At 60.7% G+C, this 228,769-nt stretch carries 206 protein-coding genes and 8 pseudogenes (2 of these 214 cut by a window edge); 126 read left to right on the top strand and 88 right to left on the bottom strand.

The features are described from left to right. Positions 1-2,092, top strand: partial view of a SulP family inorganic anion transporter gene (locus B0G80_RS05700; RefSeq protein WP_116117317.1) — the 3' portion only. Its footprint begins 173 nt before the window's first position; the window shows 2,092 of its 2,265 coding nt (coding positions 174-2,265); its start codon lies beyond the left edge, outside the window; the stop codon is at positions 2,090-2,092. Positions 2,093-2,259: 167 nt separating this feature from the next. Here B0G80_RS05700 and B0G80_RS46635 read toward each other — a convergent pair. Continuing rightward, positions 2,260-2,608 (bottom strand): annotated as a pseudogene (locus B0G80_RS46635) (integrase); the annotation flags it as partial. A gap of 269 nt (positions 2,609-2,877) precedes the next feature. After that, entirely contained in the window at positions 2,878-4,287 is a 1,410-nt protein-coding gene (locus B0G80_RS05690; RefSeq protein ID WP_243856730.1) for an adenylate/guanylate cyclase domain-containing protein, read from the bottom strand. Between the two features lie 707 nt (positions 4,288-4,994). Between B0G80_RS05690 and B0G80_RS05685 the strand changes: the two genes are divergently transcribed. The 4 genes from B0G80_RS05685 to B0G80_RS05670 all read left to right on the top strand — a co-directional run bounded on the left by B0G80_RS05685 (position 4,995) and on the right by B0G80_RS05670 (position 8,435). Beyond that, entirely contained in the window at positions 4,995-5,894 is a 900-nt protein-coding gene (locus B0G80_RS05685; RefSeq protein ID WP_116117315.1) for a LysR family transcriptional regulator, read from the top strand. 254 nt (positions 5,895-6,148) lie between these two features. Further along, positions 6,149-6,937: an SDR family NAD(P)-dependent oxidoreductase gene (locus B0G80_RS05680; RefSeq protein ID WP_116117314.1), complete on the top strand. Its 789-nt coding sequence runs from the start codon at positions 6,149-6,151 to the stop codon at positions 6,935-6,937. 673 nt (positions 6,938-7,610) lie between these two features. Next, positions 7,611-7,871: a hypothetical protein gene (locus B0G80_RS05675; RefSeq protein WP_243856729.1), complete on the top strand. Its 261-nt coding sequence runs from the start codon at positions 7,611-7,613 to the stop codon at positions 7,869-7,871. Positions 7,872-7,880: 9 nt separating this feature from the next. Then, the gene (locus tag B0G80_RS05670) at positions 7,881-8,435 is read left to right on the top strand and encodes a nuclear transport factor 2 family protein (RefSeq protein ID WP_116117313.1); all 555 of its coding nucleotides are present in this window, start codon (positions 7,881-7,883) and stop codon (positions 8,433-8,435) included. 83 nt (positions 8,436-8,518) lie between these two features. Here B0G80_RS05670 and folE read toward each other — a convergent pair whose 3' ends face one another. Continuing rightward, positions 8,519-9,151: a GTP cyclohydrolase I FolE gene (gene folE, locus B0G80_RS05665; protein ID WP_116117312.1), complete on the bottom strand. Its 633-nt coding sequence runs from the start codon at positions 9,149-9,151 to the stop codon at positions 8,519-8,521. A 262-nt stretch (positions 9,152-9,413) separates the two neighbouring features. Here folE and B0G80_RS05660 point away from each other — a divergent pair, with 262 nt between their 5' ends. Beyond that, positions 9,414-10,415, top strand: coding sequence for a nitronate monooxygenase family protein (locus tag B0G80_RS05660; protein WP_116117311.1), 1,002 nt, complete (start codon positions 9,414-9,416; stop codon positions 10,413-10,415). A gap of 44 nt (positions 10,416-10,459) precedes the next feature. Next, positions 10,460-10,852, top strand: a complete 393-nt coding sequence (locus tag B0G80_RS05655; RefSeq protein ID WP_219907304.1) for a carboxymuconolactone decarboxylase family protein — start codon at positions 10,460-10,462, stop codon at positions 10,850-10,852. 110 nt (positions 10,853-10,962) lie between these two features. Here B0G80_RS05655 and B0G80_RS05650 read toward each other — a convergent pair. Together B0G80_RS05650 and bktB are read right to left on the bottom strand one after the other, a co-directional pair. After that, positions 10,963-11,523: pseudogene (locus tag B0G80_RS05650) on the bottom strand (MBL fold metallo-hydrolase); the annotation flags it as partial. 126 nt (positions 11,524-11,649) lie between these two features. Next, positions 11,650-12,831: a beta-ketothiolase BktB gene (gene bktB, locus B0G80_RS05645; protein ID WP_116117309.1), complete on the bottom strand. Its 1,182-nt coding sequence runs from the start codon at positions 12,829-12,831 to the stop codon at positions 11,650-11,652. A 355-nt stretch (positions 12,832-13,186) separates the two neighbouring features. Between bktB and B0G80_RS05640 the strand changes: the two genes are divergently transcribed. The 4 genes from B0G80_RS05640 to B0G80_RS05625 all read left to right on the top strand — a co-directional run bounded on the left by B0G80_RS05640 (position 13,187) and on the right by B0G80_RS05625 (position 18,325). Beyond that, complete coding sequence (locus B0G80_RS05640; RefSeq protein ID WP_116117308.1) at positions 13,187-15,103, top strand: AMP-binding protein; 1,917 nt, start codon at positions 13,187-13,189, stop codon at positions 15,101-15,103. Positions 15,104-15,126: 23 nt separating this feature from the next. Then, positions 15,127-16,338, top strand: coding sequence for an acyl-CoA dehydrogenase family protein (locus B0G80_RS05635; protein ID WP_116117307.1), 1,212 nt, complete (start codon positions 15,127-15,129; stop codon positions 16,336-16,338). Between the two features lie 77 nt (positions 16,339-16,415). Beyond that, a complete protein-coding gene (locus tag B0G80_RS05630; RefSeq protein WP_116117306.1) occupies positions 16,416-17,576 on the top strand; it encodes an acyl-CoA dehydrogenase family protein in 1,161 nt (386 codons plus the stop codon). A 17-nt stretch (positions 17,577-17,593) separates the two neighbouring features. Next, positions 17,594-18,325: an enoyl-CoA hydratase gene (locus B0G80_RS05625; protein ID WP_116117305.1), complete on the top strand. Its 732-nt coding sequence runs from the start codon at positions 17,594-17,596 to the stop codon at positions 18,323-18,325. A gap of 89 nt (positions 18,326-18,414) precedes the next feature. Here the strand turns inward: B0G80_RS05625 and B0G80_RS05620 are convergent, their stop codons facing one another. The 5 genes from B0G80_RS05620 to B0G80_RS05600 are packed head-to-tail and all read right to left on the bottom strand — an operon-like array spanning position 18,415 to position 22,989. After that, positions 18,415-19,191 (bottom strand): enoyl-CoA hydratase-related protein, encoded by a 777-nt coding sequence (locus B0G80_RS05620; RefSeq protein WP_106285321.1) that lies wholly within the window; start codon positions 19,189-19,191, stop codon positions 18,415-18,417. A 42-nt stretch (positions 19,192-19,233) separates the two neighbouring features. After that, positions 19,234-19,998: a glucose 1-dehydrogenase gene (locus tag B0G80_RS05615; RefSeq protein ID WP_116117304.1), complete on the bottom strand. Its 765-nt coding sequence runs from the start codon at positions 19,996-19,998 to the stop codon at positions 19,234-19,236. 43 nt (positions 19,999-20,041) lie between these two features. After that, entirely contained in the window at positions 20,042-21,295 is a 1,254-nt protein-coding gene (locus B0G80_RS05610) for a CaiB/BaiF CoA-transferase family protein (RefSeq protein ID WP_116117303.1), read from the bottom strand. Positions 21,296-21,297: 2 nt separating this feature from the next. Beyond that, positions 21,298-21,774, bottom strand: coding sequence for a MaoC/PaaZ C-terminal domain-containing protein (locus B0G80_RS05605; RefSeq protein WP_106285318.1), 477 nt, complete (start codon positions 21,772-21,774; stop codon positions 21,298-21,300). 24 nt (positions 21,775-21,798) lie between these two features. Further along, positions 21,799-22,989: an acyl-CoA dehydrogenase family protein gene (locus B0G80_RS05600; protein ID WP_116117302.1), complete on the bottom strand. Its 1,191-nt coding sequence runs from the start codon at positions 22,987-22,989 to the stop codon at positions 21,799-21,801. Between the two features lie 391 nt (positions 22,990-23,380). Between B0G80_RS05600 and B0G80_RS05595 the strand changes: the two genes are divergently transcribed. The 15 genes from B0G80_RS05595 (at position 23,381) to B0G80_RS05525 (ending at position 38,649) form a co-directional block, all read left to right on the top strand. Then, entirely contained in the window at positions 23,381-23,746 is a 366-nt protein-coding gene (locus B0G80_RS05595; protein ID WP_106285316.1) for a Zn-ribbon domain-containing OB-fold protein, read from the top strand. 58 nt (positions 23,747-23,804) lie between these two features. Further along, positions 23,805-24,956 carry a thiolase gene (locus B0G80_RS05590; protein ID WP_116117301.1) on the top strand — a complete coding sequence of 384 codons (1,152 nt, stop codon included), beginning with the start codon at positions 23,805-23,807 and terminating at the stop codon, positions 24,954-24,956. Positions 24,957-25,034: 78 nt separating this feature from the next. Further along, positions 25,035-25,835, top strand: a complete 801-nt coding sequence (locus tag B0G80_RS05585; RefSeq protein ID WP_106285314.1) for an enoyl-CoA hydratase/isomerase family protein — start codon at positions 25,035-25,037, stop codon at positions 25,833-25,835. Between the two features lie 11 nt (positions 25,836-25,846). Further along, positions 25,847-26,653 (top strand): enoyl-CoA hydratase/isomerase family protein, encoded by an 807-nt coding sequence (locus B0G80_RS05580; RefSeq protein WP_116117300.1) that lies wholly within the window; start codon positions 25,847-25,849, stop codon positions 26,651-26,653. Between the two features lie 17 nt (positions 26,654-26,670). Next, positions 26,671-27,495 (top strand): enoyl-CoA hydratase/isomerase family protein, encoded by an 825-nt coding sequence (locus B0G80_RS05575; RefSeq protein ID WP_243856727.1) that lies wholly within the window; start codon positions 26,671-26,673, stop codon positions 27,493-27,495. 68 nt (positions 27,496-27,563) lie between these two features. Continuing rightward, positions 27,564-28,418 (top strand): SDR family oxidoreductase, encoded by an 855-nt coding sequence (locus B0G80_RS05570; RefSeq protein ID WP_116117299.1) that lies wholly within the window; start codon positions 27,564-27,566, stop codon positions 28,416-28,418. Between the two features lie 2 nt (positions 28,419-28,420). Continuing rightward, a complete protein-coding gene (locus B0G80_RS05565; protein WP_116117298.1) occupies positions 28,421-29,563 on the top strand; it encodes a CaiB/BaiF CoA-transferase family protein in 1,143 nt (380 codons plus the stop codon). Positions 29,564-29,633: 70 nt separating this feature from the next. Further along, entirely contained in the window at positions 29,634-30,833 is a 1,200-nt protein-coding gene (locus B0G80_RS05560) for an acyl-CoA dehydrogenase family protein (protein WP_116117297.1), read from the top strand. A 31-nt stretch (positions 30,834-30,864) separates the two neighbouring features. Beyond that, positions 30,865-32,019, top strand: a complete 1,155-nt coding sequence (locus B0G80_RS05555) for an acyl-CoA dehydrogenase family protein (protein WP_116117296.1) — start codon at positions 30,865-30,867, stop codon at positions 32,017-32,019. Between the two features lie 35 nt (positions 32,020-32,054). Next, on the top strand, positions 32,055-33,221 hold the full coding sequence (locus tag B0G80_RS05550; RefSeq protein WP_116117295.1) for an acyl-CoA dehydrogenase family protein: 1,167 nt from the start codon (positions 32,055-32,057) through the stop codon (positions 33,219-33,221). A 27-nt stretch (positions 33,222-33,248) separates the two neighbouring features. Further along, positions 33,249-34,055: an enoyl-CoA hydratase gene (locus B0G80_RS05545; RefSeq protein WP_106285307.1), complete on the top strand. Its 807-nt coding sequence runs from the start codon at positions 33,249-33,251 to the stop codon at positions 34,053-34,055. Between the two features lie 19 nt (positions 34,056-34,074). After that, a complete protein-coding gene (locus B0G80_RS05540) occupies positions 34,075-34,944 on the top strand; it encodes a MaoC/PaaZ C-terminal domain-containing protein (protein WP_116117294.1) in 870 nt (289 codons plus the stop codon). 50 nt (positions 34,945-34,994) lie between these two features. Next, positions 34,995-36,203 (top strand): acyl-CoA dehydrogenase family protein, encoded by a 1,209-nt coding sequence (locus tag B0G80_RS05535; RefSeq protein WP_116117293.1) that lies wholly within the window; start codon positions 34,995-34,997, stop codon positions 36,201-36,203. 9 nt (positions 36,204-36,212) lie between these two features. Then, positions 36,213-37,346 carry an acyl-CoA dehydrogenase family protein gene (locus B0G80_RS05530; RefSeq protein ID WP_116117292.1) on the top strand — a complete coding sequence of 378 codons (1,134 nt, stop codon included), beginning with the start codon at positions 36,213-36,215 and terminating at the stop codon, positions 37,344-37,346. 76 nt (positions 37,347-37,422) lie between these two features. After that, positions 37,423-38,649: a cytochrome P450 gene (locus B0G80_RS05525; protein ID WP_116117291.1), complete on the top strand. Its 1,227-nt coding sequence runs from the start codon at positions 37,423-37,425 to the stop codon at positions 38,647-38,649. Between the two features lie 317 nt (positions 38,650-38,966). Here the strand turns inward: B0G80_RS05525 and B0G80_RS05520 are convergent, their stop codons facing one another. The 7 genes from B0G80_RS05520 to B0G80_RS05490 form a co-directional block, all read right to left on the bottom strand. Then, positions 38,967-41,498, bottom strand: a complete 2,532-nt coding sequence (locus B0G80_RS05520) for an RND family transporter (protein ID WP_116117290.1) — start codon at positions 41,496-41,498, stop codon at positions 38,967-38,969. A 33-nt stretch (positions 41,499-41,531) separates the two neighbouring features. Next, on the bottom strand, positions 41,532-42,641 hold the full coding sequence (locus B0G80_RS05515) for a YCF48-related protein (protein WP_116117289.1): 1,110 nt from the start codon (positions 42,639-42,641) through the stop codon (positions 41,532-41,534). A gap of 119 nt (positions 42,642-42,760) precedes the next feature. Then, positions 42,761-44,134, bottom strand: a complete 1,374-nt coding sequence (locus B0G80_RS05510) for a DUF1329 domain-containing protein (protein WP_181919909.1) — start codon at positions 44,132-44,134, stop codon at positions 42,761-42,763. 5 nt (positions 44,135-44,139) lie between these two features. Then, positions 44,140-45,849: a DUF1302 domain-containing protein gene (locus B0G80_RS05505; protein ID WP_116117287.1), complete on the bottom strand. Its 1,710-nt coding sequence runs from the start codon at positions 45,847-45,849 to the stop codon at positions 44,140-44,142. A gap of 272 nt (positions 45,850-46,121) precedes the next feature. After that, positions 46,122-46,925 (bottom strand): SDR family NAD(P)-dependent oxidoreductase, encoded by an 804-nt coding sequence (locus B0G80_RS05500; protein WP_116117286.1) that lies wholly within the window; start codon positions 46,923-46,925, stop codon positions 46,122-46,124. A gap of 75 nt (positions 46,926-47,000) precedes the next feature. Next, the gene (locus B0G80_RS05495; RefSeq protein ID WP_116117285.1) at positions 47,001-47,795 is read right to left on the bottom strand and encodes a glucose 1-dehydrogenase; all 795 of its coding nucleotides are present in this window, start codon (positions 47,793-47,795) and stop codon (positions 47,001-47,003) included. Between the two features lie 203 nt (positions 47,796-47,998). Then, a complete protein-coding gene (locus tag B0G80_RS05490) occupies positions 47,999-49,009 on the bottom strand; it encodes an NAD(P)-dependent alcohol dehydrogenase (protein WP_116117284.1) in 1,011 nt (336 codons plus the stop codon). Between the two features lie 125 nt (positions 49,010-49,134). Here B0G80_RS05490 and B0G80_RS05485 point away from each other — a divergent pair, with 125 nt between their 5' ends. The 15 genes from B0G80_RS05485 to B0G80_RS05415 all read left to right on the top strand — a co-directional run bounded on the left by B0G80_RS05485 (position 49,135) and on the right by B0G80_RS05415 (position 64,404). Next, positions 49,135-49,884, top strand: a complete 750-nt coding sequence (locus B0G80_RS05485; RefSeq protein WP_116117283.1) for an electron transfer flavoprotein subunit beta/FixA family protein — start codon at positions 49,135-49,137, stop codon at positions 49,882-49,884. Between the two features lie 2 nt (positions 49,885-49,886). After that, positions 49,887-50,816: an electron transfer flavoprotein subunit alpha/FixB family protein gene (locus B0G80_RS05480; RefSeq protein ID WP_116117282.1), complete on the top strand. Its 930-nt coding sequence runs from the start codon at positions 49,887-49,889 to the stop codon at positions 50,814-50,816. 160 nt (positions 50,817-50,976) lie between these two features. After that, complete coding sequence (locus B0G80_RS05475; protein WP_116119533.1) at positions 50,977-52,335, top strand: SRPBCC family protein; 1,359 nt, start codon at positions 50,977-50,979, stop codon at positions 52,333-52,335. A gap of 2 nt (positions 52,336-52,337) precedes the next feature. Beyond that, the gene (locus B0G80_RS05470; protein ID WP_116117281.1) at positions 52,338-54,044 is read left to right on the top strand and encodes an FAD-binding protein; all 1,707 of its coding nucleotides are present in this window, start codon (positions 52,338-52,340) and stop codon (positions 54,042-54,044) included. Between the two features lie 17 nt (positions 54,045-54,061). Further along, positions 54,062-55,048, top strand: coding sequence for a thiamine pyrophosphate-dependent dehydrogenase E1 component subunit alpha (locus B0G80_RS05465; RefSeq protein WP_116117280.1), 987 nt, complete (start codon positions 54,062-54,064; stop codon positions 55,046-55,048). Next, positions 55,045-56,076 carry an alpha-ketoacid dehydrogenase subunit beta gene (locus B0G80_RS05460; protein ID WP_116117279.1) on the top strand — a complete coding sequence of 344 codons (1,032 nt, stop codon included), beginning with the start codon at positions 55,045-55,047 and terminating at the stop codon, positions 56,074-56,076. The genes B0G80_RS05465 and B0G80_RS05460 overlap by 4 nt, the downstream gene beginning before the upstream one ends. Before the next feature lie 11 nt (positions 56,077-56,087). After that, positions 56,088-56,318, top strand: a complete 231-nt coding sequence (locus B0G80_RS05455; RefSeq protein ID WP_106285290.1) for a biotin/lipoyl-containing protein — start codon at positions 56,088-56,090, stop codon at positions 56,316-56,318. Between the two features lie 51 nt (positions 56,319-56,369). Next, positions 56,370-57,185: a 2-oxo acid dehydrogenase subunit E2 gene (locus B0G80_RS05450; protein ID WP_116117278.1), complete on the top strand. Its 816-nt coding sequence runs from the start codon at positions 56,370-56,372 to the stop codon at positions 57,183-57,185. Positions 57,186-57,220: 35 nt separating this feature from the next. After that, positions 57,221-58,753 carry a class I adenylate-forming enzyme family protein gene (locus B0G80_RS05445; protein WP_116117277.1) on the top strand — a complete coding sequence of 511 codons (1,533 nt, stop codon included), beginning with the start codon at positions 57,221-57,223 and terminating at the stop codon, positions 58,751-58,753. A gap of 41 nt (positions 58,754-58,794) precedes the next feature. After that, positions 58,795-59,688: a crotonase/enoyl-CoA hydratase family protein gene (locus B0G80_RS05440; protein ID WP_106285287.1), complete on the top strand. Its 894-nt coding sequence runs from the start codon at positions 58,795-58,797 to the stop codon at positions 59,686-59,688. A gap of 65 nt (positions 59,689-59,753) precedes the next feature. Continuing rightward, positions 59,754-60,533, top strand: coding sequence for an enoyl-CoA hydratase/isomerase family protein (locus tag B0G80_RS05435; protein WP_116117276.1), 780 nt, complete (start codon positions 59,754-59,756; stop codon positions 60,531-60,533). A 92-nt stretch (positions 60,534-60,625) separates the two neighbouring features. Then, complete coding sequence (locus B0G80_RS05430) at positions 60,626-61,831, top strand: acyl-CoA dehydrogenase family protein (protein WP_106285285.1); 1,206 nt, start codon at positions 60,626-60,628, stop codon at positions 61,829-61,831. Positions 61,832-61,833: 2 nt separating this feature from the next. Beyond that, positions 61,834-62,958 carry an acyl-CoA dehydrogenase family protein gene (locus tag B0G80_RS05425; protein ID WP_116117275.1) on the top strand — a complete coding sequence of 375 codons (1,125 nt, stop codon included), beginning with the start codon at positions 61,834-61,836 and terminating at the stop codon, positions 62,956-62,958. 34 nt (positions 62,959-62,992) lie between these two features. Further along, on the top strand, positions 62,993-63,829 hold the full coding sequence (locus B0G80_RS05420; protein ID WP_116117274.1) for an SDR family oxidoreductase: 837 nt from the start codon (positions 62,993-62,995) through the stop codon (positions 63,827-63,829). Then, positions 63,829-64,404 (top strand): nuclear transport factor 2 family protein, encoded by a 576-nt coding sequence (locus B0G80_RS05415; RefSeq protein WP_116117273.1) that lies wholly within the window; start codon positions 63,829-63,831, stop codon positions 64,402-64,404. The genes B0G80_RS05420 and B0G80_RS05415 overlap by 1 nt, the downstream gene beginning before the upstream one ends. Before the next feature lie 58 nt (positions 64,405-64,462). Here the strand turns inward: B0G80_RS05415 and B0G80_RS05410 are convergent, their stop codons facing one another. The 3 genes from B0G80_RS05410 to B0G80_RS05400 all read right to left on the bottom strand — a co-directional run bounded on the left by B0G80_RS05410 (position 64,463) and on the right by B0G80_RS05400 (position 66,934). After that, on the bottom strand, positions 64,463-64,780 hold the full coding sequence (locus B0G80_RS05410; protein WP_106285281.1) for a 2Fe-2S iron-sulfur cluster-binding protein: 318 nt from the start codon (positions 64,778-64,780) through the stop codon (positions 64,463-64,465). A 26-nt stretch (positions 64,781-64,806) separates the two neighbouring features. Then, positions 64,807-66,066: an NAD(P)/FAD-dependent oxidoreductase gene (locus tag B0G80_RS05405; protein ID WP_116119532.1), complete on the bottom strand. Its 1,260-nt coding sequence runs from the start codon at positions 66,064-66,066 to the stop codon at positions 64,807-64,809. A 118-nt stretch (positions 66,067-66,184) separates the two neighbouring features. Beyond that, the gene (locus B0G80_RS05400) at positions 66,185-66,934 is read right to left on the bottom strand and encodes a TetR/AcrR family transcriptional regulator (protein ID WP_116117272.1); all 750 of its coding nucleotides are present in this window, start codon (positions 66,932-66,934) and stop codon (positions 66,185-66,187) included. Positions 66,935-67,128: 194 nt separating this feature from the next. On the opposite strand from B0G80_RS05400, the gene B0G80_RS05395 reads away from it, so the two are divergent. The 7 genes and pseudogenes from B0G80_RS05395 to B0G80_RS05370 all read left to right on the top strand — a co-directional run bounded on the left by B0G80_RS05395 (position 67,129) and on the right by B0G80_RS05370 (position 73,823). Beyond that, positions 67,129-68,373 carry a cytochrome P450 gene (locus tag B0G80_RS05395; RefSeq protein ID WP_116117271.1) on the top strand — a complete coding sequence of 415 codons (1,245 nt, stop codon included), beginning with the start codon at positions 67,129-67,131 and terminating at the stop codon, positions 68,371-68,373. Positions 68,374-68,506: 133 nt separating this feature from the next. Further along, a pseudogene (locus B0G80_RS46630) lies at positions 68,507-69,326 on the top strand (GMC family oxidoreductase); the annotation flags it as partial. 33 nt (positions 69,327-69,359) lie between these two features. Continuing rightward, a complete protein-coding gene (locus B0G80_RS46625) occupies positions 69,360-70,106 on the top strand; it encodes a GMC family oxidoreductase (RefSeq protein WP_258878948.1) in 747 nt (248 codons plus the stop codon). Beyond that, positions 70,103-70,864 carry an enoyl-CoA hydratase/isomerase family protein gene (locus B0G80_RS05385; RefSeq protein WP_116117270.1) on the top strand — a complete coding sequence of 254 codons (762 nt, stop codon included), beginning with the start codon at positions 70,103-70,105 and terminating at the stop codon, positions 70,862-70,864. Before B0G80_RS46625 ends, B0G80_RS05385 begins: the two co-directional genes overlap by 4 nt. A gap of 45 nt (positions 70,865-70,909) precedes the next feature. Further along, the gene (locus tag B0G80_RS05380) at positions 70,910-72,073 is read left to right on the top strand and encodes a serine hydrolase (RefSeq protein ID WP_220377440.1); all 1,164 of its coding nucleotides are present in this window, start codon (positions 70,910-70,912) and stop codon (positions 72,071-72,073) included. Between the two features lie 9 nt (positions 72,074-72,082). After that, a pseudogene (locus B0G80_RS05375) lies at positions 72,083-72,941 on the top strand (MaoC family dehydratase N-terminal domain-containing protein). Between the two features lie 66 nt (positions 72,942-73,007). Beyond that, positions 73,008-73,823 (top strand): CoA ester lyase, encoded by an 816-nt coding sequence (locus tag B0G80_RS05370; protein WP_116117269.1) that lies wholly within the window; start codon positions 73,008-73,010, stop codon positions 73,821-73,823. Positions 73,824-73,919: 96 nt separating this feature from the next. Here the strand turns inward: B0G80_RS05370 and B0G80_RS05365 are convergent, their stop codons facing one another. After that, entirely contained in the window at positions 73,920-74,144 is a 225-nt protein-coding gene (locus B0G80_RS05365) for a hypothetical protein (RefSeq protein ID WP_116117268.1), read from the bottom strand. 105 nt (positions 74,145-74,249) lie between these two features. Next, a complete protein-coding gene (locus B0G80_RS05360) occupies positions 74,250-75,155 on the bottom strand; it encodes an SDR family NAD(P)-dependent oxidoreductase (RefSeq protein ID WP_116119530.1) in 906 nt (301 codons plus the stop codon). A 122-nt stretch (positions 75,156-75,277) separates the two neighbouring features. Here B0G80_RS05360 and B0G80_RS05355 point away from each other — a divergent pair, with 122 nt between their 5' ends. The 3 genes from B0G80_RS05355 to B0G80_RS05345 are packed head-to-tail and all read left to right on the top strand — an operon-like array spanning position 75,278 to position 77,566. Beyond that, a complete protein-coding gene (locus B0G80_RS05355; RefSeq protein WP_116117267.1) occupies positions 75,278-76,480 on the top strand; it encodes a cytochrome P450 in 1,203 nt (400 codons plus the stop codon). 31 nt (positions 76,481-76,511) lie between these two features. Beyond that, positions 76,512-76,676, top strand: coding sequence for a rubredoxin (locus B0G80_RS05350; RefSeq protein ID WP_106285272.1), 165 nt, complete (start codon positions 76,512-76,514; stop codon positions 76,674-76,676). A 35-nt stretch (positions 76,677-76,711) separates the two neighbouring features. Continuing rightward, positions 76,712-77,566, top strand: a complete 855-nt coding sequence (locus B0G80_RS05345; protein ID WP_116119529.1) for an enoyl-CoA hydratase/isomerase family protein — start codon at positions 76,712-76,714, stop codon at positions 77,564-77,566. A gap of 26 nt (positions 77,567-77,592) precedes the next feature. Here the strand turns inward: B0G80_RS05345 and B0G80_RS05340 are convergent, their stop codons facing one another. The 5 genes from B0G80_RS05340 to B0G80_RS05320 all read right to left on the bottom strand — a co-directional run bounded on the left by B0G80_RS05340 (position 77,593) and on the right by B0G80_RS05320 (position 83,163). Next, complete coding sequence (locus B0G80_RS05340; RefSeq protein WP_116117266.1) at positions 77,593-78,789, bottom strand: acetyl-CoA C-acetyltransferase; 1,197 nt, start codon at positions 78,787-78,789, stop codon at positions 77,593-77,595. A gap of 77 nt (positions 78,790-78,866) precedes the next feature. Further along, entirely contained in the window at positions 78,867-80,126 is a 1,260-nt protein-coding gene (locus B0G80_RS05335; protein ID WP_116117265.1) for an acetyl-CoA hydrolase/transferase family protein, read from the bottom strand. 4 nt (positions 80,127-80,130) lie between these two features. Then, positions 80,131-81,300, bottom strand: a complete 1,170-nt coding sequence (locus tag B0G80_RS05330; protein ID WP_116117264.1) for a CaiB/BaiF CoA-transferase family protein — start codon at positions 81,298-81,300, stop codon at positions 80,131-80,133. Continuing rightward, on the bottom strand, positions 81,297-82,283 hold the full coding sequence (locus tag B0G80_RS05325) for a nitronate monooxygenase family protein (protein WP_116117263.1): 987 nt from the start codon (positions 82,281-82,283) through the stop codon (positions 81,297-81,299). The genes B0G80_RS05330 and B0G80_RS05325 overlap by 4 nt, the downstream gene beginning before the upstream one ends. A 103-nt stretch (positions 82,284-82,386) precedes the next feature. Next, complete coding sequence (locus B0G80_RS05320; RefSeq protein ID WP_116117262.1) at positions 82,387-83,163, bottom strand: enoyl-CoA hydratase; 777 nt, start codon at positions 83,161-83,163, stop codon at positions 82,387-82,389. A 238-nt stretch (positions 83,164-83,401) separates the two neighbouring features. Between B0G80_RS05320 and B0G80_RS05315 the strand changes: the two genes are divergently transcribed. Both B0G80_RS05315 and B0G80_RS05310 read left to right on the top strand, forming a co-directional pair. Beyond that, positions 83,402-84,196, top strand: a complete 795-nt coding sequence (locus B0G80_RS05315) for a crotonase/enoyl-CoA hydratase family protein (RefSeq protein WP_116117261.1) — start codon at positions 83,402-83,404, stop codon at positions 84,194-84,196. 117 nt (positions 84,197-84,313) lie between these two features. Next, positions 84,314-85,555 carry a CaiB/BaiF CoA-transferase family protein gene (locus B0G80_RS05310; protein ID WP_116119528.1) on the top strand — a complete coding sequence of 414 codons (1,242 nt, stop codon included), beginning with the start codon at positions 84,314-84,316 and terminating at the stop codon, positions 85,553-85,555. A gap of 253 nt (positions 85,556-85,808) precedes the next feature. On the opposite strand, the gene B0G80_RS05305 is transcribed toward B0G80_RS05310, so the two are convergent. After that, a complete protein-coding gene (locus tag B0G80_RS05305; protein ID WP_116117260.1) occupies positions 85,809-86,567 on the bottom strand; it encodes an SDR family NAD(P)-dependent oxidoreductase in 759 nt (252 codons plus the stop codon). 245 nt (positions 86,568-86,812) lie between these two features. Here B0G80_RS05305 and B0G80_RS05300 point away from each other — a divergent pair, with 245 nt between their 5' ends. Then, positions 86,813-87,610, top strand: a complete 798-nt coding sequence (locus tag B0G80_RS05300; RefSeq protein WP_106285263.1) for an IclR family transcriptional regulator — start codon at positions 86,813-86,815, stop codon at positions 87,608-87,610. A 61-nt stretch (positions 87,611-87,671) separates the two neighbouring features. Here the strand turns inward: B0G80_RS05300 and B0G80_RS05295 are convergent, their stop codons facing one another. After that, positions 87,672-89,150: an MFS transporter gene (locus tag B0G80_RS05295; RefSeq protein WP_258878813.1), complete on the bottom strand. Its 1,479-nt coding sequence runs from the start codon at positions 89,148-89,150 to the stop codon at positions 87,672-87,674. A gap of 240 nt (positions 89,151-89,390) precedes the next feature. Between B0G80_RS05295 and B0G80_RS05290 the strand changes: the two genes are divergently transcribed. From B0G80_RS05290 to B0G80_RS05280, 3 genes are all read left to right on the top strand, one after another. After that, a complete protein-coding gene (locus tag B0G80_RS05290; protein ID WP_116117259.1) occupies positions 89,391-90,587 on the top strand; it encodes an amidohydrolase family protein in 1,197 nt (398 codons plus the stop codon). 139 nt (positions 90,588-90,726) lie between these two features. After that, on the top strand, positions 90,727-91,521 hold the full coding sequence (locus B0G80_RS05285; protein ID WP_116117258.1) for an enoyl-CoA hydratase/isomerase family protein: 795 nt from the start codon (positions 90,727-90,729) through the stop codon (positions 91,519-91,521). A gap of 51 nt (positions 91,522-91,572) precedes the next feature. Next, on the top strand, positions 91,573-92,259 hold the full coding sequence (locus tag B0G80_RS05280; protein ID WP_116117257.1) for an SDR family NAD(P)-dependent oxidoreductase: 687 nt from the start codon (positions 91,573-91,575) through the stop codon (positions 92,257-92,259). A 189-nt stretch (positions 92,260-92,448) separates the two neighbouring features. Here the strand turns inward: B0G80_RS05280 and B0G80_RS05275 are convergent, their stop codons facing one another. After that, positions 92,449-93,600: an NADH:flavin oxidoreductase gene (locus B0G80_RS05275; RefSeq protein WP_116117256.1), complete on the bottom strand. Its 1,152-nt coding sequence runs from the start codon at positions 93,598-93,600 to the stop codon at positions 92,449-92,451. A 123-nt stretch (positions 93,601-93,723) separates the two neighbouring features. Between B0G80_RS05275 and B0G80_RS05270 the strand changes: the two genes are divergently transcribed. Next, complete coding sequence (locus B0G80_RS05270; protein ID WP_116117255.1) at positions 93,724-94,185, top strand: PaaI family thioesterase; 462 nt, start codon at positions 93,724-93,726, stop codon at positions 94,183-94,185. 15 nt (positions 94,186-94,200) lie between these two features. Here the strand turns inward: B0G80_RS05270 and B0G80_RS05265 are convergent, their stop codons facing one another. The 7 genes from B0G80_RS05265 to B0G80_RS05235 form a co-directional block, all read right to left on the bottom strand. Then, positions 94,201-94,785 carry a TetR/AcrR family transcriptional regulator gene (locus tag B0G80_RS05265; RefSeq protein ID WP_258878947.1) on the bottom strand — a complete coding sequence of 195 codons (585 nt, stop codon included), beginning with the start codon at positions 94,783-94,785 and terminating at the stop codon, positions 94,201-94,203. A 201-nt stretch (positions 94,786-94,986) separates the two neighbouring features. Next, positions 94,987-96,549 carry an MDR family MFS transporter gene (locus B0G80_RS05260; RefSeq protein ID WP_408967693.1) on the bottom strand — a complete coding sequence of 521 codons (1,563 nt, stop codon included), beginning with the start codon at positions 96,547-96,549 and terminating at the stop codon, positions 94,987-94,989. 50 nt (positions 96,550-96,599) lie between these two features. Continuing rightward, positions 96,600-97,964: a hypothetical protein gene (locus B0G80_RS05255; RefSeq protein WP_116117253.1), complete on the bottom strand. Its 1,365-nt coding sequence runs from the start codon at positions 97,962-97,964 to the stop codon at positions 96,600-96,602. A 22-nt stretch (positions 97,965-97,986) separates the two neighbouring features. Continuing rightward, positions 97,987-98,841, bottom strand: a complete 855-nt coding sequence (locus B0G80_RS05250; protein WP_116117252.1) for an oxidoreductase — start codon at positions 98,839-98,841, stop codon at positions 97,987-97,989. A 34-nt stretch (positions 98,842-98,875) separates the two neighbouring features. Continuing rightward, a complete protein-coding gene (locus B0G80_RS05245; RefSeq protein ID WP_258878811.1) occupies positions 98,876-100,264 on the bottom strand; it encodes a hypothetical protein in 1,389 nt (462 codons plus the stop codon). Next, a complete protein-coding gene (locus tag B0G80_RS05240) occupies positions 100,261-101,532 on the bottom strand; it encodes an acyl-CoA reductase (protein ID WP_258878946.1) in 1,272 nt (423 codons plus the stop codon). Before B0G80_RS05240 ends, B0G80_RS05245 begins: the two co-directional genes overlap by 4 nt. Positions 101,533-101,797: 265 nt before the next feature. Further along, positions 101,798-102,388 (bottom strand): MarR family winged helix-turn-helix transcriptional regulator, encoded by a 591-nt coding sequence (locus tag B0G80_RS05235; RefSeq protein ID WP_258878810.1) that lies wholly within the window; start codon positions 102,386-102,388, stop codon positions 101,798-101,800. A gap of 204 nt (positions 102,389-102,592) precedes the next feature. Here B0G80_RS05235 and B0G80_RS05230 point away from each other — a divergent pair, with 204 nt between their 5' ends. From B0G80_RS05230 to panC, 6 genes are all read left to right on the top strand, one after another. Beyond that, complete coding sequence (locus B0G80_RS05230) at positions 102,593-103,681, top strand: phosphotransferase family protein (RefSeq protein WP_258878809.1); 1,089 nt, start codon at positions 102,593-102,595, stop codon at positions 103,679-103,681. A gap of 68 nt (positions 103,682-103,749) precedes the next feature. Then, positions 103,750-104,799: an ecdysteroid 22-kinase family protein gene (locus B0G80_RS05225; protein ID WP_258878808.1), complete on the top strand. Its 1,050-nt coding sequence runs from the start codon at positions 103,750-103,752 to the stop codon at positions 104,797-104,799. A gap of 158 nt (positions 104,800-104,957) precedes the next feature. Continuing rightward, on the top strand, positions 104,958-105,926 hold the full coding sequence (locus B0G80_RS05220) for a phytanoyl-CoA dioxygenase family protein (RefSeq protein WP_116117248.1): 969 nt from the start codon (positions 104,958-104,960) through the stop codon (positions 105,924-105,926). A gap of 31 nt (positions 105,927-105,957) precedes the next feature. Next, on the top strand, positions 105,958-106,776 hold the full coding sequence (locus B0G80_RS05215) for an SDR family NAD(P)-dependent oxidoreductase (protein WP_116117247.1): 819 nt from the start codon (positions 105,958-105,960) through the stop codon (positions 106,774-106,776). Between the two features lie 727 nt (positions 106,777-107,503). Next, positions 107,504-109,174 carry an electron transfer flavoprotein-ubiquinone oxidoreductase gene (locus B0G80_RS05210; protein ID WP_116117246.1) on the top strand — a complete coding sequence of 557 codons (1,671 nt, stop codon included), beginning with the start codon at positions 107,504-107,506 and terminating at the stop codon, positions 109,172-109,174. Positions 109,175-109,212: 38 nt separating this feature from the next. After that, positions 109,213-110,049, top strand: coding sequence for a pantoate--beta-alanine ligase (gene panC / locus B0G80_RS05205; RefSeq protein ID WP_116117245.1), 837 nt, complete (start codon positions 109,213-109,215; stop codon positions 110,047-110,049). 445 nt (positions 110,050-110,494) lie between these two features. Here the strand turns inward: panC and B0G80_RS05200 are convergent, their stop codons facing one another. The 3 genes from B0G80_RS05200 to B0G80_RS05190 form a co-directional block, all read right to left on the bottom strand. Next, complete coding sequence (locus tag B0G80_RS05200; protein ID WP_116117244.1) at positions 110,495-112,078, bottom strand: AMP-binding protein; 1,584 nt, start codon at positions 112,076-112,078, stop codon at positions 110,495-110,497. Beyond that, positions 112,075-112,932: an alpha/beta fold hydrolase gene (locus tag B0G80_RS05195; protein ID WP_116117243.1), complete on the bottom strand. Its 858-nt coding sequence runs from the start codon at positions 112,930-112,932 to the stop codon at positions 112,075-112,077. Before B0G80_RS05195 ends, B0G80_RS05200 begins: the two co-directional genes overlap by 4 nt. An 89-nt stretch (positions 112,933-113,021) precedes the next feature. After that, positions 113,022-113,957, bottom strand: coding sequence for an NmrA family NAD(P)-binding protein (locus B0G80_RS05190; RefSeq protein WP_116117242.1), 936 nt, complete (start codon positions 113,955-113,957; stop codon positions 113,022-113,024). A 224-nt stretch (positions 113,958-114,181) separates the two neighbouring features. Between B0G80_RS05190 and B0G80_RS05185 the strand changes: the two genes are divergently transcribed. Both B0G80_RS05185 and B0G80_RS05180 read left to right on the top strand, forming a co-directional pair. Continuing rightward, a complete protein-coding gene (locus B0G80_RS05185) occupies positions 114,182-114,526 on the top strand; it encodes a hypothetical protein (RefSeq protein ID WP_147309831.1) in 345 nt (114 codons plus the stop codon). Between the two features lie 293 nt (positions 114,527-114,819). Then, positions 114,820-116,025, top strand: coding sequence for an amidohydrolase family protein (locus tag B0G80_RS05180; RefSeq protein WP_116119523.1), 1,206 nt, complete (start codon positions 114,820-114,822; stop codon positions 116,023-116,025). A gap of 255 nt (positions 116,026-116,280) precedes the next feature. On the opposite strand, the gene B0G80_RS05170 is transcribed toward B0G80_RS05180, so the two are convergent. The 7 genes from B0G80_RS05170 to B0G80_RS05140 all read right to left on the bottom strand — a co-directional run bounded on the left by B0G80_RS05170 (position 116,281) and on the right by B0G80_RS05140 (position 123,743). Continuing rightward, positions 116,281-117,306 (bottom strand): NADP-dependent oxidoreductase, encoded by a 1,026-nt coding sequence (locus tag B0G80_RS05170; RefSeq protein WP_116117240.1) that lies wholly within the window; start codon positions 117,304-117,306, stop codon positions 116,281-116,283. Positions 117,307-117,716: 410 nt separating this feature from the next. Beyond that, the gene (locus B0G80_RS05165) at positions 117,717-118,382 is read right to left on the bottom strand and encodes a DUF302 domain-containing protein (protein WP_258878807.1); all 666 of its coding nucleotides are present in this window, start codon (positions 118,380-118,382) and stop codon (positions 117,717-117,719) included. Then, positions 118,354-119,940 (bottom strand): cation acetate symporter, encoded by a 1,587-nt coding sequence (locus B0G80_RS05160; RefSeq protein ID WP_116117238.1) that lies wholly within the window; start codon positions 119,938-119,940, stop codon positions 118,354-118,356. Before B0G80_RS05160 ends, B0G80_RS05165 begins: the two co-directional genes overlap by 29 nt. Next, on the bottom strand, positions 119,933-120,307 hold the full coding sequence (locus tag B0G80_RS05155; RefSeq protein WP_116117237.1) for a DUF485 domain-containing protein: 375 nt from the start codon (positions 120,305-120,307) through the stop codon (positions 119,933-119,935). Before B0G80_RS05155 ends, B0G80_RS05160 begins: the two co-directional genes overlap by 8 nt. 54 nt (positions 120,308-120,361) lie before the next feature. Further along, positions 120,362-121,684 carry a fumarylacetoacetase gene (gene fahA, locus B0G80_RS05150; protein WP_116117236.1) on the bottom strand — a complete coding sequence of 441 codons (1,323 nt, stop codon included), beginning with the start codon at positions 121,682-121,684 and terminating at the stop codon, positions 120,362-120,364. Positions 121,685-121,740: 56 nt separating this feature from the next. Then, the gene (locus B0G80_RS05145) at positions 121,741-122,970 is read right to left on the bottom strand and encodes a CaiB/BaiF CoA-transferase family protein (RefSeq protein ID WP_116117235.1); all 1,230 of its coding nucleotides are present in this window, start codon (positions 122,968-122,970) and stop codon (positions 121,741-121,743) included. Positions 122,971-122,972: 2 nt separating this feature from the next. Further along, entirely contained in the window at positions 122,973-123,743 is a 771-nt protein-coding gene (locus B0G80_RS05140; RefSeq protein WP_116117234.1) for an enoyl-CoA hydratase/isomerase family protein, read from the bottom strand. A gap of 387 nt (positions 123,744-124,130) precedes the next feature. On the opposite strand from B0G80_RS05140, the gene B0G80_RS05135 reads away from it, so the two are divergent. Beyond that, positions 124,131-125,183, top strand: a complete 1,053-nt coding sequence (locus tag B0G80_RS05135) for an AraC family transcriptional regulator (RefSeq protein ID WP_106285592.1) — start codon at positions 124,131-124,133, stop codon at positions 125,181-125,183. 165 nt (positions 125,184-125,348) lie between these two features. Beyond that, complete coding sequence (locus tag B0G80_RS05130; RefSeq protein ID WP_116117233.1) at positions 125,349-125,780, top strand: hypothetical protein; 432 nt, start codon at positions 125,349-125,351, stop codon at positions 125,778-125,780. Between the two features lie 74 nt (positions 125,781-125,854). Here B0G80_RS05130 and B0G80_RS05125 read toward each other — a convergent pair whose 3' ends face one another. From B0G80_RS05125 to B0G80_RS05100, 6 genes are all read right to left on the bottom strand, one after another. Next, positions 125,855-126,673, bottom strand: a complete 819-nt coding sequence (locus B0G80_RS05125; RefSeq protein WP_116117232.1) for an ABC transporter permease — start codon at positions 126,671-126,673, stop codon at positions 125,855-125,857. 26 nt (positions 126,674-126,699) lie between these two features. Next, positions 126,700-127,953: an ABC transporter permease gene (locus B0G80_RS05120; protein WP_116117231.1), complete on the bottom strand. Its 1,254-nt coding sequence runs from the start codon at positions 127,951-127,953 to the stop codon at positions 126,700-126,702. Positions 127,954-127,990: 37 nt separating this feature from the next. Beyond that, positions 127,991-129,046 carry an ABC transporter substrate-binding protein gene (locus tag B0G80_RS05115; RefSeq protein ID WP_116117230.1) on the bottom strand — a complete coding sequence of 352 codons (1,056 nt, stop codon included), beginning with the start codon at positions 129,044-129,046 and terminating at the stop codon, positions 127,991-127,993. Position 129,047: 1 nt separating this feature from the next. Then, complete coding sequence (locus tag B0G80_RS05110) at positions 129,048-130,229, bottom strand: ABC transporter ATP-binding protein (protein ID WP_116119522.1); 1,182 nt, start codon at positions 130,227-130,229, stop codon at positions 129,048-129,050. Between the two features lie 32 nt (positions 130,230-130,261). Next, positions 130,262-131,425, bottom strand: a complete 1,164-nt coding sequence (locus B0G80_RS05105) for an aromatic ring-hydroxylating dioxygenase subunit alpha (RefSeq protein ID WP_116117229.1) — start codon at positions 131,423-131,425, stop codon at positions 130,262-130,264. 182 nt (positions 131,426-131,607) lie between these two features. Next, positions 131,608-132,534 (bottom strand): LysR family transcriptional regulator, encoded by a 927-nt coding sequence (locus tag B0G80_RS05100; RefSeq protein ID WP_106285537.1) that lies wholly within the window; start codon positions 132,532-132,534, stop codon positions 131,608-131,610. A 264-nt stretch (positions 132,535-132,798) separates the two neighbouring features. Between B0G80_RS05100 and B0G80_RS05095 the strand changes: the two genes are divergently transcribed. From B0G80_RS05095 to B0G80_RS05065, 6 genes are all read left to right on the top strand, one after another. Then, positions 132,799-134,148, top strand: coding sequence for an NAD(P)/FAD-dependent oxidoreductase (locus B0G80_RS05095; protein WP_116117228.1), 1,350 nt, complete (start codon positions 132,799-132,801; stop codon positions 134,146-134,148). Between the two features lie 54 nt (positions 134,149-134,202). After that, on the top strand, positions 134,203-134,640 hold the full coding sequence (locus B0G80_RS05090; protein WP_106285539.1) for a RidA family protein: 438 nt from the start codon (positions 134,203-134,205) through the stop codon (positions 134,638-134,640). 10 nt (positions 134,641-134,650) lie between these two features. Further along, entirely contained in the window at positions 134,651-135,328 is a 678-nt protein-coding gene (locus B0G80_RS05085) for a DUF1028 domain-containing protein (protein WP_116117227.1), read from the top strand. Further along, positions 135,321-136,484, top strand: coding sequence for an acetylornithine deacetylase (gene argE, locus B0G80_RS05080; protein WP_116117226.1), 1,164 nt, complete (start codon positions 135,321-135,323; stop codon positions 136,482-136,484). The genes B0G80_RS05085 and argE overlap by 8 nt, the downstream gene beginning before the upstream one ends. A gap of 25 nt (positions 136,485-136,509) precedes the next feature. Further along, on the top strand, positions 136,510-137,937 hold the full coding sequence (locus tag B0G80_RS05075) for a cytosine permease (protein WP_116117225.1): 1,428 nt from the start codon (positions 136,510-136,512) through the stop codon (positions 137,935-137,937). Between the two features lie 610 nt (positions 137,938-138,547). Next, positions 138,548-138,820 (top strand): hypothetical protein, encoded by a 273-nt coding sequence (locus B0G80_RS05065; RefSeq protein WP_106285543.1) that lies wholly within the window; start codon positions 138,548-138,550, stop codon positions 138,818-138,820. An 86-nt stretch (positions 138,821-138,906) separates the two neighbouring features. Here the strand turns inward: B0G80_RS05065 and B0G80_RS05060 are convergent, their stop codons facing one another. Both B0G80_RS05060 and B0G80_RS05055 read right to left on the bottom strand, forming a co-directional pair. Beyond that, positions 138,907-139,317 (bottom strand): hypothetical protein, encoded by a 411-nt coding sequence (locus B0G80_RS05060; RefSeq protein WP_258878806.1) that lies wholly within the window; start codon positions 139,315-139,317, stop codon positions 138,907-138,909. Between the two features lie 87 nt (positions 139,318-139,404). After that, positions 139,405-139,596 (bottom strand): hypothetical protein, encoded by a 192-nt coding sequence (locus tag B0G80_RS05055; RefSeq protein ID WP_106285545.1) that lies wholly within the window; start codon positions 139,594-139,596, stop codon positions 139,405-139,407. A gap of 585 nt (positions 139,597-140,181) precedes the next feature. On the opposite strand from B0G80_RS05055, the gene B0G80_RS05050 reads away from it, so the two are divergent. The 5 genes from B0G80_RS05050 (at position 140,182) to B0G80_RS05035 (ending at position 143,346) form a co-directional block, all read left to right on the top strand. After that, positions 140,182-140,379 carry a hypothetical protein gene (locus B0G80_RS05050; RefSeq protein WP_106285546.1) on the top strand — a complete coding sequence of 66 codons (198 nt, stop codon included), beginning with the start codon at positions 140,182-140,184 and terminating at the stop codon, positions 140,377-140,379. Positions 140,380-140,614: 235 nt separating this feature from the next. Further along, a complete protein-coding gene (gene phaP, locus B0G80_RS05045; RefSeq protein ID WP_116117223.1) occupies positions 140,615-141,181 on the top strand; it encodes a TIGR01841 family phasin in 567 nt (188 codons plus the stop codon). Positions 141,182-141,338: 157 nt separating this feature from the next. After that, positions 141,339-142,082 carry an acetoacetyl-CoA reductase gene (phbB, locus tag B0G80_RS05040; RefSeq protein WP_116117222.1) on the top strand — a complete coding sequence of 248 codons (744 nt, stop codon included), beginning with the start codon at positions 141,339-141,341 and terminating at the stop codon, positions 142,080-142,082. 27 nt (positions 142,083-142,109) lie between these two features. After that, on the top strand, positions 142,110-142,268 hold the full coding sequence (locus B0G80_RS45690; protein WP_166799213.1) for a hypothetical protein: 159 nt from the start codon (positions 142,110-142,112) through the stop codon (positions 142,266-142,268). Between the two features lie 412 nt (positions 142,269-142,680). Next, on the top strand, positions 142,681-143,346 hold the full coding sequence (locus tag B0G80_RS05035; RefSeq protein WP_116119521.1) for a protein-L-isoaspartate(D-aspartate) O-methyltransferase: 666 nt from the start codon (positions 142,681-142,683) through the stop codon (positions 143,344-143,346). A gap of 54 nt (positions 143,347-143,400) precedes the next feature. Here the strand turns inward: B0G80_RS05035 and B0G80_RS05030 are convergent, their stop codons facing one another. Next, on the bottom strand, positions 143,401-143,745 hold the full coding sequence (locus B0G80_RS05030; protein ID WP_116117221.1) for a hypothetical protein: 345 nt from the start codon (positions 143,743-143,745) through the stop codon (positions 143,401-143,403). Between the two features lie 555 nt (positions 143,746-144,300). Here B0G80_RS05030 and B0G80_RS05025 point away from each other — a divergent pair. Further along, entirely contained in the window at positions 144,301-144,564 is a 264-nt protein-coding gene (locus tag B0G80_RS05025; protein WP_116117220.1) for a DUF2934 domain-containing protein, read from the top strand. 191 nt (positions 144,565-144,755) lie between these two features. Here B0G80_RS05025 and B0G80_RS05020 read toward each other — a convergent pair whose 3' ends face one another. From B0G80_RS05020 to B0G80_RS05005, 4 genes are all read right to left on the bottom strand, one after another. Beyond that, entirely contained in the window at positions 144,756-145,673 is a 918-nt protein-coding gene (locus B0G80_RS05020; protein WP_116117219.1) for a YihY/virulence factor BrkB family protein, read from the bottom strand. A gap of 91 nt (positions 145,674-145,764) precedes the next feature. Then, positions 145,765-146,637 carry an endonuclease/exonuclease/phosphatase family protein gene (locus B0G80_RS05015; protein WP_116117218.1) on the bottom strand — a complete coding sequence of 291 codons (873 nt, stop codon included), beginning with the start codon at positions 146,635-146,637 and terminating at the stop codon, positions 145,765-145,767. 50 nt (positions 146,638-146,687) lie between these two features. After that, entirely contained in the window at positions 146,688-147,287 is a 600-nt protein-coding gene (locus B0G80_RS05010; protein WP_116117217.1) for a ParB-like protein, read from the bottom strand. A gap of 275 nt (positions 147,288-147,562) precedes the next feature. Then, positions 147,563-148,468, bottom strand: a complete 906-nt coding sequence (locus B0G80_RS05005) for a DUF72 domain-containing protein (RefSeq protein WP_116117216.1) — start codon at positions 148,466-148,468, stop codon at positions 147,563-147,565. A 153-nt stretch (positions 148,469-148,621) separates the two neighbouring features. Between B0G80_RS05005 and B0G80_RS05000 the strand changes: the two genes are divergently transcribed. Continuing rightward, positions 148,622-149,128, top strand: a complete 507-nt coding sequence (locus B0G80_RS05000; RefSeq protein ID WP_116117215.1) for a hypothetical protein — start codon at positions 148,622-148,624, stop codon at positions 149,126-149,128. A 13-nt stretch (positions 149,129-149,141) separates the two neighbouring features. Here the strand turns inward: B0G80_RS05000 and B0G80_RS04995 are convergent, their stop codons facing one another. Further along, positions 149,142-149,885: an SDR family oxidoreductase gene (locus B0G80_RS04995; RefSeq protein ID WP_116117214.1), complete on the bottom strand. Its 744-nt coding sequence runs from the start codon at positions 149,883-149,885 to the stop codon at positions 149,142-149,144. A 98-nt stretch (positions 149,886-149,983) separates the two neighbouring features. Between B0G80_RS04995 and B0G80_RS04990 the strand changes: the two genes are divergently transcribed. The 6 genes from B0G80_RS04990 to B0G80_RS04965 all read left to right on the top strand — a co-directional run bounded on the left by B0G80_RS04990 (position 149,984) and on the right by B0G80_RS04965 (position 154,669). After that, on the top strand, positions 149,984-150,886 hold the full coding sequence (locus tag B0G80_RS04990; RefSeq protein WP_116117213.1) for an AraC family transcriptional regulator: 903 nt from the start codon (positions 149,984-149,986) through the stop codon (positions 150,884-150,886). A 196-nt stretch (positions 150,887-151,082) separates the two neighbouring features. Continuing rightward, the gene (locus B0G80_RS04985; protein WP_116117212.1) at positions 151,083-151,520 is read left to right on the top strand and encodes a hypothetical protein; all 438 of its coding nucleotides are present in this window, start codon (positions 151,083-151,085) and stop codon (positions 151,518-151,520) included. An 11-nt stretch (positions 151,521-151,531) separates the two neighbouring features. Beyond that, positions 151,532-152,413 (top strand): RNA polymerase sigma-70 factor, encoded by an 882-nt coding sequence (locus B0G80_RS04980; RefSeq protein WP_116117211.1) that lies wholly within the window; start codon positions 151,532-151,534, stop codon positions 152,411-152,413. Between the two features lie 185 nt (positions 152,414-152,598). Beyond that, positions 152,599-153,078 carry a carboxymuconolactone decarboxylase family protein gene (locus B0G80_RS04975; protein ID WP_116117210.1) on the top strand — a complete coding sequence of 160 codons (480 nt, stop codon included), beginning with the start codon at positions 152,599-152,601 and terminating at the stop codon, positions 153,076-153,078. A gap of 71 nt (positions 153,079-153,149) precedes the next feature. After that, positions 153,150-153,557, top strand: a complete 408-nt coding sequence (locus tag B0G80_RS04970; RefSeq protein WP_116117209.1) for a cupin domain-containing protein — start codon at positions 153,150-153,152, stop codon at positions 153,555-153,557. 101 nt (positions 153,558-153,658) lie between these two features. Then, positions 153,659-154,669 carry a LysR family transcriptional regulator gene (locus B0G80_RS04965; RefSeq protein ID WP_116119520.1) on the top strand — a complete coding sequence of 337 codons (1,011 nt, stop codon included), beginning with the start codon at positions 153,659-153,661 and terminating at the stop codon, positions 154,667-154,669. 202 nt (positions 154,670-154,871) lie between these two features. On the opposite strand, the gene B0G80_RS04960 is transcribed toward B0G80_RS04965, so the two are convergent. Then, complete coding sequence (locus B0G80_RS04960) at positions 154,872-156,347, bottom strand: UdgX family uracil-DNA binding protein (protein ID WP_116117208.1); 1,476 nt, start codon at positions 156,345-156,347, stop codon at positions 154,872-154,874. A 9-nt stretch (positions 156,348-156,356) separates the two neighbouring features. Further along, complete coding sequence (locus B0G80_RS04955) at positions 156,357-157,565, bottom strand: putative DNA modification/repair radical SAM protein (protein WP_116117207.1); 1,209 nt, start codon at positions 157,563-157,565, stop codon at positions 156,357-156,359. A gap of 262 nt (positions 157,566-157,827) precedes the next feature. On the opposite strand from B0G80_RS04955, the gene B0G80_RS04950 reads away from it, so the two are divergent. Then, positions 157,828-158,433, top strand: coding sequence for a 2'-5' RNA ligase family protein (locus tag B0G80_RS04950; RefSeq protein WP_116117206.1), 606 nt, complete (start codon positions 157,828-157,830; stop codon positions 158,431-158,433). A 44-nt stretch (positions 158,434-158,477) separates the two neighbouring features. Here the strand turns inward: B0G80_RS04950 and B0G80_RS04945 are convergent, their stop codons facing one another. Beyond that, positions 158,478-158,711, bottom strand: a complete 234-nt coding sequence (locus B0G80_RS04945) for a hypothetical protein (protein WP_116117205.1) — start codon at positions 158,709-158,711, stop codon at positions 158,478-158,480. Positions 158,712-158,970: 259 nt separating this feature from the next. Here B0G80_RS04945 and B0G80_RS04940 point away from each other — a divergent pair, with 259 nt between their 5' ends. The 10 genes from B0G80_RS04940 to B0G80_RS04895 all read left to right on the top strand — a co-directional run bounded on the left by B0G80_RS04940 (position 158,971) and on the right by B0G80_RS04895 (position 168,135). Next, positions 158,971-159,372 carry a DnaJ family domain-containing protein gene (locus tag B0G80_RS04940; protein WP_116117204.1) on the top strand — a complete coding sequence of 134 codons (402 nt, stop codon included), beginning with the start codon at positions 158,971-158,973 and terminating at the stop codon, positions 159,370-159,372. Next, a complete protein-coding gene (gene tadA / locus B0G80_RS04935) occupies positions 159,369-160,112 on the top strand; it encodes a tRNA adenosine(34) deaminase TadA (RefSeq protein WP_408967692.1) in 744 nt (247 codons plus the stop codon). The genes B0G80_RS04940 and tadA overlap by 4 nt, the downstream gene beginning before the upstream one ends. A gap of 28 nt (positions 160,113-160,140) precedes the next feature. Then, entirely contained in the window at positions 160,141-161,067 is a 927-nt protein-coding gene (ldcA, locus tag B0G80_RS04930) for a muramoyltetrapeptide carboxypeptidase (protein ID WP_116117203.1), read from the top strand. A gap of 315 nt (positions 161,068-161,382) precedes the next feature. Beyond that, entirely contained in the window at positions 161,383-162,123 is a 741-nt protein-coding gene (locus tag B0G80_RS04925; protein ID WP_106285568.1) for a GntR family transcriptional regulator, read from the top strand. A gap of 335 nt (positions 162,124-162,458) precedes the next feature. After that, a complete protein-coding gene (locus B0G80_RS04920) occupies positions 162,459-163,940 on the top strand; it encodes an NCS1 family nucleobase:cation symporter-1 (RefSeq protein ID WP_116117202.1) in 1,482 nt (493 codons plus the stop codon). Between the two features lie 26 nt (positions 163,941-163,966). Beyond that, a complete protein-coding gene (locus B0G80_RS04915) occupies positions 163,967-164,833 on the top strand; it encodes an aspartate/glutamate racemase family protein (protein ID WP_116117201.1) in 867 nt (288 codons plus the stop codon). A gap of 238 nt (positions 164,834-165,071) precedes the next feature. Then, complete coding sequence (gene puuE / locus B0G80_RS04910; protein ID WP_116117200.1) at positions 165,072-166,022, top strand: allantoinase PuuE; 951 nt, start codon at positions 165,072-165,074, stop codon at positions 166,020-166,022. Next, positions 166,019-166,540, top strand: a complete 522-nt coding sequence (gene uraD / locus B0G80_RS04905) for a 2-oxo-4-hydroxy-4-carboxy-5-ureidoimidazoline decarboxylase (protein WP_106285572.1) — start codon at positions 166,019-166,021, stop codon at positions 166,538-166,540. The genes puuE and uraD overlap by 4 nt, the downstream gene beginning before the upstream one ends. A gap of 72 nt (positions 166,541-166,612) precedes the next feature. Next, complete coding sequence (gene alc, locus B0G80_RS04900) at positions 166,613-167,626, top strand: allantoicase (RefSeq protein WP_012433323.1); 1,014 nt, start codon at positions 166,613-166,615, stop codon at positions 167,624-167,626. Beyond that, positions 167,623-168,135 carry an ureidoglycolate lyase gene (locus B0G80_RS04895; RefSeq protein WP_106285573.1) on the top strand — a complete coding sequence of 171 codons (513 nt, stop codon included), beginning with the start codon at positions 167,623-167,625 and terminating at the stop codon, positions 168,133-168,135. Before alc ends, B0G80_RS04895 begins: the two co-directional genes overlap by 4 nt. 123 nt (positions 168,136-168,258) lie before the next feature. On the opposite strand, the gene B0G80_RS04890 is transcribed toward B0G80_RS04895, so the two are convergent. From B0G80_RS04890 to uraH, 4 genes are all read right to left on the bottom strand, one after another. After that, complete coding sequence (locus tag B0G80_RS04890) at positions 168,259-169,608, bottom strand: type II toxin-antitoxin system HipA family toxin (RefSeq protein ID WP_116117199.1); 1,350 nt, start codon at positions 169,606-169,608, stop codon at positions 168,259-168,261. Continuing rightward, positions 169,605-169,871: a helix-turn-helix transcriptional regulator gene (locus B0G80_RS04885; RefSeq protein ID WP_116117198.1), complete on the bottom strand. Its 267-nt coding sequence runs from the start codon at positions 169,869-169,871 to the stop codon at positions 169,605-169,607. Before B0G80_RS04885 ends, B0G80_RS04890 begins: the two co-directional genes overlap by 4 nt. A 268-nt stretch (positions 169,872-170,139) precedes the next feature. Beyond that, on the bottom strand, positions 170,140-171,333 hold the full coding sequence (locus B0G80_RS04880) for a urate hydroxylase PuuD (RefSeq protein WP_116117197.1): 1,194 nt from the start codon (positions 171,331-171,333) through the stop codon (positions 170,140-170,142). A gap of 348 nt (positions 171,334-171,681) precedes the next feature. Beyond that, positions 171,682-172,035 carry a hydroxyisourate hydrolase gene (uraH, locus tag B0G80_RS04875; RefSeq protein ID WP_012433320.1) on the bottom strand — a complete coding sequence of 118 codons (354 nt, stop codon included), beginning with the start codon at positions 172,033-172,035 and terminating at the stop codon, positions 171,682-171,684. Positions 172,036-172,572: 537 nt separating this feature from the next. On the opposite strand from uraH, the gene B0G80_RS04870 reads away from it, so the two are divergent. Next, positions 172,573-173,961, top strand: coding sequence for an 8-oxoguanine deaminase (locus tag B0G80_RS04870; protein ID WP_116117196.1), 1,389 nt, complete (start codon positions 172,573-172,575; stop codon positions 173,959-173,961). 53 nt (positions 173,962-174,014) lie between these two features. Here B0G80_RS04870 and B0G80_RS04865 read toward each other — a convergent pair whose 3' ends face one another. Then, positions 174,015-174,947: a LysR substrate-binding domain-containing protein gene (locus tag B0G80_RS04865; protein WP_074764203.1), complete on the bottom strand. Its 933-nt coding sequence runs from the start codon at positions 174,945-174,947 to the stop codon at positions 174,015-174,017. Positions 174,948-175,198: 251 nt separating this feature from the next. Here B0G80_RS04865 and B0G80_RS04860 point away from each other — a divergent pair, with 251 nt between their 5' ends. From B0G80_RS04860 to B0G80_RS04845, 4 genes are all read left to right on the top strand, one after another. Beyond that, positions 175,199-176,800, top strand: coding sequence for an ABC transporter ATP-binding protein (locus B0G80_RS04860; RefSeq protein ID WP_116117195.1), 1,602 nt, complete (start codon positions 175,199-175,201; stop codon positions 176,798-176,800). Positions 176,801-176,872: 72 nt separating this feature from the next. Beyond that, positions 176,873-177,979 carry an ABC transporter permease gene (locus B0G80_RS04855; protein ID WP_012433316.1) on the top strand — a complete coding sequence of 369 codons (1,107 nt, stop codon included), beginning with the start codon at positions 176,873-176,875 and terminating at the stop codon, positions 177,977-177,979. Between the two features lie 44 nt (positions 177,980-178,023). Next, the gene (locus B0G80_RS04850; RefSeq protein WP_116117194.1) at positions 178,024-178,953 is read left to right on the top strand and encodes an ABC transporter permease; all 930 of its coding nucleotides are present in this window, start codon (positions 178,024-178,026) and stop codon (positions 178,951-178,953) included. Between the two features lie 53 nt (positions 178,954-179,006). Then, positions 179,007-180,113: a BMP family ABC transporter substrate-binding protein gene (locus tag B0G80_RS04845; protein ID WP_106285580.1), complete on the top strand. Its 1,107-nt coding sequence runs from the start codon at positions 179,007-179,009 to the stop codon at positions 180,111-180,113. A gap of 124 nt (positions 180,114-180,237) precedes the next feature. Here the strand turns inward: B0G80_RS04845 and B0G80_RS04840 are convergent, their stop codons facing one another. After that, complete coding sequence (locus B0G80_RS04840; RefSeq protein WP_091793652.1) at positions 180,238-180,444, bottom strand: dodecin; 207 nt, start codon at positions 180,442-180,444, stop codon at positions 180,238-180,240. Between the two features lie 172 nt (positions 180,445-180,616). On the opposite strand from B0G80_RS04840, the gene B0G80_RS04835 reads away from it, so the two are divergent. The 5 genes and pseudogenes from B0G80_RS04835 to B0G80_RS04815 all read left to right on the top strand — a co-directional run bounded on the left by B0G80_RS04835 (position 180,617) and on the right by B0G80_RS04815 (position 185,700). After that, positions 180,617-181,684, top strand: coding sequence for an NAD(P)-dependent oxidoreductase (locus B0G80_RS04835; RefSeq protein ID WP_116117193.1), 1,068 nt, complete (start codon positions 180,617-180,619; stop codon positions 181,682-181,684). 82 nt (positions 181,685-181,766) lie between these two features. Continuing rightward, positions 181,767-183,359, top strand: a complete 1,593-nt coding sequence (locus B0G80_RS04830) for an ABC-F family ATPase (protein ID WP_116117192.1) — start codon at positions 181,767-181,769, stop codon at positions 183,357-183,359. Positions 183,360-183,518: 159 nt separating this feature from the next. Beyond that, positions 183,519-183,629, top strand: a pseudogene (locus B0G80_RS04825) (aldehyde dehydrogenase family protein); the annotation flags it as partial. A 128-nt stretch (positions 183,630-183,757) separates the two neighbouring features. After that, positions 183,758-184,948 carry a nitronate monooxygenase family protein gene (locus B0G80_RS04820; RefSeq protein ID WP_116117191.1) on the top strand — a complete coding sequence of 397 codons (1,191 nt, stop codon included), beginning with the start codon at positions 183,758-183,760 and terminating at the stop codon, positions 184,946-184,948. Between the two features lie 71 nt (positions 184,949-185,019). After that, positions 185,020-185,700, top strand: coding sequence for an OmpW family protein (locus tag B0G80_RS04815; RefSeq protein ID WP_116119518.1), 681 nt, complete (start codon positions 185,020-185,022; stop codon positions 185,698-185,700). A 144-nt stretch (positions 185,701-185,844) separates the two neighbouring features. On the opposite strand, the gene B0G80_RS04810 is transcribed toward B0G80_RS04815, so the two are convergent. The 3 genes from B0G80_RS04810 to B0G80_RS04800 all read right to left on the bottom strand — a co-directional run bounded on the left by B0G80_RS04810 (position 185,845) and on the right by B0G80_RS04800 (position 189,125). After that, positions 185,845-186,048, bottom strand: a complete 204-nt coding sequence (locus tag B0G80_RS04810; protein WP_116117190.1) for a DUF1289 domain-containing protein — start codon at positions 186,046-186,048, stop codon at positions 185,845-185,847. Positions 186,049-186,204: 156 nt separating this feature from the next. Beyond that, positions 186,205-187,542: a phospholipase A gene (locus B0G80_RS04805; RefSeq protein ID WP_116117189.1), complete on the bottom strand. Its 1,338-nt coding sequence runs from the start codon at positions 187,540-187,542 to the stop codon at positions 186,205-186,207. Between the two features lie 278 nt (positions 187,543-187,820). Next, positions 187,821-189,125 (bottom strand): Nramp family divalent metal transporter, encoded by a 1,305-nt coding sequence (locus B0G80_RS04800; protein WP_116117188.1) that lies wholly within the window; start codon positions 189,123-189,125, stop codon positions 187,821-187,823. Positions 189,126-189,635: 510 nt separating this feature from the next. On the opposite strand from B0G80_RS04800, the gene B0G80_RS04795 reads away from it, so the two are divergent. From B0G80_RS04795 to B0G80_RS04780, 4 genes are all read left to right on the top strand, one after another. After that, entirely contained in the window at positions 189,636-190,736 is a 1,101-nt protein-coding gene (locus tag B0G80_RS04795) for a polyamine ABC transporter substrate-binding protein (protein WP_106285588.1), read from the top strand. A gap of 92 nt (positions 190,737-190,828) precedes the next feature. After that, a complete protein-coding gene (locus B0G80_RS04790; RefSeq protein WP_181916758.1) occupies positions 190,829-191,995 on the top strand; it encodes an ABC transporter ATP-binding protein in 1,167 nt (388 codons plus the stop codon). Beyond that, positions 191,992-192,921, top strand: coding sequence for an ABC transporter permease subunit (locus B0G80_RS04785; protein ID WP_116117187.1), 930 nt, complete (start codon positions 191,992-191,994; stop codon positions 192,919-192,921). The genes B0G80_RS04790 and B0G80_RS04785 overlap by 4 nt, the downstream gene beginning before the upstream one ends. Beyond that, positions 192,921-193,739 (top strand): ABC transporter permease subunit, encoded by an 819-nt coding sequence (locus tag B0G80_RS04780; protein WP_116117186.1) that lies wholly within the window; start codon positions 192,921-192,923, stop codon positions 193,737-193,739. Before B0G80_RS04785 ends, B0G80_RS04780 begins: the two co-directional genes overlap by 1 nt. A gap of 490 nt (positions 193,740-194,229) precedes the next feature. Here B0G80_RS04780 and B0G80_RS04775 read toward each other — a convergent pair whose 3' ends face one another. From B0G80_RS04775 to B0G80_RS04765, 3 genes are all read right to left on the bottom strand, one after another. Then, a complete protein-coding gene (locus B0G80_RS04775) occupies positions 194,230-195,636 on the bottom strand; it encodes a methyl-accepting chemotaxis protein (protein WP_116117185.1) in 1,407 nt (468 codons plus the stop codon). A gap of 438 nt (positions 195,637-196,074) precedes the next feature. After that, complete coding sequence (locus B0G80_RS04770; protein WP_116117184.1) at positions 196,075-197,064, bottom strand: alpha/beta fold hydrolase; 990 nt, start codon at positions 197,062-197,064, stop codon at positions 196,075-196,077. Between the two features lie 112 nt (positions 197,065-197,176). Continuing rightward, a complete protein-coding gene (locus B0G80_RS04765) occupies positions 197,177-198,667 on the bottom strand; it encodes an NAD(P)/FAD-dependent oxidoreductase (RefSeq protein ID WP_116119516.1) in 1,491 nt (496 codons plus the stop codon). 145 nt (positions 198,668-198,812) lie between these two features. On the opposite strand from B0G80_RS04765, the gene B0G80_RS04760 reads away from it, so the two are divergent. Further along, positions 198,813-199,502, top strand: coding sequence for a TetR family transcriptional regulator (locus B0G80_RS04760; protein ID WP_181919907.1), 690 nt, complete (start codon positions 198,813-198,815; stop codon positions 199,500-199,502). A gap of 104 nt (positions 199,503-199,606) precedes the next feature. On the opposite strand, the gene B0G80_RS04755 is transcribed toward B0G80_RS04760, so the two are convergent. The 3 genes from B0G80_RS04755 to B0G80_RS04745 all read right to left on the bottom strand — a co-directional run bounded on the left by B0G80_RS04755 (position 199,607) and on the right by B0G80_RS04745 (position 202,774). Continuing rightward, entirely contained in the window at positions 199,607-200,815 is a 1,209-nt protein-coding gene (locus tag B0G80_RS04755; RefSeq protein WP_116117183.1) for a M48 family metallopeptidase, read from the bottom strand. A gap of 88 nt (positions 200,816-200,903) precedes the next feature. Continuing rightward, positions 200,904-201,584: a PspA/IM30 family protein gene (locus B0G80_RS04750; protein ID WP_011488613.1), complete on the bottom strand. Its 681-nt coding sequence runs from the start codon at positions 201,582-201,584 to the stop codon at positions 200,904-200,906. 569 nt (positions 201,585-202,153) lie between these two features. Beyond that, positions 202,154-202,774, bottom strand: a complete 621-nt coding sequence (locus B0G80_RS04745) for a hypothetical protein (RefSeq protein ID WP_116117182.1) — start codon at positions 202,772-202,774, stop codon at positions 202,154-202,156. A 491-nt stretch (positions 202,775-203,265) separates the two neighbouring features. Between B0G80_RS04745 and B0G80_RS04740 the strand changes: the two genes are divergently transcribed. The 10 genes and pseudogenes from B0G80_RS04740 to B0G80_RS46620 form a co-directional block, all read left to right on the top strand. Further along, positions 203,266-205,767, top strand: coding sequence for a penicillin-binding protein 1A (locus B0G80_RS04740; protein WP_116117181.1), 2,502 nt, complete (start codon positions 203,266-203,268; stop codon positions 205,765-205,767). Between the two features lie 405 nt (positions 205,768-206,172). Beyond that, positions 206,173-207,051 (top strand): lipid A biosynthesis lauroyl acyltransferase, encoded by an 879-nt coding sequence (locus tag B0G80_RS04735; RefSeq protein ID WP_116117180.1) that lies wholly within the window; start codon positions 206,173-206,175, stop codon positions 207,049-207,051. Between the two features lie 689 nt (positions 207,052-207,740). Continuing rightward, positions 207,741-208,325: pseudogene (gene tssG, locus B0G80_RS04730) on the top strand (type VI secretion system baseplate subunit TssG); the annotation flags it as partial. A gap of 112 nt (positions 208,326-208,437) precedes the next feature. Continuing rightward, positions 208,438-211,077, top strand: a complete 2,640-nt coding sequence (locus B0G80_RS04725) for a type VI secretion system Vgr family protein (RefSeq protein WP_116117178.1) — start codon at positions 208,438-208,440, stop codon at positions 211,075-211,077. Positions 211,078-211,158: 81 nt separating this feature from the next. Beyond that, a complete protein-coding gene (locus tag B0G80_RS04720) occupies positions 211,159-212,544 on the top strand; it encodes a hypothetical protein (RefSeq protein ID WP_147309830.1) in 1,386 nt (461 codons plus the stop codon). Between the two features lie 32 nt (positions 212,545-212,576). Continuing rightward, positions 212,577-213,470, top strand: a complete 894-nt coding sequence (locus tag B0G80_RS45170; protein WP_147308669.1) for a hypothetical protein — start codon at positions 212,577-212,579, stop codon at positions 213,468-213,470. A 12-nt stretch (positions 213,471-213,482) separates the two neighbouring features. Beyond that, positions 213,483-213,733, top strand: a pseudogene (locus B0G80_RS04710) (PAAR domain-containing protein). 60 nt (positions 213,734-213,793) lie between these two features. Then, entirely contained in the window at positions 213,794-214,291 is a 498-nt protein-coding gene (locus B0G80_RS04705; RefSeq protein ID WP_258878805.1) for an N-acetylmuramidase family protein, read from the top strand. Further along, positions 214,275-214,979 carry a hypothetical protein gene (locus tag B0G80_RS45165; RefSeq protein ID WP_147309829.1) on the top strand — a complete coding sequence of 235 codons (705 nt, stop codon included), beginning with the start codon at positions 214,275-214,277 and terminating at the stop codon, positions 214,977-214,979. The genes B0G80_RS04705 and B0G80_RS45165 overlap by 17 nt, the downstream gene beginning before the upstream one ends. Next, a pseudogene (locus B0G80_RS46620) lies at positions 214,972-215,220 on the top strand (PAAR domain-containing protein); the annotation flags it as partial. The gene B0G80_RS45165 and the pseudogene B0G80_RS46620, both read left to right, overlap by 8 nt. 253 nt (positions 215,221-215,473) lie before the next feature. Here the strand turns inward: B0G80_RS46620 and B0G80_RS04695 are convergent. Further along, positions 215,474-216,466 (bottom strand): IS110 family transposase, encoded by a 993-nt coding sequence (locus tag B0G80_RS04695; RefSeq protein WP_116117173.1) that lies wholly within the window; start codon positions 216,464-216,466, stop codon positions 215,474-215,476. A 63-nt stretch (positions 216,467-216,529) separates the two neighbouring features. On the opposite strand from B0G80_RS04695, the gene B0G80_RS04690 reads away from it, so the two are divergent. Then, positions 216,530-217,665 (top strand): IS3 family transposase gene (locus B0G80_RS04690; protein WP_408967691.1). Its coding sequence is split into 2 segments (ribosomal slippage): positions 216,530-216,794 and positions 216,794-217,665, totalling 1,137 coding nucleotides; the frame shifts between segments, so codons are not numbered across the junction. Positions 217,666-218,511: 846 nt separating this feature from the next. Here B0G80_RS04690 and B0G80_RS04685 read toward each other — a convergent pair. From B0G80_RS04685 to B0G80_RS04675, 3 genes are read right to left on the bottom strand one after another with little or no spacing between them, the layout of a single operon-like run. Further along, positions 218,512-220,047, bottom strand: coding sequence for an efflux transporter outer membrane subunit (locus tag B0G80_RS04685; protein ID WP_116117171.1), 1,536 nt, complete (start codon positions 220,045-220,047; stop codon positions 218,512-218,514). 2 nt (positions 220,048-220,049) lie between these two features. Beyond that, the gene (locus tag B0G80_RS04680) at positions 220,050-223,187 is read right to left on the bottom strand and encodes an efflux RND transporter permease subunit (RefSeq protein ID WP_116117170.1); all 3,138 of its coding nucleotides are present in this window, start codon (positions 223,185-223,187) and stop codon (positions 220,050-220,052) included. Further along, a complete protein-coding gene (locus B0G80_RS04675) occupies positions 223,184-224,335 on the bottom strand; it encodes an efflux RND transporter periplasmic adaptor subunit (RefSeq protein WP_116117169.1) in 1,152 nt (383 codons plus the stop codon). The genes B0G80_RS04680 and B0G80_RS04675 overlap by 4 nt, the downstream gene beginning before the upstream one ends. 218 nt (positions 224,336-224,553) lie before the next feature. On the opposite strand from B0G80_RS04675, the gene B0G80_RS04670 reads away from it, so the two are divergent. After that, the gene (locus B0G80_RS04670; protein WP_116117168.1) at positions 224,554-225,171 is read left to right on the top strand and encodes a TetR/AcrR family transcriptional regulator; all 618 of its coding nucleotides are present in this window, start codon (positions 224,554-224,556) and stop codon (positions 225,169-225,171) included. 18 nt (positions 225,172-225,189) lie between these two features. On the opposite strand, the gene B0G80_RS04665 is transcribed toward B0G80_RS04670, so the two are convergent. Further along, positions 225,190-225,402 (bottom strand): hypothetical protein, encoded by a 213-nt coding sequence (locus tag B0G80_RS04665; RefSeq protein WP_106284388.1) that lies wholly within the window; start codon positions 225,400-225,402, stop codon positions 225,190-225,192. A 290-nt stretch (positions 225,403-225,692) separates the two neighbouring features. Here B0G80_RS04665 and B0G80_RS04660 point away from each other — a divergent pair, with 290 nt between their 5' ends. After that, the gene (locus B0G80_RS04660; RefSeq protein WP_116117167.1) at positions 225,693-226,751 is read left to right on the top strand and encodes a LysR family transcriptional regulator; all 1,059 of its coding nucleotides are present in this window, start codon (positions 225,693-225,695) and stop codon (positions 226,749-226,751) included. 149 nt (positions 226,752-226,900) lie between these two features. Here B0G80_RS04660 and B0G80_RS04655 read toward each other — a convergent pair whose 3' ends face one another. From B0G80_RS04655 to B0G80_RS04640, 4 genes are all read right to left on the bottom strand, one after another. Beyond that, a complete protein-coding gene (locus B0G80_RS04655; protein WP_106284267.1) occupies positions 226,901-227,290 on the bottom strand; it encodes a cupin domain-containing protein in 390 nt (129 codons plus the stop codon). A 106-nt stretch (positions 227,291-227,396) separates the two neighbouring features. Then, complete coding sequence (locus B0G80_RS04650; RefSeq protein ID WP_116117166.1) at positions 227,397-228,281, bottom strand: AraC family transcriptional regulator; 885 nt, start codon at positions 228,279-228,281, stop codon at positions 227,397-227,399. Then, positions 228,278-228,508 carry a DUF2795 domain-containing protein gene (locus B0G80_RS04645; RefSeq protein WP_106284269.1) on the bottom strand — a complete coding sequence of 77 codons (231 nt, stop codon included), beginning with the start codon at positions 228,506-228,508 and terminating at the stop codon, positions 228,278-228,280. The genes B0G80_RS04650 and B0G80_RS04645 overlap by 4 nt, the downstream gene beginning before the upstream one ends. A gap of 191 nt (positions 228,509-228,699) precedes the next feature. Next, positions 228,700-228,769: the 3' end of a hypothetical protein gene (locus B0G80_RS04640; RefSeq protein ID WP_116117165.1), read on the bottom strand. Its footprint extends 185 nt past the window's final position; only the last 70 of its 255 coding nucleotides appear in the window; its start codon lies beyond the right edge, outside the window — the gene reads right to left on this strand; its stop codon occupies positions 228,700-228,702.

Genomic DNA, 228,769 nt, shown 5'->3' with positions numbered 1-228,769 from the left:
GGTCTTCAGCGCGGACCTCGCGCGCTATGCCCAATTCGGCGTGCCTACAGCGCTCGTCAGTTGTATCGTCACTGCGCTCGTGATCGCGCTGACCAGTTCGATGCGTCTGAATATTGCCGGGCCGGACAGCAACGCGACGGCGTTTCTCGCGGGTGTAGCGGCGGGCGTCGCCAGCAGCGCACGCGCCGACGGCGGCTCGTCACCAACCATTCTGCTGACCGTACTGATATCGATCGCGCTGTGTTCGGTGCTGACGGGCATTGTGCTGCTCTCAATCGGTTCGTCGAAGCGCAGCCGTTCATTGCAGTTCCTGCCGTATCCCGTGGTCGGAGGATTTCTCGCCGGCACGGGTTATCTGCTGCTCGCGGGCGCGTTTCGCGTGCTGACGGGCGCGTCGCCTCAATGGCATAGCCTCGGGCTGCTAGCGCATCTGCACTGGCTCGCATGGACACCCGCGCTCTTCATCGGCGTGCTCACAACCGCGCTTACGCGCGGCTGGCAGCACATTGCCGCACTGCCGATCGTACTCCTGTGCGGAATCGCGCTGTTCTATCTGCTGCTGCATCTCGCCGGACTATCGATCGACGATGCGCGCAATATGGGCCTGCTACTGCCGCATGTGAAACTGCAATTATTCCCCGATCTCCATATCCCTGCGCCGCTCGCGCGCGGCGTGATCGACTGGGCCGCGATCGGCGCACATCTGCCTGAGACGCTCGTCGTGACATCTGCATCGGCGATCACGATCCTGATGAACTCGACGGCCATCGGCGCGGTAACGGGCGAAGACATCGACCTGAACCGCGAAATGCGCGCGGCGGGACTCGCAAACATCGCGAGCGGATTGCTGGGCGGCATGGTCGGCTATCAGTCGTACAACCGCTCTATGCTCAACGCGCGCGCCGGCGCGACGAGCCGGATGGCGGGCGTGTTCGCAGCGATCGCATGCCTCGTTGCGCTCGCTGCGTCACCCGATCTGGTCGCGCTGTTTCCCGTGCCCGTGCTGGTCGGGCTGCAACTCTTCATGGGATTGCGCCTGATGCTGCAATGGCTGGTTGGCGCGTATGCGCGGCTGAACTGGTATGAGTACGCGCTCGTGCCGGGCATACTCGCCGTAGTCGCGTTTTATGGCGTCGTCGCGGGTGTGATTACGGGCGTGATCGCCGCGTGCGTGATGTTCGCGCTGCTGTATGGACGCGTCAGTTGCGTGCGAATGGAATTCGATGCTACTACGCGTACCTCGACAGTCGAGCGCAGTATCGAAAACGCCGCGCGTCTGCGCGAAGTCGGCACGCAGCTATTCGGCGTGTGCCTGCAGGGCTTCCTGTTCTTCGGCACCGCCAACTCGATCCTGCAACGCGTGCGCGAACGCCTCGAAGTACTCGACGCATTGCCCGTGCGCTATGTCGTACTCGATTTCGCGTCGACCAATGGCATGGACGCATCGGTATCGATTGCATTCGTGAAGCTGCGGCAACTCTGCGCAACGTCGGGTGCGGATCTCGTGCTGACCGCGTTGCCCGTACGCTCGCGCAATCTGCTCGTGAAGACAGGCACGCTGCATTTACGGATACGCGAGTTCCCAACGCTCGATGCCGGTCTCGAGTGGATCGAAGATCAACTGCTCGCATCCGACGCAGACACGGATCGCTCCGGCGAGCACGATTTTTATGCGACGCTCGCGCCGCACTTCACGCCGTGCGCGCTGGAGAAGTTGTGTGCATGTCTCGAAGCATGCGATCTCGATGCCGGGCAGCCGCTGTTCTCGTGTGGCGAGCCGGGCGATGCGATTTATATCGTCGAGCGCGGACGCGTCGCCGTTTCGTTGCCGCTGCTCGATGGCCGGCCGGTGCGGCTGCGCTCGTTCGGTCCGGGCACGATCGTCGGCGAAATGGCCGTGTACACCCAGACGGCGCGAAGCGCCGACGTGATCGCCGAAGCGCCGACACGCGTTCACCGTCTGTCGGTGCCCGCGCTTCTCACGCTCGAACGCGATGACCCGGTCACCGCGCAGCAGTTTCACCGCTTTCTGATCAAGACGATCGCGTCGCGACTCGCAGTCGCCGATGAAGCACTGCGCGCTGCCTGGTGATCGACGCATGAAACGAGGCCTGCCGCCGCGCGCGCGGCCTCGCCACCCACGCCCGCATACTGCGACATCGCCCGATGCGGGATGATCGATGCCCATCGGATCGTGCTTTTTCATCTTGCTGCCCTAAGGCATGCACCGGCTCGAAAGGGTGATGGTCGGCAGGTTTTTTTCAGTCCTCGCGCAAAATCCACCCTGCGATACTCCACCGAGTCTGCTCCGTAATTTCGAACTGCACCCGCCGTTGAGTTTTCTGCTGCATGGACGTCGCACGCGAGACCACGTGGCTTCCTATGCAGATGTCCTGCACTCGCAGCCGCGTCAGGTCGCACGTGCGAAGCCAGCTATCAACCGCCAGGCTGAACAGTGCCGACTCACGAACATTGGGCGACATCTGAAGTCCCGTCCGAATCGCCCAGATTTCGCGGAGATCCAATGGCGGCTTCTGGCCGGTCAACCTGCCCTTGTTCTACGGCCCCACGGTACCCGGCGGCCGCTGGAAGAAATAAGCGTTTCAATATCGAAGGGGAGATTGTTGTGCGCTTTGAAGCCGACCCTCTTCGGCCCACTGCCGCCGCCTGAATCAGTTCCACCTCGGCGAAGCTTTCACATTACAGCAGCCCATCCGCGCAGCCACACGGCCGATGGCTATGCGCCAAGCCGGCAGATTGTGCTCTACACGTATTCAATCCCTTGGGACCATTTCGCGACTTCACGCACAGTTGCTCGACTCAGTGACGTTCTTCCCGTCTTCCAACTCAGTGGCGAGACCAATGCGGTGATCGTCATCAGCCGGAGGCGATGCGATATGCGCTTGCCCGGCCTTGGACGCCGCGAAGTGGAGTTTCGAATTCGACGACAGTGCGGCCAGCAAGGAGGTCACGGACGCCAGGTGAGCTATAGAGCGCTTCCGAGATGCAAATCTCTCCGGCCTCAGCGAGAGACTGCACGCGCGCGGCGACGTTGACGGTCTGGCCGAAATAATCGAGATTGTCGTTCAGCGTCACTGCTAACGACGGCCCGCAATGCGCCCCGATCTTCAGAATGATCGCCGGTTCTCCACGCTCGCGATTGAAGCGTCCGATTTCATCGACAATCCTTAACGACGCGGAAACAGCGTCCGTTGGTCGACAGAAGACGACCATCACAGCATCACCAATCGTCTTTACGATCGCGCCGGAATACCGTTGTGCGACCATCTCGAGCAATGCGAAATGCTGTCTGACTAGCCCGTACGCATTCAGATCGCCGAGGCGTTCGTACATGGCTGTCGAACCCTTGAGATCGGTGAAAACAAATGTCACTTGCCGAATCCCGAGCCCCTCCTTCTCGTCGACGCGTTCCGAGCGGAACAGGCGCCGGAAGGTTTGTCGCGCCACTAGCGTCCCCCCGGAGAGATACGGTTCGAACTCGAGCGGCGGCTTGATGACTTGGGCGACGACCTCAGGAGGCCAATTGATCAGGAGCAGGGACCCGCGCTTGCTTCCCGTATTCCTCACCTCAACGACTACAGGGCCGGGCGGCACAACGGAGAGCGCCGGGGCAAACCGTTGCCCGTCATATCCCACCTGCAACAACGTCGGCGACGTGACCGGTTCGCCGGCAATCGTAACCACGAAAGCGGCCTGTGTTTCGACATTCACGCCCGACAAGGCACCGGGGCCAAGGTCCGCCTGCAGAGTCGTCGTCGAGCCGGGCGGCAGAAATGTCAGGCCGCGCACCAGACCCCGTAAAAAGTCGAGAAACCGAACTTGCTGGCCGGCGAAACGACCGTCACCGTTAAATCGTAGCTTCCAATGGAAATCATCCACGGAAAGCGACTCGGGGTCGTGGAAGGTCAGCCTCCGGAGTTCGGGAGATATAGAAAATGTGACTTCGATGAAATCGTCCAGGTCGGTTTCGCCCGTAACGTCGCATAGTCCACAGACATAGTGGGTCTTGAGCGTGCGCAACGACCCGAAGCTATTGAGGACCATTCCTGACTGCGGACAAAGAACGTTCCAGTTCATCCCGAACAGTCCGTATCGCGCCGCATGAAGAAAGAGGTCGATGCATTCAGCCTCGCCTATGCCGCGATCACGCGCAAACGCCAGCGGGTTGACCCGGTAAACGGACAGATCGTCGCCGCTCCTGATCAGAGTCTCGAGCTTGGAAATGACACGCGGACTCCATGACCTCGCCTGCTCGATCTCGATCATTTTGCGCTCGAGAAACTGATCGTCAATGTGCATCGTCGTGGCCGAGTCAGCGGCAAACAGTCAGACACGATCTCCGTGTCCGTCGCCTGATTTCCGGAGTACTTCCAGAGCGTTACTTCTCCTGCATCCCTTCACCTTGCCTACTTCCTGCGCGAATCGGTATAGCGCGAACAGCGACGAATTCAGTTCATGATCGGCCACCTCTTCCTGGCATCTCTACCTGAAGTCGATCCCTTGGACGGCTTTTTCGAGTATACCGCCAACTGACGCATCGCAATCTACGTGTTTGCACTCGGCTTTTGAATTGACAATATTCGTCAGGCCATTTGCGGAACCCCGGCAGCGTGCCCTGTTACGCCGGCTACCATCCAAGGGTATCGAGGGACAAAAACAAGGCGCCATCGCTCTATGTCAGTCAGGCGTCCGTTCTTCACAAGAACGGCCGGTTCCCGGCGATCGCTCTCTGCAGAATGCCGCAGCTCTGATGGTTGACGATGCGTCATCTACACGGGTCGGCGGCTTATCGATCTCGCTGAGTGAGTCGGTGTTCAAGGTTCACTGCACGCGAGGGAGCCCGTCATCTCTGTGGATATGACGACATGTCATTCCGATCAAGCGTCTCAGCGAGCGGAATACGGAGGGTTAGCTGTGATCTTTCAAAAAGGATATTCTGTCGAGATCGAGTCATATCAAAGCGATATCACGTCATGGAATTGCGTCACCTCAGGCACTTTATCGCGGTCGCCGAAACTCAACATTTCGGCCGTGCCGCGGCGCGACTCGGCATGGCGCAACCGCCGCTGAGTCAATCCATCATGCGCCTCGAAGAGTCGCTCGGAACCAGGCTATTGGAACGTACTCCGCGTGGCGTCTCGTTGACGACTGCGGGCGCGGCGCTACTCGCGGAAGCGAAGCCTTTGATCGCACAAGCGGAAATGGCGGAGCGCCGCGTGCGCCAGGCTGCGGATGAGTTAGCCAGCCTTAGCATTGCGTTTGTGCCGATGTGCGCGATGCGCATCATGCCGCTCGCCATACAGACGCTGCGCCGGCAGTGGCCCGGCGTCGATGTCCGTTTGATCGAGCGCGGCAGTGCGCTCACGGCGGCCAGCGTGAAGAATGGCAGCATCGATCTTGGCGTGGTCGTCAACAGTGCAGCTGACGTGTCAGGTCTGGAAAGCTCCACAATCGAACGCATGAGGTTGGTTGCTGCCGTTCCAGCAAGTTGGCCATTGGCGCAGCAAGCCAGCATCCGGGTCGCCGACCTCGCGGCGTATCCGCTGATCATGTTTCCGCAACAAATGTCCCAGCCGGTGTTCGCGGCGTTTGAAGCCGCTCGGCGGGAAGCAGGTTTGTCTCCCAAAGTCACTCAGCAGGCACGGCATCCTTACACGATGCTCAATCTCGTAGCAAATGAGCTTGGCATTGGATTAATGCTGGACTCCGCGCGGCACCTTCCGGTGGACGGCGTTGTTTTCGTCGACATAGACGATATTCCGACATCGTTCGATACTGAAGTTTCCCTCATCTGGACCGATCGGCCCCATAAGGCCTACCACCGGGCCATGCTCGATATCATTCGCGAACTCGCGGCCCCCACGCCCGACTGAGTCGCTCCAACGACAGTCCACTTGCAACTGTTGCTCGCAAGTCGGAGAAGGCTGGCGAACGCTGTTGAGTCATCGCGCGGACTGTTTTACTCGTCTTTTGTCACGCTGCGCTACGCAGCGTGCTCTCCTGTCATTTTTCCCTCCATCTGGCTTCCTGCCACTCATCACCGCCTTGACACTACTTGCCCAAGAGTTTATGTTTCCGAATGACGTTCATAAAATAACTGTTCGTATCGCGAGCAACCGGAGGAGCAATGAGTACATCGAAGTTAGCGAGCCTGTTCGATCTCGATGGGCGGGTCGCAGTCGTTACCGGCGCAGGGTCGGGCATCGGACGCGAGACAGCACTGCTGCTGGCGTCAGCGGGCGCGGTAGTCGTCGCAGCCGATCTTAACGAGGAGGGCGCTCTGCAAACAGTCGCGCAGATTGACGATGCGTCGGGCAGGGCAATCGCGGTCAAAGTCGATATTGGCGACGAAGCTTCGATCACCGGGATGTTCGATACGACGCATGCCAAGTTCGGCCGGCTCGACATCCTCGTCAATAATGCCGGGATCTATCCGAAAACGAGTTTCGTCGATACGTCGGCGGAGAAGTGGGACCGCGTGCTGCGAGTCAATCTGCGCGGAACCTTCCTATGCATGCGCGAAGCCATCAAACGGATGCAAGCCGGCAACGCGGGCGGATCGATCATTAATATTTCTTCAGTAGCGTCGCTACAGCCCGTGATCTTTGATAACGGTGACTATGGCGCGTCAAAAGCCGGCGTGAACAATCTGACAAAAGTTGCCGCGCTCGAATTCGCTGCGGACCGGATCCGGGTCAATGCAGTGCTCCCCGGCGGCGTTGCGACCGAGGGCGCAGCGGCATCGACGAAAGTCCATCAAGCACACGGACCGATCACCCAGCCGGGACGTATGCCTTTGGGTCGGATCGGGAGCGCTGCGGACATCGCGAGCGCGGTCTTGTTCTTTGCCTCTCCGGCCGCCGACTATGTGACGGGCCAATTGCTCGCTGTCGATGGAGGATTTCAGGTTTCCTGAAGAGTACATAAATTACCGATCATGAACACCGCCGTAGGCCCGGCGGTGCTTACCCGTGTTGTAAGCAGCATGCGAAGCCTATGCATGGTGTCCTTTTGTCCCTGGTGCCGATAACTTGGTGCCGGGGATTTTTTATGCGGGAGCGCCGCGTTGACAGCGCGCTTCTCGAGCGGCCGCGACCCCGAGTCCGCCTGCGTCGTGCATTTGCGAGCTGCACTTACCAGAATTTTCAGGCTATGTTGCAGCGGCAGAAAAAATCGCTGGTAGTGAAAACACCGATCCGAATAATTGAACGGATAGTTGCATAACCGAACGTCCTCGCCTACGATGTTTATCAAGAGGTGTGCACGAGCACCCACCAGGCCTCGGCCGATCGGAGACAAGCTATGTACCTCATCTACAGCGATTTGAACGGTGATCTCGCGGACTATTCACTTCGTTCCGGAGTTCCGTGCGCGGACGTACCTCCTCCGCGTGAGAAAGCGAGCGAGCCGGCTTCTGTCAAAGCTACCGCAGCGCCTTCGCAATGGACCACGCGGATTCGCAGGATCGGTTCATTGTGGCCCGCACACGGTCTGCTGAATCGCGCCGCACTACGTGCAGTCGACATATCCGAGGGAGAGCGTTCATGAGTCGAAGCACGCGCAAACTTTCCGGCGACGAACGCCGGATCATGCTCCCGATCCTGCTGCTGTCGATCATTGCGGTAGCGGCGTATTTTCTGGTACGGGATTGGCGGATGGAGGAACTCGGCCTCTCGGCGATTTTCGACATTGTGATGATTTTCGTCGTGCTCGGTGCTGCCGCGTTCTTCGGCGTCGTAAGTTGCATTGCTCGACGCGGTGGGGCAGGCGAGGATGGGCAGAGCGAGGGGTATTGTTTCCTCGGTGCACTGGTCGGCGCGATCGTGTTTTTTGTGGCCATTCTCAATTGAGCGGGGAAAATGAGACCAGAACTTGAACAACGTCTTGAGGAATTGCTCGATAGACAGGCGATTCTTGACTGCATACATCGCTATTGCCGGGGCGTCGACCGGATGGATCGTGAGTTGACCCTATCGGCCTATCATCCCGACGCAATTGACGACCATGGTACTTTCGTTGGCAATCCGGAACAATTCGTGAGCTGGGCATTCGACTACCATAGCGAGCACCAACTATCGCATCATCACATGGTGTTCAATCATAGCGTCGATTTGCAGGGCGATGTCGCGCACACTGAAACGTATTGGCTTTTTTTCGGCGAGAATCGGTCCAAGCCTGACACGTTGGCAGTTGGTCGCTATATCGACCGCTTTGAGAAGAGGGACGGAAAGTGGGCAATCGCTGCGCGGGTATGCATTTCGGAGGCGGTTAACGAGTCGACTCCTGCCAACTTGCCCGATGCGTGGCGCGAGGTGTTGATGAGCAACGGCAACAGAACGCGCGACAGAAGCGACATATCGTTTGACCGGCCTTTGAAGGCGCGTGATCCGGATCGCTTGCGAGAATACAGTTAGGAACAGTAAGGTGGAAATGTACGATGCGGGTTGCTGACCACCTCTCCAATGACAAAGTCGACCCGGTCCGGTCGACTTTGTCGTCAGGTATTAGGTAGCTGTCCGATCGTGCCGTTGCCGATGATCGACAGGAACTCCCGACGGGTGGATGGATCGTTCCTGAATGAGCCGAGCATCCTGCTCGTGACCAACGACGTTCCAGGTTTGTGTACGCCGCGCGTGCTCATGCACTGATGTGCCGCTTCCAGAATGACGCCCACGCCTTTCGGCTGCAGTACCGTGTTCAATGCGTCGGCGATCTGCACAGTCATCTTCTCCTGAATCTGCAGTCGCTTCGCATACGTGTCGACGAGTCGCGCGAGCTTCGAAATGCCCACCACGCGATGATCTGGAAGATAGGCGACATGAGCACGGCCAATGATGGGCACCATGTGGTGCTCACAATAGCTTTCAAAGCGGATGTCTTTTAAAACAACCATTTCGTCGTAGCCATCGACCTCCGAGAAGGTTGTAGCAAGAATCTGCATGGGGTCGGACAAATAACCCGAAAAGAACTCCCTATAGGCGCGCGCAACTCTGGCGGGCGTCTCTGCGAGTCCTTCACGAAGCGGATCATCTCCCGCCCATCTGATTAGCGTTCGAACTGCCTCTTCTGCCTCTGCTTTCGTGGGATGTTCTGTAATGGACAGATTGCCGTTGCTGTCGCGCTGATTCACGTAGCCTCCTTAAAGCCGTGCGCTGCGTTCCGTGTTCTGGTGTGACCTATGCGTCGCATAGACAAAGGTCTAAATCTGATTTAGGTCAGGCTGCCGGGTGGCAGCGTGGTGACCGGTGCGAATGTTGGTGAGACGTCAAAAAAGTGTATATAATTGTACATCGTTCGTAAATAGGAACGTCGCTGCATGGCCAATGCGACAATTTCCTGTAATCGATTTTGGCTACGGCGCGAGCAATGCTTCGCTCCACGGAGGTCGAAGAATGAAGACACGCATCACCGAGCTACTGGGTATCCGCTATCCCATCGTGCAGGGAGGCATGATGTGGGTGGGTCGTGCGGAACTGGCCTCAGCGGTGTCGAATGCCGGCGCGCTTGGCACCATTACCGCATTGACGCAGCCAACGCCCGAAGCGTTGAGCGTTGAAATCGATCGCGTGAGGTCAATGACGAACGAACCGTTTGCCGTGAACCTGACCATTCTGCCAACGATCAAGCCGGTTCCTTATCAGGAATACGTGCAGGTCATCATTGAGAGCGGCGTCAAGATTGTCGAAACTGCGGGGCGCAATCCCGAGCCCTATCTGCCTGCTTTCAAGGCAGCGGGTATCAAGGTGATTCACAAGTGCACGTCGGTACGTCATGCATTGAAGGCGGAGGCGATTGGCTGCGACGCGGTCAGTGTCGATGGATTCGAATGTGCCGGGCACCCGGGCGAAGACGATGTGCCCAATCTCATCTTGCTACCGGCTGCCGCCGCGCAATTGCGTATCCCAATGCTGGCATCAGGTGGCATTGCCGACGCGCGCGGCATGGTAGCGGCGCTCGCTCTCGGCGCTGATGGCGTCAATATGGGCACACGCTTCATGGCAACTCGTGAAGCACCCATCCATGAGAACGTCAAGCGCCAATTGCTCGAACATGACGAGCGAAATACGGCGCTGATTTTTCGTACCCTCAAGAATACGTCGCGGATTTTCCGTAATGCGGTGGCGGAGCAAGTACTCGAGTTGGAGCGGCAGGAGGGAACGACATTTGCGGACCTGAAGCCGCTCGTGAGCGGCGAACGTGGAAAGCGCATTTATGAAACCGGTGACACAGACGACGGTACGTTTCCCGCGGGCCTCGCGATCGGCCTGATTCACGATATTCCCACCTGCGATGAGCTTGTGAGCCGCATGGTCGCGGAGGCGCGCGAACTGATTCACCGAAGGCTGGCAACCATGATGGACAAGGCAAGCAACGAAACAGCCTGCGTGCTTTGAACGGCAATTGAGTACAACCGTCGATGACGAACAAGGAGCATACCGTGTCGGAAAGTCGTGAGAAGGGGCGTCAGGTCGTTCGCGAAATGTTGGGTGACGAGTTTCTAGGCGCAATGGACGCAGCGGCGGCATCCGGCGGATTTGGTGCAGATGCGGCTTCGCTCGCCCTCGAGAACGCGTTTGGCGACGCGTGGGCACGTCCAGGCCTCGATCGTCGTTCGAGAAGTCTCGTTACGCTCGGCATGCTGATCGCACAGCGTACGCCGTGGGAATTCAGTAATCATGTCCGCATCGGGCTAGCGAATGGTCTGACCGAGAAGGAGCTGGAAGAGGTCGTCCTGCATGCTATTCCGTATGTGGGCTTTCCGGCCGTCAGCATCGCACTGAAAGCCTGCAAGGAAGTATTAGGCGAGAAGGTTGCCACCGTTCAGGAATAGTCTGTGTCGGCATTGGTGAAGCGAGGGCGGTTGACTCCGCCCCTCCTTTTGATCGGGATCGTTGTCAGCCGGAATCGGTAGTCAACCGCGGCGAAGGCGACGTCGCCTCCTCAGCAAAAGATGCCGGGCAGGCCAGGATGTTCGCGAGCTTCAAGGCGCACGAGATGAGCGAGCAGAGAACTCGTCGCGACTGGCCACAACTTGCGCGGCACATCGTCGTACGCCCGTTCTACCCACTCGTCGAGAGTGCCCCGCGGCAAGTTTCGCACTACCGCGGCAATTTTCGCTTCGCGTTCAAGCCGGTGTGTTTTGATGCGTGCGATTTGTGCGCGCGCGGAGCCGAGCACGTGCCCGTGTGCCGGCAAGATGAATTCGACTCCGTACTGGTTGCACAGCATGTAGAGCTGATCGAGGGATTCGAGATATGCGGTCATATTCCCGTCAGGGGGATCGATGATCGTGGTGCTGCCGTTCAGAATATGGTCTCCGCTGAATAGCAACCCATCCTCCGTCAACAATAAGCACACGTGATTGGAGGCATGCCCCGGCGTATAGACGACGATCAGCCGATGCGTCGTGTCGTCCGCTGTCATTGCAAGAATTTCTCTGTCTCGCAATATCCGGTCGGGCGCGAAGTAGCTGGCCGATCCGGCGAGAGGACCGGACGGCAGTCGCGCACCAGCAACATGGTGGCGGCCGGCCGTGTTAGCACCGGCTCCCGTTGTTCATACAACAGCTGTTCGGGACGGGTCACACCACTTTCCCTCATGTGATCAGTATGAGCTAGCCTGCTGGGATCAGATGCGCTCGAAGATGGCTGCGATCCCTTGACCGCCACCAATGCACATCGTTACAAGCGCATATCGGCCGCCTATCCGTTGCAGCTCATGAAGCGCTTTGACCGTGATGATTGCGCCGGTTGCGCCAATCGGATGACCGAGCGATATGCCGGAGCCATTCGGGTTGACACGCGCAGGATCGAACTGCAGTTCTTTGGTCACGGCGCAGGCCTGTGCAGCGAACGCTTCGTTAGCCTCAATGACATCGAGGTCTGCAACGGTCAGGCCGGCCTTCGCCAGCGCCTTCCGGGTCGCGGGAACGGGCCCGATACCCATGTATTGTGGCTCAACGCCGGCATGAGCGTAGGCAACCAGTCGCGCGAGTGGCCGAATACCTCTAGTTTCGGCCTCACTGCGCTCCATTAGAAGTACGGCCGCCGCGCCGTCGTTCAGGCCCGAGGCGTTGCCTGCTGTCACCGTGCCGTCCTTCTGAAATGCCGGGCGCAACTTGGCCAATTCATCGACTGTGGTGGTGGGACGGACATGTTCGTCCAGTTCGAACATCGTCGCGCCATTTTTGCTGTGCACCGCGACAGGAACAATTTGCTCCTTGAAATACCCTTCCTCGACCGCGCGTCCAGCCCGGCGATGCGATTCCACCGCCAGTGCATCCTGGTCCTCACGCGATATGCCATATTTCGCCGCAACATTTTCGGCTGTCACGCCCATGTGGCACGCGCCGAAGGGATCGGTCAGCGCACCCACCATCATATCGATCAGCCGGATGTCGCCCATTCGCGCGCCCCAGCGTGCGCCTGTGGCCAAATAGGCTGCGCGCGTCATATTCTCAGCGCCGCCGCCGATCGCGATGTCCGTGTCGCCAAGCCAGATCGCCTGCGCTGCCGAAATAATGGCCTGCAGGCCTGAGCCGCACAGGCGGTTCAGCGTCAGCGCTGGCGCATCTGTACCGATACCGCCTTCGATCGCCGCGACGCGGGCGAGATACATATCTTTGGGGTCAGTGTGGATGACATGGCCGAACACGACCTGTCCGACTGCGTCGCCTTTCAACTGCACTCGCGACAGGACTTCCCGGACAACCGTCGCGCCGAGTTGCGTTGGCGGGACGGAGGCAAGCGCGCCTCCGAAATCTCCAATCGCAGTGCGAACGCTGCCGGCAACTACGACTTCTCTTTGCATGACGCTCTCCCACCAAGCTGATGCTGCGTGACCAGCGTTTAAAATGACGAACGATGTTCATAAAGTAGCTCAAATTTGATCGAATGTCCATGGACGGTTTTGCTATCGTTTGCGTGAGGACGTTCGCCGGCGATGCACGCCCACTCGCGCGGCGGCGGACGCTTCCCGCGCCGCGCTGGTACCCGTTCACATCGGGTGATGCTGGATAGACGCATACGAAATTTCGCGATATTCTTGTTCTTGTTTCTGATCGATGTTCATTTATTGGTTCGCGTGTCTAGCGCGGGGATGGTCGGTAAAGGCGCGCAAAGCGGCAGCTATATGAACGGAAAAAGCTAACGACAGGATGACAGAGATGAACGCAGGTCCGCTTTCGCACGACCCTTTGATGGATGTGCCGTTTCGGCCGCTGCGCCTCGGCGGTATGAAGGCCACTGTTGAACAGCGCCCTGACGGTAGCGTGGTCTATGAGCTCGACGAACCGCTCGGTCCATACCCAGCGCGGCTTACTGAGCGTCTTGTGAAGTGGGCCGCGGTCGCCCCAGATCGGCCGTTGCTCGCACGGCGAACGACCGATGGCGCCAGTTGGGAGCATCTGACATATCGGCAAGCGCTCGACGGCGCTCGTGCGCTAGGCGAGGCTATGCTTGCCCGAGGCCTGTCGCCCGCGAGGCCGCTGATGATCCTCTCGGACCGCAGCTTCGAACATGCGCTTCTGGCGCTTGCGGCGCTGCACGTCGGCGTCCCCTATGTCCCGGTTACCCCTGCGTATTCGTTGCTGTCCGAGGACTTTGCGAAGCTGAAACATCTGGCGTCGGTGTGTACGCCAGGGCTCGTGTTCGCGGATGACGGCGTGCTTTACGGTCGCGTGTTGCGCGACGTGTTCGGCGATGTCGAATGTGTGGTGAGCGCGACGTTGCCAGAGGGGCGTATGGCCTCATGGTTGTTCGACTGGCTTGACACGCCGGTCAGCGCCGCGGTCGATGAGGCATTCGATAACGTCGGCCCCGATACGATCGGCAAGATCATGTTCACGTCCGGTACGACCGGGGCACCGAAGGGCGTGATTTACTCGCAGCGGATGCTGTGCAGTAACCGGCAACAGGTCGCGCAGACTTTCGCCTTTCTTCAGGACGCACCGCCGGTGCTGGTGGACTGGCTCCCGTGGCATCACACCTTTGGCGGCACACACAACTTCGGCATGGTGCTCTATGGCGGAGGGACGTATTACCTGGATCCGGGTAAGCCCACGCCCGAGCAAATCGGTCCGACACTAGACGCGTTGCGCGAAATCGCGCCGGTCATCTACCTGAATACGCCTCAAGGACTGGCGGCGCTGATTCCACATCTCCGCTCGGACGAAGCGCTACGCAAGAATTTCTTCAGTAAGCTGGCACTGATTTACTACGGCGGCGCCAGTCTGCCTGAATACATCTGGGCAGCACTGGACGAGCTCTCGGTCAAGACGATCGGACAGCGCGTGCTGATCATGTCAGGGCTCGGCGGCACCGAAGCCGGGCCGACGCCGATGTCGGCGGCGTGGGATCCGCGACGGCAAGCCATTGCCGGGCTGCCAGTACCCGGCGTGAAGGTCAAGGTCGTGCCGGTTGGAGAGAAGCTGGAGATCCGTTATGCGGGCGACTGCGTGACGCCCGGCTATTGGAAGGACCCGGAGCGCACGCGCGCGTCGTTCGACGAAGAGGGCTATTTCTGCTCTGGCGACGCCGGTGCATTCATCGATCCGGAGCATCGTGAACTCGGGTTGCGCTTCGATGGACGCCTGGCTGAGAACTTCAAATTGTCCTCGGGCACATGGGTAAATGTGGCGGAACTGCGACTCGCGGCATTGAACGCATTTTCACCTTATGCACGCGACGTCGTAATCGCCGGCCATGATCAGGGCTTTCTTACTGCGCTGGTTTTTCCTGATCTGCAAGCGTGTCGCGCTTTGTGCGACGACCTGGTTGAGCCCATGCCGCACGCTGACCAGATCGTGGCCAGCGCTGGCGTACGCGAGCACTTCCAGCGCGGACTCGATCTGCTGGCTACGCGCCCCGGCGGTAGTTCGAGCCGAATCGAGCGGATCGTACTGGAAAGCGCGCAACCGACGCTTGACAACGGGGAGTTGAGCGCGAAAGGCGCCATCAGCCAGGCCAACGTTCTCGCGCGAAGAAGCGCTGTGGTCGCGGAACTGTACGAAGCGGTTCCCACGCGTCGCACGCTGCTTGCCCGAAGGGGCTCTCTTGCGAATGCCTCCAGCCCGCTCCGCTGAATTGAAACACAGGAAATTACCCGATGGATTTTCATGTCGATTCCGCGGACAAAGCCTTCCGCAAAGAGGTACGGGATTTTCTTAAGGCGCATCTGCCTGCTGATCTCGCCTGGCGCGGTCAGCAAGGATTTCTCGCAGGCGACGACGATGCGCTGCGCTGGACCCGTATCCTGCACGAAGCGCGCGGCTGGTCCGTGCCGCATTGGCCGGCCGATCTCGGCGGAACGGGGTGGACTGCGGCGCAACGGTACATCTTTGAAGAAGAGTGCTACCTGGCGGGTGCACCCACGCAAAATCAGGCAGGGGTGTCGCTCGTGGGGCCGGTGATTTGTGAATTCGGCAACGACGAGCAGAAGCGCCGCTTTCTGCCGCCTATCCAGCGCGGCGAAGTGTTCTGGGCACAGGGCTTCTCCGAGCCCGGAGCGGGCTCCGATCTCGCCTCGCTGCGTACGACGGCGGTCCGCGACGGCGACCATTACATCGTGAACGGCCAGAAAATCTGGACCAGCTTCGGCGGTTATGGACAGTGGAACTTCGTGCTTGTCCGGACCGATGCGGAAGCCAAGCCACAAAAGGGCATTTCCTTCCTTCTGCTCGATATGAAGTCGCCGGGCGTGACGGTGCGGCCGATTGCGACGCTTGACGGTTGCAACCATCTCGCCGAAGTGTTTTACGACAATGTTCGCGTGCCGGTTGAAAATCTGATCGGCGAGGAAAATAAGGGTTGGGGCTACACGAAATTTCTTTTGTTCAACGAGCGAGCGTTCCTTGGTGCGGAAGCCCCGGCGCTAAAACGCTACCTGCGCAAGATTCGTCACTACGCGATGAAGGAACGTGCCGGTGATACGCCCCTGATCGAAGATGCGACGTTTGCCGCAAGGCTTGCCCAATACGAACTCGAAGTGCTCGCCATCGACATGGCAGTGCAGAAAATCCTCCATCAAGGTTTGGACGAGCGCAGTGGTGGTATGGCCATTGGCTCGATGCTCAAGGTCCGAGGTTCCGAATTACATCAGAGGCTCACTGAAATGCTGCTCGAAGTGATTGGCGACTACGGCGCTGTATTTTATGGCGATCCGAACGAAGACCACGCGCTCCGGGGCCAGACCTTCGTGGGACCGGATTACGCGCCAGGTCTCGCCGCCGAAGTGTTCTACCGACGCGCATGCACGATCTACGGCGGCACGGCAGAAATTCAACGGAACATTATCGCCAAGGCGCTGTTCGGACTGTAACGGGCGATATCACCGACGGCGCGAGTCAGGCCGATTGATAGGGCATCACTTCTCCCGCGGGCACGAAAGGACGCAGCATGAACTTTGATCTAAGCGACGAACAGCAGATGTTGCAGGACAGCGCGCAGCGCTTCGTGCAGAAAAATTATACGTTCGAGCACCGCCGTACGCTGGTTGCTCGTGGAGACGGCTTTTCGCGCGAGATGTGGCGCACGTTTGGCGAAATGGGATGGCTCGGCGTCGCGGTGCCCGATGCTTTCGGCGGCCTGGGTTTTACTCCGGTTGAAAGCGCGCTGATCGCCGAGCAACTGGGACGGGCACTCGTGCTCGAGCCCTATGTCATGTGCGGCGTGTTTCCAGCCGCGCTGGTTACCTATTGCGCGAGCGGCGCACAACGAGACGATTTGCTCGCGGAAATTATCTCGGGTGAGGCGGTGGTTGCCGTCGCGCACAGCGAGCGCGACGCACGAGGCGACGTGTCACATGTGACGGCAACTGCCAGCCAGATGGGAGACGGCAACTGGAGGCTCGACGGTCGCAAGACGCTGGTTGTGGGCGCGCCTGTAGCTGATCGCGTCATTGTCGTTGCGCGCGTGGCTGGCGGTGTACGTGACGATGCGGGGCTCGCGCTCTTTGTAATCGATCCACGCGCACGCGGCGTGATGCTCGAGCCATACAGGTTGCTCGACGGCACGCCCGCGGCGGACCTGGTGCTCGAGGGCCTGACGGTCGATGCGAGCGCGGTGATCGGCACGCCCGGTGAGGCGTTGCAAGGTCTGCAGGCTGCAGTCGACGAAGCCATCGTTGCGAGTTGCGCGGAGTTGTTGGGCGATATCGACGACACAGTCGAACTCACTTCCGAGTACCTGAAGACGCGCAAGCAGTTCGGCGTGCCCATCGGCAGCTTTCAGGCGCTGCAGCACCGCATCGCCGATATGGCAATTGAGGCGATGCAGGCCAGAGCCACGTTGCACCGGGCACTGCGAGCGCTCACCGCAGGCGATGCGACGCGCAGCGTTCAGGTGTCGGGTTGCAAGGCTCAAACCATCCGAAGCAGTAAATTCGTTTCGCAGCAGGGCATCCAGTTGCATGGGGGCTACGGCATCACGGACGAGTATAAGGTTGGTCATCACTACCGGCGCACGTTAATCTCCGATGTGCTGTTTGGCAATATGGAGTACCACCTGAAATGTTACGCGCGGCAGATTCAGGCGGACGCACGCGCTCTGGCTGCATGACTCGAGGACGGAAGAACATGGCGAAATCACAGGTACTGCTAACTGATTCCGACAACGGTGTTTTGACACTGACGCTGAACCGGCCCGATGTCCGCAACGCCTTGAACCTAGCATTGACGAGAGCGCTTGTCGATGCATTGACGCACTTCGAGGGCGATGACAACCTCCGTGTTTTGATCGTCACTGGTGCCGATCCGGCGTTCTGCGCAGGGCTAGACCTTGGTGAATTTTCTGCTCCGGACGCGCCACGCGGCGAAGTCGCCGCGATGATCGACATGTGGCCACGACTGAGCAAGCCAGTCATTGCCGCGTGCAATGGGGCTGCGGTGACTGGCGGCCTCGAACTTGCAATGGGGTGCGATTTCATCATCGGTTCGGAGCGCGCTCGGTTTGCCGACACCCATACAAAGATCGGCGCGCTTGCGGGCGGTGGAATGACTGCGCGCCTGCCTCACATTGTGGGCTCACGCTGGGCCAAGCAGATCAGTTTCACTAGTGAGCCAATCGACGCAGTTACAGCCCTGCGGATCGGTCTTGTCAACGAGGTGACTTCGCACGCGACGTTGCTCGAACGGGCGCGCGCGCTTGCCGCAACGATAGCGAGCCGTTCGCCGGAATTGATCGGTACCGTCAAGCGAGTTATCGACGCCGGAGCGCTCGCTTCGCTGAGCGAAGCGCTGGAGATAGAGAAGGCTGCGCTGGCTGAACGCAAGGCAAAGACGCCCATGGCGTGGCAGACGGAGCGATAGTTTAAAAGAACAGGAGACTTGTCTGTACGCGCCGCGCAGAAAAAGGGAGAGAGGGAGGCGTCGTTGACGCCTCCTTTGTATAAGGCGAGTTACTTAACGTATTTCCGGAATTCCGGTTTCCGTTTTTCACGAAACGCATTACCGCCTTCCTTCGACTCATCCGTTTCGTAGTAGAGCGCGAGCGCCTGCATCGCGAATGCTCCGATGCCCCGGATGTTTTCGCTATCCACGTTGAACGAACGTTTGGCGAGCGCGATCGCGGTCGGGCTCATCTGCAGGATTTCGTCACACCACTTCTTCGTCTCGGCGTCCAACTGGTCGGCCGGGACCGCAGCGTTGATCAAGCCCCACTCGAGCGCTTCTTTGGCCGTGTATTTACGACACAGATACCAGATCTCCCGTGCACGTTTTTCACCGATGATGCGAGCAAGATATGCTGTTCCGAAACCCGGGTCGACCGAGCCGACTCTCGGGCCGACCTGGCCAAAAATCGCTGTCTCCGAGGCGATGGCAAGGTCACAGAGGGTGACGAGCACGTTGCCGCCACCGATCGCGTAGCCGTTCACCCGAGCGATAACCGGTTTCGGAATGTCACGGATAACGCTCTGCAGTTCTTCGATCGGCAGCCCCACCGTGCCGCGGCCACCGTAGCCGTCGCCGGACTGATCGCCGCCTGTGCAGAACGCCTTCTCGCCAGCGCCCGTCAGCACGACGACGCCGATGTCCTTATTCCAGCCGGCCTTGCTAAACGCCTTGATCAGTTCTTCACAGGTGTTCGCGTTGAATGCGTTGTAGACCTTCGGGCGATTGATCGTGATCGTCGCGACTCCGCCGGCTTCGCTATAAAGAATGTCCTGAAATTCCATGGTTATATTCCAGTTGCGGATTGAATGAGCGGGAGGCGGGCGTTAGCCTGCCATCGTGAGGCCACCGGAGATGCTGATAACCTGGCCAGTGATGAATGCGGCGTCGTCGCTTGCAAGGAACGCCACCGTGCCGGCAATGTCGTCGGGTTCGCCCATGCGCCCGAACGGCACTGCCTTGACCAGCGCCGCCTTGATACGGTCGCCTTTTTCGCCCTGCGCGAGATTGTCGAGCAAGGCTGTAGCGGTGGGGCCGGGGCAGACGACATTGATGGGAATCTGCTGCCGCGCCATTTCACGCGCCATGGTCTTCGAGAACGCGATGATGCCGCCTTTGCAGAACGAGTACACCGCCTCCATCGACGAACCGACGCGTCCGGCGTCCGACGAAATGTTCACCACCTTTCCACGGCCGCGCTCAGCCATCCGCTTCAGTACCGCGTGATGCATGTTCAACGGACCATACAGGTTGATGGCGACTACTTTGTCCCAGAACGATTTCTCGGTCTGAAGGAAAAAGGCCCCCATGTCCCAGCCCGCGTTGTTGACGAGCATCTCGATTGGACCGAGTTCTTCCTCTACTTGCGCGACAGCCTTGTTCACGCCCTCGTGATCGGTGATGTCGACGCGATAGGCTCGAGCCTTGCCGCCCGCGGATTCGATTTCTGCCACCACCCGGGCAGCATTTTCTGCATTCAGGTCGAATAGCGCGACGGTGGAGCCTTCTTCGCCGAAACGCTTGCTGATGGCCGTGCCGATACCGCCCGCAGCACCCGTAACAACAACGACTTTGTTCTTGAGACCTTTCATTTTTGAATTCCTCGCATGATGTAGTAGGGTGCGGGGACGCCCGTCAAGCTTTGGTGACTGTTTCAGGGGGGCGCATTGTCTGGGACGACGCGTGGCCGCTCAACTGGGTTGCCTCATGTTCTGTGTATCCAGCCTCAATGAGCACTTCGATGCTGTGTTCGCCGAGATTAGGCGGCAGGTACCGAACATTGCCTGGCGACTCGGAGAAGTGCACCGGAATGGATGTCATGACCATCTCTCCTTCGGTCGGATGCTCATAGTGCTGGAAGAAGCCGGTTTCCTTGATGTAGTGGTCCTGCATTAGTTCGTTCAACTCGCGGACAGGACCGTGCGGAACATCGGCAGCTGCGAAAATGGCGTTCCACTCGGCCGTTGTTCGGGTCTTGATCGCTTCGCTCACGATGCCGTACAGCTCGTTGATGTTGCGCATGCGATCGGCAATGTGGCAGAAGCGCGGGTCGTCGAGCAGATGGGCCGCTTCGATCGCGCACAACACCCGCCGCCATTGTTCGTTGTTGACCGCAAGCAAACAGATGTGGCCGTCCTTTGTCGCGTAGGGGCGGCGGTGGGGCGAAAACATCCGTGTATAACCAAGCCCCGTTCCGTCCGATGAGCCAAGCGCGCCCTCCCACAAATGTTCGAAGAGGTTGAACTGAAGCATGGTTTCGAACATCGGCACCTGCACGCACTGGCCGAGCCCGGTGCGCTCCCGGTGATAGAGCGCCATGCTGACAGACGAGGCAAGCACGTATCCACAGAACTTGTCGACGATGACCGTCGGAAAGTAGCGGGGCGAGCCGTCGGCATCACGATTCATCGCGGCAATCCCGGTCTCGCCCTGGATCACGTCGTCGAAGGCAGGCCGATCCTTGTAGGGGCCGTCCGGGCGATAGCCGGGGCCAGATGCATAAATGATGCGGGGATTGCGGGCCTTGATGCTCTCGTAGTCGATGCCCAGACGCCGTGCCGCGCTGGGGCGCATGCTATGAATGAAGACATCCGCGGTTTCCACCAGTCGCAGAACGGCTTCGCGGCATTCGGCCAGTTTCAGGTTCAGCGACACGCTCCGCTTGTTGCGGTTCATGATCGTATAGAACACCGCCATGTCGGGGTTGCGACCGGGGCCGTTCTTCCGGTTCTGGTCACCTTCGGGCGGCTCGATCTTGATAACGTCCGCGCCCATATCGCCGAGAAGTTGCGTGGCGACGGGCCCCAGCACATTGATGGTCAGGTCGATCACGCGCACGCCGGTCAGTGGGCCGGTTGGCTGCTGCAGAGGTTGCTGTGGGGTGTGCATGGTCACGCCTTGTATTTTTTTCCTTTCACCAGCCGCAACGGCGTGTACACCATGACTTCCGAGCCGTCCTGCTTGATCACCCGGTTGCGCGTGCGCACCAGTCCGAGGCCGGGGCGACCGTTGCTGGGACGGCATTCGATGACTTCACATTCGACATGGATGGTGTCCCCGACAAAGGTCGGACCTTTGATGTCGAGTTCCATGTTCAAAAAGGCGAAGCCGACCCCTTGCATCGTTGCCTGGGTCAGCAGGCCTTCCATGAAGGTAAATACGAGGGCGCCTGGTGCGACCCGTCCCTTGATTGCGGACGTCTCTTTCAGAAACTCCGTGTTAGTAAACAGCACCTCGAGCATGCCGGTAACCGAGACGAAATTGACGACATCCGCCTCCGTGACAGTACGTCCAACTGTCTTGAACTTGCGGCCGACCGGCAGGTCTTCCCAATGAACTCCCAGGCCAACTGTTTCGATCTCTTCCATATTTGTTCTCCCTCTCTCATGGTGTCACGCGTCTGTAGGTCGGGCAGGGCGCTCGGTCTTCTTGACACGTCCGAAGACGCTGTCGGCGACGATGTTCCGCTGGATCTGATTGGTTCCTTCGATGATCTGAACGACCTTGGCATCGCGGAAATAGCGGTTGATCGGATACTCGTTCGAGATACCGGCGGCGCCGAATAGCTGCACTGCGTCGGTGGCCACCTTCATCGCGACGTCCGAGGCGAACATCTTTGCCATCGCCGCCATTGGAGCGAGTTCGCGTCCGGTCGCGCCGGAGTCGACCAGTGAGGCGGTCCGGTAGACGAGCTGACGCGCGGCCTCCGTCTGCGTGATCATGTCGGCCACCATCCAGCGCACACCTTGAAAATGACTGATCGTCTGCCCAAAGGCGACGCGGTCCTGAATGAAGCGAATGGTGTGGTCGATCGCACCCTGCGCGATGCCGACAGCGCGTGCCGCCACGATCGGGCGGCTGGTATTGAGCGCTTCCATCGCGACTTTGAATCCCTGTCCCCCCTCGGGGCCAAGCCGGTTATCGGCGTTGATCAGTGCGTCGTCGAAAAATAGCGGGCACGACGCCACGCCGCGGGCGCCCATCTTGTCTTCTTCTCGGCCAATGGTGAGCCCCGGCGTTTCACGGTCAACGACGAAGAGGTTTATGCCGAGATGGTTGCCTTCTTCATCAAGCGTTTTAGCGGCGACCAGCATGAAATCAGCAATGTGTGAATTCGTGCACCAGATCTTCGAGCCATTCAACACGTAACCGTCTCCGTGGCGGCGTGCGGTGGTGCGGATTCCGGACACGTCTGAGCCGCTTTGCGATTCCGTAATGGAAAGCGCGCCGCGCAAGTCGCCTGACGCAAGCCCTGGCAACAGCCGGGCCTTCTGCTGTTCAGTGCCGCCCGCGAGAATCGCGCCGAACGGCGTCCATTGCACGACCAACAGGTATCCCGTGTTGTAGCAAACGCGCCCCAGTTCCTCGACCGCGATGCAGGCGGACATCACGCTGCCGGCGCCGCCATATGTCTCTGGAAAAGGAAGAGTGAAAAGACCCAGTTCTTTAAGCAGCGCGTACATATCGTGCGGATATTCGGCTGTCCGATCGATCTCGTCCGCTCGAGGCGCCACTCTTTCCCTTGCGACACGCCTTACCAGGTCGCGGATCTGGATTTGGTCGTCTGTCAGTTGATAGGTCACGTTGAAAGTCTCTTGCTAAAGATCCCGGGCCTGATAGGTAAATGGCGTTCGGACCTACGTAAAGATGGGACGTACGGCCGAGCGACCCTGGAAAGTTGCTGATCTTCATAAAAATGAACACTGTTCGATAAAGTAAACGATGGCTTTGGGCTCGTCAAGCATGATGTCGGACGAACGGGGGTTTGCCCGTAGTGCGCTCCGCGCGCTGTTCGGATGTAGTGAGAGCCTTATCGGGCGGCGCATGAGTACTATTCGCCGCGGTTGACATGCCATCTTCCGCGTGTTTAGAATATGGAACGACGTTCGGCTATTTGATTCATATAGGTAAAACTAGCGCGACAGCCGGTTAGGTGCCGAGACCCGTAGGGGAATGCATTGGGAGGAGCGGGAAATGGAGTCTGTTTGTCCTGAAGTCGACTATCAGAAGTTTCTGGCCGAAGGCCGGTTGATGATCCAGCGCAGCCGCAGCAGCGGCCGGCACGTGTTTTATCCGCGGGTGGCCGAGCCGGTAACGGGCGCGCGCGATCTGGAGTGGGTCGAAGCGTGTGGCCGAGGTACGGTTTATTCCACCACCGTGGTGAGGCAGAAAGCGCCCACGCCGAGCTACAACGTGGCGTTGATCGACCTTGACGAAGGAGTGAGGATGATCAGCTGTGTCGAAGGCATAGAGCCGGACGCGGTGCGCATCGGCATGCCCGTGCAGGCAAGGATCGTATTCAGGAACGACGCGCCCTTGCTCGTGTTCGAGCCCGCCTGACGCCAGCTAACCGGCAGCATACGCGGAAGGCATCTGCTGCACCGATAAGAGACATCGCATGGAATTCAACTTACGTGGGCGTACCGCGCTGGTGGCAGGCGCGACATACGGAATTGGCGAAGCGCCGGGAATGTCGTCGCTGGATCTCGCCGCGCGTGCGTCGGTCGACGCGCTGGCACAGGTCGGGTTGTCTCCGGCCGATGTCGACGGCCTGTTCGTCTGCACGCCGGACGACATGTTGTCCGGCCTGACATTCGCAGAGTACCTCGGTATTCACCCGAAGTTCACCGACAACAACCGCAGCGGCGGCTCGGCATTCGAGATCTATGCGCACACAGCGGCGATGGCGCTGGTCACGGGCCAGATCGACGTCGCGCTGATCGCCTATGGCAGCAACCAGCGCAGTGCATCGGGCAAACTCGTGCAGTCGTCGCGGCCTTCTCCGTGGGAAAGCCCTTATAAGCCGATGAATCCCGTGTCGTCGTATGCGTTCGCCGCTGCAAGGCATATGCACCAGTACGGAACGACACGCCGGGATCTTGCCGAAGTCGCGGTGGCGGCCCGCAAGTGGGCCCAGCTCAATCCGGATGCGTACGTGCGTGCGCCGCTAACGGTCGACGACGCGCTGGGTGCGCGTCTGGTATCCGATCCGCTGTCCGTGCGCGACTGTTGTCTCGTGACTGATGGCGCGGCGGCCGTCGTGATGGTGCGCGCGGATCGCGCTCGCGATCTGACGGACAAGCCGGTCTATCTGCTCGGTGCAGCATCGGCCACGTCGCATCGGGAGATTGCGAACATGCCCGACCTTACCGTGACCGCCGCAAAGGAATCAGGGCGGCGCGCCTACGAGATGGCCGGCGTAAGCGCGAGCGACATCGACGTTGCGATGCTGTACGACGCGTTTACGATCAACACGATCCTGTTCCTGGAAGATCTTGGGTTTTGCCCGAAGGGCGAGGGCGGCCGTTTTGTGTCCGACGGCGGGATTGCGCCGGGAGGTCGTCTTGCCGTCAACACTAATGGTGGCGGATTGTCCTGCGTGCATCCGGGCATGTACGGCTTGTTCCTGATGGAGGAAGCGATGCGGCAACTCACAGGACGTGCCGGTGAACGGCAGGTTCCTGGTGCGCGGCTGGCCATCGCGCATGGCAATGGCGGCGTATTGTCGAGTCAGGCAACCGTCATTCTCGGCACCGAAGAGACGTTGTGACGTGTGCCGCCGGTCGGTGCCACGCGGCATGGAAGTCGCGCACCGATCTGGCGGACCGGGTCAACAGGAGACAGACAGATGAGCGAAGAGACTATCGCCGACGCGACGCAGATCGTGCAGGTCCAACATGAAGGCGCGACCGCAATCGTCACGCTGAATTACCCCGAGCGGCGCAACGCGTTTTCACTGAAGATGCGCGAAACCTTGTATGCGCGTCTGCACCACCTGATGCATCACGACGAAGCTTGCCGGGCAATCGTACTGACGGGCGCCGGCAACACGTTCTGCGCAGGTGGCGACATCTCCGAGATGAAACCGCGCAAGGTGCTCGAGTATCGCGAGCGCAATCAGTTGCCGCTGGAAGTATTCAAGCTGATGGTGTCCGGGCCCAAGGCCATCGTCGCGGCCGTCGAAGGTTTCGCGTTTGGCGCGGGTCTTTCGCTTGCTGCCGCGTGCGACATGGTGGTCACTTCGTCGACGGCACGCTACGCCAGTGCGTTCGTCAAGGTGGGATTGATGCCGGATACAGGCCTTTATTGGTCGCTCGCGCAGCGCGTGGGCGGCGGCCGCGCACGTGAACTGATGCTGAGCGCGCGCGAATTCAATGGTGTCGAAGCGTTGCAGATCGGCTTTGCCAATCAGGTCGTCGAACCTGGCCGCGCGTTGGCCGCGGCGCTGGAAATCGCCAGCCAATATGCGGCGTTGCCGGCGGTCGCTACGGCGCATCTAAAAGCGGCGCTGGCCACAGGCATCCGTACGCTCGACGAAGCGATCGAAACGGAAGTCAACCTGCAGCCCATCCTGCGCCGTAGCCGCGAACACCAGGAGGCGGTCAGCGCCTTCATGGAAAAGCGCAAGCCGGTATTTGTGGCCGACTAGGGAAGCACATCATGAGCGAAAAGCACACGGACGAGAACACCGCGCCTGCATTGATCGAGGTCACTCGGGAAGGCACCGTGGCCGTTGTCACACTGAACAATCCCGGCCGCCGCAACGCGATGGGTAGGCAGATGCGCCAGTTACTGCGCGACACGATGCACCGCCTGATCTCGGCCGACCCCGAATCCCGTGCGATCGTGCTGACTGGTGCGGGCGAGCACTTCTGCGCCGGCGCCGATATTTCCGAAATGACGAAGCGGACCATCCTGCAAAGCCGCGAGAATCTGGCTGAGTCATGTGTGGTGGTGCGCGACATGCTGGCGGGAGCGAAGCCGGTGGTGGCCGCCGTCGAAGGGGTAGCGTTCGGCGCGGGCTTGTCGCTGGCAGTGGCCACTGATTACGTGGTGGCGGCATCGAATGCGCGCTTCTGTGCGGCATTCATGCGTGTTGGGCTGATTCCCGACACCGGCATTCTGTGGACGCTCCCTGAAAAGATCGGCATGGCGCGCGCTAGAGAAATGCTGACGCTCGCGATGGAAATCGATGGCATCAAAGCAGGCGAATTCGGCTTGGCAAACCAGGTGGTCGAGCCGGGCGCTGCGCTCGCTGCTGCTATCGAATTGGCCCGCAACTTGGGTGAACAACCGCCGCTCGGCGTTGCGTTGCTCAAGGCCGCGTTGACCGAGGGTGCCAGCACCATGGAGTTGGCACTGCGCGCTGAAATCGATTATCAGCCGGTACTGCGTCTGTCCAAAGATCATCAGGCCGCATGTCAGGCGTTTTTCGACAAGACCACGCCGGTTTTTACTGGTCAATGAACGTTGGGGAATCTCCGATGAGTGTCGAGCGAAATGAAGCGCCGCATGGCGCGGACGACAGGAACGATATCGTGCAGGTGCGCCACGAAGGGGATGTGGCTGTCGTCACGATGAACTACCCCCAACGCCGCAATGCCTTCTCGATGAAGATGCGTGTTGCGCTGACGGACACCTTCCAGCGCCTTTTTCACGAGGACGCGGCTACCCGCGCGATCGTGCTCACCGGCGCGGGCGGCCACTTCTGCGCGGGCGGCGACCTGTCTGAAATGCAGGCAGTCACGCCGCCATTGCTTGAACTGCGTGAACGCATCGCCGTGGGCGTGCGGCTTTTCCGCTTGATCTACACCGGCACCAAGCCGGTCGTTGCTGCGGTCGAGGGAACCTGTTTTGGCGCCGGGCTGTCATTGGCGGCCGCTTGCGATTTCGCGGTGAGCTCCAGTGCAGCGAAATATTGTTGTGCCTTCACCAAGGTCGGTTTGCTGCCTGACACCGGCCTTCTATGGACGCTGCCGCAAAAGGTCGGTGGCGGCAAGGCGCGCGAACTCATGTTGAAAGCGGATGTGATCGACGCCGCTACCGCGCAGCGCATCGGCCTTGTCAGTCAGACTACGGCGGCGGGCGAATCGCTCGATGCCGCTCTGGAGCAGGCGGCCCGTTTCGCCAGCTACCCGCCGGTGACGCTGGCGCTGCTGAAGGCGAGCCTCGTCAACGCAGGCAATTCGATAGAAGACGCATGGCGCCTGGAAGTCGATCTGAATCCGCTAACGCGCCAAACCAGCGACCATGCGGAAGCGGTTGCCGCGTTCATGGAGAAGCGCAAGCCGGTCTTTACCGGCTCCTGAGCAAGTTCGCGCCCAACTCAATTTCGCCGTTTTTTTTCAGCCACTGGATTTAAGAACGCACACAGACCATGTTCACGACCGATCTGCTGAAGGATAAAAGGATTCTGATCACCGGCGGCGGCACCGGTCTCGGGAAGAGTATTGGCCGGCGTTATCTGGAACTCGGCGCGGAACTGGTCATTTGCGGCCGTCGCAAGGAAGTGCTCGACGCGACCGCCGACGAATTTCGCGCAGCTATCAACAATGCCCGTGTGACGACGATCACTGCCGACGTGCGCAACGCTGATTCGGTCGAATCGATGATGGACACAATCTGGCGCGATGGTCCGCTTGACGTGCTGCTTAACAATGCCGCGGCCAACTTTATCGCGCGTACCGAAACACTGTCGGCGCGCGCGGTCGATGCGGTGTTGGACATCGTGCTGCACGGCAGCTTCTATTGCACGATCGCCGCGGGCAAGCGGTGGATCGATGCAGGCCACACAGGCAACGTGATCAGCACCGTGTCGACGCCCACCATGACCGGCTCCGCCTTCACCGCACCGTCGGCGGCGGCGAAGGCCGGCGTGCTTGCGATGACCCGTAGTCTCGCCGTCGAGTGGGGACCGAAAGGCATTCGGCTGAACGCCGTGGCACCAGGTCTGTTTCCGACAGAAGGCGCGTGGGAACAACTTTACCCGCCGGGGTCACAGGTTGAATCGCAGGATCGCAGTGTTCCGTTGCGGCGTTTTGGCGACCATCAGGAACTGGCTGATCTGTACTCGTATCTCGCTTCCGAGGGGTCCGGTTACATCACCGGTGACATGATCGTGATCGACGGTGGCCGCTGGATGCAGGGCGTGGGCGGTCCCACATTTCGCGCGATGCAGGATTGGAGCGACGAACAGTGGGACGCTATGCGTGCCCACGCGCGCAAGGGATGAGCATGGGACCGCTCGCTGGCGTCAAGATCATCGAACTGGCCGGTATCGGCCCCGGTCCGATGTGCGCAATGTTGCTCGCCGACCTTGGTGCAACGGTGCTCCGAATCGACCGGCGGCGACCTGTCAAACTCGGTATCGAGCGACCGTTGCGTTACAACCTGCTACTGCGCAATCGCAGGACGATCGCACTGGATCTCAAGGAGCCGGCCGCGATCGAACTTGTGCTAACCCTCGTGGAGGGCGCCGACGCGTTGATAGAAGGTTTTCGTCCGGGTGTGACCGAACGTCTTGGACTCGGCCCGCAAGCGTGTCTGGCGCGCAATCCGAAGCTCGCCTATGGGCGGATCACCGGGTGGGGGCAGGACGGTCCACTCGCACAATATGCCGGTCACGATCTGAACTACATTGCGATCACCGGCGTGCTGAATGCGATCGGCCGATTAAACCAGCCGCCGTCGATCCCGCTGAACCTCATCGGCGATTACGCGGGCGGTTCGCTGTACCTGGCAATGGGGCTGCTCTCGGCAATCCTTCATGCTCGCGGTGGCGGCGCGGGGCAGGTGGTTGATGCGGCGATTGTCGACGGGACGGCGAATCTGGCGACGACCTTTTTCGGCATGCAGGCGGCAGGCATCTGGCGCGACGAGCGCGGCACCAATATCACCGATTCGGGTTCGCATTTCTATGACGCCTACGAGTGCGCAGACGGCAACTGGATTACGGTTGGCCCAATCGAGGACAAATTCTATCTGGAGCTCCTTCGACTGCTTGATATATCGCCGGACACGCTTGGCGCCCAGCTCGACCAGCGCAACTGGCCGGCCGCACGAGCCTTGTTCGCGCTCAGGTTCAAGACGCGCAGCCGTGCGCAGTGGACCACGCTGCTGGAACACTCGGACGCGTGCTTCGCTCCTGTCCTGTCGTGGTGTGAAGCGCCGGACCATCCGCATCTGAAAGCGCGCGGGACTTTTGTGGAAATCGATGGGATCGTGCAGCCAGCGCCCGCCCCGCGTTTTTCGTCGACGGTGCCGGCAATGCCGACGCCACCCGAAGCGCCAGATCCGGCGACTATCGAGGCAGCGCTGTCGGTCTGGCTGGATATGCAAAGTATCGACGAACTGAAACAGGCAGGGACGCTGGCCTGAGAGACCACTGAGCGGGACAAAAACAATGGACGGCCGTCAGCGCCGCGGTAACGAATCGAGACGAGACACCATGGACCTGCGATATACCGACGAAGAACTGGCGTTCCGCGATGAAGTGCGAGCCTTTTTCAAGGAAGCGTTGCCTGAAGACATCCGCGTCAAGGCGGCGCTGGGACAGCGCTGCTCGGCGGATGATCTGCGCCGCTGGCAGCGCATTCTGTACGAACGCGGCTGGGCGACGCCGGCGTGGGATAAGGCGTGGGGTGGAACTGGCTGGAGCGCGGTGCAGCAATACATCTTCAAGGAAGAACTGCACATGGCGCCCGCGCCGGAAACGCTTTCGTTCAATGTCAACATGATCGGCCCGGTGCTGATCGCGTTCGGCAGTGACGACCAGAAACGCGACTTCCTGCCACGTATTGCAAGTCTCGAGTACTGGTTCTGCCAAGGCTTTTCGGAGCCCGGTGCCGGGTCCGACCTGGCGGCGCTAAGGACCCAGGCGGTCCGGGAAGGCGACCACTACGTGATCAACGGGCAGAAGCTGTGGACCTCGACGGCCCATCACGCGGACTGGATGTTCTGCCTCGTGCGTACCGACGCGAGTGGGAAGAAGCAGGAGGGCATTACTTATCTGCTGATCGATATGAAAACACCTGGCTTGACGGTGCGGCCGATCATCACTATCGACGGTCATCATGAAACCAATGAGGTGTTTTTCGATAACGTACGTGTGCCTGTCGCAAACCGGATTGGCGAAGAAAACAAGGGGTGGGATTACGCCAAGTATTTGCTCGGCAACGAGCGCAGCGGCATTGCGCGTGTCGGCGTGTCGAAGATGCGTATCCGCCACGCCAAAGATCTCGCGAAGCGCGTTCCGTGCGGCGACGGTGTGCTTTGGGACAACCCTCAATTCCGCGAGCGTGTCGCGTCTATCGAAGTCGAGTTGAAGGCGCTGGAAATCACGCAGATGCGAGTGATTGCGGAAAGCACCGCACGCGGTAGTCACGCGCCGGACCCGAAGACGTCGATTCTGAAGATCAAGGGGTCGGAGCTTCAGCAACTCGCGGCCGAACTGCTTCTGGAAGTGGCCGGGCCTGACGCGCTGCCGCTTGATCTGGATTTCCTGCGCGGCGTAGGTGAGCCGATCCGGGACCCCGGCTGGGCACTGACTATCGCGCCGAATCACTACTTCGCGCGCCACGTTTCGATTGTGGGCGGATCGAACGAAATCCAGAAAAACATCCTCGCCAAGTCCGTTCTCGGACTTTGAGCAGCAATCGAAATGCGGAGAAGCAAGGGCCATGGACTTTGATTTTACCGACGAGCAACGCATGCTCAAGGACAGTGTCGACCGGCTTGTCAAGGACGAGTACAGCTTCGAGCAGCGTGCGCGCTACCTGGCTGAGCCGGATGGGTTCAGCCGCAAACAGTGGGCCCGCTACGCCAATATGGGCTTACTTGGCCTGAGCTTCGCCGATGACTTCGGCGGCAGCGGCTGCGGCCCGGTCGAAACGATGATCGTGATGGAGGCGTTCGGGCGGGGACTCGTCGTCGAACCCTATCTGGCGACCGTGGTGCTCAGCGGTGGCTGCATCCGTCTTGGTGGCAGTATCGCTCAGCGCGAGGCGATTCTGCCGCTGATTGCCGATGGTTCGCTACTGATGGCCTTCGCACACGCAGAGCCGCAGTCACGGTACGACCTCGCCGACGTTGCCGCCACCGCGCGACGCGATGGCAATGGTTGGGTGCTGGATGGAGCAAAGCGCGTTGTGATACACGGCGGCGGTGCGGACAGGCTGATCGTGTCGGCGCGCGTTTCAGGCGGCCGCCGCGACCGCGACGGCATTGCGCTATTTCTTGTCGATGCGCATGCGCCTGGTCTAACGCGCCGAGAGTATCTGACACAGGATCGGCTGCGCGCTGCGGATGTCGAGTTGTCGGGCGTGCGCGTGAGCGACGCGGATGTGATTGGCGAAGCGGGGAAGGCTCTTCCGCTGATCGAATCGGTTGTCGCGCAGGCCATTGCAGCGCTGTGCGCCGAAGCCGTCGGCTCGATGGCGGCCGCGCACGAAGAAACTGTCGAATACCTCAAGGTGCGCAAGCAATTTGGCGTCGCCATCGGGTCGTTCCAGGCGTTGCAACATCGCGCGGTTGACATGCTGGTGATGGTTGAGCAGGCCCGCAGCATGGCGCTGTTTGCCACCATGATGAGCGAGGAGCCGGACGTGGAAGAACGCGCGCGCAGCATGGCAGCGGCCAAGGTACAGATCGGCCGCGCTGGGCGGTTTGTAGGCCAGCAGGGCGTGCAGCTTCACGGCGGCATTGGTATGACCGAGGAATGCAAGGTCGGCCACTATCTCCGTCGCCTGAGTGTGATCGACATTCTGTTCGGCGCCGCTGAACACCACTTGACCCAGCTTGCCAGTACGGGCGGATTGATCGATGCGGCGGCGTGAGCCCGCGGCTTCTTCATGTGAACGGAACCATTCAGATGAGCAGATTTTCTACCTCGGATTCGTATCAGGAACTGCGCGATGCGTTGCGCGATCTGTCGAAGGAATATCCTGACGAATATTGGCGCCGCATCGACCACGAGCGTGTTTATCCGGAAGCGTTTGTCGACGCGTTGACCCGCGCTGGCTGGATGGCAGCGCTGATTCCCCAGGAATACGGCGGCTCGGGTCTCGGACTGAGCGAAGCTTCCGTCATTATGGAAGAGATCAATCGCAATGGCGGCAACTCCGGGTTTTGCCACGGCCAGATGTACAACATGAACACGCTGTTACGCAACGGCTCAGAGGCTCAAAAGAGGAACTATCTGCCGAAGATCGCCTGCGGCGAACTGCGTCTTCAGTCAATGGCCGTGACGGAGCCGACCACCGGCACGGACACCACCAAACTGAAAACCATGGCGGTGAAGAAAGATGGCCGCTACGTCGTGAATGGTCAGAAAGTGTGGATCTCCCGTGTGCAGCATTCGGACCTGATGATTCTGCTGGCCCGTACCACACCGCTCGCCGACGTCAAGAAAAAATCCGATGGGCTTTCCTGCTTTCTGGTCGATTTGCATCAGGCGATCGGCAACGGTTTGACAGTGCGTCCGATTCCCAACATGGTCAACCATGAAACCAACGAACTGTTTTTTGACAACCTTGAGATTCCCGAAGAGAACCTGATCGGCGAGGAAGGCAAAGGCTTCAAGTACATCCTCGATGGACTGAACGCCGAGCGTGCATTGATTGCCGCCGAATGTATCGGCGACGGCTACTGGTTCGTCGATCGCGCGCGGAGGTACGCCACCGAACGACAGGTGTTTGACCGCCCCATCGGTATGAACCAGGGCGTGCAGTTTCCTATCGCTGAATCGTATATCGACGTGAGAGCGGCGGATCTGATGCGGTACAGGGCGTGTGAACTGTTCGACGCTCACCAGCCATGTGGTGCCGAAGCGAACATGGCTAAACACTTGGCCGCCACGGCCTCGTGGAAGGCCGCTAATGCCTGTTTGCAGACGCACGGCGGTTTTGGCTTTGCATGCGAATACGATGTGGAGCGGAAATTCCGCGAGACCCGTCTTTATCAGGTGGCACCAATCTCGACCAATCTGATTCTGTCTTACGTGGCCGAGCATGTGCTGGACATGCCACGCTCTTTCTAGACAACGCGGCCACCGACGGAGACATCCATGGGCTACGAGACCATCCTGTACGACGTGAAGGACCGGATCGCCACGATCACGCTGAACCGTCCCGAACACATGAACAGCTGGAACGACAAGGTGGCCACAGAAGTTTATGAGGCCATGCAGGCTGCAGGAGCCGACCGCGGCGTGCGCGTCATCGTGTTCACCGGAGCGGGCAAGGCGTTCTGCGCCGGCGGCGATATTCATAGCTTTGGCGGCGATCCAGCCGCGCTGATGACCAAGCTGCCGCGTCCTTTCGACATGCGCAAGCGCGCCGACTGGCAAACGCGCTGCTCGTACTATCCGGCGATACCGAAGCCGGTCATCGCCATGCTCAACGGCGCGACGGTGGGCATCGGCCTGATTCACGCGTTGTTCTGCGACATCCGCTTCGCTGCCGAGGACGCGACGATTACCACTGCTTTCGCGCGGCGCGGACTCACCGCCGAATACGGCATGGCCTGGATACTCTCGCACCATGTCGGGCATGCAAGAGCGCTCGATCTGCTCCTGTCGGCGCGCAAGATCAAGGGGCTCGAAGCGGAACGAATGGGGCTTGTCAACCGCGCGTTTCCGTCGGGCACGTTGGCCGAAGAGACCTATGCGTATGCGCGCGACCTCGCTGAGAACTGCTCGCCGCGCTCGATGCGCGTGATGAAGGCGCAGCTTTGGGAAGTCCCGTTTCAGACGCCGCATGAGGCCATCATGTCTGCCGGTCTCGACATGCCGATTGCGAATCAGTGCGACGACTACAAGGAAGGCATCGCGAGCTTCCTCGAAAAGCGCAAGCCGAATTTCACCGACGATTGAAATCTTACGGGGCATAGTCATGCTGAAGTACGAAGTCATCAGGAACTGGCCAATTGAAGATGTGACCCAGAGTTACTCTGAGCGCGATGTGATGCTTTACGCGCTCGGTCTCGGCATCGGCGGTGATCCGCTCGACGCGGCGCAATTGCGGTATGTGTACGAGAAGGAGCTGCAGGCGATGCCGACGTGCGCCGCAGCATTCGCCTGGCCGAAATCATGGATGCGTGATCCGCGTGCCGGCGTTGACTATCTGAAGCTGGTGCATGGTGAGCAGGACGTCCGTTTCCTCCGTCCGATGCCGACGGCCGCGACCATCGTCAGCAAGACCCGCGTGAGCCTTGTGTCAGACAAGGGAGCGGGTAAGGGAGCCATCGTCGAACTCAGGCGTGATCTGATCGAGCAGGGCAGTGGCGAACGGCTCGCCGAGGTACGGCAAGTGTCTTTTCTGCGCGGCGACGGTGGCTTTAGCGCGGAAACCGGCATCACCGACCCGCCTCCGGAGGCGCTGCCATCGGTTCCCGAGCGCGCCCCAGACAGTGAATTCGAGTTTGCGACTTCGCCTCAGACTGCGCTGATCTACCGACTTTCGGGCGATTCGAATCCGCTGCACGCCGACCCGGAGGTAGCCACGAAAGCCGGCTTCAAGCAGCCGATTCTGCACGGACTGGCGACGTACGGGATTGCAGGCTATGCCGCGATCCGAACCTGCGCTGGCAACGACGCGTCCCGCCTGAAGCGCCTTGCGCTTCGCCTTACGTCGCCGGTTTATCCCGGCGAAACCATCCGCTTTCAATTGTGGCGCGAGAGTGACGCACGTTTCCATTTGCGGGCTCGAGTGGATGCACGCGACGTGGTGGTGCTGAATAACGGCATCGTGGAGATTGGCTGAACACCGCCCTGGATTGTTGTCCTGGCAAGTGTGGTCAAAGGAGTGTGTTTATGGATTTGCGAGAAAGTCTGGAAGACAAGACCTTTCGCGCATCGGTTCGGGAATTTGTGGCGGCCCGGTTGCCGTCGGATATCCGCGAGCGAGTGCTCAATTTCCGTCATGTGCCGCGCGAAGATTACGTTCGCTGGCAGCGCGTCCTCGCAGCGAACGGCTGGGGCGCGGCTGCGTGGCCGGTCGAATACGGCGGCGCGGGGTGGAACGCTACACAACGCAATATCTTCGACGAAGAGTGCTTTACCGCCGGTGCGCCTCGGCAGATGCCGTTCGGCCTGTCAATGGTCGGACCGGTACTGCAGAAGTTCGGGACGGCGGCGCAGCGAGCTTACTTTCTTCCTCGCATCGTGACGATGGAGGACTGGTGGTGTCAAGGCTATTCCGAGCCTGGCGCCGGCTCAGATCTGGCTTCACTCAAAACGCGCACTGACTGTGCTCCGCGCGATGGCGAACCGTTCTATATCGTCAACGGACAGAAGACATGGACTTCGTTTGCCCAGTGGGCCAACTGGATTTTCTGTCTGGTGCGCACGCACAGCGGCGACCGTCCGCAGGAGGGCATTTCCTTCCTGCTGATCGATATGAAAACGCCCGGCATCACCGTCCGGCCGATCAAGACACTCGATGGCGGACATGACGTCAACGAAGTTTTCTTTGAGAACGTTGAGGTGCCGATCCGAAATCTGGTCGGCGAGGAAAATCATGGCTGGTCGATCGCAAAATATCTGCTCGGCCATGAACGCACCAATATTGCCGGGCTTGGCAACTGCAAACGCTTTATGCGCCGATTGAAGGAGATTGCACGGACGGAACGGAAACACGGCAAGCCACTGATCGACGATGTCCGCTTTCGCGACAGGATCGCGAAGGTCGAGATCGACCTGATCGCGCACGAGTGGTCGCTGCTGCGTGTGGCCTCCGCTGAATCGGCGGGACGGACGATTGGGCCCGAAGCGTCCGTGCTGAAAATTCGTGGCTCGGAAATCCAGCAGGAATTGACCGAACTCATTATGGAATGCGCCGGTCCTTATGCGGTGCCATTCGTCGCCGACGCACTGGACGGGGAGTGGAGCGGCGAAACTGCGAACGGTGAACTGTTGAACGCGCTCGCCGCGCACTACCTCGACTGGCGCAAGATCTCGATCTATGGCGGTTCGACCGAGGTGCAGAAAAACATTATCGCCAAATTGGCGCTCGGCATCTGAGGAGACGTCATGGACTTTACGCTCGTCGAAGAGCAACAGATGCTGGCCAACGTGGTCGGCCGTTTCATCGACAACGAATATGCTTTCGAAGCGCGGCGGCGACTGGCGACGACAACCCAGGGCTGGTCGTCCACGCACTGGTCCACGCTCGCTGACATGGGGCTGCTGGCGTTGCACGTGCCAGAGGAACACGGTGGTCTTGGTGCTTCGCCGGTGGAAACCATGATCGTCATGGAGGCATTTGGCCGGGGGCTTGTGCTCGAGCCATTTCTTTCGTCGGCGGTGCTGGGCGCAAGACTGATCGGCGTTGCAGGCCACGAGGCGCGCAAGGCGTCGTGGCTCACCGGTCTCGCCGGCGGCAACCTGAAGACCGCGCTCGCGACGCTTGAGCCGGGCGCGCGCTTTGACCTGTGGAATGTGACCACGACCGCGAAAGCGTCTGATGCAGGCTATGTGCTCAATGGTCGGAAGGGTGTGGTCCTGCATGGTGACAGCGCAGACCTGCTGTTTGTCTCCGCACGAACGTCGGGCGAGCCGACGGACACGGCGGGTATCACGCTCTTCGCTGTAGACGCAAAAACACCTGGCGTCACGGTGAAAGGATTTCCGGCGCTCGATGGCCAGCGCGTCGCGGAGATTACGCTAGATGAGGTGCACGTCAATGCGGACGCTGTGCTCGGTACGGTAGACGAAGGGTTCGCGCTGTTGGAGTGGGTAGTCGATCACGGCATCTTTGCACTTTGCGCGGAGGCGGTGGGGACGATGGAAAAGCTGGCCAATCTGACCTACGACTATTTGCGCACACGCAAGCAGTTCGGTGCGCCGATAGGCAAGTTTCAGGCTTTGCAACATCGCGCCGCCGATATCCTCACCGCTGTCGAACAGGCCCGTTCAATGGTTTACTTCGCCGCCGCAAAACTTGCGGACGACGATAGGCGCGAAAGCCATCGCGCGGTCTGTGCTGCCAAGGCGATGATCGGGCGTAGCGGCCGCTTCGTCGGACAACAGGCTGTGCAATTGCATGGTGGTATGGGAATGACCGACGAACTGTCAGTGGGATGGTACGTGAAACGCCTGACCTGCATCGATATGACCTGGGGTAACACCGAACATCACGTTGAGTTGTACGGGGCCTACCTGTAGGCATCAATCATCCAATAGCCAGTGCGATAACCGCTATGTCGGTGCGCTTGGCCACGTCGCGAAAAGGAGACACCGAATGTCAGCAACCGGTCACGCAGCGCCGCCCGAGTCGGCGCCGATTCCCGCACACGTGCCGCCGGAGTTGGTTGTGGATATGGATATCTACAATCCGCCCGGCGCCGAGGACGACTACCATCTCGCGCTGAAGAGGCTGCACGACGACGGCGTTCCCGACATCTTCTGGACACCGAGAAACGGCGGTCACTGGATTGCGACGCGCGGAGACGACATCTACCAGATATTCAAAGACTACGAGAATTTTTCGTCGAAGCAGCTGACGGTGCCACTGGTCGAACATGCGCCGCTGCCGCCGATCTTCTTTGATCCGCCGCTGCATACGGCATATCGTGCGCTGATTGCCCCGGCTTTTATGCCCCAGGCGATCGGCACACTCGAAGAGAAGGCCCGCGAGATGACGATCGAGTTGATTGAGGGCTTTTACGAAAAGGGCGAGGTGGAGTTTGTGTCGGGCTTCGCACAGCACTTGCCGATCGGTATTTTCATGAATATGGTCGCGTTGCCCGCGGAAGATCGCGACTTCCTTCTTGGCCTCGCCGACAAGATGGTTCGGCCTGACTCCGCGGAGCAAAAGCTGGCCGCGCTCGGTGCGATTTTCGAATATCTCGGCGTCAAAATTGCGGAGCGGCGTGCCAACCCGGGCGACGACCTTATCAGCCGGATCGTTCAATCCAGGATCGACGGGCGTGCGTTGACGGATCAGGAACTGAAGGGGCTGTGCGGACTCGTGCTGATCGGCGGGTTAGACACGGTCGCATCGGCGATGGGTTTTATCGCGAATTTTCTGGCGAAAAGCCCGTCGCATCGCAAGGAGTTGATCGAGCAGCCGGAGCTCACGCAAAAGGCGGTCGACGAGCTACTGCGGCGCTTTCCGGTGGTCAATCAGGGACGCCGCATCACGCATGACTTTGAATACAAGGGCGTGCAGATGAAGGAAGGTGACATGATCATCATCCCGACCACGCTGCACGGGCTGGACGATCGTAAGTTCAATGATCCGCTTACGGTGGACTTTTCTCGCCCGACGCCTATTCACTCCACTTTCGGCAATGGCGCGCATCGCTGTCCAGGGTCGTTTCTCGCGCGCGTGGAACTCAAGGTGTTCCTGCAGGAATGGCTCAAGCGAATCCCTGACTTCCGGGTCAAACCCGGCGAAAAGGCGGGCGTGCATGGCGGCGTCAACGGCACGCTCTATCATTTGCCGCTGGAGTGGGATGTGCGTTAAGAAGAAAACGGGGCACTTCGGTGCCCTGTGTGCGGCTGGATAAGAGTCAGTGCCCGTCTCTCTGCTCAATCGCAACCTTGATGCTCTTGACGCAACGTACTGATTTGCCGTATGCCGTAGCGTTGTTCATAGGTCTCTCACCACCGTTGATGTCAGGGTCCGCCGCGAACTGCTGGACGCTCTCATGAGCTTGAGAATGCCAAATCTGTTCGCCGCCTTCGGCGGTTTTCCGAAGACGAGTGCAAATAGGCGTTACCTTGACGCCGGCCGCCTGCGCCAGGCGCGTTTGCTTCTCGCGCCTGGCCGCTTGCCGCTGGTCAGCCGCGCGTGGTCTGTTTAGTAGTAGCGCCGCCCGTCGCGGCGAGATTCTCGGTGCGCACGGCGGGCACGACCAGCTTGGACACGTCGGCCTTAACTGGCATCCCCGCCGCTTTGCTCGCCGAATCGGAGATGCCACGGAGCAGGAAATGCGACAGTGCGGGGATCAGGATCAGCGCGCCGATCATGTTCCATAAGAACATAAACGTCAGCAAAATGCCCATGTCGGCTTGGAACTTGATTGGTGAAAACGCCCATGTAACAACACCCGCCGCCAGTGTTACCCCAACCAGTGCAACTACCTTGCCGGTGAATTGCACGGCCCGGCGGTACGCTTCTGCCAACGGCAGTCCTGCTCGCTGGTAAGACAACTGGACGCTCAACAGATAGAGTGCGTAATCGACACCGATGCCGACGCCCAGCGCGATCACCGGCAATGTCGAGACTTTCACGCCAATGCCGAGCATTACCATCAACGCTTCGCAGAGAATCGAAGTAACCGCGAGAGGCACGACAGCGACAATCACCGCGCGCCAGCTGCGGAAGGTGATAAAGCACAACAGAATGACCGCACCGTACACCATGAGCAGCATCAGCCGGTTGGCCTTCGCGACGACTACGTTCGTCACCGCATCGATGCCGGCCGAGCCTGCTACCATCAGAAACTGATGATCCTTGTCATTGTGCGTTTTCGCAAAGTCTTCGGCAGCCGCCATGACGCGCGACAAAGTCGCCGCCTTGTGATCAGTCAGGTACACAATGATCGGCGCGGTCGTGCACGTCGCATTCAACAAGTCCGGATGGTCCAGCACAATCTGCGAAGCGGTCTTGTTCTGGATCGACGGCACGCGGTCGATCGTGTACCACTTCGGGTAGCCTTCGTAGAAGCCTGAGGTGACCCAGCGGGAAAGCGCGCCGATTGAGGTCGTTGTCTGGACGCCGGGCACCGTACGCAGCATGGTCTCGAGTCGATCGGCCTCGACAGCAAGCGGATAGTTGTTGCCGTCACAACTCGTCTGCGAGGACTTGCCGATCACCACGAACAGGTCACTCGAAAGCCCGTAATGCGCATTGATATAAGCGTTGTCGATGTTATAGCGGGAGTCCGGCCGGAGTTCCGGTGCGCCCGCATCGAGGTCGCCGATCTGCAACTTCTGACTGACGCTCCAGCCGCCCACGGCGAGAAGCGCTGCGCAGGCAATTGCAGCAGTAGCCCATCGGCGTTCAGTGAAACGGTCAAGCACGTTCCACACTGAACCCACCGCATTATGTCCGGCGTTTTCTTCTCGCTCGGTCCTGACGCTACGTCGGGCGGCCGACGGGCTGACGCCGATGTACGACAGCAGAACCGGCAGCAGCAGTAAGTTAGTGAACACCAGCACGCCAACGCCGACGCTGGCGGTGAACGCGAGATCCTTGATGACGGGGATGTCGATCACCATCAGCACGGCAAACCCGACTACGTCCGCGAGCAGGGCGGTAAGGCCGGCGAGGAACAACCGCCGGAACGTGTAGCGTGCGGCGACATACTTGTGCGTGCCGCGGCCGACGTCCTGCGTGATACCGTTCATTTTCTGGGCGCCGTGCGACACACCGATCGCGAAGACCAGAAACGGCACCAGAATCGAGTACGGATCAAGCACGAATCCCAGCGTCTTGATGATGCCGAGCTGCCAGATCACGGCAATCAGCGAGCAACTCACGACCAGCAAGGTGCTGCGAATGCAGCGCGTATAGAGAAAGATCACGACGAGGGCGATCAGCGCCGCCATGCCGAAGTACATCGTGATGAGGTTGAGCCCCGAGATCAGATCACCGATCAGCTTGGCAAATCCAACGACGTGTACGCGTACTTCGCCATGCGACTCGCGTTCCAAAACGTCTTCGATCTGGCGAGTAAGCCTGGCGTAATCGAGAGGCTTGCCAGTATCAGGATAAGTGTCGAGCAGGGGTATCTGGATCATGCTCGACTTCAGATCGTTCGCGACAAGGCTGCCAACGATGTTGGCACGCGCGACATTGGTGCGGAGCCGGTCGATCTGCGCCGGTGAGCCGTCGTAGCTTTCGGGCATGACAGGGCCGCCCGCAAAACCGTTTTCAGTCACCGTGTTCCACCGTACGATCGGCATCCACAACGACTTGACGCCGGGACGGTCCACGCCTGGGATCAGGAACAACGCATCGTTGATCCGTTTGAGCGCGTTCAGATACGTAGGATCGTACACGTTGCCATTTTTTGCTTCGACGACGACCCGGATCGAGTTCCCGAGACCCTTGAGATCCGCCTTGTTGGTCAGATAGTTGTGGATATACGGGTGCGACAGCGGGATCATCTTCTCGAAGCTGGCGTTGACTTCGAGACGCGACGCCTGAACACCCAGAATCGCCGTCACCAGTGCGCAGATCAACATAAGCCATGGACGGCGGTTGAATATGAGTCGTTCCAGCATGTTTCCGGATCGCCGATCGAACGTGGTGGGATCAGTCACCACCGGCATTTTGTCGAATTGGGCGTTGCTACCTGCCGCCATGTCTGGCTCCTGGAATGCGATGGATAAACACCGTCACTTTGCGCTGCCCGCGACGGGAAGCTCGATACGGGAAAGTCCTGCCGCGCCGGTGACGATGGCCTCGCTGCCACGCGTCATCAGGCCGAAGACCGCGCCGGGCACGGGCGTGGCGACGCGGCTGAAGGTCTTGCCGTGATCGCTACTAACCAGCAGTTCGCCTGCCTGTGTGCCGAGCAGCAGCCGGCCATCGGCAAGTTGCCCGCTCGCCAGCACGCTCGCGCCTGTCGGTAAGGAAATCTTCTGCCACGTCTGGCCGTTGTCGACCGTGCGGAACGCGTTACCCAGCAGACCGTAGGCAATCAGCGTCGAGCCGCTCGAGGTCATACCAAAGAAGCTGCTTTTCGACGGCGTCTTGAGTCCGACAAAGCGCTGCGCGCCCTCGTCGAGTTTGAGGAGAAGGCCTTGCTCGCCGGCAATGTACAGTGTCGACCCGATGCGCCGAATGGTGTGAAGGTTCAGCGCATTCGGGTTGTCAACGCGGTCGAACCATGGCTCCCAGGTTTTACCGCCGTCCTTCGTATGAAAAATAATATTGAAGGAGCCGACCACCCAGCCGGAACGGTCGTTGTCGAACCATACGTCGAGGAATGGTCGGCCTCCCATGTCAGCCAGAAAGCGTGCGGCTTCGTCCTGTGCTGTCTTTAGATCCGGTGAAGTGCCCGCCTGGTGAGAGTAGAAGCTCTGCATCAGCTTTGCCGCCTGAATGCCGTCGAGCTGTTTGTGCCACGTGGCTCCGCCGTCCGCGCTGTGCAGCACCTGGCCATCGTGTCCCACTGCCCAACCTTGCTGCGGCGTTGCAAACATGACTGAGACCAAATCCGAACTCACTGGGCTTGGCGCCTGCCGCCAGTGTGCGGCGTCGTCGTCAGACAGAAGAATCACGCCGCGCGGTCCGACGGCAACAAGCCGCTTGCCTGCGAGCGCGACCGACATCATGGGTTCGTGGGTAGCGTTTGGCGCTGCTGCGGCAGGGGTGTCGATCGGGTCGTGAAAGGCTGCGTTCGCATCGCCGGTTACGATACACGCCGCGGCCACTAGCGCGAGCGTGACCGCCGGGACAACCGGGACAACCGGGACAAACGCGCGAGCTGTTCTAGGGCTCATTTAATCTCCTTGCACCGTCACGGCAAAACAAGGTGCCACGACGGTCTGTCTCATCTTATTTGTTCTGGTGGCGCGCGGTGATGGCTGGCCAATCGTCGCGCGCCGTCCATTGTGCTGCCTTAACGGACACCAGTCGACTGCATACGATCCGGCGTGAAGAAATCCCTGGGGAAGCTCACGTTGAAGAAGATGCCGGGCGACTCCGCGGGATGGCTGCCGAAGATATAGATGCCACTGCCGAAGTCATAGAACCAGTTGCCCAGCGAGTATGGCACTTTGTAATCGTAGGCGGGGACCGTGGTTTCGAATCCGCCGCGGTAGAGCTTTCCGGATTGGTCGTACGCATCCATCGCACCGCCGCCGCCATCTTCGTCCATGTACATAACCTTCTTGCTGTACACGTGACGGACATTGGCCTTTAGCGTCAATTCCACGACCCATACCCGGTGCAATTCCCAACGCGTCGTATCGGGATTGACGAACTTTGGCGTGAGAATCTTGCTGGCCGGTGTTTCGTACTGCTGCTTGTAGTCGTTGTACGGAATGTACATCTCCTTCTTGCCAACAAGCTTCATATTCCAACGGTCCAGCTTGCCGTAGAACAACTGGATGTCATCCATGGTGATGGCGCCGGAGTAACCCGGGTTCGGCGTGTCATAGGCGAGATCGGGCGCGACACGCACACGACGCTGGCCAGGGCTGTACATCCACGACTGCTGGTCATGGTCCGCGGTATCCATGAAGTACCAGAAGAGTGTCGTTTCGCCGATCAGTCGTGCGGGAGCGGCATAGTCGTTGAACACCTGGTACCAGATTGCTTCGCCGCCTTTCTTCTTAAAATCATCTTCGTTCTTGATGTCGAAGTAAGGGTAGCTCAATGAGCTTTTAAATTGAGCCGCAAGCGTCGAGTTCCCGGCGGTATCGACCAGGTAAGTCTTAACCGTATTCCTCTGAAAGGTGCCTACATAGCGCAGTTCCCAGTCCCAGATTGCTTCCTGGCCGGTCTTTGGCACAGGGAACGGTTTGCCGCCGAATGCTCCGGTCAGGAACAGGCCGTTTTTCTCCAGCTTCGCGCTCGACGCGTTCTTCTCCGAATTTGCCAGATACCAGTCCGGATAAGACGCGCTGCGATGCGTCGGGTAAATGTCCATCCGATAGGTTGGATAGCGTTTGAAAAGCTCCTGCGCGCTAGCGCTCAGTTTGTCCGCGTACTGCTGATAATTTTGCGCCGTGATTTGCAGTACCGGCTTCTCATCGGGGTAGGGATCGGCCCACTTGCCGCTGTTCGCCTTGAAGCCCGCCGGCATCGTCGTGATGCCACCGGTATAGGCGGGGATGGTGCCGTCCTTGTTACCCGCAATCTCGGCGCCGAATGGCGTAGTACCTGATTCTGCCGCGAGTGCTGTAACGCCAGCGAAGGGAACCGCGCAAAGCGGTACGGCGACCACGAGCGCCTTGACGAGTGTTGATATACGTTTCACAACTGTCTCCATCTGTTTTAGAACGTAGTCTGGTAGGTAATCCCAAGCCACGATTTATCGCTATACGGTGCGCCGACGGCCGTCGCCGCACCGCCGCTCGAGAATCCCTTCTTGTTCGTGTAGTACGTGTACGTGATATCTATCTCATGCTTGTTGTGGATATTGAAGTTCAATCCAATCAGGAACGTATTGAAGCCCTGCGATTCCCCGGCATTGTTGATTACCGGTGAGTAGCCCTTCAGGTTCAAGTTGATGAAGAGGGGCATGGTGAGGTCGACACCTGGAAACACCTGGTACCACTGCGGGCTCGCACCGATACCCATACCCATCCAGAACCGCGACGCGCAGTTGTTGTACGGATTGTTGCCACTGCCCGAGCATTGTCCTGACGTATCGTAGCCAGACAATGCGAGATTGCCCGGATTCTTCTGTACAGACATCAACCGATTGAACGCGAACTCACCCTGTACAAACATGTTGTCCCAGAACGGCGTCTTGCCGACAGATTGCGTCAGATTGAACAGCCCGTGCAACGTGCGACCAGTCGGGGCGTTGTTGATCGTTGTCGTACTGGTGGGGCTCAGCGGCATATTCCAGCGATAGGAAATTTCAGCTGCATACGCGGCATTGCCAACAGGACCGTTGATCCCGGCGCCGACCAGGTTGACATCATTACCATATTGCGCCTGGATACCGGGCAGCGTGACCGGACCTAAGTTCACGCCACGGCCGGGCGCGACCAGCGCGGCCCACGGGAATTTCATGGCGAAATGCCGGAAGGCAACTTCCGCTGTGCTGCCGATCGCATCGATACGCCACTTTCCATCTACGCCTATGTCGCCCTGCTGGCCCTTGATCGGGGCAACCCGGTTCAGCGGCACGGGCCCAAGTCCAGGGATCGCTGTATAAGCGGCCACCGGCGGTCCGTACAAGATAGCGTCCGCGCCACCGAAATAGGTGCCGCCTTCGGGAATGCGGTCGTAGTCCCATTCGAAAGTGTACTGAGCCGCCAAGGTAATGGTGTCGGTCAGCTTGGTCGACACGACCGTTTGAGTGGTTGGCAAAACCACTTCTTTCAGCGACGCGCTCGGGCTGATCGTTGCCTTATATAGATCGATTGGTTGCTGGGCGAATGCAATTGAGTTTGTGCCACCGATCGTCGCGAAAGCGGCCTGGCCCCAGGTGATGGCGGTACGGCCCAGCTTGACGTCGACCGGATGGTCACCGAGATTGAACGAGCCAAAGACAAATGCGTCGCGCAACTCGCCGCTGGGACCCCCGTAGTATTTCTCGATATAACTCGAGTAGGTGTTACCCGGGTAGTTCGGCAGATTGTTAGGCGAAGGCAAGGACGTGTTGTTATTAACGTGGCTCCTGTAGCTTGGGTCGTACCACGCGGCCGCACTCACGCGGAAACCCCAGTTGTCCTTGTACTTGAAGTCGAACTCGCTGTATAGGTTCAGTCGAGCTTGAATCGTGCCGAATTTTGATGTCGAGAGGTCGCTTTCGTCGTAGGTCGGGCTATTCGTGTAGAAGCCGTCGCGGCCTTGCAGACGCATGCCGTAATCGCCGCGCACGGTGTTGTCCCAGTGCATATCGATGTCCGGGTTCGGCGTAGTGATCTCGAAAGCCAATCCGCTTGTGCTATATAGCCCGCAGACAGCCGCCAGGCAGGTGGTCCACACGGCAACGCTGATTTTCGTGGGCCGCGGCCGATAGTGTTTCATGTTGTCTCCTCTACGTTGAATTTTCGGCCTACTACTCAGATGTCCGATTAAGCCTGCGGAACTTCGTCCGCTCTCTTTTTCAACTTTCGATGGAGTGAGGTCCACCGTTGACCGCTGCCTTTAGCTAACTGCGCCGTCTCTGTTTTCCGGACATGCCTATCGACTGTCCTGAATCGAAATATGTGAATACTGTTCGTAAATATAAACACGCATTTTTGGGTTGTCAACGTCGTTCATGACGGTAGTTTCACTACTGCGGGCCGCGCCGGCCATCAGATCAGCAGGTAACCGCCGTCCACGGTGACGAACGCGCCAGTCATGTAATCAGCCAGACCGGTGCTAAGGAAGTAGACAACCTTTGCGATGTCGTCGGGTTCGGCGTAACGGCCAAGGGTGGATCGAACGGGAATGTCAGCAATGGCTTCGGGAGCTATGCCCAGCACGGCCATGATCCCCGGCGCTGCTTCGTTTGCGCCCGGAGTGGCAACGCCGCCCGGCGCGACCGCATTCACGGTTATGCCGTATTTGCCGAGTTCCTTTGCGAGTGATTTGGTCATCATCGCGACGCCGCCTTTCGCCGAATCGTAGGGAACCAGGCCGCCGACCGGCAGCACCGCATCGACCGAAGAAATATTAATGATCTTGCCGCCACGTCCGGCGGCGATCATCTGGCGAGCCGCTGCTTGCGCCTGAAAGAACACGCCCTTGAGGTCAATATCGAGCACGGAATTCCACAGCTGTTCATCGATCTCCATGACGGGGCGCGGGGCGACCAGCGCGGCGTTGTTCACGAGGATGTCGAGTGTGCCGAACTGATTTAGTGCGATGTCGACCGCCATCTGAGTGTCTGCAACGCGGGCGACGTCGGCTTTGACAGCCAACGCCCGCGCGCCCGTATCTCGGATCGACTGCGCGGTCTTTTCTGCAAGGTTGCCGTTGATATCGCAGATGACGACGGCAGCGCCGGCTTCGGCGAGACGTCTTGCAATCGCCTCGCCGATGCCCTGTGCGGCGCCGGTAATGAGGGCGGTTTTGCCCTCAAGGTTGAGGAGGAAAGTCAACGTCTTTGTATTCATATACGCGCTCTCTGAAATGCGGATCGCGCGTTCCGCTGCGTGGTTTTCGCAAGCGGCTTTCGCGCGAAGGAATGGCTAGACCACTGACATCGGGAAGCAGAGGATCTCCGACACACCGCCGTCGACCATTAGCATTTGGCCGTTCATATAAGAACTGGCTTCGGACGCGAGGAATACGGCCGCGCCGCCAAGTTCTTCTGGGCGTCCCCACCGTCCGACGGAGATGTGCGAACGGACGATTTCTTTCATTTGAGGATTCGACGTGACGGGTTCGGCCATATCGGTCACGAAGTAGCCTGGGCAGATGCCGTTGCAGCGAATGCCGTGGCGACCCAGTTCGGCGCCGAGCGACTTGGTGAGGCCGGCCACTGCGTGCTTGCTTGCCACGTAGGCCTGCAGTTTTTCCCGTCCAAGGACCGAAACGTACGAACCGACATTGATGATGCGCCCGTGGCCGTGCGCGATCATCGGCGGAGATACCTGCTGCGCGAGGAGATAGGCCGCCGTGACATTGGTGTCCATCGTGCGCTGCCACATGGCCGGCGTCGACTGCAGAAAATCGGACCACTCGCAGATACCGGCGTTGTTCAGCAGTATGTCTATCCTTCCGTGACGCGCGAGGACGTTCTGTACGGCAGCCGCGATGCCGGCCTGGTCGGTGAGATCGAACGGCTCGAGGTCGACTTGTTCACTACCGACCCCAGTGGTGCCGCGAATGGACTCGGCGGCAGTTTCCAGACTGTCGCGCGAGCGGGCGGCAAGCACGACGGTCGCGCCCGCGGACGCGAGTGCGCTCGCCATCGCGAATCCCAGACCACGCGACGCGCCGGTGACGAGTGCAACCTGACCATCGAGAGAGAATATTTTCATTGGCACGTCTTCCCCGGGAACGAGCGCCGATCCGATGGCTGGATTTGCGTAGACATCGATCAACGGCAAATTGGAACATACGAACGATGTTCTACATTATGAACAACTTGAGGCGGTTCACGAAATGGGGTATACGCGGGGGCAACCGGCTCGGACGCGCACGAGACGAGCATGGCGATCCGGTCGCATCCGACCGGCAAGCGCTAGGCGTGCTGAATCACGATTTTGCCGAAGTGGCGCTGGCTCTCTAGGTGACGTAGAGCGTCGGGCACATCGGCAAAGGCAAACGTTGAATCGATCACGGGTTTTAACCGATGGAAATCGATTGCGCGGTTCATGGTCTCGAAATCCTGGCGGGATCCTACGTGAATCGGGGCGATAGCAAGGCCGCGCATGAAGAAAGCGTCACCGGGCGAGGGGGCGCCGGTAAGCATTCCCACCACACTGATGCGGCCTCCCTTCCGTGCGGCGGCGACCGATTCGGCGAAGGTCGCCGCGCCTCCAACCTCGACGACGAGGTCGGCGCCATCGCCGTCTGTCTGTTCCAGCACGGCATCCGCCCAGCGCGGCGTGCTGCGGTAATTGATGGTCGCATCGGCGCCCAGTTCCGCGAGCCGTGCGAGCTTCGCGTCGCTCGACGAGGTGGCGATGACTCGTGCGCCGAAAAGCTTGGCGAATTGCAGTGCAAAGAGCGAGACGCCGCCGGTTCCCTGGACGACCACGGTTTGCCCAGGCAGCAGCGGCCCATGCTCGCACAGCGCGTTCCAGGCAGTTAGGGCCGCGCATGGCAGCGTTGCCGCTTCTTCGTCCGAGAGGTGCTCCGGTATTGCAACGAGTTCTTCTTCGCCAAGCAGCACCGTGTCGCGCAGCATGCCTTCGACGATTGCGCCGCGTCCCAGCGTGTCCGAATGGTGCGGCAGCGTACCGCCAACCCAATTCTCGTAGAAGGTCGCCGCAACCCGATCTCCGGGCTTCACGCGGCGCACGCCCGAGCCGACGGCGACGACCGTGCCCGCACCGTCAGAGACGGGAATGTAGTTCGGCCGCAGCCAGTCTCCGAGCGCACCACGCATAAAGAGCAGTTCGCGAAAATTGAGCGAACTGGCATTCACCTTCATCAGCACCTGATGTGGCCCCGGTGGCGGCAGGTCCGGTTCCTCGCAGAATTCCAGCCCCGTAATGCCTTCAATCCGAGCGCAGCGATAAAGCTTCATGGTTGCCTCCATAGCCGTCCATCACGGCTTGGGATTGCCTCGATGGACCTTCGTTGTCGTTGACAGTAGCGAAAGATGTGGTTCAGAATATAGAACATTGTTCATAAAAGCGTCTGGAGCGTCAATTGAAAATACTTGTCGCGGTGAAGCGGGTGATCGATTACAACGTGAAGCCCCGTGTCAAAACCGACGGATCTGGCGTGGATCTGGCCAACGTCAAAATGGCCATGAATCCGTTCGATGAAATCGCGGTGGAAGAGGCTGTGCGGCTAAAGGAAACTGGGGCCGCAACCGAGGTGGTGGTGATTTCCGCTGGCACCTCGCAGTCGCAAGACGTCTTGCGCACAGCGCTGGCGATGGGCGCCGATCGGGCAATCCTGGTAGAGACGGCGACGGATCTGCAGCCGCTCGCCGTCGCGAAGCTGATGGCGGGAATCGTCGAACGCGAAGGGCCGCAACTGGTGCTGCTCGGCAAGCAGGCGATCGACAACGACGCCGGCCAAACCGGTCAGAAACTCGCCGGATTGCTTGGCTGGCCGCAAGCCACATTCGCCTTTAAAACGGAAGTCGCGGACGGCGTGCTGACCGTGACACGCGAAATCGACGGTGGGCTCGAGCGAGTCGCTCTCGATCTGCCCGCAGTCGTCACCACGGATTTGCGCCTGAACAATCCCCGCTATGTGACGTTGCCCAACATCATGAAAGCGAAGAAGAAGCCGCTCGACACGCTGACGCCGGAAGCACTCGGCGTGGACGTGACGCCGCGTCTGACGGTACTCGAAGTGACTGAACCGCCGCCGCGCAAGAGCGGAATCATGGTGCCCGACGTCGAGACGTTGATCCAAAAACTTCGCAATGAAGCCAAGGTGATTTGACCATGTCCATTCTTGTTATTGCAGAACACAACAACGCGGCGCTGCACCGCGCGACGCTCAATGCGGTCGCTGCCGCGACGCAGATCGGCGGCGATGTTCATCTGCTGATTGCCGGCCACGAAGCGTCAGGCGCCGCGGCCGATGCTACGAAAGTAAGCGGCGTGACCAAAGTTTTGTACGTGGACGCCGAAGCCTACGCGCACGCGTTGCCGGAAAACCTTGCGGCGCTGGTGGTGTCGCTCGCGCAGCCGTATAGCCACGTGATCGCCGCATCGACGGCTGTCGGCAAGAATTTCATGCCGCGAGTCGCCGCGCTGCTTGATTGCGCTCAGATCTCTGAAGTCGTTGCCATCAAGGCAGCGGATACATTTGTGCGTCCAATTTACGCCGGCAACGCGCTTGCCACAGTCAGGTCTGTCGACCCGATCAAAGTGTTGACCGTCCGCACGACGGCCTTCGACGCCGCTTCGTTGGAGGGCAGTGCGCCGCTCGAATCCGTGCCGGCGGCAGCGCCCTATGAACGCGCGCGTTTTGTCGACCAGGAACTGACTAAATCAAGCAGGCCCGAACTGGCGGCAGCCAATATCGTCGTGTCCGGCGGGCGCGGCATGCAGAACGGCGATAACTTCAAGCTCCTCGACGCGCTCGCCGACAAACTCGGCGCGGCAGTCGGGGCTTCGCGCGCCGCTGTGGACGCGGGATTCGTGCCGAACGACTACCAGGTGGGGCAAACCGGAAAAATCGTCGCGCCTCAGCTCTACATTGCTGTGGGCATCTCCGGTGCGATCCAGCATCTGGCCGGCATGAAGGATTCAAAGGTCATCGTTGCAATCAACAAGGATAACGAGGCGCCGATTTTCCAGGTCGCCGACTACGGCCTCGCGGCCGATCTTTTCGATGCTGTGCCCGCGCTCACGGAGGCGCTGGACTGACGTTGGACCGGATTGACAATGTTCTTCCCGTCAGCCTAGTATTTTGAACGACGTTCATATATACCCACCGCTGCGCGCCGAAGCCTCAATCGGCCGGTGCGCCAGAAACGAAGAATCCAGGATCGGCATGCAAGCCGGCGACACCATGAAGGAGATATCGATGGGTGACACGAGTACCAGTTCGGTTGAGCATGCTGTCCGCCTCGATTTTGTGCCCAAGGATAGCTACCTCTCGAAGCAGTTCCTCGACGAGGAGACGCGAAATTTGTGGCCGCGCGTGTGGCAGGTGGCCTGTCGGCTTGAAGAGATTCCGGGCGTCGGCGACTACGTCACGTTTGACGTAATCGGTGAGTCGATCATCGTGGTGCGCACTGCCGCCGACCAGATCAAGGCCTATTACAACGTCTGTCAGCATCGCGGCCGGCGTCTGACGAACGGCTGCGGCAAGGCGGCGAAGTTTCATTGCAACTATCACGGGTGGCAATGGAACCTTGACGGAAGCGTCGCACGCGTGCTCGATCGCAGCGATTGGGAGGGCTGCCCCGACATGGCCGACGACGATCTGCGCTTGCAGGAAGTCCAGGTGGATACATGGGGGGGATTCGTGTTCATCAACATGGATACCAACGCCGAGCCGCTTGCAAAATTCCTTGAGCCGGTTCCGGAAATCACGAACTGCTTCGAGTTCGAAAAAATGCATTACCGCTGGTACAAGTCGATCCGGTTGCCGTGCAACTGGAAGGTCGCGCTAGAGGCGTTCAACGAGGGCTATCACGTCTCGGCAACGCACCCGCAACTGCTCGACGTCGCCGGCGATGATGTCACCCGCAGTTTCGCCTATGGGCGCCACGGCATGTTCGGCTATGCGACAGCGACGCGCTTCATTGGCGCCCCGTCCTCGCGTACCGGCAAACCGATGCCGGAAGACGTGCGGCAAGGGCTGGTCAATTTCTTCAAGGTGATGGAAGACACTCTGAAGGCCATCAATTCCGCGCGTGACTACGAAGCGTCCAAACGTCTGCTGACCGAAATGGCGCCCAGCGGCAACCAGTTTGAAGTTCTGGCGAAAGCCATGGAATTCCAGCGCGAGGCCGCCGTCGCCGAGGGTGCGGGTTGGCCGGACATCTCTTTCGAGCAGATGGGGCGAGCGGGCGCCGACTGGCACGTGTTCCCAAATCTTATTTTCCTGCCTTACCCGGACGGTGCGCTGTTCTATCGTGCGCGTCCCGACGGCGACAATCCCGATTCCTGCATTTACGACATCTGGTCGCTGGTTCGCTACGCGCCGGGCGCTGAGCCGCCTCTCAAACGAGAGTTTTACTACGGGGTCGACGACTGGAAGCAGAACGCGCTGGAGAATTTCGGTCTGATCCTGTGGCAGGACTTCCAGAACATGACGAACGTGCAGCAAGGGATGAAATCGCGTGGCTTCAAAGGATCGCGCACGAATCCGCTGCAGGAGACCTCGGTGTCCAATTTCCACCGCGCGCTGCGGGAATTCATCGCGCAGGGGAATTGAGCATGAGTGACTGGGATGCAACCTATGACTTCGTCGTTGTCGGCAGCGGCGGCGGCTCGATGTGCGCCGCGCTCGCGTGCAAGACAGCGGGCAAAGAGGCGCTGATCATTGAAAAGCAGTCGAAGGTAGGTGGCTCGACGGGATATTCCGGCGGTGTCTGGTGGTTGCCGAACAATCATGTGATGCGACGCCACGGCGTGCGTGACTCGTATGAGCGCGCGCGGCAATACTTCGATGCGGCAGTCACCTATCAAGGGCCCGGAACATCGCCGGCGCGTCGGGAAGCCTATTTGCGCACGGGCCCGAAGATGGCTGAATTCCTCGAACAGCAAGGCATGCAGTTCGTCTATGCGGACGGATGGTCCGACTATTACGACACATTGCCTGGTGGCGAGCCTCGTGGCCGCTCACTGCTCGCAAAGTTGTTCGACGTTAAGGAACTGGGTGAATGGGCGCCGAAGCTTTCACGGTACAAAGGCGTGTCGATTCCCGCCAATTCGAACGAGTTTCCAGAGCTTTTCCTGCTCAAGCGCACATGGGGTGGCAAGCGCAAAGCGATGCAGCTCGCGGGCCGCATGCTGTATCAGAAGCTGACGGGCAAAGAGCTGGTTTCGAACGGCGCGGCGATCCAGGGCCGCATGCTGCAAATAGCGCTGCGTGAAAACATTCCTATCTGGACCGAAACGCCCGTGCGCGATCTCATCGTAGAGAATGGGCGTGTGGCGGGTGTGATTGCAATGCGCGGCGGACGTGAAATGCGTGTGCGTGCTCGCGAAGGCGTGCTGTTGAACACTGGCGGGTTTTCACACAACGCTGAAATGCGCCGTAAGTATCAGCCGCAGCCGTCATCGAGCGCGTGGACAAACGCCAATCCGGGCGACACCGGCGAGGTTCTCGAAGCCGCTGTCGCGATTGGTGGTGCGGTGGATTGCATGGAAGAGGCCTGGTGGGTCGTGACATCGCTTGGGCCCAACGAAACGCTGCCCGAAGGCGCGCGCGCCCCCGACGGCTCGCCCTTGCCGTTCATGCACCACCTCGATCTGTCGCTGCCGTTCTCCATCATGGTCGACCAGGATGGCCGCCGTTTTTGCGACGAAGCCGGTGCCTATATGGAGATCGGGCAACGCATGTACCAGCGTCAGAAGGAGACCGGTAAGGCTGTACCGAGCTGGGTGGTGATGGACAGCCGGCAGCGCAAGTACTACCCCTGGGGCACGGCAATGCAAGGCCAGATCCCGCAGCAATGGCTGGACAGTGGCTACATGATCAAGGCCGACTCGATTAGCGAGCTGGCGCAGAAGTGTGGTATCGACACCGCTGGCTTGCAGGACACCGTGACGCGCTTCAACGGCTTTTGTAAATCGGGCGTGGACAGCGACTACGGGCGCGGTTCACGTGCTTTCGATCGCTGCCACGGCGACCCTACGATCAAGCCGAATCCCAACCTCGGACCCATCGAGCAGGCGCCCTTTTACGCAGTGCGTATGTATCCGGGTGATGTTGGTACGGCAGGCGGGCTTGTCACCGATGAATACGCTCGCGTGCTCAAGGAAGACGGTTCGCTGATTCCCGGGCTCTATGCGACGGGCAACTGCACTGCGTCCGTCGTTGGCCGTTGTTATCCTGGCGCGGGCAGCAGTATCGGCGCGTCGTTCGTTTTCGGCTACATCGCCGCGCTGCACGCCAGCGGCGCACAAACGATCTGGTGATCGAAGGAGACCTTCGCATGAAAGTCCATCAGCCGCCCAGCAGTGAAGTACTGGTCGATATCTATCGGCGCATGACGCTAATCAAACAGAACGACGAGCGGTTTCGCGCAGTTATCAAATCCGGCAAGCTCGTCATGCCGTATTACTCGCCGCGCGGGCAGGAGGCGATTCCATCGGCGGTGTCGGTGTGTCTCACCGACGAGGACTACATCTGCACGATCTATCGCGGCGTGCATGACATGATCGCCAAGGGCGTGCCGCTCAAGGAGCTGTGGGCGGAACTGGGTGGCCGCGTCACTGGCACCTGCAAAGGCAAGGGTGGGCCGATGCACGTTACCCATCCGGCTTCCGGCGTGATGGTGACCACAGGCATTGTCGGCAGCTCGATGCCTATTGCGAATGGTCTCGCGCTGGCTGCGCAGATTCGCGGCGAACGACGCGTGGCAGTCGCCTATTTTGGCGACGGCGCCACCAACATCGGCGCTTTCCACGAATCGCTGAATATGGCGTCGGTCTGGAAACTGCCAGTTGTTTTCGTGTGCCAGAACAACGGCTATGCGGAACACACGAAATATGCGTACGGCACCTCGGTGCCGAACATCGCGCAGCGCGCCGTGGCGTATCAGATGCCGGGCATCACCGTCGACGGTAACGATCCGATCGCGATGCATCGCGTGGCGCGAGAGGCTGTCGACAGAGCCCGTGAAGGCGGCGGTCCGACGTTGATCGAAGCCAATACATTCCGCTTTCACGGCCACGTATTTGGCGACCCGGATGCCTATATGGACCAGAACGAAAAGGCGGCGTGGGTGGCAAAAGATCCGGTGCCGCTCTTCCGGGCATGGCTGATCGCTGCGAAGCATGCGACCGAGGCCCAACTGACGGAGATGGAAGCGAACCACAACGCGGAAATCGACGCGGCTGTCGAGTTCGCGCTGTCGAGCGACTATCCGGACGTCGCCGAACTGCGGCGCGATATCTTTAAAGACGAGGTGCTGGCATGAACCAGGCGCAGACTGACATCAATACGATCCAGGCCGTCAATCTTGCGCTTGACGACGCGATGGCCGCCGACGCCAATGTGTTCGTGCTCGGCGAAGACGTGGCCGACGGGCAGGAAGGCGGTATTGTCGGCGTGACCAAAGGTCTGTCGACGAAGTACGGCACTTCGCGCGTCCGATCGACGCCCATTTCGGAGCAGGCCATCATCGGCGCGGCGATTGGTGCGTCGATCGTCGGAATGCGTCCAGTCGCCGAAATCATGCTGATGAACTTTACGACGGTGGCGATGGACATGATCGTCAATCACGCTGCCAAGTTGCGCTTCATGTCGGGCGGCCAGACACATGTGCCGCTCGTGATCCGCACGATGACGGGTGCAGGGTTCGGCACGGGCGGCCAGCACGCCGACTATCTGGAAGCGTGGTTCGCGCACGTTGCGGGCATCAAGGTAGTGGCGCCGTCCACACCCGCCGACGCTTACGGCCTGATGCTTTCGTGCATCGAAGACGACGATCCATGTCTCTTCATCGAGAACATGCCGACCTATTGGAATCCGGGCAAGGCGCCCGAGCGCGGCGTGCGAATTCCGCTCGGCAAAGCCAATGTGGTCCGCAGTGGCACGGATGTGACCGTCATCACCTATAGCCGCAGGGTGCACGACGTGATGGCTGTGGCCGAACAGCTTGGTGCAGCAGGTATTTCGTGTGAGGTGATCGATTTGCGGACGATTTCGCCCCTCGACACGGAAACTATCCTGACCTCGGTAGCTAAAACCGGCCGCGCCGTAGTTGTGCACGAGGCGGTCAAGCCATTTGGAGTGGGCGCGGAAATCGCGTCGCGTATCTATGAATCGCTGTTTCGTGAACTGAAGGCGCCTGTGCAGCGGGTCGGCTCGCAGTTTTGCCCGGTCCCATTTTCCAAGCCGTTGGAGGATGCCTTCGTACCGGGGACCGCGGAGATCGAAGCAGCAATCCGCGCGACACTCGATGACACCGGTTCGAAGTCTCCATCCCGGTTTTCCCAATCTTAAAGAGAGCACTTATGTCCACACAGGTTTTGCTTCCGAAACTGGGCTTTTCGATGAACGAAGGCACGCTGACTGAATGGCTGTTGGAAGACGGCGCGAGCGTCACTGAGGGGCAGGCGCTCTATGCGCTGGAAAGCGACAAGTCAGTGCAGGAAGTGGAGTCGCCGGCCTCGGGGACGCTCCGGATCGTTGCGCAGATCGGCGAGGTGTATCCGGTCGGTACGGTACTGGCGGAGATCGTCTGATTCGTCGGTTGTCTTTTATGTTGATTGAACCAGTCTAGCGAGGCATCCGACATGAGCGTCGAATCCGTTTCCGCCGCACCACCCGTGGCTGCGCCCGCAGTTGTCAATGGTTCGGCGCCGACCGGTATCGGCGCGAATCTCCCCCCGTGGCCGCAGGTCGACTTCACCGAGTTTGGCGAAGTCGAGGTCAAGCCAGTCTCACGGATACAGAAGCTGACGGGCGCGTTCCTGTCGCGCAACTGGCTGACGATTCCGCACGTCACACATCAGGACGACGCCGATATTACGACGCTTGAGATCTTCCGCAAGGCGTATAACGATGGTGGACCCGCAATAAAGCTGACACCGCTGGTGTTTCTCATCAAGGCAGCGATCCGTGCGTTGCAGGAGTTCCCGCAATTCAACGCTTCGCTGGACGGTGACGGCAAAAACCTTGTGCTGAAAAAGTATTTTCACATTGGGGTCGCGGTGGACACGCGTTTTGGTCTTCTGGTGCCGGTCTTGCGCGACTGTGACAAAAAGAGCGTTCTGGAACTGGCGGCTGAGCTAACGGCGGTGTCGCTCAAGGCGCGTGAGAAAGGCCTTTCGATGGCGGAAATGTCGGGCGGCTGTTTCTCGATCAGCTCACTGGGAGGGTTTGGCGGCACCGGCTTCACGCCGATCATCAACGCGCCTGAAGTTGCCATTCTCGGGGTGACGAAAACCCGGCTGGCGCCCCAGCCCTCCGACGACGGCGGTGTCGACTGGCGGAAGATGTTGCCGCTTTCGCTGAGCTACGATCATCGCGTGATCAACGGCGCGGACGCAGCTCGCTTCACGGCGTTCATAGCTGCGACGCTTGCAGATCCGCACGCGCTTGCGGCCTGACATTCGAGCGTTCAACATACGAAGACAGGATCGAGATGAAAACGATTGGGGAGATGATCGAGCGCAATGCCCGTTTCTACGCGGACAGGGAAGCGCTGGTTTTCGGTAGCCGGCGCGTGACTCATGGCGAGATGGCAGAGCGAGCGCGCCGATTCTCGGCTGCGCTTTACCAGCGGGGGCTTCGGCGTCAGGACCGGGTCGCGGTGCTGGCGATGAATTGCGCGGAATACTACGAGACTTACCGGGCATGCGAATGGGCCGGCTTTCTGCTCGCCACGATCAACTTCCGGCTTGCGCCCACGGAAATTTCGCACATCCTGAAGGATGCGGCGCCGAAAGCCCTTGTCTTCGAGGCGCAATATTCGGAGCTGGTGGACAGTCTGCGCTCGCAAATGCCGGACATCGAACAATATATTTGTATCGGCGACGCACCGTCGTGGGCGATATCTTTCGAGTCCGTCATGGAAGCCGGCTCGCAGGATGGACCGCCGATCCGGTCACAGCCCGACGACTACGCTTATCTGATCTACACCAGCGGCACGACGGGTCGTCCAAAGGGAGTGGTTCGCACCCACCGTGCGATGTGCGCGACCGCGGAGAGCTGTGCGCTCGTGACGGAATTCTCCGGACACTCACGCGTGTTGCAGACCACGCCGGCATTTCACGTGGGCGGTATCGGTTATGTGAACGCGGTCGCGTGGATGGGCGGCACGACTGTGTTGGACCGCGGTTTCGAGCCCAAAGCGATGCTCGAGACGATCCAGGCAGAGCGCATCACGTTCACGTTTCTCGTCTCGGCGATGCTTCAGGCGTTGCTCGATGTGCCCGAACTGGCGTCGTACGATCTGTCGAGTATCGAGAACATCACCACGGCGGCCGCACCGGTTCCCGTACCACTGCTCCAACGGGGTATCGAAGTGCTGGGTCCCGTGTTCGCGGTCCAGTACGGCATGACTGAGAGTAATGCCTGTTGGCTGCCGGCGCACGAAGTTCGGCCGCATGGCACGTCTGATGAAATTCGGCGTTTGGCGTCGGTGGGTCATCCATGTCCGGGCATTGAATTGCGCATCGTCGACGATAACGGGGTGGACCTTGCGCAGGGACAGACCGGCGAAGTGTGGCTGCGCTCAGCCACCCAGTTGACCGGTTACTGGAACAACAGCGTTGCAACGGTCGAAGCGCTGCGGGATGGCTGGTATCGCAGTGGTGACATGGGCTATCAGGACAGTTGTGGCTACGTGTTTCTGGTCGACCGTAAGAAGGACATGATCATTTCTGGCGGTGAAAACATTTACAGCCGCGAAGTCGAAGACGCGTTGCTTCAGCATCCCGCGGTGATCGACGCAGCTGCGATCGGTGTGCCGCACGAGAAATGGGGCGAATGCGTGAAGGCGATTGTTGTGCTGCGCCCGGGCGAAGCGAGGCAGGAGGCCGAACTGATCGCGTTTTGCCGCGAGCTGATCGCAAGCTACAAATGTCCGAAGTCGATCGAGTTCGTCGACGAACTCCCGCGTCTGCCTACCGGAAAAATCAGCAAGGTCGTGTTGCGCCAGCGTTTCAGCCGCTGAACTTTTGGTGCGCAAGTACCTTCTTCGAATGAGAGTGAATCATGGGCAAATGGCTCAAAAGCACAGAATGCGTTCAGTTCGATGTTGCTGAACGAGTTGCTCGAATCACGCTGAATCGCCCGGACAAGCGGAATGCGATTAACGGTGTTCTTCTGCGTGAACTGAAAGAGGCGCTGCTCGAAGCCGACGATCTGAAGTCGGTCAATGTGATTGTACTGAGTGGAGCTGGTAAAGATTTCTGCGCCGGCTACGACCTCGTCACGACGTATTCGGACCGTGCGGCTGAACAGATCGATCCGGGCGAATACCGCGGCACGGTACGCAGCTTCGATGACGATTGCTGGTCGATGGAGCGGCAGTCGGAAACCGTCAACCTGATGGCCGAAATTCACAAGCCGATCATTGCTCAGGTCCACGGCAACTGCCTCGCGGGTGGCACGGACCTCGCGTTGGCCTGCGATATGGTGCTGGCGGCGGACAACGCGCGGATCGGTTTTCCGGCGACGCGCGCGAACGGCTCGCCACCGGCGCACATGTGGTTCTATCACGTTGGGCCGCAGTGGGCGAAGCGCCTTTTGCTGTCGGGCGACTCGCTGACGGGCCGCGATGCCGCGAAAATCGGTCTGGTGATGGATGCTGTGCCCATCGAGGAGCTCGACGCTGAAGTATCGGAACTGGCGCGGCGGCTGTCTTTTGTCGACGCGGACCTGCTTTCCGCCAACAAGCGGATTGTGAACCTCGGTCTTGAACTCGCGGGTGCGCGCACGCTGCAGCGCCTCGCTGTCGAAAACGATGCGCGCGCGCATCAGGGTCAGGGACCGCGCCGAGCGCAGTTCAAGGCGGACATGGAAGCCGTTGGTCTGAAGGATGCGCTTAAGCGTCGCGATGAGCCGTTCGGCAACGGCATGATCAAACTGCGTGCACGCGGTGAATGACGCTTCCGCGCGTGACGCGGGGAGCTTCTGGGCCGTCCGACTCACCCACCGAAGACCGTTAAACCATGGATGTCGAACTTTCACTACAGGGTGCGATTGCGACCCTATCGCTGAACCGGCCCGAGAAGCTCAACGCGTTGACGCCGGACATGCTGACCATGCTGATCGAACACCTCGATCGTATCGAGCGGGACCCGGCAATCCGTGCGGTGATCCTGACGGGCGCAGGGCGTGCATTTTGCGCGGGTGCCGATATCAAGGGGAGCGGCGCAGCGCCGCCGCAGATGAGCGTGTTGCACGCGCGGCAGTCGATGGCCGTCTACCAGCAGATCGCATTGCGGCTCTATAACCTCAACAAGCCGGTAATCGCGGCGGTACGAGGCGTGGCGGTTGGCATCGCATGGAGCTACGCGCTTTGTGCCGACTTGCTGCTGGTGTCGGACACAGCCCAGTTCATCCCAGCATTTCTTATGCGAGCGACGCTGCCCGAAGGCGGCATGGTGCATCTTCTCGCGCGTCACTGCGGCGAATTCCGCGCAAAAGAGATCATGTACCTCAACCGCAAGTTGACCGGCAAGGAGGCATTTGAGTGCGGTTTGGCGAATCGCGTCGTCGAAGATGAGGATCTCATGCAAGTCGCCGAGGATCTCGCTGCCGAACTGGCAGCAATGCCGACCTTCTCGATCGCACTGACGAAGCAGCTGTTCCGTTCGAGCGCTGGCACGATGGAAGAGTTTCTCGTTCAGGAGCTGAACGCTGTTGCTCTGGCTGTGAATTCCGAGGATGCGGCCGAGGGACGATTGGCCGCGCGCGAAAAACGCACGCCAGCTTTCAAGGGGCGCTAGTCGGTCACCTGTCCGATGCAAGCAGTCGGACAAGCAAGGCAGCGAGCCATATCGGGCGTTCGCTAGCGGGGAAATAGCAGGAGGAGCCAGACATGCATTTCGAGTACAGCCCAGACGACGAAGCGTTTCGTCAAGAAGTGAGACAGTTCTTCACGGAGCAGTTGCCGGCTGGGATCTCCCATCGCTGGACGATTGGCGCTCATCCCCCGGCTAGAGAGGACATCCGCACGTGGCAAGGCATTCTTCATCAGCGCGGGTGGGGTGCGCCGCATTGGCCGGTGGAGTACGGTGGAACGGGGTGGTCCGGCTTTCGCAAGCACATTTTCATGGAAGAACTGTACAACGCCGATGCGATGGACTACGGCTGGCAGGGAACGCACATGGTTGCGCCCGTCATCATCGCGTTCGGCTCGGACTGGCAGAAGCAGCGCTTTCTGCCCGCCATTCTCTCTGGGGATGAGTTCTGGTGTCAGGGCTTTTCTGAGCCGAATGCGGGCTCGGACCTGGCGGGGCTCAGAACTACTGCCGTGCTCGACGGCGACGAATATGTGATCAACGGTCAGAAGATATGGACCAGCGACGCCACGATCGCTGATTGGGGATTCTTTCTCGTCAAGACGGATACGACGGTTAAACCGCAGCGCGGCATCTCGTTTCTGCTCGTGAAGATGGACACGCCAGGCATTACCGTGCGCCCGATCGTTTCAATCGAAGGTGGAACAGGTCTCAACGAAGTCTTTCTCGAGAACGTCCGCGTGCCGAGCGCGCATCTGGTCGGAGAGGCCGGGATGGGCTGGACCTACGCGAAATATCTGCTGGAAAAGGAGCGCACGACGAGCGCGTTTCTTTATTTCAACAAGCGTGAGTTGCAGCGTGCGAGGAGCATCGCCGAGCAGGAAACGATTGACGGGGTTCGTCTGATCGACACCCCGGAATTCGCCCGCAAGGTGGCGGCGGTTGAAGTGGATTTGCTGGCGCTCGAATGGTCGGTGCTGAGAATACTCGCAGAGGAAAAGACCACGCGCAATCTCGATGCGGTGGTTTCGGCGCTAAAGATCAGCGGCTCAGAGATGCAGCAGCGCGTCACGGAGTTGCAGATCGACGCACTCGGTCCTCGCAGCATGCGCTTCCAGGAACACGGCGATTGGAGCGCCGAGAATCCGTTAGCGGACGAGGCATGGCCCGGCTATGTAGCCGGCCGGACGACAGGTTATCTCATCGGCCGCGCTTCGACCATTTACGGCGGCGCGCGGGAAGTGCAGAAAAATATTATTGCCCGGCTCGCCTTTGGACTTTGACCATGGACTTCAATCTTTCCGACGAACAATTGATGCTGAAGGACGGCGTGGAGCGATTCATCCAGCAGGAATATGGATTCGAAACGCGCCGGGAAATTGCCGCGAGCGCAGAAGGTTTTAGCCGTGCACGCTGGCAGTCTTACGCGGAACTCGGCTGGCTCGGTCTGACGCTCCCCGAAGATGTGGGCGGCCTTGCCTGCTCATTTGTCGAAACGGCTGTTGTCATGGAGGCGTTCGGCCGCGGCATGGTGCTCGAGCCTATTGTGCAAACGGCGGTGCTATGCGCGACGATTATCGATCACAGTGGTTCGGAGGCGCAGCGGCAGGCTCTCCTGCCTGCCGTAATCGAGGGCCGGCTACTTCTTGCACTGGCTGACAGCGAGGCGGGCTCGCGCTTCAAGCTGGGCTGCGATGCGCATACCAGCGCCCGCAAGATGCAAGGCGGCTATTTGCTGAGCGGCGCCAAGACGCTCGTGATTGGAGGCGGATCGGCGGACCAGTTGCTCGTAACCGCGCGGCTCGATGATTCGGCCGAAGGTCCGGCGATTTTTGTCGTCGATCGTCTCGCAGCGGGTGTGAGTTGTCGTACGTATCGCCTGCTCGATGGATCTCGCGCCGCGGACATCGAGTTTCGTAACGTCGAACTGGATGAGTCGGCGTTGCTGAGCGCTCCTGAAACTGCGCCACAATTGCTTGAGACAGCGGTGGGGCTCGCCACGCTCGCGAGCGTGGCTGAGATCCTTGGTGTGATGGAAGCCGTGATGGACATCACGGCCGAATATATCAAAGCACGGGTGCAGTTCGGTCAGCCGATTGGCAAGTTCCAGGCGTTGCAACACCGGATGGCCGAAATGTTTGTTGCCGTCCAGGAGACGCGCTCGATGCTCTATTGCGGCATTGCTTATCTAGGGCGGCCGGCAACGGAGCGCAGCCGCATGCTATCGGCCGCGAAGGCGGTCGCCGGACGCGCGAGCCGTTTCGTCTGCGCGCAAGGGATCCAGTTGCACGGCGGCATGGGCATGACCGAGGAATATCAGGTGGGCCACTATTTCCGCAAAATGACGATGATGGAAAAGATGTTCGGAGACATCGACTTCCACCTCGCGCGTTTTGCTGCGACGCACTGATTCGAAGCGGCTGCAATCATGGGGAAATTGGCATATGTCACGACTTAAGGGAAAGATTGCCGTTGTCACGGGCGCCGCATCGGGAATTGGCGCAGCCTGTGCCGCGATGCTCGCCGCTGAAGGCGCACAGGTGGTCGTGGCGGACCGCAATGTCGACGGAGCCAAGGCGCAAGTCCGGCGTATTGAGCAGAACGGCGGTCAGGCGATTGCCGCACAGGTCGATATTGGCGACGAGGCCTCGATCGCTGCGTTGTTCGCGCTGACATACGAAACATGGGGCGGCGTCGATGTGTTGCACAACAACGCGGCGGCAACTTCGATTTCGAGCACCGTCGATGATGCCGTGGAAGCAGTCGATGTTTCCGTCTGGGATGACACCATGCGCATCAACCTGCGCGGTACGATGCTCGCGTCGCGCTATGCGATCCCGCTTATGCGCGCTCGCGGAGGCGGTTCGATCATCAATACGTCGTCAGGCGCGGCCCAGGCAGGTGCGCTTGGTTATAGCGCTTATGGCGTCTGCAAGGCAGGCATCGAAGCATTGACGCGTTACGTTGCCACGCAGCATGGCAAGGAGGGGATTCGTTGCAACGCAATCGCGCCGGGCCTGATTGTGACGCCGGCGACGGTGGGGCACTACGCGGGACCGGTGGGTGAGATGATGCTCAGCCATCATCTCACGCCGCGACTCGGGCAGCCCGAAGATGTGGCGCATGCAGTGGTGTTTCTGGCGTCCGATGAGGCTGCTTTCGTCACAGGGCAAATCATCAACGTGGACGGCGGTTTGCTGTCTCATCAGCCCTACTATGCGGACGAGATCCGTGCTAGAACTTCGGCCAGCGAGACGATAGGCGCGGCGAGGACAACGTGATGACGGATACCCATCTTCTCGCCCGAATTGAGCGCGTCGAAGCGCAACTAGCGATCCAGCAGTTGCCGATTCGCTACGCGATTGCAGTCGATTCTCGCGACCTCGACGCCCTTGTTGGGCTCTTCACCGACGACGTCAATTGCGGCCGGTGGGGCACCGGCCGGGCAGCCTTGAAAACGTTTTACGGATCCGGACATATCCTTCGTTCCTTCTACCGTAGCATTCACCAGATATGTGGACACGCTATCGACCTGGTCGACGAGGACCACGCATCCGGTCAGGTGTATTGTCGCGCGGAGCACGAGGATAACGGCAAATGGATAGTCATGGCGATCTGCTATTTCGATCACTATGTGCGCCGTGACGGCGCCTGGTATTTTGAGCGCCGCGACGAGCGCCATTGGTATTCGACCGACTGGCTGGAGCGGCCAGGAACGCCGCGCTTTCAGAACTGGCCCGGAAAGTACGACAGCGATAAATACCAGCCGCGCCTGCCGCAGACGTTCCCGACCTGGGCGTCGTTCTGGGAGGCCGGCGAGGCCGCCACGATCGACACGCTCACGCGCTCGCCCTGACTCTCCCCATGGCGCGACGGCTACGGGGTGAGTCGCGGGCCGGGGCAGCGCAATCCTCTTATGACGCGCTGGGCAGGCGAATCACCAGTCCGTCGAGTTCTGGCGTGACATTGATCTGGCATGTGAGGCGGCTATTTTCCCGCACATCCATGGCGCAGGTCAGCATGTCGGTCTCGTACGACTCAGCCGGCGGCATGTGGTTGACCCATGCATCATCCACATAGGCATGGCAGGTAGCACAACTGCAACTGCCGCCGCAGTCTCCCAGGATGCCCGGCACCTGATTGCTGACGGCGGTCTGCATGACAGATTCGCCAAGCTTGGCGGTCGTGACGGTTTCGGTGCCGTCCGGTTGAATGAATCGAATGATAGGCATGATGTCGTTGGATGTGGAAGGGTGAATCAGACTGCGGGGAGGAGGCTCTTAAGCGGAATCGAATCGTCGGCGAGTTCGGTTGCCTTGACGGGAATCTTTTCGCCGACAAAACGTTTCGCCAGCATGAATTCTTGTGGGCGGCTGACGGTGTCGGCGGCGAGCATCACGCCTTCTTTCAGATAGAACGCCGAGAACGAACGGCTTTCCGGCGCACCCCGCAGCACGAATTCGTCATATCCCTGCGACAGGCCCACCATCTTCAGCTTGAGATCGTATTGATCGGACCAGAACCATGGCACGCTGTTGTACACCCGTTCCTTCCCGCAAATAGTGGCCGCTGCCGTGCGCGCCTGTTCCATCGCGTTCGGCACCGACTCAAGCCGCAAGCGTCGGCCGAACAGTCCATTGGGATGGTTGGTGCAGTCGCCTATAGCAAAGATGTCGGGATCAGAAGTGCGGGTGTGCTCATCGACAACGATACCGTTGTCCACGGAGAGCCCCGCTGTCTCCGCGAGTTCGGTGGCCGGTTGCAGGCCGACGCCGACGATGACGAGATCTGCCGGAACGCGCGAACCGTCGGCGCATCTAACCGCTGCAACGGCATCGCCGGACGCATCGAGTTCGAAGCCGCTTACCGCCATGCCGGTGCGGACGTCAACGCCGGCTTCACGATGCACCTGCTCATAGAACGCCGAGAGTTCGGGCGCCGTGACTCTCGCGAGTACACGCGGCAATGCTTCCAGAACGGTGACATGCAGGCCTCGCCTGACAGCGATTGCCGCTACTTCCAGGCCGATATACCCGCCGCCTATGATGACAAGACGCACACCCGGATGAAACTGCGCGCGGATGCGCTCGACATGAGCGAGCGTGCGCAGATAGTGGAAGTTCGGCTGATTTTCAATCTCCTCGATGCCCGGCAGTTCGAGCCTCCGTGCGTGCCCGCCGGTGGCGATGACAAGCTTCGTATAGCCAGTTTCGCGTCCGTCCGACAGGGTAACCGTGTGAGCGGCGGGGTCGATGCGCTCGACCCGCGTATTCGGAATAAATTCGATCCTGGCCTTGTCGTAAGTGGCTTGGGGCTTGAGGTAAAGCTGCTCGGCCGAGAGCTCACCAGATAGAAAGGCTTTGGATAATGGCGGCCGCTGATACGGCAGATGGGGCTCCTCGCCAACCAGCATAATGCGGCCGGCCCAGCCTTGGTCACGAATGCTGGTTGCGCATTCGCCGGCTGCGTGGCCGGCGCCGACGATCAGTACGGTGTCCTGGGGAGCTGCGATGGTCATGAAGGCGAACTCCTGTCTCGCGTCGCCATTGCGCATTCCATGACGCAACAACAGCGATCCACATTTATGAATATTGTTCTCAATTGTGAACACGTCGGTGGGTGACTGTCAATGCTCGCTAATCCGGGGACGAATGGGCCGGCCGGGCAAGTGCATCGATGCCACCCGTGGCGAAGCGGACGAGGTACGAATGCATGCTTTCAATCTCCACTGACGACAGTTGCGAAGCGCCGACGGTTGAGCTTGCTTTCGTGATGCGCGCGTATAGCTCGTTCAGCACCAGATGAAATACCGATTCGACGAAGCTCTGCATCAGTCTGATCGTGTCGAGGTCCGCCCCGGGTAGTGCGATCGCGAATGCTTCGCGATAACGCGCCGCGGTGGCCGCATATTGGTCGTAGAAAGGTGCCGTCAGATCGGGCCGTTCGAGCAAACAACTGTTCTGGGTCAGCAGACGAAGGTAGTTGTGCCAGCCGCGGTCGCCGCTTTTCAAATGCGCGAATGCGGGTGCCGACAGGGCGGTGACAATCGCACCGATGCTCGGCGGCGCGTCATGAGTGCTGTCCAGCAATTCATCGAGCGATTCGGTCACCTGCTGGCTGATGACTGCTGCACGCCGTCCAATCGCTTCGCGGAAAAGGGCATCCTTGCTCCCGAAGTGATAGCGCGCAAGACTGAATTCCAGCTCGCAGGCTTGCATGATGTCGCGGATCGATGTGCCGAAGTAACCATGTAGTGCGAACAATTCTTCGGCGGTGTCGAGGATGCGCTCGGCTGTCGTACGTCGCGTGCTTGCAGCAGGCGCGCTCGCTGCGACAAGCCTGGCCGTGGTTGCGGCACATACGGAACTGTTGCTGTAACGCGGCATGACTTGCTTCCCTGTAGCAAATCGGCGGGACAGCGACGGTAGCCGATGTCGCTGACTTCAACACGATCCGCAGATAAAAATTCTCTCTTGCACAATCGTGCAAATTCGAACATAGTTCACATATTAGCACTCGGGTAGGGCTCTTGCGCGCGAGTTTTTCGTGCCCTATCACCTCAATAACAGGAGACGGCATCATGGGCAATCACATGAGACTTCAGGATTTCGACGATCCAGCGTTCAATCCCTTCTTCGAAGATTCATTGGCCTACGGCGCAGATACCGATCCTTATCCACGCATCGCGGCATTGCGCGAGCAGGGTTCAGTGCAGAAGGGGGATTATCGTGTGCTCATGGGCACGCATGCCGACCTGACAATGTCCGACGTCGAGCACTATTGTGTGTTTGGTTATGCCGAGGTCGCGCAAGTGTTAGGCGATCCGGCGACCTTTTCGAACCGGTCCTACGAACGCAACATTGGGATCAGTTTTGGCCGTAGCATTTCGACGATGGATGCGCCAGAGCACCCGATGTATCGGCGGATTTTCCAGAAGGCGTTCTTGCCCAACACGGTAGCCGCATGGGGTGACACGCTGGTCGACCCGGTAGTGAACGACCTGATGGAGAAGTTCGTCGGTCGCGGCCATGCCGACCTCGTGCACGAATTCACACTTCATTACCCGTTCAACATCATTTACCGTCAGTTGGCGCTGCCGCCGGAGGACGTTAAGGTATTTCACAAGCTTGCTATCGCGCAGACCCTCGTCTCGGTCGATATCGAGCACGGAGTCGAAGCCTCTGCCAAGCTCGGCAAGTACTTCGCGCAACTCGTCGCGCAACGTCGGGAGAGCCCTGGCGATGACCTCGTCAGTATGCTGGCGACGGCTGAGGTCGACGGCGAACGCTTGCCAGAAGAGGTCGTCATTTCGTTCCTCCGGCAACTGGTGAACGCAGGCGGCGATACGACTTACCGTGCGACGAGCGTATTGTTGCTTGGCTTGTTGCGGGATCCGGATCAACTCGACGCCGTGCGCGCGGACCGCACACTTGTGCCACGTGCCATTGAAGAGGCGCTGCGCTGGGATGGACCGGTGTTGATGCAATCACGCATGGCTGCGCGCGATGTGACACTGGGAGGCGTCGATATTCCCGCAGGGGCGTTCCTCGACGTGGTGGCCGGCGGCGCCAATCGAGATCCCAGCCGTTTCGCGGATCCCGACCGATTCGATATTTTCCGCACCAGCACGCATCGGCATTTCGCTTTTGCGTATGGGCCGCACGTCTGCATTGGCCAGCATTTGGCGCGCGTCGAGATGACACGTGCGCTCAACGCGGTCCTTGACCGCTTGCCCAACCTGCGTCTCGATCCGGCGGCACCTGCTCCGCAGATCAATGGAATCATGATGCGCGTCCCGCACTCGATCCCGATTGTATTTGACTGAGCATCAAGGGCGTGAGGGGCCAGCAAGCATTTGCTGCCGGGTCTTGACGCTACAGGTACAACAACACGCGGCCCGGAACGCTGGTAGATCGCCCGAAGCGAGACCGTTCAAAAAGCCGTCGGAGACTGAACTGATGACCGAGTTCGACTATATCGTCGTGGGGGCGGGGGCAGCCGGATGCGTGCTGGCCAACCGCCTGTCAGCGAGCGGGCGCCATGAGGTTTTGCTGATAGAGGCGGGTCCGGAGGATACCGATCCATTGATCAGGATGCCAAAAGGGTTCGGAAAGTTGCTTGGCGATCCCGCCCACGCATGGTTCATTCCTGTTCAGCCGGACAACGGCAATGGACATAGAAATGAGGTCTGGTTGCGCGGCAAGATGCTCGGCGGTTCAAGCAGTATCAATGGCATGGTCTACATGCGCGGCCATCCAGCGGATTATGAGGGCTGGGCAGCGCAGGGCGCTGAAGGCTGGAGCTGGGGAGACGTAGCTCCCTGCTTCAGGCGCATCGAAGATCACGCGCTCGGTGCCGATGAACTGCGCGGCGAAGGCGGTCCGCTGAAGGTGTCACTGTACGCGCAACGCAACCGTCTCGGCGAAGCGGTCCTCGAGGCCTGTCGGTCGCTCGGCGTACGGCGCGTTGAGGACATCAACCGGCTCGACCACGAAGGCGTCGCGTACTTGACCTACACGATCCGCAATGGACGGAGGCAGTTCGGCTGAAGCGTTTCTCAAGCCCGCGAGGAAGCGCAAGAACCTGACGGTAGTCACAGGTACCGAAGTCAGCCGGATCGTATTCAAGGGCCCGCGGGCCGTGGGCGTGCAGTGCCAGCGAGGTGGTGTCGACACCGCGTACCGGGCACGCCGCGAGATTGTGCTTTCAGCGGGCGCGCTGGAGTCGCCGCGGCTGTTGCAGCTGTCGGGCGTGGGTGACCCGCAGCATCTGCGGTCGCTGGGTATCCGTGTGGTCGCGGAAAGTCATGGCGTGGGCCAGAACCTGCGCGAACACTTGCTGTATATGGTTCAAGCGCGTCTCAAGCATTGGCGCGATTCGCAGAACCGTGAGTTCGCTGGAGTGCGTTTGTGGCGCAACGCGCTGCGGTATTTTCTGTTCCACAGCGGCGTACTGGCACTGGGTTCGTATCAAGTGGGCGGCTTCGTCAAAACCGCGCCTGATGCAACGCGGCCTGACGTGCAACTGATGATGGCGCCGTATTCATTGGATTTCGATGCGGCCGGCTACGGGTTCGAATCGTTCCCCGGCATGCAGCTGTTCAGCTATCCGCTCAGGCCTGAGAGCCAGGGGCACGTGAGAATTGTTTCCGGTGATCGCGCTACGCCGCCCGAGGTGACCGGCAACTATCTTGCCGATCCATACGATCAGCGCATGGCGGTCAACGCATTCCGGCTGATGCGCAAAATCATTGCCGCAGACCCCTTGGCGAGCCTGCTGGATGGCGAGACGCGACCTGGTTCTGCCATTCAGTCTAACGACGAAATTCTCGAATTGTACCGGCGCGAAGGTCAGTCGGGTTATCACGCTTGCGGTACCTGCAAGATGGGTACGGACAGCCTCGCTGTACTTGATTCCCGGCTGCGCGTTCGCGGCGTTGACGGCCTTCGCGTGATGGATCTGTCGGTTACGCCGACGATGATTTCCGGCAATACCAACGGCCCGATGATGGCAATGGCGTGGCGGGCTGCCGATCTGATTCTGGAGGACGCACGATGACCCGGTTTGATCAGTATCGCGACCGATATGCAAACATTCGTCTCGACAGACGCGACGGCATTCTTCTGATCCAGTTGCATACCGATGGCGGACCGCTCAAATGGGGCGCGTTAGATGGAAGCATCCATACGCAACTCGGCGAGGCGTTCTATCAGGTCGCGCGCGACCTTGAAAACCGGGTCGTCATCCTGACGGGTACGGGCGATGCCTTCTGCGATAGCATGAACTACGCCGAGTTACCGTCAGAGCCGATGGCGAAGATCTGGCCGCGGCTCCAGCGAGAGGGGCTGGACCTCCTTATGCAGCTGCTGGATATTCCGGTTCCGGTGATCGGCGCGATCAACGGCCCAGCGCACATTCACGCGGAACTGCTTGCACTGTCAGATATCGTGCTAGCCGCGGAGCATGCAGACATTGCCGATCAGGCACATTTCGTACATGGCGTCGTACCGGCAGACGGGGTTCAGGTTGTCTGGCCGATGTTGCTCGGTCCCAACCGCAGTCGATATTTCCTGCTTACTGGTCAGCATCTTTCCGCGCTGCAAGCGCTCGAACTCGGTGTCGTCAGCGAAGTGCTTGCTCCCGGGCGCCTACTCGAGCGTGCTTGGGAGCTGGCAGGAGAACTGGCTGCGAAGCCCATCGAAACGCTGCGTTACACGCGCACTGTTTTTTCCCATCCCTTCAAGCGCCGCATGGTCGCCGAGCTAGGCTACGGACTCGCGCTGGAGGGATTGGCGGGTATCGCGGCAACGGTTTGAACGTCGCGGCCGGAGGCCGCGAAACCTTTATCGAGGAGACACGGCGTGAACAAATCGGTGCAAGAGTGTAACGGCGCAGAGATCGTTCAGCGGGCGCTGGACTATGCGACTCGCGAAGGCGGCGAGATCGGCGTCCAGGTCGCGGCTTATCTGGACGGCAAGCTGGTGATTGACGCGTGGAGCGGTTTGGCCGATCCGAGCACGGGACGCCTCGTGGACGGCGAAACGCTTTTCAACGTCTATTCCGTCACCAAGGCCGTAGCAGCGACCGCATTGCATATCCTGGTCGATCGCGGCCACATCGATTACGACGCACCCGTTGCGCGCTACTGGCCGGAATATGCCGCACGCGGCAAGGCGCGCACGACGGTTCGAGACGTGTTGACGCATCGTGCCTGCGTGCCGCAGATGCCAGAAGGCGTGACGCCCGAGCTGATGTGCGACTGGAATTGGATGACAGCCGCGATTGCCGACCTGGAGCCTCTAGCGGAACCGGGTACGAAAACGCTCTATCTGTCGATGACGTTCGGATGGATCGTCGGTGAACTGGTTAGACGGGCCGATCCGCAGAAGCGCTCGTTGGGGCGATTCGTGCGCGACGAAATTGCGCAGCCGTTAGGCATCGCCGACTTGTGGATTGGCATCCCGGATGCAGTCGAGTCGCGCATTGCAAAGCTCACGGACGCTATGTTGCCGGTGCCGCCTGAATATCTGCCGCCGCTTTTTCTGGCCTCCATGCCTGAGCAGGTTGCGTTGAACCCAACGGTATTCGAACGGCGCGACGTGCGTCGCGCAGAGGTGGCCGGAGTGGGAGGCATCTTCAACGCGCGAAGCGAAGCGCGCTTCTGGGCGATGCTGGCGGGCGGTGGCGAAATCGATGGCGTACGGGTGCTGTCGAAGGAACTTGTTGCGACCTTGAATACGCCGCGGGCGAACAGCGAGGAACCCGACCCGGTTATGTTCGGATTTCCGATTCCGATCACCATCGGCGGGTTCTGGTTCGGTGGGATGCACCCACCGGTGACCGCCGTTCAGTCGCCGCGCGCGTTGTGTCATCCAGGGCAGGGAAACTCGATCGGCTGGGCCGATCCTGACACTGGCCTTGCGGTCGCGATCTGCCACAACAAACTCTTCAACCCTTCTTCGCCGGACGAAGACCCATTGCTGCCTATCGCACAGGCGGTACGTCAGGCGTTAAATTTGAGCTAGGTTCTTGTCATGCCAATTGATCTCGCCTATTTGCAGCAATGGGTTGGCAAGCGCGAGACGGTCGCAGACACGCTTGCTCTCACACCAATGAACGCGCTTGCCGCGGCGCTTGACCACGACCGCCAACCTTTTGCGCCAGGGGACGCGTTGCCGCCTTTGTGGCACTGGCTCTATTTTTTGCCTGTTCACCGACAGTCGCTCGTGGGGCCAGACGGTCATCCTAAGCGTGGTGGATTTCTGCCGCCAGTCCAGTTGCCCCGACGTATGTGGGCAGGCAGTCAGCTTCTCTTTTCGCGGCGTTTGCGAGCAGGGGACAAGATCACTCGATTCTCGACGATCGAGGATGTGACCTACAAAAACGGCCGCAGTGGCGATCTCGTATTCGTTAAGGTGTTGCACGAGGTTCATGATGCCGCGGGCCTGGCGATGACGGAGCGCCAGGATATTGTCTATCGGGATCATCCAGCCGCTAGCGAAGTGCCGCCGATACTGCGAGCGGCACCGGAGAGCGCGCAATGGAAGCGTGAGATTCATCCAGATCCGGTTTTTTCTGTTTCGCTATTCAGCGCTGACATTGAACGGCCATCGCATCCACTACGACCGGCCGTATGCGGTGGAGCAGGAAGGCTACCCGGGACTGGTCGTGCACGGCCCGCTGCTAGCCACGTTGCTGCTCGATCTTTTGCATCGTGAATTACCGGAAGAGACGGTCAAGGCTTATTCGTTTCGTGCAATGAGCCCGGTGATTGATACTGCTCCGTTCTTTGTTTGCGGGCAAACTGATGGAGACCAAGGGAAGACGGTGAGGTTGTGGATCGCCGGCAACGACGGTACGTTGCGGATGGAAGCCGATGCGGTGCTTGCCTAGCCGATCGTTCATATGGCGTACCACGCTATTACTTTGCCAGGTAACCTTTTACTTTCCCGAGGCACTATGCGCTCCTTTCTTTTTGTTCCGGCTATCCGGCCTGAGCGTTTCGTCAAGGCGCTTGCTTCTGGCGCCGATGCAGTGATAGTGGATCTCGAAGATGCGGTTAGTGAAGCCGACAAGGGGCAGGCTCGTCAACATGTCGCCGATGCGGTGACAACGTTTGGCGCATCGTCTGCGCGCGTGCTACTGCGCGTCAATGGTTTCGGTACGCCGTGGTTTGAGGATGACCTGGCGTTGCTGGCGCGAGACGGTATCGACGGCGTCGTACTGCCTAAGGCGGAAAGCGCGTCGGCCCTCGAAGCCGTCGCGCGTCTGACCGCGAAACCGATATTACCCATCATCGAATCGGCTTTGGGCGTGTGGCAGGTACTCGAGGTTGCGAAGATGCCTGGCGTAGAGCGCCTTGTGTTCGGCTCGGTCGATTTCGAACTCGATCTGGACTGCTCCGGCTCCCGGGAGGCGCTGCTCTATGCGCGCTCCCGCGTTGTCCTTGCGGCCCGAGTCGCCGGTTTGTTGCCGCCGGTGGATGGAGTGACCGTCGCACTCGATAACATGGACCAACTTGCAAGCGATTCATTGAATGCGCGAGGCCTCGGTTTCGGCGGCAAGCTCTGCATCCATCCGAAGCAGGTTCCACATGTCAACGCGGCTTTCAACTCAAGTGAAGAAGATCTCGCGCACGCTCGCGAGGTGGTTGAGGCGTTCGCGCGCGCAGGTGGCGGTGCGGTCTCGGTGAACGGCCGGATGGTGGATTTGCCTGTTCTCCTTAAAGCTCAGCGCCAATTAGCGATGATCCGGAACCAACCAGCAGGCAAGTAGCGCGTACACGCCCGCTTCAACGCCCGTGAGCGCCGCGCAGGACTGCTTCCTCTTCTGACATGTCATGACAGCCCTTGATGTAGGCCGCGATAATGGCTAGACCAATCGGTACTGACAGAGCGAGGAACAATTCACCGAAACTCCACTTAAAGCCGAGAAGCACAGCACCGATGGAAACATTCCGACCCAAAGAGAGAACGTCGCCGCGGTGTGCGGCTTGCCGACGACGAGTCGGAGTGCCGCTTTGTTGGTCTGCTTATGCTGGTGCACGATGAAGACCGTCGACGCGTCGGCAGTGCCCGCGACAATGGCGTTGACCATGCGGATCAGTTTCTGTTTGTCGTCTTGTTTGCTACGGCCAGCCGCAGGCGCGGCCGGCCCTGGTGATTGCTCCGCCTGGAACGGCCGGGAGCATGAGACTTTAACTTAGACCGGATCCCAAGGCGTCAGTGTGAGCGACGGCACATTCGGGAAGAAGCTCGATTCGAAGGCGGGCATAACCTGATCGGCGATCGATTCCGGTGTCCAGCCGGCGTCGCGGTGCAGAGAGCGCACCATCCGGATCTGATTGAAGAAATAGATCTCGTTCGCTCGAACACCGAAAATCTGCCCTGATACCTTTGCCGCACGGTCCGACGCCAGGTAGACCGCGAGCGGCGCGACCTTGCGGGACTCCATCTTTTTCATGATCTCGACTCGGGCTTTCTGTTCCGGCGTTTCGGACGGAATCGAAGCGGTCATGGCAGTCCACGCCCACGGTGCAATGCAGTTCGATCGCACATTGAATTTCGCCATGTCGAGCGCTATCGACTTCGATAGACCGACGACCCCCATTTTGGCGGCCGAGTAGTTGGCCTGGCCGATATTGCCAATCAGACCGGAGGTGGATGTCATGTGGATGTAGCTGCCGCCGTTCTGGGCCTTGAAGTGCGGCGCGGCAGCTCTTGCCACAAAAAACGAGCCGTTCAGATGTACGTCGACGACGGCCTTCCATTCTTCCGGGCTCATGTTGAAGAACATCCGGTCGCGCACAATACCAGCGTTGTTCACCACGCAATCGATCCGCCCGAACGTGTCCAGCGCGGCCTGCACGATTTTTTGTGCCGATTCCCATTCGGCGACGCTATCGGTAGCGGCCACGGCCTGGCCACCCGCTTCCTTGATTTCCGCCACGACTCGATCCGCCGCGAACTCACCGCTCTGCGCGTGCCGTCCCAGATCGTTGACCACCACCTTCGCGCCAGCCGCCGCGAACTGAAGCGCGAAGTCGCGCCCGATGCCGGCTCCGGCTCCCGTTACGACCACAACCTTATCCTTCACGATATCGCTCACCGTCGTCTCCATTCGTTAGGCGTTGATGTAGAAAGTTAGTGTGCCTATAATAGCAAAACTGAACATCGTTGCATATTTTGAACGTGACGCGACTCGGGTTCGAGCCGCAAGGAGACCCGCGAATGAGTTATCCAGAGAACTGGAGCGTGCCGGACCACGTGCCGGATGAGCTGGTGGTGGATTTTGACTACATGAATCCGGTGGGCGCCTCCGATGACGTTCATCTCGCATGGAAGGCTTTGCACCGAGGCCCCGACATAGTCTGGTCTCCATACTATGGTGGGCACTGGATCGCGACGCGTGGGGAAGACATCGAGGCGATGCAGAAGGACCATACGCATTTCTCGCATCGCAGCGTCAATATTCCGTCTTTGGAGCAGACGCAGCTGGTGCCCCTTGAGCTCGATCCGCCCGAGCATACCGCTTACCGGAATCTGATTTCGCCTTCGTTTCTGCCGAAAGCAATCGCGTCCGTCGAAGAGGACGCGCGAAACCTCGCAGTGGAGTTGATTGAAAAGCTGGCGCCACGTGGTGAATGTGAGTTCGTCTCCGAATTCGCCAAGATCTTGCCCATCGTGATTTTCCTGCGTCTTGCCGACCTTCCGCTGGGTGACCGCGAACGGCTGCTGGAATGGGCCGAGATGGCGGTGCGTGGCACGGTCGATGAGCGGCTCGAATCGCAGAATCTGCTCGGCGGCTACATCTCGAAGTGGGTGGCTGAACGCCAGGCCAACCCGAGCGCAGATCTGGTCAGTCTGATCGCGAATGGAAAGATCGACGGCGAGCCAATGCGCCCCGAGCGCATGTTCGGCATGTTCATCGTCGTGCTTTTCGGCGGCCTCGATACTGTCGCGTCTCTAATGGGTTTCGTGGCCCGTTTTCTGGCAGAGAATCCGGGCCACCGGCGGCAACTCATCGAGCATCCTGAACTGATGGTTTCATCTGTCGACGAACTGATTCGCCGGTTCGGTGTGGCGAATACGGCGAGGATCGTTACTGAAGACACGGATTACAAGGGCGTTACGCTGAGGAAGGGTGATCAGATCCAGTTGCCCAATTCGTTGTTCGGCCTGGATGATCGCAAGTTTGCCAATCCGCTCGAGGTCGACCTGACCCGCAAGCCGGTGCTGCACGCGGCATTCGGAAATGGGCCGCATCGGTGTCCCGGATCGTTTCTTGCGCGCACTGAGATCAAGGTATTTTTGCAGGAATGGTTGAAGCGCATTCCCGACTTCAGTATTCGTGACGGTGACAAACCACGGTGCGGCTCGGGCGCGGTAAACGGCATGCTGTACCTGCCGCTGACCTGGAAAGTCGGAACCTGAGTCTCTTCAATCAAATAGCAGATCGACAACTATGAAACAGTGGCAATGCATCTTCTGTGGCTTTTTCTATGACGAAGCGATCGGGCTCCCGGCTGAAGGTTTTCCGCCTGGTACGCGTTGGGCTGACATTCCAGACGACTGGGCTTGCCCGGAATGCGGGGCAGGGAAGGGCGACTTCATCATGATCGAGGTTTGATTCAGGGCCGGGGCTAACCCCAGATGCCGTTGGTAATGGCCGATATCGACACCGATGTGCGCTACGCTTGTGTCGACGGCGTTGCAACCATCACGATCGACTCTGCGCCGGTTAATGCTTTAAGCGTTGCGGTGCGGTCGGGTTTGTTGCGAGCCTTCACACAGGCTCGAGCGGATGAAGATGCGCGAGCTGTCATCCTTACCGGCCGCGGCAAAGGCTTTTGCGCCGGAGGAGATATCCGCGAATTCGGGACTCCTGCGGCGGCCGCATCGCCTGGACTGTCGATGCATGTTCACCCGATGATCGAGTCGATGAACAAGCCTGTCATTGCCGCCATTCATGGCATGGCGGTGGGTGGCGGGCTGGAGACGGCGCTGGTATGTCACTATCGCGTCGTCGAGGCCGATGCCAAGATTGGTCTGCCAGAGGTCGCACTTGGCACCATTCCGCTGTCGGGTACGCAACGCCTGCCACGGGCGTTGGGCCTTCGACGCGTAATCGATATGATTCTGTCGGCTCGCATGGAACCGGCGTCGGCGTTTGCGGGAACCGCCTTGTTCGATCGGATCGTCGGACACGGTCAGGCTTTGACCTCGGCTGTGCAGCTGGCGCATTCACTCGTCGAGCGCAATGACATTTCGTTACCGCTGATCCGCCATCTGCCGGTCGTGACAAATCACACTGCAAAGGTGCTTGAAGAGGCACGCGCCTATCTCATCGGGCAAGAGGTCGGAAGCGCCGTGCATGCGCAGGCACTTGTGGCGATCGGCGCCGCCGTCGAATGTGTCGACTTCGAAACGGGGATGAAAACGGCGCGTGCCATTTACGACGCGTTGATGGCTTCAGATGACGTGCGCATTCGACGCGAGCGCTTTCTCAATCGAAAGTGAGGTGGGCGCCCGTCCGGCGCCGCAGCTCAGGCACGCTCGAACAGAGCGGCCAAACCCTGGCCACCACCGATGCACATCGCCTCGAGACCATAGCGGCCTTTGCGACGTTGCAACTCGAAGAGCAAAGTGGTCATCATCCGAACACCTGTCGCGCCGATCGGATGGCCCAGGGAGATGCCAGACCCATTGACGTTCAGCCGGTCTGGATCGTTCCATTCCCATCCCTTGAGCACGGCAAGCACCTGGCAGGCGAATGCTTCGTTGAGTTCGACCAGATCCATCCGATCGATCGACAACCCTGTGCGTGTCATCAGTTTCTGAACGGCGGCCACTGGACCAATGCCCATACGTGACGGCTCGCAACCCGCTGCGGCCCAGCCATTGAACCAGGCCATCGGCTCCAGCCCCAGTGCCTCGAGCTTGTCTTCGCTGACCACAAGACAGGCGGCTGCCGCATCGTTTTGCTGGCTGGAATTACCCGCTGTGACGGTGCCTCCGGGTATTAGCGTGCGCAGCTTGCCGAGGCTGTCCATGCTAGCGTCTTCGCGGAATCCTTCGTCTTTGTCGAAGAGCCGGGGGGCGCCTTTTTTTTGCGGGACCAAGACCGGTACGATTTCATCGGCCATGCGACCCGACCCCCACGCTTCGGCCGCGCGCCGGTGGCTGCGCACCGCATACTCGTCCGCCTGCTCCCGGCTGATGTGATAGTCGTTTGCGAGATTCTCGGCCGTTTCGATCATGCCCGAGATGTGACCGAAACGCTCCTCTGGCTGTGAGCGTTCGCGGCCGCGCGCGAGCCGATCGTGAAACTGCACCGAACCCGCGCGTGCGCCCCAACGCATGTCGGTGCTGTAGTACTCGATATTGCTCATACTCTCTACCCCGCCTGCGAGCACAACGTCGGCGGCACCTGTCTGGACCATCATCGCTGCCGTAGCGAGCGCCTGGAGTCCGCCGCCGCATCGGCGGTCGAGTTGCATGCCTGGCACCTGCACCGGCAATCCTGCCTGCAATGCGATCCAGCGCCCAACGCAAGGCGTTTCGCTGTTCGCGTAAGACTGCGCGAACACTACGTCATCGATGCGAGCGGGATCGAGCCCGCTACGCTTCAAGATCTCTTTGGTAACCAGAGCGCCGAGCTCTTCGACCGGCACGCTGCGCAAACTGCCGCCGAAAGTGCCGACCGGCGTTCGTACTGGAGAGACAATCGCTGCGCGTTTCATAGGGTTCTCTTCAAATGGGATGGAAGCCGCTGCCCGGCATCACGTCTGGCCGGTGGCTGCGGGTTGGGCGATGGAAGTCAGCCGGAGCCGCCGGTGGCATGTTCAAGGGCGGCCCGGTAGTCAGGATGAGCAATCGCCAGAAGGCGCTCGCGTCGCTGTTTCAGACTGAGCCCCCGCAAGTCGGCTACGCCATATTCGGTCACGATGATGCCGGCGTCGCTTCGCGGCGTGCTGACCGGGCCACTGAGTGCCGTCACGATCCGGCTTACGCCTTTGGCTGCTGTCGAAGGCAGGGCGATCACCGGCAGGCCGCCTTTGGCGAGCCGTGCTCCACGCAGGAAGTCGAGCGCGCCGCCCACGGCGCCGACGTACCTGCCGCCGGCGACTTCCGCATTGATCTGCCCGCTCAGATCAACTTCCAGTGCAGAATTGATCGCAACAAATCGGTCGATGCGGGCGAGCACGTCGACATCGTGCGTATAGCTCGTCGAGCGAAATTGCACCTTGCGGTTGCGATGCGAAAAATCGTGAATGCGGCGGCTGCCCATCATGACGCCCGCAACTGTTATGCCTCTGTCCACGTTCTTTAGCGCATTGTTAATAACGCCAGCGTCCATCAGATCGGCAACCTTGTCGCCTATCGTGCCGGAGTGGACACCCAGGTTTCGCCGGTCCGACAGCTGCCCCAGAACAGCTTCGGGAATCGCGCCGAGACCGAACTGAAGCGTTGAGCCGTCATCAATCCACCCGGCGATATGGCCGGCTATTGCCCGTTCAATATCGCCCGCTTTGGCTGGTGCATTTTCGAGCGGCGCGCGCGAGGTCGGCAGGATGAAGTCGAGGTCGTCATCGCGTAGATAACGCTCGCCGTAGGTCCACGGTGCCCGTTCGTTGATCTCGGCGACAATCACACGCGCGGTATCGAGTGCCGGGATCAGATACTCATGCGCAATCGAAAGACTGTATCGGCCCTCGGCGTCGGGCGGCGCGAGTTGCAACAGCAGCACGTCTATCTTGAGCGCGCCCGAGTGGATCATTTGCGGAAACTGCGAGTAGTGGCACGGCAGCACATCGAGTAGGTCCGCGTGCGCCAGTACCCGGTTCGCGCCGGCTCCGCAGTACGAAACGAAGTCGATGGAGTCGGCGTGGACCGGCTGGCAGGTGTCGGTGGTGCTCGCCCCCAGGAACACACGGAAGCGACCGATTTGCCGCCGTTGCGCGATGAGAGGCTGCGTCAACGGCACCGGTTCGGCGTTTGCCTGGCCCCACATGACGGTGTCGCCAGGACGAACGATGGACGCGAAATCGATCGAGTCCGGTTGCAGGAGCAAGGGCATGACGTTACGCCTTGGTTCTGGGGTTCCGCGTGCGGACAGCACCGGCTTGATCCAGAGCGGCGATGTATTCGGCGGTATACCCCAGTGTCCCGAGAATCTCTGCCGTATGCTCGCCGATGGCCGGGATAGATAGGCAGGGTTCTGCCGGATCGCGTTGGAATCGAATCGCGCTTCCGATGTGCCGGCGGCCCGTCGCATCCGTTCTCACCATCTGACGAGCGCGAGCCTGTGGATGCGAGAGCGCCTCATGCAGCGACAGCACCGGTGCGAAACTGACGCGACGTCCTTCTAACCACTCGAGCCATTCGTTCAACGTGCGCGTCAGGAAAACTTCGGTGAGGAACGCGCGCAGGCCGGCCTGCGCTTCGCCTGTCGGCCCGACTGCGACGGGGATCAGGTCGGGCCGGCCGAGGGGCGTCAGCAGGTTGGTTGCGAAGTCGAGTTCGCGTCCGCCGAGGCAAAGCCATTGCGAATCGGCTGTCCGGTACGCCGCAAGCAGTGCGATCGCATTGTCGCCATGCGCGGCCTCGACATCGTGTCCGTCGACAGGGTTGAGCGCGTGGCCGGTCAGATGGGGTTGTGCCGTCAGCGCCGCGTCGTAAAGCGATATGTCCACGAAGTCCCCATGACCCGTCTCGCGCGCATGTAACAACGCCATCAGCACTGCGGACAAGGCCGTCAACGAACCGGCCAAAGCGGCGAGCGATGCGCCGGACGTGACGGGCGCGCCGCGTTCGTCGCGCGGCAGCGTTCCCGCGATGGCCTGTATGACGGGGTCGTGCGCCGGTACCGACGAAAGCGGGCCGGTTTGACCGAAAGCGGTCAAGGAGCAGTAAACAAGGCGGGGATTTGTGCGGCTAACGGTGTCGTAATCGATGCCAAGACGCGCCGCGACTCCGGGCCGCGACGATTCGATCACGATGTCGGCCTTGTCGATCAGTCTCAGCGCGATAGCGAGTCCGTCGGCATGTTTCAGATCTAGTGCGATGCTCCGCTTGCCGCGATTGAGCGCGACAAAAAACTCACTGTCCGACTCTAACGAACCGCGCGCCGCATCGCCAGTCAGCGGCTCAATCTTGATAACGTCGGCGCCATGATCGGCAAGGTGTGATGCGAGCATCGGCCCGGGCATGAATTGCGAGAGATCGACGACGCGAACCCCGGCAAGCTTCATGCTGAAGGCCCCTCGAAGGGGAAGTCACGCTGCGCGATGTCAGCCGCCTGTCGCATGATTCTCGCGATCAGTTCCGCACAGGTCGGCAAATCGTGGATCAGGCCAGTCACCATTCCGGCCGGAAATGCACCGCCTTCGATGTCGCCGCTTGCAAAGGCATCCATCCAACGGTTCGCGCCGGTCAGTGCATACAGATCGGCGTGGGTGATACCACCGGCACGCTCCAGTTCGACCGCGGCGAGGCTGACGCTGTTTTTTATCACGCGGCTCGAGTCGCCAAGCGTGCGTCCGACCAGCAAAGTGTCGCGCTCGGTCGCTTCCAGCAGGCGCTGCTTGATCGCCGCATGGACATGCGATTCCTGCGTGAGCATGAAGCGTGTGCCCATGTTGATGCCGTCCGCGCCGAGTGCGAGCGCGGCCATCAGGCCTCGGCCATCGGCGAATCCACCCGAGGCGAGCAGGGGGATCTTCAACTTGTCGGCAGCGGCGGGGATCAGGATCAGTCCGGGGATATCATCTTCCCCGGGATGCCCCGCACATTCGAAGCCGTCGATACTGACCGCGTCTGCGCCGAGCGATTCGGCTTTCAGCGCGTGCCGCACGGTGACGCACTTGTGGATCACCTTGACGCCGCTCGCCTTGAACATGGCGATGTACTTCGCGGGGTTGCTACCAGCGGTTTCGACGACTGACACGCCTCGCTCGACGATCGTGCGCACATAGCCGTCGTAGTCGAGTCCGGCGTTGCTGCCGAGCACGGTCAGATTCACGCCGAACGGCTTGTCGCTGAGCGCTCGCACCTGGTCGATTTCTCGAGCCAGCACATCCGCGTTCGCATGCGTGTGGGCGGAAATGAAACCGAGCCCGCCGGCATTGCCGACTGCCGCCGCGAGTTCCGCACGAGCGACCCAACGCATGCCACCCTGGATGATCGGGTAATCGATGCCAAGCAATTCGGTGATACGATTTTTCTTGGGGTTCATGGTTTTGTGCCGTCTGGGCGATTGACTGGGTGGCAAGGACTCGATCCAGGCACGGGCCTTAGCCGATCCGCACAAAGGTGCGGTTCAGACCCGCGCATCGTTGTCAGCGATTGTTGAACACAGGCTTGCGTTTTTCCGCGAATGCGGCCATGCCTTCCTTGCGGTCTTCGGTTGCGAAGGTTGCATATGCCATGCGTCGTTCGAAGAGGATGCCTTCAGCGAGACTCGATTCATACGCGCGATTTACGCATTCCTTCGCCATCGCAACCACAGGTTGCGAAAATCCGCCGATCGTTTCCGCCGTTTTCAATGCTTCGTCGAGCAACTCTTCGAGAGGCACAACGCGACTGACGAGGCCACAGCGTTCGGCTTCGATGGCGTCCATCTTGCGGCCCGTCAGGACCATCTCCATGGCCTTCGATTTACCGAGTGCACGGGTGAGACGTTGTGTTCCGCCTGCGCCCGGAATGGTCGCCAGCGTAATTTCAGGCAACGCGAAACGGGCGTTGTCGGCAGCGAGAATGAAGTCGCACATCATTGCCAGTTCGCAACCGCCGCCTAATGCGAGGCCGGCCACTGCGGCGATAACCGGCTTCCGGCAGCGCGCGGTGCGTTCCCAGTTGGATGTGATGAACTGTCTTTTGAAGACGTCCATGTAAGTCCAGTCGCTCATCATCTTGATATCGGCGCCCGCGGCAAACGCTTTCTCGTTGCCGGTCAGCACGATCGCACCGATCGCTTCGTCAGCTTCGAATCCATCGAGTGCGGCGGTCAACTCGTCCATCAGGAGGTTGTTCAGCGCGTTGTACGCCTGCGGTCGGTTAAGCTTGATGAAGCCGACTGCGCCGCGCGTTTCAACGATGATAGTTTCGTAGCCCATAAGTCTTCCTTGCACGAATTCAAACGAACATGTACGCCACCCGGTGACTGTGCGGGACGCGGCGCGATCGCTTTGCGGATCGGCTTGTGCGGCTGCATCGCCGTGCCGGACTGCCGACGCCGAGGTGAATCAGGCTTGTCCGTAAATTGAACGGTGTTTATAATTGTGAATGCGCGGCGAAGCTTTGTCAATTGAGCTTCGGGTCGGCGCTCCATCAAAAGACGCAAGGAGGCACAGAGTGATCACACGCCATGAAGACGGGCAAATTCGCGTGGAGCAGCGCGGCCATGTTCTGTTGATCGGCATTGACCGTCCGGAAAAACGCAATGGCTTTACCCCCAAGATGTTCGAGGAATTGGCCAAGGCGTACACGCTTCTCGAAACGAGTCCCGACATTTTCTGTGGACTGCTCCATGCAGAGGGCGATCACTTCACTGCGGGCCTCGATATGCCGAAGATCGCGCCGCTACGCCGCGAGGGTAAACCGCTACTTCCGGTCGGCGAAGTCGACCCATTCAATCTACGCGAACCACTGCGCAAGAAGCCCGTCGTGATTGCGCTGAAGGGAATCTGCTTCACGGTGGCAGTTGAGCTGATGCTAGCATCTGAAGTGGCAGTGGCAGCAGACAACTGCCGCTTTTCGCAGCTCGAAGTCAAGCGCGGCATCATGGCTGGCTGCGGCGCGACGATACGGATGGTGGATCGCGCGGGGTGGGGCAACGCGATGAAAATCCTGCTTACGGGTGACGAATTTACGGCACAGGAAGCTTATCGTATGAACTTCGTTCAGGAAGTAGTGCCGGCGGGCGAAGAATTTAAGCAGGCGCTGGAGATCGCGGAACGCATTGCCGCGCAGGCACCGTTGGCCGTGCAGGCGACCATGGCCAATGCTCGGCTATCGCTTGGTTCAGGCTGGCAAGACGCCTATTCCAGGATCCAGACGACCCAGCAATTTCTTTACAACACGCAAGATGCTAAAGAAGGTGTCCAGTCGTTTGTCGAAAAGCGCGCTGCCAAATTCAGCGGCTGCTAGCGAAACGACCTGCGCGATACATAGCGCGTGGTGAACGGGGTTTCATGCGCCACGAGTTCTATCAGGTCACGACTCCCGGGGTCGCGTTTGAAAATGAATTCAATGGAACGATTCGATATGAAGCAAGGTGCGTTGTCGGGGATTCGCGTGCTCGATCTGAGCCGCATTCTCGCTGGGCCATGGGGCGCGCAGATGCTGGCGGACCTGGGAGCAGAGGTGATCAAGGTCGAACGACCGGGCAAGGGCGATGACTCACGCCAGTTCGGTCCGCCTTTCCTGAAGGACCGGGACGGTAACGACACGCGTGAATCGACTTTCTTTATCAGCGCGAACCGAGGTAAGAAGTCCATCACCTGCGACATTGCGACCCCTGAAGGGCAGGCACTGATCCGATCGCTTGCGGCTAAATGCGATGTGCTACTGGAGAACTACAAGGTTGGGGACCTGAAACGTTATGGCCTCGATTATGAAAGTCTCAAGGCTGTCAATCCGCGCCTTGTCTACTGTTCGATTACGGGCTTTGGCCAGACGGGGCCCTACAGCCCGCGTCCGGGCTACGATTCGATTTTCCAGGCAATGGGCGGCCTGATGAGCATCACGGGAAATGGCGACGACGTGCCCGGTGGTGGCCCGATGAAGACCGGCCCAAGTCTCGCGGATATCATTTGTGGGCAATACGCAGCGTCAGCGATAGTCGCGGCGCTCTATCGGCGCGACGCCGGTGGCGCGCCAGGCGGAGAAGGGCAATACATCGACCTCTCCCTGCTGGATTCGATGATCGCCGCGACCTCGCACTATGCCAGCCAGTATCTGGTATCCGGCGAAGTCCCGATCCGACGCGGAACTGAAGGTAACGGCGGCATGCCCTCACGCATGTTTCGATGCGCGGACCGGGACATCATGATTGTCGCCGGCAATAACGAACAGTATGCGCGGCTATGCCAGGTGTTGGGTCGTCCGGAACTCGCTACCGATCCGCGCTTTGCCGAAATCGCCCTGCGAGTGAGGAACCGCCGGGCACTCGGGGACGTATTCGAGCCGCTGATCGCGCAATGGCAGAGCAACGAGCTGCTGGTTGCGCTGGACGCCGCAGGCGTGCCGGCAGGTCCGATCAACAACCTTCAACAGGTCTTCGCCGATCCGCACGTTCAGGCGCGAGGCATGTGCGTGGAAGCCACGCATCCGCTATCTGACGACGCAGTGAGGATGGTCGCTAATCCGGTGAAGATGTCAGGTACGCCGATCGATTCTTATACCGCTCCTCCTACGCTCGGCCAGCATACCGATTCCGTGCTGAGCGAGCTGTTGGAGATGTCGCCTGCGGATATCGGCTCGTTGCGTGAGCGCAAGATCATTTAGGCCAATGCCTGACGCAGCCATCAAGTGCAGTGGCGGCTCCGAGCAGCTCAAAAATATGGCCCTGACTTCCCGCAAGAAGGCAGGGCCAAACTCATCGCACTCTCGCGAAGTTCGATGGAGGCGAAATCTGTATTACGGAGCAGCTTTGCGCTTCGCTTGAATTCCGCTGCGATTCACCGACTGTTGCTGCGCAAATTAACGATCCTTGCACTTTGCTGTTGCTTCATGTGTGACAAGATACCTTGCAGCGCATCTAGAGCATTGACTGGCCGCCGTCGACATTGATGGTCTGACCCGTCACATAACCTGCACTCTCGCTGCAAAGAAATGCAACTACACGTCCAATATCTTTCTCGGGATCGCCGAAACGACCCATTGCAATCTCCGACAGATAGCGCGCGCACTCGGTGGGGTTCGCCTCCAGATAGGCATTCGCGGCGGGGGTCAGCGCGGCGGGGCACACCACGTTAATCGTGATGCCATGAACGCCCCATTCGCGGGCAGCAACCCGCGACAAGCCGCGAATGCCTTCTTTGGCAGCGGCGTATGGCGCAAAGCCCTGCGTGCCTTCGATACCGGTGCGCGACGCGAAGTTAACGATCCTGCCACTTTGCTGCTGCTTCATGCGTGGCAAGACAGCCTGCATGAAGTAAAGCGTGCCATAAAGGCCGGATTCGAGCGTGTCGCGCCAGTTTTCATCGGTGACCTGTTCCAGAGGCACGCTAGGAGTGCTGCTTTGCGCATTATTGACAAGCGCATCGATACGCCCGAAATGCTTGATGGCGAGGGCGACGGCATTCTGCGCGTCTGCGCGTCTGCGAGTATCGCCAGGCACCGCGAGCACCCCCACGCCAAGGGCCTCCAGTGTGCTTTGCGCGTCCCGCAGCTTCGTTTCGGTGCGCCCGGTCAGAACAAGGTTCGTGCCTTCCATTGCCAACGCGCGCGCTATGCCGAGCCCTAACCCTTGGCCACCACCCGTTACGACGGCAACCCGGTCCTGTAGTCCACTCATGAACGAACTCCTTAGTCTCGTACCGATTGAAGATGCGCTCACGGTGCAGATCGAGCCGGCTGACCAGTCGCAGCACTGTGAAACATATTTCTGAACGTCGTTCGATTATATAATAAGGAGAGCCACGATGACCGCAAAATTATTTCGGATCTTGGGACGAATAACGGTGCTAAACCGGCGTCCGACGTGAGACTATGTGAATGGTTCATTTATAATGAACGCAAATCAAATGGAAGGGGAGTGATATGTCGAAAGAAATCCTGGCGCCAGCGGACAGAGATGTCACCGGACCGCGTTCGCTGACTCGCCTGCTCGGACTGTTCGACGTACTGGCGAAAGCGCCAGATGGGATGTCGCTGGCGGAACTTAACGTTGCGTTGGAGTCGCCGAAAAGCAGCTTGCTCAACTTGCTGCGCCCTCTTGTGGCCGAGGGGTTCCTGATGCACGACGTCGGCCGTTACCGGCTGGGACCATCCATTTTCCGGCTTTCCGCGAACGTGATGGCGGTATGGAATTTTTCGAAAATGCTGCGCCCGTTTCTTGTCGAGTTGTCGGAGCGCACTCGGGAAACGGTCTATATCGGCGTGCTCGATGCGGAGCAAAAGGTCATAACGTATGTCGATGTCATTGAAAGTGCACAATCTGTTCGATATTCGATGATCGTCGGGATGCGTCGCCCGCTGTATTGTACGGCCGCCGGACGCGTTCTGCTGGCTTACCAATCCGAGGAGTTCCTTGCCGAGTATCTTCGGACGGTCAAGCTTGAGCGGCACACGGAACAAACCACAGTCAACAAGAAGGTTTTACGCGAGGAGCTGCAGAGCATCGTTGAGACGGGGTTGTCGATCAGCCGCGGCGAACTGCTGCCTGACTCGGCAGGGTTGTCGTCACCGATTTTCGGACCCAACGGCAACGTGATTGCGGCAATGGCGGTCGGCGCGCCTCTAGAGCGGTTCGACCGGCAACGAAAGAGCCTGGAGGAACATATGCTCACCGTTGCGCAACGCGCCTCGGCACTGGGCGTTGCGAACGACGACGAGTAACCGGCCCGCGCGAGACGTCTTTGGCGGATTCGCGTTGCGGCCGCCAGTTTCTGTCTGGCAATTACCGAATGCGTGCCGGGCCACTTACCGCTCCGCAGTCGAGGGCGCGGGACTGACGGCCTGGTCCGCGACGGCGCGGCAGCACATACGCAATTGCCAGTCCCGCCAACGCGCTGCCTGCGACGTACCCAAACACTGCAACATAGCTTTGCGCAGCAGGAAACGACGCACCTCCTTCGTTCACGGATGCACCCTGCAGCAGCGTGAATACGGCCTGCGCACCGACCGCGAAAAAACACGAAAAAAATACGTAGAGCAGACCAGTCACCTCACCGGTCTGTTCGGCTGGAGTCGCTTCAATAATCAGGTTGTAGACAGCGGTGTGCGCGAAGGCCAGGCCAAACGAGCAGAGCATTGCGCCGGGAACGAACAGCAATAAATTGCTGCGAAGCAGGATCAGGCTGGTCCACGTAATCACTAGCATGGTCATGCCGATCAATGCGGCACGACGGGCTTCGTAGCGAGCGGCGATGCGTCCACTCCACGGGCTGGCAATCATCGCGCCAGAGTTGATGGTGAACATCAGTAGTCCCGCCTGGGTTGCGGTCATCCCGAAGCCCGCATGCGTCCAGGCCGGTTGCTGTAAGAGCATGGAGAAGACTTGACCCAGTTGCATCGCTCCGATGGCGATGCACATCATGCAGACGTTTGCGAGAGTCACCTGGCGTTTTGCCAAAATGCGGACGTCAATAAGTGGATTCGTCACCCTGCGCTGGTCTCTCGCCCAAAGCCACAGCACCACCAGACTTGCTATCAGGATGCCCCAGATACGCGGATCCATGATTCCCCATGCGTGGACCTGCTGAACAGCGAACAGAATCGCGCATAACGCCGGTGCGAAGGCAAGGCCCCGCACGAAATGAATTCTTTCGCTGACCCTGCGCGACGATTCTGGCACCCATAGACGCACCGCTGCGATCGTAAGCGCACACAAAGCCACTTTGAGCCAGAAGCCACCCTGCCACGAGTAGTGATCGACCACAACACCGGCGCCGATATAGACCAATCCGGCCGACACCATACCTGCGGCGCTGATCAGCCCAACGGCAGACGGTATTTGTCCAGAAGGCAGGTTCTCTCGGACGAGCCCCATGGAAAGTGGCGTGATGCCGGACGCGATCGACTGCATGATGCAGCCGGCGATCAACACGGCAATGCTTTGCGCGCACGCCGCCACCACGCCCCCCGCGGCCGCGACAACCAGCACGGTGAGCAGAACCCGTCGGTAGCCGAGCAGGTCGCCAAGCCGCCCACAGATCGCAGCGAAAACCGCTGCGCCGAGCCAGTAGGCTGTGACGGTCCAGCCCACCGAAGCCGACCCGGGAAAAACCCTGTAGAGCGTGACGAGCATCGTGTAGATCACCGTGATGCCGGACGATGCCGCGACTGCTGACAGCAGCACTGCAACCATGAACCGGCGGCGCGTGCCCTCGGTTAGGGGCGCGCGCGGTAACGATTGCGGCGTTGCATCGGCGTGCATAGGCGTCTACCTGCGATTGAGTTTTACGTATCATCTCATAGTTGAACGGTGTGCGTATAATTGTTATTGCATAGGGTGATCGAGCTGCCTTTGCGCTGATATGGATCGTTTTTTTCCGATATCAATGCGGTATCACGATCTCTCGTTTCGATATGGAGGTTTGTAGGTCGACTGCGTGCACCGATACTTCATTCAACGGCGCGGCTCTCATCGTTCGTTCCATAAACAGGAGACTTCTTCATGCAGACTTATCAAGGAAAGATCTACGACGCTGATACACACTTCTACGAAGTGGAGGATGCGTTCAGCCGCTATCTGCCGGAAAAATTCAAGAAAGAATGGGGGTTCACAAGCCGCGTTACCCCCGAAGGCAATCGCTGCATGTATGTTGGCGATCGCAAGGTCGAGATCAGCGAAGGCTACACTTCGGCCGAAGGACTTGTACCGCCCCCGGGGAAGCTCCACGAATGGCTGCGAGCCATGAAGGACGGTAAGGATAACGTTGAAATGCGGGTTCAGCCCACGCCGGACATGTTCAATCGCGACGCGCGTCTGAAAAAGATGGATGAGTTCGGTGTTGAGGCCTGCACGATGTATGTCGGAGAAATGGTTGCATGCATCTCGTACCTGAGCGAACCGGCCGCAGCCAATGCCGTCTTGCACGCATACAACCGCTGGATGCTCGACGATTGGGGCTTCAGCTATAAAGAGCGTATCTACAGCACTCCGATCGTCACGCTCGACGATCTCGACGCGGCTGTTGCCGAGGCGAAATGGCTCGTGGCAAACGGCGTGCGCGTGATCCTGATGCCGATGGGGCCGTTCGGTGGGCGCGCACCCGCCGATCCCTATTTCGATCCGTACTGGGCGATTCTTAACGAAGCAGGCGTGCGCGTCACGTTCCACGTTTCCGAAGCGATTTACATGAAGGACCACATGGCCGTGTGGGGCGAGCCGGTGCAGCAATCGCGCCAGCGCCAGACGGCATTCGTGTGGATGCACGGTTATGGCGAGCGCCCGGTGGTGGAAACGCTGTCGTCGTTCATCTTCTACAATTTCTTCGAGCGTTTTCCTAACGTAAAGCTGTGCAGCGCGGAAAATGGCGCCGAATGGGTGCCGTCAATGCTGGTGAAGATGGACAAATGCCGCGGAATGTCGAAAAACGGTTACTGGCCTTGCGGTCAACTGAAGACCCGGCCGAGCCAGATATTCAAGGAGAACGTCTTCGTGGTAGCGTATCCGGAAGATGATCTCGCGCAGATCGTCGCCCAAACTGGGTCGGCGGACTATTTGCTGATGGGTTCCGACTATCCGCACGCAGAAGGCGTACCCGAACCGAAAGATTTCGCGCGTGAGGCTTGCGAGCCGTTGTCCGCAACGGACACTCAAAAAATCATGTACGACAACGGACGCCGGTTCATCCCGGCCCGGGCCTAACCGTTCGGATGTTTCAGTAGTGAAGAGGCGCGTGTCAGACGTGCCTCGAGCGGTTTTTTGTTCGACCCATAACGATAGAAGCGACAGCGGGGGAGCTTGCGACATCCCGCGCGTTCGCGTCACTCTGGACAGGCTAGCCATGAACTTACTGGATTATCAGGCGTTGCTGCTCGAGCGCGACGGTGGGGTTCTTACCGTCACGCTCAACCGGCCCGACACTTTGAACGCCTTCGACGAACAGATGGATATCGAAATGTCGCGGCTCTTCGGGGATGTCGCCGACGATCCGCAAACGCGGGTGGTCGTGCTCACCGGCGCGGGCCGCGCATTCAGCGCGGGCGGCGATATCGAACATATGCAGCAAGTCATTGACGATCAGTCGTTGTTTCTCGCCGGCATGCAGCGCGCCAAGAAAATTATCTTTTCGATGCTCGACTGTCCGAAACCGGTCATCGCGAAGATCAATGGCCATGCAGTTGGACTCGGGGCGACCATCGCGCTGTTCTCTGACCTGAGTTATGCAGCGAACCACGCGAAAATCGGCGATCCGCATGTGAAGGTCGGTTTCGTTGCCGGAGACGGCGGCGCTGTCATCTGGCCGCAACTGATTGGCTACGCGAAGGCCAAGGAGTACCTGCTGACCGGTGATCTTCTCGGAGCTGAAGAGGCGGCTCGTCTCGGATTGATCAATCGTGCCGTTCCCGCTGACGAACTCGATGCGGTTGTCGATGCAATGGCGAAGCGCCTGGCGACGGGTGCGTCGCAAGCCATTCAGTGGACCAAGACGTCGATCAATATCGGTCTGAAGCAGCTTGCACATTCGATACTCGACGCGTCGATTGCGTACGAGGCCTTGTCGAATCAGACCGAAGACCACCAGGAAGCGGTGAATGCGTTTCGCGAGAAGCGTGATCCGGTATTCAAGGGCCGCTAAGTCGCGCTCGCCTGGCTGTCGCCCGCAGCTTGTTGAAAGAGGAGTGCTTAGATGCAACGTGTAGTTGTGGTTAGTGGAGGGTTCGGAACGCTCGGTCGGGCCGTCGGCAACGCATTTGCAGCCGATGGCTGGAGTGTTGCGCTGTTGGATCGGGCGCCAGCGCCTGACGCATCCACCCAGGACGGGCAATGGCTGCTCGGAGATGTCGATCTGACCGATCTGGGCAGTGCACGAAAGGCCATGTTGTCGGTGGTCGAGCGTGTCGGACCTTTGAACGCATTGATCAACGTGGCCGGCGGTTTTCGCTGGGAAACATTAGCGGACAGTAACCTGGAGACATGGGATGTGATGTATCAGATGAATGTGCGTACGGCTGTGACCGCGTCCAGGGCGGCTTTCGAGCATTTCGCGAACGGAGCGGAGGGCGCACGCATCGTCAATGTTGGTGCCGGCGCCGCACTGCGGGCCAGCACGGGCATGGGCGCCTATGGGGCGTCGAAGGCCGGCGTGCTGCGCTTCACCGAGGCACTCGCCGACGAAGTTAAGGATCGCGGTATGACTGTGAATGCAGTCCTTCCCGGTGTCATCGATACGCCGCAAAATCGCAAGGACATGCCCGACGCGGATTTCTCGCGCTGGGTGCAGCCGGCCGATATCGCAGCCGTCATTCTCTTCCTCACAACGCCTTGCGCATCCGCTGTGACGGGCGCATCGATCCCGATTACCGGGCGTTTGTAGGTGAGTCGCCGCTGAACCGCCTTTGCTGCGGGATGTTTTTTCGTTGCAGCAAAGGCGCGTTCTATTGTCATCCGCCAGTGACTGCCCGACACATTCGACGCGCCGCGGCCTCGCGAGGCAGTCAGTCAACCGGGTGCACTGCCGGACCCTTCCGGGCGCCAGCAGATTCGCGTCGGAGAACTGCTCGGATCAGGTCAGGCGAACCAGTGAATCCGTGCTGAACCCGAGGAAGGGTTCACCCAGACGTGCGCGACGGGCCCAGTTAGCATCATGTAGCAATGACCGCCCCACGCCGACCAGGTCGAACTCGTTGCGCATGAAGCGATCGAGCAATGGTCTAAGGTCGGGCTGCGCCACCGTTTGCGCGCCGGCCATGGAATCATAGTAGCCCTTATTGATCCCAATGCCGCCTACGGTCATCGAGAGCTTGCCAGTCACCTTCTTTGCCCAGCCGGCAAGATTCATATCAGAGCCTTCGAACTCTGGGCGGTTGAAATACCGGGTGCTCGCTTCGAAAATATCGACGCCGGCCTCCGCGAGCGGCGTGAGAATCTGTTCGAGTTCTTCGGGCGTGCTAGCGAGACGCGCCTTAAAATCCTGCTGTTTCCACTGCGAAAAGCGGAAACTTATAGGCATTGTTTCGCCAAGCTCCGCGCGGATTTCGCGGACAACCTCTGCAGCGAAGCGGCTCCTCGCCACCAGGTCCTTACCCCACGCATCTGCGCGTTTATTGGTCTCGCTCCACAGGAACGAATCGATCAGGTAACCGTGACCGCCGTGAAGGGCTATTCCGTCGAATCCGGCGGTTTTTGCATGCGACGCGCTTCGGCGATAGGCTGCAATGACGTCGGCGATCTCCTCATCGGTCATTGGGCGGGTGGCAGGCTGCACTCGATCGAGATAGCCAGCGTCGAGTGACGTCAGGCCTCCCCGTGGTCCCCATAGGCCGGACGGCCGCATTGGGGCAGCAGAGGGGACCGGGCCGGTATGAGCTTCTTTCATCGGACCCATGTGCCACAGTTGAGGAAAAATCACACCGCCGCTTGCGTGAACTGCATCGGTCACGAGGCGCCATGCTTCGACCGATTCAGGCCCCGTCAGCGTGGGAATTGAATTCTCGCCAAGTCCGGCTTCGCCAAGCGCCGACGGATGATCGATCCCGACACCTTCAGTAATGATGAGCCCAGTCTCGCCCTCAGCACGCCTCTGATAGTACGAAGCGACATCGGGCCCCGGCAGTCCGTCGGGAGAAAAGCCGCGCGTCATCGGTGACATGACGACGCGATTTGCCAGTGTGATTCCGCGGACCGACAGTGGCGCAAACAGTGGTGCTGTGATCACCTTTGTCTCCGTGCGTATAGTTGACTTGCATGCGGATAATGATACGCTACATTTTTATAGTGAAACAGCGTCTCGTGCCATGCACAAGACATGAAAAGACGACGCGTATAGAGGACTATGTCAATGCAAACCCACGTCACCGCGGTTGCCTACGTTGAACAGGATGACGACGATCAGATTCCCGAAGGGTTCCAGCTGATGCCGATGTTCGGCCCGTTCCATGAACTCGTCGGCGCGATCTGGTACAGGAAAAGCGAGCGTGGGCACGTCGTCGGGATGCGCATGCGCGAGAAACATCGCAACCTTGGGCAGATGATGCATGGCGGGATGGTCTGCATGTTGGCGGACACCGCCATCACATGGGCGAGCAAGTATTCGCGGCAACCCCCGGTCAAGGTGTTGACGACCAATCTGACGGTCAATTTTTTGGGTGGCGCTCAGCCCGGCGACTGGGTCGAGGCGCATGTGGATGTGCTTCGGTCCGGTAAGCGCGTGGTCTTTTCAGACTGTCTGATCTGGGCGAACGGACTGCGTATCGCTCAGGCGTCAGCACAATTCCAGGTAATAGGGCAGATGGATGGGTAGGGCAGTTGGCAGGCGCTAGGCCTGTGGGGGGTGAGCCTCGCCGGACCCTGTGTACCGCCAGGCCGACAGCAGCAGTTGCTGGATGTGTGCGGCGCGCTGTTCGCGGTGTGCGCGCGTAGTCGGAATGCCCATCAACACTTCCGTGCTGCCGGCAACTAGCGTAAGCAGGTCACGGGCAGCCGCGGGTGCGTCCTGGACGCTGATCGTGCCACGGCGGGCGGCGGAGGCGATGAAGTCCGCTACCGGTTCGAGCATCTCGTTCACGTATCGAACGAACCCATTCGCCACATCCGGAAAGCGATTCGATTCTCCAACTACGACACGAGTGATTTCAATCGTGTCCGTGGTCGCCATATGCTCAGTCAATGTGCGCAAAAGGAGCGACAGCGTCTTCTCGAACTCGCGAGGCGGTTTCAGCAACTGCTCGATCCTGCCTCGCAAATCCTCCATGCCATGCGAGATCGCGGCGCGAAACAGATCCTCTTTCGTGCCGAATTGCCGGTAGACCGTAGTTTTGCTGATTCCCGCGCGAGCGGCTATTTCTTCCACTCTGGCTGCACCAAATCCTTCTGCGCGAAAAATCTGCGTCGCTGCGCTCAGCAGTCTTCCGCGCAGTTCGGCCGCGGCGTCCTGGGTAGGCCGGCCTGCAGCCCGGGGAGTGGCTGTAGCAGCCGCGGCGTCGACTGAAGGTGCGGGTGCAGCGCGGAGCGCCGGAGATTTAGCCATGGGCAGCTGGCGACCAGGGAGAAAGTGAAAGTGTACTCACCTCCCTGCCAGTTCGCCAGTAGGGCCGACCTAAGGCTATTCGAGCGCGACGTGCGGCATCTCCCCGGAGATGCGCCTGTGCGTCGGGCGAATCAGGACAAGCAGCGGAATGACAGCCAGCGTCGCCCATAGCATTAGCTTGAACGCATCGATGTGCGCGATCATCGAAGCCTGTTGCGTGATGACTGCATCAAGCGTCGCCATCGAGGCTTGAGAAGAAACGTCGAACTGTTGCCGCAGCACGGGATTAAATGCCGTCACTTGTTCCGCGAGCGCAGCATGAGAAACCTGAGTATTGCGAGTCACGACCGACTGCACAAGGGAGATGCCGATGCTGCTGCCGAGGTTACGCATCAGGCTGTAAATCGCCGTGCCGTCGGCACGGAGTTGCGGCGCCAATGTCGAGAACGATGCCGCACTCAGCGGCACAAACACCAGACCCAAACCGAAGCCTTGAATCAGCCCGGGCCAAACAATGTCGGAGCGTGCCAGCACAATGGTGTACTGCGTCATCTGCCATAGCGAAAACGCAGATACCGCGAAGCCACATAGCAATGAAAGCCGCAGATCGACTTTGCCGACGAGGCGGCCGGCGATGAGCATCGCGATCATCGTACCGAAACCGCCTGGCGCGGTGACGAGACCAGTCGTCGCGACAGGATAGTTCATCAGATTTTGCAGCATGGGCGGAATCAGCGCACGGGTGGCGTAGAGCACCGCACCGATTACGAATATGAAGCCGATGCCGGTGGCAAAGTTGCGATCCCACAGCAATTGGTACCGAAAGAACGATCGCGGACCGGCGGTCGCAGTGTGCACGATGAAAAAGGCAAATGCGATCGCTGCAATCAGGGCTTCGATTCGAATTTCCAGCGAGCCGAACCAGTCGAGCTGATCGCCGCGATCGAGCATCGCCTGGAAAGCGCCAATCGCCACCCCTAGCGTGATGAAACCGACGAAATCGAAGCTGCGCTTCCGGCGATCATCGCGAACCGGAAGCGAGACCAGAATGCCGGCCAGAGCGAGTAAGCCAACCGGAAGGTTGATGAAGAATACCCAGCGCCAGTTATAGCTGTCGGTGAGCCATCCGCCGAGAGTCGGACCGATGATTGGGCCGATCATCACCCCCATGCCCCACACGGACATCGCCTGACCCTGCTTTTCGCGTGGATTGATATCGAGCAGGATCGACTGCGCGAGGGGCACCAGCGCAGCCCCAAACACGCCTTGCAGCACGCGTGACAGGACGATCTGCTGAAGCGAAGCGGAAATGCCGCATAATCCCGAAGCGATCGTGAACCCGGCAATGGAAACGACGAGCAGACGCTTCAAATCAAGGCGGTCGGTGAACCAGCCGGTGAGCGGCGTGGCGATCGCCGCCGCGACGATGTACGACGTAAGGACCCAGACGATTTCGTCCTGCGACGCTGCCAGTGCACCCTGCATGTGCGGCAGGGCGACGTTGGCAATCGTGCTGTCGAGCGTTTGCATCAGTGTGGCCAGCATGATCGACACCGTGATAATGCGGCGATTCTTAACGGGTCCTTTTTCAACGTTCACGGTGTCTGCTGGTAGCGCGTCTATCGAAGGGTTGTGCATTGAGCGCGGCGCGGCCGGTGTCGAGATAGGTGAGTGCACAAGCTGAACCGTCAGACCTCGATCATGCCGCGAACGTATGATTCCATCGTGCCCGCACACGAAAGTTTGTCCTCACCCTCTTCGAGATCCGCATAACGGCCGACCTGCCTGACGAGCGGTCCTCGCAAACCATCTGTGTCGCCTTGGGGGGAGAAGTCAACTGTCACCTTGTCGCCCGTGATGAACCCGCCCCAGTACCCTTCGGCAAGCAGATCGAAGAATGCAAAACGACCTTCGACAGCGCCGGTCCCATCGCCGGGGTTGAGTAATTTTTCGCCTGCCTTATCGAGCACGAATGGAACGATCCACGGACAGATCGCGAAGCCCTGCGCCACGTCCGACCACGGGCCGGTGCCGATCATTTCCGACATGCCATAGCTGTTCTGGACGTTCTCCGACTTGATGCCGTAAAAGTCGATGATCTGCTGGCGGAAATCGGCGGGGGCTTGTGTGCCTTTCAATCCGCCGCCGGTGGTGATGACTGTCTCCGGATGACAGATACCGTCCGCAACGCCACGGCGGCGCGCGAAATCGACCAGCGTCCAGTGCAGCGACCAGTTGCCCTGCACAAGCACAGGTGAATCGCGGTGAGCGAGTAGTTTGTCCAGAAAGCGGTCGATCATCGCTCCTGTGTGTCGCTGACGCTTTGCAGCCTGCTCCTGAAACGCCGCGATCGCACTCGGCTTCGCGCTGCCATCTGCGAGCGCGCGACGCATGCGGCCCATCTCGATCGTCGAGGATGCCAGCACCGGATCGTCAAACATCAACGTACTTTCGCTGCCTAGTTGCGTAGCCGCACTCAGGACTGGTCCGATATGACGATGGGCACCACTGGGCGGCATCATCAGAAACACTGGGCGCTTGCCAAAATCCCGCTCGATCAGCTTGTTGCCGTACAAGCCAAGCTTCACGCACGTCGCCGTCACGCGGTCCATGTCGGCGCGCGTCTGGCTGATAAAACTGCATTTGCCGGAGGTGCCGCTCGAGCTGAACACGTAGTGACCTGCGCCGCGCAGGCGCTCCATCCAGCTATCGACGTTGTCGACGCCATCCACATCGACGTCGACAACGGGACGGCTCGTCAGTGTTTGCAGCCACGTATTCAAATGTTTCCATCGGCCGCTCTCAACGAACTGCTCCGGGTAGCTCTTGTAAATCTGGTGTGCGAACAGTAGCGGCACCATATCCGCCTCTGTGCGAACGTGATCGATGCCCATGTCGGCTGCTCGACGGTTCAGGAGCTTGATCTGTTGGCGGCGCTCGGCAAAGCGCTCGCGCATGGCCGCCAGTTGAAGCGCTCGCAGACTTTCGGGGTGGTGGCGAAACGGATCGATATCCTGTTCAAGAAGGTCGTAAAAGCAGTCGACGGTTGACATGGCGTTTCCTGAGGATGTGGCGCTATTGGGCGAAATCCGTGGCGATCGAGACGTCGAGCCACGCGTCGAGGTTTTTCTGCAGCGCCGCAAGTTTGTTGCGCACGACGCCGACCGCATCGGGTCCTAGAGGCAACCTCAACGGCGGCTCGTCGGCATAGACCGCCTGGATGATCGCCGCAGCCGCCTTGGTCGGATCCCCCGACTGGGTGCCGTGATAGTGCGTCATCTGCTCACGCATTTTGCCGACTGTTTCCGCATAGGCGGGTGCCGCGCCTTCGCTCCATCGCAGCGAGCCACCTGCAAAATTCGTGCGGAAACCGCCGGGTTCGACCAGCGTGACGCGCAGGCCGAACGGCTTGAGTTCTTGCGAAAGAGACTCGGATAAGCCTTCGATTGCATGCTTGGAAGCGCAATAGAAACTGCAGCCAGTGATGCCGATCAACCCTGCGACCGAGGACAGGTTGACGATGTGTCCAGAGCCGCGCTCGCGCAAGTGCGGCAACACTGCCCGGATGGTGTTCACAGTGCCGAAGAAATTGGTGTCGAACACTTGCCTGGCTTCGGCATCGGACACCTCTTCGAGCGCGCCGAACAAACCGTATCCTGCGTTATTGACGAGCACGTCGATGCGCCCGGCGCGGGCGAGCGCCTGCTCGATTGCTTGCGGGACGGCTGGCGCGTCGGTCACGTCGAGCACCATCCCGTACGCCAGACCGACAGGAGACAACTGCTCGAACGCCGCAATCTGCGATGGGTTGCGCACGGTGCCGACGACCTGGTCGCCGCGCGCGAGCACTGCTTCAGCGAGGGCCCGGCCGAGACCGGACGACACGCCCGTGATTAGCCAGACAGCGGCCGATGTCGATTTGGCTGTCATCAATACTCTCTCTAAGGAAATTAAAGAAGCAAGATCAGGCAGCGGGGCCTGCTTCGACCATGTCGCCCAACTCGCCGCGCACATAGGCATCGATGGTGCCGGCACACGATAGCTTGTCGTCGCCGCCCGCCAGATCCTTGTAGCGCACGACATCGCGAATGACAGGTGTGCGCACACCATCGATGCCGTGCCCGAACTCCATCACGACCTTGTCGCCGCTGATTACGCCACCCCAGCGTCCATCGGCCAGCAAATCGATAATCGCAAGGCGGCCCTCGACGATTCCTTTTCCATCGGATGGATTTAGCAACTGTTCGCCCGTCGGGTCGAGTACGAGCGGCACAAGCCATGGCGGAACGGCCCACGCGTTTGCCGCGTGGAACCATGGGCAGAATCCGGATACCTCGCCCATGCCATAGCCATCATTGAAGTTGTTCGCGTTGAAATTGAAGAAGCGCGCACACTGTTGCTGGAAGTCGTGGGGAAGATTCGCCCCTTTTTTGCCACCACCGATGCTGACGACCGTGTCCGGATGGAAGTCGCCATCGGGTATGCCGCGTTCGCGCGCGGTTGCCACAATCGGGTACAGCATGCCCAACATGCCCATGATGAACATCGGCTCGCGGCGCCGTTCCAGCAGCAGATCGATGAAGTGCCGGAAGTCGGCCTGCACGAGTTCGGCGCGTGCGCGGCTTTCGATCTGGAATTTAGCGATCTCGCTGGGCATGGCCGTACCGTCAGCAATAGCGCGACGCATGCGTGCCATACGGGTGGTCTGCTCCGCGCTTTGCGGCACATCGGACATGTAGTGGATGTCGCCCGGAATAGCGATCGTTTCCGCGAACCTGGACATTCGCTCGGTGCCGGTATACGAACCGGAAGAGGGCGTCAGCAGGAAGACCGGAACGCGGCGCGATGGATCGCGCATAGCGCTTACCGCCCAACGAATGCCTTGGCCCATTAGCCGCCAGGCGAGTTCCCGGTCGACGCCGCTTTGATAGATGAAGGATTGTTTGCCCGATGTGCCACTGGAACTCATCACGTAATGGCCGTGTCGGCGCAGTTCGTTGATCCAGTCGTCCATGTTCGCAACGTCGGCGTAGTTGGGTCCTTCGATCTTCTGCGCCGTAATCGTTTGCAGCCACGCGGTCAGTCGCGCCCACTTTCCCTGTTCGATAAAGGAGTCGGGATAGCTCTTGTAGACAGCGTCCGCAAACAGCAGGGGCACCGCGTCATGGAGGCTCGATAGTTCGCCTACGCCCGCATCCGTTGCACGCTTGTCGAGAATGCGGATTTGTTGACGCCGCTGCGCGAACCGCTCGCGCAGGGCCTGCAACTGGACGGCCTGAAGATCGCTGGGAGCGTGGCGAAAAGGGTCCGGATGATCGGTCAGTCGCAGCAGGGTATCGAGAGCCGACATCATGCTGTCTCCGTCGCGTTATCAGTGCCCGCTTCTTCGGATATCCACTTCATGAAGCGGTGAATCGGGAACATGCCGTCATGTGGATAGCCGCCAACGCCGTCGGAAATTGATTCGCCAAGCGTCACCATGCGCTGAACCCCGGCACACGCGAGCGCGTCACGAACCTCGACGACGCGGTGCGGGGGGTAGATGCCAACGGTCTGGGTGGCCACGGTTGCAAAGCGGGTTGCATCACGCAGGCTTTTCACCGGGATGACGTTCACCGTCTTGCAGATTGGATGAAAGTCGACCAGTTCGTCCGACCGGATCACAAGGCCCTTTCCGTCATACCCACCGAACACGCGATAAATCGGCTCCATTTCGCGTAGCACGTCGACCGCCTCGCGGATGTCGCCTGGCACCACTGGGCCTTGCCCGTCGCCATAGCGGAAGTCTTCGCCGAGTGCTGTCGCAAGTTTTTCGCAATAGCGGTCAGCATCGTCCTCGTCGCCCTCAATGAACTGATAACGGCTCGCATTACACGCGTCCTGATTGAACGACTGGACATCGGCCGCGCCGGCGCGCGCAACTTCTCGAAGCAGTTCGTCCGAAGCAAATGCTTCCCGGCCAATCAGCGAGATCGACACCTTCGGGTCGAAAGCCACGAGTTCGAGGCCAGGACCCGCGTAACGCATCGCATGGCGCACGGCGCTTTCACCACCCCACACGACGAGCTTGTCGAAATATTGCGGGCGATACAGGATCGACTCGACGTTCTCGTCTCCGCCGCGCCAATATGCAGCCGAAAACGACTGCGTCAGCGGATGCTCCAGGTCCATTTCGGCCATCGTGCGCAAAATTGCCGTCGCGGTAAAAAGGTCGTTGGAAGGCAACTTCAGCAGATGCACACCTTTGGTTAGCGCGGCGCGCATCACTGTCATGGCGGCGACCATCGGCGAATTTCCGGCGAGTATATGAACGAGGCGCGGTGGAAACGCGCGTAGGCGGCTGGGGCGCCCGCGCAAAATACGTGGCATCCAGCCGTCGATCACTCTGGCGTCGCCGAGGCTGATGCGCAACTCATCTTCGATCACGCTGCGTGCGAACAGATTCGGAATGTCCCGATAGCAGTTTTCCAGAATGCGGCGACCGAGCGGACTCACTTTGACCATTGATTCAAGCGCCTGCTGCATCAGCGGATTTGCGTCCAGATGCAGACGCGGACCGAGGTCCACGAGGAAGTCGATAACCTGGGCAATCGGTAAATCGAACGCCGGGCCAGCCTGCATGCGAGACCAGATAAGATCGTCTAGTTCTATCGCCGGCGTACAAAATCCCTTGCCAAGATCGCGCGAGATATGCGTGACGGCGTCGCCCGAAACGGTGCGCCCGCGATAGACATGCGGCACGAGAAGTTGCGCGGGGGAACCGCCATGCAGTGATTGCGGGCTCTTTTGGGCGGGGGTGTCGACATGATCCATAGGTAATCCTTCTCGATTCGGTAAGAGCGCGACACTCGCGCCCGGATGAATGCGCGCGTGGGAATAACATTTCTCAGCCTAGGTTGACAATCATGCGATCCATGAAAAGCTTTAGCGCTGTCACTTCGTCGTGTGTGAAACCGCGCAATTGCCGATCGTGCGTCTCGACGATCAGGGGAAGGGTTTCGCAAATCGTGATGCGACCAGTGTCGGTCAGCACCAGGTACACGCTACGTCTGTCCGATTCATTGCGAACGCGACGGAGAAATCCACGTCTTTCAAGGAAATCGAGCTGGCGGGTCATTGCTCCGCTATCGGACAGCAGGATGCGATATAGCTCGGACGGCGTTCTGGCGCGGCCGTCGAACAGTGCTTTCAAGACGCCCCATTGCAACGCGGATAGGCCATACGACGAGAGCTGTGCGTCTACCGCGTTGCACAACAAAATACGTATCTGGTTCATCCCGTAGGCGACACTTTCCTCCGAGCGATAGGTATTCGCGCCTTTTACAGGCATGAGTTCGCGGTCCGACGAAGCGGACTCAAACTGAAGCTCTGACAAGTTGTCCACTAGATTTCTGCCAAAAAAGTATCTGCTGTTGAAGGCAACTATATGCACGTCATTCAAGAAACGCAACGTTTTTCGTCGTGTGGTTTTCCCCATGTTGCCAACGATAGACTCGGTGCGCGACGATGCGGCGACATGTTTGGGAATGTCCAGTCTGAGGAAGGCTTGCGGGTCTCCAACTAGAGGACTGCGCGAACGCCTTGGACAATGCAATCTGTTTCAACTGCTGCAGGCGGTCGCGCGTGCGGGACGGCTACGAGATAAATACATTCAGGAAAGCAAATGGAATGCGAAGACGACGTGAAGCTGTCGCCGTTACCCGTGGACGTTAGCGAAGTGACTGCGAAATGGCTGACGCAGGCACTTCAGACCTATTGCGAAGGTGTCGAGATCACATCGCTGAAACTGGTGGATGTCATCTACGGGACAGCAACAAAGCTTCGTGTTCACCTTGAATACAATGCGCGTGGAAATGAAGCTGGCTTGCCGCGGTCTCTGATCGTCAAGGGCGGGTTTGTCCCCGAATATCGGCATCTGAATGTCTATATTTACGAATACGAGGCGCGCTTTTTCGAGGAGGTGCAGCCGGAATTGCCGGTGCGCGTTCCTCGCGCATTCTTCTCGGCGACCGATCATTCGAACGGACAATCGATCGTCATTCTGGAAGATCTTGCGGAACGCGACGTGACGTTTTGCCGTGTACAGAGCACGTTGTCGTACGCGCAGGCTGCCGCAAATCTCGACGCCCAAGCCCGATTGCACGCGCAATACTGGGCTGCGCCCGCTCTCGCTGCAGACGGCAAGCTTGCCTGGCTGGCGGAACAGGACCCATTGCCGGACGGGGAGGCCGGCACCTATCACTGGGGGCAGCTAAAAGCCGATGTATTCGCCCACTATACCCAGTTGCCGCGAGGGGCTGCGATCCCCAGGCAGTTCCATGACCGGGACTGGATGGAGCGAGCGCTGCTGAATCTGCGTTGGTTCGATCGACTGGGCCCGATGACGTTTTTGCACGGCGATGTGCACTTGGGAAATCTCTATTTCGAGCGCGATGGCACGCCGGGTTTTCTCGATTGGCAATCGTATCGGCGCGGACCATGGGCGCACGATTTCACATACTTTCTTGTGTCCGCACTTGATATCGCCGATCGTCCCAAATGGGAGCGCTCGCTGCTTACGCACTACCTCGAGCGACTCGCCGCATATGGGGTTGCGATACCGCCGTCCTTCGACGAAGCATGGGATGCGTATCGACGGCATCTCGTCTACGGGCTTTACTTCTGGTTGGTGAATCCCGTTGAATGGCAGGCCGAGGTCAATAATTGCGCGGTCGTACCTCGTTTCGCGATGGCCGCCCTCGACCACGACGTGTTCGAGTTGATGGGTTGACTACTGAAAATTCTAAACGGGGGTAAACCTTGTCCACGCTAATTGTTGCAAGCGACATGAGACTGCCGGTGACGGTCGATGAAATTTCCGCGAAGTGGCTGACGGCAGCGCTGCGGTTTCGATATCCCGGTGTCGAGGTCACCAGCTTGATATGCGAGGACATCTTGTCGGGAACCTCGACGAAGGTACGTGTTCTGCTCGAGTACAACGGTACGGGAGACGACCTCGGTCTGCCTGCGCGGATGATCGTCAAGGGGGGATTTGAAGAGCACAGCCCGTTGATGAAAGATATGTACCACAACGAGATGCGTTTCTATCGCGACGTACTGCCATTCATCGATATGAACACGCCTCGGTGCTTCTATGCGGGCACCGATCCTTCTGGCTGGCAATCGATTGTCGTGATGGAGGATCTGCGAGCGAGCGGAGTCACGTTTTGTCACGCACAGCGTTCGGCAGGCTATGACGACGTCGCCGCGCGGCTTGTCGCGATGGCGCGTTATCACGCTCAAACGTGGGACAGTCCGGAATTCGCCGAAAGCGGGCGATACGGTTGGGTCGGGGACCGTTTCTCGGGGTGGTCGCTCGACTATATGCGTCGCTATCTTGTGCCTGAAGTATGGCGGCACTATGCTGGACTACCGCGTGGTGCGGCGGTCAGTCGGCTTCTTCGCGACCGTGACTGGATGGAGGCGGCGCTAACGCACCTTGGCGAGTCGCATCGAGGCAAGCCGGAGTGTCTGATTCACGGTGACACACACTTGGGCAATCTCTACGTGACAGCGGATGGAAAGCCGGGGTTTTTTGATGCGCAGGTCAGCCGTGCGCCGTGGAGTCTCGAAGTTTCCTACCATATCTGCTCCGCGCTCGATATTGCCGAACGGCGCAAGTGGGAGCGCCCACTGCTCGCGCATTACCTGACCCATCTTGTCGCAAACGGCGTGGAAACGCCGGCGTTCGACGTGGCGTGGGAGGACTACCGCCGAGACCTGGTCTACGGCTACTTCATCTTTGCCATAAACGAGACGCGCTTTCAAACTGAGGCAGTGAACACAGCTTACGCTGCGCGTTTCGGGGCGGCTTTACTCGATCACGGGACAGTCTCGCTGGCGCTGTGATGTTCGACTGAAGCGTTCAATACACATCCGACTGGTGCCCACGCATTAATGGAACTACTAGTTGCATTATTGCGCAATGGGGCCTAAGCTGAATCTCCAATCCACGAGTGGAAAGGTCGACCGCGCGAATGAACTGCGGCGAACAGTAGGGAGACGAGATGAACGCGACATTGGATGCTGGCGTACTGCCGGCAATGCAGGAACTCCACGTATCGAACGATATTCTTGACGATCGCACGGCGCTCCTGGGGGCGTGGGACCGCGATGGCTATTGGTTCTTCAGGGATGTGCTCGACACCGAAGCAGTTGGCCGGTTGCGCAGGGTATTTCTCGATGAGCTTTCGCAGCTTGGCGTGATAGCCCCAGACGATCCCGCTGCTCGATACAACGGTAAGAGCCTGGAAGACTTTCCATTTCGTATGGAGTCGCTCGCGTCGCGCAAGACGTGGAAACCCTTCGTCGCCGAGCCGCCAATTCATCGTTTCTTCAGCCGCCTACTTGCTGACGAGCCGTTCTGGATTCCGACAGTCGAGTATCGAGCTACGCCCCCGGCGCAAGATCGCGCCCGAGCTCGCTTCGACTACGTCCATCAAGACGGTTTCTACAACGCGGGAATTCCGTTCTCTATCTGCTGGATTCCGCTGGTGGAGATCGACCCGGAGGTCGGAGGGCTGGTCCTCGCTGAAGGGATGCACAAAGGTTCCTATTTGCACGATCTCGCGCAACCGCCGCTTTTTCCGATTCCTGATGGCGCGGTGCCAGCGCATGCATGGCGCCGCACTACGTATCGCCCCGGCGATGTTGTCATCATGCATCTGAATACCCCACATACCGGGGTGGCGAATTACTCGGACCGCTTTCGGCTTTCGATGGACATCCGCGTGATGGCCGCGTCCGGCGACACACCGATTATCGGCAACATCACCTCGCTCACGTCTCGTGAGGTGGCCGTGCAGGGCGGTCATGGCCGCAGTGGGACATTCGCGTTCGATGAATACACGTACTGCCGGGGGATCGATGGCAGGAAGGTGCCGCTCGACGAGATTCCATCGCACTTTCACGAAGGAGATGAGGTGATTCTGGCGGCGCGTGATGGCCGGGTAACGGTATTGCGTCCACCGCACTGACAGTTCGTCGAATACACACACCGGGTAAAGCATGCCTTTTCCAAAGATTTTCCATCAGCGTCTCGCGCGCAAGGTTGCGATCGTGACTGGCGCGGGTTCGCAAGGCAATGGTGTCGGCACCGGCAAGGCCATCGCTTGCCTTTTCGCGCGCGAAGGCGCGTCGATCTGCCTGGTCGATCATGACGAGGATCGGGCTGCCGAAACGCTTGCAATGATCGTTGAAGCGGGGGGTAATGGGTTCGTGTGCGCTGCCAATGTCACCGACAGCGATGCATGCGCACGCGTCGTTGCCGCTACGGTTGAGCGGTATGGCGCGTTACACATTCTGGTCAACAATGTCGGTGTGGCAGGGGCTGGCGGCCGCTTCGAGAATATTGATGAAGCCTCGTGGGATCACATTATCAACGTCAATCTCAAGAGTGCCTTTTTGATGAGCCGAGCGGCGGCACCTCATCTGGTTGCGGGAGGGAGTGGCGCAGTGGTCAACGTCAGTTCGACTGCGGGTATCCGGAGTCACGGCGCGGCGGCATATGGGTCGTCGAAGGCGGGCATGATCGCGTTGACGCGTGAACTGGCCGTCGTGTACGGCCGCGATGGGGTCCGTGCCAATGCAATCGCGCCGGGACATATTTTTACCCCAATGGTCGAGAGCATGCTGGACCAGCAGGCAAAAGAGCGCCGCCGCAAGGTCGCACCGCTCGGCATTGAAGGGGACGCATGGGACGTTGCGGCGGCTGCGTTGTTCCTCGCAAGCGATGAGGCACGCTTCATTACCGGCGTCTGTCTGCCGGTGGACGGCGGCGTGACGGAGGTTGCGGCACTCTGCGCTTACGATCTGGTACAGCAATAGCGTTGTTGTGGAGCAGATCAAGTTCATCTTCACAATCGCGACCGCTCCGCTGTCGCGCGCTGTGCAATCGATCGACGTCATGTTGCGGACATCATTCGCAAGATGCTGCAGGCTCCGAGATCCTACCCACGGGGCTGCATGATCGTTCACAACAGCGGTGTATTCAAGGAACACCGGCCACCGCATATCTGGCAATTATTCTTATCTCTCCACGCTGAGACATGCTGGAGCGAACGCGCCATCACCGTTTCTTCGTTTTTCTGGATTGGCATCAGCTACGTGATTACCCCCCGTCCGGGCCAGTGTCTCGTCTACCGGTATCTAGCTGGCAGAGAAATGTCGATTGACGCAATGTCAATACCTCCAGCGACCGCGACGAGGAACTTGCGAATCAAGCAGTCACGCTAACGTTCGCGTCTCGCGCGCTGATGTGATCTTCGAAGCAGGCAATCCCGCTCAGATGACCGGCTAATTCAAAGTGACCGTGATGGATGAGAGATCAGTCGATCCTTTGTTGGGAATCGCTGACGCTAGGGAAAGGACCGCGTGACGGTAAATGTTGCGTTCATATTGTCAAATGACATTCACAAAAGTATACTTCCTTCATGATGATTGGGTGCGCTTTTGGGAAGGGAGTCCTAGGTGCGTCTTTCCGCACTTTTCATGCGTGTAAAAAACTTTAGTTGCGGAAAAATGCATCCGCGAGACCGGCAGGGAGACTTTTTGCATGACCGCAGCATTGCTAGAACAGTACGGCCCGCGCGAGTCGATGGAATACGACGTCGTAATCGTCGGCGGCGGCCCGGCCGGCCTGTCCGCGGCGATCCGCCTGAAGCAGCTGGCAGCGGAAAAAGGCGTCGAGCTTGGCGTGTGCGTACTGGAAAAAGGCTCGGAGATCGGGGCGCATATCCTGTCGGGCGCGGTGATGGATCCGCGCGCGATCACCGAACTGATCCCGGACTGGAAAGAAAAAGGCGCGCCGCTGACGGTGGACGTGACCGAAGACAAATTCCTGTTCCTGACCGAAACCGGCTCAAAGAGCGTGCCGACCTGGGCGTTGCCGGACAATTTCAAGAATCACGGCAATTACGTGATCAGCCTCGCGAATGTCACGCGCTGGCTGGGTCAGCAGGCCGAGGCGCTGGGCGTGGAAATCTTCCCGGGCTTCCCGGCGGCGGAGATTCTGTATAACGACGATGGTTCGGTCAAAGGCGTCGCGACCGGCAATCTCGGCATCGGCAAGGACGGCGAGCCGACCGAGAACTTCCAGCTCGGCATGGAACTGCACGCGAAGTACACGCTCTTCTGCGAAGGCGCGCGTGGGCATCTGGGCCGTCAGCTGAACGATAAATTCAAGCTGCGCGAAGGCGCCGATCCGCAGGTCTACGGGATCGGCATCAAGGAACTGTGGGAAATCGATCCTTCGAAGCACAAGCCGGGTCTGGTGATGCACACTGCCGGCTGGCCGCTGGAGAACGATACGTACGGCGGCTCGTTCCTGTATCACATGGACAACAATCAGGTGGTGGTGGGCTTTGTAGTCGGCCTCGGCTACACGAACCCGTATCTGTCGCCGTTCGAGGAATTCCAGCGCTACAAGACGCATCCGGCGATTCGCGCGGTGCTCGAAGGTGGCAAACGTGTGTCGTACGGCGCACGCGCGATCACGGCCGGCGGCCTGATGTCGCTGCCGAAGCTGGTGTTCCCGGGCGGCGCGCTGGTCGGCGACGATGCGGGTTTCCTGAACGCGTCGCGGATCAAGGGCTCGCATGCGGCGATCAAGACCGGCATGCTGGCTGCCGAAGCTGCTTTTGAAGCCGTGCAGGCAGGTCGCACCAGCGATGAACTCACCGCGTATCCGGAGAGTTTCAAGACGTCGTGGCTGCACACGGAACTGCATCGCGCGCGCAACTTCAAGCAGTGGATGAGCAAGGGCCTGTACCTCGGCACGCTGATGGTGGGCATCGAGCAGAAGCTGCTGGGCGGCAACGTACCGTGGACGCTGCATCATCAGCATTGGGATCACGAGATGCTCAAGCCGGCTTCCCAATGCAAGCCGATCGTGTATCCGAAGCCCGATGGCAAGCTCACGTTCGACCGCCTTTCTTCAGTGTTCATCTCGAACACGAATCACGAGGAAAATCAGCCAGTTCACCTGACGCTGAAAGATCCGTCCGTGCCGGTGAACGTGAACTGGCAGACCTATGCCGGGCCGGAGTCGCGCTATTGCCCCGCCGCGGTTTATGAGTTCGTGAAAAACGACGACGGCAGCGAACGCCTCGTGATCAACGCGCAGAACTGCGTGCACTGCAAGACCTGCGACATCAAGGACCCGACGCAGAATATCGTGTGGGTCACGCCGGAAGGTGGCGGCGGCCCGAACTATCCGAACATGTAATCAATCTCCCAGACTAAACATCACGCTGAAGACGCAGTATGAAAATCGTCCGATCTATCGAAGAAATGCGCGCCCAGTTGCGCGGGCAAAATCGAACCGCCTTTGTACCCACAATGGGTAACCTTCACGAAGGCCACCTGTCTTTGATGCGACTCGCGCGCCAGCACGGGGATCCGGTTGTCGCAAGCATCTTTGTGAACCCGCTGCAGTTCGGCCCTAACGAGGACTTCGAAAAATACCCGCGTACCCTGGAAGCCGATATTCAAAAGCTGCAAAAGGAAAATGTCTACGTGTTGTTTGCTCCGACCGTACACGATATGTACCCGCAGCCGCAAGAGTATCGCGTTCATCCGCCGCACACCCTCGGCAATATGCTCGAAGGCGAGTTTCGCCCCGGTTTTTTTCACGGCGTGTGCACGGTTGTGATGAAACTGATGTCGTGTGTACAGCCGCGCGTGGCGGTGTTCGGGAAGAAGGACTATCAGCAGTTGATGATTGTTCGCCAGATGTGCGCACAGTTCGCGCTACCAATCGACGTCGTTGGCGCTGAGACCGTGCGCGATGTTGACGGCTTGGCATTGTCGTCGCGTAACCGGTACCTGTCGCCGGCAGAGCGCGCCGAAGCGCCTGGTCTATACCGACTGCTGAATCGGATTCGTGACGAAGTGTTGGGCGGACAGCGAGATCTGAAATCGATCGAGTTCAAAGCGTTCAGAGCACTTGCCGAACGGGGATGGGTTCCGGACTATGTGTCTATCCGCAAGCGGTCGGATCTGCAGCCGCCGGGTGCATGTGCATTCGGCGACGAGCCTCTTGTGGTGACGGCTGCGGCCAAGCTCGGCGCAACTCGCCTGATCGACAATCTGGAGATCTGAACGCGCGGCACCGTTGGATTAAACCATGAGCGTCCATGCGCAAGACGTCCGTACAACGATTATCTGACGGCCGGCAGCAACTGATCGAGCGTTGCCAGCGGGATGTTCAGATATGTCTTTCGCCTTCGGGTTGGGGGCGCAACGAGACCAGTGATGAAGGGGTTTGAGAGTCGCCGCGTGGCACGCGTCGTCGACGGAAGATGTACATATTGACCTGAAAAGATTGCCCTTCCTTCAGTTCGCGACAGCGATTGAGTTGTGCACGGAACTCGTCAGGGACTGCGAACCCTGCCGCCGCTCAAGCCACCAGCATTGACTATTGCAACTACGTAGTCAGCATCGGATACGCGAGGTCCGAGGCCTCCCCATAGTATTGGATGGCGGATACCTGGAAGATCGTGGTGCTTGCGGTCATTTGAAACTCTCGTTGTCCGTTTGCCCGACGTCATGGGCTGGTCTTTAGCGCGTTGGCCCGAGCGCGCAAATCGCCTTTGCGCACTTTCCCCGATGCCGTGCGGGGCAACTCGTCGACGATAAGCAGACGCTCAGGCGTTTTCTGACGCGCCACACCGGCTTGGGCGAAATGTCGTTGTACAGCGGCGAGATCGAGTTCAGCGCCGGACTGGAGCACGACAACAGCACACACTTTTTCGCCGTATTGCGCATCGTGCTGGGCGACCACTGCGACGTCCCGTATCGCGTCGTGTGTGGCTAGCACACGTTCGACCTCTTGTGATGAGATGTTCTCGCCACCACGAATCACAATATCTTTCTTGCGGTCGGTTATCGTCAGGCAGTTCACCGAATCGAGCTTGCCGATGTCGCCGGTACGAAACCAGCCGTCGGGGCTGAACGCGATCGCATTGAGCGACGGATCGGTGTAGCCGACAAACAGCTCGGGACCCTTTGTCAGAATCTCGCCCTCACTTCCGGTCGGCAAGTCACGATCCAACTCATCGACGATGCGAACCTGACTACCGGGCTGAACGCGACCGTCTGTGCACGCGCGCTCGGAGAACGTGTTGTCGCGCCAGCCGATGCTTACCGTCGAGTGTTCTGTCAGGCCGTAAGCGCGCGTGCCGGCGAACCCGGAACTGTCGGCTAACGCCACATGCTCCGGGGTGACTCCGGTCCCCCCCAGTCCGTAAGTGACCAGAGACGAGAGGTCGCGTCCGGCGTGCCGTGCGGCGTCAAGCAATCCTTGAAGATGAAACGGCGTCCCTCCGGACAGGCGAACGCGATAACACTCGATCAGTTCGGCTGCGAGCGGCGCGTCCCAGCGGTCCATGAACACCATGTCGGTGCCAGTCACGAAAGGACGCAGCAGGAAGTTAAAGCCAGCAATATGTCCGGCGGGGAAGGGCGTGAGATAAGGGCCGGGGCCGTCTATGAATGGGATCGACCACTCCGCTCCGACAGTCTGATGCGTGTGCTGAACGCCCTTCGGGGCGGCGGTGGTGCCTGAGGTATACAGCAGCAGGCAAACGTCCTGTGGCTGCGGTGGCGACTCGTTTTTGATCTTGGCATGCTGCGAAATCGCTTCGACCTCTTTCAGCGTGATGCCGTTTTGTGGCGTGCGCTCGCCGACGACGATGACCCGCTCCAGATCAGGCAGATTGCCGAGCGCTTCGACACGCTCCAGAAAATCGATCCCGCGCCAGCGCTCAGGCACGCACAGGAATCGCGCGCGCGACTGACGCAGAATAAAGCCGACTTCGGCAGGGCCATAGATGTGCACAATGGGCACCAGCACCGCACCGACTTCGAGCGCAGCCAGATAGAGCACGGCGGTCTCGCGCTGCGTCGGCAACTGCATGGCAATGACATCGCCGCGGCGCAGGCCAATGGCACGCAACCCGCGCGCGAGTCGATCCGCGGCGGTAGCCAACTCTAACGTCGTGACGCTCGTCAGTCCCTGCTGAGTATGAAAGTGCATGCGCGTTCCCGGATGGGAGTGCGCTGCCTTCGACAACAATACGTTCAACGGTACGTTTGGAACCCAATTTCTATCGCTAACCGACTCATTCATAACAATTGCTCCAGCAATTTCCGCAACTGATCGACAAGCGCTAGCGGGTTATCCAGCATGAGGTGGTGATGTGCACCGGGCATCGTGATCAAGTTCCGCGCGGTAGGGATGGCACCGATGATTCTGTTGGCCCGATCGGCGCTGACGACCGTGCTCATTTCCGCGTGTACATAGGTCACAGGAACTGTGATTCGGCCCAGCAACCCCTCATCGCTCTCGACCGTCTGGACATGACGCAAAGCTGGGTCGAAGCGCCAGGTCCAGCCCGTTTCTGTTTGTCGCAGGGACGTCTTCGCAAGATGATCCATCAGCCATGGCTCACACTTCTGATCGGGAATAAGCCGAAAGTGCCTCATGCCAGTCGCGGCATCGAGGTACGGTCGAGGCGCGGGACGTCTTTCTATCAATGGAAGCGTGTCGCCCGGCAGCGCATAGAATGAATCGAGCACGATCGCATGGCGGATCAGTTCGGGGAACGTCGCGCAAGTCTGCAGAAGGCGCGAGCCACCAAAGCTGTGTCCCACTACGAAAGCCGGTGCAATGAATGCGGCCTTGAGCACTGCGGAAAAATCGCGCACAAAACTGTCGGGGCGATACTCCGCGCGATAACCACTCTCGCCCATGCCGCTGAAGTCGAATGCGTGCACGCGGAATCGTTCCGTAAAAAACGGTGCAATAAAGTCCCACCAATGGCTATGGCCTAGATAGCCATGCGCGAACAGCAAGCCGGGTTTGTGCGTGTCTTCAGCATTCCATGACACGTAATGGATGCGTGCGCCGCTGGCATCGGTGAAATGGGAGTGGCGTGGCCGTTGCAGAGCCCGTTCAAACCACGAAGGTGCCGCGCTCGTCATCACTTTGACTCCATCATTGATTGGCCTTTGATATGAAGCCGGGGCGTCGGCGGCTCTGCAGACCACGACTTCTGCCCGGTCTCGTCACGTTATTCATGCAAGAGGGTATTGTTGGTCGGTAGCCGGTTACGGTGGTTCTGAGCCCATTCCCGCAGGGAAGTCAGCGGAATACCGTACGACTCGACTTTGTCGATATCGACGCGGTAGCCCACCTCGTTGATCCATTCCTGTGCGTTCACCCAAGCCGGAAAGAGACCGCGTGCGATCGCCTCCTGCGGCGCCACGTGCACCGCTTTGATACCTGTCCTGAGCACAGCGGAGAGTGTCGCGGCTACCTGGGACATCGTAATCGCTTCGGAAGCCAGCGGGATAGTCTGCTCATGAAAACGCAGAGGATCAACTATCGACGCCGCAGCGAATGCGCCTATGTCATCGGCCGCAACGAAGTCCAGTCTGGTTTGTGGCAGCAGCGCGGATAACAACTCCCCTGTTTGTAAATGCGGAAACATGGACGTGGCTTTGGGGAGTGCCAGATTGTCCATCATGAAGGCAGGCCGCAGCACGGTCCAGCTGCCGAATCCCGCATTGCGCACTGCGTTTTCAACGTCCCACTTGTCCGTCCAATATTGGGTCGACCAGCGGTTTTTATTCCAATCTGGAAAGGACGTGTGATTTCCCGATTGCGCCACTGACGTGTGCACGAACTGCTCGACGCCGGCCGCTAGCGAAGCGTTGACAAGCGCAAACCCGTGGCGGCGCTCGCTATCCTTGCCGCTGACGCTCGGCAATTGCACCGAAAAGACTGCATTGACTCCATGTAAGGCCACTACGAGGGAATGAGTGTCATCGAAATCCCCCTTAATTGCATACGCGCCAGCGGCTTGGAGTGCGCGTGCGGCAGCAGACTCCGGGTCGCGTGTCAGGAATCGCACGCGGAACCCGCTGGCGAGCAAGCGACGCGCGGTGGCGCCCCCTTGCGCTCCGGTGGCGCCTGTGACAAGGACTGTTCCCGATGGTCGAGTCATTGAGTCTCCTTAGTGGCCTTGGCGTCGTACCGGCGGCCATCGTTTCGAAGCTCACCCCCGCGGGAACACCCGAAGGCGGATCATTTTTTACTTCGACTGACAGCATTGCTCGTTCGAATTATCATACACCGTTCAAATATTGCGCGTCAGAGTTATGATTCGCTCATTGAGGCCCGGCGAGCCGGGTCCGGGTCTTCGGTGGTTCCGGGCTTGCAGAGAACTCCATGTCTTCCACAGTGTTTGATGTGAGCCGCAAGGTTGCTTTATGTTCTGATGGCGCGGATTTCCCGTGGTTCGAAACCGGTTCGTCGGGGCGTCCACCGATGCTGCCGGCCGAAAAACGCTTCGAAGAACTGGTTGTGCTGTTTGGTGAACGGGATGAACACGAACAACGCGCCGCGTCCGTGGGGCGGCCCGTATGTCATCTTCTGGAAACGTCGTATGCACAAAGCTGGCCGCGACAGGCATTGCCGTTACTCCTTTACGCTTATCTGCAGAGCGCGCGTGGTGATGCCGCGTGTATGAGTATCTTGCTCGGCATGACCATGTGTGCGCTCCGGTCTCACTGATTGACGTCCATGAATTTGTGCTCAAGCGGGATCACGATACTTCTATAGCCTACCGAGAGGCGCTTGAGATTCTGTCGGCATCGCGTTTAAACGAGCTTTCCTCGCGTGATACCTTGCAGATCGTCGATAATCTGATGTCTAGTTCGTCGAACTGGCGTGGCTCGCTGCGGGTGGCCCGTTGGACGGCCATCCGGCAACTGCCGTTCGGGGAGACGCTGCCTATGGTGCATGTTGGCAATCCGCTGCAAAGAGGACGAACACCGAGCCCGTATCGTTACTTCTGCCAAATCAACATGACATCTTCGCTATCTTCTCTCGTCATTTCCAATGTCCGGCTGGCCGACGGCCAGCCGGTGGCCGTGTCGATTGCCGGCGGGCGCATCGCCGCTCTCGGCCCGGACCTCGTGCCGCAACCGGGCGCCGCTGTGGAAGACGGCGGCGGCGCGTTGCTGCTGCCTGGTTTCGTCGAAGGGCACACGCATATCGACAAAACCAACTGGGGCAGGCCGTGGTATCGCAACGAGGTCGGCGCGACGTTGCTCGATCGCATCAACAACGAGCGCCGCTGGCGCAAGGAATCGGGTCACGACGCGGGCGCGCAGTCGCTCGCGCTTGCGCGTGCCTTCGTAGAGGCGGGCACCACGCGCCTGCGTACGCATGTGGACGTCGATACCGACGCGGGTTTGCGTTACCTCGAAGGCGTGCTCCAGACCCGCCAGGCGATGCGCGATCTGCTCGACATCCAGATTGTGGCGTTTCCGCAGTCCGGTCTGCTGGGCCGTCCAGGAACGGACGAACTGTTGGGCCGCGCGCTCGCCGACGGCGCGGACGTGCTCGGCGCGCTCGATCCGGCATTGATCGACGGCGATCCGGTCGCGTCGCTGAACCTGACGTTCGCGCTTGCCGAGCGCTTTCACAAGCCGATCGATATCCATCTGCACGAGCCCGGCGAGGTGGGCGCATTCACCTTCAAACTGCTGCTCGATCGTGTCGAGGCGCTGGGAATGCAAGGACAGGTCGTGGTCAGCCACGCGTTCTGTCTGGGCGCACTGCCGGAGCGCGAACGCGATGTGCTGCTCGAACGGATTGCCCAGTTGAACGTGGCGCTCCTGACCTCGGCGCCGCCGTCGCGTCCGGTTCCGCCATTGAAGGCTTGCAGGGAAAAAGGCATCACTATCTTTGGCGGAAACGACGGCATTCGCGATACCTGGTCGCCGTATGGCTCGCCTGACATGCTCGAACGCGCGATGTTGATCGGCCTGCGTTACGACATGCGCCGTGACGACGAACTGGCCGTCGCTTTCGATTGCGTCAGCGCAGCGGCGGCACGCGGCTGCGGGTTCCGCGACTATGGGCTGCATGCCGGCGCAAGGGCCGACCTCGTGCTGGTCGACGCGGAAACCGTTGCGCAAGCGGTGGTCGCCCGGCCCAGGCGCAACCTGGTGGTGGCCAACGGGCGCATCGTCGCGCGCAACGGCGAACTGGTCGGTGCGGCGTAATGTGACGGCTTCAGAAGGATCATGCTCGGCGAGGGCAATTCGGGTAGGAACAATCGGGCACGGATCGATGTACTGATCAAAAACGGCTGTGTGATCACTGTCGATCGCAGCGACGTGTGATTGAAGATGGCGCACTCGCCGTGAAGGGCGAGCGCGTCGTCGCTGTCGGCGAGACGTCCGCGCTTGCGTCGCATTACTGCGCGAATCGGGTGATCGATGCGCGCCTCGCTTCATTTGCGGGCGAAACGAATTCGCTCAAACCCTCACGAGCAACTTGCCGACATTACCGCCTTCGAACAGGCTATTTAACGCAGCAGGCAGTTGTTCGAATCCATCGACGAAAGTCTCCTTGAATACGATCTCGCCGCTCTTAACCCACGGCGCCACTTGCGCGACCATTTCGTCCATACGATTGGTGTAGTCTCTTGCCAGCACGCCCTGGATGGTGGCGCGCTGAAAGAGCATGTGCTGGAGAAATCGTGGGCCCACGTCCGGCGTGTCCAAACCACCGTCGTATTGACTGATCGCTCCGCAAATCACAATGCGAGCCCGGCGCTTGATAAGTGGAATCACGGCATCCGTGATCGGACCACCGACGTTGTCGAAATAAACGTCCACCCCTCCTGTGGCCTCGAGCAGCGCGCTCGTCAAGCCTTCGTGCGTTTTGTGTTCCCGGTAATCGACCGCGCGATCCAGTTTCAGTTCGTCGAGCAGGAATCGGCACTTGTCTGGACCACCGGCAATGCCCACGACCTTGCAGCCCGCCTTTTTACCGAACTGTGCAACCAGCGAGCCGACGGCCCCGGCCGCACCGGACACAACCAGGGTATCACCAGGGCGCGGCCGCCCGGCTTCCATGAGGCCAAACCAGGCGATACGCCCCGGCATGCCGAGCACACCGAGCGCGGTGGAAACTGGCGCGCTTGCCGGATCGAGTCTGGTCAGTTCGCTGTGATGGCACCGTGCATACAACTGCCAACCCGAATAGGCCGACACCCAGTCCCCTTTGGCGAACAGCGGGCTGGCTGACTCGACCACTTCTCCCACTACGCCGGAGCGTTGCACGATGCCGAGAGGATGGGGCACGTCATAAGTGTTGCGCTCGTGCTGCTGGATGCGAATGTACGGGTCTACGCTGATATACCGCGCGCGGACGATGACTTCGTTCTCCGCCAACGGTCCCGAGATTTCGCTTTCACGAAGTTCGTAGTGTTCCGATCCAACGCGACTCGTGGGACGTTGTACATAGAACCATTGGCGATTCGAAAAGGGTGCGTTCATGGATTGGATTTCCGGTGTGACTTGCGATGCCGTGGGAACGATTCAATTGAGTTGCGCGAGGCGTTTGCAATGTTGGTATGAGGATTCAACAAGGCAAGACAGCGATCTTCGGCGGCTGGTTTCGTGCGCCAATATTTTAATTTTATGGACAGCCGCCGTCGACTTATTATTTATCGCCGCCGCGAGATCCCCTTCCACGTGTTGTTGCTGGACAGAGCGACGCCTAGGCCCGATATCGCGGTATCGATTGCACGGGCAGACTGGCCGGCAGCGTGGCTTGCTCAAAACGGAAATTGCCGGCGGTTGGCTGTCCATCCGGACGGGAGGCAAGAACGATCTGTCTGGAAGCGTCTATTTTTGTGGCGAATATCCGCTTCGTCAGGACACTCGCCCGTCAGATACCGGAGGATCTATTGCAATACCGAAGCACATAATTTCGCCAGCCTGTCGTCGAGCGAGCGGCCTTGTACGTCGATCTGGGCGCTGTGGAACTGGCTCAGTTGGGTCGACGGCTTATCGTACTCGATCGTCGTGCCACCCTGTGCGTTTTCATAGACCATGATACGCAACGGCGCATACAGTCCCGCCGCCATATTGACGCTGGTCATTTCTGTCGCGGTGAGAATATTGCCGGTGAAATACTCGGTGCCGTTCCTGCGCTGTCCTTTCAGCACGAGCCAATCTCCATGCAGCCCGATGTAGTGAATCACAAGACCGTCGTTGCCGGCGGCTTTCTGAAGGGCGACACGCAATTCGTCGACCTTGTCCTGCTTCAGCAGCGCGCGGATATGATCGTCGAGTCGGCCGAGACGGCTCTCCAGATCCTGTTTGACCGAAGCGTAGGGTTTGCTGGAAGAGACGGTCACGTGATCGATGATCGTCTTTGTTTCCGATACCTCGACGGTCGCCGCCATCGCCGGCGCACAGAACACGTTCATGCCGATCGCAGCAACGGCGGCCATTGGCAATGCAACTCGTGAAGCGGTAGTACGTAAGTTAATCACCGTTGTCTCCTTGTTGGACAGATAAGTAGGACGCTCTCTCGCGTCAATGTTCCGACGCGGCTTCGGCTCCAAGGCCGCTTAGCATGCGAAGTTGCTGGGCATCGAAGGAGGCGTCGGCGGCGTTCTTGCGTGTCGTGACCGATCCGATCCAGCCCGCGATAAAGCCGACCGGAATGCTGAACAGGCCGGGATTCGAGAGCCAGAAAGGCGGGGTGGAATCCTTGAAGATGATGCCTTTCGCTCCGATAACGGCCGGCCCCAGCAGCACGAGCCCAATCGAGGAAAGGGTGCCGGCGAGCACGGCGGCCACTGCGCCTCGATCCGTGAAACGCCGCCAGTACATCGAGAAAAGAATCACGGGCAAGTTTGCGCTGGCAGCGATGGCGAACGCGAGGCCAACAAGAAATGCGACATTGAACGTCTTGACGAGCAGTGCGAGTCCCATCGCGGCGATACCGAAGACTATCGTGGCGATCTTCGCGATCACGACCTGCCGGCGCTCCTTGTCGCGAGACGCCGAGAAGAGCTGGCCGAAGATGTCGTGAGAGATGGTCGAGGCCGAGGAAATCATGATGCCGGAGACGACCGCAAGAATCGTCGCGAAGGCGATTGCCGAAACGCAGGCGAGCAGCAGTTCACCGCCGGCAGAACCTGCACCGCCGCCGAGTGCCGTGGCAAGCAGCGTGATGGCGCTGTTTCCCGAACTATGTGTCGCGAGAATCGCCGCCGGCCCCACGATTGCGGTGGCGGAAAATCCGAGCACGATCATCATTACCGCAAAAGACGTCATGACAATCAGGCCGATTTTCGCGGACTTTCTTGCCGCGACGGCGGACGGCACCGTGTAAAACCGGGTCATGACGTGCGGCAGTCCTGCTGTGCCCAACGCCAGAGCGAGGGTGAGCGACAGCGTATCCAGCGGATCCTTGAAGTAGCCACCCGGCACAAAGTACTGCGCCGGATGCAGCGAAGAAAGGCGTGCCTTACTGAATAGCGCACCCACGTCGAAGGAAAAGTGGGCGAGAGCGAGCAGCACAAGCACCGCGCCGGCAGTCCAGACGAGTACAGCCTTGACGATCTGCACATAAGTCGCGGCCACCATTCCGCCGAACAGCACATACGCGATCATGAGTACGCCGATCAGCACGATCGCGGCGTTGGTGCCGATCGGCAGTAGCAGACTGGCCAGTGCGCCGCCGCCGACGAGTTGCGCGAGTAGATAGGCTAACGAAATGATCAGCGAAGAGACCGATGTGGCCGCTCGAACGCCGCGGCTGCGAAAACGCAGTGCGACCACATCGGAAAGCGTGTATTTGCCGCAGTTTCTGACCGGCTCGGCGACGATCAGCATGATCATGATCCATCCGGCGATAAAGCCGACCTGATACACGATCCCGTCAAACCCGAACAGGGAAACGAGCCCCGTCACACCGAGAAACGAACCGGCGGACATAAAGTCTCCCGCCAGCGCGAGGCCGTTCTGAAACGGCGACAGATTGCGTCCGGCCACGAAAAATCCTGAGGTTCCGCGCGATCGGCGAGCGCTCCATGCGGTCAGGATGAGGCTGAGTCCGATAAATCCCACGAAGGCGATGATTCTGAGCCCGCCATGACTGATCAGATTATTCATGTCGATCACCGTTCGATTGTGCAAACGCGCTTTTAAGCAGTTCGGCCGCTTTCGGGTCGTAGACTCGCTCGGCCCATGCGCAGTAGCCCCAGAAGGTCGCGATCGTGAGCGCGAACTGAACGACCACCGCGAGCAGTCCGAGGTTGAGTTCGCCGTAAACGGATAAGGACATCGCGCCAGGGAACTCCAGCACTGCGATCAACAGGCCGAAATAGATTCCCAGTGAGGTGTAAAGCAATGACCACACGAAGCGGTTCCGGAACTTTGCGAGCGCTCGCGTCTTCTCGGCGAGCGATAAGCCGGATGATCTGGCTTTCGTCACGTTTTGCCGCTCGAACTCCGCGTTGATTGATTCCATCGATTGCATGTCGGGTCTCCTCCGTTATGGTGTTCATGACAGACATTTGAAGAGGTTGGGTCGCTAGAGTTTTGCGGGCAGAACTTCGCCGCGGCTTTCGCCAAATCCGATTCGTGCAAAGCCTGCTTTCTCACAGTAACCGCGCAGGATAATGGCGTCGCCGTCCTCCACGTAGCTGCGCTTTTCGCCTGTATTCAGCGTGACCGGCTCGCTTGCGTTGCGTGCAAGTTCCATCAGCGCGCCCGCTTCTGATTTCTCTGGGCCTGAAATGGTGCCGCTGCCAAGCAGGTCTCCAGCACGCAGATTGCAGCCACCCACGGTGTGATGCGCGACCATCTGTGCGATGCTCCAGTACTGATGCCTGAAACTCGTGAGTGAGAGTTGCGCCGCCGGGAGATTCGCGGCTTTATGGCGGGAAGTCTCCATGCAGACTTCCAGTTGGATATCGATGGCGCCCGCCGTGCTATTCCGGTCGGAATTCAGATAAGGCAGCGGCTTTCCATCCGTGTCCGGGCGCGGCAGGGGAAGTCTGAACGGCGCCAGTGCCTCCATGGTCACGATCCACGACGAGATCGTGGTGGCGAAATTCTTGGCCAGAAAGGGGCCTAATGGCTGCATCTCCCAGGCCTGAATATCGCGAGCGGACCAGTCGTTGAGCAGACATAGCCCGAATACATGACTGTCGGCATGATCCAGATCGATCGGCTCGCCGGCCGCATTGCCTTGTCCAATGTAGATGCCGAGTTCAAGTTCGTAGTCCAGCTTGCGCGACGGCGAGAAAATCGGCGCATCTTCGCCCGGAAGCATGATTTGGCCCGCTGGGCGCCGGAAGCGCTGACCGCTGAGCCCGATGCTCGAGACGCGGCCGTGGTAGGCAATGGGTACCGATTTGAAATTGGCGCCTACACCGCTCAGGCCGAGTAGCTTGCTGATGTTGGTCGCGTGATGAATCGAAGTGTAGAAATCCGTATAATCGCCGATCTGCGCAGGCAGGCCGTATTCCACTTCCGATTGCGGGACCAGACACGCCTCGATGGCCGCGCGATCGTCCGAAGGGGCTCGCTCGTGAAGCGCCGCGAATAGCGCGTGCCGTACAGCGCGCCACGCGGACGGACCCAGTGAGAAGAACTCGTTGAGCACGGGCTGCGCGCACGCCCGCGCAGCCTCGCCCGCGATTCCATTCAGACTGACGCGAGCCGCCCAGGCGGCCATATCGACGACCTGATCGCCGATTGCGACCGCACCCCGGAACGCCTCATCGGAATGCTTTCTGCGGAAAGCCGAAAACGGTAGATTCTGGATTGGAAAGTCACACGCCGGTGCATTGGCGGATTCGACCCAACTGCGCGCAGCGGGGTCATGCGTCTGATTCAGAGTGTGTTGCATGTTCGTCCCGATTCATTCGGTTAAGGCGCGAGCGGCTCGCGTAATAGCAGCGACGTTCAGTCGAACGGGCGCGTGGGGCTGTGCCTGCTGAGAAGAATTCCGCGCTCCTGCAAATCCCGAATGAACGCTGCGCTAAGTTTGCGTTCCGAGAGCACCTCGGCGTTATGCTCGCCCTGGAAAGCAGGGCTGCCCGGCTGCGGCAACTCGGACTGGCTGAAATGCCAGGGCGCGCCGGGCATGCGTGTCGTGCCGCCGGATCTGTCGTCGACATCGACTAGCGCGCCCCATTCCTGCACCCACTCGGAATCGGCGAACTCGTTGACGCTGCGGACCACGCCAATGGCCAATCCCGCTTCGCTGACCTGCGTCTGGAGCTGATCCAGGTCATTGAACGTGAGAAGCCACGCGCGTACTTCGGCCAGCAAATCAGCAATGTTTTGCCGGCGCAACAGCGCCGTGCCGAAGCGGGGATCGCTTAGCAGATCGTTGCGACGCATCATCGCGCAGTAACGCGAAAACATCGGCGTGTAGATCGGACTGCCCGCGATGGTGAGTTGACGTCCATCGGGTAAATCGAAGATGTGCGAATCGGGCGCGGAGAGAATAATCGGTTCGCCCTCCGTATCGATTTCCGACAGTTGGGCACCCACGCGTTCGTTCACCGATAGCATGGTCGCCGCCATCGAGACGTCCACGTGTTGTCCCTGGCCGGTTCGCGCGCGATGCTGAAGCGCGGCCAGAATACCGATTACGCCGTGAAGACCGGTGTACATGTCGGCGTGGCTGCATGCGTCGTTACGAACTTCGGTGAGCGCAGAGCCGAAATGGTGCTGGACGATGTCGGTCAGTCCCGACTCGGCTTGCACGGTCGGCGCGAAGGCGGGGCGGTTGCGCCATGAGGTCGATTGTCCATAGCCGCTCAAAGAAGCGTAGATCACGGACGGATTGAAAGCGCACACCTGGTCATAGCCGAGCCCGAACCGGTCCAACGTGCCGGGGCGAAAATTTTCGACGATGATGTCCGCGTCCCGGCACATGTCGACCATGATGGAGCGAGCCTCCGGGAAGTTGAGGTCGAGGCTCACGTTGCGCTTGCCGGCGTTCTGTTGCACGTAATACAGCGACATGTCGCCGATATGCGGCATGCTCACGCGGCCGATATCGCCGGAGGGCGGTTCGATCTTGGTCACGGTGGCGCCGAGATCGAGGAGCGTTTTGGTGCAATGCGGTCCGGCCAGCACTCGCGTGAAATCGATCACACGAATACCTTCGAGCGGTGCTGACATGATCAATCTCCCTTGAATTCGGCGGTGGCGGGCCCGGTCGAAAAGAACGAAGCGAAACCTCGTTCGCGATCGCCCGTCTGCCAGATCATGTTGTTGAGGTTGATCTGTTCGAGGTCGGCGCTGCGCACGCCGCCGTTGGCGGCAAGATTGGCCTGCTGCTTGATGCCGTAGAGCACTTTGGTCGGACCTGCCGCCAGTTGCCGGGCGAACGACATGGCGGCGCTCTGGAGTTCCGCTTCGGGCACGACGTGATTGATGATGCCCCAGCGCTCGAATGCTTCCGCTGCGTGCCGCCGTCCGATCAGTGCGATTTCCTTGGCCCGTACAATGCCCGCTCGCTGTACGAGTCGTTGCGTGCCGCCGAGCAGGGGAATCAGACCGACGATGTTCTCGACCTGGCCGAAGTAGGCCGTGTCCGCGGCGACGATCATGTCGCATGTCAACGCCAGTTCGAGGCCGCCGCCGAGCGCGGCGCCGTGAACCGCGGCGAGTGTCGGAACCGGCGCGTTCTCCAGCACATCGAGGAACTCGAGGAATTGATCGGCGTTGTGCTGGATCACTGTCTTGCCGTCGGTAAATGAACTCATTTCCGCACCGGCGCAAAAGTGCCGCATGTCGCTTTTGAGCACGATCGCGCGGGCGCCTTCAGCGACCACGCCGCGATACGCGGCGAGCAGATCCGCAATCATCGCGTCGTCGATCAGGTTGTGCGGCGGCTTGGCTAATGAAACGATTCCGACGGCGCCATCCATTTCAATCTTTACTGTGGTCATGGTTCTCTCTGCAAGGTGATCGCAATATGGCCTGTGTGTGGGAGTGCCGGCTGACGGGTGCGTTACCGGTGTATTAAACCGATACCGCGGCGGTGCTTATTGGCGGAGCGTGTTGCGTCGCCGCATTGACGTGACCGATTGCGCCATCCACGGTCTCAGGATGCGCATTGATCAGGGTTGTCACTAGTGTCCGCGCGGGGTCAACTGAGGGCTTCATAGCTTGTCTCCATCTGTTTTTCGGCATGCGCCGTTGATGGTTACTATCTCAGCGAGCTCGTTGAGCGGCAACGTCCAACCCTGCCAATTGCCGTGTCAAACTGTGCCAAACGCGCCCAACGAAGATCGAGAAAATGTGCGAGCATGTCCGCAATTGGAGTGAGGCATATCGTGCGACCACCGAAAATCATCACGCCATTGCATCCGGATCTCGACGCGCCCACGCAGAGTCTTCTGGGCTTGGCCGCGCTCGCCGCCGAACTGGCCGCGGAGGGCGTTTCCGTCAACAAACTGTTCGCGAACACGGGCGTCCATGCGAACCAGTTGGAGGATTCGCAGGCGAGAATTTCGCATCGTCAGCGGCTCGCCATTTATCGAAACGCTCAACGGCTAGCGACACGAGCCGATGTTGGATTGCTCGCCGGCGCACGTCAGAGGATCAGTGACTTCGGCATATATGGCTACGCCATGGTCAGCAGTACAACCTTTGGAGACGCGCTGAAATTCAGCGTCGAAAATGTCAGGATGGCCGGCGCGGTTTTGCAGATCAGCTATTCCACCAAGGGGGACACCGGCATTCTGAGCAGCCACGGACTGGCATCGCTTGGCGACATGTTGCCGTTCGTCGCCGAATTCTGGCGCAGCTCGATGACGGTGTTATTCAGCCGCGTGCTGGAAGCGCCTTTTCCGTCGAAGCGCATGGTCATGGCGTATCCGGCGCCGCCGCATTGGCGGAATTACGAAAGGATGTTCGACTGTCCCGTGGAATTCGGCGCGGACACGATGGAGTGGCATTTCGACGTGCATGTACTGGACCGTCCGTGTCCGAATGCAAATCCGATTACCGCGCAAATCTGCCAGCAACTGTGTGATCGCATTCTCGAAGAACGCGATGGCATTCCCGAACTTCCGCGGCAAATCCGCATGGCGTGCCTGAACGCACCGGGCGTGTTCCCATCCGCGGAGAAGATGGCCGCCCAACTCGGCATGTCACTGCGAACCTTGCATAGACGGCTCGCCGACGATAACTACTCGTATCAAACCTTGTTGAACGATGTGCGCCGGTCGCTTGCCATCGAATTTCTCGAGAACACGCGACTTCCTATCGATCAGGTCGCCGAGCGTATTGGATTTTCGGACGCGGCGAGCTTTCGCCGATCGTTCAGGAAGTGGACTGGAAACTCACCCAGTCTTTATCGGAAGGGAACGGGCCAGGATGGGTGACAGGCGCGGCGCGCCTGCATAGGTCCGCGACAGTGCCATGGCGAGCGCAGATGATCATTCAGTTGCAGACCTTCAACGTGTCGGTCAAAATTGACGACCGTGTTCCCGAGGTCCGATTGCAAGTCGCACTCCGCCGTCGAAACCGCCACTGAATCCAAAAGAAACATGAGACGACTATTCCTCGCTTCACTCGCGGCCATCTCTTTCGTGACCTCCGTTCATGCGCAGAGCAACGCGCCCGGTCCGCTCGCCACGCCTTCGGGCGCACTGGAATTCGCCCGCGCCGAGCGCGATTTCGTGGGGATGCTCGACAAGGAAGTTTTCGATCGTTTCAGCGCCGACACACTCACACATTTCGATGAGGTCGGTAACGCAAGCGACACCGTCACGCGCACGCTGGTGCAGACCGATTCCGGTCCGGTGTTGTACGACTTTCGCCGTCGTCCGCCGCTTGTGCAGCGCTCGGGTAAGCGCATGACGGTCAGGCGCGTGTTCTGGCAAGGCGATGAAGTCGTGATGCAAAGCTCGCAAGGCTGGTTCAGATTCAAGGGCGGTGTACTGACGAAGCTGCAATCGTCGACGACGACTTACCATTGATTTAGCGGCGCATCCCGAAGCGAGGAGGGCAAGCGGCGTGCGCCGACGATAGATATCGCGGGCAGCACGCTCCGTTATTCCTTAATCCCGTCCCGGCTCCCATGCAGCCAATTGATGCTCGCGAAGAGCAGCACGGCGAACACGATCAGCATCGTCGCCACGGCGAGGATCGACGGATCGATCGAGTCGCGAATCCCACTCCACATCTGCCGCGGTACGGTTTTTTGATCCGGGCCGCCAATGAACAGAATAACGATGACTTCGTCGAACGAGGTCGCGAAAGCGAAGACGCTGCCGGTCGCGACCGCCGGCGTGATGAGCGGTAAGGTCACGCGCCTGAAGGTGATCCAGGGTGTCGCCCCGAGTCCGGACGCGGCGCGCAACAGACTCTGATCGAATGAAAGCAGCGACGCCGTCACGGTGATCACCACGAACGGCGTGCCGAGCGCCGCATGCGCCAGCACCACGCCGGGATACGAGTTGACGAGGCCGAGCGGCGCGAAGATCAGATAGAAGCCCGCGGCCACAACGACAATCGGCACGATCATCGGCGAGATGAGGATCGGCATGATCAGCGAGCGCAGCGGAAACTGCGTGCGTGAAATGCCCAGCGCGGCCAGCGTGCCGAGACACGTGGCGATCAGCGTGGACGCCGCGCCTATGCCGATGCTGTTCAGCAGCGATCGCTGCCAGTCCGCGCTCGTGAGCGCCTGCTCATACCAGCGCAGCGAAAAGCCCTGCAACGGGTAGGAGAAGTACGAGCCCGAATTGAACGAGAGCGGAATGATCGCGAGAATCGGCGCAATCAGGAAGAACAGCACAAGCGCTGTATGCAGCCGCACCCAGCGCGCGGCGACGCGTTCCGTCAGCACCTTGTTGCGTTGTTCTTGCATGTCGATCTCTCGTCGTGTCAGCGTGTTTAACCGAAGCGCAAGCGGTCGATGCCGACGATCCGGTTGAACAGGAAATAGAAAATCGCCGTGAAAATCACGAGATACGCCGAGAGCGCACCGGCGAGGCCCCAGTTGAGTTGCGTGTTGGTCTGTATGGCAATGAGCTGGCTGATCATCTCGTCGCCGGCGCCGCCGAGCAGCGCGGGTGTGATGTAGTAGCCGAGCGCGAGCACGAACACGAGGAAGCAGCCCGCTCCCACGCCGGGCAGCGTCTGCGGAATGTAGATCCGCACGAACGCGGTGAACGGGTGCGCGCCGAGCGATTGTGCGGCGCGTACGTACACGGGCGATACGCTCTTCATCACCGAATAGATCGCGAGAATCATGTACGGCAGGAGCACATGCGTCATGCCGATGAGCACGCCCGCGCGGTTGAAGATGAGCGGCAGTGGATGGGTGGTGAGACCGAGACCCATCAGCAGGCTGTTGATGACGCCGCCCGGCTGCAGCAAAACGTACCACGCGGTCGTGCGCACGAGCAGCGAGGTCCAGAACGGTACGATTACGAAGAGCATCAGGCGGTTGCTGCTTCTCGCGGGCAGATTCGCGAGCATCCATGCGACCGGATAGCCGAGCAGGAGGCACAGCAGCGTGACCGTGGCGCTGATCGAGATCGTGCGCACGAACGCCTGCCGATAGATCGAAGCGTTATCCGGCACGAAGGCGACCGCGCCTTGCGGTGTCACATGCGCATCGACGGCCGCGAGCAGATAGTCGGGCGTCGGCGAGGAGGCGGCGCGCTTCAGCAAGCGCCAGATCTCGGGCGAATTCCAGCGTGGGTCGAGTTCGATGAGCGCCGCTTTCCATGCGGGCGGCGCGTCGGCGGGCAACTGGCGCGCGGTACGCATCAACAGGCTCCGGAACTCGGCCTGATCGAAGTTCAGCCGCCGCGCGACCGTGCCGAGCTGGCCGCTTTGCTGCGCTTCCCTGAGCCCCGCGGCGAGCAGGGTGAACATGCGCTCGTCCGGCACGCCGCGCCCGTCCCATGCATCGAGCGCGCGGGTGAGCGCGGGCATGCTGTCGGGCACTTCGTGGTTCTGTACGCTGCGCGCAAGGAGCAGCGCGATCGGCGCAATGAACGTCGACAGCAGAAACACGATCAGCGGCAGCGCGAGCAACAGCGCTTGTACCGAGGCACGGCGGCGCGCCTTTTGAAACGACGCGCGGCCGTCGGCTCTCGTCGGAGAGCCCGGGGCCGTGGCGCGGGCCGAAGCGGGCATGTGAGTAGTCAAGTCGGGCTCTCGTCGGACGGTTGTGTTACTGCGTCAGCCACACCTGGAAGCGCTTGTTGATCTGGTCCGCGTTGTCGGCCCAGAAGTTCGCGTTGATCTGCAAGGCGCGCTTGAAGTTCTCGGGCGCGGTCGGCAGATCGGCGAGACGTTGCTTGTCGATCAGCGCGATCGCGTCCTTGCGCGGCGGCGCGTAGGCGATGTACTTCGACAAGTCCGCGTACGCCTTCGGCTGCGAAGCGGAGGCGATGAACTTCGCGGCGGCGTCGGCGTGCTTCGCGCCCGTCGGCACGGCCCACCAGTCGAAGTCGTAGACCTGCGCGTCCCACACGGTCTTGAACGGCTTGTTGTCCTTCTTCGCGGCGTCGGATATGCGGCCGTTGTAGGCTTGCGTCATCACGACGGCGCCGTCGGCGAGCAACTGCGGCGCCTGAGCGCCTGACTCCCACCACACGATGTTCGGCTTGATCGTGTCGAGCTTCTTGAACGCGCGATCCACGCCGGCAGGTGTCCCGAGTACTTTGTAGACATCTTTAGGATCGACGCCGTCGGCAATCAACGCCCATTCCATCGTGACCTTCGGCGATTTGCGCAGGCCGCGCTTACCAGGGAATTTCTGCAGATCGAAGAAGTCGTTGACGGTGGTCGGCGCGGTCTTGAGCTTGCTCGCGTCGTACGCGTAGACCGTGGACCAGACCATGCTCGCGACCGCGCACTCGCTGATTGTGCCGGGAATGAAGTCGCTCGTCTTGCCGATCGTCTTCTTGTCGAACTTCTGCAGGAGGCCTTCGTCGCAGGCGGTGATCGCGTCGTTCGTTTCGAGGTCGATCAGATCCCATGTGGTGTTCTTCGCCTGCTCCATCGCGGAGAGTTTCGCGAGGCCGCCGTCATACGATTCGGTCGAGAAGCCGATGCCGGTGGCCTGGGTGAACGGTTCGAAATAGGCCTTCTTTGCCGCCGCTTCGTATGCACCGCCGAAGGTCACGACGGAAAGCGTCTCCGCGGCCTGGGTGGTCATGGTGGTCAAAGCGGCTGCGGCGAGTACTGCGAGTGCGACGTTTTGTGTTTTGATGAGAGTGCGCATTTTAGTTGGCTCCTGCAGGTGCGGTCGTGATGATGGAGGGTGAGAGCGGGGTGGATGCGGGGATCACGGGCGCGCTGCGCGGCACGCTCATCGCGAGAATCTTGCAGTCGTCGTGGCGCCAGGCGATTTCGATCTCGCTGCCGGGCGAAGGCAGCGCATGGCGCTGCGTATTGGGTACTTTCACGACAAAGGAATCGCGCGAACCGAGCGCGAGGTGCACGCGGTGATGATCGCCGCAATACACCAGTTCCTGGACCTGTGCGCGCACCACGTTGCTGTGTTCGTCGACCTCTACGCCTTCAGCGCTGGGAATATGCGCGCGCTCGGGGCGCAGCGCGAGCATCGCTTCGTCGCCTGCGCGCAGGCCGGGTTCGCTGCGGCCGCGAATGACGCTGCCGTCCGAGAGCGCGAGCGCCGCCCAGTCCTCGCCGACACTGACGACGCGCCCAGTCAGACCATTGTTCTCGCCGACGAAGTTCGCGACGAAGGCGTTCTGCGCGTTCTCGTAGAGTTCGCTCGGCGTGGCGGCCTGCTGAATGCGGCCATCGGAAAACACGGCGACGCGGTCCGACATGGTCAGCGCTTCGGCCTGATCGTGGGTCACGTACACAATCGTGAGCGACAACTCGCGATGCAGGCGCATGATTTCGTATTGCATGGTTTCGCGCAGGCGCTTGTCGAGCGCGCCGAGCGGCTCGTCCATCAGCACGACGCTCGGCTCGAACACGAGCGCGCGCGCGAGCGCCACGCGTTGCTGCTGTCCGCCGGAGAGTTGCGCGGGACGCCGGTTCGCCAGATGCGGCAACTCGATCATCTCGAGCGCGCGCTGCACACGCGTTTTCTGCTCGGCGCGGCTCACGCGCCGCACGGAGAGCGGAAACGCAACGTTCTCCGCAATCGTCAGATGGGGAAAGAGCGCGTAGTTCTGAAACACCATGCCGATGTCGCGCTGATGCGGCGGCTTGTCGTCAAGCCGGCGGCCGTCGAGGCGAATCTCGCCGTGCGTGGGCGATTCGAATCCCGCGAGCATCATGAGCGTGGTCGTCTTGCCCGAGCCGGACGGGCCGAGCAGCGACAGGAATTCTCCCTTGCGCACGTCGAGGTTCAAGTCGTCGACGACGTATTGGGCGCCGTCGTACGATTTGCTCACGCTCGAGAACGAAATGAAGGAAGGGTTTGACATCGTGATCGCGTCCTGTCGATGGTGCGTCGTAATCAATGCGTGCCGGTCTGCGCCGCGCCTGTTTTGCCGGCGATATAGCGCGCGAAGTCATAGTTGGGACGCTCGAGCGGGCTCAGGTGACCGGGCTTCGCGAGGGGCGCATGCACGCCGCGAAACACGGCTTCCACGCCGCGTTTGTCTTCCGCGTTCACTTCGTCGAGCAGCTTCTTCAGCGTCGTCATATGCGCATTGGCCTCGGGATCGGCGATGAACTCCGGTGCAAGCCCGCCGCCGAAGCAGATATGCACGTGCTCCACGCCTTGCGGTTGCAGCACGAGATACCAGAAGTAACCCGGCGTGAGCGTGACGAGATGCGTCGGGTAAATGGCGAGCAGCGCCGTGGTCTTGCGCCAATGTCCCGTGAGGCGCGTGTTGTCCGGATGCGCGTTGCCGATGGGCAAGGACGCTTCCTTCGTGATCCAGTGATAGTTGAAGGCCGGATAGCCCGGCGGGCATTCCATTTCCTCGAGCCGAGAATGCGGTCCTACCGTCGCGCGATGCAACATGGGCAGGTGATAGCTTTCCATGAAGTTTTCCGCGAGGATCTTCCAGTTCGTGTTCCACACGTGCTCTTCATGGAAGGTCTCGACGTAGTCCGACATGCCGTATGCGCCGATGAGTTCGCTCAGTTCGTCGAGTTGGGCATGAACGGGCGGCGCGTGTTCGTCGAGGGTCACGTAGATCCAGCCTTGCCATTCTTCGCAACGTACGGTGGGTAGCCGGTAGCTTTCCTTGCAGAAGCTTTCCTGCCGATCCATGAGCGGCGCGCCTTGCAGCGCGCCGTCCAGTGAATAGTTCCACGCGTGATACGGGCAGACGATGCGACGCACGTTGCCGCGTCCTTCGAGCAGCACAGACATGCGATGCAGGCACACGTTCGACATCGCCTTGAGTTGCATCTGTTCGTCGCGCAATACGACGACAGGTTGCGCGCCGATCCGCGCCGTCATGTAGTCACCAGGCACCTTGAGCGCACTGGCGCGGCCGACGCATTGCCACTCCCGCTCGAATATAGCGCGCTCTTCCAGTGCGAGGAATTCGGGCGACGTATAGACGCCGGGCGGCATCGCGTGCGCATCGCCGAATGGACGTTCGCAACCCGCGCGCAGTTCGTCGACAAGTGCTTGCACTGCGATCGTCCTTGCCGGGTTGGCCATGGTGTCCCCCTTGATTCGTCACGGTGAGAGCGCGTCAACGCGAGGCTTTACGGCATAGCGCTCAACATGGACACCAATCTAACAAGCCAAATTGCAAGCCAAAATATTGTTTTCAGATACAAAGCAAAGCTTTTGTCTATGCAGCGCGCGTGCGATTGAAGCAGAGAATCGCGCATTTCTCATCATGCGTCGAAATGCAGCCTCTGGATATAGGTCTCGCAGAACGAGGCGAAGCGATGCACCACCTGGCGCGGCTTCATGGTGCGCGATTGCGCGATGCCGAGCATCGTTGCATTGACATTGTCTTTGAAACGCTTAATGACGAACTCTTCGCCGTCCACGGTGCGGTTCGATTTGAGCGGAAAGTTCAGGAGGCTATAGCCGAGACCGTTGGCCACCATGCCGCGCACGACCTCCGGCTGCGACGAACGGAATGCGGGTACGGGACGGCTGCCCACCGCATCGAAGAGCGCGGCGAAATACTCGCGGCTGTGCGGCAGGTCGAGCATCACATAAGGCTCGGGAAGGAGGTCGGCGAGCGATACCTTGCGCGCGCGTGCCAGACGATGCGTCCGCGGCAGGATCGCATAAGGCGGCAGCGAGAGCAGCGGCGTGAAGGCAATGTCTTCAGCCAGGTCGAGACTGTAGGTGAGGGCAATGTCGAGCGAGCCGTCGTGCAGGCCGCGCAAGAGACCGTCCTGATGCGCCTCCACCGTGCGAAACGAGATGCCCGCGTGCTCGTCGATGAATCGGCTGATCAGTCGCGGCATTAGCGGCGGCGCGAGCGAGACCATGCAGCCGAGCGTGATGGCGCCGGTCATGCCGCCGTCCATTTCCTTGGCGGTGGTCTGCAACTCCTCCGCAAACTTCAGGAGATTGCGCGCTTGCCCGAGCAGATCGCGTCCGGCTTGCGTGAGCGAGAGACCGCTCGCGTGATGCCGGATGAACAGTTGCACGCCGAACGATACTTCAAGATCCGCGAGCGCCGTCGAGATCGACGGCTGGGAGATGTGCAGGCGTTTGGCGGCGGCGGTGAAAGACAGTACTTCCGCGGTGACCACGAAATAGCGCAACTGGCGCAACGAGTAACGCAACGGTTGACTCTCCATCGACGACGCTCCGTGTTTTAGACCTGTCATGCGCGGCATTGTGAGGCGGTCAAAAAGCCTTGCATAGGCAAATCCGATGCGATGCATTTTTTAAATATATTTTTCAAATTCTGAAGGGACGCGTAGATTTTGACGAGAGACAAACGGACCGGGTGGCGACGCGTAGCTGGAAAACGCCGCCGGGTCCGCAACGATCGCGAGCGCTTAAAGGCCGTGATGTCACGATCGAATCGAAATATTCCGCTTTTTTAGAAGGACTCAGCCATGACAGTGGAAACAACGTCAATCGACACGCTCGTAGTCGGCGCCGGTCAGGCCGGCGTCGCCATCAGCGAACATCTGGGCAAGCTTGGCGTGCCGCATCTCGTGCTGGAACGCGCCCGCATCGCCGAGCGCTGGCGCACGGGACGCTGGGATTCGCTGGTTGCCAATGGCCCCGCGTGGCACGATCGTTTTCCCAATCTCGAGTTCGCGGACTTCGATCCCAACGCATTCGCTTCGAAGGAGCAGGTCGCGGATTATTTCGTCGCCTATGCGAAGAAATTCGACGCACCGATCCGCACGGGTGTGGAAGTGAAAAAGGTCGTGCGCAATGCGGGGCGCCAGGGCTTCACCGTCGAAACCTCGGACGGCACGATCGAGGCCAATCGTGTAGTGGTCGCAACCGGACCCTTTCAGCGCCCCGTCATTCCGCCAATCGCGCCGCAAGATTCGGGTCTTACGCAGATTCATTCCGCCGACTATCGCAATCCCGCTCAATTGCCCGAAGGCGGCGTGCTGGTGGTCGGCGCGGGTTCGTCGGGCGTGCAGATCGCGGACGAGTTGCAACGTGCGGGCAAGCGCGTCTATCTGTCGGTCGGCGCGCACGATCGTCCGCCGCGCGCCTATCGCGGCCGCGACTTCTGCTGGTGGCTCGGCGTGCTCGGCGAATGGGATGCCGAGGTCATGAAGCCGGGCAGGGAGCACGTCACGATTGCGGTGAGCGGTGCGCGTGGCGGCCATACGGTGGACTTCCGGCGTCTCGCGAATCAAGGCATCACGCTCGTGGGTCTGACGAAATCCTTCGATGACGGCGTGGTCACCTTCGAAGCGGATCTCGCGGAGAACATCGCACGCGGCGACGAGAACTATCTGTCGCTGCTCGACGCCGCCGACGCGTATGCCGAGCGCAACGGCCTCGATCTTCCCCAAGAACCCGAAGCGCGCGTCATTCCCGCGGATCCGGAATGCGTGACGCACCCGCTGCACGATCTCGATCTGGCGAAAGCCGGCGTGACGTCGATTATCTGGGCAACCGGTTATGCCGTCGATTTCAGCTGGCTGAACGTCGACGCGTTCGATGAAAAGGGCAAGCCGAAACATCAGCGCGGTGTATCGAAGGAGGCCGGCATCTATTTCCTCGGTCTGCCGTGGCTATCGCGTCGCGGATCCGCATTCATCTGGGGCGTGTGGCACGACGCGAAGCACATCGCCGATCACATCGTCACGCAGCGCAAATACGCGGCCTATTACGGCGACGCGCAACAGCAGGCACCGAGCCACGGCGAGGAAAGCGTTGAAAACCTGTCCGCCGGTTCACGCGTTCACAAAGTCAGTGAGATGGGCGTGAACTGATGCGTATGCCTCTCTAATTCGCGATCTATTTCTTCCTAACATTGAGGTGCATTGATGAACCAACCTACGCATACCCGTATCCGCATGTTCAACACGAAGGACACGTATCCGAACCAGACGCTCGACAACGATCTTTGCCAGGCCGTGCGCGCCGGCAACACGGTCTATGTGCGCGGTCAGGTAGGCACGGATTTCGACGGCCGTCTGGTCGGCATCGGCGATCCGCGGGCCCAGGCCGAGCAGGCCATGAAGAACGTCAAACAGTTGCTGGAAGAAGCGGGCAGCGACCTGTCTCACATCGTCAAGACAACGACGTTTCTAACCGACGTCCGCTACCGCGAGCCGGTCTATCAGGAAGTCGGAAAGTGGTTGAAGGGCGTGTTTCCGATTTCGACAGGCCTGGTGGTGGTCGCGTTGGGTCAGCCACAGTGGTTGATGGAGATCGACGTTGTCGCAGTGATTCCGGACGGATGGACGCCGCCGCAAGCCTAAGGAGCGGGACATGACATTCTCAATCGTCGGACGCTGCCCGCAGTCCGGGCAGCTTGGAATCGCAATCAGTTCGTCCAGCATCGCGGTGGGCGCGCGCTGCCCATGGGTCCGCGCAGGCGTGGGCGCGGTGGCGACGCAGAACGTCACGCTGCCCGCGCTAGGGCCGCAGATTCTCGATCTTTTGCAGCACGAACAACTCGACCCCACCGCGGCATTGGACCGAGTACTCGGCGCGAGCGAGTGGAGCGAGTACCGCCAGGTGACCGTGATCGATGCGCAGGGCCGCACGGCGTTCTTTAGCGGCAAGGAAGCGCTGGGCACGTATCACGCCGTCGCCGGCAAGCAGTGTGTGGCGGCAGGCAACATGCTCGCTGGCGTCGAAGTGATCGAGGCGATGCTTCCGGCGTTCGAGCAGGCAACTGGCGCGCTTGCCGATCGGCTGCTCGCGGGCATGCATGCCGCGATAGCCGCCGGCGGCGAAGCAGGGCCCGTGCATTCGGCGGCGCTCAAGATCGTGAGCGACGTGAGCTGGCCGATCGTCGATTTGCGGGTCGATTGGGCGGATGACGACCCCATCGGCCAGCTCGCCGGTCTGTGGCAAGCGTACCGGCCGCAGATGCAGGACTACCTGACCCGGGCGTTGAATCCGACCGCCGCGCCGAGCTACGGAGTGCCCGGCAATGAATGAGCGCTCCAGCCGCGCGCTGCTCGAACGGCTGATCGGCTTCGCCACGGTCAGCCGCGACTCCAATCTCGACATGATCCAATTCATCCGAAGTTACCTCGATGAACTCGGTGTGGAGAGCGAACTGTTTTACAACACCGAGCGCACCAAGGCGAATCTGTTCGCGACCATCGGCCCGTGTGAACGCGGCGGCATCGTGCTGTCCGGCCATACCGACGTGGTGCCCGTCGATGGCCAGGCATGGACCGTCGATCCATTCCGTCTCACCGAGCGCGACGGACGGTTATATGGCCGCGGCACGGCCGACATGAAGGGATATATCGCTTCGGTGCTGGCAACGGTGCCCGGCTTGCTCGAGCGCGAGTTGAAGTTGCCGGTGCACCTCGCTTTTTCGTACGACGAAGAAGTCGGATGCCTCGGCGTGCGGCCGATGCTGGCGGAATTGGCGCAGCGCGCGCACAAGCCGGCGCTGTGCCTGATCGGCGAACCGACGGAACTCAAACCGGTGCTGGGCCACAAGGGCAAGCTGGCGATGCGCTGTCAGGTGAAAGGTGCGCCTTGCCATTCGGCTTATGCGCCGTATGGCGTCAACGCCATTCAATACGCGGCGCGCATGATCGGCCGCCTGGAAGAGATCGGCGAGCAACTGGCGCAGCCCGAACATCACGACGAGCGCTTCGATCCGCCGTTCTCGACTGTGCAAACCGGGGTGATCAAGGGCGGCCGTGCGCTCAACATCGTGCCGGCCGAATGCGAGTTCGACTTCGAAGTGCGCGCGCTGCCCGGCTTCGACGCCAACCGGGTCGCCGACGAGTTGCAGACCTATGCCGAGGCCGAGTTGCTACCGAAGATGCGCGCGGTGAAGCCGGACACCGAGATCCGCTTTGAACCGCTGTCTGCCTATCCGGGATTGGCCACCTCTCCCGATAGCGAAGCGGCGCGTCTTCTGGCGCTGCTGAGCGGTTCCGTTGAGTTCGGCACCGTCGCATTCGGCACCGAGGGCGGGCTATTCAATCAGGCTGGCATTCCGGCCGTGGTGTGCGGACCCGGCAGCATGGACCAAGGGCATAAGCCGGACGAATTCGTCACCGTCGAGCAATTGCGTGAATGCGACGCGATGCTGGCTCGCCTGGCGGAATACGTTTCGACCGCGTCCTGAGACGACACAACAGAAGGAGACGAACTTGAATGCTTTAGAACACAATGCCCCGGCATTGATCGAAAAACACACCATCGGCTATGTGCCGCCCGAGGATCGCCATGGCAAGGTACGCGATCTGTTTACGCTATGGTTCGGCGGCAATATCGCTCCATTGCCCATTGTCACCGGCGCGCTCGGCGTGCAGATTTTCCACTTGAACTTGCTCTGGGGCATCGTCGCGATCGTCGTCGGTCAGGCGGTCGGCGGCGTGCTCATGGCGCTGCATTCGGCGCAGGGTCCGCAAATGGGCATCCCGCAGATGATCCAAAGCCGCGCGCAGTTCGGTTCATGGGGCGCGCTGCTGGTCAGCGTGATCGCAGGCGTGATGTACGTGGGTTTCTTCGCGTCCAATATCGTGCTCGCCGGGAAGTCTCTTCACGGCATCGAGAAGGGTATTCCGGTTCCTGTCGGCATCGTGATCGGCGCGCTGGGCTCCGGGCTGATCGGCATCATCGGTTACCGGATCATCCATATCCTGAACCGCATCGGAACCTGGGTGCTTGGCATCGGCATCGTGATCGGATTCGGCTATATCCTCACGCATATTGCCACGGACGACTTTCTGACGCGCGGCGGATTCAACATCGCCGGATGGCTCGCGACGGTTTCGCTGTCGGCGCTCTGGCAAATCGCTTTCGCTCCGTACGTGTCCGACTATTCGCGCTATCTGCCGGCGAATGTGCGCGTTGCATCGACGTTCTGGGCGACCTACCTCGGCTGCACAATCGGCTCGACGCTCGCGTTCGTCTTCGGCGCCGTAGCCGTGCTCGCGGTGGCGCCCGGCGCCGACGCGATGGATGCCGTCAAGCAGGCCACCGGACCGCTCGGGCTGCCGATGCTCGTCCTCTTCCTCCTGAGCGTGATCAGCCATAACGCGCTGAACCTGTACGGCGCGGTGCTCGCGGCCATCACGTCGCTGCAGACCTTCGCCTATCGCTGGATTCCCACGGCGAAAGCGCGGGCCGTGCTGTCGATTGCGATACTCCTGGCATGCTGCTATGGCGCGATCGGCGCGTCGACGAATTTCGTCGGCAATCTGGTCGATCTCGTGCTCGCGCTGCTGGTCGTGCTGGTGCCGTGGACCGCGATCAATCTGATCGACTTCTATGTGATCCACAAGGGCAAGTACGACATCCAGTCGATTTTCCAGGTGGACGGCGGCATCTACGGCCGCTTCAACCCACAGGCGCTGATTGCCTATGGAATCGGCATCGTCGTGCAGATTCCGTTTATGAACACGCCGATGTATGCGGGTCCGGTGCCGAAGTATCTCGACGGCGCGGATCTCTCATGGGTTATCGGACTGTTTTTGACGTCGCCGCTGTATTACTGGCTCGCCTCGCGCGACTCCAGCTATCGGCGCAGACAAACGGCTGCCGGTGTTACAGCTTGCGCGGCGAGACAGTCGTGATCATTGGCGTGCTTCCGCGCGAGAGTGTGGAAATTTTTCGCCAGCTTGACGATCGGTCGTTCGGATCGGCTCCATCGAAGAAGGCGATCCATCGTCAGCGCGAGCTGGCTGGAGAGGTGAGTAAGGCCAGGACGCCGGGATAGATCGGCATCCTGATCGATTCTTATCGGCCTTGAATCAGAAACGGGCGCAGTTGATCTTGCACGGCAGCGGTCTTGGCCTCGACGCCATGCCGGCCGAGGTCGATTACGTCGACGGAGCGATGTTTCGAACGCTTTTCGCTAGCGCCTCGGACGAGGAGTCCGCGATCTTCGAGCCGACCTGGCTGACGGCGCATGCGTCGTTAGCCGAGGGATATGGCCGTGGTTTTCATGCGGCCGCGCCTCGTCTCTGGTCAGGGTCCGCTGTCGGCGCGGTAACGGTGCCTAGGCCGGCGAGGTCGCGCGCTCGGGCGCTACGCCAGCGATGAGGTGAACGCCTTTCTTCGCGCCTGTTATTGCGAGCGGAATTATTCGCAAATCCTATCGCCGCGTGGTTACAACTGCGATGTACACTTTCTTGCAGGGACATTCCACGGTTCAAGGACCGGGCAGAACATGCAGGATCGGCGATGAAAAGAATCTACGGGTACAAAGGCTTTGAGGTCACCGTGGAGCTAGAACCCGTTTGGGAGACCGCGGGCAGCGTGACGCTGCTGCCGCCGCGAGGCTTTGTCGCCGTCGTGCACGTCAGAACGATGGGCGCGGTGGGCGCCACGCGCCCCGTGATTGCGCCGATCCGCCTCGGGGCGGCCATCCAGCAGCCGTTCCCGACACAAGCCGAGGCGCTCATGGCGGGGTATAGCGCAGGGCAGCGGGTAGTGGACGACACGTTCGCGCGCTGACCCCATTCTCCGGACGAAAAAAGCCGCAGCGATCGCCGCGGCCCGAACACAGCCGCAACGCATGGGGCGCTAGCGCCAATATCCGGTTATCTGGCCGGGACCTTCGCCGGTCTTTCGCTCTGCCGGGCCAACGAACCAGGGTCCGTCATCGTGGGATGTTCGTCACGCGCATCGATCCACTCAATTGCCCATTGCCGCGCGAGCTCGATAGCCTCGTCTTCGGTTTCGAACCAGGCAAGATTGCGCTCGATGTGCATTTCAGTATCCACATCGTCGTCAGGGGAAGTTCGGATGATCCGCGCATGCGCGAAGAACTGACCCAGCGAAAAATCCGCGGTTGCGTCGATAACCCAGCCGCCGTACTCGTACTTCATGTTGCCTCCGATACCTGCTAATCGAAATTCGAACAGACAAAGCATGGATCCATCAGGCTGCCTTCGCTGAGCCTCCACCGTTGAATGGCCGACCTGGGGGCGGCCGGACAGCAGCCCGTCCACTCCGCAGCGCCTTATTGTTATAGATCATTCGTGGTTCAACGGTTGCGCGGAGCAGGGGCACGCAGTGTCGCCAAACACGCAGGCGGTTCAATTGTCGTCCGATCTGCTCGGCAGATGCTCGTGCGGCACCGGTTCTGCTTCCGCGGCGTCGGGAACATCGGGCTTGGTGCGTGGTGCAGATTTGGCGGTCGCCGACCGGGTGCCCGGCGTGACGCCGCGGACTGGATGGTCCGGAATGCCCGGCCGGTGAATGCGGCGTGTGGGCGGTGTTGAAGGCATGATTTCCTCCTACGCGGACGTGACTTGCAACATCCATCATACCTCTGTCGAAGAGGCAGAACATACCGTCGGAGGCCAGTATCTGGCGAGCTTTCGCCGAATCAGACATGACCGATATGGTCCGCCGGCTTTTTCACCCGGCGCCGCGCGACAAATACGACCACCGTAATAAATATTTCGCAATTTTGCGATTGTCGTAGAGGGCGGGACTTAACGTATAAATATACGATTCAAATATAAACGGGGTATTAGATTCGCGGCCGGTCAGTTGTGGTAAGTAAGTGAGCTATTAAAACAAAAATATGTAATACGGATAGATGAAAGCCACGCTGGTAAAGCGTTTCGGATATTTATCAGACAAATTGAAAAATCTTCGAGTTGCGCTCGACATAAAAAGAAAACGCATCGACGCAAAAAAAGCATTTCACATATTGCGTTCAAAAATTGAGCGGTTATGATGGCGTCTCCGTGATTCGATTTCTCGCACGATTGCTTCACGGAGGGAGTGGCAGGAAATTTGCCGGCAGTTATGCAGGAGACGTAATCCATACGCTTGGCGTAGAGAGACTAAATCGAGGAGACGCTATGTTGAGTCCCCATGAGTTCGCTACCTTGATGCTCATCAAGAGCGCGCCGGACCAGATCGAACTGGGCCGCGCCGAACTCGACACGCTGCTGGAGCGGCAGCTCATCTCGCTGGAAAATTTTGCGTCAGGAAGCCCGCGTGCTCATCTTACGAGCGACGGCGACTCTATTCTCAGGGCGGTCGCCCGGATGCGCTAAATATTCGCGGCGCTCGCCTCCCGGCGAGCACGGCGAAGACACAGTCATGAACGCAGTGTTCTGGCTGCGGGTTGGTTTGTAGTGCCTGTTGATGTAACGACCGTCGAAGTTCTGGCGACGCATTCTGCCTGACAGGCGTCCTTGCGCTTCGATTTATCCACCATCGCGATCCGTCGCAACACTCCCGTCCGATCGGGGGTTTCGTGCACCGGATCGAATTTTGAGGAATTCAACCATGGCTCTATCGAGTCCCGACCAGGCCGTTGCCGTGAAGGCCAGCCTCGACGCATTTTTCGGGTTGACAGGGAAGGTCTTTGAAGGCGCGGAGAAACTGGTTGCGCTGAATCTGCAGGCAGTCAGGTCCACGCTGGCCGAGGCGCAGGAGAATATAACGAAGTCGCCGGGCACGACAGACCCGCTGCAATGGTTCGCGCTGCAATCAGGCCTCACCGGGCCTTTCGCTGAGAAATCGCTGTCATACGGCCGGCAAGTGTTCGACATCGCATCGGCCACGCAGGCTGAACTCACGCAGTTCGCACAGGCGCAGTACGAGAGGCACAACGCGCGCGTGCAGGCGTTCGTCGAGGAAACGGCGAAGAATGCGCCGGCAGGTTCCGAAGCGGCGATCGCCGCGTGGAAGTCCGCGATCAGCGCCACGACCACACTGTACGAAACCCTGCAGAAAACCGGGCAACAGGCCGTGCAGGCCGCCGGGAGTAATTTCGACGCTGTCACAGCCACAGCCTCGAAGGCCGCGCGACGCGCCGAACAGGTTCCCGTAGCCGTCGGCGCGAAGGGATAAGACCAACGCGGGCAGCGATGCCCGCGTTGCCGTTCCTGTTTTATCTGAAGGAATACTGAAGGAGCGACGCAGGCCGGTTACCAGTACATCAAGTTCTTGACTGAATGCAGCGTGGCTCCTGGTATTTACGAGGCCGATTTTTTGCGAGGACGATTCGATGGCAAAGCAGATCGCGGTGGTGACGGGTGGAATGGGCGGGCTTGGTGAAGCAATCAGCATCAAGTTGCATGACGCCGGGTATGCGGTCGTGGTTACCTGTTCGCCGGCCAACACCGGCGCGAACGAGTGGCTCGCACGGATGGAAGCACAGGGACGACAGTTCCGCGCATACGCGGTCGATGTCGCCGACTACGACTCGTGCAGCCGATGCGCGGCGCAGATCGGAACTGAAGTGGGCCCGGTCGATATCCTGATCAATAACGCCGGCATCACGCGCGACGCGAGCTTCAAGAAGCTGGACAAGATCAATTGGGACGCGGTAATCCGAACCAACCTCGATTCGGTGTTCAACATGACGAAGCCGGTGTGCGACAGCATGGTCGAGCGAGGCTGGGGCCGCATCATCAACGTGTCGTCGATCATCGGCTCCAAGGGCGGCTTCGGTCAGACCAACTATGCGGCGGCCAAGGCGGGCATGCATGGCTTCACGAAATCGCTGGCGCTCGAGGTGGCGAAGAGAGGCGTGACCGTCAACACGATTTCGCCAGGTTATATCGCAACGAAGATGGTGATGGCGGTGCCCGAGGAAATCCGCGAGACGAAGATCATTCCGCAGATTCCGGTCGGCCGCCTTGGACAGCCCGACGAAGTCGCCGCATTGGTGCTGTACCTGTGTTCGCGCGAAGCCGGTTTCGTGACCGGAGCCAACATTGCGATCAATGGCGGGCAACACCTGCAATGAAGCGGATAGTCAGCAACGGAGGTTCCGATGAATGAAGCAGTGGCAATCGTCGTAGGTTCGTTCGTGATGGCGACCGCAGCCGTGTTCGTCGCCGCTCACTACCACCAGGAGCAGATGCGTCGAAAGCGGCTTAGGCAGATGGGGCACCATCACTATTGGCCGCATTGGCGCAGCGCACGGCATTGAGCCGGGTTACCGCGCTCTCGGGCGCGGTGAATTATCGATGGAAAGGGGACGTGTTGCCGCGCTCGACGTCCCGCCGTTCTTCGTGATCAGCGCGATCACCATTTCCATGACGCTTTAAGCGGACCACGAACGTTGCGCGGGCGCGCGGCGCGTGACATTGCCCCTTTATATCAAGCGTTTTTCGCACTCTTCGCCCGATGTCGGCGGGCGCTTTCATCGGCGTAGCCGGGTGTGATGAGCTGCCCGCGTACCCGATCCCGAGGCACGTCAGTTGCTGAAAAAGATAAGCGGCTCCGCGTACATAACGGCCTTTGTTCTCAGGCCATGTCTTCCGGCATTTTTCGCGCTATGGTGAAGTATGTTCAGGCAGCCCCGGGACAGTGTGCCGCTGCACAATAAGGGGGGAAGCACGGTGCATGAAGATCTTGCAACGTCGCGCGAAAGAATGGTCGAGCGGCAACTGATCGCGCGCGGCATCGCAGATTCGCGCATTCTGAATGCAATGGGGCACGTGCCGCGCGAGGTGTTTCTAAGCCCTGATTTGCGCGCGTGGGCTTATGCGGACGCAGCCCTGCCGATCGATGCCGGCCAGACCATCACGCAACCGTTCATGGTCGCGCGGATGCTGCAGGCGGCGCGCCTCGAGCCGCAAGACCGTGTGCTCGAGATCGGCACGGGTTCTGGCTATGCGGCGGCCGTGCTTGCGGAAATGGTTGCGCGCGTCGACACGATCGAGCGTCACAGGCAGTTGGCTGAGAGCGCCATGGATCGGCTCCGCGCGCTCGGCTATGGCAACGTGAACGTCTACACCGCGGACGGCACGCTCGGGTTGCCGGCGCGTGCCCCGTTCGATGCCATCGTCGCCACCGCATCCGGTCCGGGCGTGCCACCGGCGTGGAGCGCGCAACTCGAGATCGGCGGCCGCATTGTGATGCCTGTGGGCCCGGATCCGGACCATCAGCGGCTGATCCGCCTCACTCGGGACAGCAGCACAACCTACAACGAAGAAATACTCGATCTCGTGCGTTTTGTGCCGTTGATCGGTGCCCAGGGCTGGGGCGACATGGACGGGCGATAAATCGGCGCGGGCGTGTCAGGCATTCATCGGGCGGCGGGTCCGGGAGGGAAGCTGTTACCCCGATGACAATGCGCAGGGACAAAAATACGCGTCTAGCGCCCACGGGAGCGCGACCAGCCGGCCCACCATCGCCGCGAGCGTGTCGGGCGACACCGCCGTGAATGTAACGGTCATTTCTTCGTAGCAGTGACGCCGATCCACACGGATGCGGACGTGGTCCGCCTGCGGTGCCTCGCAACCGAGAACCTGCCACGCGGCAACGACCCTCAGATGCCCCGCCTTTGCGCGCACGGTGAGCCGATAACGATCGTGCTGATCCGCTGTGCTGTCTTCAACCGCCATCTCTTTCGCGGCCGGATCATCCGGTGGCACTGCGCCTTGCTCGTCAGTCGATTGCATTCTGAACTCCGAATGGCCAGTCACGCGCGGCAGGAGCGGGAGCCGATCAGCCGCCCGCAGGAGGTTCGCTGTATGAGTACCGTTATAGTCCGCGCGTTCACCGAACGTGAGGACTGTGCATCGTAATCGGCGACGTTTGTGTGCGGAAACCCGCTGAATCACTCGTCGATACTATGGTGTGGCGTGTCGTTGCGATGGGGCGACTGGTCGGTCACGAAGAGCGGCGAATTGCGATCCATTAGCGGTTTATAGAAGAAGCACGCATAGACGCGAATTTTTTTCACTGCATTGCAAGTCGAGCAAAGCAACGTAAGCCGTGTGGGAACCGCCCAGTTTCCAGAACCGTGCGGGTATAGCCTTTGCTCAAGCTCATACGGCCATGTGTAACGTGAGATCCGCACTTGGGGACGACACTGTCCGGCTTCTGTTATCCGGCGCGCTCTGCATCTTTATGGTTCGTCCGTGCGCGTGCCGATCAGCGAACGACAGTAGGGCGCCGGACTCGCCGCGACACCGGCTCGCATCGCCGCATTCACTTTTTTGGAGAAACGCAGCATGGACAACGATCTCGAAGCCCGCATTCGTACGCGGGCATATCATCTCTGGGAAAACGATCCGTCACCGGACAACAACGCGGAAAAGCACTGGGAGGAAGCGCGCCGGCAGGTCGAAGCCGAGGGTGACGATGCGCAGGACAGTCCCGAACCCAGCGCCGATCAGTCAGCTGAACGGGAGCGGGGCCGCCGCATCGCGCCGGAAGAGCAATTACAGGACATGTCCGGCGACGGTGTGGATGCGGGGACTGGCGAAAACCGGTAGCGTCGGCGCTGCCGTGGCGTTCGGAGCGCACGGCTCGCAGATGCTGGTCGCGACTGATCGGACTATCCGAACTGCGTTGCGGGCGTCGGCAGGATCGCCTCACACTGCCGCGCCTCGCATGCGTGGATTGAGGCCGCATACTCGCCGCCTCGCATGTCCAGTTTTCAAAACGCCCGCTTTTCTAGGGCGCTTCAATGCGCCGCGTTCAAACGAGCCTTGACGTCCGCGGCGTTATCGTCTTTCGGCGTTTGAGACAACGAAGCAGTGACCTCCGCGCCGAAAAGAAAAACGATGCCGCAAAAATATAGCCACATCATCAACACAGCGAGCGAACCTGCTGCGCCGAATGCGCCCGCGGTTCCAGCATGCGCGAGATATAAACCGAACAGGTGTCGGCCCACGGTAAACAGCAGCGCCGCGACGGCCCCGCCGATCAGCGCGGAACGGAAATTGACCCGCTTGTCGGGGAGCCACTTGATCAGCGCGCCCAGTCCGAACGTCAGTATCACGAGGCCGAAAGTCGACTGCGCGACGTCGGCAACCACGCTAAGCGTCGAGCTACCGAAAACAGCGCTGCCGGCCGTCTGTATCGTGGCGTCGAGTACCAGCGAGACCACCAGCAGAAAGCTGAGTCCCATGAGCAGGCCGAGCGAGACGAGTCGCGCCCGTATGACCCACGCGAGGCCCGCAAGGCCTTTAGGCGATTTCGCCGCGAACACGACATCAAGTGCTGTATTCAGGCAGGAAAACGTCGCCGAGGCCCCGACGAGAAGGAGCACGACAGAGAACGCCGCCGCCATCCCGCTACCATTCGAACGATGCGCGTGCTCGACGACAGCCTGCATCGCACTGGCGGCGTCATTGCCGAGCAGCTGCCTGATCTGACCAAAGAATTGCCCCTGCGCGATGTCTCGGCCGACGAACCATCCTGTAATCGCGAGGACGATCACTAAAGTCGGAGCCAGCGAAAACGCCGAGTAGAAACCGATGCTCGCGCCCATCATCGCGCAACGGTCCGACGAAAATCGCTCGACGGCGTCCCTCATGACGGCCACCGCGCCGCCTGTCCGGCTGGATCGGGAGCCTGCGTCGCGTCGCTGATATTCCATGCTGTTCTCCGGACGGCTAGTTGCCTTCAGTGTCCTCGATCCGAGCAATTTCCGAGCCGCCGCGGCTTCAGGGATTGTTCTTCATCGACGCCTAGCGCAGTTCGAGCCACATCGGCTGATGATCCGAGGCCTCGCTGTCCTGATCGACCTCGCAAGCTGCGATGCGCGATGTCAGATCTTCGGTTACGAAAATGAAGTCGCAGGCGAATGGCCCCTCCGGCCACTGTTCGTGATCATATAAACCCACTGTCGGGGCACGCGGCGCGCGAGGGTGCGAGTTGGCCCACGCATCGATAAAACGGGGAGCATCGGCAATCGGTTCGAGCATCTGGCGATACGCGCTGCTTTCGAACGCACTGTTAAAGTCACCACAGACAACCGCGTCCACGGGTCGCGCGGTGTCGTAAAACGGGCTGTCGATTTTCTCCGCCTTGGCGGGCGCTCGCGCGTGAGCGCACGCTTCCCTGTGCAGTTCCCGCAAACTGGCGACCTGCGCGAGCCGCTGCTTCTCCGAATAGAACTCGAGGTGCGTAGAGACCACCCGTATCGCGCCGATATCGGTTTCGATCACGGCTTCGAGCGCGACTCTCATCATCGACGGTTTGGCCGGGTCCGCGGGCCAGGGCAGCGAATGACGCAGTACTTGCCTGACCGGCAGACGCGTGACGATCGCGTTGCCAAACTGACGCCGGTGCCGGCTCGCGCCGAGCGCCGGAAGATCGGAGCCCACTGCGTCGAGCACCGTGAACTGCGGAAGCAGTGCGGCCAGTTCGACGAATTGATCGGCGGATGGGCCGCCGGCCAAACCGCCCGACGCCGGGCCTTCATGAAAACCGCGCGTGACTTCCTGCACGCAGAGAATGTCGAAATCGCACAGCGCGCGCGCTTCGCGCACGATTCGCGCGAGGTCGACCCGGCCGTCCACGCCGCGTCCCCATTGAACATTCCAATCGACGAGTTTCATGGCGGTTTAACCTCCATTCGGCTTGCGCCGCCCGGTTGTCCGGGGCAGAGCTAGCCGACTGTGTCCGGACCGAGGTAGCCGGGCAGTCCCAGCGCCGCCTTGGTCTTTGCCAGGCTGATCGCTTCGTCCACTAGCGCGGCGAATTTCTCGTCACTGTCCGGTCGTGGCAGATTCGAGCGAAAGAAGTCGGCCCAGCGGAACTCTTCCAGCGGGACATTGGTTTTCTCATAACCACCGGCATCGCGCACTGCCGCTGCGAGGCTGCGGTACTCGTCATCGAGCAGCGCCCAGATGTGTTCCGGCAGATCGGAAAACGGCCGGCGTTTGCCTTCAGCGTCGAACGGATACGTCCACCGTTCGTTTTCCATGCTCAGCCAGAAAGACGCCTGCGAATAAGAGGAAAGATCCCTGACCAGAACGACCGGCACGGACTTGACGCCCACGTGCCAGAGCGCGGCAGCCACGTGATGATGATCGATCGCAAACGGCGTGTCGCCCGGACCGTAGACGACGGGTATCGGTTTCTCAGCGATGGCCATTTCCAGATCGTGCCCGCTCAGCGCTTTATATTGGCTGATTTTATTGCGGACCTCCCGCGCGCCGTGTGTCAGTTGAGTGGGACGCAGGCGTTCGATTTTTAGTGTGATCATGCCGTCTCCCTTGCAAAAAGCGGTCGACCAGAGTCCGCCTGTTGAGTCCTCGCGCAAGATGCATGCCGCTGTGAATAGAAGCAGCGCGCGTGTCTGGCAGTCGTCATGACGGACCCTCATTCTCGCGCCGGGCCTGTGCCTTGCTCCGAGTCAACCGGCGCGGCAACGCCTGTATGACGCGATTGTGCTGCCCCTTCAACGCGCGGACAAACCGAGCGGCAAGCGCAAACAATCGAGGTAATGCTTGTGGTCCGCGCTGAAAGTCTGCCGTCTGCTTACGCCACCGAATGCACGGCTTCTAAGCCGAGCCGTTCGATCAACCGCTGCGCGTCGAAGGGCGCATGTGTTTTGGCATCGTTGTCGAAATAGCAGTACACGTCGCGGTGCGCCCGACGCGGTGGATGAAGATTCGGCGCGATCAGCCGCGCGTTTGCGGGCTGCGAACCGCGGCGCCATGCGTCGATCCGGGCGGCCCAGTCGTCTAGCGCTTCGTCCGCGTAGGCGCCGGAATACCGCGACTCGGTGCCATGCAGTCGGATGTAAACGAAGTCAGCGGTGACGTCTTCCGCCAGTGGCCACGGTTCGGTCGAATCCGAGACGACCAGCGCGGTGTCGTATTGCCTGAGCAGGTCGATGAAGGCGGCATCCATAAAACTGGCGTGACGCACCTCGACGGCGTGGCGCAGTTTGCGCTTGCGGTCCATCGCGGCATATGGCGTTTTGACCCGCGCATCGTGTTGCTCCGCCAAAGAGAGCGCGGCCGCGGTGTCGCGAGGCAGGAAACGTAAAAAGCGTTCCATGGCCGCCGGCTCGAAGCGGAACGAAGGCGGGAACTGCCACAGAATGGGGCCCAGCTTTTCATTCAGGGCGAGCAGGCCCTGCGCGAAAAAGTTGGCGCTGCCCACTTGCGCGCTGTCGTCGCGGAAACGCAGTAGATGCGTCAGATACCGCGCGCCTTTCACACTGAAGACGAAGTCGGCGGGCGTCTCGGCATACCAACGCCGCCAGCTGTCGAGCGACTGAAGGCTGTAATGCGTACCATTGATTTCAATGCTCTGGAAAAGCGACGACGCAAACTGCAGTTCGGCGGCCTGTTTCAGCCCATGGGGGTAGAAGGCATCTCTCCATCCCTTGTAGCGCCAACCGGAAATGCCGATACGTACGTCGCCGATCTGTTTCATGGGTCTATCGCGCGAATGCATGTGTGAACCGAATGCAGACGACGCGAGCAACCGGTGTTCCCGCAGTGTTGCAGCGTCCGGAGTTCAGTTCACGGAGTACGGACCGCGGGACTGCAAGGCGCTCAATAACGGACTATCAAGGAGTAAGAAGTCGTGCCGAAAGCTTCTCCATCAACCGCGTTTGGAATTTTCGAGCGCGTGGTCGTTAGCCTCTACGACGGCGGCGTACTGTCGCCAGCAGTGCTGGAGCGCGTCATTGGCGCGTTCGCGCAAGCGGATGCCGACTGGCATGGCACCCCACGAGTCCGTTCCGTCGATGGCCGTTCGCTGCATGAAATCGTCGTTCAGACGATGCTTCCGAGCGATGACCAGCGGTCGGCGTCGACCTCGTTTATGACGGTGGTCGAACACATCGCGGAAACCGCGCTTTCGGCTGGCGCTGCGAGTGAAACTCCCAAGGAGGCCGAACCGCGGCGCGCCAAAAGCCGAAAACCAGCCGACGCGAACGAAGAATCCGCTGCGGATGAACTGCTGGCGCAATTGTCCGGCAGTGCACCCTCGGCCAAGCGGCGTCGCTCGAACAAAGCCAATACGCCGGCTGGGTCGAGCACCTTCAATCCGTTTCTGAATGCGGCGCTACCGCGTAAGAAGAAGTCGTGACAGCCGTCCCGCTTCACTGCGAATTGGCCCACGCAATAGCGTCCTCACCGGCGGCGATGCGCGGCGGGGCCGATGGGTCGTTCGCCGCGCGCCACACGGCCTGCGCTACGTCGAGCGAGCGTGTGACCGCCGACTCCTGCTGCCATTGGGCGAAGACGCGCTGCGCCAGATCCGAATACGCTTCGGGAACGCCGCCCTGCATGCGGGACTGCGCGTTCTCGCCGAAGCGGGTTTCCGGCGCGCGTCCCGGCAGGACGAGGCGCACGCGTACATTGAACGGCTCCAGTTCCAGCGCCACGGATTCGCTGAACGCGTTGATCGCCGCCTTGCTGGCGGTGTAGACAGAGAGCAAATGGAGCGGCCTCAAGGTCACACTCGAGGTGACGTTGACGACGACGCCTCCTCTGCGTTCCCGAAACTGAGGCAGGACCGCCTGTGTCATCGCTATCGTGCCGAGCGTGTTCGTTTCGAAGACTTCACGAGCGATGTCCATCGAGGTGCCTTCTAGGGCGTTCAGCACGCCAATCCCCGCGTTATTGACGAGCACGTCGAGCGGCCCGGCGGCCTCCACGGCATCACGGATGCTCTGCGGATCCGTCACATCGAGGGCAAGTACGTGCAGACGTTCGGAGCGCGGCAGGACATCCTCGCGCGGCCTGCGCATGGTGGCGATGACGCGCCAGTCACGATCGAGGAAATAGCGGGCGGTGTCGAGGCCGAATCCGGACGAGCATCCGGTGATCAGGACGGTTTTCATGGCGAGTCCAGTAGAGGGTGGCAGGATCCACACAATAAGTCGCCACCGCCGGACTTGCTACAATCGAGCGTCCGGTTTTCATTCGAAGGAGTCCGGTTATGGTGGACCCTCTTGCCGAGATCGTCACGCTGCTGCAGCCGCTCGCCACGTTCTCGAAGGTGGTCAGCGGCGCCGGTCGCTGGCGCGTTCGCCGCTCAGAAGCCGGGCAGCCGTTCTACTGCGTGATCCTCGCCGGTTCGTGCCGCCTCACGACGAATGGGCACGAGCCGATCATTCTTCAGGCAGATGATTTCGTTCTGATCCCCGAGGTATGCGGCTTTACGATGTCGAGTCTCGAGCCACCCGAACAGGAGGACGCCGACACTTCGCCCGTCGCGCTGCTCGACGGCGGATTCAGGCTCGGCGTCGAGGGCGACCCGGCTGACGTACAGCTGCTTGTCGGCCACTGCGTGTTCGGTTCGCCAGACGCGGCCTTGCTGGTGTCACTTCTTCCTGACCTCGTGCATGTTCGCGGCGAGCCTAGGCTGGCGACCCTGGTGAAACTCGTGAGAGACGAATCTCGCGAGCAGCGTCCCGCGCGGGAGGTCGTGCTCGCGCGGCTGCTCGAGGTTCTTTTCATCGAAGCGCTCCGGTCGACGGGAACGGCAGCGTCGCCCGGCCTTGTGCGCGGACTCGCCGACGGACGTCTTGCGCTGGCCATACGTCAGATGCACGAAAGTCCCGGCAAGTCCTGGACGGTTGCGCAACTGGCGGAAGCCGCCGCGCTGTCCCGCTCGGCATTTTTCGAACGCTTCAGCCGCGCAGTCGGCGTCGCGCCGATGGAATACCTGTTGTCCTGGCGCATGGCCTTGGCGAAGAACCTGCTGCGGCAGAATGGCGGCGGCGTCGCGAAAGTCGCTGAGCGCGTCGGCTACAGTTCGGCGAGTGCGTTCAGCGTCGCGTTCACGCGCCATGTCGGACTGCCGCCGACCCGGTACGCGCACGAGCAGAGCGACACGTAACGCCTGTGATGTGCGCCGGAATGGGGCCGAGTTGCCTGCACATTTTCAGGTAGTATTTGTTCGCGGTGAACTGCAACGTCGATTAGAACAAGTCATGCATTCGGCCCGAGACGCTCTTGCCAATCAAAGCTGTGCCAGCCGGCTTTGAGTGTCTCCAGCATCGCTGCAGAGCGAGGCCGCTCCAGGAGGATCTGCCATGAATACGAAGCAGGGTAAGAAAGTGCATCTCGATGCTGCCGCATCGCATCACGAGCAGGCGGCGCGCTTTCATCGCGAGGCATCGCAGTACTACGAGGCGGCCAAGAATTACGATCACGCCGCTCATCAGGCCGTACTGGCGCAAGGCCATGCGCTGTATGCCATCGAGGAATCCAATCTCGCCGCCAGGCATTCAGGCGCTCCGTTGCCGGCAGGGTCCGTCGACAGCGGCCTGACTGCCGCGCAACATCATGCAGCGGCGTCGGAACTTCATGGGCAGGCGGCGCAACATCTTCGACGCGCGGCAAGAGTCTTTGATGAAGACCGCAGCGCAGTCGCCCATGAAACTCAGGTGGGATTCTCTCTGGCGTCACGGGCGCTCGCGCATGGCAACGAAGCCGCCAAACAATATGTCGCATCCCTGCGGGAAAAATAGGAAACCGGTGCATGGACGACAACGCACGTGCCTTTAACGGGCTGCGCCCGCGCTTGCAGAAGATTGCTTATCGAATGCTGGGGTCGGTTGCCGAGGCCGAAGATATCGTGCAGGACGTCTGGCTGCGTTGGCATGCAACAGCCCGTGATGCCATCGACAACGCGGAGGCGTGGCTGGTCGCGGTCACGACACGGATGTCCATCGACCGTCTGCGCGCGGCGAAGATTCAACGCGAACACTACACGGGCATCTGGTTGCCCGAACCGCTGATGAGCGATTTGCCGGCGACGCCGGAGGAGGCCACTGAGCGCGCCGACGACATCTCCGTGGCTTTTCTGGTGCTGCTCGAGCGGCTGACGCCTGAAGCCCGCGCGGCGTTCCTGCTGCGCGAGATTTTCGACGCCGACTATGACGAGGTCGCCCAGGCCATAGGCAAGACGGAGGCGGCGTGCCGCCAGCTGGTAAGCCGTGCGAAAGCGCAACTGCGCGACGAACGTCCACGCTACGAAGTACCGCGCGAAACGCATCTGCGCTTGCTGCGAACATTCGTGCAGGCGCTGCAGCGCGGCGACTTTCACGCGATCAACGCATTGCTGGCCGAAGACGCAAAGCTGATCGGCGACGGCGGCGGCAAAGTCCAGAGCTTCCCGAAGCCAATGGTTGGCGGCCAGCGCATCGCGCAGCTGTTCTACGCGTCGTCCCGGCGTTATGGCGACGAACTCAGCGTCAAGCTGGTGGTGCTCAACGGCCAATGGGCGCTGCTGCGCTTTATCGAAGGCAAACTCGAATCGGCACAGTCGTTCGAAACCGACGGCGAACGCATCGTCCGTATTCATGTGCAGCGCAACCCTGACAAGCTCGCGCGCATCGCGGCAGCGCACGCCAACGGCTGAACGCCGGTCTCTCCGCGGCGCGGGCGCGCGTCGACGACTCGATTGGTGCCGCGCGGACAACATGGTGAGCGCGTCCCCAGGCCTACCGTGACACGCCGCGGCCACCTACGATGACTTTGTGCGGCTCATTGCCGCTAACGCCACCCGCAAGGCAGGGTGGCCACTCATCGTCGCCAGGAGAAATCATGACGCAGCGTATCAACTATGTGCAGCAATCGCCGGAACTGTTCAAGAAGTTTTTCGAACTCAGCAATCTGCTGAAAGATAGCACGATCGAAGAATCGATCCGTGACCTGGTGTCGATCCGGGCGTCGCAACTCAATGGCTGTGGATTCTGCCTGGACATGCACGTGAAGGAAGCGCGCATGCACGGCGAGCGCGAGTTGCGCGTCCATCACCTCGCGACGTGGCGCGAGTCGACGCTTTTCGCGCCGCGCGAACGCGCCGCGCTGGCATGGACGGAAGTGTTGACCCGGATTCCCGAGCACGGCGTGCCCGACGAGCTCTACGAGCGCGTGCGTAGCCAATTTTCCGAAAAGGAACTGTCGGACCTGACGTTCGAAGTGATGGCGATCAACGGATGGAACCGCGCGAACGTCGCGTTCAAGACGGTGCCGGGTTCGTCCGACAAGGCATTCGGTCTGGACAAGGCGAACCTCGTCTGAGCAGACGGGTTTCGCTTTTGTCCAGTTCAGGCCCGCGCGGGCGGGCCGCGTTATTCATGGACACACTTATCATGCTTCGTTTGAGAAATACGGCACTGGCCGCGCTCGTCGTCGTGAGCGCGTCGTTGAGCGTGGCGCGCGCCGAGGCGCCCGCCGCAGTCGTCACGCCGTTGATGACGCAGCCTCTTGACGACTATCCGGGCAAGGAAGCCTTGATGATCGCCGTCGAGTATCCGCCGGGCGCGGCGGACCCAGTCCATCGGCATCATGCGCACGGTTTTATCTATGTGCTGGAGGGATCGATCGTGATGCAGGTCAAGGGCGGCAAGGAAGTCACGCTGACGCCCGGGCAGACCTTCTATGAAGGTCCAGGCGATGTTCACACGGTCGGACGCAACGCCAGCCAGACGAAGCCGGCCAGGTTCCTCGTGCTACTGCTGAAGGATAAGGGCGCACCGGTTCTCGTTCCGGAGAAATAGCCGCCTCTGCGCCGCATCCGGTTTCAAAAAAAGGGCGGACCGTGTCACAAATGGCAGCGCTGATACGTCTAGTCGCTATGGACTTTACGAACCGCGCTTCCATGTCAGACGACCCTTCACGCCGCCGTATCGCCGGCGCCGCCGACCCGTTCGCCAGCAGTTTTGCGACCAGCTACGCCGGCGTCGTTTCTTTTCTCGCCGTTGCCAACGAAGGCAGCTTTGCCCGCGCGGGCGATCGCCTCGGCATCGGGCGTTCCTCCGTTAGCCGCAACGTGCAGAAACTCGAGGCCCAGCTCGACGCGCGCCTCTTTCTGCGCACCACGCGCAGCACGTCGTTGACGCGCGAGGGTGAGCTGTTCTACGAGAACTGTCAGCCTGGCATCGAGCGCATCGCCCAGGCGCTGGAAGACATGCGGGAGCTGCGCAACGGGCCGCCGCGCGGCCATCTGCGCATCGTCTCTCCACCGGGTTTCGGCCGCAAGATCGTCGCGCCATTGCTGCGGGGCTTTCATGCGCGCTATCCCGAGATCGCCCTCGAACTGCTGCTGAACGATCGACCCGCCGATTTCACGGCCGACCGTGTCGACGTGTCGTTTCACGACGGACGTCTGGCAGACAGCGGAATCGTGGCGCGCCGGCTGATTCCGATGCAGATGCTCGTCTGCGCGTCGCCCGCTTATGCGCGAAGACACGGGCTGCCACGGCATGTCGATGAACTGGCGGAGCATCGTTGCATCAACTTTCTGGCCGCGTCCGGCCGCATCAGTGAATGGGAGTTCAAGGTGGACGGTCTCCCGCAGCGCCACCAGCCCGTTGCGCAGCACACATTCAACGACCCCGATCTGATCGTGCAGTCGGTGCTGGACGGGCTGGGAATTGCGCAGTTGCCCGCCTATCAGGTGTGCGACCTGCTGGCCGACGGGCAGTTGCTCAGTTGTCTCGCGCAGCACGCGCCGGAAGATGGCGGCCATTACCTCTGCTATCTCAGCCGCAAGCAGCTTCCCGCACGGGTCCGCGTGTTCGTCGACTACATGACCGAGCACACGCGCGCGCTCGACCTCCAGTGCCTGACGTCGATGACGACGCGGCCGTCGTTATCGACGGTCGAGTGACGGCATCTGAGCGACCTTGCGTTGATTGAGGCTTTTCATGCAACACGGTGAGTTTCGCTGCGGCTCTACCGTATGACGCGGTGCGTGCCTGCCATGTTTTCTGTACGCGTGGCACGTGCGGGGTGTCGTAGCGTTGCGTGAGTTTTTGTTGTGAACTGATTGTCTAACAGCAGGAAGATGGCTTCGCTGCGCCATTTGTTATTCATTGCTGCTCTTTCGTTGTGGTCGGCGTGGCGGATTCAGCCAGCTCACGTGCCCGGATGAGCGCGTTGCTGATCTCGGCCAATATTTTGTCGCGGTCCGCCTCGGTCTGCTGCCGTAACGCGAACGACGGATGATAGGTGGCGATGCCCCAGCCGCCGTCCACGTTGAATGGCGCGTCGAGATAATCTTTCAGGCTGACCTTCCCGCGCAGCAAGGCGGTCAGCGCGGTGGCGCCAAGCGTGACAATCACCGCCGGGCGTACCGCGTGCAACTCCCTCTCGAGCCAGTAAGAACACGCTTCGATCTCACGCTGTCCCGGCGTTTTGTGCAGCCTGCGCTTGCCGCGCGGTTCCCACTTGAAATGCTTCACCGCGTTGGTCAGATAGACCTGCTCGCGCGACAAGCCGGCGCGCGTGATCGCAGTCTCCAGCAATTGCCCCGCCGGCCCGACAAACGGCTGGCCGCTCAGATCTTCCTGGTCGCCGGGCTGCTCGCCGATCAGCATGATGCGCGCGTCGCCTGGCCCCGAACTCCCGACAGCTTGCGTCGCATTGCGCCACAGGTCGCAACGCCGGCAGGTATCGAGCGACGAGGGCTGGACGCGATTCGGTTGCGCCATGTCCGCTTCGATCGGAATGATTTTGCCGCCCAGCGCGCCGACGCCGCTCGCCTGCGCCACACGGCGCGCGCCGCTTTTCGCTTCGCTGATCATGGCCGGGATCAGATGACCTTCGGGCAAGCCTTTCCAGAAGCGTACCGGCATGTGCTGTTCGAGCGCCGCCTCGTTCAGCCGCGCCGGATTGAACGTGCTGCGGTAGTAGGCGAGCCATAGCGCCTCGGCTTCGTCGGCGGTATCGCAACGATGGTCACGAGGTAGGGCGCGGCGCTGCTTCAGATGCAGTTGCTGACCGTCCCAGAAAGCCGCGCCGCGCGGCGTGGTGATCATCCAGGTCGCGCGCCCCATGCGTTGCGCAAAATGTTCCGCGGCCCACGGCAACACATCATGCTCGGGTTCGTACCAGGCGATGTATTCGGGCGTCTGCGCCGCCGACATTGACGCCGACGCCTGCTTGCGAAACCGCACGTAGGCAATCATGTCGTGCTTGGCGCGCCGCACGCTTTTGGCCATGCGATAAAGGCGTGCGCCATCCGCGTCCGCCGGCGAGGCGGCCGCGCGGTCGCCGTGATGCCAGCGCCACAGGACCTTGTACAAAAACGCCCAACGCTGTGATTCGCGGAACAGGGCGGCGTCCTGCAATAGCGCCGCCAGCTCCTTCGAAACATGCACGGCGGTGGGTCGAGCCTCGGCTTCCTCTGACGTCGTGCCATAGTCGAACAGCGCCTGCTCCTGCGATAACTCAGGTTCCTGTTTGATGCGCCATTCAATCGTCTCCGGCGCGAGGCCATCAGCTAAAGCGCCGAGCGATGCGGCGCGCCAGGCGGCGAAATGGTCTTCGATAACGATGGCACGCATTGCGACGCTTCACAACAACGCCAGTTGCACCGGCGGCGCCAACACCCGGCGCAGGCGGGCCGACGACGTGTCATGCAGCGCCGCGCGATAGTCTTGCGTCACGACGAACGGCTTGATCTTTTCCAGCGGACAACGCAGCCGCACGAGGTCCTCGTAGCGCACCCGGCGCGAACGCCGTAACTCCACCAAACGTTTTGCGTTGCGCATGCCGATGCCCGGCACGCGCGCGATCATGCGCAGCGGCGCGCGGTTCAGGTCGACCGGAAACTGCTCGCGATGCGCCAACGCCCACGCGAGCTTCGGATCGATGTCGAGCGACAGGTTGCCGGGCTGTTCGAACAGTTCGTCCGCACTGAAGCCGTAGCCGCGCATTAAAAAATCCGCCTGATACAGCCGGTGTTCGCGTAACAACGGCGGCGCCTGAGCCGGCAATGCGGAAGGACTGTCGGGAATCGGGCTGAAGGCGGAGTAGTAGACGCGCTTGAGCTTGTATGACCCGTAGAGCGTCGCGGCGGTCTGCAAGATCGTGCTGTCGTTCGTCTGATCCGCGCCGACGATCATCTGCGTGCTTTGGCCCGCGGGCGTGAACTTCGGCGCTCCGGCGTCGCTATGCGCTTCTTCCTGCGCAAGGCGGATCGAGCCCATGGCGAGCTTGATGGTGCGGACGTTCTTTTCCGGCGCGAGCAGCGCTAGGCTGCTGTCCGTAGGCAGTTCGATGTTCACGCTCAAACGGTCGGCATAACGCCCGGCTTGCGCAATCAGCTGCGGATCGGCGTCGGGAATCGTCTTCAGATGAAGATAGCCGCGAAACTGATGATCCTCACGCAACGACTGGGCGACGCGCACGAGTTGTTCCATCGTGTAGTTCGACGACTGAATGATTCCGGAACTCAGAAACAATCCGTCGATGTAATTGCGCCGATAAAAATCCAGCGTCAGGTCGACGACTTCCTCGGGGGTGAAGCGCGCGCGTGGCACGTTGCTCGAGCGCCGGTTGACGCAGTACTGACAGTCATACAAACAGAAATTGGTGAGCAGGATTTTCAGCAGCGAGACGCAGCGCCCGTCTGGCGTGAAACTGTGGCAGATGCCCGCGCCGGTGCTGGCGCCGAGGCCTGCAATGCCGCGCGAGCCGCGTTTGGGCGCGCCGCTGCTTGCGCATGACGCGTCGTACTTCGCGGCGTCGGCCAATACTTCCAGCTTTTTGAGCAGTTCCACATTGCCACCAGTACTGTATGGATGTACAGTATTGTACGTGGGGAGGCGGTGACTGCAAGCGGTTTTTTATGGGGAACGGCTGTGGGCGGAATTGTGCTGCCTTTGCCTGCAACGGGGAGCTATCTCAGTAACGACCGGGTTTGATAAAGGCGATCGCGAAACTCGCACAGTCGAGCGGTCTGGATAGAGCAGCTATCGCGGGTGAGCCCGCACAATGAACGGAGATTCATCGACATGCCGGCTTTATCCGGTCAGGAACGCCATGCCTGAACAACTTTGGCTGCCTGGGCTCGAGGCGCCGCCAACGCCGACAGACGGCCTGTTCTTCGCCGTCTTTCCCGATACCGCCACCGCGGCCGGCATCTCGAAGCTCGCGCAACAGCTTTGCGGGGAGTCGCGCGCGCGAAGCAAGCCGCTTGCGGCCGGTCGTCTGCACGTCACTTTGCATCACCTGGGAAATTTCGCCGGTGGTTTGCCGCAAAAGCGAGTCGATGCGGCGATGCAGGCGGCTGCGTCGATCAGAATGGAGCCGTTTAGCGTCGAATTCGACACGGCGGTCAGCTTTGCCTTGAAGCTACGACCGGGCCCGCTGGTGTTGGGCGGAGGCGAAGGCGTCGCCGGCTTGCACGTACTGCACGACGCCTTGGGTCGTGCGTTGCAGAGCGCCGGGTTGGGTGAGCACGCGGTCTCGTCCGCGGCGCAGTACACACCGCACGTCACGCTGGCGTATGGGATGCCATGGGCCGCGGCACGCCCCGTCGAGCCGGTCTGCTGGAACGTGCGTGAGTTTGCGTTGATGCACAGCTTGCTCGGGCGTACGCGGCATGTTGCGTTGGCGCGCTGGACTTTGACCGGCGCCGAATCCTAGCGCGCGTCGCCTTGGGTGACGGCGGCTTATCGAAGGACGCCGTGCTAGAACCGCATTCCGGTCGCGCAACCGCCGGCGAAACCGGCACCGCTCCCGCCCGTGCCACCGCAGAACACGCCGCAACCGGAGAGCGCGAACGCCATGGTGACGCCGGCCAGCGTCGCAGGTAGCCACGGTTTTCGAGTGCGCTTGCCTGGACTGATGAGATCCGCCGCCGGCTGCGGACTGATGCGGGCATGGGGAGCGATGGAGATGTGACTGCGGCTGGAAGTGATCATTCGGGGTTTCATGGCGTGGATGATTGTGGGGCGGTGAGGGAAGGCGTGCAGAGCGCCGTCTGGTGAAAGTGTTTTGTCAGATTTGGCAATGGAAAACGGAGCGGCAAGTGCCGCGGGGACGAATCGCCGAGGCTAGCGCACGACCGTGCGCCCTCAAATACGCGGAATCTGAAAACGTAGGAGGTTTCGTCGGTTCGAGAAGCGGAACGATCGTGCGCGCCCTGATAGAATGCTTGGGCCGCAACGTAGTGGATTGCAGATGAAATTGCTTGATGCGTTAGTCGAACAGCGTATTGCCGCCGCCGCCGCGCGAGGCGAATTCGACGAGTTACCGGGCGCCGGCGCGCCGCTGTCGCTGGACGACGATACTTTGGTCCCCGAAGAAGTGCGCGTCGCCAACCGGATTTTGAAGAACGCGGGCTTTGTGCCGCCCGCTATCGAGCAGTTGCGCGCGTTGCGCGACCTGCAAGCGGAGTTGAATGCCGTGAGCGACCGGGCTACCCGTTGCCGTCTCCAGGTGCGCATGCTCGCGCTCGATATGGCACTTGAATCGTTGCGTGGCGGCCCGCTGGTTCTGCCGCGCGAATACTGCCGGCGTATCGCCGAGCGGCTATCCGAGCGCGCGGGCAACCTCGATACGGCAGACGCGGGTTCGCAGTGAGCGAGCCGCTTGCCCAGTCCGCCGCGCCGGATTCAGACTCTGTCGAATCTTACGGAGCGCTGAATGTGCCGGGTTCCGAACGCTCGGTGAGCGATGTCGCTGAATCGGCAGCGACCGAGTCGGGCGCTGCCGCCGCCTCGGCGGGTTCAGAGGCAGCCCTTGGCGAACCGCCCACATGTTCCACCGTCCCCGAAGTCACGGAGCGCGATCGCCGTTTCATGGCGCTGGCGCAAGCCGCCGCCGAAAAAGCGCGCGCCGCCGGTGAAGTGCCCGTCGGCGCAGTTTTAGTGCGAGGCGATGAAGTCATTGGCACAGGTTTCAATCATCCGATCGGTGGGCACGACCCGTCCGCGCATGCGGAAATGGCCGCTTTACGCGCCGCGGCGCAAGCCGTGGAGAATTATCGTTTGCCGGGCTGCGAACTCTACGTCACGCTGGAGCCGTGCCTGATGTGCGCGGGCGCGATCATGCATGCGCGCATCGCGCGAGTCGTATTCGGGGCGCGCGATCCGAAAACGGGGGCGTGCGGCAGCGTCGTCAACGCGTTTGCGAATCCACAGTTGAATCACCACACCACGGTGATCGGCGGGGTGCTCGAAAATGAATGCGGGGCCGCCCTCAAGTCGTTCTTTGCCGAGCGGCGGCGCGCGAGCCGCGAAGCGCGTGCGGCGGCACGGGCCGACGCAGCTAGCGCAGCCAGCGCACCGGGCATCGCACCGGGGCCGGTCCAGTCGCTCTAAAACAACAACGTCCAGCAAGGTCCTGCCAATGACCGTCCATCGCACCATCGAACTGATTGCGCCGTCCGGGTATCCGCACGACCCCGAGGTGCTGCATCGCGCGTTGGCGCGCTTCCATGCGCAGGGGCATCACGTCGAGGGCGTGGAAGCGACGAAGCGTCGCTTCCAGCGCTTTGCCGGCACGGATGGCGAACGCGCGGCCGAGCTGAACCGCCTCGCCGATCCTTCGCGTAAGTTGCCGGACATCGTGCTGGCCGTGCGCGGCGGCTACGGCGCGGTGCGCATCCTGCACGGACTCGACTACGAGGGCTTGCAACGGCGGCTCACCGATCAACCGATCGCGCTGGTCGGACACAGCGATTTCACCGCGATCCAGCTTGCGCTGCTGGCGCGTGCCGGCGTGAAGAGCTTCGGCGGCCCGATGGTGATGAGCGACTTCGGCGCGGAGGAACTGAGCGAGTTCACCATGCAGCGCTTCTGGTCGGCGGTGACGAAGCCGACCATGACGATCTCGAACAACACGCCGCAAGCGCAGCCGGTCGACGTCTCTGGCATGTTGTGGGGCGGCAACCTGGCGGTTCTGGCGTCGCTGATCGGCACGCCGTACATGCCGCCGGTGCAGGGCGGCATCCTCTTTATCGAGGACGTCAACGAGCAGCCATTCCGCGTCGAGCGGATGATCTACCAGTTGCACCTGTCCGGCATTCTTGCGCAACAACAGGTGCTCGTGCTGGGCGATTTCTCGGGCGCCAAACCCTACGAATACGACAACGGCTACGATCTGCACGCAATGATCGAGCAGGTGAGATCGGTGATCGGCATTCCGGTCGTCACTGGCCTGCAATTCGGGCATGTCCGCAACATGGTGACGCTGCCCGTGGGCGCGGACGCGCATCTCGTCGCGAATGCGCACGGGTTCAAACTGAGTTTGTCGGGCTATCCGTACCTCGCATGAGTTAGCTGGAAAGGGAAGCGGGCGATTGTCCGCTTTCTTTTTAATTCAATTAACGCAACTAACGGTCAATTGCTGGTGCCTACCACCAGTACAACAGCCCCCGGAAGCACCGCCAATTTTGTTGACAAAACAAGCCACCAATGAACGATCCCAGCCAAGCCTAATTAAGCTCGTACTGCGATACCACCGGATATGCATGCCGGGCCGGCAGTCCGTCGGCTCAACCTCGCCGCCAAGAATGTCGAAATTCAAGACAAAAATTGTTGACAATTTTTATGTCCATCCTATGATGACCAGCATACCGAGACGAACATCATGTCCGACACAGACTCCGCTGCCGCGAATAGTTTGAAACCCGAAGCGATCACCGAGCGCATCCGCGCCGCGATCCTCGAGCATCGGCTCGCACCTGGCGCCAAGTTGACAGAAGCACAGTTGTGCGAAGTATTCGGTGTGAAGCGCGGTCCGATCCGGCAGGCGCTGGCGCAGTTGGCAACCGATCACCTCGTCGATCTCGAACCGAATCGCGGGGCGTTCGTGGCCAGTCCGTCGCTGCAGGAAGTCCACGAAGTGTTCGAGATGCGCCGCATCATCGAGCTGGCGGTGGTCGAAAAGATCTGCAGCGGCCACGGCATGCGGCGTTTGAAGAGCATCGGCAGCATGATCGGCCGGGAACGCAAAGCATTCGAAACACGTGATTTTCCGGCGTGGATTCGCCTGTCGGGCGAGTTTCACACCGAGTTGGCCGGACTCACCGGCAACGCTGTGCTGTGCGACTGCCTGAACGGTCTGGTGGCGCGCTCCACGCTGATTTCCGCGCTGTACGAGTCGCTCGGACGCAGCCCATGCTCGTTCGAGGACCACGAAGCCATTCTCGCCGCACTCGACGCCGGCGATGCAAAAGAGGCGGCGGCCTTGATGTCGCGCCATCTGCAAAGCGTCGAGTTGAAGATGCTGGACCGCCCCGCACGTGGCGCGGCTGATCTGCATGAAGTGTTCGGCGCCCTCAACGGCGCAGCCAGAGATTCATCGAAGACCAAGTCCGCGCCAGGCTGAGGCAGGCGGCCGGCGTGCGCCCGTTCCCGGTGCGCGCCGCACTGAATTGAACTGAACGAATCAAGCGTTGCAAGGCGGCTCGGCATGAGCGCTGCCGGCTTGTGCACGCGTGTCCGCCGCCGGGCGACGGACTTCGGGTAATAACGCATCGCCGGACTTCGCGGTTGCCGGCGGTGCGACAACCACAAGTACTTCAAGTACGGAGACATCCGCGGCACGGCCGGCACAGACGCGCCAGCACCCCTCGATTCATACGGACGAGGAGGGCGCGACTGGCATGGCCGATGCAATGTCCTTCGATTCGCTATCGACGGTCCCTATCCCAAGGAGGAATCATGGCTCAGTTCAGTGCAGCGCCCGGCAATCCCGCAATTTCCCCTTACGCAGACGACGGCGCGACCAGCGAACCGTCGATGCCCGCAGGCTACAGCGATCGCCTCTACAACGAGGATCTCGCGCCGTTACGGCATCAAACCTGGGGCGCCTACAACATCTTCGCGTTCTGGATGTCGGACGTGCACAGCGTCGGCGGCTACGTGTTCGCGGGCAGTCTGTTCGCGCTCGGCCTGACGAGCTGGCAGGTGCTGATCGCGCTGCTGGTCGGCATTACGATCGTCAACCTGTTGTGCAACCTGATCGCCAAGCCGAGCCAGGCGAACGGCGTGCCGTATCCGGTGGCGTGCCGCGCGACCTTCGGCGTGCTCGGCGCGAATATTCCCGCGGTGATTCGCGGCCTGATTGCGGTCGCGTGGTACGGCATCCAGACCTATCTGGCGTCGAGCGCGCTCGTGATCGTCGTGTTGAAATTTGTTCCGCAATTGCTGCCTTATGCGGATGTTCATCATCACGGCTTCCTGGGGCTTTCGATGCTGGGCTGGACCGGCTTCATGGTGCTGTGGGTGTTGCAGGCGCTGGTGTTCTGGCACGGCATGGAGACCATCAAGAAGTTCATCGACTTCGCCGGTCCCGCGGTCTACGTGGTGATGTTCATTCTCGCGGGCTACATGGTGTATCGCGCGGGGTGGCGCAACATCGGCATCAACCTGGGCGGCGTCAAATATCACGGCATGCAGGTCGTGCCGGTGATGATCACGGCCATCTCGCTGGTGGTGTCGTATTTCTCCGGCCCAATGCTGAATTTCGGCGACTTCTCGCGCTATGGCAAGAGTTTCCGCAGCGTGCAGCGCGGCAACTTCTGGGGCCTGCCGGTCAACTTCCTGGCCTTCTCGCTGGTGACGGTCATCACGACCGCGGCCACGCTCCCGGTGTTCGGCGAACTGATCACGGACCCGGTCGAAACCGTAGGCCGTATCGACTATCCGACCGCGGTGATTCTCGGCGCGCTGACCTTCACGATCGCGACTATCGGCATCAACATCGTCGCCAACTTCGTCTCGCCGGCTTTCGACTTCTCCAACGTCGCGCCGCGCCTCATTAGCTGGCGCATGGGCGGCATGCTCGCGGCGGTGGCGTCGATTTTCATTACGCCGTGGAATCTGTTCAACAACCCGGCTGTGATCCATTACACGCTCGACGTGCTCGGCAGTTTCATCGGACCGTTGTACGGTGTCCTGATCGTCGACTACTTTCTGGTGAAGCGTCAGAAGATCGTTCTCGACGATCTGTACACGGTCTCGCCGACAGGTTCGTACTGGTATCGCAACGGCGTCAATTACCGGGCGGTCGCCGCGTTGCTGCCGGCTGCCGTGATCGCGGTGGCCTGCGTGATGGTGCCCGCGCTCGACGGCATGGCGAATTTCTCGTGGTTTATCGGCGCAGGCCTCGCTGCGTTGTTCTATCGTGTTCTTGCACGCTGAATTTTGCGGAAGCAACAGGAGTCGATATGCGTATCAAACTGATCAACCCGAACACGACCCAACGCATGACGGAAGCCATGGGCCGCTGCGCGCGCGACGTCGCCGCGCCGGGCACCGAAGTCATCGCGGTGAATCCGACCATGGGGCCGCCGTCGATCGAAGGGTATTACGACGAAGCGCTCGCCACGCCGGGTTTGCTGGCCGAAGTCGCCGCCGGAGAGCGTGAAGGCTGCGACGGCTACGTGATCGCCTGCTTCGGCGACCCCGGTCTGTACGCCGCGCGCGAACTGGCGCGCGGCCCGGTGATCGGCATTGCCGAGGCGGCGATGCACGCGGCCAGCGTGCTGGCGCCGGGCTTCTCGGTGGTGACCACACTGGCGCGCACGTGCGGCATGGCGTGGCACCTTGCCGAGCGTTACGGCATGAAGCGGTTTTGCCGCAACGTGCGCGCCACCGACGTCGCCGTGCTCGACCTCGACAAGCCAGGCTCGGCGGCGCGCCGCATCATCCTCGACGAATGCCGGCGTGCGCTCGCGGAAGACGGTTCGGACGCGATCGTGCTCGGCTGCGCGGGTATGGCCGAACTGTGCGCGGAAATCGAAGACGCGCTCGGCGCACCGGTGATCGAGGGCGTGACGGCAGCGGTGAAGTGGACCGAGGCGCTGGTGGCGCTGCGTCTGTCGACGGCCAAACGTGGCGATTACGCGCGGCCGCTGGCCAAGCGCTACGACGGCGCGCTGGCGTCCTTCAGCCCCACCGACGCCGATCCGAATCCGCTCGCCACGCGCGGCTCTACCGTCATTTCCGCTGCAAAGTCGCCGGAAAACGAAGGAACGGTCGATTTATTGCGGGTAAACACTACAGAACCGGGACCGCACATACATTCAGTCTGACACGCACTATCTGCCCGGGTGTATGGGCGCACCCGGGTGTTTTCGCTACACTGGTCCAACTCGGCGCGGGCTGCCTGAAAGGCTTTTTTCTGCTGCTTTCGGTACTGCTTCTGATGTTTTTCCAACCGCGCCGGCGTGAGTCGTTTGCACTCAGCGCGCGAGTCCGCGCCAACCTCATGTGCATGCCACGTGAGTTCCACGCGAATTTTACGTACCGTCACCACGCATTCGTCAAACCATGCCACTCGACCCGAACTACCCACGCGATCTGATCGGCTACGGCCGCCACCCGGTGCAGGCAAACTGGCCGGGTCGAGCGCGTGTCGCAGTGCAATTCGTCCTGAATTACGAAGAGGGCGGTGAAAACTGCGTGCTGCACGGCGATCCGGGCTCGGAGCAGTTTCTGTCGGAAATCGTCGGCGCCGCCTCTTTTCCGGCACGTCACATGAGCATGGAGTCGATCTACGAATACGGTTCGCGTGCGGGCGTCTGGCGCATCCTGCGTGAATTCGAAAAGCGCAAGCTGCCGCTCACGGTGTTCGGCGTCGGCATGGCGGTCGAACGGCATCCGGAATTGGCGCGGGCTTTCGTCGAACTCGGGCATGAGATTGCCTGCCACGGGTATCGCTGGATCCACTATCAGGACATGGCGCCGGAGAAAGAAGCGGAACACATGCGCCTCGGCATGGAAGCGATCGAGCGCGTGACGGGCGAGCGTCCGCTCGGCTGGTACACCGGGCGCGACAGTCCCAATACGCGGCGCCTCGTCGCTGAATATGGCGGATTCCTGTACGACTCGGATTACTACGGCGACGATCTGCCGTTCTGGATGGACGTCGATGTGACCGGCGGCGCGAAAGTGCCGCAACTGATCGTGCCGTACACGCTCGACACCAACGACATGCGCTTTGCGAGCCCGCAAGGCTTCAACACCGCGGACCACTTCTTCACCTACCTGCGCGACGCCTTCGACGTGCTCTATGAAGAAGGCGACGAAGCACCGAAGATGCTGTCCATCGGCATGCACTGCCGTCTGCTCGGACGCCCTGGGCGTTTCCGCGCGCTGCAACGTTTCCTCGACCATATCGAACAGCACGATCGCGTGTGGGTCACGCGGCGCGTCGATATCGCGCGCCACTGGCGCGAACATCATCCTTATCAACAAAACGGCCGCGGGGCTGCGGCATGAAGGCGATGCAATACACTCTGGACCAACTCAACAGCATCTCGACCGACGCGTTCGTGGCAGCGCTGTCGGGCATTTTCGAGCACTCGCCGTGGGTCGCGGAAATCGCCGCGCAGCAACGGCCTTTCGCCAGCATCGACGAGGTGCATCGCAAGATGTCGAATATCGTCGAGACGGCGGGCGAAGAAAAGCAACTGGCGTTGATCAACGCCCACCCGGAGCTCGCCGGCAAGGCCGCGGTGCGTGGTGAACTGACCGCCGAATCCACGCGTGAGCAAAGCGGCGCCGGCCTCGCGCAATGCACGCAGGAAGAATTCGACAGACTGCTCGCGCTCAATGCCGCGTATCGCGAGAAATTCGGTTTTCCGTTCATCCTTGCCGTGCGCGGGTATGACCGTCACGGCATCATCGCGAACTTCGAGGCGCGCGTGAACAACAGCCGCGCCGACGAACTGCGCGCGAGCCTCGATCAGATCTATCGCATCGCACGTTTCCGGCTCGACGACCTGATCGACGCGTAAGGTTTTGCCACGCGTCGCTGGACTCGAACCAAAACGTTTTTTGAGCACTGACCAACACTAAGGAAGACAAAGATGGCACTCCCGATTCTCGACCCCAACGCACCGGAATTCACGCGCCGCTATGTGAATCTGGCGGACCCGCGCCTGGGCGCGCAGGCGCTCGAGGCCAGCGACGATTTCTTCGCACCGAAGGAACGCATGCTGAATCCGGAGCCGGCCGTCTTCATTCCGGGCAAGTACGACGACAACGGCAAGTGGATGGACGGCTGGGAAACGCGCCGCAAGCGCGCCAACGGCTACGACTGGTGCGTCGTAAAGCTGGCGCGGCCGGGCGTGATCAAGGGCCTCGATCTCGACACTAGCCACTTCACGGGCAACTTCCCGCCGGCGGCATCGGTGGAAGCCGCGCGCGTGGTGGATGGCGCGCCTAATCAGTCGACTCAATGGACCGAAATCGTGCCGTCGACCACCTTGCAAGGCAATAGTCACCACTACCACGAAGTCAGCGACGCGAATGCGTACACGCATCTGCGCGTGAACATCTATCCGGACGGCGGCATCGCGCGTCTGCGTGTGTATGGTCAACCGCAAGTCGATTGGGCCGGCGCGAGCCGCACCGAGCAGTTCGATCTGGCGGCGATGGAAAACGGCGCATATCTTGTCGCGGCGAACAACCAGCATTTCGGCGCAGCGTCGACAATTTTGATGCCGGGCCGTGGCGTGAACATGGGCGACGGCTGGGAAACGCGCCGCCGTCGCGAACCGGGCAACGACTGGGCGATCGTCGCACTGGCGCAGCCGGGCGTGATCAAAAAGATCGAAGTCGATACGGCGCACTTCAAGGGCAACTTTCCGGACCGCTGCTCGATTCAGGCCGCGTATGTCACGGGCGGCACGGACAGCTCGCTGATCACGCAGGCCATGTTCTGGCCGGTGCTGCTCGGCGAACAGAAGCTGAAGATGGACAACCAGCACTATTTCGAAAGCGAAATCGCGGCACTGGGTCCGGTGACGCACGTGCGCTTTAACATCATTCCGGACGGCGGCGTGTCGCGTCTGCGTTTGTGGGGCACGCTCGCATCATGAAAACGCTCGCGATCGAACCGTTGACGAAGGAAGCGTTCGCCGCGTTCGGCGACGTGATCGAACTCGAAGGCGCGAAGCAGATTCCGATCAACCTCGGCACAACGATCCGCTTTCACGATCTCGCGAAAGTGGACGTCGCCGACGAAAACGGTCGCACGCTCGTCAACCTGTTTCGCGGACAGCCGCGCACGCTGCCGTTCGAAGTGAAGATGCTCGAACGGCATCCGCTTGGCAGCCAGGCATTCGTGCCGCTGAACGACAAGCCGTATCTGGTGGTCGTGGCGCCGGCGGGCGAGTTGGACGCGTCGAAGATTCGCGCGTTCGTGACGAGCGGCTGGCAGGGCGTGAACTATGCGAAGGGCGTGTGGCACCATCCGCTGATCGCGTTGGGCGACGTGAGCGACTTTATCGTTGTCGATCGTGGCGGGGACGGACTCAACCTCAATGAGCAGGATCTCGCGGAGTCGCTGTGGCTCACGGAAGATGCGTTGAGCGCGGTGGCTGTTTGAGTTTGATCGCTTTGATGTAGCACGCAGGTCGACTTGAAAGAACCCGCAGCATCACCGATGCTGCGGGTTCTTTGTTTTGGTGGCGAATCATAAAAGGCGCAGCGCGACGGCGTCGTTGCGCGTCTAGCCACGCTTGCCAAGAAGCGGGGAGCGTCCAATCACCTCGCGCGCGCGTTCCGCCGGTTCCGGCATGGAAAAACCTGCGGCTTCGATCGCCGGTCTGAGTCCTTTGAATTGCAGACTCTTCTTCGGTGAGCGCAAGGACGCCATGCCGTCGTCCCAGGCGTGAAGCATGTGCTTCGCGACGGTGTGCCATTGCGGTTCGTTGCGCGCCGCTTCGATCAACTCCTGACCGACGGCGACGGCCGAATCGCACAACGCCTCGACCATCTGCGCGTATTGCCGCGGCGCGATGCCCATGCGCGTGTTGAAGAAGCGCTCCAGCGTTTTGCCGGCTGCCCAGGTTTTGCGGCCGTCGATCGGCAAGCCCGGAGGATTCGCCGCGAAACGCGGGTACGCCTGCGTTGTCACGATGTCGTAGACGGGCGTGAACGCGACATCGTCGACCGATGTGTAGAACAACGCCACGTTCTTCGTATGACAGTCCGCGTTGCGTACGACGTAGTTCGTCAACATATGCCAGCCGAGATGTTCCAGCTGCTCGCGCATGGTATCGCGATCGAGCAGATAGGCTCGCGCGGCGTTGAGCATTTTCTCGCTGGTCGAATTGTATTTTTCGTGCGGCGGCAAACCAAGAAGACCGCACAGGTCCTCGACGCCATAGGCCGGCTTTCCCTGTGCGTCGACGTCGAAGCGCTCGACGATCAGCGCCCGGCCATCGTCCGACATCTTCGTGCGCGCGACCGGCGCGACGCTGAGCCGTTCGAGCACGCGCATGGAATAGAACTCGTTGAAGCCGAGAAACGGCGTGCTGTCGTCCGAGCCTTTGATGATGTGGCGGCTTGTCCGGATGGTGGGTTTGCCGAGCGGCATCGACGTGAATGGCTGCGAGGCATCGTCCTGTGGCGCGATGAACTTGGGCACGGCGCCCGAGATGGCCGCGCGCGCATACTCGCGCACGAGTTGCGCGAAATGTTCGGCCGTGTTGTCGCCGTGCAAAATGTCCTGCACGTCGAGCGCTCGCAGTTCCGTTCCGGGTGCGACGCCTTCCGGCGTCACGGTGACACGGCCGATCCCCATCGCGCCGACCACCGCGAGCAGCGACAGGTCGGTGCCGTCGAGCAACGGTCCGAACTGCTCGCGAATCAGATTCAGCAGATAACCCTCCGGCAGGTTTTGCCGGAAAAACGGATGCAGATCGCGCGGCCAGCGCCAGGGTTCTTCACGCACCGGCATGGTCAGGCTGACGAAATCCGCCGCGCTCGCGTCGCGGTTGTATTTGAGGACGTAGTCGTCGCGCTCGCGAAATAGCGTGGCGACGTTTTTGCCCAGTACCTGGACGTCGAGCCTCATTGGTTGGCGTCCGGATTGCGCTGTTCAGCGAGGATGTCTTCGAGCGTGCGCCCGTGGCCATGCGCGACGAACTTGAGGTCGTAGCCTGCCGCTTCGAGCAGGCGCACGAGCACGGACACGCTCATATCGTTTTTGGCGAGCGTTTCCATACGCGCGACGGTGGTGCGCGCGACGCCCGCCCGGCGCGCCAACTCCTCTTGCGACAGATGGCTTTCGTGGCGAACGGCCTTCAGCATGTCAGATACATCGGCGAGATTGGTCATTTGTAGCCCCGAGGCGTCAATTTCGGCAAATTCATGCCTTATTGTAGCCCATCGAGCACAACGAGGTTTTTGGAATTTGTGCCTCATGGGCTACATTTCAACGGAATTCGTGAGAAATTGTAGCCCATAGGCTACAAGTCGGCCACGCCAGCCTTGGAGACGCCAACACCAGTGCGGCCAAAGAAAAGCGGGCTTCCCGCTAGCGCGAAAAGCCCGCTTCATATTGCTTCATCCGTCGCCATGCCGGGCGGGATACCCGGCTCGACTATCACTTCACTGCGCCACCCTGGAACCAGGCGGCGATCTTCATCCGCTCGTCGTCGGTCATGTGCGTCACGTTGCCGAGCGGCATGGCCTTCAGCGTCACGGCCTGCTGGTAGATCCGCTGCGCGTTCTGCGAGATTTCATCCGGCGTATCCAGCAGCACGCCGGCGGGGGCGCTGCCCATCATCGTCGGATGCGCGGAGTGGCAGGCCACGCAGCGCTGTTGCAGCACCGGTGCGATGTCAGCCACTTTGATCGTCGGCGCGTTGGCCGCTTGCGCTTGCGGCACCATCGGCTTCGGCATGGTCCAGAAGAGGGCGCCGAACATCAGGGCAATGCCCGCCAGCGGCAAGTACCACAACACCTGGCCACGGTGACGCATCACGAAGAACTGACGGATCAGCGCGCCGGCCAGCATGATGACAAGCAGCACGGCCCAGTTGTACGGATGCGTGTAGGTCATCGCGTAGTGGTTCGACAGCATCGCGAACACCACCGGCAGCGTGAAATACGTGTTGTGCACCGAGCGTTGCTTGCCGCGCTTGCCATAAATCGGGTTCGGTGTCTCCCCCTTGAGCATGGCGTCGACCATCTTGCGCTGGCCCGGAATGATCACGAAGAACACGTTGGCCGACATGATCGTGGCCAACATCGCGCCCATGATCAGGTAAGCCGCGCGGCCTGCAAAGATATGACACGCGAGCCACGCCGCGATCAGCACATACACGCCGACGCAGATGCCGAGCACCTTGTCCTTGTTGCCGAGAATGCGGCACAACGAGTCGTATACGATCCAGCCGGCGGCGAGGAAGCCGAGCGCCGAGGCGACGGCGACCACCGGTCCCATATCCAGCACGTTCTTGTCGATCAGGTAAGTGCTCGGCGAGAACAGATACAGCACGGTGAAGAGACCGAAGCCCGACAGCCACGTGGTGTACGACGGCCACTTCGACCAGTGCAGATCGTCCGGCATTTCCGGCGGCGCGACAGTGTACTTCTGCATGTTGTAGAAGCCGCCGCCGTGCACGTGCCACAGTTCGCCGAACACGCCGCGCCTGCGCTGGTTCGGGTCTGCCGGCGGTTTCAGGCTGTTATCGAGCGCGACGAAATAAAATGATTCGCCGATCCATGCAATCGCGGCGATGACGTGAAACCAGCGAATCGCCAGATTCAACCAGTCTGTGATAAAGCCTTCCATGAAACTCCTCCACTTCTGATTCGTTGTACTCGCAGCGACGTCATGTGCCTTTTGAAACCCGGCTGACGGGTCGTTGGCAGGGCAGCACGTCGCTGCGCAGACTGCGGGGTGAAGACGCGATGCGCTCAGTTCGCACAGCGCCGTTTTTTATTGGCTCGTCCGGCTGGCCGGGGTCGGTTCGAAGTGGGTCGACTCGCGTGCGTTCGATTGCGTTTCGCGGGTGCTCGCCCGTGTGTCCCTGTATGTCCCTAAGCATCTGCGCAATGCAATCGAGCGCGGTGGTCCTGCTGCGCGAACTCGACCTCGCTTCGTCCAACCTCTTTCCAACACTTCGCGGCAGATGTCTCCTTAGCTGCCGCGATAGGTGCTATACGACCACGGCGACACGAGCAGCGGCACGTGATAGTGCGCGCCGGCATCGGCCACGCCGAAGCGCAACACGACGCGATCGACGAAGCGTGGCTCCGGCACCTTCGTGCCGATCGACGCGAAGTAGTCGCCTGCGCCGAACACCAGTTCGTATTCGCCCGCGACTAGCGCATCGCCTTCGAGCAGCGGCTGGTCGCAACGGCCGTCGTCATTGGTGGTAGTGGTTTTGAGCGCGCGGCGCGTGTCGCCCGAGAGCGCGAAGAGTTCGACCTTGATGCCCGCGCCGGGACGGCCGTTCGCGGTGTCGAGCACATGGGTAGTGAGCTTTCCCATTCGCAATTTTCCTTATGTGAATGCGAGGTTTCGGCGGCAGCCCGATCCAGATACGTTTGCGGCGGATCGAGGCTCCACGTCAGTGGCTACATACCCGTCGGCGAATTGAAGCGAGCGCCGTGACAGCCATTGTAAAAAGGTTGTTCCGTCCAGCGCGCGCGAGATAGGAAAGATAATAGCTGGCGCATGACGGACAGCCTGTTGAAAGCCGCAACGACCCGATTCCTTCGACTATTACAGCGCATTTGTCTTACCGGCGGATCGTACCGGCGCCAAAAAAGGCCCACTATATCGGCAGCGTGAAGTTGGGTATCGCATTGGCGTGAGTTGTCAGCATTATTTTGGCCGTCGAAGGTTACGTCCGTGCATTGCGGCAAACACGAATCGAAGACGATTCAGCCGCGACGCACCCCGAAGACGGCGGAAACACGCTGGGTAACCGGGCCAACGGCGTTCGACGGGACGCGGCGGCGCGGTGGCCTGCCGTCACATCGCGTTCGAACGGCTTTGCACGGAAGCAATGAAGCGGAGAAACGAATGACGATGGAACAAGCGGCTAACAAGCCTAAGAAGACGATGTTGGTGAAGCACGCGGACGTGCTGGTCACGATGGACGGCGCCCGGCGCGAACTGCGCGACGGCGGCATGTTTATCGAGGACAACCGCATCGTCGCGGTTGGACCGACGGCGGAATTGCCGCAAACGGCCGACGAAGTGCTGGATATGCGCGGGCATCTGGTGATTCCGGGCCTCGTCAACACGCACCACCACATGTATCAGAGCCTGACGCGGGCGATTCCCGCCGCGCAGAACGCCGAACTGTTCGGCTGGCTGACGAGCCTCTACAAGGTGTGGGCGAACCTCACGCCGGAGATGATCGAAGTCTCGACGCTGACGGCAATGGCCGAGTTGCTGCTGTCCGGCTGCACGACGTCGAGCGACCATCTGTATATCTATCCGAACGGCAGCCGGCTCGACGACAGCATTGCCGCGGCGCGCCGGATCGGCATGCGTTTTCACGCGGCGCGCGGCAGCATGAGCGTCGGGCAGAAAGACGGCGGCTTGCCGCCGGATTCAGTGGTCGAGCGTGAAGCGGACATCCTGAAGGACACGCAGCGCCTGATCGAGACGTATCACGACGAAGGACGTTACGCGATGCTGCGCGTGGTGGTCGCGCCATGCTCGCCATTCTCAGTGAGCCGCGACCTGATGCGCGAATCCGCGGTGATGGCGAGGCAGTATGGCGTGTCGATGCACACGCACCTGGCGGAAAACGTCAACGACATCGCATATAGCCGGGAGAAGTTCGGCATGACGCCGGCGGAGTACGCGGAAGACCTCGGCTGGGTCGGCCACGATGTGTGGCATGCGCACTGCGTGCAACTCGACGACGCCGGCATCGACCTGTTCGCGCGCACGGGCACCGGCGTCGCGCATTGCCCGTGTTCGAACATGCGGCTCGCGTCGGGTATCGCGCCGGTGAAGCGCATGCGTCTGGCGGGCGTGCCGGTGGGCTTGGGCGTCGACGGATCGGCGTCGAACGACGGCGCGCAGATGATTGCCGAAGTGCGTCAGGCTTTGTTGCTGCAACGAGTCGGTTTCGGACCGGATGCGATGACTGCACGCGAGGCGCTGGAAATTGCGACGCTAGGCGGCGCGAAGGTGCTCAATCGCGACGATATCGGTGCGCTGGCGCCAGGCATGGCGGCGGATTTCGTGTCGTTCGATCTGCGCCAGCCGCTTTTCGCGGGCGCGTTGCACGACCCGGTCGCGGCGCTCGTGTTCTGCGCGCCGTCGCAAGTGAGCTGCAGCGTGATTGGCGGCAAGGTGGTCGTGAAGGACGGGAAGTTGACGACGCTGGAGCTCGGGCCGGTCATCGAGCAGCACAACCGGTTGGCGAAGACGCTTTACGAAGCTGCGGCGTAAAAGAAGGAGCGGGTTGTCGGCGACGCCGATAACCCGTAAAGCAAAGCAAAAACTCAAGGCTTGTCGATCAACGTCTTGGTCGCCTCGGCGACCAGACTGCGCAGCCAGCGCACTTCATCGGAGTAATGCACGCGCTCGTGCCACAGCTGGTAGTACTGCATCGGCGGGAAATCGAGTGGTGCGGGCACGACCGTGAGCGGCAGGAACTTGGCGTAGTAATCGGCAAAGAGACGCGTCGTCGTGAAGATCAGATCGGACTTGATCAGCACGTATGGCGCCAGATTGAAGTACGGCAGCGTCACGACCACATGGCGCTTGAGCCGCTCGCGCGCGAGATGCACGTCGATCGCGCCGCGCTGGCCCACCGAATAGGGAGTAGGCGCGAGATGCGGCGCATTCAGGTACTGGTCGAGCGTGAGACCGCCGCGTTTGGCGAACGGATGCGTGTTGCTCATCAGGCAGACGATCTGATCGACGAACAGGTTCGACAGATGCAACTGTTCCGGCGGCTCCGGCCAGTTGCCGACCACGATGTCGAGCTTGCCATCCTCGAGCGCGAGTTCGTAGTCGAAGGCCGGCCCCAGCGAGTGAAACTCGAGCGTCGCGTTCGGCGCGGCCTGACGAAAGCGTTCGACCACCGTCGGCACGAACAGCACGTTCAGGTAGTCCGGACAGCCGATCCGGTAGCAACGGATCGAGGTGGCCGGATCGAAATTGTGTTGCTGGAACTTGATGCGTTCGATCTCGCGCAGCGCGTTCTGCACCGGTTCGAGCAGGCGCAGGCCGTATTCCGTGGGCACCATGCCGGATTTGCCGCGCACCAGCAGCGGGTCGCCGGTGATGTCGCGCAAACGGCGCAGCGCCGCGCTGATGGCGGGTTGCGATTGATTCAGTTTGACGGCCGCGCGCGTGACGCTGCGTTCCATCAACAGGGTGTGCAAGACGCGTAACAGGTACGTATCGATCGCCTCGCGTTGCTGACTCATGACTTCTCCGAAATATATGTTCTGGCTGATCGAGCGGGCGTGGGTGTATATGACTTTTAATATGAACGTAAAGCCGCGTCAAGAGTGGGATACCCGCAGAGCTCGCTGCGACGCGGGTTTGCGGGGAATTTTGGCGGCTCGACTGACTGGGTCGAATTAGGTATTGTCATCCGGTTGTGGTGACGGATCGCCTGCCGGCAAGGTGGACGGACGCGCTGTAACCGGCAGTCACTGACGTACTACGGAATCACATGAGCTACTCTTCTTATAGCGACGGCGCCGCCGCGCAGCCGGCAGACAGGCCGGAACAGGCGGCGCCCCGGTTGGTGCTTCAGGGCATCACCAAACAATATCCCGCCGTGCGAGCCAACGACGACGTCACGTTGATCGTCGCGCCGGGAGAAATCCATGCCGTGCTCGGCGAGAATGGCGCCGGCAAAAGCACGCTGATGAAAATCATCTACGGCGCGGTGCGGCCCGACGCCGGCGAGATTCGCTGGGAAGGTCAGACGGTCGAGATCGCCAATCCGGCGGCGGCGCGCAAGTTGGGCATCGGCATGGTGTTTCAGCACTTTTCGCTGTTCGAGACGCTGACGGTCGGCGAAAACATCGCGCTTGCGCTCGACGAACCGTTCGATCTGAAGACGCTTTCGAGGCGCATCCGCGAAGTCTCCGCCGACTACGGCCTCGATATCGATCCGCAGCGTCACGTGCATAGTCTGACGGTGGGCGAGCGGCAACGCGTGGAGATCGTGCGTTGTCTGCTGCAGAATCCGCGCTTGCTGATCATGGACGAGCCGACTTCGGTGCTGACGCCGCAAGCGGTCCGCAAGCTGTTCGAGACGCTGCGGCGGCTCGCTGCCGAAGGCTGCAGCATCCTCTATATCAGCCACAAGCTCGACGAAATCCAGGAGCTGTGCGACACCGCGACGGTGATGCGCGGCGGCCGCGTGACCGGCCACGTGAAGCCGAAGGGCGAAACGCATGCGTCGCTCGCGCAATTGATGGTCGGCCATTCGCTGCCGGATTACACGCGGCGCGAACACAATCCGGGCGCGGTGCTGCTCGACGTGAAGCAACTCTCGGTGGAAAGCGACGACCCGTTCGGCACCTCGTTGCGCGACGTATCGTTCGGCGTGCATGCGGGCGAAATCTTCGGCATCGCGGGCGTCTCGGGTAACGGCCAGGCGGAACTGCTGTCGGCGCTGTCGGGCGAAAAACGCGGCGTGCGCGCCGACGCGGTCACCATTTGCGGCAAGGCGGCCGGGCGCCTCGGCGCAGGTGGCCGGCGGGCGCTCGGCTTTGGCTTCGTGCCGGAAGAGCGCCTCGGGCGCGGTGCGGTGCCGGCCATGACGCTGTCGGAAAACGCGCTGCTCACCGCGCATCGTCAGCAGATGGTGAACTCGGGCTGGATCAAGGCCGGCGCGATGCGCGCATTCGCGAAGCGTTGCATCGACGCTTTCGACGTGCGCTGCGGCGGCTCCGAAGCGCTCGCGCAAAGTCTGTCGGGCGGCAATCTGCAGAAATACATCATGGGCCGCGAGATTCTGCAGGCGCCCAAGGTGCTGGTGGTCGCGCAGCCCACGTGGGGCGTGGACGTCGGCGCGGCGTCCTTTATTCGCCAGCAGTTGCTCGATCTGTCGGCGCGCGGCGTGGCGATTCTGGTGATCTCGGAGGAGCTGGAAGAGTTGTTCGACATCTGCGATCGGATCGCGGTGCTCGCAGGCGGCAGACTCTCGCCGGTGCGCGCCACCGGGGCGACCAACGCCGAGGAAATCGGCCGCTGGATGGCGGGCCTGTTCGGCGACTGGGAGGGCGCGGCGCCCTCGGCGGAACAGCCGGCGCATGCCTGAGCCGGCGTCTGTCTCGCCAATACGCGTGACGTCGCCCGGCATCATCAGAACCATATAAATCACACGCTACCCATGATTCTTCCGTATCGACTCGAAGCCCGCACGACGCCCTCGCGCACCATGCAGCTCGCCGTGCCGCTGATCGCCGCGTTGCTCACGCTCGCGATCGGCTTTCTGATCTTCAGCCTCGTCGGCCGCGATCCGTTGCAAGCCATGCACGCGTTTTTCATCGAGCCGCTGTCCAGCGTGAACGGCTGGTCCGAGCTGCTGCTGAAGGCGTCGCCGTTGTGCCTGATCGGCCTCGGTCTTGCTATCGGTTATCGCGCCAACGTGTGGAACATCGGCGCCGAAGGGCAGATGCTGCTCGGCGGCATCGCCGCAAGCGGCGTCGCGATCTATTTCGACCAAGCCACTGGCTGGTGGATTTTGCCGACCATGATGATTGCCGGCGTGCTCGGCGGCATGGCGTGGGCGGCGATTCCGGCGCTGCTCAAAAGCCGTTTCAACACCAACGAGATTCTCGTCAGCCTGATGCTGACGTACGTGGCCACGCAACTGCTGATCTACCTGGTGAGCGGCCCGTGGCGCGACCCGCAGGGTATGAACTTCCCGCTCTCGGAGATGTTCAGCGGCGACGCGCTCTATCCGACTTTCTCCGGCGACTGGCACATCAAATGGCTGCGCGGCACGCGTCTGAACGCTTCGGTGTTCGTCACGCTGATCGCGATTCCGCTCGTGTGGGTTTTCATGCGCAAGAGTTTCGCGGGCTATCGCATGAACGTCGGCGGTCTCGCGCCGCTTGCCGCGCGCTACGCCGGTTTCTCCGACAAGAAAACCATCTGGACGTCGCTGCTGATCAGCGGCGGCCTCGCGGGCCTCGCCGGCATGGGCGAGATCTCCGGCCCGATCGGTCAGTTGCAGGCCACGTGGTCGCCGGGTTATGGCTTCACGGCCATCATCGTCGTGTTCGTGGGACGGCTGCATCCGCTCGGCATCGTGCTCGCGAGCCTGCTGATGGCGCTGCTGTATCTCGGCGGCGAAGCCGTGCAAACCTCGATGCAACTGCCGCAGGCGCTTTCCGGCGTGTTCCAGGGGCTGTTGCTGTTCTGCCTGCTGGGCGCCGACCTGTTCGTGAACTACCGCGTGCGCCGACGTACGCTGGCCGCCCAGGCTCACTGACTCGCCCACTGCTCATCGTTCACTGTTTTTTGCGCCGGATCCAAATGGACATTCAACAAGCCAGCTCGCTTACGTCGAGCGCCGTCACCGCCGCGATTCCGCTGATGTTCGCGGGCGCGGGCGAACTCGTCACCGAAAAATCGGGCGTTCTCAACCTTGGCGTCGAAGGCATGATGCTGATGGGCGCGGTGACCGGCTACGCGGTCACCGCGATCACCGGCAGCCCGTGGCTCGGCGTGCTCGCCGCGATCGGCGCCGGTCTCGCCATGTCGCTGCTGTTCGCGTTTCTCACGCTCACCATGCTCGCCAATCAGGTCGCCACCGGCCTCTCGCTGACGATCTTCGGCATCGGCCTGTCGGCTTATGTCGGCAAGCCGTACACGTCGGCGGCGGTGCGCGCGACCATCGACACGTGGACCATTCCCGGTCTCTCGGAGATCCCGGTGCTCGGCCCCGCGTTTTTCAGCCTCACGCCGCTCGATTACCTCGCGTTCCTGATGTTCGCGGTGATCGGCTGGTTCCTGTACCGCACGCGCGCGGGACTCGTGTTGCGCTCGGTCGGCGAATCGCCGCAGGTGGCGCACTCGGTCGGCTTTCCGGTGATCGGCGTGCGCTACGGCGCGGTGGCGTTCGGCGGCGGCATGGCCGGGCTTGCGGGCGGTTACTACTCGATCGTCAATCTGCATTTGTGGCAGGAGCAGCTCACCTCGGGCCGCGGCTGGATCGCGCTCGCGCTGGTCGTGTTCGCGACCTGGCGCCCAGGACGCCTGCTGATCGGCGCGCTGCTGTTCGGCGCCGTGACCGGCCTGCAGTTTTACGCGCAGGCGATCGGCGTGCCGGTGCCGACGCAATTCCTCGCGATGCTGCCGTACGTCGCGACAGTCGTCGTGCTGGTGCTGATCTCGCGCAATCCGAACACGATCCGTCTGAATGCGCCGGCATCGCTGGGCAAACCGTTTTTCTCGGCGGGCTGACCGACCATCGACTCCGCTTTTCACATCATTCGATAAACATGACAGGAGAAAACATGAAGAGAAGAAATCTGCTGACCGCTTTCGCTTGGGGTGCGGCCTCGCTGGCGCTTGGTGCCGCGGTGACCGCGCCGCTCGCGCAAAGCGCGCAGGCCGCCGATGCGCCGGGCGTCGCGTTCGTCTACCTGGGCAATCCGGGCGATGCCGGCTGGACCTTCGCGCACGATCAGGGCTCGAAGGAAGCGGAAGCGAAGTTCGGCAACAAGATCAAGATCACGCGCATCGAAAACGTGCCGGAATCGGCCGACTCCGAGCGCGTGTTCCGCGATCTGGCGAACAAGGGCAACAAGATTATCTTCGGTTCGAGCTTCGGCTATCAGGACTTCGAACTGAAGGTTGCGAAGGATTTCCCGGACACCGTGTTCCTGCACGCAACCGGCTACAAGAAGGCGCCGAACTTCGGCACCTATGACGTGCGCATGTACCAGGGCGCGTATCTCGCCGGCGTCGCCGCGGGCTACGTGACGAAGACCAACACGCTCGGCTTCGTGGCGTCGGTGCCGATTCCCGAAGTGATCCGCAACATCAACGCGTATACGCTCGGCGCGCGCTCGGTGAATCCGAAGGTGCACACCAAGGTTATCTGGATCAACAGCTGGTTCGATCCGGGCAAGGAGAAGCAGGCGGCTGAAACGCTGATCGGCCAGGGCGCCGACGTGCTGCTGCAAAACACCGATTCGAGCGCCACGCTCGCCACGGCGTCGGCCAAGCATGTGCATGCGTTCGGCTGGGATTCGGACATGAAGAAGTTCGGTCCCGACGCGCACCTCGGTTCGGTGGTCGCGCACTGGGGCGTGTATTACAACGCGGCGATCCAGCAGGTGCTGGACGGCAAGTGGAAGAACGATCCGGTGTGGTGGGGCATTCCGCAGAAGGCGGTCAACCTGGAAGATCTGAACACTTCTGCAATTTCGGCTGACGCGCAGAAGCAAGTCGCGGCCAAGCGCGACGAACTGGCGGGCGGCAAGTGGGACGTCTTCACGGGTCCGATCAAGGATCAGTCCGGCGCGGTGAAGGTGCCGGCCGGCAAGACGCTGACCGATCCGGAACTGCAACGCCTCAACTGGTACGTGGAAGGCGTGGACGGTTCGCTGCCGAAGTAACGCCGACGCCAAATCGACCAGGCGGGGGTTTCAGCAACCGCTGTTTTAAGAGGCTGCGTCCGGTGCGGACGCAGCTTTTTTTTCGTCGGAGTTTTAGAGCGCTGACGGCCACGCCGTCGGCGCGTCAGTCGATGCGCAGGCCGACCTTGATGGTCACCTGCCAATAAGCCACCTTGTCGTTTTCGATCTGGCCTCGCGTTTCCGTCACTTCGAACCAGTGCAGATTGCGCAGCGTCTTCGACGCTTTCGCGATTGCCGTGCTGATGGCGTCATCGATCGATTTCGTCGACGAGCCGGTCAGTTCGATCTGTTTGTAGACGTGTTCGGACATGGACTTCCTCCTTTGATCTTCGTTGGTGTTCAAAAAGTATAGGCAACGCAAGCGCCGCGAACGGCCTCGTGTGAGCGAGTCATGTCGCACATGCCGTGCCCGGTATGCCGTGGCCGGACGCCGCCGTTATCATGTCCGCGCAACTCAATCTGATATGCGACGAGGTTCCAAAGTGGAAATTGGTTTTTGCGGTCCTGGTTTGATGGGCGCGCCGATGATCCGGCATCTGCTGCGCGCGGGGCATACGGTGCATGTCTGGAATCGCACGCGGGCCAAGGCGGAAGTGTTAGTGGCGGACGGCGCTCGGGTGGTCGACACGCCGCGAGAACTTGCGACACGATGTGAAGCCGTGCTGCTGTGCGTCGCGGATGCGGCGGCGGTGGAAGAGACCGTGTTCGGCGCTTCGGGCCTTCTTGGCGCCGATGCGCCCGTATCGGGCCGATTGCGCTGGATCGTCGATCACTCCAGCATCCCGCCGGCCGCGACGCGCGCATTCGCGCAGCGCGCGGCGGCGCTGACGGCGGTTCGCGCGGACGGAGGTGTGGACGGGGGGCCGGGGATGGGCGAGGACGCAGGTCTGGGCGACGGCGCAGGTGGAGTAAGGAGCGCAGGCGCGGACCCACGCACAGGCGCCGGCGAGAACACGGGCGACGGCGCGAACTCGAACGCGGTCGAAAGTGTGGCCGCCGGCAGCATCGGCTGGATCGACGCCCCTGTGTCAGGCGGCGTGGCCGGCGCCACCGCCGGCACGCTGGCAGTCATGGCGGGCGGCGCCGGTGCGGACGTCGAAGCCGTCAAGCCATTGCTCAGCGCCTACGCGTCGCGTGTCACGCACATGGGCGAGGTCGGCGCGGGCCAGACCGCCAAGCTGTGCAATCAAACCATCGTCACAGCGACGCTCGCGGCGATTGCCGAAGCGGTGAGCCTCGCGCAGCGCAGCGGCCTCGACGCTTCCCGGCTGACCGAAGGTCTGGCCGGCGGCTGGGCCGATTCGGTGCTGCTGCAAACATTCGTGCCGCGCATGACGCAAACCGGCCTCGCGCCGATCGGTGCGTTCCGGACCTTTCAGAAGGACATCGACACGGTGGCGGCGACCGCCTACGAGACCGGCACGCCCATGCCGGTCTCGTCGACGGTTCAGCAATTGCTGCGGCTCGGCGCGGCGATGGGGCTGGGCGAGGCCGACCTGTCGGCGTTCATCGACGTTTTGCAGACGCCGCGAGGCATCCAAAGCCGGTAGCGCGACGGGCGCGCGGGCTGAATTCGCGATAACCTGCTAAAATATTGGGTTTTTCGCCGATATCACATTAAAGGGACGCGCCGTGCTGTCTACCGCCAATATCACCATGCAATTCGGGCCAAAGCCCCTCTTCGAGAATATCTCGGTCAAATTCGGGGGAGGGAACCGCTATGGCCTGATTGGTGCGAACGGCTGCGGCAAGTCCACTTTCATGAAGATCCTGGGCAGCGACCTGGAGCCGAGCTCGGGCAACGTCATGCTCGAACCGAACATCCGCCTCGGTAAATTGCGCCAGGATCAGTTTGCCTACGAAGACGTGCGCGTGCTCGACGTCGTGATGATGGGCCACGCCGAAATGTGGGCCGCCATGACCGAGCGCGACGCGATCTACGCGAACCCCGACGCAACGGACGACGACTACATGCACGCCGCCGAACTCGAAGCGAAGTTCGCCGAGTACGACGGCTACACCGCCGAGGCGCGCGCGGGCGAGCTGCTGCTCGGCATCGGCATCGCGATCGAGGACCACAACGGCCCGATGAGCAACGTCGCGCCGGGCTGGAAACTGCGCGTGCTGCTCGCGCAGGCGCTGTTTTCGAAGCCGGACGTGCTGCTGCTGGACGAGCCGACCAACAACCTGGACATCAACTCGATCCGTTGGCTGGAGGATGTGCTCAACCAGTACAACTCGACGATGATCATCATCTCGCACGATCGACACTTCCTGAACCAGGTCTGCACGCACATGGCCGACATGGACTACGGCACGCTGAAGGTCTATCCGGGCAACTACGACGACTACATGCTGGCGAGCACGCAGGCGCGCGAGCGTCAGCAGAACGCCAACGCGAAGGCGAAGGAACGTGTGGCCGACCTGCAGGACTTCGTGCGCCGCTTCTCGGCGAACAAGTCCAAGGCGCGCCAGGCTACCAGCCGTCTGAAGATGATCGACAAGATCAAGATCGAGGAATTCAAGCCGTCGTCGCGGCAGAACCCGTTCATCCGCTTCGAGTACGAAAAGAAGCTGCACAACATTGCGGTGGTGGCCGAGAAGATTTCGAAGAAGTACGAGCGTCAGATTTTCAACGACTTCAGCATTAGCGTGCAGCCGGGCGAGCGGATCGCGATCATCGGCGAGAACGGCGCGGGCAAGACCACGCTGTTGCGCTCGCTGCTCGGCAAGCTCACGCTCGATCACGGCACGGTGAAGTGGGCGGAGAACGCGAACGTCGGTTACATGCCGCAGGACACGTACGAAGAGTTTCCGGACGACGTCACGCTGATGGACTGGATCGACGACTATCGCCAGGAAGGTGACGACGAGCAGATGGTGCGCGGCACGCTCGGCCGGCTGCTGTTCAATGCCGACGACATCCGCAAGTCGGTCAAGGTGCTCTCCGGCGGCGAGAAAGGCCGCATGATCTGGGGCAAGCTGATGCTGGGCCGTCACAACGTGCTGCTGATGGACGAGCCGACCAACCACATGGACATGGAATCGATCGAATCGCTGCAGATCGCGCTCGACAAGTTCGAAGGCACGCTGATTTTCGTGTCGCACGACCGCGAGTTCGTGAGCGGCCTAGCGAATCGGATTATCGAAGTGAAGACGAATGGCACGTTGAACGACTTCGGTGGCAACTACGAAGACTTTCTGTTGAGCCAGGGTGTGCAGTAATCAGGACTGAACCGCTCGTTGCACCGCAGAGCCCGCTTCTCCGAAGCGGGCTTTTTTCATGGCGCGCGCGTCTCCACGTGCTTTCTGAACTCCGGACAAACCTGTTCGGCGCACACGCGCATCGAGGAGGGCGCCGAGCTGGTGACGGGCGGCACGTAGAACATGGCCGTGCCCTTCGGCGGTTTCAAGCAATCGGCTTTCGGCCGCGAAAACGGGGTCTATGGACTCAAAGAGTATCTCGAACTCAAGTCCATGCAGTTCAAGGCGTGATCCGGCTGACCGATATCAAATGATCGACACAATGACTAAAGCTTCGGCCGACTCATTGACCTGAAACAACGCAGGCTGCGCCCGACCGACGATTATCAGCGTTTCGATAATCCGCCATCGGGCCAGTCATGCTCACCTCTCATCCCCTCCCACCGCTTGTTATTCGCGGCCGCTCACTACTGCCGATCGTGCAAGGCGGCATGGGCGTCGGCATCTCAGCGCACCGGCTGGCCGGCAGCGTCGCTCGCGAAGGCGCGCTGGGCACCATCGCCAGTATCGACCTGCGGCATCATCATCGCGATCTGATGGACCGCTGCGGTGAGTCGCCCGAGCGGGCCACGCTGGAAGCGGCCAATCTCACCGCGCTGGCCCGCGAAATTCACTCCGCTAAAGCACTCAGCGAAGGCCGCGGCATGATCGCCGTCAACGTGATGAAAGCGGTCAGCGCGCAAGCCGACTACGTGCGCGTCGCATGCGAAAGCGGCGCCGACGCGATTGTCATGGGCGCCGGCCTGCCGCTCGATTTGCCCGACATGACCCAAGGCCACGACATCGCGCTGATTCCGATTCTGTCGGATAGCCGCGGTGTCGCGCTCGTGCTGAAGAAGTGGATGAAAAAAGGCCGTTTGCCCGACGCGATGGTGATCGAACATCCGGCGCATGCGGGCGGCCATCTCGGCGTCAGCAACCTGACCGATCAACACGATGGACGCTTCGATTTCTTCCGCATCCTCGAAGAACTCGACACGGTATTCGTCTCGCTTGGCCTGAACCGGCAGGACGTGCCCTTGATCGTCGCGGGCGGCATCAATAGTCACGAGGCCGTCTGTAAGCTGCTGAACGCGGGCGCCAGCGGCGTGCAACTCGGCACGCCGTTCGCCGTTACCGAGGAAGGCGACGCGCATCCGAATTTCAAGCGCGTACTGGCTGAAGCCACGCCGGAGGACATCGTCGAATTCGTCAGCGTGACGGGACTGCCCGCGCGCGCCGTGAAAACGCCGTGGCTGATGCGCTATCTGCGGCATGAAACGAGAATCCGCGAGAAAGTCGGCGCGCTCAAACATATCTGCCCGACCGCCCTCGAATGTCTCAGCGCGTGCGGCTGGCGCGACGGTATCGAGAAGTTCGGCCACTTCTGCATCGACACCCGGCTCGCGGCGGCATTGCGCGGCGACGTGGCGAACGGTCTGTTCTTTCGCGGCCGCGAAGCGTTGCCGTTCGGCACGGCGATTCGCAGCGTGCACGATCTGCTCGAACTGCTGTTGACGGGCGCGACGCGACCGGCTGTCGCAGGTCGCTGGGCATTCTCGCTGGGTTGATACGCGTCAACCTGCCGCGCGACGAGAACTTCGACAATCCCCGCATGCAAACAAACCAAGCGGGGAAGCACATGAAGCGCTCGTCCAGAAACAGAAACAGAAACAGAAACAGAAACAGAATCCGAACCGCCGCCATCGCGGCGAGCCTGCTGTTCGCGGGCGTGCTCGCGCCGCTGGCGCATGCGGCCGGCGACGACGCGATGAGCGGTATTCACGCCGGCGACGTGCTGGTGCGCTTGCGCGCCATCAGCATCATGCCGAACGTGAGCACGACGCAATCGCTGAGCGCGCTCAACGTCGGCGTCAATAACGCGACCGTGCCGGAACTGGATCTGACCTACATGATTCGCGACAACCTCGGCGTCGAGTTGATTCTCGGCACGTCGCGGCATCAAGTGACTTCGAACCTTGGCGGCCTGGGCGGCGTAAACGTATTACCGCCCACGTTGCTGTTGCAATATCACTTCAATCACGCGGGCCGCATTCGCCCATATGTCGGCGCGGGTCTCAACTACACGCTGTTCTATAACAGCGGCCTGAGCGCGGGCGGCCAGCCGATCTCGATCAACAATCACAGCTGGGGACCGGCGTTGCAGGCCGGCGTCGACGTGCAGGTCACCAAGTCCCTGTTCGTCAACGCGGATATCAAGAAGATCTGGATGCACACGGATGCTTCGCTCGGCGGGCAGCCGCTTGGCCGCTTGAGCATCGATCCGGTGGTGGTCGGCCTGGGTGTCGGCATGCGGTTCTAATTGTCACGCATTACATGCGCGCTTGACCAACATGCGTTGCCACGTGAAAACGCCGGGTGCAATTTCGTCCCGGCGTTCTCTTTTGACATTGAATCTGAGCGGCCAGCGCCGCAAGCATCGGGCGACCGGAGCCGCCAGGCCAATCTACAGCTTGTCGTTCGCAAACCGCATCGCGGTGCCTTCCTGCTCGATGCGAACCCACACGGCGCGCTTTTCCTCGTCGCTCAGGAAAACCCAGTTGGACACTTCGACGGCGGTGCGGCCGCAGCCTTTGCAGATGTCGTCAAACAACGTGGAACAGACGCCGATGCACGGGCTGTCGGGGAGATCGTGGAGATTCGAAGCCATCGGAAACCTTGGGGCGGAGAAGCGAAGTTCCGCTATGTTAACCGATGCGCGCCATGCGCCTCGCCGCGTGCCGCCGGCATGGCCGCGGTTCGCGCACTGTTGGCAGCATCTGCCGCATATTTCGACGCCTTCGACGCGCGATATCGCCCGCTCGCATCAACGCGCGATGCTGTAGCCGATCCGCGCGATCCAGTGCTGGCGGTTGTTGTAGTCGAGCAGGTCTTCGCCGTAGCCATTGAAATAGCCCACCCACACATAGCCGCCCCACGCGCTGCCCAATAGCTTGGCGAGCGGATAGGTGAATTGCGAATCCACGCTGCCGTACCAGTGCTTGGTGCCCTTGCGCAGCGTGGTCGCCAGTTGCCAGCCGTCCGGGCTGCCGTATTTGACGAGCAAGTCGACGTAACCGCGATAGTCGGCGATATCGGGGTTGCTGCTCGTGCCGAGGTAGTAATAGATCTTCGGCGACACGGTCAGGTGGTTGGCCGTCAGATCGCCGAATTCCCAGGTCGGCCGGATAAACGGCATGTTGATGCTGCGCGAGTCCGCGCCGGCTTTACCGTTCGACTCATGCGCAACGCCCGCCGCGAAACCCATGCGCGTGAAAAACGGGCTCTGCCAGCCGGTGTCCGGCACGTAGTAGAACAACTGCGGCGAATAGGTCGTGTCGTGGAACGGCCGCGAATCGGCGGACAGATCCCAGATCGAGGTCTGCGTATATGCGAAGTACAGGTTGTCGAGGAAGGCTTTGGAGCGCAAATCGTCCGGGATCAGGATGCGGTATTTGAAGCTCAGTTGCAGCCGCGCGTTCGTGTCCCCATTGTGGCCGAACGCGATGTACATCGGATCGTAATAGGAAAGGTGCGAGAGCACGCCGCGTCCGGTGGTCGCGAGCGAATCGCCGGGCGGCGCAATGGCGTCGCCGGTCGGGCCGCCGACCACGGCCGCCGTCGCCGCAACCTGAGCGGGCGTGGTCGCCTGGCTTTCCGCGCGTTCGGCCTGGGCAATCGCGTCCTGCTGCGGCCCGCGATTGATCGCCACGAGCGCCGGCGACGCATCGAAGCCCACCGGATCGATGCGCACCTCGCCACGCGCCGACTGCGGCCAGGGCGCCGAGAAACGCACCTTGCGGAACTGGCCCGGCCGCAGATGCAGCGTGTCGGGCACGCTCGCTTCGCGTTTCAAATCGAGCGGCTGCGGCGACTGTTCGCCTGCGCTCAACGTTACGCGGATGGTCGGCGGGACGGTGACGGTCAGGGGTTTGGTGTCGTCGGCGGAGTAGAGCAGTGTGATCTGCAACGGCTCGTTGGCGGCGGCCACGCGAGCGGGTTGCAGCATCGCGACCGTCGCGCGCGCCTCGCCGCTGAGGAGGGCGCAGACGGCGCAGACGACGAGCGTGGCGAGCAGCGTGGCGCGGGAGAAGCGCGCCGTGAGTTGACGGGACTGAGGGGAGGCGTTGCGGGCAAGGCAGTCGATTGAGGCGTCAAAACGCATGAGGCTGTCGTCCTGGAGCAAGGGCGGCGAGCGAAACGGACATGCTAGGCATCGAAAGATGACACCCGCAACGCTCACCGGATCGGTCGCGCGGAAGCGCTGAAGGGCGCAAAAAATGGGCACAAAAATGGCTGCCGCAAACAACCCGGCAGCCGGGATGAAACAGACCGCACAGCCGGCGCGCCGCGCAAGCAGACAGCGTCGCCGGTCATGGCGAGATACTCAGAGAATACTTACAAAGTCACTTGATTGACAGGCCGGTCGAAAAAAACGGCCTCTCAGACACCGAACGCGAGTTGCCACAACAACGCGCCGTTGAGCATGATGATGAACGCGGCGGACAGCCACGCGAGCACGAGCGGTACGCCGCGCACGCGCCAGCCGCGCATCAGCGCGGCGTCCGACGTGAAGCGGATCAACGGCACGACCGCGAGCGGCAATTGCAGGCTCAGCACCACCTGGCTTGCCACCAGCAACTGATTGGAACCGTGCTGGCCGAACAGCGCGACCGCGAAGAGCGCCGGCCCGATCGCCAGCGCGCGGGTCAGCAGGGCGCGCTTCCAGCGCGGCAGACGGATGCGCAGAAAGCCTTCCATGACCGCCTGGCCCGCCAGCGTGCCGGTGACGGTCGCGCTCAGCCCGCAGGCGAGCAGCGCCGCCGCGAACAGAATGCCGGCCCAATGCGTGCCGACGAGCGGTGCGATCAGACGGTGGGCATCCGCGAGATCGGTCACGTCACGATGGCCGCTCACATAGAACACGGCGGCGGCCACGATCAACAGCGCCGCATTGATCACGAAAGCAAACGACAGCGAACCGAAAGTGTCCAGATTGACGACGTGCAGCGCGACCTTGATCTGCGCGTCGCTGCCGTCGGGCGCGTGATGCTTGACGAGCGCCGAGTGCAGATAGAGGTTGTGCGGCATCACCGTCGCGCCGACGATGCCCGCCGCGAGCCACACCATGCCCGCGTTGCGCAGCAGCTCGACGCTCGGCATGGTGCCGGCGAGCGCCGCGTGCCAGTCCGGCCGCGCCAGCGCGAGCTGGACCACGAAGCACAGGCCGACGAAGCCGATCAGCGCCGCGATCACCGCTTCCAGTTTGCGGCCGCCTTTCCGCTGGAGCGCGAGCAGCGCAAAGGTGCAGACCGCCGACATCAGCACCCCGACCGTGAGCGACACGCCAAGTAGCAATTGCAACGCGACGGCGCTGCCGACCACCTCGGCCACGTCGCACGCGATGATCGCGACCTCGCTCGTCAGCCACAGAAAGAGGGTGCCCCGGCGGCCCGTGCGTTCGCGGCAGACTTGCGCGAGATCGCGCCCGGTCACGACGCCCAGGCGCGACGACAGCCACTGCAGCAGCATCGCCATCAGGCTCGACAGCAGCACGATGCCGAGCAGGCGGTAGCCGTAGCCTGCGCCGGCGCCGAGAGCGGTCGCCCAGTTGCCCGGATCGATATAGCCGACCGCGATCAACGCCCCGGCGCCGACGAACGAGAGCCAGTGCGGTGGACGTGCCGCCCCATCGCCCGGCAGAGGCCGGCGGCGGTTGGGGCGCAATGCGAACGGATTCGTGTTCATCGATGCCTGAGGGTTAAGACTGCATCCTCTTGCAAGCCACGTGCCCGCCATGCGGACGGCGGGCGGCGCGTCGAGGCCGGGACGCGGCAACGCGATTGGCGGCGTGCCGTCGCTCGGCCTGTGAGAGCTATTGTGCACCGTCGAACGCTTCGCGGCTTGAGTGCACTCCGACCTTGGCCGTTCGGCATAAAAGTCACGGAATGCGGGAGCGCGCCACCGCCGTTTGCGCGAACGAAGCGCGCCCTGCACAGCGTCAACTTGACAACCAGATAACGGCGCACCGGTACGGGTGTTTTTTTCGGGTGGACACGCGCGCATAACCCGCTAAAATTGCGGCCAATTTTCCAGCGGTGCGGCTGACGCTGTACCGTTTGCGCGACAGCGTGGCAATTTTTTTGGTCCGCGCAATAATTGATGGTACTTTTCGGGTTTTTCAGGGGAGCCGTGGGCGCAGTGCCGCGGCGCGGGTGAGGACGGCCGGCAACGGGCCGGTCAGGATCGGAGAACGGAATGAAAAGACGGGTAGTGGGGCAAGTGGCGGCGCTGGTCTTGTGCGCGGCGCCGTGGTTGACGGCCGCTGCGAAAGACACGCAGCTCAACGTGTATAACTGGTCCGATTACATCGCCAAGGACACCATTCCGAACTTCACCAAACAGACCGGCGTTCAGGTCAAATACGACAATTACGACAGCGACGACACGCTGCAAGCCAAGCTCCTCACCGGCAATTCCGGCTACGACATCGTCGTGCCGACCAGCAATTACGCCGGCAAGCAGATCGCCGCCGGCATTTTCGCGCCGCTCGACAAATCGAAGCTGCCGAACCTGAAGTACCTCGATCCCTCGCTGATGGCGCTCGTCGCCGGCGCCGATCCGGGCAACAAGTTCACGGTGCCCTGGGCATACGGCACGACCGGCCTCGGCTACAACGTCACCAAAGCGCAGCAGATTCTCGGCAAGAACGTGCCGCTCGATAGCTGGGACGTCCTCTTCAAGCCGGAAAACATTTCGAAGCTGAAGGCGTGCGGCGTGTCCGTGCTCGACGCGCCGGACCAGATGTTCGCCGCCGCGCTGCATTACATCGGCAAGGATCCCATGAGCACGAACCCGGCCGATTACCGCGCCGCGCTCGAAATGATGAAGAAGATCCGCCCGTACATCACGCAGTTCAATTCGTCGGGCTATATCAACGACCTGGTCGGCGGCGACGTGTGCTTTGCGTACGGCTGGTCGGGCGACGTCGTGATCGCCAAGCATCGCGCGGTCGAAGCGAAGAAGCCCTACAAGGTCGAGTATTACATTCCGAAGGGCGGGGCGCCGGTGTGGTTCGACGTGATGGCGATTCCGAAGGACGCGAAGAACAAGGAAGCCGCGCTCGAATGGATCAACTACATCGAAACGCCGCAGGTTCACGCCGCGATCACCAACGCCGTCTACTACCCGAGCGCCAATCTCGAAGCGCGCAAGTACGTGGACAAGGACGTGGCGAACGACCCGGCCGTGTATCCGCCGCCTGAAGTCATCAAGACCCTGTTCCTGCTGAAGCCGTTGCCGCCGGAAATCCAGCGGCTGCAAACGCGGCTGTGGACTGAATTCAAGTCCGGCCGCTGACCCGCGGCCAGAATGAACGGGTAGGCATCATCAAGAAGCCCTCGGTGTTCACCGGGGGCTTTGTTCGTCAAACGCCGGAGTCAAGCATTGTGATGAGTAGTGACCAGTCGGGCGCGCTGGCAGGGGCCGTCGCGCCGTCCCCGGGCCAGAACGCCGTTGCAGGCGACGCCACGGACAACTTCGTCCAGGTCGTCGATGTCGTGAAGAAGTTCGGCGAGACCGTGGCGGTCAAGGGCGTCAACCTCTCGGTGAAGAAGGGCGAGCTGTTCGCGCTGCTCGGCAGTTCCGGCTGCGGCAAGTCGACCTTGCTGCGCATGATGGCCGGACTCGAAAGCGTGAGCTCGGGCAAGATCCTGATCGACGGCGAAGACCTCGCGCAATTGCCGCCGTACCGCCGGCCGGTCAACATGATGTTCCAGTCGTACGCGCTGTTTCCGCACATGACTGTGGAGGGCAATGTTGCCTTCGGGCTGAAGCAGGAAGGCGTGCCGAAGGCCGAACTGAAGGACCGCGTGCAGACCGCGCTCGAACTCGTGCAGATGGGCCGCTTCGCGAAGCGCAAACCCAATCAGCTTTCCGGCGGTCAACAACAGCGCGTGGCGCTCGCGCGTTCGCTGGTCAAGCGGCCCAAGCTGCTGCTGCTCGACGAGCCGATGTCCGCGCTCGACAAGCAGATCCGCCAACGCACGCAAATCGAACTGGTCAACATTCTCGACAAGGTCGGCGTGACCTGCATGATGGTGACGCACGATCAGGAAGAGGCGATGACCATGGCGGGCCGCCTTGCCGTGATGAGCGAAGGCGAGATCGTGCAGCTCGGCACGCCGCACGAAGTGTACGAATATCCGAATAGCCGTTTTTCGGCCGAATTCATCGGCTCGACGAATCTGTTCGAAGGCCATACGGTTGAAGACGAGCCCGATCACGTGTTCATCGAAACGCCGGATCTGTCTTGCCGTTTGTATGTGAGCCATGGCATTACCGGTCCGCTCGGCATGCCGGTGACGATTTCGGTGCGTCCCGAGCGGATCGCATTGACGCGCAAACCGCCTGAGGGCGCATACAACTGGGGCAAGGGCGTCGTCACGAATATCGCCTACATGGGCGGCTATTCGCTTTATCACGTGAAGCTCGACGCCGGCAAAACCGTGATCGCGAACGTGACCAGCCTCGCGCTGACCGAGATCGACCCGCCTACCTGGGGCGACGAAGTGTACGTGCGCTGGAGCGCATCGGCCGGCGTGGTGCTGACGTCATGAAGCGCTCGTTCAATTCCTTCGCCACGTGGCCGGTGCGGCGTTTCAACCTGACCGGGCGCACCGCGGTGGTGGCCGGTCCGTTCATCTGGCTGCTGCTGTTTTTTCTGGTGCCGTTCCTGCTGGTCGTCAAGATCAGTTTCGCCGATCTGCAGCTCGGCATTCCGCCTTACACAGAGTTGACCCAATTCGCGGACGGCGCGATTCACGTCACTCTGGATCTATCGCATTACGCGTTTCTGCTGACCGACAGCCTCTATTTCGCGACCTACGTGAATTCCGTGGTGGTCGCCGCGATCTCGACGCTATTGTGTTTGCTGATCGGCTATCCGATGGCGTACTACATCGCGCGTTCGAATCCGGGCAGCCGCAATCTGCTGATGATGGCCGTGATGCTGCCGTTCTGGACGTCGTTTCTGATTCGCGTGTATGCGTGGATCGGGATTCTGAAGAACAACGGCTTGCTGAATAACTTTTTAATGTCGATCGGGTTGATTCACTCGCCGATCGAGTTGTATCACACGAATACCGCCGTTTATATCGGCATGGTCTATTCGTATCTGCCGTTTCTTGTGATGCCGCTGTATGCGCATCTCGTGAAGATGGACATGACGCTGCTGGAAGCCGCCTACGACCTTGGCGCAAAGCCTTGGAAGGCATTCTGGCAGATCACGTTGCCGCTCTCGAAGAACGGCATCATCGCCGGTTGTTTGCTGGTGTTCATTCCGGCGGTGGGCGAGTACGTGATTCCCGAATTGCTGGGCGGCGCGAACACGCTAATGATCGGCCGCGTGATGTGGAATGAGTTTTTCGACAATGCCGATTGGCCGATGGCGTCTGCCGTGACGTGCGCAATGGTGTTGTTGTTATTGGTGCCGATGGCGTTTTTCCAGTACGCGCAGGCGAAGGCGATGGAGGAAAGGCGTTGATGAAACCGAACCGGATTTTGCAGTTGATTGCTTTGGGGATCGGGTTTCTGTTTCTGTACATTCCGATCGTGAGTCTGATTGTGTATTCGTTCAACGAATCGCAACTGGTCACCGTGTGGACGCGTTTTTCGACGCGCTGGTATGCGGCGTTGCTGCAGGATGACGAGTTGATCGCGGCGGCGTGGTTGTCGTTGCGGGTGGCTTTGTTGACGGCGTTTGCTTCTGTTGTCATTGGCACGTGGGCCGGTTTCGTGCTCGCGCGGATGGGGCGGTTTCGCGGCTTTACGCTGTATACCGGGATGATCAATGCGCCGTTGGTGATCCCCGAGGTGATTCAGGGAATTTCGCTGCTGCTGCTGTTCATCGAAATGGCCAAGTGGTTGGGTTGGCCTGCCGGGCGCGGCATTTTCACGATCTGGATCGGGCATGTGATGCTGTGTATTTCTTATGTGGCGATCATCGTGCAGTCGCGGGTGAAGGAGTTGCATCCCTCGCTCGAAGAGGCGGCGCTGGATCTTGGGGCTACGCCGTTGCGGGTGTTCTTCTTTATTACGTTGCCGCTGATTTCTCAGGCGCTGGTTTCCGGGTGGTTGTTGTCGTTCACTTTGTCGATTGATGATCTGGTGCTGTCGGCGTTTTTGTCTGGGCCTGGGTCGACTACTTTGCCGCTCGTTGTTTTCTCGCGTGTTCGGTTGGGGTTGAATCCGGAGATGAATGCGTTGGCTACTCTCTTTATTGCTGTGGTTACTGTTGGGGTGGTGGCGGCTAATTATTTTATGCAGCGGGCGGAGAGGAGGCGGGCTGGGATGGCGGTTTGAGTTTCTCAGTTCTTTTGCGGTGGTCTTTGCGTTTTTGGCCTTTTCTTGTGTTCTTGGTGGTCTATTAGCGTTGCCCCTGTGCGGGCGGCACTTACTTCTCTTTGCCGGCCGCAAAGAGAAGTAAGCAAGAGAAAGCGGCTCACACCGCTAATTCTTAAGCGGGTCCCCCGCACAGTTGCGGTAGTGGTGCATCTGGAATCTGGGTTCTCGCGCATTCGGCGTGAGTGACAAAGAAGTCATTTTTCCGGCGGCGCTGCGCGCGCCGTCGCGGTCGTTCAGAGAGCGGTTGACGACGATGTGCGCGGCATCATCGGGCGACGCCAATGACCCCATTGCGCACAAACGGACCCACTACCTTTGAGCATACCGTTCCGGCGAGCGCGGAGCGCGAGGCGCGAAGAATGAGCGCCTTGTCACAAGCGCCGAATGCGCACAGGGGCAACGCTAATAGACCACCAAGAACACAAGAAAAGGCCAAAACCAAAAACCCTCAAACCCGATACCCAACCCGAACCCCACCCCAATGCCGCCCACCGACAAAAACCGGCGCCGACGCATCCTTCATCAGCACAAACTCCCCACCGCCCATATCCCGCCGATACGTCTGCAACAAAAACCGCTTGGTATGTGAAGCCGCGGCAATCCCGGTCCGATCATCGAACATCCGACGATTCCGGCAATTCGCGGTATTCCAGACCACATCACCATCACGCTGCGGCATAGAAAACTTCAGATTGTGCGTCGGCAAATACCCCCGCGAATCGACCGCGGCACAAAAGGCGACACGCGGGTCGAGATCGAGCAAAGGCTCCTGAATAGCCGGCAAAACACGATCGGTCAACGCGGTAAACCGCGTCAAAAACTGCGGCGGATTACTCCCAACCACCGGCACATAATGCCGGTCAAACAGATCCTCAATCGACACTTCACCACGCGCCACCGCCGTTTCGAATGCCTTGCTCACGGCGGCCGCCGCCCGCTGCACAGCCTCGATAAAACGCGTATCCGCCGTTTCCACACCCGTCGCGGCAGTCAGCTCGATTAGCGTTTCGGACACGCCAAGCAAATTCCCCAACCGGTCCTTCGCCTGCACGAAATTCTCGCTCGAATCCTCGACGCCGCTCGCCATTTCCAGCACCTGCGCCTCGAGTCCGCCGCACTGCGATTCGATCTCGCCGGTCAACACGGCGATCTGTCCGGCCTCGTCATTCAGATGCGCGATCGCATCGCCCGTTGCATGCACGACGTCGCCGATCTTGCGCGTGCCTTCGCGCACGCGGTGCGCCCGCGCGGTGTTCACGGATCCCTCGCTGATCAGCTGCTCGGTCTGTTGCGTGAGCTGCGCCAAGGTGGTCTCGATCTGCCCGGTGGCCTGCGCGGTCTTCGCCGAGAGGTTCTTCACTTCGGCCGCGACCACCGCGAAACTCTTGCCGGAGTCGCCGGCGCGCGCGGCTTCGATCGCGGCATTTAGCGCCAGTAGATGAGTCTGACGCGCGATCAGCGAAATCTCCTCGGAGACCCGGCTCACATGCGCCAGCGCGCTACGCAACGCGCCGATCTGGCTTTCGATGACGGTCACGCCTTCCACGAGTCCATGAATGTCGGCGAGCGACGCTTCGAGCGTTTGCTGCGATTCCTGCACGCCGGTCGCGGCTTCGGCGGATACGTCGCTCATTTTCCGCGCGGCAGCGGCAATGCGATGATTGCCCGCGAGCGTCTGCGCGGCCGATTCGCGCAGCGCGCGGCATACTTGCGCCTGGTGTTGCACGCGTGCGGCTACTTCCTCGACGTGGCCCGATACGTCGCAGATTTCGATGCCCAGTTTGCCGGCTTGCGCGGCAATATCGCCGACCACCGTGTGCGAACGGGCCGAACGGCGAAAGCTGAAACGCGTCATGGTGGTCTCCTTCGCATGCAATATGTTCTCCGCCGCCGCGCCCGGCGCATTCAATCGGCGCAATCACCCAACGCGTTTTCAGCGCCTCCTCGACGCGTTTACGGCAGTCTTTCAAGCGACTTGATCCGGGGTATCCCGCAGTCGTTATGATGTGCGGTCCAACCGCGGTCCACACGCTTATCCGTAGACCTTTCCGTTTCTTACCGGCAACTCATGATCGACTCCTTCGCGCGCGTTTCGGGCTGGCAACAGCTCTATCATCTGTGGGAGCTGATCGTCATGCTCTGCAAGTTTCTCTGGGGACTGTTGCGTCTGCTGGGCGGCGGCTGAACGCGTCGCGCGACGCGAGGGAAGGGCGCGCAAGATTCGCGCGCCATATGCACGCGCGAGCCCGCGCGAAACATCGATTGATTGAATCGTGGTGACGAAGCGGTTGGGTCAGGCCGGTGCGCGACGTGTGCCTTCGTCAACCGGAACGCGTGCGCCACGCGTGCCAAGAAAGGCGCGCAGATCGGTCATCACACGCTCGGGCGCTTCTTCCATCGGAATATGGCCGAGCCCCGGATACATGATCGACTTCGCGCCCGGAATGCGGCCGGCGAATTCGGCGGCGTGCGCAGTCGGAATCCAGCGATCCTTCGCACCCCATAGCACGAGCGTCGGCACGTGGAGTGTCTTCAGCTCGTCGGTGTCGACTTCCTTGAAGTCGAGCGTGGGCACCATCTTGCCGATCGCGGCGCGTGTGCCTTCGCCGTGAAAGAACTCGACGTAGCGCCGCAGCGTCACCGCATCGATCTTGCGCGGATCGCCATACACGTTGCGCACCGCGCTTTTGACGATGACCTCAGGCAGCCACCACGGCGAACTGACCCGCACCAGCGCGCTGTTGAACAGGCCGATGTAAATCGGCAGTTTCATCGGAAAGCCCGCCGAGTCGATCAGCACGAGCCGTTCAACTGCTTCGCGATGCCGCACCGCATAGTCCCACGCAATCAGGCCGCCGAGCGAATTACCCATGAAGGTCGCGCGCGAGATGCCGAGCGCCTGCATGAATGTGTCGATGAAACGCCGGTAGGTCGGCAGATTCATCGTTTCGATCGCGCCGCTGCTGGAGCGCAGCGGTCCCGTCACGCCGAACGGCGGCAGGTCGAGGCGGATCACGCGATGCTCGCGCTTGAGTTCGTTGGCGACGCGATTCCAGGTATGCAGCGAAGACGCGAAGCCGTGGATCATCACGATGATGTCGCCACCGCCTTCGTCGACGTAATGCACGTCGGCACCCATGATCTTCACGAATCTGGAGCCGCTTTGCGTATAGCGCCGGCGCAATTCGTCGCGCGGCACGCTGGTGATCCCGAGGCGCGCGGCGAGCGAGCGCGGCGGTAACGGGGACGTCGAGGTGGGCGTGCCGGAGTCGATGCTTGCCATGTTATTTGTCTCCCTTGTAGTTCGATTTCTGGTTCGCGTGGCTTCGAATTGGATCGCATGGGCGGCGTCGTGTTCTCCCGGGTTGTCAGCCGCCGCTCACTGCGTCACGCCGTCAAGGCGCAAAGCGATAGTCGTGCGGACGCGCGCGGCGAGTGCGCTTGCGAAAGCTGAAGCTGAAGCCCGGCCACAACGCGGTCACTTTGCCGCTGCGGGTCTGGTAGTAGCTACGACAACCGCTCGCCCATACCGAGTGCTGCATGTCTTTCTGCAAACGCGTGTTGAAATCGCGCTGCACGTCGGGCCGCAGATTCATCGTGCGTGCCTTGCGGCGACGCAGTACACGCAGGCAATCGGCGATGTATTGCACTTGCGACTCGATCATGTAGAGCAGCGAGTTGTGGCCAAGGCCCGTATTCGGCCCGACGATCATGAAGAAGTTCGGAAAGTTCGCGACGCTCACGCCGAGGTAGGCTTCCGGGCCGTCCCGCAGCCACTGAGCGCTGAGATCCGCGCCGTCGAGACCGGTCACTTCGAACGGCGCGCCGACGTCGTTGACCTGGAAACCCGTACCGCAAATGATGGCGTCGGCGGGGCGATGCACGCCGTCTTCGGTCACGATCCCGTCGGCGACGATTTCGCGGATGCCGCTCGTCACCACGTCGACATTCGGCTGACTGAGCGCGGGATAGTAGTCGCTCGAGAGCAGCACGCGCTTGCAGCCGAACCGGTAGTTCGGTGTCAGCTTGGCGCGCAGCTCCGGATCCTTGACGCGTCGTTCCAGGTAGCTCAGGCCGAATTTCATCGGCACTTTCAGCAGCTCCGGATTGACGACGAACGCGATGGCGCGCGATTCGAGCTGCCAGTAGATCGCGCTGCGCAAGAAGCGCTGCGTGAACGGCAGATGCTGGAACAGCCACCGGGCGCGCGCGTCGACCGGTTTGTCGGGCTTGGGCATGACCCATGGCGCGGTGCGCTGGAACAGATCGAGATGCGCAACACGTGGCTGGATTTTCGGCACGAACTGGGCCGCGCTCGCGCCCGTGCCGATCACCGCGACGCGCTTGCCTTCGAGCGGATACGCATGGTCCCAGCGCGCCGAATGAAACAGCTTGCCTTCGAAGCGTTCGAGCCCCGCGATTTGCGGCATGGCCGGGCGCGATAGTGGACCGCTTGCGGCGATCACCACATCGGCCTCGATGGTTTCGCGCGCGCCGTTCACATCGATATCGACATGCCAGACCTGGCGCGCTTCGTCGAAACGCGCCGCGGCTACACGCGCATTGCAACGCACGTAACGCTCTACATCGTATTTGCGGGCGCAGCGCTTCAAATAGGCGAAGATTTCCGCCTGGCCGCCGAACGCGCGCGACCACGCCGGATTGGGTTCGAACGAAAACGAATAGAGATGCGAGGGCACGTCGCAGGCCGCGCCGGGATAGGTGTTGTCGCGCCAGGTGCCGCCGATATCGCCGGCCGCCTCGTAGATCGTGAACGACGTGATGCCCATTCGCTGCAGACGAATCGCCATGCCGATCCCGGCAAAACCGCCTCCGACAATGACGATGCGCGGCGCGGCGGGCGGGGCGGATGAAGCAGGCGTCACGGCGGTCTCCGGCATGGGGCGAATTTCAGGCGTCTACAGATGCATGCTGCGGCATAACGCGCAGGGTAGACAACTGTGCACCTGGCGTCAAGATCGTTTAGAGTACTGCTATTAAACGCGCATGGCGCGCATCGATTGAAAACCCATGACATTCGTAGCCGATGCGGCGCCTGCCGCCGAACACAGCCCAGCCCTTGGGCAGGAATTGCCGGCCGGCAAGCGCAAACTGATCGAAGCCGCGTTGCGGCTGACGGCCGGCGGCCGCAGTTTCACGAGCCTGGGTTTGCGCGAACTGGCGCGCGAGGCCGGACTCAATCCCAACACCTTCTATCGTCATTTCGACACACTCGACGAGCTGGCGCGAGAAGCTCTCGAATCGGTGAGCCGCCGGTTGCGGCCGATGCTGCGGCGTGAGCGCTGGCTCGCCGCGCACGACGAACCGCATAGCGTGCCGCGCCGCGCCTGCGTCGCGTTCTTTGCATTCGCGCTGGACAACCGCGCGGCGTTTCTGAGCGCGCTTGCCGAATATCATGGTACGTCGCCGGCATTGCGCGAAGCCGTGCGCGCGAACCTGCACGAGGTATCGGCGGAAATGGCCGACGACATCGTTCAGCTGGAATTGATGCCGACACTTTCTCGTGAGACCGTCGACGAAATCTGCACGCAGATCGTGCTGCAGCTCTTTCATCTCTCAGCCGAATATATCGACGCAGACGACGCGCGCCGCGATGCGCTGATCGCTTATGCGGAGCGCTTCATCATCCGGCTGTTCGCGGGTTCGGTGGTGCTGGCGCAGCATGCATCGGTCAGTGAACGGGTGACGATGCGGACGTGAAGCCTCGGAAACTAATCGCCATAACGAAACAGGCTCCGTAAAGGAGCCTGTTTCAATGACGCGCGCTTGTGCAGCCTGATTCGATTTCAGCCGCGCGGCGAACCTCAGGTGTTGTCGTTCCAGCCGCCGGAGTCGTCGCTGCTGCCCAGATCGACACCGCCACCGTTGTCGTTCCAGTCGTTCGAACCCTGACCGAAGTCGAGGCCGCCGCCATTGCCGCCATTGCCGCCGTCGGTGCCACGACGGCGCGCTTCGTCGTCGACAATCACGTCGCGCTCCACCACGCGCTCGCGCCCGGAATTCAGCGCTTCGCCGAGCAGCACGCCGGTCAGCAGACCGCCCATGCCGCCGCCGAAACCACCGCCGCCTTGCTGCACGATAACCGGCGGCTGTTGCTGATACGGACCTTGCTGCGGGTAGGGCGCTTGCGGTGGATTGCCGAAACGTTCGGCTTCCTGCGCATACGGAGACTGCTGCTGCGAACCGGCGGCCGGAGCGGCATACGGATCGGGCCGGCCCTCGAGGCGCGCGCGCATGCTGCCGAGCCGTTGCTCGAGCTCGTCGAGCTGATACGGCGGCAGCGGATTCTTGCTGTTCGACAACGTTTCTACTAGGCCGCGCAACTGGTCTTCAGTGGCTTCGACTTCCTTCTCCAGCGCCTCATGACCTTGCACGGTGGAGAGCTTCACATCGAGCTTGAGCGAACGCACGGTGTTGAGCATTTCCGTGGCGCGCTTGAGCTGGATGCGACGCTCGTCGTCGGCACGTGTATCGCCTTGCGTGCGGGCGCGGCGCAAGGTCCAGCGCAGCACCAGCGCGATTATGCCGACGAGGACGAGAATGCCGATCCACATGCCCATGCCCGGACCATGCCGTTGCGGCGCCTGCGGCACCATCGCCGACTGTTGCTGCACGGACGGCGCGGTCTGCTGCTGCGCGAACGGGTTGGGCGCGCGGCTGGTCGTGTTGCCGCCCATGGCGCCTGCCCGTTCCGCGTCCTTGCGAATGCGTGCTTCGGTTTGCGCGAAGCGGGTCGGGTCGGTGAAGCGGATTTGCGGGTCGAGTGTCTTGGCCTGCTGCACCTGGGCGAGCGCGTCGGCGGAACGGCCTTCGCGATCGAGCACCTGGGCGTACAGATAGTGCGCGCGCGCATTGTTCGGATGCGCCTGCAACACTTCGCTCAGGCCGGCGTCGGCCTGTTGCCAGTTGCCTTGCGACATGGCCGATTCGATCTGCTGAACGGTGGGCACTGCGAACGCCGCGGCCGACACGAACAGCAGTGAGGAAAACGCGGTTGCGAGAAATTTTTTCATTTACGGACCGGGCGCGTTGCGCCCGTCTCCTTCAGTCGATTCCGGCGGCTCACACGAAGGCCACCGGTATGTACTGCTGCCGACGCAATTACTGGGCCGGCGTATTGATCTGCTTCTTCAATGCTTCGAGACGATCTTCGACGGACGGGCCGCGGTTCAGATCCGCGAGCTTGTCGTCGAGCGCCTTGCCGCTCTTCACGTCGGCCGAATTCAGGCGTGCGTCTGAACGGGCATTCGACAGCGCGACCTTGTCTTCGAGTTTCTGGAAATCTTCGGACAGATTCTTTCCGCCGATGCCACCCAATGCGGTGGCTGCCACATCTTTCGCCTGGGCAATCTGCTGCTTGGCTTGCAGAATGTTGGAGCGCGCGTTCAGGTCGTTGCGACGCGTGCGCATGTCTTCGATCTGGCTCTTGAGCTGCGCCACCGACGGCTCCAGCGTAGTCAGTTCCTTCGCGAGCGCATCGCGTTCGGCTTCAGCCGTGGCTTGCGCGCCGAGGGCTTCGCGCGCCAGCGCTTCGTCGCCGGATTGCAGCGCGCGCTTCGCGCCGTCTTCGTATTTCTTCGCCTTGTCCGCGGCAACATCGCGCTTGCTTTGCTGCGTGGCCACTTGCGCCTGAATCTCGATCAGCGAGTTCTCGGCTTTGGCGATGCTCTCGTCGAGTTCGCGCACGATCTGGCGCGAGTCGCGCGACGGATCTTGCACGGAGTCGGCTGCGTCGTTCAGGAGACCTTTAAGCGTGCGGGAAATGCTGTCAAAAAGCGACATGAAAACCTCCAAAGAATGTAAACGGCGCTGAATAATCCCGCGCGCTCAACTGCATTCAACTGCTACTTTACGCCGCTGCACGCGAAGCTGCGCGACGTTCGGACCGGAGTTCGGGGCGCGCGCGCCGATTGCAATAGCGGCAACGTAAATTGTTCGATTCGAATATCGAGTGGCAAACAGCTCGAAGGTTAAATCGCGCGATGCGTCATTCAGCCGCTCGCGGATATTACACCACGCGCTCTCTTAAAACCCCCTTAAAGGGCGCGATGACAGATTAGCCAACTTTGCGCGCAGCACGTGTCGTGGGCGTGAATAGGCGCGGTGAGAGCGGGCGGTGTTTGCGTCGATAGTCGTCGTACGCGAGCAGGGTTGGCGATGGCCAATAGTCGTGCATGCAACCACACAAAGGACGCAAACGCCGAAGCTGCTTTCAATATGCAAACGCCGCTTCTGATCGCTGGATGAATGCCAGGCTTGCGGTGCCGAAAGCTCACGCATTTTGAATGACGCCGATGTAACGATGTGCAACGCGCCGACGCAATCAGCATGCTAGGCATCGCACGAACCCGTCACGCGAAACGGCCGCCTTTCGTGGAGGGATCGCCCAGTGGATCGTCGTCGTCGCGCGGGGTGTCGACGCGCGGGTGTTTAAGCACGCTGCGCAATTGCGCTTCCGTGTCGGTTTGCGTTGAGAGTCCTCCCGTCGATGCCGCTTCAGCTGCTGCCACGCGCGCGACGGCTTCGGCGGTTGCCGCTGCTTCCTCGTCGATGCCGGCGGCGAGCGCGGCGGCGAGACCCGCCGGCAACAACGGCGCGGGCTCCGCCTGTCCGGATGCAAAGCCCGGCAGTCCGCCCGGCGCAGGCGCGTTGGAAGCCGCCGCGCCACCCGTAGGCGCGCCGCTTGTGCTGTCGCCGTGCGTTTGCAAAACCGGCGGCAATGCGGCGCGCGCGTGCCGTGTGCCGCGCGCGACCCGTTGCAGCGCGGCGTCGAGCGCGTCCGGCGCGCGGGGCGCGCGCAGGCGGTCGACGATGCTGGCCGCTTTCACCTGTTCGCTGGTCGCGCCGAAGCTCAGGACCGCGCGCCGCATCAGTTCGCTGACGCTGATGCCCAGATTTTCGGCGGTGGCGGTGATCGCGCGTTTCTGCGCGGTCGTGACGAATACGACGATGCGTTCGCTGGGCTTATTCATGGTCGGCTCGCATACTTGTTGGCATGGGCGGTTCAAAGCGGCCATTTGGCGGACGCCGCGGCGCGAGCCCGTGTTAGCGCGCGCCGAGTCCATCATATGACGAGTTGCCCCGATGCGGAACGGGCGTGACATGAAAATCCCATGGCATCAACGAGTTGTAACGTTTGCGGGCAGCTTGTCCACAGGCCTTTCAACATTTTCTGTGAATAACTCCGGCAGCGCGTGAAAGCGCTCGTGGGGCCGTCCGAAACTACAGACTCCTTTCGCGCGAAGGGAATTCTTACAAAAAAACTAACTTGGACCGTGCTTGATTTCTTTTAAAATGCGCTGTTACGTTGCGCCGGACTCGATCCGGGCGCGCCGTGCGGCCTGCCGGGGGCAAAGGGCCGTGCGGTGGTTTGCGCCTCAGGCTACGATTCTCGATCACGATTCATATGCGCGCCATGAGCGCGTGCAGAAAGGCGTTCAGTCATGCGCCCACTATTCCAGTCATGCCAATCATCAAACGACCGCATTCATCCAATTCTCCGTCTGGTGAAGACCGGGATTCCTACCAACGCACTCCAGGACGCAATGCAGCTTCGCGCGACGCCGAGGCCGGCCGCCGTTCGCTCGGCGCGACTCTCGTCATCTGGTTCGCCAGCCTGCTCGCGACCCTCGCGGTGGTGGGCGCGCTGATCGTCGGCTATGCGCTGGTGGTGATGGGGCCGCAACTGCCCTCGCTTGACGCGCTGACCGACTATCGTCCGAAGGTGCCGTTGCGTGTCTATACGGCGGACCATGTGCTGATCGGCGAGTTCGGCGAGGAGCGGCGCTCTCTCGTGCGCTTCCAGGACATCCCCGACCAGATGAAGAAAGCGGTGCTCGCGATCGAAGACTATCGCTTCTACGAGCACGGCGGCGTCGACTTCATCGGCATTCTGCGGGCGGGTGTCTCCGACCTCTCGCACGGCGGCGCCTCGCAGGGCGCGAGCACGATCACCATGCAGGTGGCGCGCAACTTCTTCCTCTCGAGCGAGAAGACCTATACGCGCAAGATTTACGAAATGCTGCTCGCGTACAAGATCGAGCGCGCGCTGACCAAAGATCAGATTCTCGAGCTGTACATGAACCAGATCTATCTCGGCGAACGCGCCTATGGTTTCGCCGCGGCCGCGCGTGTGTATTTCGGCAAGGATCTGAAAGACATCACGCTGGCGGAATCGGCGATGCTGGCCGGCTTGCCGAAGGCGCCGTCCGCGTATAACCCGGTGGTCAACCCGAAGCGCGCGAAGATCCGTCAGGAGTACATTCTGCGGCGCATGCTGGAGCTGAAATACATCAGCCAGGATCAGTACGATCAGGCCGTGAAGGAAGAGATTCACACCAAGAATCCGGGCAACGAATATAGCGTGCACGCCGAGTACATCGCCGAAATGGTCCGGCAGATGATGTACGCGCAGTACAAGGACGAAACCTATACACGCGGCCTGAATGTCACCACCACGATCGACTCCGCCGACCAGGACGCCGCTTATCGCGCGGTGCGCAAGGGCGTGATGGATTACGAGCGGCGTCACGGCTATCGCGGGCCGGAAGGTTTCGTGCAGTTGCCCGCGCCGGGCGACGACCGCGACCAGACTATCGACGACGCGCTCACCGATCACCCCGACAACGGCGAGATCATCGCCGCCGTGGTGACGGACGCGGGTCCGAAGCAGGTCAAGGCGCAACTCGTGGACGGCACGCAGGTGACGATCAGCGGCGACGGTTTGCGTTTCGCTGCCGCCGCATTGAGCGCGCGCGCCACGGCCGCCACGAAGATCAAGGTCGGCTCGATCGTGCGCCTGATGGCGGACGACAAGGGCAACTGGCAGATCACGCAACTGCCGCAAGTGGAAGGCGCGCTGGTGTCGCTCACGCCGCAGGACGGCGCGATTCGCGCGCTGGTGGGCGGCTTCGACTTCAACAAGAACAAGTTCAACCACGTCACGCAGGCGTGGCGTCAGCCGGGCTCCAGCTTCAAGCCGTTCATCTATTCGGCCGCGCTCGACAAGGGTCTCGGACCGGCCACCATCATCAACGACGCGCCGTTGTACTTCCCGTCGAGCACGCCGGGCGGCGACGCGTGGGAGCCGAAGGACGACGACCAGCCCGACGGTCCGATGCCGTTGCGTCTCGCGCTGCAGAAGTCGAAGAACCTCGTGTCGATCCGCATTCTGTCGTACATCGGCACCAAATACGCCCAAGACTTCGTCACGCAGCGCTTCGGTTTCGACGCCGACAAAACCCCGCCCTATCTGCCGATGGCGCTCGGCGCGGGCCTCGTCACGCCATTGCAGTCGGCGGGTGCGTATTCGGTGTTCGCGAACGGCGGCTTCCGGATCAATCCGTATCTGATCAACGAGGTGACGGATGCGCGCGGTCAACCGCTCTCCAAGGCGCAGCCGCTGACGGCCGGTCGCGATGCGCCGCGCACGCTCGAACCGCGCAACGCATACATCATGAACAGCCTGCTGCACTCGGTGGCAACGGCCGGCACGGGCGCGGGCACCAACGCGCTGCATCGCACGGACTTGCAGGGCAAGACGGGGACGACCAACGACGCGAAAGACGGCTGGTTTGCCGGCTATCAGCAGTCGCTCGTCGCGGTGGCGTGGATGGGTTACGACCAGCCGAAGAGTCTCGGCAGCCGCGAATTCGGCGCGCAACTGGCGTTGCCGATCTGGGTGGAATACATGCAGCGCGCGCTGCGCGGCGTGCCGCAAAGCGAACCGGCCCAGCCTGACGGCGTGACTTCGGTCGACGGCGAACTGTTCTATACGGATATGACGCCGGGCAACGGCTTCGTCGCCAGCATCGGTCTGGACTCGGCGAATCCGACCGCCGGCGTGAGCGATGCGGTCGGTGGCGTCGGCCCGGCCGGTATGACGCCGCCGACGGTGCCGCCGCCGAGTGTCTCGTCGAACGAGAAGAAGCAGATCATGGATCTGTTCGAGTCGAACAAGCCGTGATGTTTTCCAGGGGGATTCCCTTGGGGCGCGGCGGGCGTGTGCGGACCGTTTGAATCTGGCGGCCGCGCACGCAGGCAAGTTTTTGAAAGAGCAGGGAAGCGCCGCCCGGCAATGCTTTCCTGCCGTTTGCCGGGTGGTCTGCCCGGTGGATTGTGTATCCGGCACGCGCGATGTGTTTTAATCACGCCGGCGGTGCTTTTATCAAGGGTCCTAAACGACGCCTGATCCCCTGCACGGGATCGGCTTCCGGCACCGCGGCATTTCGCCACAAGCGAGACGTCCATTCTCGAATCCGCGCCGCGCGAGACCCGTTAAGACGCGCGCGTATGTCACTTCGTCCGCTGGCAATGTTGTGGTTGCCGCGGCCGGCGTGTTTGCCATCCAGCATCCACCGGGTCCCGCCTTGTGAAAAGTCGAATCCTGATCTGTCTGATGACAGGTCTGCTGCGCGCGTTTGCTTTTTTGCCGTATAGCGTCGTCGCGCGAATCGGCACCGGTATCGGCGCCTTGTTGTACCGAATTCCCAGCACGCGCCGGCGCGTCGTGCATACCAATCTGAAGCTGTGTTTCCCGGACATGAGCGACGAGGCGCGCGAACGTCTGGCGCGCGCGCACTTTTGTCACGTGATCCGCAGCTACGTCGAACGCGGGCCGCAATGGTTCGGCAATGCGCAGGCGCTGGCGCGCCTCGTCGAAGTGGAGAGCGCGATTGATCTGTCCGACATGGAAGGGAAGCCGACGATTTTTGTCGGCTTCCATTTCGTCGGCATCGAGGCGGGCTGCATGATGTATTCGACGCGGCATCCGGTCGCTTCGCTCTACACGCCGATGTCGAACCTCCTTCTCGACGCGATGGCCAAGCGGCAGCGCGGCCGCTTCGGCACCGAGATGATTCCGCGCAGCGACAGTGTGCGACGCGCGTTGCGCGCGCTGCGCGACGGCAAACCGGTGATGCTCGCCGCGGATATGGATTTCGGCTTGCGCGATTCGGTGTTCGTGCCGTTCTTCGGCGTGCCGGCCTGCACGCTCACCTCCGTCTCGCGGATGGCGCGCGCGGCGAATGCGCGGGTGGTGCCGTTCGTGACGGAAGTGCTGCCGGATTATCGCGGCTACAAGCTGAGCATCTTCGAAGCGCTAAGCGATTTTCCGTCCGACGATGTGGCCGTGGACGCGCGGCGCATCACCGAGTTTCTCGAGACGCAGGTGAGGCGGATTCCTGACCAGTACTACTGGGTGCACAAGCGGTTCAAGAATCGGCCGGCGGGTGAGGCGAGTGTTTATTGAGGCGCGGCGGCGTTAACTGCGTCTGGGGATGAATGTCGTGTGGGGTCAAGTACTTAGGTAGGATCTCCTGGTGTTATCAACAAGCCTGCGAACAATTTCTGTGGATAAATTCGCCCGCGACGCTAAAGAGCTACAAACATCTGTTCCGTTCGAATTTAACAACCTGGTTGCTGGCACACGGCCTCCGGTTGTCCGCATCATTGGGACAGGGCAGGTGTTTTGCGTGACCATTCAGGGCGACTCCGGTCGCCCTTTTTTATCTTGTCGCTTGCTGCGCGTTCCCGGATTTGTCCGATGTCACGGCTGCGTACACGACCCTCTCATTGATTCTGCATGTCGGCACAATTCCCCTCCTGATCTGCAGACGCGCTCGCGTTGCCCGCGCCCGTCGCAAGCTTTTTTATGCCTGCGCCGACGCCAGCCCGGTGGTCCGTGTCGATGCACGATACATAACATGCTCAGGACGGGGTGGATAACCGTCAATGCAACTGGACGCCGCTGACATTTCCCAGCGTTATTGCGAAATAGTCCTGCTGACTATCGAACGACTATCCCCGATGATTGAAAAAACTCGGGGAAGAGGTCAAACGATGAAAGCTGTACGCTGCGACAGGTATCCACGTCTTACGTATCCACGCCTCACGGCTCCTGTCTTTCCCGTGCGGGCCGCATCAGGCGCGTCGTGATTGATGGAGCGCGCCCGCTTCGATCTGCCCATGCCCGGCGTGGCGCTTTCACCGGAAAGCGTTGAACGTCTGATGGCCGAACCCTGGCGCTACGGGTTTATTTCCCTGCTGCGCCGTATCGGCGCCGATCCCCACATTGACCCGGTCGGCACCGCGCGGCGTCCACAGGCGGAGCCGTTCCGTCTCGGCCAGGCGCCGAGCCTTGCATTCGCGCCGCGCGAGATTGCCGACGTGCGTGAGGTCAACGGGCGTCTGAAGATACGGCTTCTCAGTCTGGGCATGTTCGGGCCGAACGGGCCACTGCCGATTCACATGACCGAGATTGCACGCGAGCGTGAGCAGAACCGGCGGGATGCCACGCTCGTCAACTTCCTCGACATCTTTCACCACCGCTACCTGACTCTGCTGTACCGGGCGTGGGCCTCCGCACAGGCCGTAGCAGGCCTCGACCGGAAGGATGACGAAACATTCTCCTTTTTTGTCGCGAGCCTCGCCGGCCACGATCCCGACGAAATCGCCGGCCGGCCGTTTCCGGCCCATGCGCGCCACGTCCCGATGCATACCTTCGTGGAGACCTCGATGCGCTCGGTACAGCGCGGCCCCGTCGCGCTCTGGCCGCCCCGCATGGGCACCCGCAGCGCGGCCTGAGCGGCCTGAGTGGCCGTGAGCCGCATTCATTCATCCTGGAGGAAGGACACTCATGCTGGATTTTTCGACCCGCCGCACCATCACCGTGAGCGGCGCGGCGCTGCCGGAATCGCCGTCAGGCGAGCCCGCACTGGTGCTCAGATCAATCCGTGGCGAGGAAGCCCTGTCGGAAATCTACACGTACACGCTGGACATGGTGACGCCGCAAGACCTCGACATGTTCGGCGACGACGCGGCGAACCTCGACCTGCGCGCCATGATCGGCAGGCCACTGACCGTGGCTATCCAGCTTGAAGGGATGAGCGGGGTTTCCGGCCCTTCGTGGACGTCGAACATCGGCTGCGGCATGCGTGAGATCAGCGGCATCGTGACCAGCGCGCGCTTTGTCGAACAGCAGGACCGGCAGAGCCATTACCGGCTCACGCTGCAACCCGGCCTCTGGCTTGCCGGGCAGCGCTCGGACTACCGGATCTTCCAGCGTAAGAATGTTATCGACATCATTCGCGAAGTGCTGCGGATCTATCCGTTTTCCTGCGCCTGGCGCACCAGCCGGATATACCCGCGACTGGACTATCAGGTCCAGTATGGCGAAACGGATTTCAGTTTCGTGCAGCGGCTGATGGCTGAGAACGGCATCTACTGGTTTTTCGAACACTCGAAGGGCTTTCACCGGATGGTGTTCGTGGACCACGTGGGCGCGCACAAGCCGGTGCAGAGCGAGGCGTATCACACGCTCGCGTACTACCCGCCGGGCCACAGGATCGACGCGGAGTATATCGACGCGTTCGATATTGCCCAGACGTTGCAGTCGGGCGTCTGGACCACCGGCGACTATGACTTCAAGCAGCCCGAAGCCAATCTCGGGGTGCGCAAGGTCCAGCCGCAGAAGACGATCCACAATGATCTGGCGCGCTACGAGTGGCCCGGCGACTACACCGACCCGGCCGAAGGCGAGAAGTCCGCGCAGATCCGCATCGAGGAACTGTTCGCGCGCGGCGAACGCGCCGAAGGCCGCGGCGCGCTGCGCAATGTCGTATGCGGGACGACCTTCCATCTGGAGAACCACCCGTATCGCAAGGCGAACCAGGAATACATGGTGATCCGCGCGAAGCTCGATGCCGAAGAGACAATGGAATCGACCGGTCCGGGCGTCTACCGGTTCGACACCGACTTCACCGTGCAACCGGCGACCAATGTATTCCGTCCGGCGCGCACGGTCCCGAAGCCGCGCACCACCGGACCGCAGAGCGCCGTGGTGACGGGCTTCGATAGAAACGTCGTGTCCACCGAGCCGTATGGCCGCGTGACGCTCAAGTTCCGCTGGGACCGCTCGCCGAACCGGGACGAGAATTCGTCGTGCTGGGCGCGGGTCATGTCGCCGTGGGCGGGCAATGGTCACGGGGCCATCAGCCTGCCTCGCATCGGCACGGAAGTGATCGTGGATTTCATCGACGGCGACCCGGACCGGCCGTTCGTCATCGGGCAGGCCTACAACGCGGACAACATGCCGCCGTGGCCGTTGCAGGACAACCATGCCCTGTCAGGCCTGCTCAGTCGCAATCTGGAAGGGAGCGGGTCGAACCAGTTCGTTGCGGACGACACACCGGACCGGTTACAGGCGCAGGTGACGAGCGATCAGGCGAACTCGCGGCTGGTGGTGGGTTACAACACGCGCATCGTGCCCGGCGAGGGACGCAAACAGGCGCGCGGCATCGGCTGGGAACTCGCCACCGATTCATGGGGCGTGGTCCGCGCAAACCGGGGCATGCTGGTGACCACCGAGACGCGCAGCGGCGCGCAGTCGCCCGCCAAGGACATGGGCGAGACGGTGCAGCGCCTGACGCAGGCGCGCGCGCAACACGAGGACATGGCGCAGCTCGCGCAGCAGCACAACGCGCAGTCGTCGGACGCGAGCCAGCACGACGCCGCGAAAGCCATCAAGGCGCAGAACGACGCGATCCGGGGCGACACCGCCCACTGGCGTGAAAATCCGTTCCCCGAAATGACGCGGCCCGATCTTGTCGTTGCGAGCGCGGCGGGCATCGGCATGACCGCCGCGCAGGGAACGCACATCGTGAGTGGACAGGATCATGCGGTGACAGCAGGACGTGACGTGAGCGTGTCGGCGGGGCGCTCACTGTTCGCGTCGGTGCGCGGTGCGATCTCGATGTTCGCCTACCAGCTTGGGCTGAAACTGGTCGCCGCGAAAGGCCGCGTCGATATCCAGGCGCAGAGCGACCAGATGGCGCTCGCCGCCCTGAAGGACATCACGATCAGCAGCACGGACGGCAAGGTCGTCATCACCGCGTCGAAGGAAGTCTGGATCGGCGCGGGTGGCTCGTATATCCAGATCAACGGCAGCGGGATTATCAACGGCTCGCCGGCGGTGATTCTGGAGAAGGGGCGTTGGGATGTGCAGAATCCAGATTCGAAGCGCATGCCGTTGCCCGATCTGCCTGGCGAGAAACCTTTCAGTGCGCAGTTCACGCTTCGGGACCGTAGCGGCGCCATCCTGCGCAACTACCCGTACCGACTGGACGCAGAGAACGGGCCAACCTGGTATGGCATAACGGACGAAAACGGCCTGACCCAGCGCGTCTGGACTGCCAGCGAGCAGAATCTCACGGCGCATCCGCACGATGCGCAGCAACCGGACGATGCCCCGCCTGACGACGATCCCCACGATTGCTGAGCATTCCTTATTCAGAAAAAAGGACGATAGATGACTGGCCCGAATCAAACCCCGATCGGCAGCATGACGTGCGGACCGAACATGCCGACACAGACTGCGCAATGCATGACGCGCAAGGTGAGCTTTACTTTTTATTGCGCGCCACGAGACGATTCCGGCCTCAATCCTCTGTATAACGCTGCGTATCCTAATGACGACACGCACAAAGGTGTCACCGACTCCGCGCCGTACCTAAACGGAATGCCGTACGTGGTGGTCGATGCCGATACGCACGCGGTGATCTATCCGTACAACAGTACAGATGGCAGGACCGCAACTTTTCCGGCCAAGGTGTCGACAAACACCCTGCATGATGGACAGCGTTTCAAACATTCACTGCCCCCGATCAATATTCCCGATCACGTCGTCCGCATTGCACTGCACATTGCTAACGATGCGTATGCACAGCACCGCAACTTCCAGCTTTTTGCCTGGACGGTGCCGGATGTCGCGCACAGCAAGGTCCATGTTTACGAGGTCAGATCCGACTTGGAGGAGCGGTTCTCAATAGAAAACCATTTTGGTGCCCCGCCCGCCGAAAATACATTTGGACTCAAACCCGGAACAACTGACGAATATCAGGGGTATCTGAACGGTGATCTGTGGCTGCGAATTAGCCATGAATTCACGGATGACGAAATTGCCCGGCTTTGCCCACCGGAAACGCTGACGCGTTCCCTACTTCCCGGACAACATCCGGCGGCACCGCAGGGCAATGCGGGAAGCACCATTCCGCCAGTGGCCCCAGCAGCCGCGCCGGGAACACAAGGCGTGCAACCGAACCCGCAGACCTACGCCGGACCCGTCACCGGCGCACCACATCCCGCTTCTCCATTACCGCAGGCGCAGCCACAAACGTCGCCCCACGCGGCTGGCAACACCCAGTCACTGAATGTTAACTGGCGAGAGGTGCTTCAGCCTATTTATGGCGCGGGAGCGGATTCCCGCTCAATGGCCGCTTTCAGCGTCCGGGTGGACGCGCTGGGCATCACTGTGACGTTCGCCGCGCGGGCCGTTGCTAATGCTGTGAATACCAGCAATCGTACAACCGTCCAGCAGGCGTTGCGCCGGACCTCCCCGCGTGCATTTGCAGTCGTTCTGAAGGCGGCGTGGCGCCTTCACATCAGCTCGGTTGATTTTTCCAGTTCATGGCGACCCATGCTGGGTTCCAAATTGCACAGGATGGGCGTTGCGCTGGATGTCACGCACTTTGACGATGCCGATGAGAACATTCATTTTACGGTTCACAATCACGACCATCACGATAGAAATCATCCGTTCCCGACTGGTCCTGGAGGCCAGAAACTTGCAGCCCTGTACGGTGAGTTGAGAACGGACCACCAAGTGACGCCAGCAGCGGTTTATACGCCATGGCTTAACTGGGTTATTCCGCATGACACGCATATGCATGTCACAGTTAAAGAATAATTAATGTTCTCGAATAGGGAAGCGGGATTTTTATGACTATAAAAAAGATAGGGATTCTTCTTGCGGCATGTATCTTTTTGGGAATCTATCGCATTGGCGTAGCAGCGGAAAGAACAGTATTTTTTAACGGAACAAAGATACATTACGATAATGAGGCCGCTTATTTGCAACCCCGATGTGCGTTGTTCCTCCGGCATCAACCTGCGGACTTGAAGAGTCGTTATGCAATGGTATCTAACGATGTATGTAGGAAATATCAAGCAACACAAGATGAAAACTATTCCTTTCCCGGCGCCCAAGGCGAGGCGCCCGTAAAGACTCCAAAGAGAGACTTCGTTACACTTGATGAAATTCCATTGTGGAAAGGAAAGCCCCCCGTCCGAGCTAAATTTAATATCAGTTTTGCAGTTGACGATCCCGATCCTGATATTAACCCATCCTACCTGCCATATATTCGGAAGAACAAAATCAGTGATTATCTGTTGATAGACGAAGAAAATTATGAAACAAGCCTCGCAACGGGGAAGCGAACCGGCTACCGGTTTTATCGATTCGAGGACATGTGCTTTCTGGCAACAGAAAAGAAGCCACGGTCATTTAAATTTGAAACCGCATGCGTGCATGCCGGAAATCCTAACTACGCGTTTCCAAAAGCCGTGGATACGATCAGTCATCCATGGATCAACATCATGGAGCGTAACACGATCGATCTGGATGAACGTATGCCGAATGCGGTCGAAATTGACGGTTCGTCACCGGTCAAGCCACTGATCTATTCCGATTTTCCGATCGACAACAGCGGTCGGGTGACTCAAGGGCGTGCAATGTGCATGGCTGACTGCGCGCCGGGCATGCTGTTTCGGGTACTTCACAAACACCAAAGTATCTGGGGCGCTTCAGGTAAACCGCCGGCTACCGTACGGTGAGGTAAAAATCTCATGACCGATCTCATCCGGCTCGGTGACATCACCGACCACGGCGCGAAGTTATCACCGCCTCAGAAGTGATGCGCTATGGCGGCGTGCGCGTGGCCCGCAAGGGCGACGAAGTGACCGGTCCGCTCCACCCTGAGGTCGTGCCCAACGTCATCGTCGAGGGCGACGACAGGATCACGGACCACGGTGTGCCCATCGCGCGTCAGGGCCATCATGCCACATGCGGTTGCAGCCTTGTATCCAGCATCGCCTGATCTCACGTGCTCAGGTCGCTTCCACGACATGGGAACTTGCGTGTGATGAGAAATCGAGCCATGAAAGGACGGGGCGACTGTGTGGTGGTCGAAGCCGAAGCAAAAAAAGCCCGCCAGGCTGCTGATAAACAATCGAAGGGAAAAAAGAAAAAGCTCGGCAATCCTTACCCGGGATACCCCGATCTGTGTTTCCCAGTGCTCGGTCGGTACGGCCTCGAAGGGCTGCATCAATATAAAAAGGTTGTGCGTGCGTCGACGTTAGACTTTGAAGCAGCGCTGAAATCTTGCTCTTGGGGAGGATTCCAGATACTTGGCGAATATTTTTTAAAATGTGGATGTTCGAGCGTATTTGAATTTGCCAATAAATTCATGTCGGGTACGAACGGCCAAGTTGAGATTTTTGTTGCCTTTATGAAAAACATCAAGCCCGACGCCATTGATGGTCTACGAGAGCGCAAGTGGGAAAAAGTAGCGGCTTCATATAACGGTAGTAACTGGAAAAAGTATAACCCTCACTATGCCGAACATCTCGGTAAATATTATGAAAAATTTAAATAAGGGACTTTTATTATTCTTTGCTTCATTTGTGGCTTCGCATGCCTGGGCGGCAAATGTTTTAATATTTGATAGCCCCAACCTCATCGGAGTTGATGATAAGGGGTTTTTATCAGGATTTTATTCTGCCAACAACGGAAAAACTTCATGCTTCTATCTGTTTGTGCAACGTCATACAGGGAGGAATTTACCGGATTCCGGAGAATATTCGGCTAGAGAGATACTGACGTTTACTCCGCAAGACAGGTCTTTTTTGTTTGGTGACAGAAATAAGGATTATGATATAGGGGGATATCTATATAGACGGGGCGACACTATGATAATTAGGACGTCCAAGACACAGGCTGGATGCGGAAATGCTATGGGTGCATTTGAATTTGGACCAGAGGAGTCCGGGGCATTTCCCTATACAGTAGAAAAGAGAATTCCTGCAATTGGCATTCGACTTATAAAAAATCGGTCGCTTTTTTACGACTATAAAGACGGAAAATTTGTCGCAAGAAAGGGGTATTTAACCAAATGGGATGGCGTCGTTGTACTTCGAACGCGCGATCGGTTTTCTTATGTGCGGTTTGCAGACCCCGGAGCGAACGTTGCCGATCCGGGGCGCGTGACGACCGGCTGGATACATTCGGCTGACCTTGTGAACCCGTTTCCCCCATCCACTAATAAGGACCAATCGCATGATTGATCTCATCCGACTCGGTGACACCACCGACCACGGCGGCGAAGTTATCACCGCCTCAGAAGTCATGCGCTATGGCGGCGTGTGCGTGGCCCGCAAAGGCGACGAAGTGACCTGTCCGCTCCACCCTGAGGTGGTGCCCAACGTAATCGTTGAGGGCGACGACAGGATCACGGACCACGGTGTCCCCGTCGCGCGTCAGGGCCACCATGCCACATGCGGTTGCAGCCTTATACATGGCCTCGTCCCGTTTGCCAAACGATCTTTTCTACAGCGAGCAGGTGCAGGATTGCATATATACATTCGGCCTTTCTGTGGCACGCATGTGCCTGGCCCCAATGGATTTCGCCCGGCGACTCCTACTTATATCCACGGCTTCGGGAGCCCTAAGACTGCGCAGGTTTTGTCACCGACGGTCCGACCTGTTTGCCATTGAATCAGATCACTTGTGCAACCAATGAAGAGGTAAAACAATTGCCGCCATCCGATCGTTGCTCCGTTCATACCGGCGGTGCGTACTCCAGGCCGCGTGCGAGCAATACCCAGATCGTCCTGGCGATCTTGTTGGCAAGTGCCACGACGGCGATGTTTGTTCCCCGTCTCGCCTGAACCTCGCGTATCCATCGGGAGAGCGTATCGGTATGTTTTATGGCTTGCTGGACGACCGATCTGGCGCCGTGTACCAGCAGCATTCGCAGATATCCGTTACCGCGCTTCGTGATACCGAACAGACGATCCTTGCCGCCTGATGAGTGCTGGCGTGGGGTCAAGCCCAGCCACGCCGCAAACTGTCTGCCGTTTGAGAATTCAGTGGCACTCCCCGCTGCGGCGATGACAGCAGTTGCGATCAGTGGCCCAACGCCTCGAATCTTCTCAAGTCGCTGACTGACAGGGGATGCCTTGTGCACTTGATGGATCAATTCATCATACCGGGCGATCTGCTTATCCAGCAGTACGAGTCGCTCGTACATATCCCGCATCATTGATCGACCCAACCCTGTGAGCTCGTTGCGTTCGTCGTCAATAATTGACGGAAGCTGCTGCCGTACTTTCAGTGCGGTTTGTGCAATGACCACACCGTATTCGGCTAACAGGCCTCGTATCTGGTTGATCTGCGCGATACGGTCTCGCATGAGCAGGCTGCGGATGCGGTGCATGGACTGGATATCCTGCTGCTGAACGCTGTTGACCGCAACGTAGCGCATGGTCGGACGGGACGCAGCTTCGACGATCGCTTCCGCATCGTTGCGATCGTTCTTCTGGGATTTGACGAACGGCTTGACGAATCGGGGCGCAATGATCTGCACATGATGTCCCATCGCCGAGAACCGGCGGGCCCAGTAATGCGCTCCACCACAGGCTTCCATCACGATACGGCAAGAGGGCAGATTGACAATGGATTCGAGGAGCTTGTTGCGGCTGACTCGCCGACTCAACACTGGATGACCGCGTTCGTCCACGCCGTACAGAGGTGGCTCCGGAAATTCGGACAGTTCATTGAGTGGAAAAGCTGGGGCGTGAGTCGGTCATAATGGCCGGCGACAAGGAACCAGAAGATGACGAAACGAAACCGACGGACACACTCACCGGCATTCAAGGCAAAGGTGGCACTAGCGGCGCTCAAGGGCGACAAGACGCTGGCAGAGTTGGCCCAGCAATTTGATGTCCATCCGAACCAGATCACGGACTGGAAGAAGCAGTTGCAGGAGCGGGTTGCCGATGTGTTCGACGCGGGCAACGCGCCCCCAGCTGCACCGCCAATCGACGTGAGGGTGTTGCACGCGAAGATCGGACAGTTGACGTTGGAGAATGATTTTTTAGAAAGCGCGCTCAGCAAGGCGGGACTGCTGGGCGTAAAGCGATGATCGATCGTGATCACGCCCTGCCGGTGACGCAGCAGGCCCGGCTGTTAGGCATAAGCCGCTCGAGTGCCTATTATCAGCCGCGTGAGGTCAGCGAAGCGGATCTGAAATTGATGCGCCGGATTGACGAGCTTCACCTCGACCATCCATTTGCCGGGGCGCGAATGTTGGCACGTCTACTGCGTCGCGAAAGTATCACAGTCGGACGCAGGCACGTTGGCACCTTGATGAAGCGCATGGGCGTCGAGGCGTTGTATCGCAAGCCAAACACGAGCCGCAAGCATGCAGCCCACAGGATCTGGCCGTACCTGCTGCGCAACCGGAAAATCGATCGGGCCAATCAGGTCTGGGCGCTCGATACGAGCTATATCCCGATGGCGCGGGGCTTCGTCTATCTGACGGCCGTCGTGGACTGGGCGAGCCGCCGGGTGTTGGCGCACCGGGTGGCGATCACACTAGAGAGCTGCCATGCTGTCGAGGCGCTGGAGGAAGCGTTTGCGAAATACGGGCCGCCTGAGATCGTCAACACGGATCAAGGAAGCCAGTTCACCGCAACCGAATTCACCGACGCGGTTCTCGGCCGGAAGGTTCTCCTGTCGATGGACGGAAAAGGCGCCTGGCGTGACAACGTGTTCGTCGAACGGGTGTGGCGCAGCGTCAAATATGAAGAGGTTTATTTGAAAGCGTACGACTCGGTAGGCCACGCGCGTCGCTCAATCGGCAATTACCTGAACTGGTATAACCAGAATCGGCCTCATTCGAGGCTGGCCGATCAGACGCCGGATGAAGCATACTTCGCCACGCTGCCAGCGATAAAATCGGCAGCTTGATTGCCCCAACAATTCCACTTAAAAATCTCGGGACCCTGTCCGAACAAGCGGCGCCACCTCTTCCTGCGCCGTGGATACACGACGAAAGAACTACAGGACGTGATTGTGACGAACCCAGACACTATCAGGCTGTTACGCCTGTGGATTGCGAAGGAGCCCTATCACCAGACTCCGTGGGGAAAATCCATGTCGTCCCCCATGCGCCCACACCGCAGCATAGAAAACTCACCTGTCCGAATTTAAACAAGTCACTTGCCGTGTTAGCTCCCGTTAGGGATCGCCGTTAGCTCGAATGCTTTACAAAACACATGTCTAGTATGTCGGCCCTTTCCCATTGAGGGGAAAGGCAGTTTCCCCGCGCCGTAGCGTATGGGGAAACGTGTGGGAGCGATGTTTGGCGGCCTGTGGGGAATGCTCAATTTTCCCTCACATGGCCCGCAAAGCATTATGGCGTGGGGTTTAGCGCTGTGGGGAGAGACTTATCCACGGACTTGCGAACACAATCTGTGGATAACCTGCAGCGCCGCCAGTCATCCCCACGGCGCCCGACGTTGCTGCATCCACCGGCACCTCAAGTAACAAACCCATTCGGGTCAAGCACTTAAGCGGGTAGCCCCGGAGTTATCAACAACGCTGTCAACACAAACTGGGGATAACGTCGAGGCCTTCCAGGGTCTTCGTTTCGTGAAAGAGCCATTGTTCAACGCCGGCTGGTTCATTCCGTACCGCACACACAAATCCCCATGCGTTCAAGGTGTTAGCCTGCTTGTCAGATAGTTTTCAACAGGCTCTTCAACAAAAAGTGGGGATAAGTTTGCAGCGATCAGTACGGAATCCCAGGTTTAGCTAATCGACAATGCCCGGGTTCGCTGCCGGAGCGGCCGACGCCGAAGCCGAAGCCGCGGTCGCTGCAGTTGCGGAAGACGCCGCCGACCCCACCGGCGGATTCCCCATCGCCTGAAACAACGCCGCTGTATCCGTCAAACGCGCGCTCGTATAGCGGATCTCATCGAGTTGCGCGTTGCGGAACTGCTGCTCGCTTGAACGCGCCGACGCAACAGGCAACGCACCGAGCCGGTAGCGCCCGGAGGTCTCATCGAAGATGCCTTGTGCCGAGCGCGCGGCAACATTCGCCGCGTCCAGCGCCTGCGAGTCGTGCTCGAGCGCGGCGAGCGTGTCGGCGACGTTCTGGAACGCGGCCAGCACCGTCTGTTTGTACTGCGAGACGGTGGCGTCGTAGGTATCGACCGCCGCGCGCCGTTGCGCGAACAGGGCGCCGCCGTGGAACAGCGGCTGCGACAGCGACGCACCGATGCTCCAGATCGCCCCCGCGCCGGAAAGCGCGACCGGCCAGCTAAAGCCGCCTTGTCCCATCGACGCGCTCAGCGACAGGCTCGGGAACATCTGCGCGGTGGCCACGCCGACATCGGCCGCCGCGGCTTTCAAGGCGGCATCGGCAGCCTGGATGTCGGGACGCGAACGCAGCAGTTCCGACGGCACCACCACGGGCACCTGCTCAGGCACATGCAACTGCGCGAGTTCAAGATCGTCCGGTGCGGCATCCGGTGTGCGGCCGAGCAGCACCGCCAACGCATGGCGCGTTGTGAGCCACTGCTGCTTCAGGCCCGGCAAACTCGCGGACAGACTCGCGGCGCTTTGTTGCGCGCTCAACTGATCGGCGTGCGAGACGGCCCCCAATGCATAACGCCGCTGCGTGTCGCGCGCCTGATCGTTGGCGATCGTCACAAGCCTTTCCGTCGTCTCGATCTGCGCGCGTAGCGCGGCGCTGGTGATCGCCGCGCTCACGATGTTGGCGGCCAGCGCCCGCCGCGCGGCGTCGAACTGATACGCCTGCACGTCGACGCGCGCGGCGAGCGCCGCGTCGGCGAGGCGCGCCGCGCCGAACAGGTCGAACGTATAGTGCGCCTGCAACTGACCGACGAAGATGTTGTACAGAAACGTGTTCGGTCCGATCTCGGGGATCGCCAGCGCGCGATTGCGCGTGACCTGGCCGCCGGCATCGATGGTCGGCAGCATCGAACTGCCGATCTGCGCACGTAATTGCTCACGCGCGGCGGCGAGGCTCTTGTCGGTCGCGGCGAGCGTCGGGCTGTTGCGCAGGCCTTCATCGACCAACGCGTTCAGCGCGTCGGATCGATACAGCTTCCACCATTCGGGTACCGGCTTCGCGCCGACCACGAATTGCTGCGTGATGCCTTGCGCGGGCACGGTCTGCGTCGGCTGCGCTTCGGCGCCGTAGTGCGCCGGCTGCGGCATGGCGGGCGGCTCGCCGCTGGGCCCGAACGAACAGGCGGCGAGTGCGCATGCCATGCCGGTGAGTGCCGAGATACGCGCGGATCGGGAAAGTGCGAAAGTAATCATGCTCAATTCCCCGTATGCGTCGTGCCGGACGCGGACGGCGCCTGCGGCTCGCGTTCATCGGCACGCACGCGGAACGACACGGCGTAGAGCGCGGGCAGATAAAACAGCGTGAGGATCGTGGCACTCGTAATGCCGCCCATCAGCGCGGTGGCCATCGGTCCGAAGAAGTTCGAGCGCAGCAGCGGAATCAGCGCAAGCACGGCGGCCGCCGCGGTCAGCGTGATCGGCCGGAAGCGCCGCACGGTCGCGCCGACAATCGCGTCGAAACGCTTATGTCCCGACGCAATGTCCTGTTCGATCTGATCGACCAGAATCACCGAGTTGCGCATGATGATGCCGAACATCGCGATCACGCCGAGCATCGCGACAAAGCCGAACGGCTGGCCGAACAGCAGCAGCGTGAGCACCACGCCGATCAAGCCGAGCGGGGCGGTCAGCACGACCATCAGCACGCGCGCGAAACTTTGCAGCTGGATCATCAGCAGCGTTAGGACGGCGATGATCATGATCGGCATCTGCGCATTGATCGACGTCTGACCTTTGCCGCTTTCCTCGACTGAGCCGCCGATTTCGATCCGGTAGCCGACCGGCAGTGTCGCGCGAATCGGGCTCAACGCTTTGTCCACCGCATGCGTGACGTCGATGCCTTGCGCGCCGGGCGCGACGTCGGACTGAACGGTGAGGGTCGGCTGACGGTCGCGTTCCCAGATCACGCCGTATTCCAGGTCGTTGCGCAAATGGCCGAGCGTGCCGAGCGGCACGGGGCCATTAGGCGTGGGCATCGCCAGCGTGACGAGTTGCGCGGGGTCGACACGCTCCGCCTTCGGCGCGCGCAGATCGACGCTGATCAGCTTGTCGCGTTCGCGGTACTGCGTGACGGTGTAGCCGGAGAGCGTCATCGCGAGGAAGCTCGAAATGTCGTCGGAGCTGACGCCGAGTTCGCGCGCTTTCTTCTGATCGACTTCGAAGCGCACCGAGCGCTCGGCGGGTTCGTCCCAGTCGAACTGAACGTTGCTGGTGCCGCGGTCCGCGCGCATGGTTGCGGCGACGCGCTCGGCGATCGAGCGCACGGTGGCGATGTCGTCGCCGCTCACGCGGAACTGCACCGGATAGCCGACGGGCGGTCCGTTTTCGAGGCGCGACAGGCGCGTGCGAATCGCCGGAAAGTTGTTGCGCAATTCCGGTTCGAGCCATTGCGCGAGCTTTTCGCGATCCTTCACCGACTTCGCCGTGATCACGAACTGCGCGAAATTGGGCTGCTGCAATTGCTGATCGAGCGGCAGATAGAAACGCGGCGCGCCGGTGCCGACGAAGTCGACCGTATGATCGATTTCCGGGCGGCCCACCAGCGCTTTTTCGAGCCGCTGGGCCTGGCGCAGCGTGGCTTCGAACGACGCGCCTTCGGGCAGGCGCACGTCCACCAGCAACTCGGGACGGTCCGAACTCGGGAAGAACTGTTGCGGCACCAGCGTGAAACCCGCCATGGCCAGCACGAACAGCGCGACGGTGATGGCCAGAACGACGAAGCGCCGCTCGATGCACCAGCCGATCCAGCCGCGCAGGCGCCGGTAGAAGCGCGTGTCATAGATATCGTGCTCGTGATCGTCGGGCAAATGCGCTTCCTGAGCCTCGCGTTTGCGCTCGGGCAGCAGGTGGTAGCCGAGCAACGGAATCAGCACCACCGCGGCGAGCCACGAGGCGATCAGCGCGATCGCCGATACTTCGAAAATCGACCGCGTGTATTCACCGGTGCTCGACTTGGCCAGCGCGATCGGCAGAAAACCGGAGACGGTGACGAGCGTGCCGGTCAGCATCGGAAATGCGGTGCTGGTGTACGCATACGCTGCCGCGCGCGTGCGGTTCCAGCCTTGCTCCAGTTTCACCGACATCATCTCGACGGCGATGATCGCGTCGTCGACGAGCAGTCCGAGCGCGAGCACCAGCGTGCCGAGCGACACCTTGTGCAGGCCGATGTCGAACAGATACATGCACAACGCGGTGACGGCTAGCACCACCGGGATCGAGATCACGACCACCATGCCGGTGCGCACGCCGAGTGACACGAGACTCACCACCAGCACGATCGCCACCGCTTCGGCGACGGCTTCGAGAAAGTCGTCGACCGAATGCGCGACCGCATCCGGCATGCTCGACACTTCGACCAGTTGCAAGCCTGCGGGCAGCGCTTTGCGCAACTGCGCCATCTGCTGATCGAGCGCCTTGCCGAGGCGGATTACGTCGCCACCCGGCTGCATCGTCACGCCGATGCCGAGCACGGCCTTGCCGCCGGCGCGCATTTGCGTGGCGACGGGGTCGTCGTAGCCGCGTTTGATCGTGGCGATATCGCCGAGACGGAACGAGCGGTTGTTGATGCGGATCAGCGTGTCGGCGAGCGCGTTGATGTCTTTGAACTGACCGGTGGGGCGCACGAATACGCGGTCGTCGGCGGTGGTCAGCGTGCCGGCTTGCGACACGCTGTTCTGCGAGTTGATCGCCTGGCCGAGTTGCTGCGGCGAGATGCCGAGACGCGTGAGTTGCGTGTTGGCGATCTCGATGTAGATGTGCTGGTCCGGATCGCCGAAATAATCCACTTTGCCGACGCCCGGCACGCGCAGCAGCACCGTGCGCAGCTGGTCCGCGTAGTCGTGCAGTTGCGCGGCAGAGAAGCCGTCGCCTTCCAGCGTGTAGATGTTGGTGTAGACGTCGCCGAACTCGTCGTTGAAAAACGGGCCTTGAATGCCTTGCGGCAGCGTCGCCGCAATATCGCCGACTTTCTTGCGCACCTGATACCAGGTCTCAGGTACGTCCTTGACCGGCGCCGAGTCCTTCATCGAGAAGAACATCAGCGATTCGCCGGGGCGCGAGTAGCTGCGCACGAAATCGATGGCGGGCGTCTCCTGCAATTTGCGGCCGATGCGGTCCGTGACCTGTTCCTGCATCTGGCGCGCGGTGGCGCCGGGCCAGAAGGTGCGGATCACCATCACGCGGAAGGTGAAGGGCGGATCTTCGGACTGCGCGAGCCGCGTATAAGCGAAGATGCCGAAGGCGGTCGCAAGCGCGATCAGGAAGACCACCAGCGCCTGATGGCGCAGCGCCCAGGCGGACAGGTTGAAGCGTCCTTCTTCATGCGTGGTGCTCATGAAGCGAAGTCCTCGGGATGCAGCGGCGCGATCGCCCGGACCTTTTCGCCGGCGCTCACCGTATGCACGCCTTGCAGCACGACGCGTTCGCCGTCCTTGAGACCTTGGCCGATCACGACGGTGCGTTCGTTGTAACGCGTAACCGTCACGCGGCGCAGTTCCAGCGCGTTATCCGCGGCGCGCACGATCCACACGGCGGGCTGCGTGCCGTCATGGAACAAGGCCGTGGCGGGCACGGTGAACGAACCGTGCTGATTAGCCGAGGCGTTAGCTTGTGTGGCGAGTTCGATATCCGCGGTCATGCCGAGGCGCACGTCCGGACCGGGATTGTCGAGCGTGAGTTTGGCGCGATAGGTGCGGCTTTGCGGGTCGGCGGCGGGCGACAGTTCGCGCACGCGCGCGGTGAATTTGCGCCCCGGCAGCGCGGCGAGCGTGACGTTGGCGGTTTGCCCGACCGAGAGCGCGGCGAGCGCGCTTTCCGGCACGTCGCATACCACGTCGATGTCGCCGCTCCACGCGAGGTTGTAGACGGCCTGACCCGCGGAGACGTTCTGGCCCGTGTCAGCCTGTTCGGCGGTAATCACGCCGGCGTGATCGGCGGCGAGCGTGGTGTATTGCAACTGGTCCTTCGACAACGCCGCCTGCTGCGCGGCCTGATCGCGCTGCGCGAGCGCGGATGCGTATGCATTGGTGGTCTGTTCGAGCTGCGCGGGCGCGATCAGGTTTTCCTTGGCCTGCGCCTGATCGCGATCGAGTTGCTGCTTCGCATACACGAGAGCGTGCTGCGCGGCGGCGAGTTGCGCCTGCGCGCTCGCGGCGTTCTTCTGCTGGTCGGCCGGATCGAGGCGGGCGACGATCTGCCCGTTCTTCACCACATCGCCGAGACGCACGCGCCGCTCGACGATCTTGCCGCCGACGCGAAACGACAGCGGCGTCGAATAGCGCGCCTGCACCTCGCCGGGCAAGGATGCCGCCTGCGTGGCGCTGCCGTCCGCATGCACGGCGACGGCCACCACCGGACGCGGCTCGGGCGCCGCGGCTTGCTGCTTCGAACATGCGGCCAGCGTGACGGCGCCGGCCAGAACCAGCACGAATGCGGCGCGCCGCAGGCGCGCTCGATGACGATGCTGATGGGACTGCGGACGCATCGCGGGCGATGCGTGAAGACCGGGACGCTTCACAATTACCCCAACTGGAGACAGCGAACGAACAGGGCAAGCCGCAGCGGCCCGCCAACGAAGACGCGCCGGCCGTTCATGCAATTGGCATACGCGACTGATTCAGAATGACGAGATGCATTCTAATACACACATGTATTTGAATGTTGGAGTGAATTCGAATTCTTTTCGGTGCTAGACTTGCGCCCATGAAACGGCAACGACTGACACGCGAGCAGAGCAAGGACCAGACGCGCGAGCGTCTGCTCGACGCTGCGCAAGCAATTTTTATGAAGAAAGGGTTTGTCGCGGCGAGTGTCGAAGACATCGCGGCGGCGGCGGGCTATACGCGTGGCGCGTTCTATTCGAACTTCGGCAGCAAGAGTGAGTTATTTCTTGAACTATTGCGGCGCGATCACGAGGTCATGCAGGCAGGGCTGCAGGCCATCTTCGCGAACGCGGCATCGCGTGAGGAAATGGAAGAGCGCGTGCTGCGCTACTACAGCAACCTGCATCGCGAGAACAAGTGTTTCCTGCTGTGGGCGGAGGCGAAGCTGCTCGCGGTGCGCGACGGCCGGTTCCGGATTCGCTTTAACGCGTTCATGCACGACAAGCTCGAGCAACTCGGCGCGTATATTCGCGAGTTTTCGGCGCGGGTCGGTACGCCGATGCTGATGCCGCCGGAGACGCTGGCGATCGGCTTGATGAGCTTGTGCGACGGCTTGCAGTTCTTCTACACGGTCGACCCGCAGAACGTGCCGGCGGAGAGAGTTGAAGCGGTGCTGGCGGGATTTTTCGCGCGCGTGGTGTTCGGGCGCGATGCGTAAGCGCGTTGAAGCGCGCGATCAGTTGGTCGGCAATTGCGCGCAGGTGTCCACCACCGGCGTGGCGCATACATACGAATACTGACCGCTGTAGCGCAGCACTTCTTCGCCTACGTGCAGCACCACCTTGATGTCCGGGCAACGCTCATAAGCGATGAAAGCCGAGCATGCCGCGGCGGACCAGCAGACCAGCGAGAACGCGATTTTTTCGAGAAGCTGAAAACGGTGTGTCATGGCGGCTTGATTGCAATTGATTTCCAGTCGGACGCTATGGTACCAGAATACTAGGGTTTATACCTAGTCGAAATCCGCAATAATGCTCGCGGTCAAGCGCGTTATGAGCCTGCAAGCGTGACGCAGGCGCCTCGCAAACCTGTCCGGATTGTCATGTTCAGGTCAGGGTTGGGACATGATCGGGTCGATACAATCGGCACGTTGGGCAAGCCCGCGCGCGCCTTGCCGCGCGGGTCGACACAGGCGCGAGGCGTGCGCCGGCCCGGCTTTACCGAGGCAGGAGTCGTCCCATGAACCAATTGCAGTCGATGCGCGTATTCGTCAAAGTGGCCGACCTCGGCAGTTTCGTCGGCGCGGCCGGCGCGCTGGATCTTTCCACGGCGGTCGTCACGCGCCACGTCGCCGATCTGGAAGCGCGTCTCGGCACGCGCCTGCTCAATCGCACCACGCGCCGGCTGTCGCTGACCGAGTCCGGCACGACCTATCTGGAGCGCGTGCGTCACATTCTCGACGACCTGGAAGGCGTGGAGCAGATGGTGGTGGCGCGCAATCACGAGCCGGTCGGCACCTTGCGTATCGTCGCGCCGGTGGTGTTCGGGCTGCACAGCCTCGCCCCCGTGGTGCAGTCTTATGCCGCGCGTTATCCGGATGTCGTTCCCGACGTCACGCTTGCGGATCGTCATGCCGATCTGGTGGAAGAGGGCTTCGACGTGGGCATTTTCGTGGCGCGGCACATGCGCAGCGCGAGCATTGTCACGCGACGGCTCACTACCGGCTATCTGACGGTGTGCGCGACGCCCGCTTATCTGGCGCGGCACGGCACGCCGACGCGGCCGGAGCATCTGCTCTCGCATCCCTGGCTGAGCCGGCCGTCCGAGCAGGGCGGCGAGGAGCGTGTGTTCACCGGACCGGATGGCGAAGTCCGCCTGCGCCCGCCGAATGCGATCGTCGCGAACAATACGGAGATGCTCAGGCAGTTCGCGCTGCTGGGCATGGGCGTGGCGATCCTGCCGAGCTATCTGATCGGCCGCGACCTCGCGTCCGGACGGCTGGTGCCGCTGCTACGCGAATACCGTTTGCCGCAGATCGAAGTCTCGATCGCTTATCCGAGCCGCCTGCATTTGCCGGCGAAGGTGCGCACCTTCATCGATCACCTCGTCGAGTATTTCCAGCAGCCGGGGCAGCAGACAGGTGATCCGCGTGCTGTGACGCCGGCGCGTTCCGTGAACGGGGCGACGGACGTTGCAGCGGATATCGACGATCTGTCGGTGCCGGAATTGACTGGCGACGCAGCGCGCCCGTTGCACAAGACTGCGCGCTCGCGAATCGCGGCTTCGTCGCCGTTTTGATGCCGTTTTGGTGCCGTTTTGACGGCGGCGCGGCAGGCGTCGGCTTTTGACGCACGGCGTCAGTTGGTATGGCGGACTCGCCGGCATGCCTGTCGGCGCTGTGCGCTGCGTCTCGCTTCGCAGCGCCGCCCTGAAGCCACGCTAACGCCTCAAATCCACACGTCGTTTGCCGCCGTCCGCTCGCTGACTTCCTCACCGGTATTCTTCACGCCGCGCGGCTCGATCAGCAGCAGCTTCACTTCGTGTTCGGCGTACGGCTTGTGCTCGATGCCCTTCGGCACCACGAACATTTCCCCCGCCGAAATCAGCACGAAACCATCGCGCATGTCGATGCGCAATTGCCCTTCGAGCACGATGAACGTCTCATCGGTGTCGGCGTGCTCGTGCCAGATGAAATCCCCTTCGATTTTTACCAGCTTGAACTGATAGTCGTTCATTTCGGCGACCACGCGTGCTTGCCACTGGTCGTTGAAGAGCCGCAATTTTTCCGCGAAATTGATGGCCTGATACGGCCGTTGAGTGACCTGTGCGTCGGACATGCAGTGCTCCTCCTGAGCGGTTATGTCAGGCAGGAGCGTACGGCGCGGCGGGTGGCCGGGTCTTGAACGTTTGTGCGCGCGGGCTGTGCGTCGAAAACGCCTTCGCTCAGCGCGCGCCGGGTCCCGACGATCCGAGCATCTTCAGCCATTGCGCCGGTGCGACGCCCCAAGTGTGCTTGAAGTGCCGCGTCATGTGGCTCTGATCGGCGAAGCCGCTCGCCGCCGAGGCGTCGGCGAGCGACACGCCCGCGAGGACCCGTTGCCGCACGAGATCGAGTCGCCGCATGGTCAGATAGCGGTGGGGACTGGTGCCGAACAGTGCGCGAAAATCCCGCGACAAACTCCAGCGGTCGCGGCCCGCCGCGGCCGCGAGTTCATCGAGCGTGACGGCGCGATCGAGCGAGGCCAGCAGGTAGTCGCGCGCAAGCGTTGCCGCGCGGTAATCCACCGGACGCGGTGTATCCGGCGCGCCTGCCACCGTGTCGAGTGCGACCGCCAGATCGTAGAGCGCGCTGTCCTGTTCGAGCGGATCGATGGCGCTGTCCATCGCGCGCAGCAGGCTTTCGGTGGCGGCGAACAGGCGCGGATCGCTCGACAGCCCGCCTTCCAGGAACGGCAGCGCCTTGCCGCCGAGCGCCTGCTGGAACAGCGCCGGATCGACATAGATCATGCGGTAGTGGAAGCCGTCGCCGGTGCCGGCCTGGCCGTCGTGCGGTTCGTCGGGATGCAGCACCATCGTGCCGCCCGGCAAGCTGTTGCGGGTGCTGCCGCGATAGCGAAAGCTCTGCACGCCGGACAGCGTGCGACCGATCGCATAAGTATCGTGGCGATGCATTGCGTAGCCGGCCTGGTGAAAGAACGCCTCGATCCGCTCGATGCCGCTCGCGCCGACCGTTTGCGGCGAGCGATAAATCCAGTCGGAACCGCGGCCGTTGCGCGTAGACGAAAGCGGCAAGGAACGCGCCGGCGATGAAGCCGGTTCCTCGCTCATCCGCCGAGCCCCGGGCCGTAATTGCCGCTGATGTAGCGCGTCACGGAGGCGACGTCGGCGTAATCCTGTTCCGGCAGGCCATCGAGCATCGACAGCACTTCGTTGCTCGCGCCGGCTTCGCGCGCGGCGTCGACCAGCGCGTCCTTGTACGTGGGAAATTGGACTTCGCTCAGAAGATCGGTGATCTGCAGGTCAATCGATTCGCCGGGAATAGCCGATGCGGTCATGCAAACGCTCCTGTTGATACGGTTGGACGTGACGAGGACGTGAGTGTTGCCGCTGAACGAAACGCCAGAGGCCGCGCTAGTTGCCGTATGCCGCATGAGAAAAAGTGCCCGTCCGCGCACGCCATCGTCACCGCTGACGGGCCGCGACGTCTCACGTATGCGCCCGGCGCGCGCTTCCGTCCATGCTGGTGTCAGGTCTGCAAATGCTCGTTCTGTCCGGTGAAGCTCCGATCGAGATGCCGTGACTTGGGCAGCGCGATA

The organism is Paraburkholderia sp. BL6669N2 (assembly GCF_003387275.1).
GTDB lineage: Bacteria > Pseudomonadota > Gammaproteobacteria > Burkholderiales > Burkholderiaceae > Paraburkholderia.
This window is presented reverse-complemented; position numbering and strand designations above follow the sequence as displayed.

Excerpts from the sequence above, each read along its gene's own strand:
- B0G80_RS05570 (WP_116117299.1), top strand. The coding sequence starts at position 27,564 with ATGTTCACGACCGATCTGCTGAAGGATAAAAGGATTCTGATCACCGGC.
- B0G80_RS05505 (WP_116117287.1), bottom strand. The coding sequence starts at position 45,849 with ATGAAACACTATCGGCCGCGGCCCACGAAAATCAGCGTTGCCGTGTGG.
- B0G80_RS05025 (WP_116117220.1), top strand. The coding sequence starts at position 144,301 with ATGGACAACGATCTCGAAGCCCGCATTCGTACGCGGGCATATCATCTC.
- B0G80_RS04815 (WP_116119518.1), top strand. The coding sequence starts at position 185,020 with ATGAAGCGCTCGTCCAGAAACAGAAACAGAAACAGAAACAGAAACAGA.
- B0G80_RS04720 (WP_147309830.1), top strand. The coding sequence starts at position 211,159 with ATGCCGACACAGACTGCGCAATGCATGACGCGCAAGGTGAGCTTTACT.
- B0G80_RS05480 (WP_116117282.1), top strand. The coding sequence starts at position 49,887 with ATGTCCATTCTTGTTATTGCAGAACACAACAACGCGGCGCTGCACCGC.
- B0G80_RS05160 (WP_116117238.1), bottom strand. The coding sequence starts at position 119,940 with ATGAATAATCTGATCAGTCATGGCGGGCTCAGAATCATCGCCTTCGTG.
- B0G80_RS05105 (WP_116117229.1), bottom strand. The coding sequence starts at position 131,425 with ATGGCCAACCCGGCAAGGACGATCGCAGTGCAAGCACTTGTCGACGAA.
- B0G80_RS04670 (WP_116117168.1), top strand. The coding sequence starts at position 224,554 with ATGAAACGGCAACGACTGACACGCGAGCAGAGCAAGGACCAGACGCGC.
- B0G80_RS04755 (WP_116117183.1), bottom strand. The coding sequence starts at position 200,815 with ATGAAAAAATTTCTCGCAACCGCGTTTTCCTCACTGCTGTTCGTGTCG.
- B0G80_RS05340 (WP_116117266.1), bottom strand. The coding sequence starts at position 78,789 with ATGAAACGCGCAGCGATTGTCTCTCCAGTACGAACGCCGGTCGGCACT.
- B0G80_RS05660 (WP_116117311.1), top strand. The coding sequence starts at position 9,414 with ATGAAGACACGCATCACCGAGCTACTGGGTATCCGCTATCCCATCGTG.
- B0G80_RS05460 (WP_116117279.1), top strand. The coding sequence starts at position 55,045 with ATGAACCAGGCGCAGACTGACATCAATACGATCCAGGCCGTCAATCTT.
- B0G80_RS05345 (WP_116119529.1), top strand. The coding sequence starts at position 76,712 with ATGGCCGATATCGACACCGATGTGCGCTACGCTTGTGTCGACGGCGTT.
- B0G80_RS05270 (WP_116117255.1), top strand. The coding sequence starts at position 93,724 with ATGCAAACCCACGTCACCGCGGTTGCCTACGTTGAACAGGATGACGAC.
- B0G80_RS05605 (WP_106285318.1), bottom strand. The coding sequence starts at position 21,774 with ATGGAAGAGATCGAAACAGTTGGCCTGGGAGTTCATTGGGAAGACCTG.
- alc (WP_012433323.1), top strand. The coding sequence starts at position 166,613 with ATGGCACTCCCGATTCTCGACCCCAACGCACCGGAATTCACGCGCCGC.
- B0G80_RS05085 (WP_116117227.1), top strand. The coding sequence starts at position 134,651 with ATGACATTCTCAATCGTCGGACGCTGCCCGCAGTCCGGGCAGCTTGGA.
- B0G80_RS05305 (WP_116117260.1), bottom strand. The coding sequence starts at position 86,567 with ATGAGTGGACTACAGGACCGGGTTGCCGTCGTAACGGGTGGTGGCCAA.
- B0G80_RS05415 (WP_116117273.1), top strand. The coding sequence starts at position 63,829 with ATGACGGATACCCATCTTCTCGCCCGAATTGAGCGCGTCGAAGCGCAA.
- B0G80_RS05430 (WP_106285285.1), top strand. The coding sequence starts at position 60,626 with ATGCATTTCGAGTACAGCCCAGACGACGAAGCGTTTCGTCAAGAAGTG.
- B0G80_RS05510 (WP_181919909.1), bottom strand. The coding sequence starts at position 44,134 with ATGGAGACAGTTGTGAAACGTATATCAACACTCGTCAAGGCGCTCGTG.
- B0G80_RS05250 (WP_116117252.1), bottom strand. The coding sequence starts at position 98,841 with ATGACAGCCAAATCGACATCGGCCGCTGTCTGGCTAATCACGGGCGTG.
- B0G80_RS04650 (WP_116117166.1), bottom strand. The coding sequence starts at position 228,281 with ATGAGCGAGGAACCGGCTTCATCGCCGGCGCGTTCCTTGCCGCTTTCG.
- B0G80_RS05155 (WP_116117237.1), bottom strand. The coding sequence starts at position 120,307 with ATGCAATCGATGGAATCAATCAACGCGGAGTTCGAGCGGCAAAACGTG.
- B0G80_RS04990 (WP_116117213.1), top strand. The coding sequence starts at position 149,984 with ATGGTGGACCCTCTTGCCGAGATCGTCACGCTGCTGCAGCCGCTCGCC.
- B0G80_RS04920 (WP_116117202.1), top strand. The coding sequence starts at position 162,459 with ATGGCTCAGTTCAGTGCAGCGCCCGGCAATCCCGCAATTTCCCCTTAC.
- B0G80_RS04810 (WP_116117190.1), bottom strand. The coding sequence starts at position 186,048 with ATGGCTTCGAATCTCCACGATCTCCCCGACAGCCCGTGCATCGGCGTC.
- B0G80_RS05580 (WP_116117300.1), top strand. The coding sequence starts at position 25,847 with ATGAGCGAAAAGCACACGGACGAGAACACCGCGCCTGCATTGATCGAG.
- B0G80_RS05470 (WP_116117281.1), top strand. The coding sequence starts at position 52,338 with ATGAGTGACTGGGATGCAACCTATGACTTCGTCGTTGTCGGCAGCGGC.
- B0G80_RS05050 (WP_106285546.1), top strand. The coding sequence starts at position 140,182 with ATGTTGAGTCCCCATGAGTTCGCTACCTTGATGCTCATCAAGAGCGCG.
- B0G80_RS05565 (WP_116117298.1), top strand. The coding sequence starts at position 28,421 with ATGGGACCGCTCGCTGGCGTCAAGATCATCGAACTGGCCGGTATCGGC.
- B0G80_RS05180 (WP_116119523.1), top strand. The coding sequence starts at position 114,820 with ATGACATCTTCGCTATCTTCTCTCGTCATTTCCAATGTCCGGCTGGCC.
- B0G80_RS05130 (WP_116117233.1), top strand. The coding sequence starts at position 125,349 with ATGAGACGACTATTCCTCGCTTCACTCGCGGCCATCTCTTTCGTGACC.
- B0G80_RS05545 (WP_106285307.1), top strand. The coding sequence starts at position 33,249 with ATGGGCTACGAGACCATCCTGTACGACGTGAAGGACCGGATCGCCACG.
- B0G80_RS04680 (WP_116117170.1), bottom strand. The coding sequence starts at position 223,187 with ATGAGCACCACGCATGAAGAAGGACGCTTCAACCTGTCCGCCTGGGCG.
- B0G80_RS04860 (WP_116117195.1), top strand. The coding sequence starts at position 175,199 with ATGAGCTACTCTTCTTATAGCGACGGCGCCGCCGCGCAGCCGGCAGAC.
- B0G80_RS05055 (WP_106285545.1), bottom strand. The coding sequence starts at position 139,596 with ATGCCTTCAACACCGCCCACACGCCGCATTCACCGGCCGGGCATTCCG.
- B0G80_RS04850 (WP_116117194.1), top strand. The coding sequence starts at position 178,024 with ATGGACATTCAACAAGCCAGCTCGCTTACGTCGAGCGCCGTCACCGCC.
- B0G80_RS05005 (WP_116117216.1), bottom strand. The coding sequence starts at position 148,468 with ATGAAACAGATCGGCGACGTACGTATCGGCATTTCCGGTTGGCGCTAC.
- B0G80_RS05235 (WP_258878810.1), bottom strand. The coding sequence starts at position 102,388 with ATGGGGAAAACCACACGACGAAAAACGTTGCGTTTCTTGAATGACGTG.
- B0G80_RS04940 (WP_116117204.1), top strand. The coding sequence starts at position 158,971 with ATGAAATTGCTTGATGCGTTAGTCGAACAGCGTATTGCCGCCGCCGCC.
- B0G80_RS05610 (WP_116117303.1), bottom strand. The coding sequence starts at position 21,295 with ATGCACACCCCACAGCAACCTCTGCAGCAGCCAACCGGCCCACTGACC.
- B0G80_RS05330 (WP_116117264.1), bottom strand. The coding sequence starts at position 81,300 with ATGAAGCTTGCCGGGGTTCGCGTCGTCGATCTCTCGCAATTCATGCCC.
- B0G80_RS05500 (WP_116117286.1), bottom strand. The coding sequence starts at position 46,925 with ATGAATACAAAGACGTTGACTTTCCTCCTCAACCTTGAGGGCAAAACC.
- B0G80_RS05370 (WP_116117269.1), top strand. The coding sequence starts at position 73,008 with ATGCGCTCCTTTCTTTTTGTTCCGGCTATCCGGCCTGAGCGTTTCGTC.
- B0G80_RS05090 (WP_106285539.1), top strand. The coding sequence starts at position 134,203 with ATGAACCAACCTACGCATACCCGTATCCGCATGTTCAACACGAAGGAC.
- B0G80_RS45170 (WP_147308669.1), top strand. The coding sequence starts at position 212,577 with ATGACTATAAAAAAGATAGGGATTCTTCTTGCGGCATGTATCTTTTTG.
- B0G80_RS04985 (WP_116117212.1), top strand. The coding sequence starts at position 151,083 with ATGAATACGAAGCAGGGTAAGAAAGTGCATCTCGATGCTGCCGCATCG.
- B0G80_RS05675 (WP_243856729.1), top strand. The coding sequence starts at position 7,611 with ATGCTCCCGATCCTGCTGCTGTCGATCATTGCGGTAGCGGCGTATTTT.
- B0G80_RS05015 (WP_116117218.1), bottom strand. The coding sequence starts at position 146,637 with ATGAAACTCGTCGATTGGAATGTTCAATGGGGACGCGGCGTGGACGGC.
- B0G80_RS05410 (WP_106285281.1), bottom strand. The coding sequence starts at position 64,780 with ATGCCTATCATTCGATTCATTCAACCGGACGGCACCGAAACCGTCACG.
- B0G80_RS05195 (WP_116117243.1), bottom strand. The coding sequence starts at position 112,932 with ATGACGAGCGCGGCACCTTCGTGGTTTGAACGGGCTCTGCAACGGCCA.
- argE (WP_116117226.1), top strand. The coding sequence starts at position 135,321 with ATGAATGAGCGCTCCAGCCGCGCGCTGCTCGAACGGCTGATCGGCTTC.
- B0G80_RS05405 (WP_116119532.1), bottom strand. The coding sequence starts at position 66,066 with ATGACCATCGCAGCTCCCCAGGACACCGTACTGATCGTCGGCGCCGGC.
- B0G80_RS05520 (WP_116117290.1), bottom strand. The coding sequence starts at position 41,498 with ATGGCGGCAGGTAGCAACGCCCAATTCGACAAAATGCCGGTGGTGACT.
- B0G80_RS04645 (WP_106284269.1), bottom strand. The coding sequence starts at position 228,508 with ATGACCGCATCGGCTATTCCCGGCGAATCGATTGACCTGCAGATCACC.
- B0G80_RS05170 (WP_116117240.1), bottom strand. The coding sequence starts at position 117,306 with ATGAACGCACCCTTTTCGAATCGCCAATGGTTCTATGTACAACGTCCC.
- B0G80_RS04865 (WP_074764203.1), bottom strand. The coding sequence starts at position 174,947 with ATGAGTCAGCAACGCGAGGCGATCGATACGTACCTGTTACGCGTCTTG.
- B0G80_RS04770 (WP_116117184.1), bottom strand. The coding sequence starts at position 197,064 with ATGGCAAGCATCGACTCCGGCACGCCCACCTCGACGTCCCCGTTACCG.
- panC (WP_116117245.1), top strand. The coding sequence starts at position 109,213 with ATGAAAATCGTCCGATCTATCGAAGAAATGCGCGCCCAGTTGCGCGGG.
- B0G80_RS05540 (WP_116117294.1), top strand. The coding sequence starts at position 34,075 with ATGCTGAAGTACGAAGTCATCAGGAACTGGCCAATTGAAGATGTGACC.
- B0G80_RS05440 (WP_106285287.1), top strand. The coding sequence starts at position 58,795 with ATGGGCAAATGGCTCAAAAGCACAGAATGCGTTCAGTTCGATGTTGCT.
- B0G80_RS05420 (WP_116117274.1), top strand. The coding sequence starts at position 62,993 with ATGTCACGACTTAAGGGAAAGATTGCCGTTGTCACGGGCGCCGCATCG.
- B0G80_RS05575 (WP_243856727.1), top strand. The coding sequence starts at position 26,671 with ATGAGTGTCGAGCGAAATGAAGCGCCGCATGGCGCGGACGACAGGAAC.
- B0G80_RS05455 (WP_106285290.1), top strand. The coding sequence starts at position 56,088 with ATGTCCACACAGGTTTTGCTTCCGAAACTGGGCTTTTCGATGAACGAA.
- B0G80_RS05400 (WP_116117272.1), bottom strand. The coding sequence starts at position 66,934 with ATGCCGCGTTACAGCAACAGTTCCGTATGTGCCGCAACCACGGCCAGG.
- B0G80_RS04660 (WP_116117167.1), top strand. The coding sequence starts at position 225,693 with ATGAACCAATTGCAGTCGATGCGCGTATTCGTCAAAGTGGCCGACCTC.
- B0G80_RS05365 (WP_116117268.1), bottom strand. The coding sequence starts at position 74,144 with ATGGTCAACGCCATTGTCGCGGGCACTGCCGACGCGTCGACGGTCTTC.
- fahA (WP_116117236.1), bottom strand. The coding sequence starts at position 121,684 with ATGCAACACACTCTGAATCAGACGCATGACCCCGCTGCGCGCAGTTGG.
- phaP (WP_116117223.1), top strand. The coding sequence starts at position 140,615 with ATGGCTCTATCGAGTCCCGACCAGGCCGTTGCCGTGAAGGCCAGCCTC.
- B0G80_RS05200 (WP_116117244.1), bottom strand. The coding sequence starts at position 112,078 with ATGAATGAGTCGGTTAGCGATAGAAATTGGGTTCCAAACGTACCGTTG.
- B0G80_RS05555 (WP_116117296.1), top strand. The coding sequence starts at position 30,865 with ATGGACTTTGATTTTACCGACGAGCAACGCATGCTCAAGGACAGTGTC.
- B0G80_RS04970 (WP_116117209.1), top strand. The coding sequence starts at position 153,150 with ATGCTTCGTTTGAGAAATACGGCACTGGCCGCGCTCGTCGTCGTGAGC.
- B0G80_RS05320 (WP_116117262.1), bottom strand. The coding sequence starts at position 83,163 with ATGGGCTACGAAACTATCATCGTTGAAACGCGCGGCGCAGTCGGCTTC.
- B0G80_RS05030 (WP_116117221.1), bottom strand. The coding sequence starts at position 143,745 with ATGCAATCGACTGACGAGCAAGGCGCAGTGCCACCGGATGATCCGGCC.
- B0G80_RS05685 (WP_116117315.1), top strand. The coding sequence starts at position 4,995 with ATGGAATTGCGTCACCTCAGGCACTTTATCGCGGTCGCCGAAACTCAA.
- B0G80_RS05110 (WP_116119522.1), bottom strand. The coding sequence starts at position 130,229 with ATGTCAAACCCTTCCTTCATTTCGTTCTCGAGCGTGAGCAAATCGTAC.
- B0G80_RS04965 (WP_116119520.1), top strand. The coding sequence starts at position 153,659 with ATGTCAGACGACCCTTCACGCCGCCGTATCGCCGGCGCCGCCGACCCG.
- B0G80_RS05310 (WP_116119528.1), top strand. The coding sequence starts at position 84,314 with ATGAAGCAAGGTGCGTTGTCGGGGATTCGCGTGCTCGATCTGAGCCGC.
- B0G80_RS05535 (WP_116117293.1), top strand. The coding sequence starts at position 34,995 with ATGGATTTGCGAGAAAGTCTGGAAGACAAGACCTTTCGCGCATCGGTT.
- B0G80_RS05490 (WP_116117284.1), bottom strand. The coding sequence starts at position 49,009 with ATGAAGCTTTATCGCTGCGCTCGGATTGAAGGCATTACGGGGCTGGAA.
- phbB (WP_116117222.1), top strand. The coding sequence starts at position 141,339 with ATGGCAAAGCAGATCGCGGTGGTGACGGGTGGAATGGGCGGGCTTGGT.
- B0G80_RS05355 (WP_116117267.1), top strand. The coding sequence starts at position 75,278 with ATGAGTTATCCAGAGAACTGGAGCGTGCCGGACCACGTGCCGGATGAG.
- B0G80_RS04665 (WP_106284388.1), bottom strand. The coding sequence starts at position 225,402 with ATGACACACCGTTTTCAGCTTCTCGAAAAAATCGCGTTCTCGCTGGTC.
- B0G80_RS04995 (WP_116117214.1), bottom strand. The coding sequence starts at position 149,885 with ATGAAAACCGTCCTGATCACCGGATGCTCGTCCGGATTCGGCCTCGAC.
- B0G80_RS05495 (WP_116117285.1), bottom strand. The coding sequence starts at position 47,795 with ATGAAAATATTCTCTCTCGATGGTCAGGTTGCACTCGTCACCGGCGCG.
- B0G80_RS04855 (WP_012433316.1), top strand. The coding sequence starts at position 176,873 with ATGATTCTTCCGTATCGACTCGAAGCCCGCACGACGCCCTCGCGCACC.
- B0G80_RS05465 (WP_116117280.1), top strand. The coding sequence starts at position 54,062 with ATGAAAGTCCATCAGCCGCCCAGCAGTGAAGTACTGGTCGATATCTAT.
- B0G80_RS04745 (WP_116117182.1), bottom strand. The coding sequence starts at position 202,774 with ATGAATAAGCCCAGCGAACGCATCGTCGTATTCGTCACGACCGCGCAG.
- B0G80_RS04780 (WP_116117186.1), top strand. The coding sequence starts at position 192,921 with ATGAAACCGAACCGGATTTTGCAGTTGATTGCTTTGGGGATCGGGTTT.
- B0G80_RS05280 (WP_116117257.1), top strand. The coding sequence starts at position 91,573 with ATGCAACGTGTAGTTGTGGTTAGTGGAGGGTTCGGAACGCTCGGTCGG.
- B0G80_RS05670 (WP_116117313.1), top strand. The coding sequence starts at position 7,881 with ATGAGACCAGAACTTGAACAACGTCTTGAGGAATTGCTCGATAGACAG.
- B0G80_RS05630 (WP_116117306.1), top strand. The coding sequence starts at position 16,416 with ATGAACTTTGATCTAAGCGACGAACAGCAGATGTTGCAGGACAGCGCG.
- B0G80_RS04915 (WP_116117201.1), top strand. The coding sequence starts at position 163,967 with ATGCGTATCAAACTGATCAACCCGAACACGACCCAACGCATGACGGAA.
- B0G80_RS05220 (WP_116117248.1), top strand. The coding sequence starts at position 104,958 with ATGAACGCGACATTGGATGCTGGCGTACTGCCGGCAATGCAGGAACTC.
- B0G80_RS05115 (WP_116117230.1), bottom strand. The coding sequence starts at position 129,046 with ATGCGCACTCTCATCAAAACACAAAACGTCGCACTCGCAGTACTCGCC.
- B0G80_RS05100 (WP_106285537.1), bottom strand. The coding sequence starts at position 132,534 with ATGGAGAGTCAACCGTTGCGTTACTCGTTGCGCCAGTTGCGCTATTTC.
- B0G80_RS04880 (WP_116117197.1), bottom strand. The coding sequence starts at position 171,333 with ATGGAAGGCTTTATCACAGACTGGTTGAATCTGGCGATTCGCTGGTTT.
- B0G80_RS05690 (WP_243856730.1), bottom strand. The coding sequence starts at position 4,287 with ATGATCGAGATCGAGCAGGCGAGGTCATGGAGTCCGCGTGTCATTTCC.
- B0G80_RS05585 (WP_106285314.1), top strand. The coding sequence starts at position 25,035 with ATGAGCGAAGAGACTATCGCCGACGCGACGCAGATCGTGCAGGTCCAA.
- B0G80_RS04725 (WP_116117178.1), top strand. The coding sequence starts at position 208,438 with ATGCTGGATTTTTCGACCCGCCGCACCATCACCGTGAGCGGCGCGGCG.
- B0G80_RS04675 (WP_116117169.1), bottom strand. The coding sequence starts at position 224,335 with ATGCGTCCGCAGTCCCATCAGCATCGTCATCGAGCGCGCCTGCGGCGC.
- B0G80_RS04895 (WP_106285573.1), top strand. The coding sequence starts at position 167,623 with ATGAAAACGCTCGCGATCGAACCGTTGACGAAGGAAGCGTTCGCCGCG.
- B0G80_RS05640 (WP_116117308.1), top strand. The coding sequence starts at position 13,187 with ATGAACGCAGGTCCGCTTTCGCACGACCCTTTGATGGATGTGCCGTTT.
- B0G80_RS05615 (WP_116117304.1), bottom strand. The coding sequence starts at position 19,998 with ATGAAAGGTCTCAAGAACAAAGTCGTTGTTGTTACGGGTGCTGCGGGC.
- B0G80_RS05255 (WP_116117253.1), bottom strand. The coding sequence starts at position 97,964 with ATGTCAACCGTCGACTGCTTTTACGACCTTCTTGAACAGGATATCGAT.
- B0G80_RS05300 (WP_106285263.1), top strand. The coding sequence starts at position 86,813 with ATGTCGAAAGAAATCCTGGCGCCAGCGGACAGAGATGTCACCGGACCG.
- B0G80_RS05335 (WP_116117265.1), bottom strand. The coding sequence starts at position 80,126 with ATGCCCTTGCTCCTGCAACCGGACTCGATCGATTTCGCGTCCATCGTT.
- B0G80_RS04785 (WP_116117187.1), top strand. The coding sequence starts at position 191,992 with ATGAAGCGCTCGTTCAATTCCTTCGCCACGTGGCCGGTGCGGCGTTTC.
- B0G80_RS05525 (WP_116117291.1), top strand. The coding sequence starts at position 37,423 with ATGTCAGCAACCGGTCACGCAGCGCCGCCCGAGTCGGCGCCGATTCCC.
- uraH (WP_012433320.1), bottom strand. The coding sequence starts at position 172,035 with ATGGGAAAGCTCACTACCCATGTGCTCGACACCGCGAACGGCCGTCCC.
- B0G80_RS05515 (WP_116117289.1), bottom strand. The coding sequence starts at position 42,641 with ATGAGCCCTAGAACAGCTCGCGCGTTTGTCCCGGTTGTCCCGGTTGTC.
- B0G80_RS05260 (WP_408967693.1), bottom strand. The coding sequence starts at position 96,549 with ATGCACAACCCTTCGATAGACGCGCTACCAGCAGACACCGTGAACGTT.
- B0G80_RS05245 (WP_258878811.1), bottom strand. The coding sequence starts at position 100,264 with ATGATGTCGGCTCTCGATACCCTGCTGCGACTGACCGATCATCCGGAC.
- B0G80_RS05285 (WP_116117258.1), top strand. The coding sequence starts at position 90,727 with ATGAACTTACTGGATTATCAGGCGTTGCTGCTCGAGCGCGACGGTGGG.
- B0G80_RS05450 (WP_116117278.1), top strand. The coding sequence starts at position 56,370 with ATGAGCGTCGAATCCGTTTCCGCCGCACCACCCGTGGCTGCGCCCGCA.
- B0G80_RS05125 (WP_116117232.1), bottom strand. The coding sequence starts at position 126,673 with ATGCAAGAACAACGCAACAAGGTGCTGACGGAACGCGTCGCCGCGCGC.
- B0G80_RS05550 (WP_116117295.1), top strand. The coding sequence starts at position 32,055 with ATGAGCAGATTTTCTACCTCGGATTCGTATCAGGAACTGCGCGATGCG.
- B0G80_RS04775 (WP_116117185.1), bottom strand. The coding sequence starts at position 195,636 with ATGACGCGTTTCAGCTTTCGCCGTTCGGCCCGTTCGCACACGGTGGTC.
- B0G80_RS05385 (WP_116117270.1), top strand. The coding sequence starts at position 70,103 with ATGACCCGGTTTGATCAGTATCGCGACCGATATGCAAACATTCGTCTC.
- B0G80_RS05635 (WP_116117307.1), top strand. The coding sequence starts at position 15,127 with ATGGATTTTCATGTCGATTCCGCGGACAAAGCCTTCCGCAAAGAGGTA.
- B0G80_RS05020 (WP_116117219.1), bottom strand. The coding sequence starts at position 145,673 with ATGGAATATCAGCGACGCGACGCAGGCTCCCGATCCAGCCGGACAGGC.
- B0G80_RS04800 (WP_116117188.1), bottom strand. The coding sequence starts at position 189,125 with ATGAACACGAATCCGTTCGCATTGCGCCCCAACCGCCGCCGGCCTCTG.
- B0G80_RS04685 (WP_116117171.1), bottom strand. The coding sequence starts at position 220,047 with ATGATTACTTTCGCACTTTCCCGATCCGCGCGTATCTCGGCACTCACC.
- B0G80_RS04790 (WP_181916758.1), top strand. The coding sequence starts at position 190,829 with ATGAGTAGTGACCAGTCGGGCGCGCTGGCAGGGGCCGTCGCGCCGTCC.
- B0G80_RS05595 (WP_106285316.1), top strand. The coding sequence starts at position 23,381 with ATGGAGTCTGTTTGTCCTGAAGTCGACTATCAGAAGTTTCTGGCCGAA.
- B0G80_RS05120 (WP_116117231.1), bottom strand. The coding sequence starts at position 127,953 with ATGCCCGCTTCGGCCCGCGCCACGGCCCCGGGCTCTCCGACGAGAGCC.
- uraD (WP_106285572.1), top strand. The coding sequence starts at position 166,019 with ATGAAGGCGATGCAATACACTCTGGACCAACTCAACAGCATCTCGACC.
- B0G80_RS05590 (WP_116117301.1), top strand. The coding sequence starts at position 23,805 with ATGGAATTCAACTTACGTGGGCGTACCGCGCTGGTGGCAGGCGCGACA.
- B0G80_RS05065 (WP_106285543.1), top strand. The coding sequence starts at position 138,548 with ATGAAAAGAATCTACGGGTACAAAGGCTTTGAGGTCACCGTGGAGCTA.
- B0G80_RS04885 (WP_116117198.1), bottom strand. The coding sequence starts at position 169,871 with ATGACCAATCTCGCCGATGTATCTGACATGCTGAAGGCCGTTCGCCAC.
- B0G80_RS04795 (WP_106285588.1), top strand. The coding sequence starts at position 189,636 with ATGAAAAGACGGGTAGTGGGGCAAGTGGCGGCGCTGGTCTTGTGCGCG.
- B0G80_RS05395 (WP_116117271.1), top strand. The coding sequence starts at position 67,129 with ATGGGCAATCACATGAGACTTCAGGATTTCGACGATCCAGCGTTCAAT.
- B0G80_RS05210 (WP_116117246.1), top strand. The coding sequence starts at position 107,504 with ATGACCGCAGCATTGCTAGAACAGTACGGCCCGCGCGAGTCGATGGAA.
- B0G80_RS05530 (WP_116117292.1), top strand. The coding sequence starts at position 36,213 with ATGGACTTTACGCTCGTCGAAGAGCAACAGATGCTGGCCAACGTGGTC.
- B0G80_RS05620 (WP_106285321.1), bottom strand. The coding sequence starts at position 19,191 with ATGGAATTTCAGGACATTCTTTATAGCGAAGCCGGCGGAGTCGCGACG.
- B0G80_RS04890 (WP_116117199.1), bottom strand. The coding sequence starts at position 169,608 with ATGAGGCTCGACGTCCAGGTACTGGGCAAAAACGTCGCCACGCTATTT.
- B0G80_RS04925 (WP_106285568.1), top strand. The coding sequence starts at position 161,383 with ATGTCCGACACAGACTCCGCTGCCGCGAATAGTTTGAAACCCGAAGCG.
- B0G80_RS05625 (WP_116117305.1), top strand. The coding sequence starts at position 17,594 with ATGGCGAAATCACAGGTACTGCTAACTGATTCCGACAACGGTGTTTTG.
- B0G80_RS05290 (WP_116117259.1), top strand. The coding sequence starts at position 89,391 with ATGCAGACTTATCAAGGAAAGATCTACGACGCTGATACACACTTCTAC.
- B0G80_RS04980 (WP_116117211.1), top strand. The coding sequence starts at position 151,532 with ATGGACGACAACGCACGTGCCTTTAACGGGCTGCGCCCGCGCTTGCAG.
- B0G80_RS45165 (WP_147309829.1), top strand. The coding sequence starts at position 214,275 with ATGAAAAATTTAAATAAGGGACTTTTATTATTCTTTGCTTCATTTGTG.
- B0G80_RS04740 (WP_116117181.1), top strand. The coding sequence starts at position 203,266 with ATGCCAATCATCAAACGACCGCATTCATCCAATTCTCCGTCTGGTGAA.
- B0G80_RS05145 (WP_116117235.1), bottom strand. The coding sequence starts at position 122,970 with ATGTCAGCACCGCTCGAAGGTATTCGTGTGATCGATTTCACGCGAGTG.
- B0G80_RS05445 (WP_116117277.1), top strand. The coding sequence starts at position 57,221 with ATGAAAACGATTGGGGAGATGATCGAGCGCAATGCCCGTTTCTACGCG.
- B0G80_RS04840 (WP_091793652.1), bottom strand. The coding sequence starts at position 180,444 with ATGTCCGAACACGTCTACAAACAGATCGAACTGACCGGCTCGTCGACG.
- B0G80_RS04805 (WP_116117189.1), bottom strand. The coding sequence starts at position 187,542 with ATGCGTTTTGACGCCTCAATCGACTGCCTTGCCCGCAACGCCTCCCCT.
- B0G80_RS05435 (WP_116117276.1), top strand. The coding sequence starts at position 59,754 with ATGGATGTCGAACTTTCACTACAGGGTGCGATTGCGACCCTATCGCTG.
- B0G80_RS05190 (WP_116117242.1), bottom strand. The coding sequence starts at position 113,957 with ATGACTCGACCATCGGGAACAGTCCTTGTCACAGGCGCCACCGGAGCG.
- B0G80_RS05680 (WP_116117314.1), top strand. The coding sequence starts at position 6,149 with ATGAGTACATCGAAGTTAGCGAGCCTGTTCGATCTCGATGGGCGGGTC.
- B0G80_RS05240 (WP_258878946.1), bottom strand. The coding sequence starts at position 101,532 with ATGCAGGCTGGCCCGGCGTTCGATTTACCGATTGCCCAGGTTATCGAC.
- B0G80_RS04945 (WP_116117205.1), bottom strand. The coding sequence starts at position 158,711 with ATGATCACTTCCAGCCGCAGTCACATCTCCATCGCTCCCCATGCCCGC.
- B0G80_RS05350 (WP_106285272.1), top strand. The coding sequence starts at position 76,512 with ATGAAACAGTGGCAATGCATCTTCTGTGGCTTTTTCTATGACGAAGCG.
- B0G80_RS05215 (WP_116117247.1), top strand. The coding sequence starts at position 105,958 with ATGCCTTTTCCAAAGATTTTCCATCAGCGTCTCGCGCGCAAGGTTGCG.
- B0G80_RS05325 (WP_116117263.1), bottom strand. The coding sequence starts at position 82,283 with ATGAACCCCAAGAAAAATCGTATCACCGAATTGCTTGGCATCGATTAC.
- B0G80_RS05140 (WP_116117234.1), bottom strand. The coding sequence starts at position 123,743 with ATGACCACAGTAAAGATTGAAATGGATGGCGCCGTCGGAATCGTTTCA.
- B0G80_RS05185 (WP_147309831.1), top strand. The coding sequence starts at position 114,182 with ATGTCTTCCACAGTGTTTGATGTGAGCCGCAAGGTTGCTTTATGTTCT.
- B0G80_RS45690 (WP_166799213.1), top strand. The coding sequence starts at position 142,110 with ATGAATGAAGCAGTGGCAATCGTCGTAGGTTCGTTCGTGATGGCGACC.
- B0G80_RS04655 (WP_106284267.1), bottom strand. The coding sequence starts at position 227,290 with ATGTCCGACGCACAGGTCACTCAACGGCCGTATCAGGCCATCAATTTC.
- B0G80_RS04820 (WP_116117191.1), top strand. The coding sequence starts at position 183,758 with ATGCTCACCTCTCATCCCCTCCCACCGCTTGTTATTCGCGGCCGCTCA.
- B0G80_RS04760 (WP_181919907.1), top strand. The coding sequence starts at position 198,813 with ATGACATTCGTAGCCGATGCGGCGCCTGCCGCCGAACACAGCCCAGCC.
- B0G80_RS04870 (WP_116117196.1), top strand. The coding sequence starts at position 172,573 with ATGACGATGGAACAAGCGGCTAACAAGCCTAAGAAGACGATGTTGGTG.
- B0G80_RS04960 (WP_116117208.1), bottom strand. The coding sequence starts at position 156,347 with ATGCGTGCCATCGTTATCGAAGACCATTTCGCCGCCTGGCGCGCCGCA.
- B0G80_RS05475 (WP_116119533.1), top strand. The coding sequence starts at position 50,977 with ATGGGTGACACGAGTACCAGTTCGGTTGAGCATGCTGTCCGCCTCGAT.
- B0G80_RS05095 (WP_116117228.1), top strand. The coding sequence starts at position 132,799 with ATGACAGTGGAAACAACGTCAATCGACACGCTCGTAGTCGGCGCCGGT.
- ldcA (WP_116117203.1), top strand. The coding sequence starts at position 160,141 with ATGACCGTCCATCGCACCATCGAACTGATTGCGCCGTCCGGGTATCCG.
- B0G80_RS04975 (WP_116117210.1), top strand. The coding sequence starts at position 152,599 with ATGACGCAGCGTATCAACTATGTGCAGCAATCGCCGGAACTGTTCAAG.
- B0G80_RS05010 (WP_116117217.1), bottom strand. The coding sequence starts at position 147,287 with ATGATCACACTAAAAATCGAACGCCTGCGTCCCACTCAACTGACACAC.
- B0G80_RS04845 (WP_106285580.1), top strand. The coding sequence starts at position 179,007 with ATGAAGAGAAGAAATCTGCTGACCGCTTTCGCTTGGGGTGCGGCCTCG.
- B0G80_RS05425 (WP_116117275.1), top strand. The coding sequence starts at position 61,834 with ATGGACTTCAATCTTTCCGACGAACAATTGATGCTGAAGGACGGCGTG.
- B0G80_RS05295 (WP_258878813.1), bottom strand. The coding sequence starts at position 89,150 with ATGCACGCCGATGCAACGCCGCAATCGTTACCGCGCGCGCCCCTAACC.
- B0G80_RS04705 (WP_258878805.1), top strand. The coding sequence starts at position 213,794 with ATGAAAGGACGGGGCGACTGTGTGGTGGTCGAAGCCGAAGCAAAAAAA.
- bktB (WP_116117309.1), bottom strand. The coding sequence starts at position 12,831 with ATGCAAAGAGAAGTCGTAGTTGCCGGCAGCGTTCGCACTGCGATTGGA.
- puuE (WP_116117200.1), top strand. The coding sequence starts at position 165,072 with ATGCCACTCGACCCGAACTACCCACGCGATCTGATCGGCTACGGCCGC.
- B0G80_RS04750 (WP_011488613.1), bottom strand. The coding sequence starts at position 201,584 with ATGTCGCTTTTTGACAGCATTTCCCGCACGCTTAAAGGTCTCCTGAAC.
- B0G80_RS04950 (WP_116117206.1), top strand. The coding sequence starts at position 157,828 with ATGCCTGAACAACTTTGGCTGCCTGGGCTCGAGGCGCCGCCAACGCCG.
- B0G80_RS05560 (WP_116117297.1), top strand. The coding sequence starts at position 29,634 with ATGGACCTGCGATATACCGACGAAGAACTGGCGTTCCGCGATGAAGTG.